This window comes from Tateyamaria omphalii, assembly GCF_014651375.1.
GTDB classification, from domain to species: domain Bacteria; phylum Pseudomonadota; class Alphaproteobacteria; order Rhodobacterales; family Rhodobacteraceae; genus Tateyamaria; species Tateyamaria omphalii.
On the sequence record NZ_BMWT01000002.1, the window covers coordinates 5,477 to 236,162 of the forward strand.

Here is a 230,686-nt window from a genome sequence, read left to right on the forward strand (position 1 = left end):
GTCACAGGATAGAAGTCAAACTGGCCCATGCGGCTCTTTTGCGGCAAGTCAGCTTTGGCACACGCGCTGACCGTGCCAGAACCGCCCGCCAAGTCGCCAACGCTCATCTGGCGATATGTCGAACCCTGCTGCTTGGCAGCTGAGTCAGGCATCTGGCCATCGCGTTGAACGCCACCTGTTTACAGGGTCTTGAGCCTTCGAATGTCGCGTTGCACAGTGCGAAACCAATTCCTGATCCGTCGAAAGGCTGCCAATGACTGCTGCGTCACAAATCCTGCTTGGCAGCGCACTATTGACCCTGTGCGCTCTGGTCCATGTCGGGGCCGTTGCGATGCTTGTTCCATTTCTGACCCGTGTGGCCGACCGATTGGAACGGACCGAATCCCGCCTTCGGACCCTGATTATCACCAGTCTCAACGTTCTTACTCTGCTGGTCGCACATACGATTCAAGTCTGGTCTTGGGCCTTGGCCTTCTTCGCCATGCGCGCATTCGATGATTTTCCAACCAGTTTTTATTTCGCGACGGCAACCTATACGACCTTGGGGTACGGAGACCTTCTGTTGGGTCCGGGTTTGCGTATCTTCGGAACGTTTGCTGCCATCACCGGTCTTTTGACATTTGGCATCAGCACCGCATTGCTCATGGGGGTCATCGTCAGGTTGCTGCCTTCGGTCGACGAATACGACGATCAATAGACTACGCGGCGATTGGTTGGGGTTGTCACCAGATATGGCGGTAATTGTGATTTAAGGTGCCAACCAAGTGCCCTGCCAACCGTCTTCCCGAACATATGCCGCGCGCTGGTGTTTTTGACCGAGATACACCAGATCAATGTGATCTATCGCGCAACGCAGCACGGCAAAGCGCTCCCTGACCGGCGGCTTTTCGTAGGCAAAGGCGCCTTGGATGGGTGTGCCGGGGTCCGGTGTTGTTCCATAGGATACACGCGACGCAACTGGAACCCTGTCCCATTCGCGCTCAACAAAGGCACCGGTCAGTATTTTTACGGTTGTGGTTAGGCGGATTTGCAGATGCGATCCGGGAATCCATATGTTGAGGGCGGCCCGCGGCCACTGGCGCAAAGCCTCCGTCTTCTGCGTCGCCGCATCTGTATGAACTTCGACCTCGCCGTCTGGTTCGTTCGCACGCCGCAACGCAACCGTGCGGGCCTCCGGGACGCCTGATGGTGATACGGTGGCAAATGTTGGATGGCGGGCCGGTGACCTGGCATCCGCAACGCCCCGGCGCATTTCCTGCCACGCCTTGCCCAGAAAGGCTACCAAGTCGTCGGGGTCATTCATATCCCGTCATCTCCAGATAACCGACGCCACTATGGCTGCCGGTGATATGCACTGGTCCTTCCCAGTAGGGAATGGTCAATGGCATCCAAGCATTTGAATTCATCGCCGTTACGGAAACATCAACGCCCTTGTCAGCCAGTTGAACACGCCAGGTTGTCGGCACCTTGCGACCCGCAACCGCGCTCAGCGATACGGGCTCAGCACGAAACGCACCATCCGGATACGCGGTAGTGCCGCCATCCGCTTCAATCCACGTCGAAGCAGTGTAGCCGCTCCCATCCTGCTGACGCAGCTGAAAGCCCATCAACTTTTCTCCGCCCTCAAACGACAGTGAAAACCAATCCCACCCTGATTGTGTTTCGGACAAAGGCTGCGACGACCATTCGCGATCCAACCATGCAGAGCCAGTGACCTCAACCGGTCCTTCCGGCAGGTTTAAGGTTCCCTCAATCCGGTAGAATGGTTGGGAATAGTAATAGCTGGCTTGGCCTTCAGCGGATTTGACAGAAAACCCATTCTGCCCATGAAACACCAAGGGACCTTCAGCAGCCAAAGTCATTTCATAACCAAACTCTGTCCCCTGGGCTTTTAGCGACAGGGTATTTAAGTCGGGACCTTCCATCGCCCATTCGTCAATCCACGCCCGAAACGGTTCGGCCTGAACACCCGCTTGTCCTGTTCCACCTCGCGCAAAACGTTCGGTCGCAAAATGCATGTCCGGGGTCGTGACGGCGGCGTGGGCAAACCAAATCTGTGGCGATGCCCACCCTTCTTTGTCGCCCGGCGCAAGAGCCGACCGGAACAGCGTCCATTGCAGCCCGTATGGTGTGCCATCTGCAGCCTGCAAGTTCGCCGTCAGGTACCACCACTCAATCCGGTAGTTCGGATGCGGGCCGTGATCGGCAGGAAAACTAAATGACGGGTCCGGTTGCGGGGTGGCAAAGCCATCTGCACCGGACCCCAGACCGGCAAACCCTTGCGCAAATGCAGCAAAGGGCCACAAGACACAGAAAATCAACGCTCTAACGTTCATGAGCAAAGACCTTGAGAAGCGCGTTGGGAGGCGTGCGCGCCAGCCGCCATGCAGGCCAGGCAGCCGCAGCAACCGCCGCGAGTATCGCGTAGATTCCCAAACGCACATAGTCAGCCGGGAACAGGAACATCGGTAGACGCCAACCAAAGGCCTCGACATTGATCACGGCCAGCAGCACCCAGGCCAGCCCAAGACCAACCGGCAATGCAAACAGGCAGGCCAGCGCGGCAAAGACAACGGCGCGCAGCAACTCAAGTTGACCTATTTTGCGCCGCGTCAGCCCAAGCGCCCACACCGGGGCCAATTGGGGCACCCGCAGATCGGCCAAGGTCAGCAGACTCATCAGCATGGCAAAACCGGCCACGGCCAACGTCAAGACATTCAACGCGGCCGTCACGGTGAATGTCCGGTCAAAGACCTGCAGGGAAAACGCCTTGATCGCTGACTGATCCCGTATTGCGCTGTTGGCAACACCCAAGTCATTCGTCAATACATCCCGGAGCTGTTGCGGTTCGGACGTGCGCAGACCAAACCTCTGTAGCGTAACATCGGGGTGCAATTGACGGAATAGCGTCTCTCCAATGACAACCTGCCCTTTGGGATTGCCATAATCGGCCACAACCGCACCAATGGGCAGTGACACTCCCGGCGCAATGCTGATTTCATCGCCAACCCAAAGGCCCGCGCGCCGCGCAAGCTGTTCATTGGCAATGACAGCGGCCCCGGCTTCCACCTGATCCCAAGCATCGGTCTCGGCATCCAGAAATGCCCAGTTGTCGCGATATGTAGGTCCCACGCGCACTCCAAACAGTTGCGCGGGTTGGGTCCTGACCTCGATATCAATGGTAAGCAGCGGCAAGACAGGGACGTCCAACTTTGCCATTGTTTCCTCAATCGACGCCGCGTGCGCGGTGTCTGTGGCCTCGACATACAATTCCGGCGCAAGCCGTTGATCCAGGAAATCCACAAATGTCAGCCGGAAACTGGACACCATGGTTGCCACACCGATATTCGCCGACAACGCAAGCAGAAGCGCCATCAAGGCAAGGCTCAGCCCCGGCAGTTGCTGCTGCGTGTCCGCCCAGAACCAACGGTATTGGGGGGTTTTTGCCGCATGTTCAGCGTACCGAAGAACCGGACGCACAACCACCGGCAACGCCAGGGCGGCCCCGATCAGGAACAATCCCAAAACGGCGAAGCCAGCCAACAAACCCGATCCGCCCCACAAAAACGCCGCGGCGCACATCAACAAACCAATGGCAGCAATGGATTGCACACGCTGTACCCGACCAGATGTCATGGCCCATGCACGGGGGCGCGCGCTGGCCAGTAACGGCATCTGCCAGATTTGCCACAATCGGCCACCCGCTGCTGCCAAAGTGCCAAGAACAGCAATCGCCAACCCCGAAGCCCACCAGGACGCGCGAAACTCGAGCGTGCCGGCGACTTCGGCGCCGTACAGTCCGCGCAGGGTTATGGCAACATCTGGCAACAAGACTGCAGCGATCAGATAACCCAGAACGATCCCCAATCCCGCCCCCAGCAATGCCAGCAACAGGATTTCGATCAGCATCAAGATGACCAAAAAACCCAAAGGCACACCAAGGGCGCGCAGTGTTCGCACCAGTCCACGCCGCTGCTCAAAGGCCAGACCAATGGCGCTGTAGACGATGAACAGCCCCACAGCGAAGCTGAGCAAGCCGAAAGCGGTCAGGTTCAAGTGAAAACTATCCGTCAGCTCGCCCACATCAGAGGTCTGGTTGGCAGGTTGCAAACGCAGTCCCGGAACAAGGTCGACAAGCGCGGGCCGGATCATTGGTTGCACCGGATGCAGCAAGAGCCGGGTTAAGTCGTTGCGCCCCAGCACATGTTGCACCACGCCAATATCACCGACTGCAATTCCCGGTGCGATGGCCGGATCGATGACGATCTGGATATCTGTCTGCAGTCGCTCGGCCGTCTCTGCATTTGAGTACAGCTGTCCCGGATCGAGAAATGCGGCGAGGTTACCGGTCTGAGCCACCTGCCCCACTCCGAAACTGGCAGGCGACGAAAGAGGGTCAAACCCGAGCAGTCGAACTCCGTCATGGCGCCCATCAATTACGGGCGAAACAAGCCATCCCGCCTTGCGCAAGGCAACAAAGTCCTGTTGCGTGATGCTGCCACCAGCTTTTGGCACGATCTGATCAAACTGACCTTCGCCCAGCGTCGCCGCCGCGGCATCATAGCTGGCGCGCGCTTCTGCGTTGATCGCCTGCACCCCGGCCCAAAGCGCGGTTGCCAGCGCGAGACCTGCCAGAAATGCAAACAGCTGCAAGGGGTTCCGTCGCCAGTGAGACAGCAGTGCAACCAGGCAGGCACGTATCATGCCAGACGTCCCTGCCGCAGGTTCAATTGTCGTTTCATCCGCGCAGCGATCGCCCGCGAATGGGTCACCAGAAGAAGTCCGGCACCTGTCTCTTCAACTAGTTGCAACAATTGATCCAGAACTTCGGCTGCGGTGACTTCGTCGAGGTTTCCGGTCGGTTCGTCAGCCAACAATAACTTCGGACGCGCCGCAATGGCCCGCGCGATGGCGACCCGTTGCTGTTGCCCGCCCGACAAGGTTTCGGGGTATTTGCCGAGGTGATCGGTCAAGCCGAGGCGCTGGGACAGACGCTTGATCAGATCTTGATCCACGCGTCCGGCCAGCCGCGCCTGAAACGCAATGTTGTCTGAAACCGTGAGCGAGGGGATCAGGTTGAACTGTTGAAAGACCACTGCAACGTCCTTGCGCCGCACCTCAGCCCGCGCGCTGTCTGAAAGCGGCCCCAGATCATGGCCCGCTACGTGCACCGTGCCCTCATCCGCGGTGTCGAGCCCCCCCGCAATATGCAAAAGCGTGCTCTTTCCACTGCCCGACTCTCCGGTCAGGGCCACTGTTTCGCCGGCATCCATAGACAAATCAACACCGCGCAGCACGGGCACGGCTGCGCTCCCATTGACGAAAGACTTCGTTACGCCCTTGAACTGCAAGACCGGGGCCAAATCCGTCACCCACCATCCGTATAGGTTGTTATCAACTCGGCAACCGGCACATGCGCACGCAATCGGTTGGCCAACAAATACATGCCCGCAATCTTGCGTTGGACATACAGCAAATCCATCGGAACAGGGTGCGGCACAAAACCGTCGGCCGCGAGCGCTTCGCCGGCCGCTTGCAATTTCTTGGAGAGGCCAGACGCGGAGACGTCCAGCACAGGACGCGCCCGAACTTCGTCGAAAACCAACATGATCATATCAAGGATCGGCTCACGATACCGCTGTTCGACAGCATCCGGCACCAATTCCATCGCAGCAACATATCGCGCGACATCGCTCCGAGATCCGCGCAGACCGGCCTTCAAAAGACCGCGCATCTGGTCTGAAAGTACGGACGGCACGCTGCGGGTCGCGCCGAAATCCAGCAGAACGAGACGCCCGGACGCGTGATCAATTCTGTAGTTGGCAAAATTAGGATCTGTTTGCATGACGCCAAAAACAAACAACTCGCGCAGCGCCAAGTCACACAAGACACGGACGATGTGATCACGTTGATCCTGCTGCATCTCGCCGACGCTCTCAATCTTGTCTGACGGCACAAAGGTCATTGCCAAAACCTTGCGCGTCGATAGCGATGCATGCAGATGTGGCACAACAACGTGAGGATCATCCGCCAAGAGTGTAGCAAAACGTTCAAGATGCTCTGCCTCAGCCTGATAGTCGGCCTCTTCCTTTAGTTGCGTGCGGGCTTCGTCCAGGTACGGGGTCAGCTCGAAACCGTCAGGCAATAGGCCGGACAAGCGGATCAACCGCCCGATATTCGCGACATCACTGTCAATGCTGCGCGCGATACCGGGATACTGTATCTTTATGGCAAGTTCGGTGCCGTCGGGCAGCTGGGCTCGATGCACTTGGCCAATTGATGCCGCGGCAATGGGTCGAACGTCAAAATGGGCGAACCGTTTACGCCAACCCGCGCCCCATTCTGCATCCAGCACATCGCGCAGTTGCTGTGGCGGCATGAAATCAGCGTCCGCGCGCAATCGCCCCATGATTTCTGCAAGCTCGGGCGGCAGCACATCGCCCGCATCCATCGACATTAACTGTCCGACTTTCATGGCGGCACCGCGCATCCGCGCCAGTTCATCCGCTATGCGACGCATATTGGTCGGGGTCAGCAACAGATCGCGTGCCACCGGGCGACGGCCCTGCCCCAATTCCAGTGCGCCGCCAAAGGCCATGCGCCCTGCCACACCGACAGCGAGCGATCCCATCCGGCCAAATCGGGACATGCGCCCTGCGGGTACCGCCAGCGGGCGCGACAAGTGTGAGTGGTCAGTCATATGCTCCGTCTGTCCTTGCCTTCAACTGAACCTAAGGGGCACCAGGGCGAAATCAATCGACCCACACGGGATCTTTTTGTGAACCGACATGACGTCTGGTGCCGAAACACAGATCACAAAAAAGCAATGGGGTGGTGGCGGACAGGAAGGGATTCGAACCCTCGAGACGGTTTCCCGCCTACGCACTTTCCAGGCGCGCGCCTTCGACCACTCGGCCACCTGTCCAACGCCGTCTCTATCCAATTCGGGTATGGGGATGCAAGCAGGTTACGAACTAATTTTCTCAACCATCAAGATGAAGGTACACGCGACGGTTCATCCGCCCTTTCTTTTCTATTTTTCCGATGCGCAACGCGCCGATTTCGCCGGTTCTGGCAACATGCGTCCCACCGCAGGGCTGAAGATCAATTGTTGCGTCGCCTTCGCCGATACGCACAAGGCGAATTTCACCGGCACCGCGTGGCGGTTGCACGGACAAAGTCTTGACCATGCTCGGGTTGGCATCCAACTCCGCCTCTGTGATCCACTCGGCGCTTACGCGCATGTCGCTGGCCACATGGGCGTTCAACATCGCTTCCAACTCGTCACGGTCTTCGGGTGCATCTGCCATGTCAAAATCCAGACGCCCTCGCCCTGCTCCAATGGATCCTCCGGTTACACCAAAGGGCAGCGCCACGGACAGTATGTGAAGGGCCGTATGCACGCGCATATGGGCATAGCGGCGTTCCCAATCGAGGCTTTGCGTGACGGTTGTTCCAACACCCGGTAGCGCCCGTGGCTCGGCCGGGACAAGAATGATGCTTTCGTCATCTCCTTTGATCGCGGTGGCAATGTTCAATGCGCCGCCCTCCCAACTGAGTGTACCGCTATCACCCGGCTGCCCGCCGCCTGTCGGGTAGAAGATGCTCTGATCCAGAACAATGCCGCCTTCCGGCGTATGCCCCGTCACAACCGCTGAGGCATCGCGTACATAGGCATCGTCGCGGAACATGTGTATAGTCATCTGCCGTCTCCATCTTCGGCGGGCGTCTCCGGATCCATGTCGCTTTCGTCCAGATGCGCTTTGGTTGGCGGCGCAGGCTGCGGTGTTTTTGACTTGGCACCTGCCTGCAACACTTCGGGATTGCGCAGCCAGACATCACGCTGGGCAAAGGGTATCTCGATCCCTTCTTCTTCGAACCTAGCAGCAATCTGGTGATTGATCTCGTTCTTGACGGCGAGCATCCAGTTCACATCGCGCAGAATGATGCGGATTTCAAAATCCAGACTGTCTGCGCCAAAACCCATGAACAACACCGCAGGGGGTGGGTTGGCCAGTGCCATGGGGTGTGCATCGGCAATCTCTTTCAACACGGCTTCAACGCGGCGCGTATCCGTACCATAGGCGACACCAACAGGTATTATGACGCGGCCCACCGTGTTGCCACGTGTGTAGTTCGTCACTGTGCCTGAAATCAGGTCGGCATTCGGAACAATTACATCAGTACGATCAAAGGTTTCGATCCGCGTGGATCGGACCGAAATCGAGCGCACGTAACCCATCTGCCCTCCCACCTCGATCCAGTCGCCTTCGGATATCGGGCGTTCAATCAACAGAATGATACCGGACACGAAATTCGAAACGATCGTTTGCAACCCGAACCCGATGCCAACCGACAAAGCGCCCGCAACGATGGCAAGGCTGGACAGATCGATGCCAGCCGCCGTGATGGCAAACAGCGCAGCCAGAAAAATCCCGACATACCCCAGCCCAGATACAATCGCGACCTGGCCACCGGGATCGATCCGGGTCTTTGGCAGTACCGATACCTTCAACGCATTCTGCACGGCACGGGTGACCAAGTACCCAATGGTGAATACGATGATCAGGGTGAAGAAATTGCCCGGCGAAATGGTCATGTCACCAATGGTCAGCCCGGATCGAACTGTCGCCCATACTTCGGTGATGTCGGTAACGCGCGCACCCCAGATCAGCGACAAGGGAATGGTTGAAACCAGTACAACAAGGAACCCAAGCAACGTGGGAACAAGGCTATCGCGGGCATCTTCGCCCGGTTTCAATGTCGCATAGATATCACGGATCACGCCCTGTAACAGAACGACAGTTCCGATCAACGCAAGCGTCAGTATCATCGGGTAGGTCAGAAACTGCGCCGCAGCGTTAAAGCCGACAGCAGCAAGGATCGGCGCAACAAACCCCACCACGATCAGCACGCGACCGATCGTTCCTACGATCCTGTCCCCATATGGCAGGTCCTGGCTCGGGTCCTCGGCCGTGTCGCGCACCCGACGGCGTAACAGCCAGCCCAACCGCATGAGGATCAAACACGCCAGGACAATCAGTGGAAAATTCAGAACGGCGTCAGAGGCCGGATCGTAACGGTCAAAATCGGAAAAATCCGTCAATACGATGAACAGACCGTACACAAGCCCAAGCAGCACCGAATAAATGCGCCCTTCCGCCCGACGTGACTGCGGTATCGCAAGCGGCGCGCGCACGGCATCAGTTTTCGGGAACAATCTGCCGGCCAGCCAGCGCGAAAAGAACAAGGACAGCCCGACAACAACAATCAACTCAAGCAACAGGTCCCCGCGCGAACCAAAAAGCTCAGTGGCGCTCAGAGCCAGCACAAAGGCAAAGAGACCAAACATGGGCAGTATGATCTGCCCAAGCGACACGACGAAACCCGCAACATCAGAGCTTGAGCGGGTGTTACTTCGTTGGATTCGAGTGGCCAATAACTCGGTCCAATAGCGTGACCGTGCCAACAGGACAGAACCCACGATAAAGAAAACAACAATCAGCGGAAGGTTGTCCCGCGCATTCGCACGACGGGAGGGATTGTGCCACGCTTGGCGGGCACCAGCGCCCAACGCCGCCAATGTGTTTTGTGCATGCCGCACCGCGCTTGGCCAATTGGCGGGATTGACTGGCCAGGGTCCCATGTTCAACAGCGCGTCGGTCTGCCGTGTTCGTAAAATATCGTCGATCTCGGTGATCACACCGTTTGCGCGACTGAATGCTTCTTCCGCGGTGCGGCGTGGGGTCACTAGGCGTTCAAGCTGGGCATTCAACTCTTCACGACGATCAGCAATTTCCGAAGCTTCGCTCTGCCCCTCTTCCGGCGCTGGACCCAGTGCCGCAATCTGATCACGCAGGGTTTGAAGGCGGCTGTCATTGGCAGTCAGCTGATTCTGGAACTGCTCCCGCCATCCCGCAACTTCCGCCCTCAGAATTTCGAACGCCTGATCCGATGCGCGGCCAGCCTCGACCGCTCGTTCGGCCCGCGTCGCGGTGCTCTGCCATTCCAGATAGTCCGGCCCGTTCGATTGCGCACCGGAAAACGTAGCAAACAAGGCAAAACAAACAGACAGAACTGCAACGCGAAACCACGTTACAAGCATCACACGTCCTCGAACACGCCAGGTATGCTGGACGGCCCCTGCTCCAGCCATTCCGGCACTGGCAGGTCTTTTTCCCGCAGGAAGTCCGGGTTGAACAGCTTCGACTGATAGCGCGTGCCGAAGTCACATAGAATGGTGACAATGGTGTGCCCCGGGCCCATATCCTTTGCCAGGCGAATGGCGCCAGCCACGTTCACACCCGAGGATGCCCCAAGGCAAAGCCCTTCATGTTCCAGCAGGTCAAAGACGATGGGCAACGCTTCGGCATCCGAAATGTTGTAGTTAAAATCCGGTGTGAACCCTTCCAGATTTTTCGTGATCCGCACCTGCCCAATCCCTTCCGCGATCGAGCTGCCCTGCATGGCGATTTCGCCAGTGGCATAATAGCTGAACAGGCCAGCACCATCGGGATCGGCCAAACCGATTTTGACGCCCTTGGGCTGCAAAACCTCGGCAACTCCAGCCAATGTACCGCCAGAACCAACGGCACAGATGAATCCATCCACCTTGCCATCGGTCTGTTCCCATATCTCGGGTGCGGTGGTTTTGACATGCGCCTTTCGGTTCGCAACATTGTCAAACTGGTTGGCCCAGATCGCGCCATTCGGCTCCGTCTTGGCCAATTCCTCTGCCAGTCGCCCAGAATAGCGCACAAAATTGTTCGGGTTGCGATAGGGTGCGGCGGGCACCTGAACCAATTCAGCCCCAGCCAGCCGCAGCATGTCTTTCTTCTCTTGGCTCTGCGTCTCGGGGATCACGATGACGGTTTTGAACCCCATCGAAGCCCCCACCAAGGCGAGGCCAATGCCTGTGTTGCCCGCGGTTCCTTCGACAATCGTGCCACCCGGACGAAGTTCACCGCTGGCCACCGCCTCCTGAATGATGGACAAGGCAGCGCGATCCTTGACCGACTGGCCCGGATTCATGAACTCTGCCTTGCCCAGAATTGTGCAACCAGTCTCTTCGCTGGCGCGGCGCAGTTTGATCAGCGGCGTGTTTCCAATGGCCGAAGCCAGATCAGGCGCATAACGCATGTGCGAATTCCTTTTGTCGTTCTCCAAAGGTGTAGCTTCGGTGTCCGGCGACCTCAAGGCGCGTCGGGTCACACAGCAGCGCGCAAACGCGCACGGTGGCGAGCCAGCCAATAGGCCAGTAGCGCCAAAGGCGCATTGGCCAATAGGCCGTCATCGGCCAATTCAAGCAAATCCGTATAGGACATCAGGTGGCTCCGGATGTTTTCACCCTCTTCCTCCTGACCGCCAATGCCTGCGCTGCCATCGGGCAAATCGCAAATCCCGACAAACAGATGAAAAAAGTCAGTTGTCGCACCTGGCGAGGCATAGCACTCTCCCGCCGGCTCGAGCAGCCGAAACTCCAACCCGGCCTCTTCGACCCCTTCCCTGCGGGCGGCCTCTTCCGCCGTTTCACCGGGATCGATCAATCCGGCCACAGGCTCCATCTGCCACTGCACAGGGTCGTTCCGTCCGATGGGGCCCAGTCGGATTTGCTCGACCAGCAAGACGCGATCCAGCGCGGGATCATAGGGTAAAACGATGGCTGCATCAGATGATACGAATACGGCCCGCTCGATCTGGTCTGACATGCCTCCGCCGAACGTCTCGTGGCGCAGCGCGATCTCATCCATCGCAAAAAAATTCGTGTGGGCCCGTTTCCGCTCCACAATCTCGGTCTGACCCTCCAGAACCCCCTGCCCGTGTCGACCGGATTGGGCAAGCACCTTGCTCCACGCTCGCGCACGAATACGGGGGAACCTGCGGGCTACCTCGTCAGTACTCAGTTTGCCAAACCCGTCCATCACCTCTTCGGCGGCCCAGAGGGTCATGGCCCCCCACTGTTTCTCCCAAGCCAAAAAGTGCCAAGTGTCATCAACGGAAGACACAGACTGCCCTGGTAGGTAGACCTCCGCAGTTTCTCCCGAGGTCAATGTGACGGTGCGCAAATCGTAGTCGAAACCACCCTCGTAGTAGTTCAGACGCGCAATGTCCTCGGTCGACAGGTCACGCACAACAATGCCCGTTGTGTCGGCGTTGGCCCTCGGCCGGAGCACAGGATAAAGCCCCTCCGGCTCGGACAGAGCAACGTAGCCCCTCAAAGACGCCGGGGACAAATCAATACTGTCGGCGCTGCGTCCCAGAACGCGTTCAAGCAGCGGCACGCACTGCAACGTGCCATAGAAAAACAGATTGTTCATTGCATTACCGCCAGGTGCGCCAAGCGTACTCGGTTAAGACACCGGTGATCACGCCACCCATCAACAATGTCGCCCAGATGGGAATGGTGCTCATCAAAAGCGCCCACTCCGATCCAATCTGAAAAATTGCCACCAACGCCTCAAAGGCACCATCATACCGGTTCTTCATGGCAATCCGCACCATCTCGTTGCAGGACTGTACGAACAAGGCCCAGAACACCATAACAATGGGACCTGTTAGGCCGACGTTGACAGCAGATGTCATTCCGCGCCCTGCACGCGAGCCGATCACCATCCAGCCAGTAACCGCTCCTACAGCGACATTCACGTAGGTAAACCAGCCGAAATTCGTGTCTTCCTCGAACAGCGGCATGATCATGCCCGACACGATAAAGGCCAATACAGCAAGGCCCAAAGCGGCCACGAGTTTGGCTGCGTCAGGCATCTGTTTGGTCTTTCATGGCTATCCAGGTCGTTTGATCGTGATCTGCGTTACGTCGCAGTTGGCACTTTCAAAGGTCGCCGCGCAAGAGGTGAGGTAAAAATTCCACATCCGGCGAAACCGGTCATCAAAGCCCATGTCGGCAATCTGATCCCACCTCTGGTTGAAAGTCTCGTGCCAACGCCGGAGCGAGATGTTGTAGCTTTGACCAAACTCAATGGACTTCTCAACGCCAAGACCTGCCTTGGTGATCTGCTGACGCAGAACCGACGGGCTGGGCAGCATCCCACCCGGGAAAATGTATTTCTGGATGAAGTCGACGCCGCGTTTATAGACCTTCCACCGGCGATCCTGGACTGTGATGATCTGCAGAGTGGCGTTCTTTCCGGGTTTCAGGCGTTGCTTGACCGTTTCAAAGTAGACGGGCCAATACTTCTCACCAACAGCCTCAAACATCTCGATCGAGGCGATACCATCATAGGTACCACGCTCGTCCCTGTAGTCTTGAAGCTTGAAATCAACGAGATCGGAAAGTCCAGCATCTTCAATTCTCTGCTGCGCATACTTAAACTGTTCTTCGCTGATGGTCAGACCTGTGACCTTCAATCCGCGTTCCTTGGCCGCATACTCAGCGAACCCGCCCCAGCCACAACCGATCTCAAGAATATGATCCCCAGGCTGCGCACCCATCTGGTCCACCATGCTGGCATACTTTGCGATCTGCGCCGCCTCATGGCTTTCCTGCCCCGTCTCAAACAGGGCGGATGAGTACGTCATCGTGTCATCCAGCCACAGGCCATAGAACTCGTTGCCCAGATCATAGTGATAGCTGATGTTCTTACGGGCCTGCTCACGGTGGTTGCGCTGCAGCCAAAAGCGGAACTTTTCGAACCGACGCACGAGGCCCATACCCGGAAACCCGTCATAGATATCGTCGTTGTCCGCATGGACCCAATCCATAAACACTTGAAGGTCTGGCGTACTCCACCACTCGTCCAGGTAGGCATCGCAAAACCCCAAGTCACCCTCGCGGATCAATCGCGCAAACAGCTCGTTGTTGTGAATATGCACCTCTGCCACCGGACCTGGGTTCGGTCCTTCGGCTCGAAAGTGGCGGCCATCCGGTAGGATGAAATCCACCCGGCCGTTGTTCATGCCCTGGGCCATGCTGAAAACACGGGCGAAATAGCGTGGCAACCCCGTTTGGCCGTCAGTGGTAGTAAGGATCATACACGCTCCCCGTTCGTGTTTTTGTCAAGTTATCTTGACACATTGAGCCGCGCAACCATGCGCACGCGGTTGTCATCAGAAATTACGGTTTTCATAAGCACTTAGCGCCCGCTGCCGCCCTTCGTCCGCTGGTACAATCGGGCTTGGATAGTCACCATTCGGCGACATATTCCAACACCGCGGGATCGCATCAAAATATGACAAGGCCTCAGAGGCAGGATTGCGCCGTCCTTCGGCAATCCATCGGCTGACGTAGTCGCGGTTCTTGTCGAACTTATCCAGCTGGGTTACCGGGTTGAACACGCGGAAATACGGCGTTGCATCCGGGCCAGACCCGGCAGACCATTGCCAGCCCATTGCGTTGCTGGCCGGATCCCAGTCGATCAGACAGTCGTCAAACCACTGTTGGCCGATCCGCCAGTGCGTCATCAGGTGTTTGCATAGATAGGAGGCCACGATCATGCGGCCCCTATTGTGCATACGCCCGGTCACGTACATCTCGCGCATCGCGGCATCGACGAATTGAATACCTGTACGCCCCTGCTTCCACGCGAGAACTTGTTCAGTTTCGTCCTCGTTCCAGGGAAAGCCGTCCCAGTCTTCCTTCCAGTTGTGGTCCACGATGTGAGGGGTGTGATGCATCAGGTGATATGCAAATTCACGCCAGACAAGCTCCTTCAGGAACACCTCGGCTCCGGCTTTGCCTTCATGCAAGGCGCGCATGCCCGCGTGCCAACACTGGTGCGGACTGATTTCACCAAGAGCCAGGTTTTCTGACAGATTCGACGTGCGATCCTCGGCCGGGATATCCCTGCCCTCAACATACCCGGCAACCTTCGTCTCAATAAAATCTTCAAGCCGCGACTGCGCCGTCCCTTCGCCAAGCCGCACATAAGGGCGAACCACACCTGCACCGCGTTTCATCGCAGCATCAAGGTTCCAGTCGGCCAACTCCTCACTCTCTGGCCAGACATCAGGCGTTGCAATACGCCCCGGCGCAGGCAGCGGCGCATCAACGTCCCGGTCCTTCACCGAACGCCAGAATGGCGTGTAGACCTTGTAAAACCCACCCGTCTTTGTCTCGGTTGTCCATGGTTCGAACATCAAATGGCCGCCGAAACTGCGCGCTTCAATGCCATCGGTCTTCAAGACGGCCTTAACCTCAGTGTCGCGCGCGACGGCCTGAGGATCATATAGGCGAGACCAATAAACCGCCCCGGCCCCGGTTTCGGTGATGAGCTTTTGCAAGACATCCAGCGCATCACCAGAGCGGAAGATCAATCTGCTGCCTGTGTCAGCCAAGGATTGGGCAAGATGTTCAACGCCCAAGCCCCATCGCCATTTTGGCGCAGCGCCCAAATCATTCACGCTGGCGTCACGGATCACGACCGGAATGACGGGCCGATGGCTGTCGCACGCAGCCTTCAAAGCCGGATGATCGCTCAACCGTAGATCACGGCGAAACCACATGATGATCGGTGTGCTGCTCAAAGCCCCGTTCCCCTTTTCTTATCGAGGCTTACGTAGCACGTGCGCCGATGGATCAAGTTGTCGCAGATTGCCTTTACGTCAAAAAACCGCGTCAAGGGCCGTCAACAGCTGATCAATCTCTGCATCATTCGTGTAGTGCGTGAAGCTGAGCCGCAAAACACCTTGATCCGGGTTGACCCCCATGGCTTGAAGCGCCCGGACCGCATAGAAATCTCCACCCCCAGCCATGATGCCATGGTCCGCCAAACGGGCGGCCACTGCGACCGGGTCACGCCCCAAATCAAGCGCCACGGTTGGCGCACGGATTGCCGGGTCCGTAGGGCCTATGACACGCAGATCGTTGCGGTCTTTCACGGCATCCATAACGCGGGTCAGCGCCTCGACCTCGCGGGCCCGCATGAGGTCATGTACAACTTGTCCCCGCGGGGACAGTCGTGTGTCGCCACTGTTTGTATGGTGGTCATAAAGCGCGTCCACATAGTCTACCATACCCGCGCATGCCGCCACTTGAGCATGATCAGGTCCGGCGGGCGTGAAGCGTTTGTAAAGGCTGCCGGCGTTGAAATAGTGCCCCTGGTTCGGCAACAACTCGGCCAAGGCACGCCGGATAACCATCAGACCCTGATGCGGACCATAAGTCTTGTAGGCCGAGAACAGGTAGATGTCGGGGCCAAGGTGCCCAACATCCGGGAACCCGTGCGGCGCGTAACTGACGCCATCGACACAGACGAAAGCCCCGGCAGCATGAGCGAGCGCGGTGATCTCGGTCACCGGATTGATCTCTCCCACGACGTTTGAACAATGAGGAAAGCAGACCAGCCGCACCTTTTCATCCAGCAGGTTTTCAAGAACAACGGGGTCCAGATGCCCTGTGCCGGGATCGACCTGCCATTCGCGCACCTCAATTCCCCGGTCGGCCAGTCGCCGCCACGGTCCGGTGTTCGCCTCATGGTCCTGATTGGTGACGATGATCGCCTCGCCCGGTTGCATCATCTGTGCAAAGGCTTGTGCCAACACATAGGTGTTTTGCGTGGTTGAAGGGCCAAAGCTCAGCTCATCAGCATCGACACCCAGCAAGGCCGACATGCGCATGCGCGCCTCGTCCATCTCTTCGCCTCCAAGGCGCGAAGCCTCGTAGTCCGAATAGGGCTGAACCTTACGCTGGGTGTAGAACCGAAACAGCCGGTCAATGACCTGCTTGCAAGTGTAACTTCCGCCCGCATTCTCAAAGAACGCCCGCCCTTGTAGCGACGGTTCGGCAAAAGCGGGAAACTGGGCGCGGACGAAATCGAGATCAAGGGTCATGGGGCAGGCCTTTCACAGTTGCGGCCAGATTAAGAAAAAGGCCCCGGCGCGCAAGCACCGGGGCCTTTTCAGAGTATGTATCAGACGGGTTTATTCGGCAGGCGACAGACCGTTGCCGGTAGCGCCCGGAATTTCCGAGTGCACCGCGGGCACGCCAGCCGCTTCACGGCGGCCGTCGTTGTAGATCGCCTTGATCAGCGCCAGGCACATCAACGCCATCACGATGGAGAATGGGAGCGCCCCGATCACCATGGCGGTCTGGATAGCTCCGGTCCCGCCCGAAATAAGCAGGCCCGCAACCACAAGGCCAAGGGCGGAGCCCCAGAACAAGATGTGCGGACGCGCCTTGGGACCTTCGTCACCAGCCGCATTGATGGTGTTCACGATCAGCACGGCAGAGTCCGCCGACGTCACGAGGAACGTCATCAGCAGAACCACGATCACAACCGCCATACCCCATGCGAGGAACTGTGCGATGGGCGCAAGCATGAACTCGGTCATGGCAAAGATCTTGTCGCCATTGGCCGCGTCCAGAATGACACCACCGGCATCACCGTTCAGTTCCAGATCGATGGCAGTGCCACCGGCCCATGAGAACCAGACAAAGCACATCAACGACGGCACGATCATGGCGCCCAGCACGAATTCGCGTATCGTCCGACCACGCGAGATGCGTGCCAGGAACAGCCCCACGAAGGGTGCGAATGCGATCCACCAGGCCCAGTAGAACACCGGCCACCAGCCCTGCCATTGCGCCAGCAGGAACGCTTCGGACCCTTCCACACCGTCAGAGGCATAGACATTGAAGCTGAGCCAAGGCAGCGCGATCAGGTAATCCCAGATGCCCACGAAGAAGGCTGCGGCACCAAAGAATGTCGCCCCGAACAGGATGAAGAAGCTGAGCAAGAAGATCGACAATACCATGTTGATGTTGGACAGCCATTTGATGCCCTTGCCGACACCGGACAGCGCCGACAGGGTCGACGCGCCCATGATGACGAGCAACGCCACGATGATACCAAGCGTGGTTGCAGAGCCTCCGTCTTCCATGAGACCACCAATCCCGATCCGGGTCAAACCGGCCACGAACTGTTCCACACCGAAGCCAAGCGTTTGCGCCACACCGAGGATCGTCGCCACAACGGCCACGATATCGATGAGGTTGCCAAGAAAGCCCGAAAGACTGGATCCAAAGAGCGGCGTCAGCGACGACCGGATCGTCAGCGGCAGACCGCGACGGTAGCTGAAGAATGCCAATGCAAGGCCCGCAATGGCATAGCAGGCCCAAGCGCCCAGCCCCCAGTGCAGGAATGACCAAACATAAGCCTCACGCACGTTATCCTCACCCAGCGCGGTCGTGGCGCCCTGAATAACAGAGGGATTGTTTTTGAAGTGCGCCACTGGCTCAGCCACGGCCCAGGTCAACATGCCGACGCCAATACCGGCGCCAAACATCATCGAGAACCATGAGAAATTGCTGAACTCCGGCTTTTCGCCTGGCTGGCCCAGGTTCAAGCGTCCAGCGGTTGGCCAGAGGGCAAGCCCCAGGCAGACAAGCACAAAAAACGTCACGACCCAAATATACCAGGCGGCGAAGTTTTCCAGAATGACGCTGTTCCAGTCGCCGAGGATCGTGCCAGCCTCGGTTGGCCAGACGATACACCAGACGACGAGCATACTGATGATGATCTTACTGATCACTGCAACGTTGACACTGAACCCTCGATAAAACCCCGAGTCGGCGGTTTTGATCGGTAGCTCCGTCAATGGAGGTTGAATTGACATGGTTACCTTCCTGTTGTCGTTTTTATGACACGAGGAAAGCACGGGTAGAGACATAAACGAAGTGTTAATTACTACCGTACAGGTCGCATTAGACATCAGAACGCCGTTTTTGTTTCTGATATGAAAAAAGGCCGGGTGATTTTCAAAATCCGCGCGGAAAAACGGGCCATAAATGGCGGGTTCACCCTCCAAAAGCGTCTCAATTTTTGAGATTCGCTGCTCTAACGGTTCCCTGAGCGGTAAGGCATGGCAATGCCTGCTGGGCGCAAAGACCGCCAAAAAACGTCAAATCACCCCCGTTCGCTGTCGTTGAATCACCAGTATTCGACCTGAACCCTGTCACCCTAAATGCACGCAACACGAGAGGCGCAGACGAGGGAGTGTCGTTTTTGAACCACGCGAAATGATGATCCATTGCTGCTGAAACCACGCAAGATGGCCGACCAACTCAGACACAGGGAGCCAAACTCATGGCGATAAAGGAACCGTTTACGGACCTTGATATCAACAAACAGGATTCAGGGTTCTACGAAGGCTACAGCCTTCCCATTGCACTCAAGTCCAAGGCGATCATGGTGGCCCTTGTCTTGTGGGCCATCATATTTCCGGTGAGCGCCAACGGCACGCTTGATGATTGGAACTGGGCCTTGTTGCAGGGTTTCAACGCATTCTACATCATCTCTGTTGGTGCTTTTGCATTCTTTCTATTTGCGCTGGCTGCACTGCCCACGGGCAAACGCAAGTTGGGAGATGCCGATACTGTCCCGGAGTTTTCCAACTTTTCGTGGTTTTCGATGATGTTTGGCGCGGGTCTCGGTGTTGGCCTGATGGTTTTTGCAACGGCGGAACCGCTTGGGCTGTGGGGGTCAAACCCGGTCATTGTTGCCGGTGGTGTCGCTGGAAATTCTCCTGAAGCCTTAACATCTGCCTATCGCTACACATTCCTTCACTACGGTTTCCATGCCTGGGCGATCTACGTGGTGACGGGGCTGAGCCTTGCCTACTATGCCTACACTCGCAACATGCCCCTAACGATCCGCTCCGCGCTGACCCCTCTTCTGGGAAAAGTTGCGAATGGTATCGTTGGCCATATCGTTGACGTGCTTGGTGTCGTCGCAACGATCCTGGGCGTGTCTGTCACCATCGGTTACGGGGTAAGCCAGTTCGTTGATGGCGTGTATGCAGTGACTGGAATGGAATGGCTGATGGGTGTGAGCGAAGGCGATGCCCCACCAAAACCGTCCACCGTTGGCCTGCTGTCAGCGCTCGCGATCATCATGTTCTTGTCGATCTTGTCGGCGGTCTCAGGTGTCGGACGCGGGATCAAGTATTTGTCCAACCTGAACCTTGTTCTGTCGATCATCCTGTTGATGACCTTTGTAATCTTCGGCAGTTTCCTGTTCGCCATGACAACCTATGGCACGGCGCTGGTGGACTATATTATCCAGTTCCTTCCGCTCAGCTTCGAGGCCTATAGCCCGCTGAGCCAAGATGCGTTTGCCAACAGCCTGCCGGAAGAAGCCGCACCGCTTGCAGCCGATCTGTACAGTGGAGCAACCAACGCGTGGGGGAGCCTTGAAGGGTTCACAGGCGGCCTTGAAGGTGCTGCGGCCTCTCTGCCGCCGGAAGTTCAGGCGGCTGCATACGATGCTGGCAGTCCGGGCAGACTGTTCGGCTGGCAATCAGGCTGGACCACATTTTACTGGGCCTGGTGGATCGCGTTCTCTCCCTTTGTGGGCCTGTTCCTGGCACGCATCTCGAAAGGTCGCACCATACGCGAGTTCATCCTGGGATGCGTGTTTGCGCCGGCACTGGTGTGCTTTGCATGGATGACCATTCTTGGCGGCACGGCCATTGATTTGGAACTGCAAGGCGTTGCCGAGGGCGCCATCGTCGGGGCATCGAACACCAACAAGCTGTTTGTCACCCTGAGCTACATGATCGAAGGCGGGTTCCTGTCGGCCATCACCATCATGTGCGTGGTGCTGATCATGACCTTCCTGGTGACATCGGCAGACTCGGGTATCCTGGTCATGAATACCATTATGTCCGGCGGCGAACAGGAAACGGGCATCAAGCACAGGATCATCTGGGGCCTGATTATGACCGGGGTGATTGGTGGCTTGATCATCGCGGGCGCATCCGGGCGCGGAGGTGATCCGCTGGCATCCCTACAGGATGCGATGATCATCGGCGCCCTGCCCTTCACTATCGTGATGGTCCTGATGATGGTGTCTCTGGTCAAAGCGCTGATCAATGACAGCCGCCGCACCAAGGCCGGTGATGTGGTTGGTCAACCGGCAGAATAGCGGTTCAGAAACGGCAAAGGGGCATCCACAGTGGTGCCCCTTATGTCATTCGTTTCGCGCAATCAAAGCGCCGCAGCGATCTTCTCGGCATGGCCTTTGATCACATCCATATCGCCCATCTTGCCCGGTGGGCGCATGGACACACCGTCGTGCCGGGGATGGATGTGGAAATGCAGATGAAACACCTCCTGACCGCCCGCGGTTTCGTTGAACTGCTGGAGGGTGATACCTTCGGCCTCAAACGCAGTTTTAGCTGCATTTGCAACCTTTTTGACTGTCGACATGACCGCAGCCAATTGAGCATCGCTGGCATCTAGAACATTGCGGCAGGGTCTCTTAGGGATCACCAGGCAATGCCCGTCCGTCCGCGGCATGATATCCATGAAGCACAAGGTTTCGTCGTCTTCATAGACTTTGAAGCACGGGATTTCACCCCGCAGGATCTTGGCAAAGATGTTCTGGTCGTCATAGGCGGGCATGCGGGTCTCCGAATGGTGGTCGAAGACCCGTTTAGACCGATCAGGTGTTCACGTCGACCACGACGCGACCCTTGACCTGGCCCTTGAGAATGTCTGCCCCCAATTTCGGCAGATCGGACAGGGTCGCGGGCTGCACCATGGCCTCCAACTTGTCCATGGGCAGATCTTGGGCGATGCGGTTCCAGGCACGGACGCGGTTTTCGTAGGGTTGCATGACACTGTCGATGCCAAGAAGGTTCACGCCGCGCAGCAGGAACGGAATGACCGTCGCAGGCAAGGCTGCACCACCCGCCAACCCTACGGCAGCAACAGAGGCGCCGTACTCCATCTGTCCCAATACGCGGGCCAGCATGGCGCCGCCCACAGCATCCACGCATCCGCCCCAGGTTTCCCCCTCAAGCGGGCGCTTGGTGGTTTCATTGATCTCTTCGCGGGCCACGATCTGGTTGGCGCCGAGCGCGGTCAGATAGTCGGCCGTTTCGGGCCGCCCCGTAACGCCCGCAACCGTATGACCAAGATTGGCCAGAATGGCAGTGGCAACAGAGCCAACTCCACCCGCAGCACCGGTGACCAACACCGGACCGCTCTTGATCCCTTGGTCTTCCAGCGCCATCACTGCCAGCATAGCGGTAAAGCCCGCAGTCCCCACGGCCATGGCCTGCCGCGTATCAAGACCGTCCGGCAGCGGTACCAGCCAATCTGCCTTGACCCGCGCCTTCTGTGAATAGCCGCCCCAGTGCGCCTCACCCACACGCCAGCCGGTTAGCAAAACCTTGTCTCCGGGCTTGTAGCGGTCATCGTCGGACGCCTCGACCGTCCCGGCAAAGTCAATGCCCGGCACATGCGGATATTTGCGGACCAGCCCGCCGCCCGGGCCGATGCAAAGACCGTCCTTATAGTTCACCGTCGAATATTCAACCGCCACGGTAACCTCGGCCTGTGGCAGATCATCAAGCGACAGCTCGGTCACCGCTGCAGAGGTCTTGCCGCTGTCTTCATCCTTGTTGACCACCAGTGCATTGAACATATCGCTCTCCATCTCGCGAAGGGATCGCCCCTTCCCTGTTTCAAAAAAATCCCTGGGTCCGGGGCAGCGCCCCGGTCCAATGGTTCAAATCCAGAACGCCTCTTGCACTGTGGCGCGGCGCATACCGTCAAGCGTGTCGACTTCCAGTTCGGTTCCCGCATCCCAATGGGTCATCCGCACCATACCAATGGCAACATTGGTCTTGAAGTCTGGGGACCACGCTGCGGATGTGATCTGTCCAACGCGCTTACCACCGGCAAAGAGCGGCCAGGGCCGATCGCATGTCGGAACTGCGTCGCCATGGATCGAAATGGGTCGGATCTGTTGCACTGGCCCTTCCTTGGCAACGCGCAACAACGCGTCGCGACCAATACATCCAATGGCTGTTTGCGTATCACAAAACCGGCCCAACCCACATTCATGGGGCGTGTTGTCGTCCGTCATGTCGTTGCCGTAGCTCAGCAATCCCCCCTCGATCCGCTCGATCCCGTTGGGGCATCCGGCGCGGACCTCCAAGTCCTGGCCCGCATCAAAAAGAGCGTTCCACAGCGGCATCCCCTGCGTGCTGTCTGGCACATAAATCTCGAAACCGCCCTGCTTGGAATAGCCCGAACGTGCGATGGCAAGGTCACAGCCTTCGAACTGGAACATGTCAAAGCGGAAAAAGCGAATGTCGCGGACGCGTTCACCGAACACACGCTCCATCAGTTGATCGGCCTTGGGCCCCTGTATCGCGAGGGGTGAGACATCAGGCTCATCCACCAGCACATCAAGCCGGTATCCGTTAGCAATACCTTTGACCCACAAGAGCAGATCCGAGTCCGCAATGGAAATCCACCAGCGATCTTCGCTTAGCTTAACCGCCACCGGGTCATTCAACATGCCGCCCGTCTCGTCCACTATTGGCACGTAATAGCATTGTCCCGGCAACATCCGACGCAGGTCTCGCGGTGTCAGCATCTGCATCAACCGACCTGCATCCGGGCCGCGCAATTCGACCTGCCGTTCAACGGACACGTCCCAGACCTGCACATGGTCCTTAAGGTGACGGTAATCTGCATCCACACTTTCGAACACAGTGGGCAGAAGCATGCGGTTGTAGATTGTGTAAGCTTTCACGCCTGCTGCCTCGACACCGTCGGAAAACGGCGTGCGGCGCAGGCGGCGCGATGGAGAGATAACGGCCATCAGTCGTCCTCGGGCATAAAGACAATATCGGTGACCGGAGCGGACAATCCTGCGGCGGTCATCATGGCGTGGACCTGACCCCGGTGGTGGGCCTGGTGCGTGAATAGATGCGTGACGCAGACTTCAAACGGCGCATGAAAGTCCCTCTTCAACATCCCAGAATACCAAGATAAATCACCCTTGAGTGCGATCGTATCCAGATCATCAGCCCAAAGCCGAATCGTGCCGTCCATGCGGAACCGTTCGGCGGTCCAAACGGCAAAAGTCGGTGTGAAGTCCTTGTGATCTTCTGCAGGAACGCGTGGTGCCGGAATCTTTGGGTCAAGCCGGCTCATCCACATCGCGTCGCCCCACAAGATGTGGTTCAACGTCGCCATGATCGAGCCGAAAAAGGCACCTCGATCCTTGCGCAGCTCAACGTCTGGAACGCCGGTCAGCATCTCGGTCAATTGCCGGTTCTGCCAGGCGTTGTAACGGGCCATGATGCGCACATAACCCGCTTCGATCATGGTTTGGGGCCTTTCCAATCAATGGGGCAGATCTCGGCCGACTTGCCGCCGAAATCCCAGATGCGACCATAGTCGCGCACTTTGGATTTCACACCGCGCGCCGCAATGATGTCAGGGCCCATCCAGTATTTCGAGTTCGAGATCATCACCGGATGATCGGGTGACTTGCCGTCCAGCATCTCGATCTCACCCTGGATTTTGCGCCCGATATAGAGGCCGCGTTTCTTGCCCTCGCGCACGATTTCGACCTTTTCGCGCTCGGCGCCCACGATGTCGCTGACCAGCATGGTGAAGAGACCCGTTGTGCCACCGGCAGCGCCCGAGAAGATTTGCAGGATGCCGTTGTACGCTTTGCCGCTGGCCCGCTCGTCCACATAGGCCGCAACGCGCCAGCCGCCCTCGCCCATGCGGCCCGGAATGTCGACCATCAGGCCCACGTTCAGGCCCGACAGGTCTTCGCCCTCATAGTGGCCCTCATCAATCGCGATGGCCATCCATGCGTGGCAATGCCCTTCTGTGGGCGGATGGGCGCCAAGTGAGACCACACAAGGACAGAACACTTCGCACGAGCAGTTCAGGAATAGCTCGCCCTTGATGGCCCACTCCGTAGGCGACATTTGGCGTCGGCCGGGGTTCGGCATCCGGCTGTCGATCCGTTGGCTGATGGGCAGCCTATCGGCGTCGGGACGTTTCTTCACGGCCATCTTAACCTCCTGAGACAAAGGGATATGCGAGCACGCCAATGCCACCCAGCACAAGCAGAACCCCCATGGGTTTTGTAACAACATGCCCGATCTGGGGCAGTTTTTCGATCACCATAAACAGCGTGGCGAGGCCCATCCAAAGCAAGCTCATCACGCCGCCGACAAAGCCAAGAGCCATAAAGCCCCAACAGCAGCCCACGCAAAATGCGCCGAGGCCGAGGCCCATACGCAGCCCGCCCCTAAAGCCGGTGCGCCAGTGTCCAAGAAAATACGTCATCGGGCTATGGCATACGCCATGGCAGATTTCCTTCGCTCGGGTGAATTGGAACAGACCAACGACCAGCAACAGCAGGCCCGCAAATGTGGTGGTCTTGGATATGCCAAGCATGTCGATGACGCCGCCAAAAAGCAAGGCCAGTTGTACTGCCGTGATGAGCGCAGCGAAAGCCACCCACACAATGGAGTATCCTGCGATCACGCCCAGCCACCCTGCCCGCGTCCCATCCGCGGAAACCATCAAGTCCTCGTAACTGCGCAAAGTCGGTACGAGCGTCGGCAACATCATCGCCGCCATCATGATGGCCCACATCGCGAACAGCGGACCAAAGTTTGCCATCGGCATATACATGGGCATACGCGGGTCCATCGCGGCCATGCGCGCACCCATCTCGCCCGGACGCCCGATCAGGTCGAGGTCCATATCCATCGACATGGAATACATGACCCACCATGACACCAGGATGGCCCCAAAGAACCCCAGCCAGAGCGTTGATCTGACGAGATGCGGCATGTGTCCTCCCCGACAGCGCGCGACTCAATACTTGCCAGATTAAATGTCAGACATTAAAATGTAAGACAAATGAAAATTGATCCTGACAGCACGGTTGATCTCTCCGCCCAGATTGCAAAGGCAATCCGGGATGCGATCATCGCAGGTGATCTGATCGTGGATCAGCGTCTGCCGTCCGAGGCGGAACTGGCCGATCACTTTGATGTGTCCCGTCCCACGGTGCGCGAGGCCTTGAAGCGGCTGGCCGCCCAATCACTCATCCGCACACAGCGTGGCGCATCGGGAGGTGCCTTCGTCAACCGCCTGCGATTCGAAGACGCCTATGCCCAGCAGGTCACAACCTCGACCCTGCTTTTGTCCATGAACGCCGTCAGTTTCGACGTGGCGTGTGAGGCACGGTACGCGCTTGAACGCGCCTGCGCCCCGCTTTCTGCACAGCGCCGCACCCCTGACCAGCTGGCGACCATGCGCGCCGAAATTCATCGTCAAGGCCAACCGGGTCTCACGGACGAGGCGTTTTGCGCCTCCGATGTCACCTTCCACCGCGCTTTGGTGGATGGCGCAGGCAACAAGGTGCTCAGCTACCAGCTTGCCGGTGCTGTTGAGGCCATGCAGCCCCTGATGAACATGATCACCTTCACCGCCCGATCGCGCGAAGCGATTGTGGCATTGCACACGGACATTGCAGATGCCGTCGAGGCGCAGGATGCGCCCAAGATCGACGCGACATTGGTTGAATTAGAAGCCTACACGCGGGAGCTGGCCCATTCGGTCGTCACCGCCCGCGCCCAAAAGGCCGCAGAAAAGGAGCACAAGACCGCCTGATCCCTCCCATACGAAGTCGCAAAGGCAACCGAGGGGCCGGGCACCGATTGACACATGCTTCAGGGAGGAAGCCATGAATTTGAGACCCGACCCAACATTCTACCCCTCGCCCAACGATGCCATGCAGGCGCCGGTCGAGAAGCTGGCATTCACGCTGATGCTCAGCCCGGATGGGACCAAGCCGGATGGTTTGGCTGTCGTGGATGTTGATCCCGAGAGCAAGACCTACAGCCAGATCGTGCACGAGCTGTACGTCCCCAACCTTGGCGACGAATTTCACCACTTCGGCTGGAACGCTTGCTCGTCAGCGCTTTCGCCACTGACCGGCCACGCCTTTCTGGAGCGGCGTTACCTGATCATTCCGGGCATCCGGTCTTCCCGCATCTACATCATTGATGTAAAAGAGCCGCTCAAAGCCAAGATTCACAAGATTATCGAACCGGAAGAGCTGTTTGAAAAAACAGGATATTCCCGCCCCCACACGATCCATTGCGGACCCGAAGGAATCTATGTCTCGACCTTGGGCGGCGGTGGCGAGGATGGCACAGATGGCCCTCCCGGTATCTTCATCATGGATTGTGAAACTTTCGACATTCTGGGCCGCTACGAGATGGACCGAGGCATTCAAGACAAGCACTATGATTTCTGGTGGAACCTGCCGCGTGACTACATGGTCAGCAGCGAATGGGGCCTGCCGCCGCAATTTGAAAACGGTGTTGTGCCCGAAGATCTGTTGTCGAACAAATACGGCCACACGATCCACTTCTGGGACCTGCGCGGGCGCAAGGTGACAAAGTCCATTGATCTGGGTGAACACCACCAGATGGCTCTGGAAATCCGCCCTGCTCACGACCCCGTCAAGGAATACGGTTTCTGTGGCGTTGTTGTTGACACCACCAACTTGCAAGGTGCGATCTTTACTTGGTGGCGGGATGATGATGGCGAATGGCAAGCCAAGAAGACGATCACCATCGACCCGGTGCCCGCAGATGCGGACGACCTGCCTGACTTGCTCAAGGGGTTCGGTGCCGTGCCGCCGCTGGTCACTGACATCGACCTGAGCCTGGATGATAAGTACCTCTATGTCGCGTGTTGGGGCCTTGGCGAAATGCACCAATACGACGTGTCCGACCCGATGAACCCGGTTCTTGCGGGCAAGGTCGAGATCGGCGGTATCGTAAAGAAAACCAAACACCCCAACGGCCAAGACTTTGGCTACGGTCCACAGATGGTTGAGATCAGCCGCGACGGCAAACGCGTGTACTGGACCAACTCGCTCTATTCCACTTGGGACGACCAATTCTACCCCGGTGAACGTGGTGCGGCGATGGTCATGGCCCATGTTGGTGAAAACGGTGGGCTGACACTGGACGAAAACTTCTGGACCAAGTTCCCGGAAGGCTACCGCAGCCACCAGATCCGGCTTGAAGGCGGCGACTGTTCGACCGACAGTTTCTGCTACCCCTCGGTCTGATGGATATGACGACGGCGGCGGGCCTCTGGCTCGCCGTCATCCTCTCCGGCCTCTACCACGGCCTGAACCCCGGCATGGGCTGGCCCCTTGTCGTTTCGTCAGCCCTATTCGAACGCAGACGCAGCGCGCTCTGGCCCGCTTTAGGTGCCCTATCGCTTGGTCATTTCGTGGCGATGCTGGGTATTCTGCTGCCATTTTCGATGATGACATTGCTGATCGATTACCAAGGCGAAATACGTATTGGCGCGGGGCTAATCGTGATCGCGATGGGCCTCTATCTTGCCATCACGCGCAAGCACCCCCGGTTCCTTGCCCGCATTCCGCCGCACAAGCTGACACTGTGGTCGTTCCTCGTGGCATTGGCTCACGGTGCTGCGCTGATGCTGGTGCCCATATACTTGGGCCTTTGTGCCATTGAGGAACTGGATGCGGGCCACCGCGCAGCGTCGGCCCTAATGGCCACGACGGCGTTGGCCCTCGGCGTGGCAGTACTGCATACCGTTGCCATGATGGGATCCGGCGGAGCAGTGGCCTATGCCGTGCATCGCTGGTTGGGCCTCAATTTCCTCAAACGGGGCTGGTTCGACTTGGAGCTTGTCTGGGCGGTCAGCTTGATTGTCGTGGGTGGTGTTGGGCTTTGGACCGCGCTGTAAAAAAGGCATTGACCTAACAGCAACAGACCGCAACTGTCGGGCAAGACACGTGCGGTACCGGAATGCCCAATATGTTGCGATTGATCGATGAGACATTGGGTAAATGGCTGCGCCACTTTTTCTTCGCCATCGTGCGCACGTATTTCTCACTGTTCTACAATGTCAGCTGTTCCGGCAAACACCTGCTGCAGGACACGCGAGGCGCGCTGATCCTCGCTACCCATGTCAGCCGTTTCGATGGACCGCTGATTGCCGCGATACTCTACACGACACAGCGTATCCGGCCCGTGGTACACTACAATGAATACTACAACTGGATGCAATGGTTTCCCATGTTCGTGGCCCGTGCGATCCCGGTCAGTTCCCCCAAGTCTTGGCCAGCGGAAAAACGGCAGGCCCAAAAAGAGGCAAGCATGCAGCGCATCCTGTCTGCGCTCGACCGCGGAGAGAGCATCCTGCTGTTCCCGTCGGGCCACACAAGGCAGCAGGAAACCGAGGTGATCGCACCACACCTGTCCGGGGCGCGGGATATCCTACAAACTAAACCTGACAGCCCGGTATTGCTGCTTAGGCTTGACGGGTTGGGCAGGTTCCAACCCGCGCGATATGACTATTTCTGGACGTTTATTGGACGCAGCAAAGGGCGACGCCATATCTCGGTCGACATCAAAACGGTCGATGACCTCGACCCGACCACTGATCTTGAGGCTTTCAACAAAGACCTTGAGGACCGATTGAACACGCCGATAAGAGACAGCTTCTAGCCTTGCCTCGGATCGCACATGGCCCTACGTGCCGCCCATGATCGACTTCTTGAACATAGTCGCCGCAGTGCTCACGATCGCTTTCGGCCTCTTCGGTTTCGTTGCACCGCGCTATACTGCCTCTGCTCTCGACCTCGCACCTACACACAGCACAATGGGGCTCAGCGAGATGCGTGCGTCCGTTGGCGGGCTGTTCGTCGTGGCAGGACTTGCTGCCATCTGGATTGACGAACCGTTGGCCTATGCAATGATCGGCTTTGCCTTTGTCGGCGCGGCCTTGGGGCGGTGTTTGTCTTTGCTGTTTGACAAACCACCTGTGAAAAAAGTGCTGATTTTTGGGGGTATTGAAGTCATGCTGGCGGCATGGTTTTTGGCCGCTAATCCTTTTTAATCAGCGTTCTACGCAAGAAAATTAATGTCGACCAGCGCTGATTTCTATGTCAGGAGAGTCCTGAGCTGAGCGTCTCACAGATTGCAAAGGGTGCGCTCTTCACATATCTAACTCCTGTCCCTCGGGACTATGGACATAAACGCGCTCGTAATAAACGGATCGGACCCGGGGGCGGTACCCGGCGGCTCCACCAACCATCCCTTCGTTTGGGGGATCATGGGGCCGAAACAGGATCGACGGACGTCTAAAGGGGTTAGCTTTGTCTCGGCTGTCTGCCACCGTTACCGGCGAAAACAGTACAATTGCAAACGACAATCGTGCTCCGGTTGCTATGGCTGCGTAAGCAGTCCTAGTCGAACCGACTTTAAGCCCTAGCGCCTAGCCGCGTTAGGCGGGGTTCGCAGGCACCTGGCAACAGAAGCCTGCACTTTCAAAAAGACTTTGGTATTTTTGCGTCGGGTTCAAGGATTGTTAAGTCCCGGGCGTTATCGCTGTTGTGCAAATTGTCTGATTGAGAACGAGGGGCGCATGCCGCACAAGGTCAAGACCCTGCAAGGCTGGTACGACGAGGTGTGGATCAAGGGAGACCTAGATGCGATTCCGAAGTTCCTTGCACCCAACGCACGTTCGCGCGGGATCATGGGCGATATGCCCTTTTCGATTGAGGACCTTACCGAGTTGGTAACGATGGTGCGCGAATTGCTGGGTCCCATAGAAATCACCCTGCCCATCACAATGGAACAAGACGATTGGCTGTCGGCTCTGGTCGAAATCAAAAGTCATTCGGCGGATACCGGCGACCCTGTGCATGTCTTCGGGCAAGTGATCGCACGGTTCGAAGGCATCCAGATGGTCGAGATTTATACCGGCACGGATTCACTTACGCTGTTCGAACAACTGAGTTTACTTCCCGAGAACGCGATGGCTGTGATGCTTGGTGGAACACGCCTTCGGTAAGGGTGGCAAACTGCATTGGCCTACATCAGGTGTCGTGCTACCAATTCCCGAATGACCGCAAGTGTGCTGAAGACGCTCTATGCACAACTGACGTTTCATGTGTTTAGGCAGCCAGTTGGATGAGCACATTAAGCACCTAAATACATCATCCAGTTACTCACACTGCGCTGGATGGGTGCAGGGCTTACCTCCGACCTGTCCAGACGTTCAACAGATCAAAGGGTTGACCTGCAGAGCATCAATGCGCAAGCTCCCAGTTGGGGCCACTGCGACTGCCCCATCAGGCTAACCACACATTGGCCCAAGCGTCGCATCCTTTTGTTGTGATCAAAGGATGCCACAATGGACCATAGACCCCACTCAATTCATGCAACAGAGTTGCTGCCTCTACTTGGAACAGGCAAAGCACCATGTCTGATCGACGTATCCATACCCGAGGATGTAGCTTCTGATCCTTGGCGCCTGCCAACAGCGCGACATGTACCGCATCTGAACGTGCAACATCAGTGTGCTTTGCAGGCACCGGACTCGCCGATTGTAACCATTTGCCAAAAGGGTCTGAAGCTGTCGCACGGTGCCGCAGCTGTGCTGCGCGGCATGGGCTTTGACGCGCGTGCATTGGAGGGAGGGAACAGCGCTTGGCGTACTGCGGGTTATCCATGTCTTGCATTGGACACTGCCCCACCCCCAGGAACGCCGTGGGTTCTGCCCGCAACACGAACCCCGAAGGTCCTTGTCACCGCGTGGGTGATCCGACGCTGGTATGATCAGGATGCAATAGTGTTGTGGGTCTCGCCCGTGCATCTACATGACGTCGCCGCACGTTTTGACGCCCACGCCTTGCCTGAAGCACCGCCAGGCCAAAGCTTTGCCGCCACGGGCCTCATGTCTCCTGATCTGATGGGTTTTATTGCGTCCATTGAAACAACAACATCTCCTGTCACATCGCTGCTTGGCGTATTGCCCAATCTTCACGAACGTGATGAAGACTTGGCCCGTGCCGCCCTGCCGTTTCTTGATGCCGCTTGGTTGCAATATCGCCAATCTGATCGGCAGGAGGTTGTTTGATGGAACAGAGCTGGTCGGAACTGACCCGGGTCTTTGGCCGTATTGGCTTGCTGTCTTTCGGCGGCCCAGCTGCACAGATCGCTCTGATGCACGAAACATTGGTCTCGCGCCAGAAATGGCTGACCGAAGATCAATACCTGCGAGCACTGTCACTTTGCATGCTCTTACCCGGCCCCGAGGCCATGCAATTGGCCACGTATGCAGGATGGCGGTTGCGCGGCATCGGTGGCGGTTTGCTTGCCGGGTCACTTTTTGTTGTACCCGGAGCCGTGGTGATCCTTGCCCTTGCGTTGGCGTACATCCACTTTGGCGACATCCCTATGGTTCAAGCTGCTTTCCTCGGCATCAAGGCGGCTGTGATCGTGATCGTTTTGCAAGCGCTGTTACGGCTCGGGCGAAACACACTGCAGAGCCCGGTGGCGTGGGGTCTGTCTTGCGCGGCCTTCCTAGCCTTATTCGTTTTCGGCATTCCCTTTCCGTTGGTTGTTGTCGCCGCAGGCATCGTAGGCGCACTACACGCCAAAGGCGGACCCACGGACGCGCTGCCTGCCCCGGCTCAACCGAGAAGCGGACGCACAATTGTCATTTTCGGAACATTGTGGATCACGCCGCTGGCGGTGTTGTGGTTCACCGCGCAAGGCTTTCTGCTCGAGATCGGCCTGTTCTTTTCTAAGCTCGCAGTCGTCACTTTTGGCGGCGCCTATGCCGTGTTGGCCTACATGACCCAGCAAGTGGTTCAAGACCATGGCTGGATCAAAACCAGCCAGATGATAGACGCGCTGGGCCTCGCAGAGACGACGCCCGGCCCCCTCATTCTGGTGACAGAGTTTGTTGCGCTGCTTGCTGGCTACGCACAGGGCGGTCTGGTGCTTGCGCTGGCGGCAGGAGCGTTGACACTTTGGGTGACTTTTGTGCCATGTTTCCTATGGATTTTTGTGACAGGCCCATATCTGGACAACATCGCTGCACGCCCCCGGCTGTCTGCAGCGTTGCATGGAATTACGGCTGCTGTCGTCGGTGTCATTCTGAATCTGTCAATCTGGTTCGCGTTGCACGTTTTTTTTGCAGATGTCGGCACCGCAACGTTTGGTTCTCTGCCCATTCCCGACCTGTCTACATTCAATCCGTGGGCCGTCGCACTCGCTGCATTTGCAGGGCTTCTGCTGCTGCGCTTAAGCGTCAATTTGCCTGCTACATTGCTGGTCCTGGCGGCGTCTGGATGTGCACTCTCAATTTTGGGGCTGCTTTAGTCTAATTGGGCTCTGCCGCCTCTTCCCTCTGCGGTAAATTGGGATATGGTTGGCACACGCAGCACGAGGATCGCCATGAGCCGGAACATCGATTACGGCAACCTGATGCATGAGGCCATGCGTGGCCTTATCCGCAAGGTATTGACGGATGTTGCCCAGAACGGGCTGCCCGGCTCACATCACTTCTTCATTACGTTTGATACCAGCCATCCAGATGCAGAACTGGCTGACTGGTTGAGCGACCGCTATCCAGGGGAAATGACAGTCGTCATGCAGCACTGGTACGACAAGCTGGATGTCGGTGCCGAAGGATTTGCCGTGACACTGAATTTCGGTGACGCTCCGGAGCCGCTGTACATACCCTATGATGCAATAAAAACGTTTGTTGATCCATCAGTCGAGTTTGGGCTTCGCTTCGAAACCCAAGGTGACGACGAAGAAGACACTGCGCCAGCAACCCCACCGGAAATCCTGCCAAGCCGCGCGCCGGCGGCTCCCAAACCAGCGCAGGAACACAGTGCCACGGCGGATGATGACGGCAAAGATGCCGACATCGTTTCATTGGACAGTTTCAGGAAATAGACGAAGCGGTTAGTCCCGGACCAAGAATGTCTCTACGGCACGCAGGATTTCTCCGTCCTGTATGTTTTGGAAGTTCAAGTTCAAGCCGCCTTCCGTAAGCGTGCGATCATATCGCTGCAGGCTGTACCCGCCATCTGTATCAACAAACAGGGAATACACAGTCAGGGTTTCCCCATCGATGCGCGCCCAAACATAGGGTTCGCCTTTCATTGGATCGAGTTGCACCTCGTGACCGAAAACGTTCTTTCTTTGAGCTGCCGCGTAAACGTCACCTCGACCACTGGGCACAAAATCAATGGAATAGGATTTTTCAGATAACTTACCAGATGCCCTGTGCGTGACTGACGACCACTTAACCGTGAACCCCTGTTTCGTCTCATTGATCTCAACACTCATGTCGCGCGGAATTTTTGTTCCATTCGCCTGCATGACTTCAGCACTGCCAGAGTATTGCCCAACAAAAGGTGTAATATCGGCGCGCACGGGTCCCACCATCGCGAACATCGCAGTCCCTAGCACAACGATAGCAACAATGAAGGGCCGCATTGAGCCACCAGGAAATGCACGTGATAGGGTCATGAGTTGGTCCTTTTTCCTCCCGTTTTCTCAGATATAGGAACGCTCGCACACGGATGCACCCTCCCGTCGTCATTGTGATATGACACAGTCGATGAACTGGCCACCGGTGCTTGTCTGTACAGCTTGTGGCCGGTAGATGCATGACACAAGAACGACACGCGCAAAAGGAGCCACGTCATGGCCGATACCCGCACCGAATCTGACAGTTTTGGCCCGCTTGAGGTCGCAGCCGACAAGTACTGGGGTGCGCAGACACAACGCTCCATCATGAATTTTCCGATCGGTTGGGAAAAGCAGCCGGTGCCTGTGGTGCGCGCGCTGGGCGTGATCAAGAAGGCCTGCGCCATGCAGAACAAGGCGCAGGGAACACTCGATGCAAAGCTGGCCGATGCAATCATTGAAGCGGCGGGTGAAGTGGTGGACGGCAAGCTGGATGACAACTTCCCGTTGGTTGTCTGGCAGACGGGCTCCGGCACGCAGTCCAACATGAACGCCAATGAGGTGATTGCAAACCGCGCGATTGAAATCCTGGGCGGCGTCATTGGCTCAAAGGAGCCGGTGCATCCAAATGATCACTGCAATATGGGCCAATCGTCGAACGATACCTTCCCGACGGCCATGCATATCTCGACGGCGATGACCGCACGCGACGTGCTGTTGCCGGGCCTAGAAAAACTGCATGCGGCGCTTGAAGCTAAGGTCGCGCAGTTCGACGGCATCATCAAGATCGGACGCACACACACTCAGGATGCAACGCCGCTTACGCTCAGCCAAGAATTCTCGGGCTATAGCCACCAGGTCGCCATGGGCATCCAGCGGGTCAAAGACGCGCTGGGCCGCATCTACGAACTTGCACAAGGCGGTACGGCTGTCGGCACCGGCCTGAACACCAAAGTTGGCTGGGCCGAGGCGGTCGCGGGTCACATGGCCGACATCACCGGCCTGCCCTTTGTCACCGCTCCGAACAAATTCGAAGCTTTGGCCGCACATGACGCCATGGTGGAAATCTCTGGCGCGCTGAAGACAGTCGCTGCATCCCTGTTCAAGATTGCCAACGACATTCGCCTGCTGGGCTCTGGCCCTCGCTGCGGATTGGGTGAACTTGTTCTGCCCGAGAACGAGCCAGGGTCATCCATTATGCCGGGCAAGGTGAACCCGACCCAATGCGAGGCCCTGACGCAGGTCTGTGCACACGTGATGGGCAATGACGCGGCAGTGGGCTTTGCCGGGTCGCAGGGCCATTTCGAACTGAACGTCTATAAACCCATGATGGCCTATAACGTGCTGCAATCCATGCAGTTGCTTGGGGATGCATGTTCAGCTTTCACCGACAACCTCGTGGACGGATTGCAAGCAGACGAAACCCGTATCGACAAGTTGATGCGCGAGTCGCTGATGCTGGTTACCGCGCTGGCGCCCGAAATCGGCTATGACAACGCCACGACGGTCGCCAAAACGGCCCACAAAAATGGTACCACGCTGATCGAGGAAGCGGTGAAACTTGGTTTCGTGACCGAGGAACGGTTCAATGAGGTCGTGCGCCCCGAAAACATGATCGGGCCAAAATGACCACGCCCATCAACCTGAACAAGGTGCGTAAGGCGCGCGCACGTGCAGATAAGAAAGCACGTGCCGACGCCAATGCGATCACGTTCGGATTGACCAAGGCAGAGAAAGATCACGCAAAGCGGGAAAACTCCCGGTCTGCGCGAGATTTGGACGGCAAAGCCGCCGAAACGTCCCCGTATGGTGCAAATGGTGGCGATAAAAAGCCATAAACACAGGTCAAATTGTCTGCGCAAAGAGTTACAGGTGTTCTATGACACAGCCCCATAACACAGCCGTGCGCGACCAAATTCGTGCCTTGCGTCGGGCGCGACGCTACATTCGTGCCAACCAAGGTTCGTTGGCGCGCTTGCTGAATACGTATGAGCGTATTGCGCAGCTCGATCCGTCCCGGCGGTTCTGGGCTGAGCAGTGAGCACCCGGCCACAAAAGCACTCCCTCACCCTCAAAGGGCACCGAACCAGCGTGTCACTGGAGCCTGAATTCTGGAAAGCCTTTCGCATGATCGCGGAAGAAGAGCACAGACCGATCAATGACTTGGCCGCCGAAATTGATGCAAGTCGTGGCACAGATGTCGGTCTTGCATCAGCCATTCGCGTCTATGTACTCAAGCGTTGGATGAACCGTTAAGCACAAATGGCCATGACAAGTCGCCGTGCTGAACGACGTAGCACGGCGATTCAGTAAACTCAGACAAGACGCCACCCGCCCTCATAAAAAAGAGCGGGTTCAGAGTGTTCGTCTTTGGTAAACTAAGCGATAGACGCTTCAAAAATCTGGTTGATGTTGCCACCAAGCGCGGCGTGGAACCCATCATCACTCATGTCGCGCTGCAAACCTTCGGTCAGGGCACGGCTGAAGCTTGCGATCATCTTGTGGTTCTGGGACAGCCGCGCGCTCGCATCTTGCGTGGAATATCCGCCAGACAAGGCCACAACACGCTGAACACGCGGATGATCGGCCAACGCATCATAGAGGCCGGGCTGCTCGGGCAACGTCAACTTGAGCATGATGTCCTGCCCGTCCTTCAGAGCTTCGGTTTGCGCCATCAATGCGTCGGCCAGCATCTCTTCGGCCTGCGCCTTGGTTTCGGAATGAATATTCACCTCCGGCTCAATGATCGGAACCATACCAGCAGCAATCACTTCTTGGGCGACATCGAACTGGTTGGCGACGATCGCCTTGATCCCAGCTGCATTGGCCGTGTGCACAACCGACCGTTCCTTGGTGCCGTAGATGCCCATTGCCTTTGCTTCGGCCAAGGTGTCTGCAAGGCCGGGAATAGCCTTCAGCAACTGAACGCCGTCAGCTTCGTCCTGCAACCCTTTGTCAATCTTCAGAAAAGGAACAACACCCCGCTTGTTCCACAGATAAGCAGGAACCGCCTGTCCCTCGATCCGCTCACGAAGCGTCTTTTCGAACAGAATCGCACCAATGACTTTGGAACTTGTGAAATCCGGGCTCAGGATAATGCGCTCGCGCATTTTCTGGATCTCGGCAAACATCTCGTCCTCGGACGCGTAGTCCGATGCATCCACACCGTAGAGCGCCAACGCCTTGGGCGTGGATCCCCCCGACTGGTCCAATGCAGCAATAAAGCCGCTTCCGTTTTCCATCTGGTCCCGCATCTTGGCAAAGTCGGTCATACCGTGCTCCAAAGTCATGACTTCAATTACGTCAGACCTAACGCATTCCTGACCCGCAAGAAATCCCGCCAAGCCACTGTTTGCGCTATCTTTTGCCGATCTGGAGCCAGATTCCACCTTTTGACCGGACCGTCAGGTGCGCGACGGGTATGGGGACACGCCCCTCTGCGCACGATACCCTCGCATCACGCAGCAGCCGAGCCAGAATCAGCGGCCCTTCGACCATGGCAAAGCCAGCGCCTGTACAAACGCGCGCGCCGGCGGAAAACGGAATGTAGGCGTCTCGCCCGCAGGTCTTGCCGTTCTCGGTTTGCCACCGCGCCGGATCGAATTCATCTGGACGCTCCCACAGCCGCTCGTGACGGTGCAAATGCCAAGGGCTTAGCACCAACTGGCTGCCCTTGGGCACGTCCCGATCCCGAAACCGTTCAGGACAGGTCGCCTCACGCACCATCATGGGGACGGGCGGGTAAAGGCGAAGCGTCTCGCGGAATACGTCCCGCGTCACCGGCAGTTTGGACATGACTGCGAAATCACAATCCTTCAAAGCCACCGCCTCAGCTGCCACTTTCTCCTGCCAGTCAGGAAACAGCGCCAGCAAGTACAGAGCCCACGCCAAGGCCGATGCGCTGGTTTCGTGTCCCGCAAGGAAAAAGATCGCAACCTGATCCACCATTTCTTCGGGGGAAAAGGTTTCGCCCGTTTCAGGATCAGGGGTCGTCATGATTTTGGTCGCCAGATCATCCGGCGCCGTGCCCTCGGCAATTTCCTTTGCGCGTTGATCAACCAACTTGGCAATCAACGCCCGAATACGCGCCGCGCTGGCCCTGGTGTCACGACGGAAAAAGCGCGGCATCCAACGTGGCAACGGTACGAAAGCCGCAATATTCAGGATGGGCTGGCTGCGTTGATACGCACGGAATTCGTGGAAAACGGCGCTCGCCAACGCGTCCTCGATCGGAATGGAGAAGAGTGTGCGAAAAATAACATCGGCCGCCGCATGGCTTGTCTGTTCCTCAATCTCAACCAAACCTTCGGGTAAACGCACCGCGGCAGCTTCAGAAGCATCCCACATGGCGGGGAATGTCTCGCGCAGGCGCCCGCCCTCAAACGCCGGATCAATGATGCGTCGCTGTCGTTTCCACGTCTCGCCATTGGTCAGAAACACGGAATTCCCAAGGAGAGGACGCAGGCCCTCGCTCACGCGGTCAGATTTCGGAAAGTCCGCGGGACGATCTTTTAGGACTGTTTTTACCAACTCCGGTTGATTCATCAGGTAACTGCGAAAAAACGGCGTCCGAAACTCGGCCATCCACGCGCGATAGAGACGAGCCGGCTGAGCCGACAAGATGTCCTGCCGAAAAAGACGTGCATATCGCCGGAGAGACACACGATCAGGGCGGCTGGGTGGTTTGGGTGGGATCATGCGGCAACTGACGTGTATTTCGACACCGCGTGATCGATGCGCGATTTGGACGGTGGTCGACCGGCATAACGGTCCGCCAAAGTCAGTGGACCTGCTGTGATCTGGAAATAGTCATAGTCCCTGGGGCGATCGAACGCACACAGATACTGAAAATGCAGCCGAAAGAAACGCCATCGCAGCTCTTTCCATCGCGCCGGGCTAAGTGTTTGAGTGAAGGCAGCCGAGAACACCAAAGGCCAACGCTTGTTGTGCGGTGCAACACCAGAGACCGAAACGGGATCACACAGCGCAAAGGCGCATCCATCGCCCGGAGCCGTTACGTCGACCCATGTCAACGCGTCCTGCGCCGACAGATATTGCAGATCGGCACGCAGGCGGTGTGCGTCCGGTAAGAAGGAGACCATGGGCACGACCTGGCCCAAGGACAGAAATGCCAGAGCAGGGCCATTGGCGGGCACCTGCCCCGTCCGGATCAAGTCTGCCAAGATCGAAACCGCCAGATGGGCACCAGACGAATGACCAACGATCAGCACTTCATCCACGTCTTCTGACAGGGCCGACGCTATGCTGCAGCGGAAGTCACGCATACGCTCTTCCAATGCAGGTGGGTTCGCCCCATTGGACGCAGCAGAATAGGCATAGTCATGCATGAGGTAGTAGGCAAAGATCTTGCCATCCTTTGCCTTGAACCAACGTAATAGAGTGATACAGGCCGCAGCGCCGAGAAGCAGGCCGCCCCATGCTCCAACGGACCCAAAGGCTGCGCCGACGCGCCACAGGCCGTACCAGAGAAGGAGGCCCAGCAACGCCTGTCCCAGCAACATGCCAACGGGATACAAGGCCGCAATCACAGGCCCCTTCCGCAATCGCATCAATCGGCGCAGAGCACCCGAGGCAATGTACGTCCATGCGGTCTGCACCAATTGCAGGTATGTGTCGGGTATCGAAGCCTCCATTGACCCACGCACAATGTCGGACCAGACCAGCACCTCGATATCTGCATGCGCATTTGCGCCATCGATTTCGGCATCAACCTGCCAACCGTAATGTTCGGATTTGGAGGCCGGATGCAGCGCAATCTGGTAGCCCGAGATTTCCGCCTGAGCCGCACCTTCCTTACGATAGAGTTCACGGTAGCGACGGGGATGAATCGGGTCATAGCCCGGAATGTAGAACACCCGGCGACGCGAGACGGATTTTGGATGCGGCCTGCTCATTCATGCACCTTTTGGTGCAACCTAACGCGCTTCTACGGCCAAAGTAAGGCTGTGACTGCTTAGCCTAACGTGGCGAGTGCAGGGAACTGTTCAAGCAGCCAGAACGAGAAGCGTGTGAACAGCCCAAACAGCATTGCGGCGCCGACCACCAACAGCAACCCGCCCATAACCTTTTCAATCAAGGCCATGTGCCGTTTGATCCTGTTCATGAAGCCCATCGCGCGGCTCATGAACATCGCGGCCAACAGGAATGGAATGCCCAGACCGGCCGCGTATATGCCAAGCAGGAATGTCCCCCGTGTGACCGAGGCTTCGGATGCAGCAAGGGTCAGAATGGCACCCAGTTGCGGGCCGATGCACGGGGTCCAGCCAAATGCGAAAGCCAATCCAAGGATATACGCACCAAAGGATGACCCACCCTGATCCCCGGCATCCATCCGGGCCTCGCGATCGAGGAACGGAATGCGGAACACGCCCAGAAAATGCAGGCCAAACACCATGATCACCGCGCCGGATATCTGTGCGAACAGTATCTGGTTCTGTAAAAAGAACGCGCCAAAGGCCGACGCGGCGAAACCGAGAATGATGAAGACGGTCGACAGGCCAAGCACAAAAAACAACGCAGTGACAGTGGCACGGTTGCGACCGGATTGCCCTTCCGACATCTCTCCCACGGTCATTCCCGACATGTACGCCAGATAGGGCGGCACAATCGGCAGCACACATGGGCTGAGAAAGCTGATGATGCCAGCAAGAAGCGCAACGCTCATGGCAGGGATCAGGCTTGCGTCGATGATATCGATTCCGAACATATCACCCACCTAACCGTCCTTGTCCCGCACGTCACCTGCGACACGGTCACATGTCTGTGGACAGGATGTAACATCGCGCCTATTTCGGATTCCATGAATGACGCACATGAACTTGATGCGGTTGGGCTGCTATGTCCCCTGCCCGTCCTAAAGGCGCGCAAGCGCATGCAGAACCTGGCCTCCGGCGATTTGCTGGTTATCACGGCTGACGATCCGGCGGCTGTGGTGGATGTACCCCACTTTTGCACAGAAGCCGGTCATACGCTTGAGTCAGCCGACACGGATGGTCCGATCCAGCGATACACCATCCGCAAAGGATAAGGGCGCGCCACCGGCACGCCCCTTTTTCTTATTTGCCAAGCGACCACCAGCCACGCTTTTTCGGCTTCGGCGGCTCCTCTGGCGCCGGCGGAGAAACTTCGGCCACGGCTTCGGGCACCTTCACCTCTTCGATTGGCGCGGGGTCCGTTGCTACAACCGCCACGTCCTCGGCACTGGCCTCGGCAGCCACTGGAGGCGTCTCTTCGGCCTTGGCCGTCTTCGACTTGGTGCTGCGTGATCGCGTTGATCGCGTGGTTTTCTTAGGCGCTGCTTCCTCAGCAGGGGCATCCTTGGCTTCGGGTGCACTCGGCGCTTCAGCTGCCGGTTCTTCCGGCGTTGCGTCAACCTCTACCGCATCGGTTTTAACCTTTGCCTTGGTCGAAGTCCGCGACCGAGATGAACGGCTACGGGTCGTTTTCTTCTTCGGTGCGTCCTCGACCTTCTCCGGCGCAGCCTCGGCCTCCTCGACCTTCTCCGGCGCAGCCTCGGCCTCCTCGACCTGCGGCACGGCATCATCGGTCACCGTTTCCGCGTCATCCACAACCTCTGCGTCGGATTGGTCTGCAGTTGCGTCTGTCACCTCGGTGGAGGACGATTTGCTACGGCTCCGGCTGCGACGCCGCCGCCGACGGCGCTTGGTCTTGGGCTCTCCGTCTTCACCAATAGGCGCGTCCGGAGCATCCGCCAGCGCGGCATCCTCTTCCTCATCCACCTGATCCATGATCGACGTGTCAACGGACACGACAGGCATATCCACGGCCTTGACCACACGGGTCGCTGTCTTGAATTTCTCAAGCGAGAAGTCAGGGCTGACCAGATGCGGATCACCTTCGATACGCACCGACAGACCGTATCGGCCCTCGATCTGCGCGATATGCTCGCGTTTCTGGTTCATCAGGAAGTTTGCAATCCCAACCGGCGCTTTGATCAACACCTCGCGCGACCGGCGGCGTGTGCCTTCTTCCTCGATCTGTCGCAAAATAGACAGGGCAAGGTTATCGTCCGAGCGGATCAGACCCGTGCCGTGACAGGCCTGACAGGGTTGCGTCGTGGCTTCGATCATGCCGGGACGCAGTCGCTGGCGGCTCATCTCCATCAGGCCAAAGCCCGAGATGCGACCCACTTGAATACGCGCACGGTCGGTCTTCAACCGATCTTTCATCCGCTTCTCAACGGCCGAGTTGTTCTTGCGCTCATCCATATCGATGAAGTCGATGACGATCAGACCAGCCAGGTCACGCAGGCGCAACTGGCGGGCGACCTCATCGGCGGCCTCGAGGTTCGTCTTCAACGCGGTCTCTTCAATCGACCCTTCCTTGGTCGCGCGACCCGAGTTCACGTCGATGGCGACAAGTGCCTCTGTCACACCAATCACGATGTAGCCACCCGACTTCAACTGAACGGTCGGGTTGAACATGCCTCCCAAATACGTTTCGACCTGATAACGTGCGAACAGCGGCAGGCTGTCCTGGTATTGCTTCACGTTCTTGGCGTGGGACGGCATGATCATCTTCATGAAGTCCTTGGCGATGCGGTAGCCGCGCTCGCCCTCGACAAACACCTCGTCAATCTCGCGATTGTACAAATCGCGGATCGACCGTTTGATCAGGTCACCCTCTTCATAGATTTTCGCTGGCGCAATGGATTTGAGAGTCAATTCACGGATTTGTTCCCACAGCCGCTGAAGATACTCATAATCGCGCTTGATCTCTGCCTTCGTGCGTTTGGCCCCTGCAGTACGTACAATAAGGCCAGCGCCCTGCGGCACTTCGATCTCGTTAGCGATTTCCTTGAGCTTCTTGCGGTCTGCGGCGTTGGTGATCTTGCGGGAGATGCCGCCACCTCGCGCTGTGTTGGGCATCAGGACGCAGTAGCGACCCGCCAACGACAGGTAAGTGGTCAGCGCAGCGCCCTTGTTGCCGCGCTCTTCTTTGACGACCTGCACCAGCAAAATCTGACGGACCTTGATGACTTCCTGAATCTTGTAACGGCGTGGGCGCGGTTTGCGCGGGGGACGAATGTCTTCGCTGTCATCCTCATCTGCAACGGATTCAATGCTGTCATCCTTGGATGTCGCATCCGATCCCTTTGCTTTGACGTCATCATCCTCACCGGCATCGGCAGTCGAAGCATCTTGCTCCGCCTCATCAGCCTCGTCCGCATCTGCAGCTTTTTCTGCTTCTTCTACCGCCGCCGCTTCGGAAGCCGAACTTTCTTCATCGGCATCCGTTTCAACCGGTTCAGCTCTCTCAGCGGTGTCGTCAGCCTCGGCAAGCTCTTCGCCCGCTTCCGGCGTATCAACCGGTGTATCCTTGACTGTTTCCATTGGAGAGGACGCCTCTCCCTCGGGCACGGCCACATCAGTTTCAGAGTCAGCGCCTGTATCGAGGTCGATGGTCTCCATCCCCTCAATCTCGGTCGATACCTTAGCATCCGTATCAGCGGCTTTCGACGCCTTGGACTTTGACCGTGACGACCGTTTTCTTGTCGGCTTGGGTTTGTCCTCATCGTCGTCGCGCGCCTTCATCGCCTCGGCATAGGCGCGCTCTTCCTCCATCAGCGCCTCACGGTCGGCGACAGGAATCTGGTAGTAATCCGGATGAATCTCGGAAAAAGCCAGAAAGCCGTGGCGGTTGCCGCCATAGTCCACAAACGCCGCCTGAAGCGACGGCTCGACCCGTGTTACTTTTGCAAGATAGATGTTGCCAGCAAGCTGGCGTTTGTTTTCGGATTCAAAGTCAAACTCCTCGACCTTGTTTCCGTCAACCACCACAACGCGAGTTTCTTCCGCGTGGGTGGCATCGATAAGCATTTTCTTTGGCATGAAAGTCCATTGCGCGCCCGCAATCGTCTGGCACCTGGCGGCGCAAGCGCATTGGGGGCGTGTCTTGTCTGGGCGAATATGGACGCGCTGCAGATCAGGCCGGAGGGGCCTTCTGCCGGGAACTGTACTGTCCTCACGCGCGTCATCGCGGTTCTTCTCCGACACGGTGCTTTGCTGCAGCGTGTCCGTTCATAAGCTGCGCCAGACCTTGGTCCGCGTCAGCAATTCGTGGCCATTGCTGGCCCAATCGGTCTGTGAACTGCGGCAGGGGGTCCTGTCCGTTCCGTCCAACAGCGAAACTCATACGAAGTGACGCGCAATGCGTCTTTGCTTCATCCCTTTAGATAAGTGTAAGGCGGGGCAAATGACAATGGGCAATCGCCCGAACCGGCAAATGACGCAGTTTCCCATTCTTTTGCCGTTCGAAGAAATCCACCGCCCATCGAAAACACCCGGCCGTCAAACGGTCGCCTGACGAACACCCGGACAACGGATCAGATGGACAGGATCAAGGGTCGGTGATCTGACACTTGGGGTCGCCCCGGCACATCAAAGGCCGCACCGAACAACAAATCCCGAGACACCAGCATGTAGTCCGCAAAGCGCTGGCTTTTTTCATAAAGGGCCGTGCGGGTGTCGGTGATGCCATGATGCGCGATCAGATCGTGCAGCCCAACATGTTCAAACTGCGCAAAGCTGGCGCTGTCTGGCAACAAGTTGAAATCCCCGGCAAGCACCGCCGGGATGTCTTGCGGCCAAAGCGAGCGAAATAGGGCAATCGCACGTTCTGTCTGCAGGGTACGTGCTGCTGTGTCCCCCTTGCCTGCCGGGTCACGCAACCCGTGAAAATGGCCGACGCACAGCCCCAGACCCGAACTGGGGTCCTGCAATCGCACCACCTGCATCGTGCGCGGCACGGGTTCCGCACCCCACCCGTCCGGCCGAAACTCGCCATGGACAAAACCCTGTGCCAGCTCTGTGACGGCCAAGTCGCGCCGGACCCATAATCCCAAACCATGTTCAGAGGGAACGGCAGCACCTTCGTGATCTGTCAAAACACCGCGCGTGGCCGCCGCGAAGAAGGATTGGTGGTCCGGAAGTAACGCAGAAATGTCGCCGAACAGGTCCGCCCGCTGCGCCAAGTCGCGATAGGGATCGACATAACGCAACCATTCCGGGCTCCGCACCGGCGCGCGTGTCACCTCTTGGAGGCACAAAACGTCCACATCCAGACTAGCGACCCAAGACGCAAGCGCATCCCAGACCTGCCCACCCCAGGCATTCAGGCTGACAATCCTCATCCTCGCATGCCCCCACCAACTACATACCTCACGCCATTGCACCGTCTCACCACCGGCGAGGACAGGCAAGCGTGCTTAGCGGATCAGTGCCGGGTGTTCTTATGTGGCTAGGGGAAAGCTCCAAATCCGCCAACCTCTTCGATGGCGGCCCACAAATCGGGGGCAACCCGCTGCCCGAGCGGAGGCAAAGGCCGGTCAGCAGGGCGCAAATCAGGCACCTGAACAGCGATGCAACCGGCACGCACAGCCGCTGTGATCCCACTGTCGCTGTCCTCAAACGCTGCGCAGCGGGTTGGATCGATGGCCAACGCCGTGGCCGCTTGAAGATAGGGCGCGGGATCCGGTTTGCGCGCCGGCACTTCATTACCGCCGACGACCACTTCGAAATGCTGCAAAAGCCCTGCCTTATCCAGATGTCCGCGGGCCGTGTCGCCATTGGTCGAGGTCACAACAGCCATCCTGGCCCCCTGCCCGGCCAACCGTTCGACGCTGTCTCGCACCGTGGGGCGTAATGGTACGGTCTCCGCTACACGGCGAGAGACCTCGGAATGCCAGACAGAATCAAATCCGGCCAGATCGAAATCCGGGCCCAAAAATGATGCAATCCGTTGACGCGCCGCATCGCCCGAAACCCCAACCAGTGTCAGAAAATGTGCCTCAACCTCTGGCGCCGCAAATCCATGCGGCACCAGCAATTCTTGCGCTACCGCGGAATAGATCCGCTCGCTGTCCAAAAGCAGCCCATCCATGTCAAACAGGAACGCATCCGGCATCATCACAGCAAACTCCCAACACCAATGCCGCACTCATGCCACGCGCGCAGACGAAACAAAACGACCGCCGAGTTCCCCGGCGGTCACTTGTTTCAACAAGCTGTCACGTAAGGTGATCAGAGATAGTCAGAACGCTGCAAACCGTACTTGGCCATCTTCTCGTTTAGCGTCCGACGCGGCAGGCAAAGCTCTTCCATGACACTGGCGATGGACCCTTTGTGCCGACGCATCGTGTTGTCGATCAGCATACGTTCGAACGCCTCTACATATTCTTTCAAAGGCTTGCCTTCGGTCGTCATCACCGGCTGCATTTCTTCGTGATCGTTCATCAACAGAGACGCAATGGAACCGGTGCCACGACGCGCCTGCAACACGGCACGCTCGGCAATATTGATCAGCTGGCGGACGTTGCCCGGCCACGGCGCCTGCAACAGTTGGGCTGCCTCTTGGGCCGACACCTTGGGTGCCTCACATCCATATTCATCAGCAAACTGGTCGCTCAACCGTGTGAACAGGGTCAGAATATCCTCACCCCGTTGGCGCAACGGCGGCACGGTGATTTTCAGTGCCGCCAGACGGTAGTAGAGGTCCGGACGCAGCGCATCCTCACAGGTCCGGCCCGCCTCCTGCATGTTACAGATGCCGACAATGCGGGATTCAGCCGGAGTGCCCTGTTCGTTGATCACGGACAACAGCCGCGCCTGCAGGGCTTCGCTCAGGGCCTCGATATCCTCAAGAACAAGGGTCCCGCCACGGGCTTCTTCGATTGCGGGCAAGGCACTGTCCTCGGGCAACATGGGACCAAAAAGGCGCTTGGCGAGCGCCTCTTCTTCCCAAGCCGAACAACTGACCAGCACGAATTTCTTGCCAGCGCGGCTACCAACGGCATGCAAGGCATGCGCCACCAATGTCTTGCCGGTGCCGGTCTCCCCATCAATCAGAACATGACCATCGGCCTGACCCAGATCCAGAATGTCCTCACGCAGGCGTTCCATTACCGGTGATTGACCAATCAGCTTCTTCATCAGCTGGCCGCCATCACTAAGCTCACGGCGCAGGGCGCGGTTGTCCATGGTCAGGCGGCGGGCGCCGGTGGCGCGCTTGGCAAGCTCGCTCATCCGGTCGGGGTTAAAGGGCTTTTCGAGAAAATCGAACGCCCCCACCCGCATCGCCTCGACCGCCATGGGCACATCCCCGTGGCCCGTAATCATGATGACGGGCAAGGCGCTGTCATTGCCCATCAACTTCTTCAAAAACTGCATCCCGTCCATGCCGGGCATCTTAATGTCTGAAATCACGATACCGGGATATTCTGGCCCCAGCACCTTCAGCGCATCCTCTGCACTGGCAAAGGTTTCGGTGTCGTAGCCTGACAAGGCCAGCCATTGGCTGATAGATTGGCGCATGTCCTGCTCGTCATCGACGATGGCAATTTTCATGGCTTGTGTCATTGTGGCTTACTCCGCCGCTCTGATCTTGTTGTCTTCACCTCCCGAACCCTCATCATCGAGGATCGGAAGCTGCATTTCAAAGACGGCACCGCCCGCTTGTCCGTTGCGGGCCACGAGCCGTCCGCCTAAATCGTTTACAATGCCGGAAGAGATAGCAAGGCCCAACCCTACGCCATCGCCTGGCTGCTTTGTGGTGTAAAAAGGTTCAAACAGACTGTCCAAATCCTCAATACCCGGTCCATTGTCACGCACGGTCAAGGTCGCCGTCTCGCCCGCAGAGAGGATGATATCAACCTGCGGCTCCCGTTCAGACTTGGTGGCATCAATGGCATTTCGCAACAGGTTCACCATGACCTGTTCAATCCGCATCCGATCCCCAAGCACTTCGATCGGTTCAGGGGGCACAACGCGGTTGATCAGAACCCGCCGCTGCCGCAGCTGCGGTTCCATCATCGACAGGCTGGACGCCAGCGCATCGCCCATGTTTACAGGGCTCAGCGCGTCCTGCCCCTTACGGGCATAGGACTTGAGCTGCCGGGTAATTGCACCCATCCGCTCAATCAGATCGTCGATGCGTCCGAAGCTGACCAAAGCCTCGTCCGGGCGGTTTCGGCGCAGCAGTAAACGCGCGCCTGCCAGGTAGGTTTTCATCGCCGCAAGTGGCTGATTCAACTCGTGACTGACCGCTGCCGACATCTCGCCCAACGCGGCCAATTTTGACGACTGCTCAAGCGTTTGTTCAGCCTGCGCGAGGTCTTCCTGCACACGTTTTCGCTCGGCGATTTCTCGCTGCAACTGCACATTCAGATGGCGAAGCTCTGCCGACTCCCGCGCAAACAAAGCCAGCCGCAAAGCTGACCTGCGGCTCATTGCATAAAAAGCGAGCGCCAGAAGAATGGCGAATCCCATGATTTCAAGCGCCAGAACACCGTTTACGCGCTCACGCACACTAGCATAGGTGGTAAACGAGGTCATCCGCCACCCACGGAATGGGATACGCGCCTCAAGGCGCATCACACCTTCACCTTGCAGATATGCGTCAGGTGGCAGCGCCGTCCAATCAGCCGTGGCCCGGATGGCACGTTCAATTGCGCTCTGAGGTGTCTGGCGCGCGAGCGCATCCTCTTCCGTCCGACCACGCCAACGCGGCTCGGTACTCAGGACAATCTGGCCAGCACTGTCCGTCACCAGTACGGCCGCAGATATGCCTGCCCATGCCCGTTCGAACTTCTGCAAATCCACCTCAACAGCGATCACCCCAAGCACGTCCCCACCTGCTGTCACACGCCGAGAGTAGGTGAAGTCAAAGCCCCCCGCCTCGCGTTCTGCCAGCGTGAAGATGGTGCCGCTTGCCCGCAATGCGTTGATGAAAAACGGCTCTGTTCGATGATTTGACCCGAGGCGATTGCGGTCCGTCGCCGCGACAGTGCGCCCGTCGCGATCCAGCAGGTACAGGTTGGCTGCACCGATTTCTTCTACAAAAGAGATCAAGCGTTGAGTCGATTGTTGATAATCCTGACTGTTCAAAGCGCCGATCAATGTCGGATCTCGCGCCAAGAGTTGCGGAACAATCTGATTTTGGCGCAGTTCACTCAGCAAGTTGCCAGAATACAAGGCGAGCCTCAGCTCGGCCCGGTTCCGCGTGGTTTCGGTGAACCTGTCTGTCAGCAACCGGTTGGTGAAAAACACCGTTGTGACCGCCGCAACGGTCAGAACTACAAGTGCAATGCGCACGCGCCAACTTGTGGCGGAGGTGCGGGGCGCATTGGATCTATTAGCAGCTGACATGGCATGGAACCTACGGCGTCGATGGTTCCGGCTCAAGTCACGCAGACGTCAATTGCCCCACTACTGCGCGGAAGAGCGCCTGTCCGTCGGTTCCACCATGGCCACTATCGGCCGCCCGCTCCGGGTGGGGCATCATGCCAAGAACCCGCCGGTTCTCTGACAAGATGCCTGCGATGTCATGCTGCGAACCATTCGGATTGTCGGTGTAACGAAATGCAACGCGATCAGTATCTTCAAGAGCGTTCAACGTGCCTTCGTCTGCAAAATAGTTGCCGTCATGATGGGCGATCGGGATGTCGATCACATCGCCCGCATTGTACCCTTCGGTAAAGGCCGACTGCGAAGTCTCAACCTTTAGGCCAACTGGCTTGCAGATGTATTTCAAACCGGCGTTGCGCAATAGCGCACCCGGCAAGATACCGGTTTCGGTGAGAACCTGAAAACCATTGCATACGCCCAGAACGTAACCGCCTTTGTCCGCGTGGTTCTTTACCGCCTTGCAGATCGGTGAATTGGCCGCAATGGCCCCACATCGCAGGTAATCACCAAACGAAAAACCGCCCGGCACACCCACCATGTCCACTCCTTTGGGAAGAGCGGTGTCCTTGTGCCAGACCATTTCGACATCCGCACCCGCATTGCGAAAGGCAACGGCGAGGTCACGATCACAGTTCGACCCGGGAAAAACGACAACGGCTGCTTTCAAGTTACACACTCCTTCGTGTCCAGGTTTTGCCAGCATCTCAACTAGACACTCGCGCCACATCCCCACGGCTTCAGGCGATGAGATACTCCAGTCTCAACTCGAAACCGCTAAGGGCCTAGCTCATTTCCACCCGGTAACTCTCGATCACCGTGTTTGCCAAAAGCTTCTCGCACATCGCGGTCACCTCGGCTTCGTCGGTGCCTTCCGCAAGGTCCAGTTCGATCACTTTGCCTTGGCGCACGCCATTCACACCTCCAAAGCCCAAGGCCCCAAGAGCGTGGCGCACAGCTTCGCCCTGCGGGTCCAGAACGCCGTTTTTCAGCATCACGTGCACGGTCGCTTTCATGTCGGTCTCTTTCAGTTGATAAGCGTCGGTTTCGAAATGGCGGCGGCGTTCTTGGGCATCACACCAAGTCTCCGTGCAACTTCGGTATAGGCATCGGTGAGGTTACCAAGATCGCGGCGGAATACATCTTTGTCGAGTTTCTGACCCGTCTCAATGTCCCACAAGCGGCAGCTATCGGGGCTAATTTCATCAGCCACAATCAAGCGCATGAAGTCACCGTCATACACACGCCCAATCTCGATCTTGAAGTCTACAAGACGGATGCCAACGGCCAACATGACCCCACTTAGAAAGTCGTTGACTCGCAGCGCGAGCGACAGAATATCGTCCATATCTTGCTGGCTGGCCCAACCGAAGGCCGCAATATGCTCTTCGGTCACCAACGGATCGCCCAGCTTGTCGTCCTTGTAGCAGTATTCGACGATCGGGCGCGGCAATTGCGTGCCTTCCTCGATCCCGAGACGCTCGCTCATCGTGCCCGCCGCGTAGTTGCGCACGATCACTTCCAGCGGCACGATTTCACAGGCACGCACCAACTGTTCGCGCATGTTCAGCCGTTTGAGGAAGTGGGTGGGCACCCCGATTTGGCCAAGGCCGGTCATGAAGAACTCACTCAGGCGGTTGTTCAACACGCCCTTTCCTTCAATAACGTCTTTTTTCTGGGCGTTGAAGGCAGTGGCATCATCCTTGAAGTACTGGACAATCGTGCCGGGCTCAGGGCCTTCGTACAAAACCTTGGCCTTGCCTTCGTAAATCTTCTTGCGTCGCGCCATGGGCGTCCTTTCGCGTGTGCAGGGGTCGTGAGTCTCCCCGCCGATGGCCACCTCATAAGCAATCGACCCAATTGCCGCAAGCAATGGGGTTGCGCGGCACGCCCTGGCCTGCATATCTGGAACAAAGACAAGCCAGAGAGGGGGTGGCCAATGAGCACCTTTGACGAGCGCGAAAGCGCGTTTGAAAACAAATTCGCCCATGACGCCGAAATGCAATTCAAGGCCGATGCCCGCCGCAACAAGCTGTTGGGCCTTTGGGCCGCAGACCTTATGGGTAAAACCGGTGACGCCGCCGAGGAATATGCGCGTGAAGTGGTAAAATCCGACTTCGAAGAAGCCGGCGACGAAGACGTGTACCGCAAGGTGGCAGGCGACCTTGGCGCCAAGTCGGACGAAGCAACCATCCGCGCCAAAATGGCGGAACTAATGACAGAAGCCAAAGCCCAATTGATGATCGAAATGGAATAAACCCAATCGTTTGCTACCTGATCTTGAACCTTTGAAGAGCGCGCACCGTCTCGAGTGCGCGCTTTTTAGTTTTCATTGTCGCCAATTGCTAGCCGACCGTTAAGAAAAGACACACCCTTGCCCACTAGCCCTTGATCGGGGACTGAGGGAAAGGGTTGGGATATGCAGCGAAATCAAGCATTGGCAGTGGTGCGCGCTGCCCTTCGTGTCGGCATGCCAATGATGATCCTGGCGGCATGCATCATGCTTTTGTCCCGACAAGTCCCGATGGACGTGGTAACAAGCCTGCCTCAACAACTGGCCAATATCACGACCTTCCAATGGGTTCTGGCGTCTATTCTGACGGCCGGCAGTTTTTTCGCAGTCGCCCAATATGACGTACAGGCCCATCGCACATTGGGCACCGAGGTGCCCGAAGGACAGGCGCGCATCACAGGCGCCGTCGGAATCGCCATTGGTCAGACAATCGGTTTCGGTCTCGTTTCAGGCGCTCTGGCGCGGTGGCGCATGCTGCCCGACATGTGCATTACACAAGCGCTGAAACTGTCGACATTCGTATCACTGACCTTCGTCGTCGCCTGGGCGTGCGTCACCGGGCTGGTCAGCGCTGTCTTGCCTGCCCCGTCATGGACGATTCCACTGTCTGCAGGCGCCTTTGTACTGCTGCCTACCGCTGCCGCCACTTTGTTCTGGTGTCCAACCTTGCGCATCGGGCAACACCTCATTGCGCTGCCAAGCCTGCGGATTGCCGGTTCAATCCTGATCTGGGCGTTGGCCGACATGGCGCTGGCAGCAGCCGCGCTTTGGGTGTTGTTGCCGCCAGCCACAATGACGTTTGCCGTTCTGCTGCCCCTGTTCATGGTCGCCCTGGGCTGCGGATTGATGTCGAACACACCCGGTGGTGTTGGCCCTTTTGAGTTGATCCTGATTGCCGCCTTGCCTGCCGGAGCCGGTGCTGAGGCGAGTGTCCTAGCAGCCATTCTGGCATTTCGCATCGTCTACTATGCGGCACCGGCCTGTCTGGCCATTCTCGCCATGTTGCGCCCCCTGCCAACTGTGATGAAAAAAGCGCGAACTGCACCGCTGTGGCAAACACTGTTGCGCAGCGAGGCACAGGCCTTGCGCCAGAACAACGGTTACGTGGAACCGATGACATCCGGTGCACGCGCGCCAATCTGGCCGACATCGCAAACGTGCACTCTGTTCACCGATCCAGACGGGCGCGCCGATGCGGCCCTATTGGGATGGTTGCGCCGAACCGCACAGGCCCAAGGGCGAAGCCCAATGCTCTACAAATCCGGTCCGCGGTTGGCGCAACAGGCGCGGCACGCTGGGTGGGCTGTGCTTCATATTGCCGATGACGCCATCGTTGATCTGGAACGCTACAACATTGAAACGCCTTTGCGCCGCAGGTTGCGCCGCAAGTTGCGCGCCGCCGAAAAGGCAGGGATCACTTTGCGTTCAGATGCGCCATTGCCACACGGCGCGGCCGCGAAAATTGACGCCGAATGGCAAAAGCAGTGCGGGAAGGCTCGCGGCGGCAGCATGGGGCGATATTGCCCATATTATGTTTCAAGTCAATGGGTTGTCAGCGCTTATTCAGGTGAAGATCTGATAGGGTTTGTAAGTTTCCATCATGGCCCTCGAGATTGGTGTCTCGACATCATGCGCCACGGCGCAGACGCGCCAGACGGTACAATGCATGCGCTGGTGCATCGTGCCCTGTTGGACGCAAGGGCCATGAAGTGCCGGCAGGTCAGCCTCGCCTCGGTCACCGCCTGCCCGGACCCGAGCAGCGCGTTTTGGCGGTGGGCTGGGCAGGTGGCCCTACGCCATGCGGGCGGCACCGGTCTGCGCCAGTTCAAATCCGCATTCGCGCCACGTTGGATCCCCAGATATGCTGCCGCGCCGACCTGGGCGGGCCTTGTGCTGGGATTGGCCGATATCGCCCGTACAGTACGCGTACCGGATCCTCTGCCCACGACCCTGATCGCCTCAAATGCAAACGCGGCTCATCAAGAAGATGAGAATTATGAACTGGCTTCACGTCGTGTGGCATGACAATTGGTCAAAATTCCTCGCGCAAAAGGTTCGATCATGTCCGACGCTCTGACAACTCTTCTGGCTGAAAAAGGCACACTACTGGCTGACGGTGCCACGGGCACCAATCTGTTTGCCATGGGACTGATGTCGGGCGACGCGCCTGAACTGTGGAACGAAGAGGAACCACAGAAAATCAATGCGCTGTACAAGGGGGCCGTTGACGCGGGAAGCGATATCTTTCTGACCAACTCGTTTGGTGCAAACGCGTCGCGCTTGAAATTGCACGATGCGGGCCACCGCGCGTTCGAATTGAGCCGCATGGCAGCGGAGATAGGCCGCGACGTAGCCGATGCTGCCGGACGCAAGGTGATTGTTGCCGGATCTGTTGGGCCAACCGGCGACATTATGGAACCTGTCGGCAACCTGACCCACGCAGACGCGGTCGATATGTTTCACGAAACCGCTGCCGGACTGAAAGCGGGAGGTGCCGATATTGGCTGGCTGGAAACCATTTCAGCCCCCGAAGAATACACGGCTGCGGCCGAAGGCTTTGCTCGCGCCGAACTGCCCTGGGTCGGCACAATGAGCTTTGACACTGCAGGCCGTACGATGATGGGTGTGACGAGCACGGATATGGCGACGCTGGTGGCGGGTCTGGACTTCCCTCCCATTGCCTTTGGTGCCAATTGCGGCACAGGCGCGTCCGATCTTTTGCGGACTGTTCTTGGATTCGCTGCCACTGGCACCACTTTACCGCTTGTTGCCAAGGGAAATGCAGGCATTCCCAAATACCATGACGGTCATATACACTATGATGGAACACCTGAGTTGATGGGAGATTACGCCGCCATGGCCCGTGATTGCGGCGCGACCATCATTGGTGGTTGCTGTGGCACGACCCCGGCCCACCTGGAGAAGATGCGCGAGGCACTGGACACGCGCCCAGTACAACCTGCCCCGTCTCTCGAAGCCATTGTTGCAGCGCTTGGTGCGTTTTCTTCTACCGGTGACGGCACCGGCGATGATGGCAATCGTCCGGCACGCAAGCGTCGTGGGCGCCGTGCCGCTTAGAACAGGCTAAGCTGGGCGGTGGGTGCACGTGGCGGCTGGAACAAGTCCGTGCGCATCGGCGGCAGCTTTTCTCTCAACCCCAAACGCTTAATGGCAAGTTTGAACCGATGTGCGACAATCTCGGCATAGGGCCCATCGCCCCGCATGCGGTGCCCCCAACGGGCATCGTAATCCTTGCCGCCGTGCATCTCGCGCAGGCGCGACATGATGCGGTGAGCGCGGTCGGGGTAGTGCGCAGCCAGCCATTCCTGCCAGAGCGGCGACACCTCTTGCGGCAACCGCAACATGATCCAGCTGGCGCTTCCAGCGCCTGCTACCGCGCCCGCTTCAAGGATCGCTTCAAGCTCTGGGTCGGTAAGCGCGGGCACCATGGGAGAGGCCATAACGCGCACCGGAATGCCCGCCTCAGTCAATCTGCGCAGGGTTGCGAGCCGTCGCCTCGGGGTCGGCGCACGCGGTTCCATTGCCCGGGACAGTTCAGCATCAAGCGTCGTGAGCGACAGGCCAACCCGCGCGAGCCCCTTGGCTGCCATACGCGACAAGATGTCGATATCCCGTTCAATCAACGTGCCCTTGGTCACGATAGCAACCGGGTGATTGCAGGCCTCAAGCACCTCAAGGCAGGCACGCATGATGCCATGTGTCCGCTCAATCGGCTGATACGGGTCCGTATTGGTGCCAATAGCAAGCGTGGCTACCTTGTAACTCTTGCGCGCCAGTTCCGCGCGCAGCACATCGGGCGCATCCGGCCGCGCCACCAGACGCGTTTCGAAATCGAGGCCCGGCGACAGGCCCAGATAGGCATGCGTGGGGCGGGCAAAACAATAGACACAGCCGTGTTCACACCCACGGTATGGATTGATCGACCGATCAAACGGCAAGTCGGGCGAGCTGTTGTAACTGATCACAGTGCGCGGGTGTTCGATGCTGACCTCTGTTCGCAAGGTCGGCAAATCCTCTTCCAGCTCCCAGCCATCAGCATCGGCATGCCTGCTGATCCTGTCATAGCGGCTTACGACATTGCTCACTGCTCCACGGCCCTTTGCAACGCGTGTCTGGAGATCCGGTTTCATATTCGGATGATAGAACACAACAAGAACATTTTCCAGCGCAGACCCGTCAAACGCAGCAGAAACGTCATAAGACCGAAGACAAAAGTGACAACCTGCGTCGCACGCGAAGCTGGCCATGTCGCAATTCGGACAGTCCGCATGCGACATTCTGAACGATAACTCGAAAAAACTAGGCACCGGGTCCGGCACCCATTCAAGAGGAATGCCCATGTCAGACGAAGACGAAATCATCCTGTCCGAGCTTGATGACGAAGAGCTTGTCCAGCAGATGTTTGACGACCTTTATGACGGTCTCAAAGAAGAGATCGAAGAAGGTGTCAACATCCTGCTCGAACGGAAATGGATGCCCTATGACATCCTGACCAAGGCGCTGGTTGGCGGCATGACGATCGTCGGCCATGACTTCCGTGACGGCATTCTGTTCGTGCCCGAGGTTTTGCTGGCCGCCAACGCGATGAAGGGTGGCATGGCGATCCTCAAGCCGCTCCTAGCAGAAACGGGCGCGCCGCGCGTCGGAAAGATGGTCATCGGCACGGTAAAGGGTGATATCCACGACATCGGCAAGAACCTTGTGTCGATGATGATGGAAGGCGCGGGTTTCGAAGTGGTCGATCTGGGCATTAACAACCCGGTCGAAAACTACCTGGAAGCAATCGAACAGGAAGGCCCGGATATCCTTGGCATGTCCGCCCTGCTGACAACAACGATGCCCTATATGAAGGTCGTCATCGACACGATGGTCGAACAGGGCATTCGCGATGACTATATTGTTCTGGTCGGTGGCGCACCGCTGAATGAAGAGTTCGGCAAGGCCATCGGCGCTGACGCCTATTGCCGTGACGCGGCCGTGGCGGTCGAAACGGCCAAGGAATTCGTCGCGCGAAAGCACAACCAGTTGGCGGCGGGATAAATCCCTGTCGCCCCGGCCCAACCGGAGGACGACATGCTGCTTGATACACCGATCTGCGACTTTGGCGCGCCCGCGCCACAGTTCAGACTCCCCGATGCGTATGGCACCTTGCACAACCTGTCCGACCACACAGGCGAAAACGGCGTGCTTGTGGCGTTCATCTGCAATCATTGCCCCTATGTCATTGCAATTGCGGACCGATTGGCGGCGGATGCAAAGGCTTTAAAAAGGCTTGGCGTCGGCGTGGTTGCGATCAACGCGAATGACTATACCGCCTACCCCGCTGATGCTCCGGACAAGATGCCCGGTTTCGCTGCAAAGCACGGGTTTGACTTTCCCTATCTCATTGACGCGGATCAGTCCGTGGCACAGGCCTATGGCGCCGTCTGCACACCCGATTTCTTCGGCTTCAATCGGGATGGGCAGCTGCAATATCGGGGACGGCTGGATGACGCGCGCATGGGTCACACCACAGGGCGCACGCCCGAATTGCTGAACGCTATGCAACAGGTGGCCGAAACCGGACATGGCCCCCAAAACCAGACGCCAAGCATGGGATGTTCAATCAAATGGCGCTGACGGATGCGCAGTTGACTGACTCTGGTTTGCCCGCCAGTGGCGCAGGACCAATCCTGCTGATTGCCTGCGGTGCGCTCGCTCGCGAGATTTTAGACCTCAAACATGCAAACGGCTGGGATCACATGGACCTGACCTGCCTGCCGGCCAAGTACCACCTGTTCCCCGACAAGATCACGGAGGCCGTGCGTGAGGCAGTCGCCAAACACCGCGACACCTATGACACCATCTTTGTTGTCTATGCAGATTGCGGCACGGGCGGCCAGCTACAGGCTGCCTGCACCGAGATGGGAGTCGAGATGATTGCGGGGCCCCATTGTTACAGTTTTTTTGAGGGAAACGAAAAATTTGCACGGCAAAGCGAAAGTGAAATCACCACGTTTTACCTGACCGATTTTCTTGTCCGCCAATTCGAAGCCTTCGTGATCAAACCCATGGGGCTCGACCGGCATCCCGAATTGCGCGACATGTATTTCGGCAATTACGAAAAACTTGTTTACCAGGCACAAACGGATGATCCAGTCCTGACTGAAAAAGCGCGCGCGGCGGCTTATACCCTTGGACTGACATTTGAACGCCGCTTCACAGGATATGGCGATCTGCAAACCGCGTTACAGCGGCTTTGATACCATCTTCTTCTGACCAAAAGTACCACGGGGGAGCCGCAGGCGGGGGCAGCGCCCCCTGATAACTGGCGTTGCCGAACGGCGGCCGCAGGATCACGCAGCCGCAGCCACCAACTGGATCCGCTCGATCATCGCCCGAAGGCCGTTTGATCTTTGCGCTGACAGGTGGTCGTTCAACCCCAGCCGCGCCATTTCGGCTCGCGCATCCACGGCACGGACCTGAGCCACTGGCAATCCATTGTACAGCCGACGCAGAACCGCGATCAGGCCCTTTACGATCATGGCATCGCTATCACCGTCAAACCGGAATACGCCGTTTTCGATCTGCGGATGCAGCCAGACCTGGCTGGCACAGCCGTCTACTTTGGTTGCAGGCACCTTGAGTGCATCTGGCAGCGGCTCCATCGCCTTGCCTTGCTCAATCACGTAACGGTAGCGGTCTTCCCAGTCTTCGAGGAACTCGAAATCCTCCACGATTTCTTCAAAGCTGTCGGTCGCCATCAGATGTCCCCGCGTCTTTCCCGTTCGTCTTGTCACCTAGGCGCAGCTGCACCAAAGGTCCAGAGCGGTAATGGACGCTTTTCAACGGCGTCAGCATCCGTTACCACATGTGCCAAAAGCAAGATATGCGAGCGGAAGATGCGCCTGATCCTACCTGCCCTACTGATTGCCACGCTGACCCTATCGGCCTGTGCCGCCGTGCGCGACAGCCGGGTGAACCCGATCAACTGGTTTGGCAACAGCCGGTCAGGACCCGTTCAACCTGATCCGCGCGCAGCAACCAACCCGTTGATCCCTGAGACTCGGCGTGCGGGCCTGTTTTCCAGTCTCCGCGAACAGACCGAACTCTACGTTGGCACCCCCATTGATCAGGTCACTGACTTGGTGATTGAAAGGGTGCCCGGTGGCGCCATTGTGCGGGCCACTGGCATCGCCAGCGAAGACCGGGTTTATGACGTGCGCCTGACAACAGAGAGCGACGAAAACGTACCCGTGGATGGTACTTTGACCTACCAACTGCGCGCTGTGCACTCTGACCGCCCAACCAGAAGGTTGAGCCAGCGGGTACGCACAGTCACAGCGGCCCGTCGCCTTACGGATCAGGAACTGGCCGAGATCCGCGTGATCCGCGTTGAAGGGCTGCGCAACGCACAGACCACAACGCGCCGCTAAGCAGAAGCATTAGTCCAGCGGGATAATCTGTACGTCGGCGCCCTTGGCAGTCAATGCGACGCGCCCATCGCACAAGCGCAGCGCATCCGTGCCAAACACCTCTGACCGCCACCCGTGAAGTGCAGGAACATCCCGAACCCCGGCTGCCAACGCATCCAGGTCCGCCGCCGATGCTATCAGCTTGGCTGCAACGCCTGCACTCTCAGTTTTGGCCTTCAGCAGAACCCGCAGCAGGTCGGCAAGGGCCGGGTTCACCTGCAGCTTTTCGCGAGAGCGGTCAGGGCGCGGCATCGTATCCGGATCCATGTCCACGCCCCGTTTCACAGCCGCCAGGATTCCGTCGGCAATGTCACCTTTCCGTGCCTCGCGCAGCAGCAGTCTCGAGCGCCCCAGGTCTTCGTAGGATTTCGGCTTGTTACTGGCCAGTTCAACCAACGCATCATCCTTGAAAACACGATTGCGCGGCACGTTCCGCGTTTGGGCATGCGTCTCGCGGAACGCAGCCAGTTCCTTTACGACCGCAAGGAACCGCGCCGAATGCGTGCGTGTCTTTACACGTCTCCAGGCATCTTCGGGGTTGATGATGTACGTCTCGGGACTCAGCAGCGTTTGCAATTCTTCCGACACCCAACGCGCGCGTCCACTCTGCGCCAGTTTTCCTGCAAGGAATTCATAGATTTGGCGCAAATGCGTGACATCGGCGATGGCATAGGTTTTCTGCGCGTCGGTCAGCGGTCGGCGTGACCAGTCGGTAAAGCGTGAGGTCTTGTCGAGCGACTGCTTAGCAATCTTGCGGACCAGCGTTTCGTATCCGACCTGTTCTCCAAAACCGCAGACCATGGCAGCCACTTGGGTGTCAAAAAGCGGCTCAGGAAAGACCTGGGCATCGACATAGAAAATCTCGAGGTCCTGTCGCGCAGCGTGGAAAACCTTAACCACGGATGTGTCGCGAAACAGTTCATATAGCGGTTCGAGTGAAAGGCCATCGGCCAATGGGTCCACCAGCACGGCGTTGCTGTCGTCGGAACCCGGCATAGCCAGCTGCACCAGGCAGAGTTTCGAATAGTAGGTCCGTTCGCGCAGGAATTCTGTATCGACGGTCACATACGGGTGTGCGCGGGCTTCGGTACAGAATTCAGCCAGCGCGTCCGTGGTTGTGATGGTTCTCATATGCGGTACTTTTTGTTGCTTTTCACCGTCTGGTTGTCCGGTCCTACACCAACGCGCGCACGCTGGCTAGAGCATGAGCGGTGTCAAGTCGTCAGAGGCAAAGCGCCGCAGCACAGAAGGGTACAAAATGTGCTCTTGCTGCAGCACTCGGGCGGCAAGATCGTCAGGTGTGTCCCCGGCCCGGATGGGCACCCGCGCCTGCCCAAGGATCGGGCCGTCATCCAGTTCCGGCGTCACCAAATGTACCGTACAGCCGTGTTCAGTATCGCCAGCTTCAAGTGCACGGGCATGGGTGTGCAGACCACGATACTTGGGCAGCAGCGATGGATGAATGTTCAACATCCGGCCGCGCCATGGCGTCACAAAACCAGCTGTAAGCACGCGCATGAACCCGGCCAGGCAGATCAGGTCCAGATCAAAGGGATCAAGCGCGTCCGATATTGCAGCCTCGAAACCGGCACGATCCTGTCCAAAAGGCCGATGATCGACAACAACAGTGGCAAGTCCGGCCTCCTTCGCCCACGCGATGCCGCCTGCATCCGCATTGTTAGAAACGATGACTACGGGCGTGGCCGGATGCGACGCATCCATGTCGTCGACCAGCGCACGCATGTTCGATCCACCGCCCGAGACAAAGATCCCAACGCGTTTTGTCAAAGAAGCGCCCCGGAGTAGCGTACGCCCTGCCCTGCTTCGACCACGCCGATGCGGGTCACAACCTGCCCTTCGACCTCGAGGGCCGCCGTTACATCTGCTTCAGAGGCTGGGTCCACAACCACAACCATGCCGATCCCGGCGTTGAACGTCTTGAGCATTTCAGCCTGATCCATGCCGCCCTGCGCCGCAAGCCATTGAAACACCGGCGGCAGTTCCCAAGTCCCCAGATCAACATGCACACCAAGACCCTCGGGCAGCACGCGCGGCAGGTTTTCCGTCAGACCACCGCCGGTGATGTGGGCAAAGCCATGCACGCCACCCGCCTTGATAGCAGCCAGCGCCGCCTTGACGTAAAGCCGCGTCGGCGTCAGCAGGGCCGCACCCAGATTGCCTTCGCCCCATGGACAGGCATCGTCCCAGCCAAGCCCCGAGGTTTCGACGATTTTGCGGACCAGCGAATAGCCGTTAGAATGCACACCGTCCGAGGCAAGACCCAAGAGCACATCACCCTCGGCCACGTCTGCTGGCAGGGCCGCGCCCCGCTCCATCGCGCCGACAGAGAAACCGGCAAGATCAAAGTCACCGGCAGGATACATGCCCGGCATCTCTGCGGTCTCACCCCCGATCAAAGCGCATCCCGAAGCCTCACACCCCCGCGCGATCCCCTCGATGATGCGTGCCGCCTGATCAAGTTCCAACTTGCCTGTGGCAAAGTAGTCCAGAAAGAACAGCGGCTCTGCGCCCTGACAGACCAGATCATTCACGCACATTGCAACCAGATCGACACCCACACCGTCGACGTTGCCGGTATCGATTGCGATCCGCAACTTGGTCCCGACACCATCAGTGGCGGCCACCAGCACAGGATCGAAAAAACCGGCCGCTTTCAGATCGAACAAGCCACCAAAACCACCCAATCCAGACGCCACCCCAGCCCGTTTCGTTGCGGCGGCAGCCGGCTTAATCCGCTCGACCAGAGCGTTGCCCGCGTCGATGTCGACACCCGCCTGTGCATAGGTCAGTCCATTCTTGTTCGTGGTCATTCTCAATCTCCCCGGGGGCTCGCCTGCCCCTTAACGTGAAGAGAGGTGGCGTTGCAAAAGGAAATGCAGTTCTGCGCCGCTGCGCCGCGTTTTCACGCGTCCCTCACAGCGCGTCACCCTCTCGTGACACGTCGTATTCGAGGCCGCGAGAACGTGACACAGTTCTTCGAGCAACCACTCAAAGGACATCGCCATGACATTTCATCGCCTTCTCATCGGAACATCCGCAACGGCGATCGCATTGTCGATGTCCACCGCACATGCCGAGATCGTCAATATCGAAGATGGCGGTTTTTCCTTCACCTTGGGTGGCCAAATCAACCGCGCGTTTCTGTTCACCGATGACGGCGTAGAGAGCAACGAATTTTTTGTCGATAACGACAACTCGTCAACACGACTGACGGCGCGCGCCGCGTATAGTTTTGGCAACTATGTTGTGGGCGCGTTGATCGAATACGAATTCGAATTCTCATCTTCCAACTCGGTCAGCCAACTCAATTCCGATATCAGTTCTTCGGTGTCAAACGAACGTAAGTTCGAGCTGTTTACAAATACCCCCTTCGGCAACTTCGCCTATGGCCAAGGGGACGCGGCCTCAAACGGAATCTCTGAAATTGACTTGTCCGGCACAGCTCTGGGCAACTATTCCGACGTTGGCCTTATCGCGGGCGGCCAGATTTTCCGCACAGCAGCTGGCGGGTTCAGCGGCAATGATGTGGGCGACTTCTTCTCAAACTTTGACGGCATCAGCCGGATCGAACGGTTTCGCTATGACACACCCACATTTGGGGGTGGCTTCGTGACCTCGGTCTCATTTGGCGAAGACAGCAACAATGACATCGCCATACGCTACACAGGCACGTTCGGCGACGTACGTGTACGCGGCGGTGTCGCCTATGCACAGATTGACGAGGTCGACCGCATTGCCGGGTCAGTATCGGCATTCCATGATCCCACTGGTCTGAACGTCACTTTTGCGTCCGGCACAGACAATCTGGACACGGCCGGTCGCGAAAATCCCGGCTTCAACTATTTGAAACTGGGCTACCAAAAGAAGGATCTTTTGCCTTGGGGTAGCACATCCTTTGCCGTTGATTTTTATGACGGAAGCGATCTGGCTGTGAACGGCAGTGACTCCGAAAGCCACAGCATTTTTGCCGTGCAAAGGATTGATCGCTTCAATACGGAAATCTACGGCGGCTTCCGTACATTCAGCGCAGAAACACCCACAGAATCGTTTCGGGATATCGACGCTGTATTTATTGGCGCTCGCTACCGTTTCTAAGGTGCCGTTCGTCTTGACACCCGGGGTGGCAATGCTATCCCCGGGATCAGGCGGGCCTGTAGCTCAATTGGTTAGAGCAGAGCGCTCATAACGCTTTGGTTGCGGGTTCAAGTCCTGCCGGGCCTACCAACCGTCTTTTACGCTTTTCGAACGTGCCAACCAACCGTCATCGTGACCACCGTATCGCCGTCGCCGTCGCGGATATCCACATTGATGTCGAACGCCGTCTTGCCCACCTCTTGCAATTCCTTGACCAGTTCTGGGCCGGGCCGCTCAGTCTGCGCATGTGCTTCGAGCCGTCCTTTGGCGATCTTGACGTAAGAGATGCTTGCCCCGGACGCGACGGGTCGCGCCTGAAAGATCATCGGCCCAAAGGCACCGGCAAGAGCGGCACCGGATGCGGCTTCTCCCAACGTGAACATGGCACCTGCGTGCTGGGTCTGGATATGGTTCGACGTTTCAGGCCGTTGATCCAGTGCGGCGACACCTGTGCCATCGCCCACCTCGACCAGCTCGACACCTACGTGGTTGGCAAAGGGCACGGCCTTGCCCAGTTGGTCGCGGATCATGTCATAAGGTGTCATTTGGTGCGCTCCTGCTATGATGTCGGGCCAGTAAAGCCGATCCATCCGGCACGGCAAGCATGCCGCTGCGGCACGTCAACGCGCGATGACGATATCCGCTCGCAAGCCCCCCAAACGCTCGCTTTCTCCGAGCCGTAAAACACCACCGTGGGCGCGGGCGATGTCCGTAGCGATGGCGAGCCCAAGCCCAACACTGCCACCCTTGTCCTGATTGCGCGACGGGTCGAGCCGAGTAAACGGACGCTGCGCGTCTGCGCGACGATCCTGCGGAATACCCGGACCATCATCCTCAACCCGGAAACGCAGGGACTTTTCAGTAAGCGTCACGCTCACCTCGGCCCGCTTGCCATAACGCACCGCATTGCTGATCAAATTGCTTAGGGCCCTGCGCATGGCCATCGGGCGCAGCATGGCCGTGCCCTGCCCCGACACCTCGTGCAACGTGACGGGTTGATCGCCCCGCTGCGCGTCTTCGACCAATGCTCGGGCAAGCGCGGCAGGGTCAACAGCCTCCGGTTCACCTTCCGCCTCACCCTTGGCGAAATCCAGAAACGCGTCGATCATGTTCTGCATGTCGTCCACGTCCGCCTCAAGCGCTTCGCGTGTTTCGTCATCCACCATCGACAAAGCCAGTCGCATACGCGTCAAAGGCGTACGCAAATCGTGGCTAACGCCCGAGAGCATGAGCGTTCGCGTCTCCATCTGCCTCTCAATCCGGTTACGCATGTCGACAAACGCTGTCCCGGCCGCCCGCAACTCAGTGGCCCCTGCGGGTGTGTAAGCGAGGTGACGGCCCCGCCCGAACGCCTCGGCAGCCCGTGCAAGCCGCCGGATCGGGCGCAGCTGATTGCGCAAATAAATGAACGAAACAATGGTCGTCAGAACCGAGAACACGACCATGTAAACAAGCAATTGATGCGGGTTCCGCGCCGACACGCGCCGCCGGTCAAAAGTGATGGATACCGGTCCAGTCCCACTTTCAACGGCAAGCCGCACTAAGCCACTCTGCGACAGGTCAAAGGACCGTATCTCCGCCACCGTCTCGCCCAAGCGCCGGATCACGACCCGTCCGGAAAAATCATCCCAATCGCGTTGACTGGGTGCATCCAGTGCGTCTTTCGAGATGCGTTCCACGTCCATTGCCAATGGACCGGTCGCATCCAGAACGGTTTGCGTCACATCGGCATCTGGCGGCAGATCAGACAAGACGTCGAGAACAAGTCTCACCTCCCGCTCAACCGTGTCCGCCATCTGAACCGTTACGCCCTCGAAATGGCGTTGAGCAAACAGAACAGAGACGACGAGTTGAACAACAACAACCGGCAGCAGCAGGATCAGCGCTGCACGGGCGTAGATGCCGCGGGGCATATAATATTTGAGCCAGGCAAAGGACATGGCGTAAACCCTATCGGGCCACGATCCCGGACGAAAGACCACCATGCCGCCACCAGATGATTTTAATCCTACCGTCGGGACCCCCGAACACTTGGAGCCAGGACTACGCCGAATCGTGGCGCCAAATCCGTCTCCCATGACCTACAGGGGTACGAATACATACATCGTGGGTTCCACCGCTCTGGCGGTGATCGATCCGGGCCCGGACAGTGCAACGCATCTTGAGGCGATCCTGGGGGCCATCGGCCAGCCACAACACGTGTCGCACATCGTCGTGACACATGCGCATTTGGACCATTCACCCTTGGCAGCGCCTCTCTCCAAGGCCACCGGCGCTCCGGTCCTCGCGTTTGGAACAGCAATGGATGGGCGCAGCAGCGTCATGCACAGTCTGGCTGCAAGCGGGCTCGTGGGCGGCGGCGAAGGTATCGACACCGGTTTCGCGCCGGATGTACGCGTGGCCGATGGTGACGTGATCAAGGGCGACGACTGGCAACTCGATGTGATTCACACACCGGGGCATCTTGGCAATCACATCTGCCTCGGGCTCGGGGATGCATGCCTTACCGCTGATCACGTGATGGGATGGGCCAGTTCTCTGGTGTCTCCTCCAGACGGAGACCTGACAGATTTCATGTCGTCCTGCGAAAAGCTGAACCAAAGGGACTGGCGTGTTTTCTATCCAGGACACGGAGCGCCCGTGACTGATACATCCGCACGGCTGGAATGGTTGATCACCCATCGTCGCGCCCGTGAAACCGCTATTCTAAAGGCACTGGCCACCGGACCTGCGACCGCGACGCAGATCACCAAAATGGTCTATGAAGACACCCCGGTGGCGCTCTTACCCGCAGCCACGCGAAACGTCTTGGCCCATCTTATCGATCTTATGGGCCGGTCTCAGATCGAAGCCTGCGATCCACTCACCGATGGCGCACGTTTTGTACGCATTGGCGGACATTGAATTTTTTGTTCTTAGGCCTGCAAAACCCTCTGGACGACCTGAATCGGCCTTGCTATACGGCGCGAACCGTTCCGGCGTAGCTCAGCGGTAGAGCAGTTGACTGTTAATCAATTGGTCGTAGGTTCGATCCCTACCGCCGGAGCCAATTTCCCCGTTTTCTTCGTCAAATATGACGTGCGAATCCTTGATCGCGTGCATCTGGCCGTATGACTTCAGTGGTCAAGCAGGCAATTGCACAACCATCTCGACCTCAATCTTCAAATCCGGTCCCGCAAGTGCAGCGGCGCCAATTCCAGTCACACTCGGTTGAACCCCATCAAGAAACGTCAAAATAGGTGCCATCGCAACACCCATCGTTTCATCATTCAAATCCGTCATGTAGATGCGCATCTGGACAATATCCTCATTGCAGGCGTCCATGGCAGTCAAAGCGGTCGCAAGGTTTTTAACAACCTGCTCCGCTTGGTCTTCCAGAGTGTCAGGAACAGTGGAGCCGGCGGCATCCATCGCCACCTGACCAGACACAAAGGCCAGCCGCCCCGGATTGGCGATTGAAATCTGGGAATACCCGATCTTGCCGGCGTCAGGCAAAGTCGTTGGGTTCAAACGTGCTGGTGTGTTGGACATGAGAGTTCTCCCGGGGCTGCTGATTGCACCCAGTAGATAGTCACGCCAACCCGAGTTCAAAGCCGCTGTTTAAAACACTCCATATATGGATCAATTGCAGGCACCGGCACCCTGTCATTGCAACGGGCAGTGCGACATCAGCCTCGCAAAACCAACGCCACCACCTGCAACATCACGAACGATGCATGAAGCTGGAAAGTGTCAGAACACGAATTAAAGGCTTTCGAATCCTGGCACAGTCATGACACCGTATCTCATGTCATCTTCGTGCATGCACTGCTTGGGCAACTCGCATCCCGAATACGACGGCATCGCGTGACTGACTGTCATCCCCCTGCGGCAATCAATTGCTTGTACGTAGCACGCAGACGCAGAAATATTGGACCAGCCTTGCCACCACCAATGACGCGACCGTCAATGTCAAACACGGGTGTCTGCGCCCCAAACGTTCCCGTTAAAAATGCCTCGTCCGCTGCATAGACGTCCACCAGAGAGTAGTTCCGCTCAAACACAGGAATACCTTCGGCCCGACACAGATCAATGACCTTCTGGCGGGTGATCCCGTTCATGCAATAGTCCCCGGTCGAGGTCCAAACCTCACCCTTTTTGACAACAAAGAAATTGCAGGCATTGGTGGTGTTCACAAACCCAAATGGATCCAGCATCAAAGCTTCGTCTGCCCCTGCCCGCACCGCATGGTTCAGCGCAATGATACAATTGAGTTTTGAATGCGAGTTCAGCTTGGCATCCTGCGTCAACGGCAGGCCTCGATGGTGCGGCACAGTGTGCAAACGAATGCCCCGCTCGACGACGCTTTCATCGGGCTTCGAGTGTTCGGCGATGATGACGATGGTCGATCCCCACAGGCTCAGATGTGGATGCTGGAACGGCTTGGCCTTGCGGCCCCGGGTCACCATCAGGCGGATATGAACATCCGTGTCCATTCCATTGGCTGCAAGCGTGTCCCACACCGCCTGCTTCAGCGCTGCCCGGTCCAACCCAATCTCGATCTCGGTATAGGCCGACGCCTCGAATAGCCGGTCCAAATGATCATCAAAAAACGGGATGTGACCATCATATAGACGCAAGCCCTCCCAAATCCCGTCACCCAGCATGAATCCACTGTCATAAACCGACACGACAGCGTCGGCCCGCGGAACAATGCGCCCGTCCACATAGATAAGAATGTGATCGTTGCGGTCGTCTGCCGCCGCATCGTGAGTCGAGATTTGGGTGTCTGTCATAAATTACCCCTTTTGCAGTATGTCTTGCCACCGCGATGCGGTCCGGGGCAAGGGCAACCGCCGGGCCAATTCTGTGCTGACGCAAACAGGCGCGCATAGGATCACGCTGACGGTCTGTGTTCAAAGAAGCTGCATCAACTCGATCCGGTTTCCAAACGGATCAGAGACGTGAAATCGCGCAAATCCATCCAGTGGATCACCATCAATGCATACACACCCCGCCGCATCACAACGCTGCCGCATGTCTGACAGGTCGGAAACCACAAAGGCCGGGTGCGCCTTTGTAGCGGGACAGAAATCTTCCATGATACCCAGATGAACCTTCACATCGCCGCACTGAAACCAACAACCGCCACGCTTGATCAGGCTCTCGGGCTTTGGAACTTCGGACAGGCCGAGAACATCGCCGTAAAAGGCGCGCGCTGCGTCTTCCTCTCCCTCGGGAATGGCAAGTTGAACGTGATGTATGGTTGTTAGCATGCGCCCTCGTTGATGGGCCGGACCCACATTGGCATTCTGAAGCAGATGCGAAACCAATTCCACGAAATTCAAGAGGATACGCGCACTGTCATCAGAATCGGGCGGCGCGTTCGGACCAGATGTCGCATTTGTCGATCTGACCGAATTGCGTGTTTGCACCCGACAAAGGCCTTTGACATGGTGCGGCCATGTGCACGACTTACTCCATCCGGTCCAACCGCCTGATTGCAACCTTTGACCCCGACGGAGCGCGGATACGCAGCCTACACCTGGATAAAGGGGCGAACCTCGTTCTTGATGTGGACGATGCGGTGTCGCAGGACCTGCGCGATGCGTATGGGGGCGTGATTGTCGGACCGCTCGCCAACAGGGTGCGCCGTGGACAGGTCCCCCTGGGTGATACTGTATATCAAATGCCATGGAACGAAAACGGGACAACCGCACTTCACAGTGGTCCCAACGGGCTGGACCGGGTCAAATGGACCGTGGTTGCACAGGACAGGACCGCGCTGCACCTGAGGCACCATCTGCCGGATGGCGATGGCGGCCTACCGGGAAATCGGGACATCGAGCTTTGGTTCGAAGTTCTGAACAACACTCTGACACTCCGGGTCACGATGACGACCGATGCACCAACGCCTGTATCAATCGCGCATCATCCGTATTGGCGCGTCACGCCCGAACACAAATTGCGCATTCAGGCCACGCACTACCTGCCCACCGATCACGCTAACTTGCCAACAGGCGCGATGGCACCGGTCGCGGACACTCCGTTTGACCACAGGACAGCCCGCCCTATCGACCCCGGCACAGACCACAATTTCTGCATTGCCGATGCGCCCCGGTCCGCGCCTGCGCCGGTCGCGACCCTGACAACGCCGACGCATATTCTTGAGATTGCAAGCACAGAACCAGGCCTGCAGGTGTATTCGGGTGCGTTCCTTCCCAAGATTCCCGAAACGAGCATCGCCCCACTGGCTGGTGTTGCGCTGGAACCGCAAGGATGGCCGGATGCTGTCAACCATCCTAATTTTCCAAACGTGATCTGCACGCCAGATCACCCCTATTCACAAGTGACACAGTACACGCTGCAACCCGCCACATAATTGCCACATTTGAACCATCCCAGCGGCACAATTCCGTGCTGGGCTGTGTCTACCGCGCGCACGAACGCGGAGTGTTCAATGTATGAGGTGTCAAAATGTCGAGCAAAGAACGTCCCAAGCCCCCCAAACAGGGGTCCAAGAAGGACAGCAAACCAGCGCCCTACTTCACAGACTACGCCAGCATCTGATCGCAGGTGACAGCACCCGGGGCTGCGGCTAATCTTGCGCCATGAGCGAACCCGTTTCTTCGATCCGCAATCTTGGCCCTGCCATGGACGCGGCCTGTGCCAAAGCTGGCATACCGGATGCAGACACCTTGCGCACCCTCGGTGCTGACGATGCTTATGCCCGCCTGCTACGGTCCGGCATGCGCCCACATTTCATCGGCTATTATGTGCTGGTCATGGGGTTGCAGGGACGCCCGTGGAACGATTGCAAGGGCGAAGAGAAGAAAGCACTGCGCAGACGCTTTGACGCGATCAAGGCACAAGCCTTTGACAAGGGTCTCAGCGATTTCGAACGCACCCTGAACGAAATCGGCGTCATCGCCAAAGCCTGACTTGCGCATCTGCTGCAACGCACGGTGCAGTGACGTGATGGTAACCCGAAAAACCAACAGTCTTTGCTGCGCAACATGTTGTGTCAGCACCTCTGATTGCCCCAAAGCCGGTGTACGGGGGGTGTACGCATGGTGCACATGGGATGTCGCCAAAGATCTGGGGTAAATTCATTCATTTACAGACAGTTGCGCCGCAAACCTCACCTTAGGATAGGCAAAAAAGATAGCCGTTGCCCGCACGCCCCATTAATCCTTGCTCAACAAAAGAAAACCGGCGCACCCATGGGGTACGCCGGTGTCTTGTCTCTGTACGGGATGTGCGGTTGGCTTAGCCCACCAGCTCCAGACCCGAGAAGAAATATGCGATCTCAACCGCAGCCGTTTCAGGCGCGTCCGACCCGTGGACCGAGTTCTCGCCAACGCTCTCGGCAAACTCGGCACGAATGGTGCCGGGGGCCGCGTCAGCAGGGTTGGTCGCACCCATCACTTCACGGTTCTTGGCAATGGCACCCTCGCCTTCCAGAACCTGCGCCACGATCGGCTCGGAGGCCATGAACTCGCACAGTTCGTCATAGAACGGACGCTCGGCGTGCACCTTGTAGAATTCACCCGCCTGCGCCTTGGTCAAGTGGATGCGCTTTTGTGCAACGATACGTAGCCCAGCCTCTTCGAACTTGGCGTTGATCTTGCCGGTCAGGTTGCGGCGGGTTGCATCGGGTTTGATGATTGAAAAGGTGCGCTCGAGGGCCATGGGTGTCTCCTGTCAGCCGCAGCCGGGACCGTCCCGGCGCGAAAATCTGCGCCCCCGTATCATGGGGTTTTCTGGTTGGAAACCCCTGTCTCACCCTGCTCCCAGGCCGCGGCGGCCAAGGCCGCAGCCAGTGCCAAACTCAACGCTGCAAGGATCAACAGAAGCAATCCTTGCGGCGTGGCTCCATCGCCCAGTACAGCGGTGGTCAGCCAGCTCAGTGCCGCCCCCAGCCCAAGCGCAATCGCCCCGCTTACCCCTGACGCACTACCGGCAAGGTCGGGCCGAACAGACAAGGCGCCCGCATTTGCGTTGGCCAGTGACAGCCCATTGCCGATCCCGGCGACAACTGTGCTCAGAAACAATGGCGCAACCGTTGCACCGCCATTCATGTAATAGATGATCGCCGCTCCCACCGCGAAAATGGGCAAGATCCGCCCCAGCAGGATCAAACGCATGGGTTCGATCCTTTGGACCAGCCTTGCCGACAGGCCGGCGCCAAGCATGAACCCCGCTGTTGTTGAACCAAGTGCGATCCCAATCTGCGCAGGCTCCAAACCAAACACGTCCGCAGCAACAAACGGTGCCCCTGTCAGAAACATGTAGAACGCCCCGACCCCCAGCGCCTGAATCCCCACATAGGCCCAGAACAGCCGCTCCCGCAGCAACGCGCCCACGCGCATCGACCGACCCGGACCGGGGGTGTGCGTCTCTCCCAGATCCCGCAGGCACCACAGCAGCAGTCCGCCTCCAAGCACGGCATAGGTCACAAAGACGGACCGCCAGCCGAATGCCGTTTCCAAGAGCCCACCCAGCATTGGCGCCAGCATCGGCGCAATGGCCATGGCCGACGCAATCAGTGATAGTTTCGCCGCCGCCTGCCGCCCATCGTACATGTCCCGCACCACGGCTGAGGCCAGAATGCCACCACCCACCGCCACGGCCTGACCGGTCCGCGCGAGCAGAAAAAGAGTGATGTTCTCAGCCATGAGGCACAGCACGGACGCCATCGCATACAGCACCAGAAGTCCAAGAATTACCGGCCGCCGCCCCAATCTGTCCGACAGGGATCCAAGCAACAATTGCAGCACAGCCGCCGCAAGCATGTAGAGCGAGATTGACCGCCCCATGACAGCCTCGGACACGTCAAACGCTTCGCGCATGGCAGGCAAGGCAGGCAAGAACATGTTCAACGTCAGCACGCTCAGCGCTGTCAGCAGAACAAGGGTTGCAAGGTGCGGTTGGGTCCGGGTCATCCGCAGGGGCTAGCACGCCCCTGCCCCCTCTGCTAGAGCGCCGCCATGCTGCGGATTTCTGACATCACCTACGCCATTGCGGGCCGCCCCCTTTTCGAGGGGGCAAGCGCCGTCATCCCGGACGGTCACAAGGTTGGCCTCGTCGGCCGCAACGGCACGGGCAAGACCACGCTCTTTCGCCTGATCCGGGGGGAACTGGCGTTGGAATCTGGCGATATCGCACTGCCGTCCGGCGCTCGTATCGGCGGCGTGGCGCAAGAGGTCCCAGCCTCTGACACATCCCTGATCGATACGGTTCTCGCGGCAGACACGGAACGCGCTGCCCTGCTGGCCGAGGACACCGATGACGCAGGCCGCATCGCCGAAATCCAGACGCGTCTGGCCGATATCGACGCTTGGTCGGCTGAGGCACGGGCAGCTACGATCCTCAAAGGCCTTGGCTTTGACGACGACGAACAGCTCAAGCCTTGCGCCGACTTCTCAGGCGGATGGCGCATGCGTGTCGCACTCGCCGCTGTGCTCTTTGCCCAGCCAGACCTGCTGCTGCTTGACGAACCCACCAACTATCTCGACCTCGAAGGGGCGCTGTGGCTGGAAACATACCTTGCCAAATACCCCCACACCGTCGTGATCATCAGCCACGACCGTGGCCTGCTGAACCGCGCCGTCGGCAGTATCCTGCACCTCGAAGACCGCAAGCTGACCTACTATCAGGGCCCTTATGATCAGTTCGCCCGACAACGAGCCGAAAAGCTGGCACTGGCTGCAGCTCAGGCCAAGAAACAGGAAGCGCGCCGCGCCCACCTGCAGTCCTATGTCGACCGGTTCCGCTACAAGGCCGACAAGGCGCGACAGGCGCAGTCACGGCTCAAGGCACTGTCCAAGATGCAGCCCATCACAACCCCGCAGGAGGCGGGGCTCAAGCGGTTCGACTTTCCAAACCCCGAAGAACTGTCGCCGCCCATCATTCACCTCGACGGCTCCAGCACAGGCTATGGCGACATAACAATCCTGTCCAAATTGAACCTGCGGATCGATCAGGACGACCGCATCGCGCTTCTGGGCAAGAACGGCCAGGGCAAATCCACCCTATCCAAGCTGCTGAGTGATCGCTTGCCCTCCATGTCCGGCAAGATGACCAAATCGTCCAAACTGCGGATCGGCTACTTCGCACAGCACCAGGTGGACGAGTTGCACGGGGACGAAACGCCGCTGGATCACCTGCGCCGCGAACGGCCTGCTGAAACGCCCGCCAAATGGCGGGCGCGGCTGTCGGGTTTTGGTTTGATGGCGGAACAGGCCGATACTTTGGTCGGTCAACTGTCCGGTGGGCAAAAAGCACGTCTGTCCCTCTTGCTCGCCACGCTGGACGCCCCTCACATGCTGATCCTGGACGAGCCTACAAACCACCTCGACATAGAAAGCCGAGAGGCGCTGGTCGAAGCGCTGACAAACTATACGGGTGCCGTGATCCTGGTGAGCCATGACATGCACCTGCTCGAACTCGTAGCGGACAGGCTGTGGCTGGTGTCGAACGGCACAGTCAAACCGTTCGAGGACGATCTCGAAGCCTACCGCAAGCTGCTGCTCAGCGACGGCAAACCCGCAAAAAAGGCTAAGACCGAAGCCCCCAAGGCCAAAAAGCCCAGTCGCGACGCAATGCTCGCCTTGCGTTCTGAAGTGCGCAAATCCGAGGCGCGTGTAGAAAAGCTGAACCAGATGCGGGACAAGCTGGCCGACAAGCTGGCTGATCCGGACCTCTACGAAGATGAAAACATCTCGGAAATGGAAATCTGGCAAAAGAAATATGCCGAAGTGATGGACGCGCTTGACCGTGCCGAAAGCATCTGGATGCAAGATCTGGAAAAACTCGAAACAGCCGAACGGGCCTGATACTTCTTCTGGCTCAAAATACCTCGGGGAGTTTGAGGGGCAGCGCCCCTCATTCAAAACAAAAGGAACGCGCCAGTGGCGCACATTCTGGCAATAACATGATCGATACCGCTTTCCTCATCACCGCTTTCGTGACCATGTTCGTGGTCATCGATCCCATCGGCCTCGCCCCTCTTTTTGTGGCCCTGACCCAAGGCGTACCCGAGCGGCAAAGGCGGGCAATCGCGCTCCGCGCGTGCGCAATCGGCATGATCATCCTGATCGTCTTCGCCCTGTTTGGCGAAGCGGTGCTGGGTTTTGTTGGCATCTCCATGCCAGCGTTCCGGGTCGCCGGAGGCGTCCTGCTCTTTCTCACCGCCCTCGACATGCTGTTCGAACGGCGCACCAAGCGCCGCGAGGATCAAGCCGAGGACGATGATCATAATGATCCATCCGTTTTTCCCCTCGCTATCCCGCTGATCGCTGGTCCCGGCGCCATCGCGTCTGTCATCCTCCTGACTGGCCAAAAACCCGGAGTTGAAGGGTTGGCACTGGTGTTGGCGATCACCGCATTGGTTTTGGGCGTCTGCCTGTTGCTCTTTCTTGCGTCAGGCATGCTTGAACGCGCGCTGGGAAAGACTGGGATCACCGTTGTCACCCGGCTCCTGGGTATGTTGCTTGCAGCGCTTTCGGTTCAATTTGTCTTGGATGGCCTGCGTAATTTCGGGCTGATGCCGGGCTAACAAACCCGGACACTTGGTATATATGTAGCACATGAGCGGCGATAGCATTGCACAACTGATCTACCTTGGAACTTTCGCGCTGGTGTTGGGGGGCGGGTTTCTTCTGACATCGAAACTCAAACTCGGCCAAACGATGCAGATGGCAGCGATCTGGGCGCTGATTTTCATCGGAGCGATCGCGGTGGTCGGTCTTTGGGGCGATATCCAGGACGATTTGCTCGCAAACCAAACGCGATTTGACGATAACGGCACCATCACCATTCCCCGCAGCTTTGACGGCCACTACTACCTGACGCTCGACATCAACGGTCAGTCGACCGACTTTATCGTCGACACAGGTGCAACGGATATCGTGCTGAACAGAGCCGACGCTGCTGCCGCAGGACTGGATCCGGCAACCCTGAACTTCCTTGGTCGTGCCGCCACTGCGAACGGGGAAGTGCGCACAGCGCCGGTTCGTCTTGATACGGTCGCCATCGGCCCGCATGAAGACACCAACGTGCCTGCCGTCGTGAATGATGGTGCGCTTGATCAATCCCTGCTGGGCATGGGATATCTGCAACGCTGGGGTCGGATTGAAATCGAAGGTGGGGAAATGACGCTCAGCCGCTAGGCGGCCAAGATCAGGTCTCGGCCTTCTTTTCCCACCGGCCACTTTCTTCGGACCAATACTGCGCGGATGCGCATGCTTCCTTTAGTGCCTTCCACTGCCCCCGGGCCACGTCCAGCGCAGCAGGATCATTCCCGTCAAAAAGCACACAGACCCGATCCAGTTGTGCCACCTCATCAGCAGTGATCTCAGCCCCATCTATGCTCATCACGCACGTCGCCCCGTTGGGCGCAGGTCCGGTCGTCAGCAAGACCGGCTGATCGGCATCATGCGGCCCACCGGCTAACCCGTGTGGCAGAAAGCCTTCGTCAGCGCCCAGCCACAGCTTTTCATCCAGCCAGCCCAAGCGACCGACATCCGGCCCACGCACAGCCACACGCCAACCCGCTTGCAGGGATTTGCCCAAAAGCATGGTCAGCGTGTCCTCAAGTGGGCGCCGCGTCAGGTGATAGAAATAGGCAGCCCCCATGTCACTCCGTCTCGTAACTGTCTGCCACAAGACGGCTCAATGCCATCACACCCCAGCCGGTCGCACCTGCGGGTGCCAATGCAGTCGCCGACTTGACCGATGCCACACCTGCAATATCCAGATGAATCCAAGGTGTTTCAGCTTTGACAAACCGTTGCAGAAACTGCGCCGCAGTGACCGAGCCCGCTGGCCGTCCACCAATGTTTTTCATATCCGCAATCCGCGACTTCAGCAGATCGTCATAGGCTTTGCCCAACGGCATGCGCCACGCACCTTCCTGCTCTTTGTCAGCCGCCTTCAGGAAGGCATTGCAGAAGTCATCATTGTTGGAAAACACGCCCGCGTTCTCGTGTCCCAAGCCAATGATTATGGCGCCGGTCAGTGTCGCCAGATCAATCATGCCAGCAGGCTCAAAGCGCTCTTGCGCGTACCACATGACATCACACAGCACCAAGCGGCCCTCGGCATCCGTGTTGATGATCTCGACCGTGTCGCCTTTCATTGAGGTCACGACGTCTCCGGGCCGGGTCGCATTGCCGGACGGCATGTTTTCGACCAACCCAACCAAGCCGACCACGTTCGCCTTGGCCTTGCGTTTGGCGAGCGCGCGCATCGTGCCTGCGACCACACCGGCACCACCCATATCCATGGTCATGTCTTCCATGCCCGCCGCGGGTTTCAAGCTGATGCCACCGGTGTCGAATACAACACCTTTGCCAACCAGCGCCAACGGTGCAGCATCCTTGGCTCCGCCCTTCCACTGCATGACGACGACTTTGGATGGGCTATCTGACCCCTGCCCCACGGACAAAAGCGTGCGCATGCCCAGTCGCTCCAGATCGGCCTCTTCCAGAACCTCGACCTCGAGTCCGAGGTCCTTCATATCGGCCAGGCGATTGGCGAATTCAGTTGTGGTAAGCACGTTGGCTGGCTCGTTGACGAGGTCGCGCGTCATGAAGGTGCCGTCCGCAATTGCCATAAGCGGCGCGGCCGCTGCTTCGGCCTCGTCCGGTTTTGAGCACATGACCGACACACCCGTATCTTTGACCTCGGCATCGGTCTTGTGAGCCAAAAAATCATAATCACGCATCACCAGCCCGAACACCATCTCGGCGACGCGACGCGCACCGTCGACGGCAAGCAGCATAGCCTTTCCACCGCGCAGTTTTCCGAGGGCTGAACCGGCTTTGCGTGCGTCTTCGACAGAATGGTTGCGTGCCAAACAGATCACGTCGAGTGATTCAGCCGCCAGACCCACCGGCCAATCGAATGTCGTCACCTGCCCCGCCTTGATCTTCTCAAACCCTTCGCTGTCCACGAACCGCTGAACTGCCCCCTTGGTGAGCCGGTTCACACGGCGCGCGCTTTGCTCCAACTTGCCTTCGGGAGTGACAATCACTGCCACTCGCCCCTCGTGCCCGGCAATGGCGTCAAGATCAGTGGCGGTGAAGGTGACATGGGTCAGGTCAGTCATCATATGCTCCGGATGTTTGTTTCAGACAGACGTAACCCGGCGCCGCCGGAGTGACCAGCACAATGGACAGTTTAGGAGTTTTCCCCGTCGATCCGTTGAGGTAGGTTCGCGGCACACGCTGCCGCGTTCCAATGCTACGAAAAAACACAACCGGGGGGCACTTGGTCAAATTCGACCGCTATATGTTGTCACAGCTTCTGTGGCTCTTTGGCTTTTTCGCCCTCGTGCTGGTGGCCGTCTTCTGGATCAACCGGGCGGTGCAATTGTTTGATCGCCTTATCGGTGACGGACAAACCGCATTGGTGTTTCTCGAATTTTCAGCCCTGGGACTGCCACGCCTGATCACCACTGTTCTTCCGATCGCAACCTTCGCTGCCGCAGTCTACGTGACAAACCGCTTGAACAACGAAAGCGAGTTGACCGTCATGCAGGCGACCGGGTCGTCTCCATGGAGGTTGGCGCGTCCGGTGGCCATCTTCGGCTTGATTTCGGCACTGATGATGTCTGTGCTAAGCCACATACTTGTCCCTGTCGCCGGTCAGCAACTGTCGGAACGCGAAGTCGAAATCTCCCGAAATGTCACCTCGCGGCTGTTAACAGAGGGCACGTTCCTGAGCCCGGCGCCCGGTGTCACCTTTTACACGCGTGCAATCGGAGAGGATGGCGTTTTGCAGGACGTTTTTCTTGCAGATCGTCGCGCTCCGAACGAGCGTATGATCTACACCGCCGCCGAAGCGTACCTGATACGCAACGGAGACGGCACATCGCTGATCATGGTGGACGGATTGGCGCAGCGCCTTGCAACCTCTGACAATCGCCTTTCAACGGCCAAGTTCCAGGACTTCTCATTCGACATTTCACCATTGATGACATCAAGCGAGCAAGTCGCGCCGTCCCTTCAGTACTTGCGTACCGATGCGCTGCTGAAGAACTGGGAAGAGCTGGCCGAAACATTGGGTACGACAACTGGTGCGATTGCTGAAGAATTGCACAGTCGGTTTGCCCGCGCCGCATTTTGCTTTGTCACCGCGATGATCGGCTTTGCGACTCTTCTAGTTGGCGGATACTCGCGTTTTGGGGTCTGGCGCGAGATCGTCGTCGCTTTCCTCTTGCTGATTGCACTGGATGGAATGCGCAGCACGTTGTCTGCACCCGTGTTGGCAGACGCACATATGTGGCCGATCCTGTATACCCCCTCGGTCATAGGTTTGGCGCTGACCGCTGGGTTGCTTCGGTACTCGTCTGGCGGGGGCCTCAGGTTGCGCAAAGTGCGGGAGCGTGTCGCATGATCCTGCACTTATATTTCGCACGACGTTTTGCATTGGCTTTGCTCATGATCGCCTCGGTGCTGACCGCGCTGGTCATTCTTGTTGACCTCATCGATCAAACCCGGGAGTTCGCAGATTTTGGAGTTGGCTTTGGGCAAAGGATTGGTTTGACACTGCTCAACGTGCCGAAAACACTGAACCAAATTCTGCCTCTGATCATGATACTTGGCACGGTCGCGCTGTTTGTGTCACTCGCCCGGTCATCCGAGCTGGTCGTAACGCGCGCGGCGGGCAGATCCGCAATGCGTGCATTGATTGGTCCGGTAGTTGTTTCAATCGCTATTGGTGTTCTGGCGACAACCACTCTGGGCCCGATCGTTGCCGCGACGTCCAAGCAATATGCCGTTCTTGCTGAAACCTACCGGTCAGGCGGCGTATCGGCTGTATCCATTTCCAAAGAAGGTCTGTGGTTGCGACAAGGCGGAGAGACCGGCCAGACGGTTATCCGCGCTGCGCGGTCCAATGCAGATGCCTCTGTACTCTACGATGTGACATTCATTGCATATGCACCTGGAGGCGGACCGGTTCGGCGAATCGAGGCTGGGAGTGCAGCGCTGAGCAATGGAGCGTGGTCACTTCGCAACGCCAAGGCATGGCCGCTCACAACCGGCATAAATCCCGAGGCTAGTGCCGTTGAGCAGCCTATTCTCGAAATCCCGTCTACCCTGACACTGGACGGCATACGTGAGCGTCTCGGCACCCCAGCCGGCGTATCGATTTGGGACATGCCTGATTTCATCGCACAATTGGAACAAGCCGGATTTTCAGCGCGTAAACATTTGGTCTGGATGCAAGCAGAACTTGCGCGCCCGATCTTTCTGATGGGCATGGTTCTGGTTGCCGCTTCATTCACGATGCGCCATACCCGTTTCGGGGGCACCGGCACAGCTGTGCTGGCTGCAGTGTTGCTGGGGTTTGGTTTGTACTTCATCCGGAGCTTTGCGCAGATATTGGGCGAAAACGGCCAGATACCCGTGCTGCTTGCAGCATGGGCGCCACCTGTTGCCTCGATTCTGCTGGCCCTAGGGCTGCTGTTGCAAGCAGAAGACGGCTGACATGCGTTTGATCATCAAAAACCTCGTCACAGTGGCACTTCTTCTGTTGGGGACAACGGGATACGCCACCGCACAGGCACAGCCCGATGCACCTGCAGTTCAAACACCGCCTGCCGTCCTTGTGGCTGATGATGTCGAAATTACCACAGATCGCCGATTGATCGCGCGCGGCAATGTTGAAGCCTTTCAGGGCACAACACGTCTCAGCGCTCAAGCCATTGAGTACAATTCCGACACTGGCACTCTGACCATTACGGGACCCATTGTGATTAATGATGGTGCCGGCATTGTCATACTTGCCAGCCAGGCAGAGCTGAGTGAAGATCTTCAAGACGGCCTTTTGAAAGGCGCGAGGCTTGTTCTGCATGAACAATTGCAACTGGCATCGGTGCAAATGAACCGGGTCGGTGGACGTTACACCCAGCTTTACAAAACAGCCGCCACATCCTGCCGCGTTTGTGAGAATGATCCTCGTCCACCACTTTGGCAAATCAGAGCAAAGCGGGTTGTGCATGATCGGGAGGAACGCCAGCTTTACTTCGACGGGGCCCAGCTCCGCGTCCGGAACATACCAATTCTGTACTTTCCGCGCCTGCGACTTCCAGACCCAACCTTAGCACGGGCAACCGGCTTCCTGTTTCCCGAAATCCGTTCGAACTCGCGCCTGGGTACAGGTTTGAGGATCCCCTACTTCATTAAGCTCGGCGACCATAGGGACTTAACCCTGACCCCTTACCTCACAGGTAAAACCAGAACGCTTGAATTTCGGTATCGGCAAGCGTTCAAGCGGGGCCGCATTATTTTGCAGGGTGCATACTCTGATGACGACCTGCAGCCAAATGACCGGCGCGGCTACTTTTTTGCGGCGGGCGAATTTGCGTTGAATCGTGGTTACATACTGGAATTCGATCTTGAGTCAGTGTCGGACGATGCCTATCTGAACGACTACGGTTTTTTCGGCAGAGACAGGCTGGACAGCTCGATTCAAGTATCGAGGACGCGCCGCGACGAGTACATCAAACTGTCTTACGTCAATTTCAAGTCGCTTAGGGACGATGAAGATGACGATTTGCTACCATCGGACGTTATTGATGTCCTCTACGAACGTCGATTCCACCCAAGTCTAATTGGTGGCGAGGTACGCTTGTCCGCTGCAGCGCATGGGCACGAGCGCCCGTCGAATGTGAACTTTGACGCAAATGGCGACGGTATTGTTGACGGGCGGGATGTCCTGCGATTCAATTTTGAGGCGGAATGGATACGCACGTATCAGTTGGGTGGTCTGCAAGTTCAAACCGACCTGGGACTTGCTGGCGACATCATCCGGGTCAGCGACGACATCACCTTTGACGAAGACAGCGGCATTGCACCCAAAGTCGGAGTGACCTTGCGCTACCCGCTTGTTCGCCGCAGCAAAAATGGGGTGCGACAGTTCTTTGAACCTCTGGTGCAGCTGTCGTGGGTAGGCGGTGATGGCCTGAATGTCCCGAATGAAGAGAGCACCCGGGTCGAATTTGACGAGGGCAACCTTCTGTCGCTCAGCCGCTTTCCCGCACCAGATAGAAGAGAGCGCGGCTGGGCGGTCGCGTATGGTGGAACTTGGGCACGCATTGATCCCAACGGCTGGACTGCAACTTTGACTGCGGCACAGGTGCTGCGGGAAGAGGCGCAGGCTGATTTCAACGATACGTCGGGACTGTCGGGCACGACGTCGGATTTCCTGCTGGCCGGGAAAATTGAGCTAGACGGTGGGTTTGCCATGTCAGGTCGCACCTTGTTCAATGAAAGCTTTGACGTGGCCAAGGCGGAGATCAGGGGCGCTTGGAGCAATAATCAGATATATGTTGGCGGCAGTTATATCTGGATATCTGAAGACACAGACATCGATTTGCCCTCGCCCATTGGTGAAGTAACGTTTGACGGCGCGTACAAGATTGACCGTTTCTGGACGGCAAACGCGAATTGGCGGTACGATCTGGAGGAAGGCCGAGCAGCCACAGCCGGTGCCGGAATTGCCTATTCAAATGAATGTGTGCGGGTGGGCTTGTCTATCAATCGCAGCTTCGCGGACTCAACGACTCTTGAGCCCTCGACCACTCTGGGGTTATCAGTGTCCTTGCGCGGGTTTTCGGTCAACACCGGCGACCGGGTAGAAACACGATCATGCGGAAAGCGGGCGAAATGAGCGGTAGAACAATTCGGCAGTCAGTGATTGCGGCATGTGCCCTTGCACTGTGTACAGTTCAGGCATCTGCACAAAACCTCTTTGCCCCTGTGGCTCAGGTGGATCAGGTTGTTATATCTGAATTTGAAGTGCAGCAACGTCAGCGCTTTCTGCGGGTTCTGGGGGCCAGCGGCAGCAGTCGAACGGAAGTCATCAATGAACTGATCCGGGATCGCCTGCGTGAAACGGAAACACGCCAGGCTGGCATCGTTCTGACACCAGAAGAGTTGGCACAGGGTTTGAGTGACTTTGCGGCACGTGCTGATCTTTCAACCGAGGAATTCGTTCAGGGCTTGGCCAGCGAAGGCATCGCGGAAGAAACGTTTCGAGATTTTGTAAACGTGTCACTGGTGTGGCGCGATTACATCCGCGCCCGTTACGGAAACCGGGTACGCATTGACGATCGCGAAATTGACCGCGCCGTCGCAAGTGCACGAGGCAATTCCGGGATCGAGGTCCTGGTCTCGGAAATCATCATTCCCGCTCCGCCGAACGAGGCAGAACAGGTACTGGAACAGGCCGAAATCATTGCCCAGACCACTTCGGAAGCCGAGTTTTCGAATTTTGCGCGCCGTTTCTCTGCGACAGCGTCGCGGGGTGCAGGCGGTCGCTTGCCCTGGACACCTATCAGTGACCTTCCGCCCGTATTGCGTCCGCTGCTTTTGGGCCTGGGACCAGGTCAAGTAACTGCCCCATTGCAGATTCCCAACGCGGTGGCGCTTTTCCAACTGCGGGACATCCGCGAAACAGAAGCGCCTCAACGGACTTTTTCCGCAATCGAATATGCAGCCTACTACATAGATGGCGGCCGTAGTCCGGAAGGTTTGGAGCGCGCTCGGGCAATCTCAGCGCGGGTTGATCGCTGCGACGACCTTTATGGTATCGCGCGGGGCCAGCCTGAAAATCTGCTGGATCGCGGCAGTCTGCCACCAGAGGAAATCCCGGATGACATCGCCATCGAGCTGTCAAAGCTCGACCCGGGCGAAGTATCGACGGCATTGACCCGAGCGGGCGGCAATACCCTTGTGTTCCTGATGCTCTGCGGCCGCACACCAGCCTTAGAGGAAGATCAGGAGATCGACCGCGGCGCTATTGCCAACCAGTTGCGCAATCAGCGTCTGAACGCGTTCTCTGATACGCTCCTTGCAGACCTGCGCGCAGAAGCCGACATACGCATTTTCGAATGACATCATCTCCTGTCGCCATCTGCTGTGGTGAACCCGCAGGTGTCGGCCCGGAAATCGCAGCCAAAGCTTGGCAGGCACTTCGGGATGAGGTGCCGATGGTGTGGATCGGCGATCCTCGCCATCTGCCCCATGGCACGGTTTGGACCGAGGTTGGGCAATGCACGGACGCTATCGGCGCGAAAACGTTCCCTGTCCTGCCCCACGCGTTTTCGGCGGACACTATTCCGGGCCAACCCAACCTGGAGAACGCGCAAGGCGTCATTGACGTAATCGCCCGGGGTGTCGATTTGGTGACTTGCGGCTCAGCGTCTGCGCTGTGTACGGCTCCAATCCACAAGAAAGTCCTGATGGATGGCGCAGGCTTTGCCTATCCCGGCCATACGGAATACTTGGCCGCTCTGACACAGGCCCCCCGCCCCGTGATGATGCTGGCCTCGGAAACGCTGCGCGTCGTTCCGACAACTATCCACATAGGTCTTCAGGACGTGCCCGAGGCTCTGACGCCTGACCTGCTGCGCCAGACGATCATGATCACCGCGCAGTCCCTGCGTGATCAGTTCCACATCCCAGAGCCGCGCATAGCTGTTACAGGCTTGAATCCGCATGCGGGCGAAGGGGGTGCCATGGGCACACAGGAAATGGACTGGATCGCGTCACTGGTTGACGAGATCGCAGCGGCCGGCATCGATGTCACTGGTCCATGGCCTGCAGATACGATGTTTCACGCCGCGGCACGTCAGCGCTATGATGCTGCGGTCTGCATGTATCACGATCAGGCGCTGATCCCCATCAAGACATTGGACTTTGATCGCGGCGTGAACGTGACACTGGGTTTGCCCATAATCCGCACCTCGCCAGATCACGGCACTGCCTTTGACATTGCAGGGCGCGACATGGCCAACCCCACCAGCATGATCGAAGCCATCAAACTGGCCCATCAAATGGCAGGCGGCACATGAGCGCCATTGACGACTTGCCCCCACTGCGCGAGGTGATCGCGACCCATGGGCTGAGCGCACGCAAGTCGCTTGGGCAGAACTTTCTGCTGGACCTGAACCTGACGGCCAAAATTGCACGTCAGGCCGGAGATTTGAGCGAATCCGATGTGCTCGAGATTGGCCCCGGCCCCGGTGGCTTGACCCGAGGCTTGCTGTCCGAAGGTGCACGCAAGGTTCTTGCTATTGAAAAGGATGCGCGCTGCCTGCCTGCCCTCGCGGAAATCGCGCATCGCTATCCAGGTCAGTTGCAGGTGATTGAAGGGGACGCGCTGGAGATTGATCCGCTCGCTCATCTGACGCCCCCGATAAGGGTTGCAGCGAACCTGCCCTATAACGTAGGAACAGAGCTTTTGGTGCGGTGGCTCACCCCACCGCGTTGGCCGCCGTTCTGGCAGTCTTTGACACTTATGTTTCAGCGCGAGGTTGCAGAACGCATCGTCGCGCAACCTGGCTCAAAGACATATGGCCGCCTGGCCGTATTGTCACAGTGGCGATCAGACGCCCGGATCGTCATGTCCCTGCCACCGGGTGCATTTACGCCGCCGCCGAAAGTGTCCAGTGCAGTCGTGCATCTGGATGCCCTGTCCGGACCAAGGTTCGAGGCGGATGCAACCGTCCTGAGCCGTGTTGTCGCCGCTGCTTTCAACCAACGGCGCAAAATGCTGCGCGCCGCGCTGAAAGGTACTGCACCCGATATCGAGGATCGACTGACCGCGGCCGGAATCAAACCTACAGATCGCGCAGAACAGGTGCCGCTCGAAGGATTTTGCGCTCTTGCACGCGAAGTGGCCAAAGGTTGAAACGAAAAAGGGCGCGCTCGTGGCACGCCCCAAATCCAAGCATCACATACCGTTCATTCGGCTGCTTCAGGCGCCTCGGGCGCGGACCCATCCGCATCAGGTTGCGGTGCCTCCGGCTGTTCGGCGGCAGGCTCTGCCTTGGGCTTGCGTGACCGGCTGCGCGTCGATTTTGGTTTGGGCTTGGGTTGGCTTTCCGGTGTTTCAACCAAACCCGACTCTGCCGCCGTTTCCACGACATCCGGCTGCGGGGCCTGCGCTGGATCGGTATTCGCTTCCTGCTCTTGTCGCGCAGCACGCTCGCGATCCCGTTCTGCTTGCCGCTCACGGTTCTGGCGCTCCTGCTCTTCCCGGCGCGCTTCTATTTCGCGCTGCGCTTCGGCCAGCATCCGCAAATAGTGTTCCGCGTGCTGTTGGAAGTTCTCGGTTGCAACACGGTCGCCGGACAATTGCGCATCTCGCGCCAATTGGTTGTACTTGTCGATGATCTGCTGAGGCGTCCCACGGACCTTTCCCTCGGGGCCGGAACTGTCGAACACGCGGTTGACGACGTTGCCGCCACCCCCACCGGAATTGCGGTTGCGGTTGTTCTTGGACCGGGACCGTGATCTCGAAGACTTCATAGGAATATAAGGCTCTCTGGCATAACTCTTTATGATCGCTCGTGCCGCATCATCTTGGTTGCGTGTCACAGTCTCTTGGCGATCTTGTGGATGGGACGCTGTTGCGAGGCCGAAGCCAATGCAACCGCGTCTGACAACTGAATAAGCACGGACATGGCCCGCCGACAAGGGTTAATGCCAAAATTTCGCTATTTTTGGTCGTTTCATGCCGGATTTCGCGCAAGAATGACACGGTCACGACCATCAAGGTCTGGCAACACGTCCACAGTGCCCCATCCGCCGCGCTCGAAAATAGCGCGGACGTCATCGCCTTGTTGCCATCCAATCTCGCATAGAACGCGACCATTGGCCGTCAGATAGCTGCCGGATTCGTCGGCAATGGCTCTGTAGGCCGACAGCCCATCGCCCTCATCTGTCAATGCCATGCGCGGTTCGTGATCGCGCAACTCTGGCGACACCTCCTCCATCTCGAAGGCCGACAGATATGGAGGATTCGCGACAATCAGGTCGAAACGCCCTTCGACCGGATCAAACCAGTCCCCCTGTTTGATCTGCGCGCGCGACGCCAGATCATGCAACGCAACATTGGCGGAAGCCTGCAGACAGGCCGCTTCAGACAGATCGACCCCCACACCATGCGCCTTAACACGCTCGGCCAGCAGGGTCACAAGCAGACAACCTGACCCGGTGCCAAGGTCCAGAACGCGTTCAAAGTCTTCGGTCAGCGCTGCTTCGACGACCGTTTCAGTTTCTGGACGCGGATCCAGTACATCGGCACTGACTTTGAAGCGGCGCCCATAGAATTCCCGCTCGCCGATCAGGTGGCTGACCGGCACTCGAACAGCACGCAAGGCGATCAAGTGATCATAGCGATCCGCAATATCGGGCGCGATGTCTTCCGGCGCAATCAACGTAACCCGTGCGGCATCCACCTGCGCAGCATGGGCCAGCAACACGCGTGCATCCCGCGCAGGATCCGGCACACCCGCCGCGCGCAGCCGGGCCGTGGCGGCCACCATGGCTTCGGCGGCGGTGGTCACGTGCCCATCTCGGCCATCAGGCGGGCCTGGGCATCGGCGGTGAGCGCATCGATCACCTCGTCCAGATCGCCTTGCATCACCTGATCCACCTTGTAGAGCGTCAAATTAATCCGGTGATCCGTCATGCGACCCTGTGGAAAGTTGTAGGTACGAATACGCTCGGACCGGTCCCCAGACCCCACTTGCGCGGCCCGATCAGCCGACCGTTCACTGTCCACGCGTGACCGTTCCAGATCATAAAGCCGTGCCCGCAACACCTGCATGGCCTTGTCCCGATTGCGGTGCTGCGACTTCTCGGAACTTGTCACAACGATACCAGTCGGTAGGTGCGTGATGCGCACCGCACTGTCGGTCGTATTCACGTGCTGCCCGCCGGCGCCCGACGATCGCATGGTGTCTATCCGAATATCCTGGGGCGCAATTTCGATGTCCACATCCTCAGCCTCGGGCAGAACCGCAACCGTCGCGGCAGAGGTATGGATGCGCCCGCCACTTTCGGTGGTTGGCACCCGCTGCACACGGTGCACCCCGCTTTCATACTTCATGCGGGCAAAGACGTTATCGCCGGTGATGTGGGCCACAACTTCCTTGATGCCGCCAAGTTCGGTGGCTTGTTCTTCAACAATGTCGATTTTCCAGCCCCGCGCTTCGGCATAGCGCTGGTACATGCGCAAGAGGTCTCCGGCGAAAAGTGCTGCCTCGTCCCCACCCGTACCCGGGCGGATTTCCAGCATGGCGGGTCGAGCGTCCGCTGCATCCTTGGGCAACAGCGCCAGTTGCAAAGCGGCCTCCGCATCTGGCAACGCGGCCTTGAGCCGCGGCAACTCTTCTTCGGCCAGTTCCGCCATGTCCGGATCGGACAGCATCAACTCGGCTTCTTCCATGTCATCAACGATCTGCTGATAGGCTTCGATCTGATCAACGACAGGTTTGAGGTCGGAATACTCCTTGGCCAACGCGGCGATGTCGCCTGACCCATCGGCCATGGCGGCCTCAAGGTACTGAAAGCGCTGTTTGATCTGTAAAAGGCGGTCATGGGGGATCATAACGCCGGTTTGATCCAAGGCAGGGTATTGGTCAAGGGGCACGCTATGCTATAATGTCGTCCATGCTACGCAACACCTTGATATTCCTACTTATGGCAAGCCCGACGCTTGCGGATGTTACCTCTCCATCTGGCAAAACGGTTGAATGCTATTGCACCGACAAATCAGGAGCACGCATCGAACTCGGTCAAACTATCTGCCTGCAGGTAGACGGTCGCATGTTTATGGCTCAATGCCAAATGTCGTTGAATTCGCCTATGTGGCGTGAAGTCCAGGAAGGGTGCCTGAGCTCATCCCTCTTGGGCGGCGACCAGCAACCGCTCCAATCGTTCCCGGTTGACGCCAAAATCTGAGCGACCGAACCGCAATCTGGCGTGCAGTTTCAGCACGCCACCACTGTACTCAATGGTGGTATAGTCCGGAAAACCGATCCATTTGGATCTGGTGACATAGGTCACCCGTCCATCATCAACAGAGCCGGCGATAACCCGAGTGCGTGGCAGCATACGCGCAGCAGCGTCAACGCGGACGAACGCGGCCTCATCGGCCTGCTCAACGCGGATGGCACCACCCATCATGTTCTGACTGTTCGTCTCGGCAACGGGCTGATGCCACCGCGTGGGCTCTGTCGGTGCCAAGCGAACAAAAACAAGCAATCCAACCAGAAGGACACAAATTAAAACAAATACATACATGACAAACTTCATTTCACTCCTTCAATATTTCCCGATCCGGACATTTCCCACCTAACGGAAGGTAACACCGGGCAGGATGCACAACAGTTCGTACAGAATATTGGCCCCGGTCAGAGCGGTGTTGCCCGAGGTATCATAGGGCGGTGAGACTTCAACCAGATCGCAGCCGACTATATTCAACCCCTTGAACGCGCGTATCAGTTGCATTGCCTGCGGGGTCGTCAAGCCACCGATCTCAGGTGTGCCTGTACCCGGGGCATAAGCCGGGTCAAGGCTGTCTATGTCATAGGTGACATAGGTTGGCAGATTACCGATATCACGTCTGATCTCAGCGCCGAGCTGGCTCAAGTCACGCCCCCACAACTCATGCGCCGGAAATTGTTGGAACCCCCATCCCTGGGCCTCCGTGAAATCCTCGGCCGTATATCCAGTCCCACGCAACCCAACTTGATAAACCTTGGACGGTTGGATCAGCTCTTCTTCATAGGCGCGCCGAAAGACGGTGCCATGAGTTTCCCGCTCGCCGAACATTTCATCGTTCACATCCGCATGGGCATCCACATGAATAAGCGCGACTGGTCCGTGCCGCTTGGCTATTGCACGAAGAATGGGGAGCGTTATCGAATGATCTCCACCGATCGCCAGCGGGACCGCGTCGTAATTCAATATCGCCCCGTAACTTTCTGCAATAATGCGCAAACTGTCACTGAGGGAAAACGTATTGATGGCCAGGTCACCAATATCCGCCACTTGGAGGCTGTCAAAAGGTGCCGCCCCGGTTTGCAGATTGTAGGGGCGGATCATGGCCGATTCTGACCTGACTTGCTTGGGGCCAAACCGTGTGCCCGACCGCCAGGACGTGCCAATATCCATCGGCACGCCCAGAACGGCCACGTCCAGCTTTTGCAGCTCGTTCGCGAAAGGCAAGCGCATGAATGTATTGGGGCCCGAGAACCGAGCCAGATCGTTGCCGCTCAGCGGTTGGTTCTTAGGCGCCACCGCGCATCCTCCATCCCAAAAGCTGGCAAATTTCGGTCGCCACATGCGCGCCCGAAATCGCTGTCGCCCCGGTCGTGTCAAAGGGCGGCGACACTTCAACCACATCGCCTCCCTGGATATTGATGCCAGCCAGCGCGCGCAGCAATGCAGCAGCCTGTGCCGAGCTCAAGCCACCCCATACCGGCGTTCCCGTACCGGGGGCATAGGCAGGATCAAGGCCATCGATGTCAAAACTCAGATAAACGGGCCTGTCGCCAACGATCTGACGCGCACGCTCGGCCGCCGCAGCAGGCCCAATGCGATGGAATTCGGGGGCGTCGATGATGTTGACGCCAAGTGTGTCCTCGTTCGTTGTACGAATGCCAATTTGAACCGACGTTGCGGGATCAACGATGCCGGACTTGACCGCCTTGTAGAACATAGTTCCGTGATCCACCCGGCTCATGTCATCATCAGCCCATGTGTCCGTGTGCGCATCAATCTGGATCAATGACATCGGCCCGTGTTTCTCAGCATAGGCCTTGAGGATCGGGAAAGAGATGTAGTGATCCCCCCCAAGCACCACGCTGGCTGCACCCGCATCCAGAATACCGCGAATATGGCTGGTAAGAGTGTCCGGAAAGGCCGGGATGTTGGCGTAGTCAAAGGCAACGTCACCATAGTCGATGATCGTGCGCTCACTGAGCACGTCAAACGGCCAACCATAGGGTGCGTCCGGTGCCTGCAGGCTCGATGCCTCACGGATCGCCCGGGGCCCCAACCGTGTGCCGGGCCGGTTCGTGACCGCCTGATCAAACGGCACGCCGGTCACCGCGATGTCCACACCCGTCAAATCCTTGGTATAGCGCCGCCGCAAAAAGGATGTCGCCCCACCGAAGGTTAGTTCGAATGATGGTCCACGTGGGTCTTCGCGCGTGAACGCATGATCCATCTGGGTTTTTGCATCTTCCAGTGCCATCAGCGCCCCACAGGCTGCGCTGTTTCGACGAGGCGCGCAAAGAAAGAGGCGCCTATGGGGGCAATCTCGTCATTGAAGTTGTACTTGGGATGGTGCACGCCTGCGCCGTCCCCCTGCCCCAGCATCAGATAGGCACCGGGGCGCGCCTCCAGCATGTACGAGAAATCTTCGGCGCCCATTACGGGTTCGACGTCTGGATCAACCCCTGGCTCGCCCGCAACATCGGCGGCGATGCGCGCCGCGAAGGTTGCCTTGTCAGCGTCATTTACCGTCGGGGGATAGCCAAACTCGAGCTCTAGCTTCGCCTCGCACCCGTACGCAGCGGCAGTGCCTTCAACAACGGCCTCCATGCGCCGCATAACCATGGCCTGCACCTCTTTGCTGAACGTGCGGACCGTACCGTTGATGTAGGCGGTCTCAGGGATCACGTTGTCAGTTGTACCGGTATGGATTTGGGTTGTGGAAATGACCAATTGCTCCAGTGGCTTGTGGTTGCGGCTCACGATGGTCTGCAAGGCGGTAACAATGGCACAGGCAGCAACAACGGGATCAATAGTGTCATGGGGTCGCGCTGCATGCCCGCCCTTGCCCGTTACATTGATATGGAACGTGTCCGCCGCTGCCATGATCGGCCCACCCCGCGTATGGAATTTGCCGAAGTCTTTGCCAGGAGCGTTGTGGATGGCGTAAACCTCGCCAATCTCAAAACGGTCCATGATGCCCTCTTGCACCATAACCTCGCCCCCGCCGCCATCTTCCTCAGCAGGTTGAAAGATCAAAGCGACACGGCCGGAGAAATTTCGCGTTTCGGTCAGATATTTTGCCGCCCCCAACAACATCGCCGTATGCCCGTCATGGCCACAGGCATGCATTTTGCCCGGATGGGTCGACGCATAGTCGACGCCGGTTTCCTCTTCGATGGGCAAAGCGTCGAAATCCGCGCGCAAGCCTATCGTTGGGCCATTTCCCTTGCCATTGATGATGGCAACGATACCTGTTTGCGCAATGCCCGCATGGACCTCGTCCACACCGATCTCGGCCAACCGCTCTTTGATGAAGGCTGACGTCTTGGGACAGTCAAAAGACAGTTCGGGGATCGAATGCAGGTGCTGCCGCCATGCGGCCATGTCAGGCGCAAGATCGCCGATGCGGTTGATGATGGCCATGGGTGGACTCCGATCCCTGAGATACGTCACATGTCAGCAAACCTGAAACCGCGAGGGGCTGCAATGGGTGACGATCTGATCCACGATCAAACGGCGGGTATCGAGAGGCTTCTCGAGATCATGCGCCGCCTGCGCGATCCCCAATCAGGCTGCCCTTGGGACATCGAGCAGACCTTCCGCACAATCGCGCCCTACACCATCGAAGAAGCCTACGAAGTGGCGGATGCGATTGAGCGCGAGGATTGGGATGAGCTTGAGGGTGAGTTGGGTGATCTGCTGCTGCAGTCGGTGTACCACACGGCGATGGGGGAAGAGGCCGGACACTTTAGCTTTCAATCCGTGGTGACAAACATCTCGAACAAGATGGTGGACCGTCATCCTCATGTCTTCGGCGACGAATCTCGTGACAAATCAGCCGAACAACAAACGCGTGACTGGGAAGCCATCAAGGCCGCCGAACGCGCTGGAAAGGCGCAGCAAGGTGCGCTGGACGGCGTGGCACCCAACCTGCCCGCCCTTCTGCGCGCCGTGAAGCTTCAAAAACGCGCCGCGCGGGTTGGCTTTGATTGGCCGGAGACGACACAAGTTCTCGACAAACTCAAGGAAGAAGCCGCGGAACTTGTCGAAGCGCGTGACACAATGGACCACGAAGACGTTGTGAACGAGATGGGCGACCTTTTGTTCGTCGTCGCAAATCTGGCCCGACACCTGGAAGTTGAACCGGAAGAAGCCTTGCGCCGAACAAACGCGAAATTCACACGTCGGTTTGCGGCAATTGAAACCGCGCTGGCACGTCAGGGACGCACCCCTCAAGACAGTACACTCGAAGAGATGGACAAGCTATGGGATGAAGCAAAGGCGACTGAACACGCTAGGCAAAGCTGACATTCGTCATCCATTCAATCTGCTTCAAATCAGACGCATATCTCGCTGAGAGTTCAGCTTTTTCTTCCTCTCCAAACGAAGCAAAACCGGTCTTTTGCTTTGCAGCAGAATGCTCGCGAATGACAGCCTGCCATTCCTTGCGCGACAAAGTCTCGCCGCGCCGATAACGAACCTGAAGCGCATCAAGAGCCGCATCTGTGGCACTCTGGTTCACCTTGCCCTGTGGCTCGATCAATGCATCTGTGGAAAGGCCGGGAACAAGCCGTCGGAGCAAATCCAAATTCGTTCCCCGAACCTCGTAGGGCACAACAGTCAGAGCGTCGGGTTGCAGAATTTCCTGCATCAGTTGCACCAATTCGGGCCAGCCCCTGTCCATATTCATGTAGTGTTCGCTGGCATCGCGAAAGTCGGACATTTCATTGTCTTCCGCGCGTTTGCGGTACGCTGATTCAAACAATTGATCGTAAGGTCGTACGACCAGCAGCACATGGGCGATAGGACCAGACCATGCCGCCCGGAGGGCGGTGCAACGCATCTCCGCAAACGGATAGAACTGCCCTTGAAGGAAGTGAAACATGCGACCGGGAATGTTCTCTTCGGACAGAACAACCGGGCGGCCATCCCGGTAGGCATCCAAACCCAATGTAGCCTTGGCGGCTGCTGCCGCCGGATCCACGCGGTACCCGGACGGAAGGCGCAGTGCCAACTCACCGGAAGGGTTGCCATCACGACCCGGATAGGCCGATGTCCATCCTTCCTGATCCAGAGCCCGCCAATTCTCGTGCAGACACATCTGAAAGGACGATGTGCCGGTGCGATGCGCGCCAGCGTGGATATAGATCGGAGCGTCAGCCATAATTCCTGCCATTACGCCAGCCACTATGTGTCACGCAAGGTTTTGCGCAACGCTCTTCGCGGCTGCTGGACAAGAGTTGCCAAAGAGGCCACGTTGCGCGGAAATCAGCTGGAGAAATCATGGCACCGCGCAAAATTATCATTGATACGGATCCGGGACAGGATGATGCGGTTGCGATTTTACTGGCGTTGGCCAGCCCCGAAGACTTGGACATCCTGGGCATAACGGCTGTTGCAGGCAATGTGCCTCTGGACCTGACGGCCAAAAATGCACGCATTGTCTGCGAACTGGCCAGCAAAACCGATGTACCTGTGTACGCCGGATGCGACCGACCACTTGGGCGGGATCTCGTGACAGCGGAACATGTCCACGGCAAAACCGGCTTGGATGGGCCAAACCTGCCAGATCCCGAAATGCCCTTGCAAGACCAGCATGCAGTCGATTTCATCATCGAAACGATACGCTCTCACGACACAGGCACCATCACCCTATGTCCGCTGGGTCCACTGACAAACGTCGCCACAGCCTTTCAACGTGCTCCGGATATCATTCCAAAGGTTCAACAGATCGTATTGATGGGCGGCGCGTATTTCGAAGTTGGCAACATTACGCCCGCAGCCGAATTCAACATCTACGTCGACCCGGAAGCCGCTGATATTGTGTTCAAAAGCGGCATCGACATAGTGGTTATGCCCTTGGACGTCACCCACAAGGCGCTGGTCACAAAACCACGCAATGATGCCTTTCGGAATCTGGGTACGCCTGTCGGCATTGCCGTGGCCGAGATGACGGATTTCTTCGAACGCTTCGACAAGGAGAAATACGGATCAGCAGGCGCACCTCTGCACGATCCGTGTGTCACCGCGTACCTGATCCGACCAGACCTGTTCACCGGACGGCATATCAATGTCGAAGTCGAGACGACTTCGGATTTGACCATGGGAATGACCGTCGCCGACTGGTGGGGTGTGACAGATCGGCCTGCCAATGCGTTGTTCATTGGTGATTTGGACGCCGATGGATTCTTTGACATGTTGACCGAACGGCTGGCCCGGCTGTGAGCGCGGCCCTTACCCTCGCAACCCCCGAGCATTTCTCTCGTCTCGATGCGCTTGTCGCCGCGTTTCACGCAGAGGAAGGAATATCGCTGTCCGATGACGCACGGGCAGCCGGTTTGCAACCTTTGCTGGACGGTATCCCGCAAGGGGCCGCATATTTGATTGGGCCACCGCGCGCACCGATTGGGTACGTCGTGGTCACCTTTGGCTGGTCAATCGAGTTCGGTGGGATGGATGGATTCATTGACGAGATATTCATTCGACCCGGCGTGCGCGGTCGCGGCATTGCCACCGAGGTGCTCTTGGCTCTGCCCCGCGCTTTGGGGGGTGCAGGGGTCAAAGCCTTGCATCTGGAAGTCGCCGCCGACAATACCACCGCACAGCGTCTCTATGCACGGGCCGGCTTCCGTTTGCGCGATGGCTACCATCTGATGACACGTATGCTCTAGTCACGCGGTGCGTGGCCGCCTATCTCATGACCATGAGCATGCACATCCCTTTCGACAACAGCTACGCGACCCTCCCAAGTGGGTTTTACAGCCGTCTCAACCCGACACCCGTCAAAGACGCGCAAATGCTGGCGTGGAACGAGAAACTTGCTGCCGACCTAGGGATAGAAGGCACCGACCCCACCGTTTTTGCAGGCTCCCGCGTCCCTGACGGCGCGGCACCGCTGGCGCAGCTTTATGCCGGACACCAGTTCGGAAACTATAACCCGCAACTTGGCGACGGGCGTGCCATCCTGTTGGGTGAAGTGGTCGACACCCATGGTCAGCGCCGCGACATACAGCTCAAGGGATCAGGTCCCACCCCTTATTCCCGCATGGGCGATGGGCGGGCGTGGCTGGGCCCGGTTTTGCGCGAATATGTGGTCAGCGAGGCCATGCATGCCCTTGGCATTCCAACAACGCGCGCACTTGCGGCTGTCGCAACGGGCGAGCCGGTGTACCGCGAACAAGGGGCCCTGCCCGGCGCTGTCCTCACACGCGTCGCATCCAGCCATCTGCGCGTCGGAACCTTCCAGATCTTTGCCCATCGCGGGCAGATCGACGAGCTACGCACATTGGCCGACTATGCCATCGCGCGCCATCACCCGGACGCGGACGGCCCCATGGGCTTGCTCAGCGCTGTATGTGCCGCCCAAGCCGAACTTGTCGCTGCATGGATGTCTGTCGGCTTCATTCATGGTGTGATGAACACGGATAACTGCACGATCTCGGGTGAAACGATCGACTACGGGCCATGCGCATTTATGGATGCGTTCCACGAGGGCCGCGTGTTCTCCTCTATCGACCAGATGGGGCGCTACGCATTTGGCAACCAGCCGCGCATCGCGGTCTGGAACATGGCGCAGTTGGCCACGGCATTGATCCAGCTGTTTGAAGACAAGGATCAAGCCGTCCAAGATGCAACGGCCATCGTTCACGCCATGCCGCAGCAGTTAGAAGATGCGTGGTTGCGCCGCTTCGGGGCCAAGTTGGGACTTGCAGATGTCACTGCCGATGATCAGCCCCTGATCGAAGACCTCCTGAACCTCATGCAGACCGATGGCGCCGATTTTACCAACACGTTTGCAACCCTGCACGCAGATAAAACCCGCGATCAGTTCACTGATCGTGACGCATTTGACTCATGGGCGAAACGCTGGGCGCAGCGCAACCCCGACACGGATTTAATGCAACGCACGAACCCCCAGATCATTCCGCGCAACCATCGGATCGAAACGATGATCGAGGCCGCGGTGTCTGGCGATATGGACCCCTTCGAAAGGCTCATGACCGCTTTGGCAACGCCGTACGACCTGCCAGACGGCTTTCACGATCTGCGCCGCCCACCAATGCAGGACGAGATTGTGCCAGCCACGTTCTGCGGCACTTAACTCCTGTTGATCAGAACCAGTCCAACAGCCACCAAGGCAAGTGCCGCCCAGATGGTGGCGGTGATGTCTTCACCAAGGATCAACCAACCAAGGACCACAGCAAAGACGGGCGACAGAAAACTGAACGACGCGACTCCCGATGCCGGATAAATCTTCATCAGGAAAAACCAGAACAGAAACCCGAAGCTCGCGATAAACACGATCTGATAGGCAAGACCGACAACGTGGATCACCTCCAGGTCGCGCAAAAGCGGACCGAAAGCCGGTGCAAGGATCAGCAAAACCGGCGCCGAGATCAGCAATTGCCAGAACAATTGTTGTTCAGCCGGAATACGGCTCAACGGCGTGACCCGCACGCACAGGGCAATACCGGCCCAGCACAGCGCTGCGCCCAACGCAAAGACATCTCCCAACAAATTGCCCTGCCCCGCATCACGATCCGCTAGCGCCAGCACGACGCCGCCCATCGCAAAGGCAAGGCCGATCAGGCGCACGCCATTCAGCCGTTCGCCCGGCAGGAGCACATGTGCAGCCAAAGCCAGCCAAACAGGCATGGAGTAAAACAGGATCGACGTCCGCGCGACACTGGTCAGGTCCAAAGCAATGAACAGGCAGATGAACTCAACCGCGAACAACAGCCCAGCGATGATGCCGCCCGTCCTGCCCTCGGCTGGCAACCGCAAGGATATCCCCCGCGCCCACATCCAAAGCCCCAGCAGCACAAGCGCCCCAAGCGAGCGCAAACCAGCCAGAAAGACAGGCTGAAATCCCGCATTCGACACTTTGATAACGACTTGATTGAACCCCAGGTTCAGCGAAAACAACGTCAGCGCCACGGCGCCGATCAGGTCAATATGCGCCTTACGAGTCATGGCCGCACAACGTCTGGTTTAAAGGTCAATGTCAATCGGCCATGAACATTCCCCCCCGTTCGGTCGGAAAACTATGCAAGACTGCGTGCCAACGATTCCCGGGGAGATGGAGAACGAACATGAGCTTGATGAAAACATTGGCCAAAGTGGCCATCGGTGTTGCGGTGGCCAAAGGTGCGAGCGCGATGATGCAAAATCGCAGTGGGTCCGGCGGCGCTTCGACTGGCGCTGGCCTTGGCGGCTTGCTGGGCGGGCTGAGCGGTGGGCGAGCCCAGGGTGGCGCGGGCTTGCAGGACATGTTGGGCGGCCTGATGGGCGGCGCGCAAGGCGCTGGCTCTACCGGCGGCATGGGCGGGCTTGGCGGCTTGCTCGAGGGGCTTGGCGGCACAGGCGGCCAAGGTCAGGGGCTACAAGGGATGCTTGGCGGTCTGGCCGGTGGCGCCGGCGCAGGTGGCCTTCTGGGGGCCTTGGGCGGTGCCATGGCCAAGCGGCCGGCCGACAATGGCGCAAGCTTCGGTCAGGTCCTGAACTCGAACTTCGACCAGACGCCAGAAGACCCGATTGAACCGACAGCAGATCAAGAAGCCGCTGCAGCCCTCATGCTGCGCGCCATGATCCAAGCAGCAAAGTCAGATGGCCAGTTAGATGACGCCGAACAGGAAAAACTGATGGGTCAACTGGGCGGAGACGTGGACGCAGAAGAAGCCGCTTTCCTGCGTACAGAAATGCAACGGGATGTCGACGCAACCGCGCTCGCTCGCGATGTTCCCAAAGGGATGGGTCCACAGGTTTACGCCATGTCGGTTCTCGCCATCGACCTCGATTCACAGGCCGAGGCGAAATACCTGCATAGCCTTGCCCAAGCGCTTGGCATGGATGCAGCCAGCGTGAACGACATCCACGCGCAGCTGGGTGTACCCTCGCTTTACGCCTGAACAGGTGGCCGCGTCAGGTGCGCGGCCCCTTGGGCTTCGGTTTGCGCCGCCGGCGGTTCGACGGTTTTGACGTGCCTGGCGCACCACCGGGACGGCCGCCACCGGGCTTACCACCCGGTCGGCCACGTCCACGACCCCGGCCGCCTGCGGGTTTTGCATTGGGGTCGGCCACCGGCTCCCATGCCCGGCCTGACAGAACAGGAATGGTCATCTTCATGACCTTCTGAATGTCCTTGAGGTTGTCCATTTCTTCCGGTGCACAGAATGCCACGGCGGAGCCATCCTTGCCCGCCCGCGCCGTGCGGCCGATCCGGTGGACATAGGCTTCGGGCACGTTCGGAAGTTCGTAGTTGTAGACGAACTTGACGTCCGGAATGTCCAATCCGCGCGCAGCAACATCAGTCGCAACCAGCACACGCACCTCGCGCGCCTTGAACGCAGCAAGGGCGCGTTCCCGCTGACCCTGCCGTTTGTCGCCATGAATGGCCGCCACGGCAAAACCTTTGCGCTCCAGCGCACGCGCCAAACGATCCGCCCCGTGCTTGGTGCGGGTAAAGACCAGCGCCCGGTTTTCACGGTGCGTGTCCAGCAGCTCAATCAATAGCGCGGATTTCTCGGCCTTGGCGATGAAGTGTACACCTTGGGTGACCTTGTCAGCGGCCTTGCCCGGAGGGTTCACTTCGATCCGCAGCGGTTCATGCAGGTAGGATTGGGCGATCTCGTTCATCTGCTTGGGCATGGTGGCAGAGAACAACATGGTCTGCCGGTCATCCCCCATCAGCGACGCGATCTTGCGCAGGGCATGGACAAACCCAAGGTCCAGCATCTGGTCGGCTTCGTCCAGAACAAGGAACCCGGTATGCTCCAACTTGATAGCCTTCCGCTCAACCAGATCCAGCAAGCGACCGGGCGTCGCCACAAGGATATCAGCCCCCTTCGCCAAGCGCTGGATTTGCGGATTGATGGACACGCCACCCACAACAATCTGAACACGCATCTGCGTCATGGCGCGCAGCACCTGGGCGATCTGCCCGGCCAGTTCCCGTGTCGGCGCCAGGATCAACCCGCGGGCCGTCTTAGGTGCGGCACGCCCACCCTCTTCCATCAATCGTGCTATCAGTGGAATGCCGAAGGCGGCTGTCTTACCTGTACCTGTCTGTGCCAGTCCCATCACGTCACGACCGTTCAAGGCATGCGGGATCGCCTGCGCCTGAATCGGTGTCGGTTGGGTCAGGCCCATCTCTGCCACGCGTTTTGCAAGCTCCGCGGGCAGGTTCATCATATCAAAATCACTCATGCCCCCCAGTGAACCCATCCCATACCAGCGTCAACCGCAATTGCCCCTGCCTGCTTCCTTCGTTAAACCCCGATTTATGACTGCAAATCGTGCCAGCATCCGTGATCGCAGCGAAGCCAAGGGGCTGCGCATGACCCAGCCCCGCCGGGTCATTGCGCAAGTTCTCGAAGAGTCTGACGATCATCCGGATGTCGAAGAGCTGTACAACCGCGCCAGCGCCGTTGATCCGGGCATTTCCATTGCAACGGTGTACCGGACAGTCAAACTGTTCGAAGAGGCAGGTATTCTCGACAAGTTGGAATTCGGAGACGGCCGCGCCCGGTACGAGGACGCGGAACGGGAACACCATGATCACCTCATCGACATGAACTCTGGCGAGGTCATCGAGTTCGTCGATGCGGAGATCGAAGCATTGCAGGAAAAGATCGCCGAAAAGCTGGGCTACGAGCTGCGCGGCCACAGGTTAGAACTCTACGGCGTACCGCGTAAGCGTAGGTAAACAAGCGCATTCTTCTTTTTTGATCGCGACCACATGCGCGACCAGATTTAACTTGGCACTTCAGCCTAAGGACTAAGGGCACCACTACATGGATAACTTGCGTGGCGCCGGGCTGATGGTTCTGGCGATGCTGTGTTTCGCCATCGAGGATATGTTCATCAAGCTTCTGGGCGGCGCCATCCCGGTTGGACAGCTGCTGGCTTTTCTTGGCGCGGGCGGTGCAGCTATCATCGCGGTCGCTTGCCTGCGGCAGGGACAGCCGTTGATCAGCCGTGCGATGCTGGGGCGCGCTATGCTGATCCGCAACGCTGGTGAAGTGATCGGGTCCCTTGGCTTCGTGACGGCACTCGTGCTGGTGCCCTTGGCCACGGCCTCTGCCATCCTGCAGACGACACCGCTGATGGTCACATTGGGCGCCGCCCTTTTTCTGGCTGAACCGGTGGGTTGGCGACGTTGGGCGGCAATCATCGTCGGACTATGCGGTGTTTTGCTGATTGTGCGGCCAGGGCTTGAGGGTTTTGACTGGAATGTTCTGTTCGCTGTTCAGGGGATGATTGGCCTCTCGATCCGCGACCTGGCGACTCGCCGGGTGCCCGCAACGCTTTCCGCACTCCAACTGAGTTTTATTGCCTTCGCCCTGCTTGTGCCCACAGGCATTGGGGTCATGTTGGCCTCGGGCACTGCTTATGTTGCCCCAACACTGAACGAATGGGGCCTGTTGGGAGTTGCTGCGGCCATCGGCGCCATATCCTACCGCTTCATCGTCATGGCTATGCGCATGGGCGATGTCAGCTTCGTCACGCCATTTCGCTACACACGCATGGTGTTTGCACTGGTCATCGGCGTTCTGATCTTTTCCGAAGCGCCCGATATGCTGACGCTGATCGGCGTAGCCATCATCATCGCGTCCGGCCTTTTCACCCTCTGGCGCGAACATCTCAGGAAAACGCCAGATGCGGCGTAAAGACCCTTGTTGTTAGCGCCAACATAACGTTAGACGCTGCGTAACTTTCCGCTACAGGAGCCTCTTCATGAGCACCATCATCGACATTCACGCCCGCGAAATCCTCGACAGCCGGGGCAACCCCACCGTCGAAGTCGACGTGACACTTGAGGACGGCACCATGGGCCGCGCCGCGGTTCCATCGGGCGCATCGACCGGTGCATATGAAGCCGTTGAAAAGCGCGACGGTGACAAGGCCCGTTACAAAGGCAAGGGCGTGTTGGAAGCCGTCACAGCCGTGAATGGCGAGATTGCCGAGGCACTGGTTGGCATCGACGCCACCGAACAGGTCGAGCTTGACCGCGCCATGATCGAACTGGATGGCACGGACAACAAGGGCCGCCTGGGCGCCAATGCCATTCTCGGCGTGTCCCTAGCCGCAGCCAAGGCTGCTGCCGATTGGACATCGCAACCGCTTTATCGCTACGTGGGCGGCACCTCGGCCCGTGTCCTGCCCGTTCCCATGATGAACATCATTAACGGTGGCGAGCACGCCGATAATCCGATCGACATCCAGGAATTCATGATCATGCCCGTGGCCGCTGCGAATATCCGCGAGGCGGTGCGCATGGGGTCCGAAGTCTTCCACACCCTGAAAAAAGAACTCAGCGACGCAGGCCTGTCGACAGGTATCGGTGACGAAGGCGGCTTTGCCCCCAACATCAGCTCAACCCGCGATGCGCTGGATTTCATCCTGAAATCGGTTGAAAAGGCTGGCTATACGCCGGGCGACGACATCCACCTCGCCCTCGACTGTGCCGCGACCGAGTACTTTAAAGATGGCGCATATGTGCTTGCTGGCGAGGGCAAAACACTGTCCTCCGACGAAAACGTCGCCTATCTCGCAGCTCTGGTGAACGACTATCCCATCATCTCCATCGAAGATGGCATGGGGGAAGACGATTGGGACGGGTGGAAGGCCCTGACGGACGCCATCGGCGACAAGGTTCAGCTTGTTGGCGATGACCTGTTTGTCACAAACCCGGCGCGTCTGGCTGACGGCATTGCACGTGGCTGCGCAAACTCCATGCTGGTAAAAGTCAATCAAATCGGTAGCTTGACGGAAACACTTCAAGCTGTCGATATGGCCCACCGCGCCCGCTACACCAATGTCATGTCACACCGCTCAGGCGAAACAGAAGACGCGACCATCGCCGACCTCGCCGTTGCAACGAATTGCGGCCAGATCAAAACCGGATCTCTCGCTCGTTCGGACCGGCTCGCGAAGTACAACCAACTCATCCGCATTGAGGAGTTGTTGGGCGAAACCGCCGAGTTCGCCGGCAAGTCTATCCTGAAGTAGTCGACTGCCTCGTTTCTCCGTGGGCAGCAGAGTTGCCCACGGACCCAAACGCGCAGGTCAAAACACGCGCGCAGAGTACTCGATGAACTCAACGGCTCTGTTTGCATATTGCAACCGAACACCTCCGCGATTTACTCGTAGGTTATGACCAACCTCAAAATTCACTCGGCCCAGCTCTCTGAGATGGAAGATGTTTCCAGCCTATGCTGGGCATACCGCGATCTTCTGATCGAGCGGGCGACTGACCTACCCGATATGGTCGAAGCCTATTATGCCAAGGACAGCTATGCGGCCCTGATCGCGGACCTGCCGCGTATCCACGCACGCCCGACAGGCGACATCCTTGTTGCGGTCCTTAACGACCAAATTGTCGGCTGTGCCATGTATTACCCATTGGCCGAACCGGGCACGACAGAAATTAAACGGGTCTACGTCGACCCCTCCGCACGAGGGACAGGGGCTGGCCGCGCATTGATCCAAGACACCATGGCACGCGCCAAGGCCGATGGCTACACGCGGCTTGTTCTGGATACGATGAGCGGACTGACGGAGGCCATCGCTTTGTATGATCGGCTCGGCTTCCAGCCTTGCGCGCCATATTACGACGCAAAGCCCGCTTTCCTCCCCTATCTGCGCTTCTTCGACCATCCATTGTGAGTTGTGACCATGACTGCTGACCAAATCATCGCGCACCTGAACCTGCAACCGCATCCCGAAGGCGGACACTACCGCCAAACCTGGGTTGCCGAAAATGACGGGCGGCCCACCGGCACATGCATCTACTTCCTGCTTGCCGCGGGTGAGCACAGCCACTGGCACAAGGTCGATGCCACCGAGATTTGGCTCTACCACGCAGGCGCCCCACTGATCCTGTCAATGAGCAGCAGTGATGATGGCCCCGCACAGGATCATATGCTGTCCCCCGATCTGAACCAAGGCGCACCGCAGATCATCGTGCCCGAGGGGCATTGGCAAGCCGCGCGCAGCACCGGGGATTACACGCTGGTCAGTTGCACCGTCTCGCCGGGTTTCCAATTCGACGGGTTCACGCTTGCAGAGCCGGGGTTCGACATCCCACGTCAGGGATAGCTGACGGTCCCGCCTCCCACAGCGGCGCGCACACCGGTTGTTCCAGGGCAAGATGTAGGCAAGCCACGTGCGACGCGCACCGCCAGATAGGCAAAGGCCTGCGCCTCCAGCATGTCCCCATTCAGGCCTACATCCTCGACCGGGTGCACCGGGCAATCCAAAGATACCGCGAGCATTTTCATCAGAACCGGGTTGTGCCGCCCGCCGCCGGTTACAAGCACTTTCGACGGCGGGCGTGGACAGTGCTGCATCGCCTCAGCCACTCCCGCTGCACACATGGCGGTCAACGTTGCCGCCGCATCCGCATCACTGAGTTCGTGGACCAGTCCCACCATCTCGGCAAAATCGTTCCGGTCGAGTGATTTCGGCGGGATGCGCGCAAAGTACGGCTCTGCCAAGAACAGCTCCAGCGCGCCCGTCTCGACGCTCCCCGACGCGGCAACACGGCCCCCTTCGTCAAAGGGCAACCCAAGCCGCACCTGCATCAGATCATTGACCGGTGCGTTGGCAGGCCCCGTATCGAAGGCCAAAAGCGCGCCCTCACGCTCTGCGGCATCCGCAGTAGGATCAACCCAAGTCAGATTGCCAACACCCCCAAGGTTCAGAAAAGCGACCGGGCTCTCTGCCCCCATCCACTTGGCACAGGCAAAGTGAAAGAACGGCGCCAGCGGTGCACCCTCGCCCCCCAGCTCAACATCCGCCGTCCGAAAATCCCAGACAACAGGCACATGCAGCACTCGAGCCAGCGCAGCACCATCGCCCAGTTGCAGTGTTCCCTGCGCGCGCGGTGCATGTGCCACGGTCTGACCATGAAACCCAACTAAATCAACGCTGTCGAAGCCACTCAACAGCGCCTGATGTGCAGACATCACAACGTCCCTGGCCGGATCCAGCGTAGCCCCAGACCAATGCCCAAGCGCTGCGCGCAAGACGGTCTGCTCTTCGACCGTATATGCACGGTAGTCATGCGTGCCGAAGCCGTCAATCTCCACGCCATCGGTTCGTAAAACAGCTGCATCCACTCCATCCAGCGACGTCCCCGACATCGCGCCCAGAGCGGTAATGACCGCTCCCTTTTCTCTGACCTTTTCCATGGTCTTTTCCTTTGCCCGTCCCCCGCTTATAGACTGCGACGGAGCCGTTCCAAGGACAAGCCAAATGACTTACACACCCCGATCCGATTTTTTGCACGTGATGCAAAGCCGCGGGTTCCTGGCCGACTGCACCGACATGCAGGCGCTGGACGACGCATTGCTGGTTCCGGGGCAAACTGCCTATATCGGCTTTGATGCGACGGCCAAGTCGCTGCACGTCGGATCGCTGATCCAGATCATGATGCTGCGCTGGTTCCAGAAAACCGGGCACAAGCCGATCACGCTTATGGGTGGTGGCACAACCAAGGTGGGCGATCCGTCCTTCCGCGCCGATGAACGCCCCCTGCTCGACACTGCAGCGATCGACGCGAATATCGCCGGTATCAAACAGGTGTTTTCCGCCTACATCGACTACGATGCAGGCGCGCAGATGCTGAACAATGCCGAGTGGCTGGACGATCTGAACTACCTCGATTTCCTGCGGGATATCGGGCGGCATTTCTCGATCAACCGGATGCTGTCATTCGAAAGTGTGAAATCCCGGCTGGACCGCGAACAGTCGCTGTCGTTCCTCGAATTCAACTACATGATCCTGCAAGCCTACGACTTCATGGAGCTGAACCGCCGCTATGGCTGCATTTTGCAGATGGGTGGGTCGGACCAGTGGGGCAACATCGTTAATGGCATCGACCTGACGCGCCGAGTGATCCAGAAAGAGGTGTTTGGCCTGACCTCACCGTTGTTGGAAACCTCGGACGGCAAGAAGATGGGCAAGTCGCAATCTGGCGCAGTCTGGCTGAATGCGGACATGCTGTCGCCTTACGAGTTCTGGCAGTTCTGGCGGAACACGACAGACGCAGATGTGGGTCGCTTTTTGAAACTCTACACAGAGCTTCCGCTGGATGAATGCGACCGCTTGGGCGCGCTTGAAGGGTCCGAGATCAATGAGGCAAAAGCCCTGCTTGCCACCGAGGTGACAACCATTCTGCATGGCGCAGATGCCGCCGCAGCAGCAGCGCAGACGGCGAAAGAGGTCTTTGAAAAGGGCGGTGTGGGCGACGATCTGCCCACCCTGACCCTCAGCGCGGCTGACGTGGGCGATGGGATTTCCATCGTGCAGCTGATCGTCAAGTCTGGCCTCGCCGGGTCCGGGAAAGAAGCCAAACGCCTGATCGCCGAAGGTGGCGCACGGATGAACGATGCACCACTGACCGAAGCGGGCACGATGATTGATCAGGCTGCTCTGGCTGCACCGATCAAGTTGTCGGCTGGCAAAAAGCGCCATGCGCTTGTCCAAATTGGTTAAGGTTTGACCGTACGGTAAATTCTGTCCCCGCGGGGACAGATCACCCCAGCCGCCCGAGGACGGCCCGTGCAGCCCGCAGACCAGGATCCTTTCCACCGCGCCCTAAACGGTCCATGGTCAGCTCCATCGCGGCGCGTTGATCCTCTGCGCCGTTCAGAAGACCTTCCATCGCCGACACAACATTGTCGACCTTGAAGTCTTTGCCGACAACCTCTGGCACCACACGGGTATCCGTCACATGATTGATCAGACTGCCCGTGTCAGTCGTCACCATCCGGCTGATGATGGCACGGCTGAGCCAGTGCAGGTCGTAGGCGCTAACCATCGGCGTTCCGGCAGCGGCCAGTTCCAAAGACACCGTGCCAGAGGTTGCAAGGGCCACGTCTGCCGCAGCGAAAGCGACGCGCTTTTCTGTCAACGCTGCATCTTGGTCCTTCCCTGTGGGGTCAAGAACCAAAGGAGCGACAGGCCACTGCGCCACCTCTTTGTGCACCAGTTCCACGACCGATCCGGCGGCGGGCAGGACCATTTTCATTTCTGGCCGCGTCTGCGCCAATCGACCAAGGGCCTGGCCAAAAACCAGGCTCATCCGAGTGATCTCTCCACGGCGAGACCCCGGAAGGACAAGCACCAGCGGGTCTGCATCCTCCAGTCCATGTTGTGCTCGGAAGGCGGCCTGTTCCTCTGCCGTCGCACGCGGGACCGTTGCGGCGGGGTGTCCGACGAAATCACACTCCATACCCTCAGCTTCCATGTACGGAGGCTCAAATGGGAACAGCGCGAGGACCTGATCGATGACCTTCGCCATCTTCTTGGCCCGCCCAGGCCGCCAAGCCCAAACGGTGGGTGCCACATAGTGCACGGTCCGAATGTCGGAGTTTTCCTTGACCAGCTTGGCAACGCGCAGCGAAAAGTCCGGACTGTCGATTGTGATCAGCACGTCGGGCTGTGTGTCGATCACGGCCTGCGCCGTTTCAGCAATGCGCCGTTTCAAGTGGCGGTACTTCGGCAGCACCTCGGCAATGCCCATAACCGTCAGTTCGGACATGTCGAACCGACTTGTCAGTCCTTGGGCCTGCATCAACGGCCCGCCGATGCCGTCATAGGTCACATCCGCTGCTTCACTGTTCAGGCCGGCCATCAATGCTGCACCAAGGGCATCACCCGAAGGCTCACCGGCAAGAATAAAAACCTTCAGCGCACCCAAAGGAACAGCCCCGCTTCATCCAAGAGGCGCACAACCTCGTCCTGTTCAAGAACCATCACGCCATCCGCGGCAATGACCATACCATCAAGCTGCGCTTCGATGACGGCGCGGGCGGTTTCAGGCCCGATCGTAGGCAAATCAATACGCCGATCCTGACCGGGCTTCGGCGCTTTGAAAAACACGCCCCCTTTTGGTTTTGCGCGGGCTTCGGCGACCGGACCTGATAGCCAGTCTGCTGCATCGTCGAGCATGTCTCCGACAAAATCCATGGCAGCGCCGAAAGGGTCGCCGTCTGTCGATGGCATGGGATGAGGCGCGCATTTGTTCAATCCGCGCAGCATGGCATCTGTGCCCCTGGAGTCTTCGCGCGCGATAACCTGTTTATCGCGAATAACGCAGGATTGACCTTCATCTTCACGGCCCTGCTCAAGCGAAACTTGCTCAGCCGCTTCCAGGTGAGCCTCGATGCCATCGGGAACAATAGATCGGGTCAAAACACCGGGTTTCGGCAGCAAATCGGGCACGAGAACATGCGCCCCTTTTGCAATCATGCCGCGCTTTTCAAACAATCCAAGGATTGCTCGGAGCGCGGCATCCTCGCCGTCCTTGACGGCCCTAGCAAGGGTCGGCACCAGTGGCATGGTTCGCGCATCCAGTTTCAGTGGGCTGAAACCCGGTCTTTGAATGGCCCCGCAAAAACATACCTCAGTCACCCCTCGCAGTGCGAGCTTGTGCAACAAGGTCCCTATGGTTTCGAGCCGAAACCAAATGTCCACGTCCAGATCTTCGGGTTTGTGGCCTTCAAGCGCACAAATGATCGGTCGCGTGGATTGATGTTTAGCAACGACCGATGGCAGCGCGCCGGTCCCAGTGATCAACGCCAGCATCAGCGCGGTGTCAGGAACGACCGATCACTGTCGCCCATGACAAATTCGACGATCTCGCGGACATAGGCGCTGTCGGTTTCTTTGCCCAAACGCTCGGCCCGATCGTGAAACGTACCTTCGCCCTGTGCCAGCATCTGGAATGCCGCGCGCAACGCGGTGATGTCACCCCGGCTGACACCGCGCCGTTTCAAACCAACAAGGTTCAACCCATCCAGTTCACCACGAGGTGCCTGAACCAGTCCGTACGGGATCACATCATTGGTCACCATCGTCACAGCTCCAATGATGGCCCCGCGACCGATGCGCACAAACTGATGAATGCCAGACAGGCCTCCGACGATCACATCGTCCTCAAGGATACAGTGACCGGCAACCGCAGCCGAGTTCACGACTATAACCCGGTCACCAACATAGGCGTCGTGCGCGATGTGGCAGCCTGCCATGAACAAGCCATCGTTACCGATCTGCGTGACCCCGCCGCCACCTTCGGTGCCACAGTTCATGGTCACATGTTCCCGGATGCGGTTGCGTTTGCCGATAACCAGGCGGCTTGCCTCACCCTTGAATTTCAAGTCTTGCGGTACTTCTCCGATGACGGCGAATGGGAATACAGTTGTACCTTGCCCGATTTCGGTATGACCACTGACAACAACGTGGCTTTTCAGGACGACATCGGCGGCGATCACGGCATTCGGACCCACGACGCAAAAAGGACCAACTACAGCCGTTGGATCAACCTGTGCGCCCGGTTCCACAACTGCCGAAGGATGAATACCTGCATTGCTCATGTGGCTGGCAAATCCATCATCGCGGTAAATTCGACCTCGCAAGCCATTTCACCATCAACCTCTGCGACGCCGGCGAACTTCCAGACTTTCCCACCAGGCTTCCCCCTAGTCGTTTTGACGTTCAGTTTCAAAACGTCGCCGGGAACAACCATCCGGCGAAATTTGCACTTGTCGATGGCCATAAAATAAACAAGCAGGTTCTTGTCAGCCAGATCAAGGGCAACGCCGACCATGACGGCTGCCGTTTGCGCCATCGCTTCGACAATCGTCACGCCGGGCATGATGGGTTGCCCGGGGAAATGTCCCTGAAAGTGAGGCTCGTTCATCGTGACATTCTTGATGCCTATCGCCGACTGATACCCGTCAATCTCCTCGACACGGTCCACCAGAAGGAAGGGATAACGGTGCGGGATCAGGCGCTGTATCATCCCGATGTCGGCGGATTTCATTTCTGTTGTCATGGGATGCCCGTGCCTTTGATCGTTGGTCTTTTGTTAGAACGTGCCTAGCAAGACAGACGCGGCCTCGCAAGCGCGCGGCTATTGCTGTTCTGTCCCATCGCCCAAGGTTGCATCCATCCGTGAAATGGCAAGATCGGTTATGTCGATGGCATTGGCGCTTACAAAAACACTGCGTTGCTCGAGGATTACACCGGCTCCTGCCTCGCGCATAATGTCTTCGAGTATCGGTGCCGCTGAGGCAAGAAACCGATCCCGGTTTTCTTCCAATAGATCTGCAATGCCACGGCTTCTGGCCTCGCGTTCGTTGCGTATACCCTCGACCCGTGCATCAAACGCGTCCGCCAATTCTCGAAATGCCTGCGGTTCCATATCCGGGCGTTGATCCGTCAACGCCTGTTCTTCCGCTTCAAGTTCCGCCTCGAGCCGCCGGTTGTCTTCAGCCAGCAGGGTTGTTTCAGCTTCAATGTCGGCTAGGACCCGCTTGCCAAACGCGCTGTCGCGATAGAAGCGTTCACTATCGATCGTCAGGATCGGGCTGCGGACATCTTGAGAGATGGTTACCGTGGCCCAAACCAGGGCCACGATCAATGTCAAACTGGCCTTGACAAGCCTGCCCATCACGTCAGAACGTGGTTGAGATGGTCAGGTCGAACGATTGTTCGCGGTCAAAATCTTCTTTCTTCAGGGCATTGGAGAAGTTCAAACGCAACGGTCCAATGGCCGTATCCCAGAAGATCGAGAAGCCAATAACATGGCGGAACGATCCGCCTTCACCGACAACGTTACCACCGGACAGATCGACCGAATCCAGATCCCAAAGGTTCCCGACATCATAGAAAAGCCCGCCGCGAATACCCAGTTCTTCGGGAAGGCCCAGTGGGAACTCAGCTTCGAACCGGGCCGCAAGGAACAGGTTGCCCCCCAGGGGATCGGGGTCATCGCCCGGCACATTCAGATCACGTGGGCCAATACCGCCTGGTTCAAAGCCGCGGATGATGCTTGGCCCAAGTACGAACCGGTCAACCGTACGGTTGGTGCCGCCGTTCCAGGCAAGATACCCGCCTTCGAGTGTTGCACGCAGGGTCACTTCCTCGTTGAATGCCAATCGCTGACCAACAATCCGGCCCCGTGTGCGGATAAACTCGGCATCTCCACCCAAGCCCGCAAAGTCTTGCGAGAATTCGACGAGGAAGCCGGCAGTGGGATTCAAACCGTCTTCACGCGTGTCATAGCTGTAGGTGTATCCAATCGACGAAGTGGTTTGTTCACCGGTATTGATTTCGCGCTGAACGATGTTGCCATTCGTTACCGTTTCACGCGCCAGCATTTCGTCAGCCAGATAATTGTAGTTAACCGACAACCGAGACCGTTCGCCAAGCGGGAATGTCAGGCTGGGTCGAAATACAAGAGCCTCTGTATCGTAATTGGCAAAACTCGAGTCTGACTCGCTGTATTGCAAGTTCAAACCAAAGGCGACATCGCGTCCCAGGAACGCCGGTTCGATAAAGTTCAAGCCGTACTGCTCAGATTCTTCGGCTGTGGAGAAGTTGAAGCCAAGGGTTTGACCACGTCCCAGAAAGTTGCGTTCAGTGAAGCTCACCAGCAAACCAAAACCGTCATCCTGCGAGAATGCACCACCGAAGTTCAGGGAGCCTGTTGGACGCTCTTCGACATCCACATCGATGACCACCTGATCGGGGCTCGACCCTTCGCGGGCATTTACATCGGCATTTTCAAAATACTGAAGCGCGCGAATACGCTCAGCCGCATCGCGAATTTCCCGTGGATTGAACGGGTCACCCTCAGCGACCTTAAATTGGCGCCGGATCACACGGTCAAGCGTCGTCGTGTTCCCTTCTATATCGATGCGCTCGACAAAAACGCGTGGCCCCCGGCTGAGAACAAACTCTACGTCCAGCGTGAGGTCCCGATCATTGCGAATGATCCGCGGTTCGACCCGGAGAAAATCAACGCCATCACGCTGCCCTTGCCTCTCGAGACGAGATATCTCTGCTTCAACCAAGGTCGGCGAGTAGACGACACCGGGACGCACTTTGAGGAGCTGTTGATAGGCGTCTCCGTCCACGTTTGGCAGCTCGCTGACCACCGTGACTTCACCAAACGAAAACTGCTGCCCTTCCTGAACATTGAATGTGAGGAAGAAGCCGTCACGTTCCTCGGTCAGTTCCGCATTGGAGCTTACCACCCTGAAATCAACATAACCACGCGAGTTGTAGAAGTCCGTCAGGACCTGTTTGTCAAACTCGATACGGTCCTCGACCAGCGTGTCGGTCTGAATCAGAAAACGCAGTAACCCAGCTTGTTTTGTTTCAAGAACCCGCCGCAATCTGCGATCCGAGTAAACACGGTTGCCGACGAAGCTGAGGCGTTCGACCTCGACCACATCGCCTTCAAAAATCTCGAAAACCAGATCAACGCGGTTGTCTGAGCGTCGAATGATGCGAGGGTTCACACGGGCCGCAATGCGACCCTGCGTACTATAGGCCTCTGCAATGGCACCTGCATCGCGTTCCGCCTGCGCAGGGGAAAACACACGCCGTTCCTGGCTTTGAACGATGGCGGACAGCGCCTCGTCATCGACGCGGCGGTTTCCCTCGAACGTCAGGCGATTGATGGTCGGGAATTCCGTAACCGTGATCAGGAGTGTGCCGCCTTGAGGTACGACTGAAACAGTCTCAAACAAGCCACTTGTTTCCAAGTTGCGACGCGCATCATTCACTTGCCCGGCAGACAGTGTCTGCCCAGGAGCGATTCCGGCACGCGCCAGAACCGCAGCGTCACCAATCCGAGTGTTTCCATCGACAACTATGCGGCTGAATTGAAAATTCTGCGCCTGTGCAGGAGCCAAAGATCCCACCCAAATTGCTGATAAAAAAACAAAAAAAGTTAGAATTCTTTGCGCCATGCGCCCGCACAACCGTGCGTGCTCTGCTGCGCCCCTCATCCCCAGTCCCATGGTTTTGCCCCACGTGTTCAGACATACAATAGACACGTGACTAACGGCATTGCGAGGTGTTGTCAAAAGCGCAAAACCCCGTGGGTCAGCACGGGGTCACTGGCACATCTTGTGGATAAATCTGAGTTCAGAGGGTGCCCAGCCATGCACCAACAGCCAAAGCCGCCACGAGCGTCAGACCATGCAGCGCCCGATCCCAGTTCAGCATCATCAAAAGGCTCAAGCCACGGTATCCGGTCTGAATCATCTGCATCGGTCAATCCTCTGTTTCGATGACTTGTTACAGACGCAATGCGGCGGGACATTGGACGAATGATGGCGGAATTAAGGCACGGTGGGTGCCCACACGTCAGGGGCAGAAAATGTCATTCCCCAACGCAAACAGCATGAGGGAGAGGACAAGTGTCAGGCCGACGGTCATCAAGATGCGCAATGCACCATCGCTCGGTGGCTTCCCCGTCACGGCTTCGTAGACATAAAAAACCAGATGCCCGCCGTCCAGGGCCGGAATTGGGAACAGGTTTAGAAGGCCAACAGCCGTTGAAAGAACAGCAATGAACCAAATGAAATCGCTGAGGCTGTGGCTGGCCGTTGTCCCCGCAACTTGCGCGATACCAATCGGACCGGAAAGGTTGCACGAGCTGATTGCACCGGTAACAAGGTGTCCAAGGCCATTAATGGACCCGGTGATGACCCCGATCATGCGATCGTACCCACCCGACAGGGCCTGCAACACCGATGGCGCCTCGCGGCCCATTTCAAACGCTTGGCCACCGCCAAGACCAATCCGCCAATTCTTTTCAAAACCGCCCTGCCCGTCAGGTTCGTCAACCAGTTTGGGCGAAAGTTCAATTTCCAATTCTGCCCCCGCCCGCCATACGGTCAACTGCACCGGCGCTCCGTCAGAATTCTCTATGACATCGGGCAACTGCCCAAAGCGAAAAACCGGGGCACCATTGATCGAGGTAATGACATCGCCCGCCTCGAACCCGGCCGCCAGACCTGCGCTCCGCGGAACAACGCGCGTCACGAGTGGGGGAAAAAGATATGGACCCGTCACCGTCATGACATCGCCGTCCCGGTCGACAAGGTATTCAAGCTGCGACTTTTCCGGAATCGCCTCAACAAAATCAACATAGTCTTCCGAGTTGATACTCGGGACAGTCAGACCCTCGATTTCCCGAACGACATCGCCTTCGCGGAGTTCATAGACACCATCAGGGAGTGGATTAATTTCGCCAACGGTAAGCGGGTCGCGTGGCACGCCGGAGAAGAAAATCACGGCGGCGAAAACAAGAATAGACAGCACGAAATTGAAAACCGGGCCTGCAGAAACCGTTGCGGCACGGGCCCAAAGAGGAGCACCGTGCATTGTGCGCCGCAGGGCGACTGGATCTGCCGCCGCCTCATCCATCGCATCAACGTCTTTGCCCGAGGCTGCATTCGCATCCCCCGCAAATTTTACATAGCCCCCAAACGGCAAGGCCGCGATCTGCCAGCGTGTGCCACGCTTGTCCATACGGCTCCATAACACTGGACCAAAACCGATCGAAAACACATCCGCATGGATGCCCGACCAGCGACCAACAATGTAGTGCCCGTATTCATGGATGGCGACGATGACACTCAGCGCCACGACGAAAAAGAAAATGGTCCAGGCAAATCCGCCAAAGGCGGGAATCAGGGCCGAAATATCCAAGGTTTTATCCTGCTCTTTGCTCGATCACGTCGCGGGCGGCTTGTCGTGCCATTTGGTCCGCTATGTGTACATTATCAAGGGTCATTGGGGCATCAATATGACCCGGATCGGTGCGAGTCAGCACCTCATCAACGACCTCCGCCATGGTTGGGAAGCCGATGTCACCGGCAATAAACCCGTCCAGTGCTGTTTCCTTGGCCGCGTTAAAGACGGCACCGGATAGTCCGCCCCGCTCCATGACTTCGCGGGCAAGGCGCAGCGCTGGCCAGCGCGCTTCATCAGGTGCACGGAACGTCAGGGCGCCGATCTGCGCCAGATCAAGGCGCTCTACCGGCAATTGCTGCCGATCTGGCCAATTCAGCGCATAGCCGATTGCGTGACGCATATCTGGAGGACCAACATGAGCCATCAAGGCGCCATCGTTGAAGCCGACCATTGCGTGAATCATTGACTCTGGATGGACCAGAACTTCAATCTGATCTGGCCTGACTCCAAAATACTCTCTTGTTTCAATGAGTTCCAATGCCTTATTGAACATGGACGCGCTATCGATGGTGATACGCTGTCCCATATCCCAGTTCGGGTGCGAAGAGGCTTCGGCTAATGTTGCATTGGCCAGCTTTTCCAGTGGCCAGTCCCGGAATGCGCCACCACTGGCCGTAATGATGATCCGCTCTACCGCTGACATGTCTTCGCCGACAAGCGCCTGAAAGACGGCCGAGTGTTCGCTGTCCACAGGCAGCAGGCGGGCATCGTGGGCATGCGCTGTTGAGAGGATCAATTGACCAGCGCAAACAAGGGACTCCTTGTTGGCCAAAGCGAGGGTTGCTCCTTGCTCTAGGGCGCACAGCCCCGGTGCGAGACCAGCGGCCCCCACAATTGCGGACATGACCCAGTCCGAGGGACGGCAGCCCGCCTCGGTCAACGCACTCGGCCCTGCGGCTGCTTCAACCTCGCTGCCGCTTAGAGCCGCGCGCAGGTCATCCAGCCCGGCCTCATCTGCTGTAACAGCCACGTCAGCACGCAGCCGGATGGCATCCTGTGCAAGCTGCTTAATGTTGGACGATCCTGTCAGTGCCACGACATCGTAAGCGTCTAGATCTCGAGCAATCAGGTCGATGGTGTTTTGACCAATTGACCCGGTTGCGCCAAAGATCGACACGCGGCGCATGTCAACCAAGCCCCCAAGGGAAAGCGGCAATCTGGGCAAACATCAGGAAAAAGACCGAGGCCCCCAACATGCCGTCGAACCGGTCCAGCACGCCGCCGTGGCCAGGAATCAGCGCCGAACTGTCCTTGACGCCCATGCGCCGCTTCATCGCGCTTTCTGCGATATCACCCATCTGGCTGGCCATCGACACGGCAATGGACACACCGATCAACTGCAATGAAGCCCCCGTGTTGATCGCGAAGATCGCACCGACAATACCAGCGCCAACCCAACCCGAGGCCGTCCCGGCCCATGTTTTCTTGGGGCTAACCCGCGGCCAGAATTTCGGTCCCCCGATCAAGCGGCCCGCGAAATAGCCAACCACGTCCGTCACAACGACCACCGCCACAAGCCAGACCATCCAGCCGATGCCCAGATCGTCGCGGACATGCATCATGCCGTATCCAGCCATTAAAACGAGCAGCGTAAAAATCATGTAGATCGACCGGTTTTGCGGCAACTGGCCCAGACCGACCATGCAAGGAGCCAGAAGCAAAGGCAGGGCAAATCCGGTTGGTAGATAAACGGCAAGCAGCGCGGCAATACCGGATATCGCACCCAACTGGATGGCGAGCGAAGGATGATCGGGCGAAACAATGCGCACCAGTTCCCACACCATCAGGCCACAAATCAGTGCGATTAAAACATGGAAAACGTCACCGCCAATCCATATTCCCAAAATGCCGATAAGGATCATGACCAGACCGGACGCCATGCGAGCCGCAAGATCTGACCACCGTTCCGTCACCGCTTGAGCCCACCGAATCTGCGTTCACGTCCACCGTAGGATGCACACAGGCGCGTGAATTCTTCCCGGCTGAAGTCCGGCCACAGCGTGTCGATGAATTCGTATTCCGCATAGGCCGACTGCCACAGCAGGAAGTTGGATATGCGCGCCTCGCCGCTGGTACGGATCACAAGATCGGGATCGGGCAAAACATATGTATCGAGGTATTTCGGCAGAGTTTCTTCATCGACATTCTCGGGCAGCAAGTTTCCGTCTGCCACATCCTCAGCCAAACGCTTGGTCGCCCGTGCAACCTCGTCCCGCCCACCGTAGTTCAACGCAATCGTCAGGTTCACGCTGGTGTTGCCAGAGGTCAGCGTCTCCAGCTCGTCCATGAGGGAGATCAGCTTGGCATCCAAACGCACCCGGTCCCCGATAAAGCGGACACGTGCGCCAAATTCGTTCAGCGCGCGGGTTTCCTTGGAAATATAACGACGAAACAGGCTCATAAGCCCGGCAACTTCGACCTGCGTGCGTTTCCAATTCTCGGTCGAGAATGCGAAGATGGTCAGGTATTCAACACCAATATCCGGGCAGGTTTCCACGACCTCACGCACGCGACGCGCACCGGCATGGTGACCAAACAGGCGCGGACGCCCCCTTTGCGTTGCCCAGCGTCCATTGCCGTCCATGATGATGGCGACGTGGCGTGGACCTGTATGTGCGGTGTCTGCGATAACACTATCCTTGGGTTGTCTGCGTGGATCCCGTCGTCAGAGGGCCCGCCCATTTATGACCCAAACGCTCGTGAAGAGCGCTTGCCCCGGCTGGAAGTCGGGGATCGGTCATTAAACCTGCATAATTTCGGCCTGTTTGGTTTCAAGTGCCCCATCTACGGTTTTGATGAACTTGTCTGTCATCTCCTGCACTTCGTCTTCCCAAAGCTTCTGGTCGTCTTCCGACATGCCATCGGCCTTGGCTTTCTTGATCTGATCCATGCCATCGCGGCGCACATTTCGGATGCTGACACGGGCATTTTCGGCGTAGCTGCCAGCTACCTTGCCCAGCTCGCGGCGGCGCTCTTCGTTCAGTTCGGGGATCGGCAACATGATGATCGTGCCGTTCAGCTGCGGATTGATGCCCAGCCCGCTTTCGCGAATGGCCTTCTCCACTTTGCCGACCAAACCTTTGTCCCAGACGTTGACCGTGACCATCCGTGGCTCGGGCACATTGACGGTACCGACCTGGTTGATCGGCGTCATCGACCCGTAGGCGTCGACCATCACCGGCTCAAGCATGGAAGCAGACGCCCGGCCTGTGCGCAGTGAGGCGAATTCGGTTTTCAGGTTGGCCATGGCACCTTCCATCCGGCGCTCAAGGTCATCAGTGTCGAGCATGAAGTCATCAGACATCGCAATCCCCGTCTTTTTCTTTTGGCCTTACGGCGCTTTGTAACGATATAGATCAAGCACTATACAGAAGGCCAGCAGCAGTTGTGCAGCTTAACCCTGAACGCGCGTAAACGTGCCTTTGCCCTCGAGGATTTCCTTGAATCCGCCCGGCGTGTCGAGCGGGAACACGATCAACGGCAAGTTATTGTCTCGCGCAAGTGCAATAGCTGAAGCATCCATGACGCCCAGTCGTTTTGCCAACACTTCATCATATGTCACCATATCATACCGCTTGGCGTCATCATGCTTGGCCGGGTCCTTGTCATAAACCCCATCCACCCCGTTTTTGCCCATGAAAATGGCCTCACAGGACATCTCGTTCGCGCGCAGGGTCGCGGCTGTGTCTGTGGTGAAGTACGGGTTGCCCGTCCCCGCCGCAAAGATGCAGACCCGCTTCTTCTCGAGGTGGCGCACTGCGCGGCGACGGATGTAAGGCTCTGCGACCTCGTTCATCGTGATGGCGCTGATGACACGGGTGAAAACACCCAAGCCTTCGAGAGCAGATTGCATGGCAAGGGCGTTCATCACAGTGGCGAGCATACCCATGTAGTCGGCGGTTGTGCGCTCCATCCCCTGCGCTGAACCCTGCAGCCCGCGAAAGACATTGCCCCCGCCGATCACCATGCAAATCTCGACGCCCATGTCGTGCACGGCCTTCACTTCCTGGGCGATGCGTTCCACGGTTGGTGGGTGCAATCCGAACCCCTGATCGCCCATCAGCGCCTCGCCCGAGATCTTGAGCATCACCCGTTTGAATGTGGTTGGTGTTTCGGTCTCGGTCATTGTGCGCCCCCGCTCTTTCAAATTGCGCGCAACCTGTCCTAAATGCGATGGGTTTTCAATGGACGACACCACATGATCCGCGATGAAATCGCATCTTTACCAAGTGACCTGCCTCTGCTGATTGCCGGTCCCACGGCGTCCGGGAAATCGGCGCTGGCCGTCGCGATTGCCGAAACCAGTGGCGGCGTCATTGTGAACGCGGATGCGAGCCAAGTGTATGATTGCTGGCGGGTTATTACCGCCCGCCCATCGCCAGAGGAAGAATCACGCGCCGCGCACAAACTTTACGGGCACCTGCCTTATGATGCGTCCTATTCTACGGGGCACTGGTTGCGCGAGGTTGAACCGCTTTTGTCCGGGCAAAGGCCGATCATCGTCGGGGGCACCGGGCTTTACTTTTCGGCGTTGACCCAGGGTTTGGCCGATATTCCGGCCACCCCCCCCGATGTCCGAACACGTGCCGACGGCATGGATATGACCGCACTTCTACGGGACATCGATTCAGATACTCTGGCACGCATTGATGTCGACAACCGTGCTCGCGTTCAGCGCGCGTGGGAGGTTCAAACAGCTACTAACCGGGGGCTCTCCTATTGGCAGGACAATACTGCGCCCCCTCTGCTCAAGAGCGGCGAATATGCCGGGATCGTCATGGACAGCCCAAAGGAATGGCTATCGCCCCGCATTGCCAGACGTTTTGATCACATGCTGCGTGGAGGCGCGTTGGAAGAGGCCCGCGCCATGCAAGCCAGGTACGATCCCGCACTGCCGTCTTGCCGTGCCATTGGAGTTGCAGAATCCATGGCGCTTTTGAAGGGCGACATTGATCATGACACGGCCGTTGAACGCGCGACCGTAGCGACGCGACAATACGCAAAACGCCAACGCACCTGGTTTCGATCTAAGATGGCGGATTGGCGCTGGATCGCATCAGCCGAACTGACTGGACTTTGACTTTTTCAGTGTTTCGCCACATAAAACGCGCTGAAAAAGCACGCAGTGTTGTCGAAAGCGGACAAAAGCCCATGTCCCTGCCTCCGATCGAGATCAAGCCGCTGGTCCAATTGACTGCTGGTCAAGAATGGCGCCTGTCGCTCGCGCACGACCGGCCGCAGCATGTTGTTATCTGGATCACGCGTGGCCAGGGGCGGCTCCTTTTGAACGGCACAAGGCGCGGTGTGGGAACTCACAACGCGCTGACAATTCCGCCCCATACGCTTTTTTCACTCGAATTGGGCCGCCAAGGCAGTGGGATGGTTGCATTGATTCCTGACGGCAGCGAAATTCGATGGCCTACTCGTGCGCGACAGTTGCGCGTAAGAGACGTCGACAGCATTGGAGAAATGACGGCCATATTCGAAGCTGCCCATCGCGAGGTCACCCAAGCACGTCCCCTGGCCCAGGATGCAATCGATGCGCATATGGCACTTATGTCCGTGTGGTTTCGGCGGCAGATTACCCTGCCCGACAACTTGCCCATCAACATGAACGCGGCTGCACGGCTGAGTACAAGGTTTTGCGAGCGTATCAGCAAGAACCATGCTGACGGGCTGACGATGGCCGACCACGCCAAAGCACTTGGTGTCACCGCAACACACCTGACACGCGCATGCAAGGCCGCCACCGGACGGACCGCAGCTGATTTGCTGACCGAACGCACACTCTATGCAGCGCGGATTGCCCTCACCGAAACCTCTGTGCCCGCGCAGGACATTGCGCGGCATCTTGGCTTTGGATCAGCAGCGTATTTCACCCGTTTCATGCAGCAACACACCGGACAAACACCGACGGCCTTGCGAAAAGCAGCGCGATAGGTGCGTCGCACCTTTACGCAAGGTAAGCACGCGGATGTCGCAAATGAAACGATCAAATGTCGCAAACGTGCACAGATTCATGAACGCGCACCGTTGACCTGTGTGCGCTTCTGTTGCCTCATAAGGGTAAGGGAACAACAGCGGTCGCGCATGTATCCACTCTCCTCGCCTGCGATGAGGGCGGCGCAAGACCCCCTGACAAAGGGGCGCGCAGACACGGGGGATGTAGGTATAGGCAAAACCATCAAATCGCAAAGCTGACCAGCAAGGACAGCATCCGAGGCGCATCACAAAACAAACCGCGCCCGGTACACAACAAGGGCGGCACGCACCCGCCTCAAGCCACCCAACAGGGGCACTTAATGGGACTCTTCATACTCAGACGGCTGGGCGTGATGTTACTGACGGCACTTTGCCTGACATTCATCGTGTTCTTTCTGACCAACCTCTATCCAAACCTTGAGAAGCTGGCCAAAACCCAAGGCAACTTCCGTATGACAGACGAAGCCGTCGCAAGCTGGTTGGATGATCGGGGATATATCGACAATACACTCATCAAATACGGCCGCTGGCTGGGTGTCGCACCTGGGTGGATAACCGAGAAAGAAGACGGCACCGTTACCGGACAATGCTTTAAGGAAAATGCGCCTGTCGAAGAGCGGCCCACGTTTTGCGGTGTTTTGCAGGGCGATTGGGGCTCTTCGCTGGTGTTCAAGGATGAGGTCAGCAGTCTGGTCGCAACACGGCTTGGCGCCACCGGCAAGCTGATGGGATTTGTTCTGCTCGTCATGGTCCCGATGTCGCTGATCGTTGGAGTCCTGGCGGGTATGCGCGAGGGTTCGGGGCTCGATCGGTCCCTCTCGACCTTCTCAATAGCGACGACAGCCACACCCGAATATGTTTCAGGCGTTATCTTCATCGCGATCTTTGCGTCATCCGCCTTTGGGCTCAAATGGTTCAAGGGGTCCGCGACCCAAGCCATCGAGAACGCAACTTTTGAGAACTTCACGCTGCCTGTGCTGACCATTGCGCTTTACGGCATGGGATACATCGCACGGATGACGCGGGCGAGCATGACCGAGGTGATGACCGCCCAGTATATCCGCACGGCCCGTCTCAAGGGCGTCAGCTTTGGCAATATCGTTCTGAAGCACGCACTCAGGAACGCACTGATCGCCCCCTTTACAGTTATCATGTTGCAGATCCCATGGCTGCTGAATGGTGTGGTGATTGTTGAAACGCTCTTTAACTACAAGGGCTTTGGGTGGTTGCTGGTACAGGCGGCGGGCAACAACGACATCGAACTGCTGTTGGCGGTATCTGTTGTATCGGTTGTGGTGGTTCTAATCACCCAGCTGATCTCGGATATCGGCTACGTTTTCCTCAATCCACGCATCCGCATTTCGTAAGGGAGGCTGACCATGGAACCTTTGACATGGACCGGCCCTCTTGGGCAGTTTTTGAACCCCGCACTGTATGTGCTATCAGCCGTTTTCCTGGTTGCGGCTGTCGTCCAGATCGTCCTCGGGATCGCCACCGGTGGGTCCCGCGTCGTGACCAACCCGGATGGTACGCTCAGCTCTGCAGGAGGCGCATATGACCTGTCCTCGACCGCGACGCGTTGGCTGGGCCTTGGCCTTTTGATCGTTGTACTGGCCTATATCGTGATCGGTATTTTTACAGGCCCGCAAGTCGCCGGCATCATTGGCGGCATGAGCCAACAGCTTACGCCGGTGTGGATCGCGTTGATCCTGACATTTGCTGTGTCCATCACATTCAAAAGAAAGCTGGGTCTTTACGGCAAACTCTTCGATTCCACTGTCGGCATGGTAGGTTTCGCCCTGGTGATGTTCTGGGTCTATGCCGGTGTCATGGCTGGGCTGTTTGACTGGATCACAACCCATGACAGCCTGAGCCAAGTGTCCGGCATGAAGAACAAAGTACCGGGAACACCAATGCGGGGCGCGGAAGATGGTGAATATGCCTGGTACTTACTGGGCGGTGACAATCTGGCGCGAGATGTTTTCAGCCGTCTGTTCAAGGGCGCGTGGGTTGTGGTGCAGATCGCGCCGCTTGCTACAGTTTTTGCTTTCATGGTTGGCATCACACTGGGTCTGCCCGCCGGGTTCTACGGTGGTCGCCTGGACACACTGCTGTCGTTCCTCGCGAACCTGATCCTCGCCTTCCCGGTCATCCTGCTATTCTATCTGCTGGTGACGCCAGAGATCGTGGCAACAGGCATTCCAAACTACATGGCGACTGTCTTGTTTGTGTTCCCGTTGGTCTTCGTCGGCGTGCTCTTGAACTCGCGCTACTACACCCAACCGAGCTTTCGCACGCCTTTGTTGATTGTCGTGCTCGGGATCATGGGGTGGATGTATCTGTCGCTGATTTCCGACGCCGGTACGAAGGTGGCAGTTTTGCCTGAGTTTCTGGACCTGTTCGACATCGACCCCGGCATTCTAGTGGTCTTCGTTTCGGTTGTCTTTGTGAACGCACCCACTGTTTTCCGGATCGTCAGAGGCCTCGCGCTCGACATCAAAACGCGGGACTACGTGGCGGCTGCGCAAACACGTGGCGAAGGTCCCTGGTACATCATGTTGTGGGAGATACTGCCCAACGCACGCGGTCCGCTGATCGTCGATTTTTGCCTGCGAATTGGATATACCACCATCCTGCTGGGCACCTTGGGTTTCTTCGGGTTGGGCTTGCAAAGCGAGAGCCCGGATTGGGGCACCACGATCAACGCCGGTCGGCGCTTGTTGTCCGCCTACCCGCACCCGGCCATCGCCCCCGCTTTGTCGCTGCTCACCATGGTTCTGGGATTGAACCTGTTGGCGGATGGGTTGCGCGAGGAAAGTCTGAAGGACTGATTTGAAACTGGCGGACCGGGGGCCAGCCCCCGGACCCCCGGAGTTTATTTGGCAAGATGAAGACAGCAATCTTCACAGCCACACGGGAGAGACGAAGATGGCGAAACAGGACTATGACGGCCCAATCCTAGAGATCGACAAGCTGAGCATTTCCTTCTTCACGCGGTTGCGGGAAATTCCGGCTGTCATGGACTTTTCAGTGACGGTGAAACCTGGAGAAGCTGTCGGGCTGGTTGGTGAATCCGGATGCGGCAAGTCGACTGTGGCTCTTGGCGTCATGCAGGACCTTGGCAAGAACGGGCGTATTGTCGGCGGGTCAATCAAGTTCAAGGGCCGTGATCTGCAGCAGATGAGCGCCGAGGAGTTGCGCGACATCCGTGGTTCCGAAATCGCCATGATCTACCAGGAGCCTATGGCCTCGCTGAACCCGGCCATGAAGATTGGCAAGCAGTTGATGGAAGTGCCCATGATCCATCAGGGTATGTCCGAAAAGGACGCCTATGACCGAGCGCTGCAGGTTGTCACGGATGTCAAGCTGCCCGACCCCAAGCGCATTCTGAACAGCTTTCCACACCAGCTTTCGGGCGGTCAGCAGCAACGCATTGTCATCGCCATGGCCCTGATGTCCGAGCCATCGCTGCTTATTCTTGATGAACCGACGACGGCGCTGGATGTGACGGTGGAAGCTGCCGTGGTCGAATTGGTCAAAGATCTGGGCAAGAAGTACGGCACATCGATGCTGTTCATCTCGCATAACCTTGGTCTGGTTCTTGAGACATGTGACCGTATTTGCGTGATGTATTCCGGCGAAGCCGTTGAACGTGGTTCGATCAAACAGGTGTTTGACGAAATGCAACACCCATATACGCAGGCATTGTTCCGGTCGATCCCGCTGCCCGGTGCGGACAAAAATGCGCGCCCGCTGGTGGCCATCCCCGGCAACTTCCCCTTGCCCCACGAACGGCCGCCGGGCTGCAATTTCGGGCCGCGCTGCGATTACTTTCAAGACGGCTGGTGCAATCAAGACAACACCATTCCGATGGCGCCTGCCAACGAGGATGCAAGCCACGAAACCCGGTGCTTGCGTTTCCAGGAAATTGACTGGAATGCGCCGATCACCAAGGGGGAAAAGAAGGAAAAGGGCGAGGTTGGCGATGTTGTCCTCAAAATGGACAATCTCAAGAAATACTATGAAGTCGCAGCATCAGCCCTGTTTGGTGGCGGTGACAAGAAAGTGGTCAAGGCCAACGAAACGCTCAGCTTTGAGGCGTGCGAGTCCGAAACACTTGCCATTGTTGGTGAATCCGGGTGCGGCAAGTCCACATTCGCCAAGGTGTTGATGGGGCTTGAGACGGCAACCGAAGGCAGCATCACACTCGGCAACAAAAACATTCAGGACGTCCCAATCGAGGATCGCGACACACAAACGGTCGCGGATGTGCAAATGGTGTTCCAGAACCCATTTGACACCCTGAACCCTTCGATGACCGTCGGACGCCAGATCATTCGCGCGTTGGAAATCTTCAAGGTTGGCAAGAACGAAGCGGATCGCAAGCAGCGTATGCTTGAGTTGTTGGACCTTGTGAAACTGCCCCGCGCCTTTGCAGATCGTATGCCAAGGCAGCTGTCAGGTGGACAAAAGCAACGTGTCGGCATCGCCCGCGCCTTTGCCGGAGACGCGAAGATTGTTGTCGCGGACGAACCGGTATCGGCTCTGGACGTGTCGGTTCAGGCCGCGGTCACAGACCTGCTGATGGAAATTCAGCGCGAGCATAAGACAACGCTTTTGTTTATCAGCCATGACCTGTCTATTGTGCGCTATCTCAGCGACCGGGTGATGGTCATGTATCTGGGTCACGTGGTTGAGTTGGGGTCGACCGAACAGGTCTTTGCCCCACCCTATCACCCCTATACCGAGGCCCTGCTTTCAGCCGTTCCCATCGCCGACACATCAGTGGAAAAACAGCACATCGTGCTTGAGGGCGACATTCCGTCCGCGATGAATCCGCCCTCGGGTTGCCCGTTCCAGACCCGGTGTAGATGGAAATCGGACGTTCCCGGAGGCCAGTGTGAAAAGGAAGTTCCGCCAGTGCGCTTTCTTGCGGAAGGCCATCAGGTCAAGTGCCACTTGGCGGAAGACATCCTTGCTAAGATGGAGCCGGTTATCAAAATCGCGGCTGAATGATTACAGATATTCGGAGGCCGCAGTGTAGTTCGCAACGAACTGCCAGAACGCCGGGATGACAACCGTTTCGACCCAATAGCGCAAGTCCGTGAAATTGGCGGCCAGAACGCCAATCAGGTAAGCTGTCCAGAATTGCCATGCGCGCGGTGCTGTCCTGGAAAAGATCAATGTCCCGAGAAAGGCGAAGGGTGCAAGGACCACTGCAGCGATGTATCCAGCGATTTTGAAATCAGCCAGGATAAGGCCATAAAGCGTCAGGTAATCGAGCGTGATGATGAACAGAAAACCGATATTGCTGGCAAAAAGAAGGCCAGCGATTCCGCCGGCGATCGCTCCTGCCACCAACATGTCAAAGTGAAACCTGCGGTCCTTGTACGCTTCGTGCACAAGCTTTGCCTTTGGCGATACGACATCGCTGGCGTTACGCGCTTCGCCACTGTTAATGCGACTCAGACGTTCCTCGAATGTGGACTGACCAGGTTTCATGCGTGCCCCTTTCGCTACTGCTCAGTTCCCGGGTTACGTGCATGAAATGGCGGTTTTAAGGCAACATCGGCGCAATCAAAGGGCGCGCGAAACGAATGGCAGATCAGCTGCCCCAGATGACCTTCACGTAATTTCGAGTCTCGCGAAATGGTGGGACGCCGTTGTACTTCTTCACGGCCCCCGGCCCCGCGTTGTAGGCCGCCAAAGCAAGGCGCCAACTGCCAAAGGTGCGGTACTGCGCCTTGAGGTAGCGCGCGCCGCCTTCAAGGTTCTCTGCGGGGTCGTTTCTGTCCACACCCAAACTACGCGCGGTTGCAGGCATCAATTGTGCCAAGCCGTACGCACCTTTGTGAGATCTGGCCTTCGCGTTCCAGCCACTCTCTTGCTGAACAAGCCGCAAGAACAGGTCCTCGGGCACGCCATGGCGTCGTGCTGCGTCCTTGGCCATGTTCAGATAGGGGCCGCGATACTTTCCACGATATTTCTTGGTCTCAGTGTCCCACTTGGTGGGGGTCACAACCTTGGGAGGCTGAAGACGAACAGAATTGGAATACTGCGTCGCCGCCCGGCTATCCAAAACCTTGGTTTGAGATTTGAACAAAGAACCGCGGTTTTTCGTGGAAAGCGTCTGCGCCGCTCCAGCATCAACCATGAAGGCGGCGATAATCGCCCCAGCCCAGAGTGCTCGCATCGTTTCCCGTCCCCAGATCGTACACTGCCACCGTTTCTCGCCGCGCAATATACGGCTTTTTTGCCAACTTTCCACCTCCGAGATTTAAGTCTGCATTAACCACGTGTAGTCTAGCCAGAACTTTAGGCCGCGGCACGGAATCAGCCCGGCATGGGACAAAGGGGAAGAACATGGCAGGGTCCGTCAACAAGGTCATTCTGATCGGCAATCTGGGGCGTGACCCCGAGGTGCGGACATTCCAGAATGGTGGCAAGGTGTGCAACCTGCGCATCGCAACATCCGAAACGTGGAAAGATCGCAATACCGGCGAACGCAAGGAACGCACGGAATGGCATTCTGTTGCGATCTTCTCCGAGCCACTGGCGCGGGTGGCAGAGCAATATCTGCGCAAGGGCTCAAAGGTATATCTTGAAGGCCAGCTCGAAACTCGAAAATGGCAGGATCAATCAGGTCAGGACCGGTATTCGACTGAGGTTGTCCTTCGACCCTACACCTCGACCCTGACCATGCTTGATGGCCGCGGCGAAGGTGGTGGCGGAGGGAACTTTGGCGGCGGCGGTGGCGGCGGCCAGATGGGCTATGATGATCGTGACGGCGGCTATGGCGGTGGCGGCAGCAGCAGCCAACCCAGCCCGGCCCCAAGCCGAGATCTGGATGACGAAATCCCTTTCTAAATCGCTTTTTCCAGACCAAAAGGCCCGCGCTCAAAACGCGGGCCTTTTGCCGTTCAAATACCGCGCCTAGTACAGCGTATCGCGATAAAGCTTTTCGACCGCATCCTGACCGGTGCGTTCGTCCGGAAGCGATGTGTGATCCTTGAGCATTTCAAGCAGTGTCGCGACCGGGCGGTTTGAAGGCCAGCTTTCAGGTTTCCAAAGGCCCGCCCGCATAGGCGCCTTACCGCAGTGGGTATAGATTTCATCTGCCGTGATACGCAGCACCGTCTTTGGGCTCCTCCCATTCACCTGAAACTGGTCGCATAGCACAGGATCATCGCTGATCTCGGCCGTTCCATTCACACGCAGGGTCTCATCCACGGTCGGAATAAGGAAAAGAAGCGCCACTTTCGGATGCGCCAGAATGTTCATCAAGCTGTCGATCCGATTGTTGCCTGGACGATCCGGCAACAGCAGCGTTGTGTCGGACTCAACCGTTACAAAACCCGCTGGATCGCCTTTCGGCGAAATATCCAAATTTTGACCATCAGATGTCGCCAGCACAAGAAAGGTTGAGTGTTCGATGAATTGTCGGCAATGCGCATCAAAGGCCGAGATAACCTTTGCGGCTGCCCTTTGATGAACTTCTCCGTACAGTTCCCGCAGTCTTTCCGGCGTCATCTTCCAATCTCCCTTCTAAAATCGTTACCTGCCCTGCAGTGCATCCTCCAAAACGGCCATCACTGCATCCTTCGGAACATCCGAAGTGACAAAGGCCTGACCTATGCTGCGCGCGAGGATAAAATTCAGTGTGCCGGCAACGACTTTCTTATCCTGGTCCATCAAGTCCAACAGACCGGCCGCATCGGGTAGATCACCGGGAATGTCGGTGATGTCGGCCTTCATCCCCATTGTCTTGATATGCGCACGCACCCGGCTGGGATCTTCCTGCGAACACAGCCCTAGTCGCGCCGACAGTTCGAACGCCAGGCCGCACCCGACCGCAACTCCTTCGCCATGCAGCAACCGGTCTGAATATCCAGTTGCCGCTTCCAACGCATGGCAGAACGTATGACCGAGGTTCAAAAGCGCCCGATCACCCTGCTCTGTCTCGTCACGCGTCACGATCTCGGCCTTCATTTCAACGGATCGTTTGACAGCCGCCACCCGCAACGCCATATCACCTGCCGCCATCGCCGGTGCATTGCCTTCGAGCCATTCAAAAAACGCAGCGTCCCCGAGCAGGCCGTATTTCATCACTTCGCCATACCCGGCAAGGAAATCACGCTCGGACAGGGACGCCAACACATCGGTATCCGCCAGCACGAGGCTAGGTTGGTGAAAGGCGCCGGCAAGATTCTTGCCCTGCACCGTATTGATCCCGGTCTTGCCCCCCACCGAACTGTCGACCTGCGCCAACAGCGAGGTGGGCACCTGCACGAAGCGCACACCACGGCGTAGTATGGCACAGGCAAAACCCACTAAGTCGCCGATGACGCCGCCGCCAAGGGCAACAACCACATCGCTGCGTTCGATCTTTTGATCCAGCAGCCACTCGGTTACTTGGCTTAGATACGTCCAGCTTTTGGTCGCTTCGCCTGGAGGCAGCTCCAAGGCGACTGCCTCTATCCCCGCATCAGCCAACCCTGACCGCAAAGCATCCACATGCAGAGCCGCGACCCGGGTTTCCGTAACGATGGCAACGCGCAGACGCGGCAGCAGTGGCGAAATGAGTGCGCCCGCTTCGGCCAACAAGCCCGGCCCGATCAACACATCATATGCTCGATCACCCAAGGGGACATGGACTGTCTCACGCATTCGTTTTCTCCAACACATCGGGTCTTTCAACCAACAAAGTGGCAATCACACGGTCGACCATTTCCTCGATACTGAGGTTTGGCAGTGACACAACAGTCACGTCCGCCAGCGCGTAAAGCGGCACGCGCGCACTGTAAATCTCGCTCAGGGTCGCGCGCGGGTCAGGGGTGCGTAACAACGGGCGCGTATCCTTGTTACGAACCCTCTGCCACAGAAGATCAAGACTTGCATCCAGCCAGACAGACACGCCGCGCGCGGATACATTGGAACGGTTCTCTTCCGCCAGGAAAGCCCCGCCGCCAGTCGAAAGAATGCCCCGTTCTTCGTCAAGAAGACGGGAAATCACCTGTGTTTCCTTGCTCCGAAAGAACGGCTCTCCGTCGCGTTCAAAGATTTCAGGCACAGTCATGTTAGCCGCGCTTTCGATCTCTGCATCGCTGTCCAGAAATGGCACCCCCAACCTTTGCGCCAGCGCACGGCCCACTGCCGTTTTGCCCGCGCCCATCATGCCAACCATCACCACGGTCTTCTTCAGTCGAAAGCTTGCCCCAGAATTATTATTTTGCTGATTTTCGCTCATATGGATGTCAATGACGTGATTTTGCAAAAAAGGCCATATATGCTGTGAGCAAAACAAAGAAGCACCACCAAGAATTCTGGGGCAGGCAAACACATGATCCGTCTATTCAAGCTGTTGATCTTTCTCGCGATCATCGGATTTATCGGGCTGGTCGGCTATGCCTATGTGGGTGAGTACTTCGGCGCCAATTTCTCGCCCCCACAGGATGAAACGCGCGTGCCTGTCACATTGGATGCAGAATAGTCTTGGACCTCTTCTTGCCGCGCTGGTCTGCGCTGGCACCAGCCTGAGTGCTCAGGAACAGGCCACGGCACCGCTGAGCGTGATCGACTGGCTTGACACGCAAGTGGCGGCGCCTGCCAACCAGCCCGTTCAACCCGAGCCTGATGTCACATCAAGCGGCGTTATTCCGCAGGTCACCGTGCAACCGTTGAGCGATGTTGCCGCACAACGCGTTGGGCTCGCGCCTTCCAACGTGACCGGCTTGCCCGATACGCTTTGGTCCGGCAGCAACGGATCTGACTTGGCCGAAGCGGTCAAGGCTTTACCCGATACTTCGCTGCCCGCGCTGCAATCGCTGACCATGACCCTATTGCTAGCGGAGGCGAACCCGCCACTCGGGAATGCCGCCTCCTTTGATCTGGCCAGAGTTGACGCGCTCATGCGGTTTGGTGCGCTGGACCCCGCGCTTGCCTTGCTGGAACAGACCGCGGTCAATCGCAGTCCTGCGCACCTAAAGCGGTACCTCGATTTGTCATTGATCGCAGGAACCGAAGGAGGTGCTTGCGCACTGACAACACAGGACCCTGGCCTCTCGCCCGCAAGACCTTATGACGTATTCTGCTCGGCACGGGCGGGCGATTGGGACAACGCCGTGCTGGTTCTTGGGACGTCTCGCGCGCTCGGCCTTATTGAACCTGCGATGGCCGACGCTCTAGAACGGTTTCTGGATCCGGAGCTGTTCGAGGGTGAGCCGCCCCTTCCCGTCCCAGCGACGCCGGACCCGCTTGCGTTCCGTCTATTCCAGGCGATTGGCACCCCCATCCCAACACGTGGCTGGCCGGTCGCATACGCAAATGCCGACCTGTCATCCAATTCAGGTTGGAAGGCGCAGCTGGAGGCAGCAGAGCGCTTGGCCCAGCGTGGTGCATTGGGCGACAATCGCCTTCTGGGTCTCTACACACAACGTCGTCCCGCAGCATCAGGGGGAGTATGGGATCGGGTCGCCGCCGTTCAACGGTTTGACACCGCACTGGCAACAGGCAGCCCGGCCGCTGTTTCCAAGACGCTTCCGGCAGCGTGGCGCGCCATGGGGGACGCAGGTTTGCAAACCGTTTTTGCCGCACTGTTTTCGGACAGGCTGTCTGAAATGGTCCTAAGCGGAACAACTGCCGATCTGGCGTTCGAGGTTCTGTTGCTGTCACCAAATTATGAAATGGCTGCTGCAGAATTCCCGGCGCGCGCCATGCGACGCCCGGTCTTGAGCGCCATCGCATCTGGTTCCATCCCGCCGGGGCTTAGCGCCGACGGAATTGAAGGGGCCGTGGTTGCCGCTTTTTCCGATGCGGAACCGGACCCTGAAATCGTGTCGCTTGCACAGTCAGATGCACTGGGAGCTGCACTGCTGCAAAGTATCCCACTGGCGCATGCTGGCAGTTCCGGTGACGTCGCGCAGCTGACAACCGGCCTTGCGACCTTGCGCGCGCTTGGCCTTGAGGATGTGGCGCGGCGCACCGCCCTTCAGGTCCTTTTGCTGAAAGGAACAGGATGAGCGACCGTTGGATCTCGACTTTTCTGGATGCGCAGGCCGCAGAATTGGGTGCAGCGCGCAACACCTTGTTAGCCTATGGCCGCGATCTCAAGGATGTCGATGGATGGCTCGCCAGCAAAGACACAGATTTTGAAACGGCGACGACAGCCCAAATTGAAGACTACCTGATCCATTGCGATGCACAGGGGCTTGCCAAGTCCACTCGTGCCCGACGCCTGTCAGCCATCAAGCAGTTGTACCGGTTCGCATTTGAAGAAGGTTGGCGCAGTGACAACCCTGCTATTCAGATCGCAAGCCCTGGTCAGGACAAGCGATTGCCCAAAACGCTGGATGAAGGCGAGGTCGACCGCCTTTTAGCGTCGGCGCGCAGCTTTGGGCGTGACGAACATGACAGGGTAAGGGACACATGTCTGATGGAGCTGCTGTATGCCACTGGCATGAGGGTCAGCGAACTTGTCAGCCTGCCTGTTTCGTCGGCCCGGGGTGATCCGCAGATGCTGCTAATACTGGGAAAGGGCGGCAAGGAACGGATGGTGCCGCTATCCACATCAGCCCGCCTCGCCCTGTTCGACTGGATCAAATTGCGCGACGACAAGCAGCAGAAGAAAGAAGACAATGGCGCGGCACCTTCGCGGTTCCTGTTCCCTTCGCGCGGGGCATCGGGCTACCTGACCCGGCACTGGTTTTATGCCCGTATCAAGTCGCTGGCCGTTCATGCCGGGGTCGATCCGAGCAAAGTCACCCCACACACGCTACGGCACGCATTTGCGACGCATCTGCTGGCTGGCGGCGCGGATTTGAGAGCCATCCAGACGATGTTGGGGCACGCTGACGTGGCGACAACCGAAATCTACACGCATGTTGTTGACGAACGGCTGACACAACTGGTGCTGGATCATCACCCCTTGGCCAAGGACGACCGCAAATCGGGTGGCAAAACATCTTCGGACGGCCAATAACCCGATCGCAACGCCTTGTGATAGCCCTGCGTCAACCCGGCAGCTTCCATATCGGCGATGGCGCCCCCAACGTCATATGTGAGGCGGTGCAAGCTGAGCTGCCCAGATGTCAACACAGCGAATGCCGTGTCCGCGTTGCCATCATGCGGTGGCATTCCGACAACGCCCGCATTGATCCATTCGCCTCGACCGACTGCGCGCCGAAACGGAATACCCGAATGACCGGCAATCACATGATCCACTGGCCCCACGATAGCCTCCAAAGCCTGGCATTCGAGTTCGAAGACGTCGGCAGGAGACGTAGACCACAGGAACCGCGCCACATCCGTCACTCCGCCATGGATGACACCGTAGCGCGCCCCGCAATGAGAGAAGGTGACAATGTCAGGTAACGCGCGCATCCAGTCACGATCATCACTTGAGATCTGATCATCCGCAAATCGAAACCATCGGACAGACAACAGATCACATGAACTTCCCTTTTCAAATCCGCACCCGCAATCAGATGCTCCGGCTGCCAACTGGATTTCGCAGTTTCCAGCAACCACCGGACATCCAGCTGCGCGTATCGCAGCAACCGTGTCAGCGGGCCGCCCACAATACGCAACGACATCACCGGTGCAGATGACATATGCACTTCGTTTCCGAGCCTGCTCCAACACCGCTTCGGTCGCCTGAAGGTTCGAATACGGCCCACCAAAAACCAGTATCGGATCATCAATCGCACCCAGATCCTGCACGCGCATCCTGTCGCATCCCTTGATTGCGTCGTCTGCCACCCCCATAACCGATCCAAGATCAAAGGATAAATCACGAATGGAAGACCCCTCATCGACGCTCGACGCGGCGTTCTGGATCACAAGCGGTGTGATCCTTGGACTGTTGGTCCTGTCCGGTTTTTTCTCGGGTTCCGAGACCGCCCTGACCGCTGCTTCGCGAGGCAAGCTGCGCGGCCTGGCGGATCGCGGCTCGTCCGGGGCAGAAAAAGCGCTTCAGATCACAGAGGATAACGAGCGGCTGATCGGGTCTGTGCTACTGGGCAATAACCTCGTCAACATCCTTGCGACGTCGTTGGCCACGGCAATCTTTACGCGGGCGTTCGGAGAGTCAGGCGTGGCCTTGGCCACATTGGTCATGACGTTGCTGGTTCTGATCTTTGCTGAGGTGCTGCCTAAAACCTATGCAATCACAAACTCCGAAACTGCGGCATCGCTTGTCTCGCGCCCAATCTCACTGGTGGTCACGGTCTTCTCTCCGATCGTTTCGGCGGTCCGTTTGCTTGTTCGTGGTGTGCTGCGGGTGTTTGGAGTCAAGATTGATCCCGACAGCCATATCATGGCGGTACGTGAAGAGATCGCCGGGGCGTTGCAATTGGGCCATTCGGAAGGCGTCGTGGAAAAGGAAGACCGCGACCGCATCCTTGGTGCGTTGGATCTGGGCGACCGCGTGGTGGAAGAAATCATGCTGCATCGTTCGGGCATCGAAATGATCAATGCCGAGGATGACCCACAGGACATTCTCGAACAGTGTCTGAAGTCGAACCACACACGTCTGCCCGTCTACCGGGGTGAGCAGGAAAACATCACAGGCGTGATCCACGCAAAGGATCTGTTGCGTGCGATGTACCAGGTGATCGGTGGGCCCGAAGGTGAAGCAGCCGCGCTGAAGTCCTTTGATATCAGCCAGGTGGCCATGGCCCCGTACTTCGTGCCGGAAACCACCACGCTGGATGACCAGATGCGACAGTTCCTGCGTATGCGGACCCATTTTGCGCTGGTCGTTGATGAATACGGATCACTTCAGGGCCTCATCACACTCGAAGACATTCTCGAGGAAATCGTGGGCGAGATCACTGACGAGTTCGACCCGGATGGTGAACACTCCGTACAAAGGGGCGACGACGGGCATTTCCACATAGATGGCGCTATGACAATTCGCGACCTCAACCGCGCTACCGATTGGAACCTGCCCGACGACGAAGCAAACACCGTCGCTGGCCTGGTAATTCACGAGGCGCAAACGATCCCTACAGTCGGTCAGGTTTTCAGCTTCCATGGCTTCCGGTTCGAGGTGACGGCGCGAGAGGGAAACCGGATCACAGCACTCAGAATTCGAACGCTGGACTAGCTTCGTTCAAACCACCCCACCCCGACCGGGATCGGTATGCATATCCATCCATGCGCGCACATCGTCCAAGCGACCCCGCGCCACCGGTACCGTTACGCCATCGGTCAACGTCAGTTTGGAGCCTGACAATGACTGTGCGGTCTGGCGGGCAACCCAATGTGACCGATGTGTCTGAATGCCCTCGTCCAGGCTGACTTGGTCAAGAAATGTGGACATTCGCTCACGTATCGTTTCGACAGCATCCAGCGTATAAATTTCCAGGTAGTGCTCTGCCGCCTTGACCCGCGAAATCTGCGCCAGAGCGAATTTACGACCCGCCAGAGTAATGTCTCGACCTGCGCTCATGGTGACCTTTCGGGCACGTTGCGTTGGCAGCAACCATAGCAAAGCGACCGTTTCAAAAACATGCGCAACAAACACATTTCTGAGGTTCATTTGCCACGTCATTGACGCAAACGCAGGTTTGTCCGGCTCAAACAACACCGTCAATGCCCCAACCGTAATGCACGTGGACACCAGCACCAATGGTGATGACAAGACGATCAGTGGAATGGGGCCTCCGAAAACGGATCGCCAGATCCTGCAACTGGCCAGTGCATAGAACATCGACAGCGTCAGATACAAAAAGAGTGCAACAAACCAAAACGCCAATCGCAGCTGAAAACTGTCAAATTGTGGCAAAGTCACCGGATGACCGGTCGCCATGATGAAAAAACCAAAAAGCACCAAGAGCCACATCTGCCAAGACGTGTAGAGCTCGTACATTTCGCGTATCGTGAAGTGTGCTTCGCTGCCATTCGAGACAAAAACACGCACTTCGTGGTCTAGCGCCTTCTTCAACATAAAAGTTGCCTAACATGTGACGCTAATTAGAGTAAATGCGTTCCAAAGGCCTAATGGGGTGTGGGCGGCAGGCAATTCGGTTTCAGTTACAGGCCTGTATCGATTGGTACGTTTTGTCGTCCGCACCCCGCACCTTATGATCTCAGGCGCATACCATCGGGATCAAATGGTGGTTTCTCAAGTATTTTTGCCTTGTGCCTGCGTCCAAGAACCATAACGTCGACAACATGTCCCGGCTCAACGCCACGTACGAAACCCAGCGCGAGGCTCATCCCGACGCCGAAACCGTACGCACCCGAAGTGACTCGTCCGACCCCAACGCCATCCCTGAAAATTGGCTCTCCGCCCGTGGCATCCGCACCGGACGTACGCACATCCGACTCATCCAACTGCAAAAGCACAAGCGATTCGCGCGGCGGATTCGACAAGACCTTCTCGACAGCATCTTTGTTCAAGAATTCCTTATCCAGCTTGACCAGCCTGTCCAAACCAACTTCCTGCGGCCAGTACTCCGGGCTGTATTCCCTGCTCCATGATCCATAGCCTTTCTCGATCCGAAGGCTCATCAATGCGCGGCTGCCAACCGGGCCAACATCCATGTCTGCCCCGGCTTCGATCAATGACGAATACAACCGCACTTGATCTTCCGTACGGCAATGCAACTCCCACCCCAAATCACCCGTGAAAGACACGCGTAGCGCCAAGACGTTCACACCAGCCAGTTCCATCCATTTTGACCGCATAAATGGAAACGCATCAGTGGCCAACGATGTGTTTGTCAGCCGCTGCAACAGCGCACGGCTGTCCGGCCCGGCTACGTTGAAGCCGCACATTGCCTCGGTTCGACTTTCAAACGTGGTGCCATGTGGCAGCGGAACCTCTTTGAAAAAGCGCTGGTGGTAACGCTCGGCCATACCGGACCCAATGATCCAAAAGACATTTTCTTCCAGCCGCGTCACGGTGAAATCACCGGCGATCCCCCCACGTTTTCCGATCAATGGTGTAAGGCAAGAACGACCAACCTCTCTCGGCATCCGGTTGGCAAAGACCGCGTTCAGCCAATCCTCTGCTCCGGGTCCCTTGCAGACGTATTTGGCGAAGTTCGAGATATCGATGATCCCGGCCCGGTCGCGCAGCATGCGACATTCCTTGCCCACAACGTCAAACCACGCTTGGCGGCTGAAGCCCGCCGTATCCTCAACATCACCAAAGTAAAGCGGATGCTCCCAGCCGTAGTTCAAACCGAACTTGGCGCCCAGCTGCTTCTGAACCTCATAGACAGGCCTGGTGCAGACGGGACGACCCGCGTCGCGTTCCTCGCCGGGGAAATGAATCTTGAAACGGTGTGCGTACTGATCGCCGACGCGAGCTTTGGTGAACGCCTTACCTGCCCACGCGCCGAACCGAGCCATGTCCCATGCGAACATATCGTATTTCGTTTCGCCCTCAACGATCCACTGTGCTGCCAATAATCCCATGCCCCCAGATTGGGAAAAGCCAGGGATGATCCCGTTACAGCAAAAGTAACCTGTCAGCTCGGGAACCGGGCCAAACAACACATTCGAATCCGGAGACCAGATCATCGGTCCGTTGATCACTCGCTTGATCCCGGCACTTCCTACAACCGGGACCCGGTCGATGGCCCGCATCATGTTGTCTTCGATCCGTTCGAGGTCGTCGGCAAACAATTCGTGGCCAAAACCCTGCGGCGTCCCTTCCTCTGCCCAGAAGCGCACATCTTTTTCGTAGGCTCCGACCAGCAGCCCCTGCCCTTCTTGTCGCAGGTAGTATTCTCCATCCCGATCCGCGACCGAAGGCAGGCGACGATCCATTGCTGCAATCTCTGAAATGGTCTCGGTCACAAAGTACTGGTGTTCGGTGGGTTGCAATGGCAGTTCGATGCCCGCCATCGCGGCCACTTCGCGCCCCCACAATCCAGCAGCATTTACAACCCAGGGCGTTGCAATATCGCCTTTTTCCGTCCGCACGATCCAACTGCCGTCGGCCTGTTGCTCTGTCCCGGTCACGGGGCAAAAGCGGATAATCTCTGCCCCGTTCTGTCGCGCGCCGGTGGCATAGGCATTTGTTACGCCCGATGGGTCCACGTTGCCGCCGTCTGGCTCCCACATGATGCAGCGGACACCGTCATAGTTGACCAATGGATGCAGGCGTTCTGCCTCGTCCCGGCTGACCTCATGAAAATTCATCCCGTACAGCTTGGCCTTCGATGCCTGCAACCGCAGCTGATGTTCTCGCGCTTGGGTCTGCGCCAGATACAAGGACCCAGGTTGAAACACGCCACAGCCCTGTCCGGTCTCTTGCTCCAACTCCTTGTACAGACCCATCGTGTAGTGCTGTATGCGGCTGATATTGGTGCTGTCGTGCAGCCCGTGGATATTGGCCGCAGCATGCCATGTTGACCCGCTGGTCAACTCATCCCGTTCCAGCAGAACCACATCGGTCCACCCCAGTTTTGTCAGATGGTACAGGATGGAACAGCCGATGACGCCACCGCCAATCACGACGGCCTGTGCATGGGTGCGCATGAGAATGCCTTTGCCAATGTTTCGCTGACGTTCAAACTGCGCCGCGGTTCGGCCAACTGATTGCCCTATCGCGACATGCCGCGTCGCTCGCAGGAAAACACACCGCGAAATGCCCGGTCACTCGCCGCGAAGACATCCAAGGACACCGCGAGCCCCTGCGCGAATGCGCCGCCCAGCATGACAATGCAATCCGGAAGGTCGTGAGCGACACAACCCGTCGCATTCAGGCTTTCCTTGATGGCTTCCTTCGGGCTCTATCGGCCTGCCAACCAAGGGAAACCCCATGCAAAAAACAACCCGTGTCGCCGTCATCGGCGGGGGCGTCGTCGGCGCCTCCGTGCTTTACCACCTGACCAAACTCGGTTGGTCAGACGTCATGCTTCTGGAGCGGTCCGAACTGACATCGGGCAGCACATGGCACGCGGCCGGTGGCTTCCATACGCTCAATGGCGACACGAATATGGCGGCTCTGCAAGGTTACACAATTAAGCTTTACAGAGAGCTGGAAGAGCTCACAGGCATGTCTTGCGGCCTGCACCATGTCGGTGGCTTGACGCTGGCCGACAATCAGGACCGCTTTGAAATGTTATTGGCCGAACGTGCCAAGCATCGCTTTATGGGACTGGAAACGGAGATCGTCGGCCCGGATGAGATCAAGAATATCGCACCGATCACCAACACCGATGGTATCATTGGCGCGCTTTATGATCCGTTGGATGGGCATCTTGACCCCTCTGGCACGACACACGCATACGCCAAGGCTGCGCGCATGGGCGGCGCCAGCATTCACACACACACTATGGTACGAGAAACCAATCAACGCCCCGACGGCACTTGGGACGTTGTTACGGACAAAGGCACCATTCATGCCGAACATGTGGTGAATGCTGGTGGTCTCTGGGCGCGCGAAGTTGGCGCGATGGCGGGCGTCTACCTGCCCCTGCACCCGATGGAACACCAATACATTGTCACCGACGATATTGCAGAAATATACGAGCGCGGCGCCGAACATCCGCATGTCATGGATCCTGCGGGTGAAAGTTATCTTCGGCAAGAAGGGCGTGGGCTTTGCATCGGCTTCTATGAGCAACCCTGCCGACCATGGGCAGTTGACGGCACGCCCTGGACGTTCGGTCATGAACTGCTGCCCGATGATTTCGACAAGATCGAAACCAGCATCGCCTTTGCTTATCAACGCTTCCCCGTGCTCGAAACGGCCGGGATCAAATCGGTGATCCACGGTCCTTTCACATTTGCGCCGGACGGCAACCCACTGGTGGGGCCTGTGCCGGGCTTGCGGAACTACTGGTCCGCATGTGGCGTTATGGCAGGCTTCTCTCAGGGCGGTGGCGTTGGCCTCATGCTGGCCCAGTGGATGATTGAGGGCGAGACGGAACGCGATGTGACGGCAATGGATGTTGCGCGCTTCGGCAGCTGGATTTCCCCCGGGTACACGCGTTTGAAGGTAATTGAAAACTACCAAAAACGGTTCAGCGTCGCCTACCCAAACGAAGAACTGCCAGCCGCCCGCCCTAATCGAACCACTCCTATGTACGACATTTTCACTGATTTGGGCGCGGTTTGGGGTCAGCAATACGGGTTGGAAGTGCCCAACTACTTTGCCAAAGACAGCGAGCCGACCTTTGAAACCCCAAGTTTCCGACGGTCTGACGCCTTCGCGGCCACCGCGCGCGAGGTAAAAGCCGTTCGAAACGGTGTCGGCATTAATGAAGTGCACAATTTCGGCAAGTATCACGTCACGGGACCAAGAGCACGTGCCTGGCTTGATCGCATTATGGCAGGCCGTGTCCCACAACCCGGGCGCATCTCGCTTACCCCCATGCTCAGCCCCAAGGGCAAGCTGATTGGTGATTTCACCATGTCCTGTCTAAGTGACACGGAGTTCCAAGTTACCGCGAGTTACGGCGCGCAAGCCGTACATATGCGCCACTTCATTTTACATGAAGAAGAAGGCGTAACCATTGAAAATATAAGTGACAAACGAAACGGATTCCAGTTGGCCGGACCGAAAGCGCGGGATGTCCTGCAAGCGTGTACGCGCACCGATTTAGGGGACACGAAGTTTCTTGATGTCCGCCCCCTTACCGTCGGCATGACGGACTGTATTGTGCAAAGGGTCAGCTACACAGGTGATCTGGGGTTTGAAATCTACTGCGATCCCATGGCGCAGCGCCAGTTGTGGCAGACCCTTTGGGATGCAGGACAAGATCATGGAATCGTGCCGTTCGGTATGCGGGCCATGATGTCATTGCGTTTGGACAAGTTCTTTGGCTCCTGGCTGTCAGAGTATTCCCCGGACTATACAGCCGCAGAAACAGGGCTAGATCGCTTCATCTCGTGGAAAAAGAACACCGATTTCATCGGACGTGCGGCGGCAGAGATGCATCGCGCAAATGGCGCTGACCGGCAACTCTGTGCCTTCATTGTCGATGCGGATGACGCTGATGTTCACGGCTATGAACCGATCTGGATGAATGGCTCAGTTGTCGGCTTTTGCACCTCTGGCGGCTACTCACATCACGCAAATGTATCTGTGGCCCTTGGGTTCCTACCCACAAAAAGCGTGAAAGAGGGGCTAAAGGTGGAAATCGAAATCTTGGGCCAAATGCGCAAGGCCAAGATGACAAACACTGCTCTATTTGATCCAGACGGCACCCGCATGCGCGGTTAAGTTTGCCGTCGCTACTTCAAGAACGCAAACAGAGGCAATGCTCATCCGACGGGTCGCCGTTTTGCGTGAATGCGCGGCAGTGTTGCGACCACGTGTCCAGCGACCTAGGATTTGTACATGATGCCAATCCTCATCCTCGCCGCAGGCGCTGCGTCACGTATGCGCGGCACCGACAAGCTGTTGGAAGATGTGGGCGGGCAATCCCTTCTGGCCAAGCAAGTAAAAGCAGCACAAGCCGTGAGCACTGATGTTCGCGTTGCACTGCCACCGGCACCCCACCCCCGATACGCGATTGTCGAACGTCTTGGTGCGCGTCCTGTTGAGGTGTCAGACGCCGCCGAAGGAATGGGTGCTAGCCTGCGCACGATCTTTGCCACGCTAGGACCCCAAGTTCGGTACGCTATGCTTTTACTGGGAGACTTGCCCGACATTACTGACCATGACTTGCGCACCGTGCAAAAGGCGGCGGAAACCCATCCTGAGGCATTGATCTGGCGCGGGGCAACCGAGAGTGGGCGTGGCGGGCATCCGATCATTTTTGATCGAATGCTGTTCCCCGCTTTCGATCAGCTTTGCGGGGACGATGGCGGACGCGACATCGTCAGACAGGCAGGTAACCGGGTGCACATGGTCCCGCTGCCTGGTTCGCGTGCGCGTCTTGACCTCGACTCACCCGAGGATTGGGCTGCGTGGCGCGCAGCACGCCATATCACCTAAGACGATTTACGAGTGTGTGCGCTTCGTGCTGCTTCAACGACAATCGTGCCGAGCTGTATGTATCGAGCCCGGCCAACGTGTCGAGTTCGGGGAACAATGTCAGGATTTCCCGCCGCTGCTCGGCACCGATCCCGCGTAGCGACTGATCGCCCGGTTGGAAGCTTTCAGACCATGCACCCTCTGCCAAGACAACTTCGTGCTGATCAAACATCAGGTGCAAATAGCTGACAGAGCCGGTCTGAACCTGATCCACTCCATCCAAGCCGGTCAGATGCTTGGCGGCAATCAACACTTCGCGTTCCTGGAACATAAGTTCGGCCAAATCCGATTTAACCAGCATACGGTGCTGTGGCGACACAAGCATATCGCGATCAGGCAGCCCTTTGCCGAGCGCACCCGCACGGATCAACACCGGTTGGAACGCGGCATTCATACGCATTTCGTCGGGCATCAGATCGCGGCGGCCGACCCAACGCAGGGTCTGTGCGCCGTTGTCACGGGTAATGACCTTGTCACCTGATTTCAGCTTCTCTACTGCAATCTCGCCCCTTGGCGTTGCGATGCGCGTACCCGGAGTGAAACAGATAATGATCTGCTCGATCTCGGAATAAGTGACGCGGCGCGCCACGTTTCCATTGTCGTCCAACAACTCAACGGTGCCGGATTCTGAACCTGGACCATCCGGCAGAACATTTGCCCGCACACCGGACAGGTCCAGAATGTCAATGTCGGTCCCATCTGCATCTTCGCCGCCAACGATGTTGTGATTGCCCAGACCATCAAAGGCAAAGCGGTCAGAGCCGGTTCCGCCCTGCGCCTGATCGTTGTCTGGACCAAGCGTGATCAGGTCCTCACCTTCGCCACCCAACAAAGTATCGTCACCGGTTCCGCCTACCAGCGTATCATTGCCGGCGCCGCCAATCAGCTCATCCTGACCCTGACCGCCATCCAGCACATCATTGCCTTCACCGCCGTCAATCTCGTCGTCACCTTGCCCCCCCAACAAGCTGTCATCACCACCTTGGCCAAAGATAACATCCTGGCCCGCGCCACCTTCAATTGTGTCATCCCCGGCATCGATTGGTGTCACCACGACATCGTCGATCAGGTCCCCAGAGAAAGAGAAACCCGAGTTCGTGTTCCGTGCTTCAAGCGTGAACTCAATGAATTCGCGATTCTCGAATGAAGCCGAGAACCAAGCATCCTGATCGCTCGGATTATTCTGTTCGGTCCCGGCGGCGGTGACCGTGCCACCGCTGGTCGTGACATTCAACGAAGTGTCGGCATCAGTTGCAAATGCAGTAAAGCTGCTTGCATCAATTGTGACGGCCTCTTGGTCGCCGGGACTGTTGCGATCCAGATCGTTGACCGTTGCGGTCGAGTTCAGAGCGACGGGTGTGCCGGTCGTCGCATTCGGGCTGTCGGGGATAAAGAATTCCATACGGAAGCTGGCGGTGTCGCCAGTTCCGTTCCCATTCATCAGGATTTCCGAACCGTTGCCACCCGATAGATCGACACGCAGGTTCGGGTCAGACTTGGATACCAACACGATCCGAGCTGAAACCTGAGTGCCATCCTCCAACTGAGCAACATTGCGATATACGGCAGACGTACCCGGCTGCGCACTGTTGTCCGCGTTGTCTCGTGTCACGAGGTTGTTGATGTCGATGACCAACGGCGTTGCATCGTTTCCGGGTGCGGTGCCTTCGCCCACATCCCCAAACAACGTGTCGTTGCCATCACCACCTAGAATGCTGTCGTCGCCACCTTCGCCCGACACCAGATCCTGACCGTTGAAGGCTTGGATCGTATCGTCTTCGTTCGTTCCCTGCAGAGTGTCGTTATTCGACGTTCCATTGATATTGGCCATGGCAGCTGCCCTTCATATCTGCACAAAATGAAAGGGGTCATGAACTGCCCCCACAGACCAACACCCAGACTCCGGTTTTAATTCAAAGCTGAACCAAATTCAGGGGGAAAAACTGAAGGATAGTAAACCTGCACACTATTCGCGCACAAAGATGCTGCAACGCAGCGCCATACGCCTCCGTAATGGAAACAATTTGGCAGTATTATCCATATTGAACACAGAAAACGGGCGCACCCCCCAATGCCCCGTCTTCTGCGCCCTCGCGAATCATCGCGAGGGGCTGCACCTGTCTCTCAGCACTGTGCCGAATGCTCAATGCGAGAGCAGATGCGCTTCGTGTTTCTTCAAACTCCGACGCGCTGCAGCGTAAACACCCGATTCTTCGGCATTTTCCAACTCGGGGAACAGCTCCAGGATTTCATTGCGCTGTGCATCATCCATAGCGTTCAACGTCATGTCACCCGGCTGGAAGCTCTCGGTCCATGCGCCATCGGACAAGATGACTTCATGCTGATCAAACATGACGTGGATGTACGTCGTGCCCGAAACATCAACGACATCAATGCCGTCCATGAAGGTCAAATGCTTGGCGGCCACCAGCACTTCGCTTTCATCGAAATAAAGTTCCGTCTTGTCACTGGCCATCAAGACCCGGTGCTGTGGTGACACAAGCATATCACGCTCTGGCAGACCGCGGCCAAGCGCCCCGTTCTGGATCAAGACGGGGCGAAGATGCTGTGCACGGGCAAGCTCTGTGCCAGACATCTCACGACGACCAACCCAACGGATTTCCTGAATGCCGTTGTCGCGGGTGATCACCCGATCACCAACATTCAGGTCCTCGATCCGGCGCTCTCCCGTCGGTGTCGCAATCAGCGTGCCCGGCGTGAAACACGGAATAACCTCTTCGATATCCGTAAAGGTCAAACTGCCTGCAGGGTCACCATTCTGGTCGAAATAGTTGACGACACCGTCGAAGCCGTTGCCGTTGTCATCCGGGTTCGTGAACACGACCTGCAGCGACCCATTGTTCGGAGCGGAGCCCCGCAAATCCAAGGTATCAAAGTCGTCACCGCCGCCGCCGCCTTCAACAACTTCACCGGAAGCGACATTGACAAAGAGATCACGATCATCGCCGCCACGCATGATGTCGGCACCACCGTTGCCACCATCGATCGTGTCATTCCCGGTCCCACCGTCAATCACATCGTCCCCGGTTGATCCGAGGATCGAGTCATTGCCCGCGTCGCCGCTCAGCGTGTCGTCACCGGTGCCACCGTCGATGACATCGTCACCGTCGCCACCAGACAGAACGTCAGCGCCGTTGCCACCTAAGATAGTGTCGTTGCCGTCGCCCCCGTCTACGGTGTCGGCCTGACGGCCACCATCAATGAAATCATTGCCTTCACCGCCAAGGATTGTGTCATTGCCCTGACCGCCCAACAGGCTGTCATCGCCGATGCCACCGTCGATCAGGTCGTCGTCGATCTCACCGTCGATGGTGTCGTTGCCCTCTTCACCAAACAGCTCGTCATCGTCATCGGCGCCAAAGATCAGGTCGTTGCCTTCGCCGCCAAACACAGTGTCCAAGCCATTGTCTGGACGCGGATCCGCCGGGAAGATCGGGTTTGATCCGTCATCCTCGATGTTCAACTGGTCCAGACCCAGATCGGGGTCGTTGCCTGCAAAAATGGTGTCGTCCCCGACACCGCCTTCGATCAGGTCATTGCCCTCACCGCCCACGATGCGGTCAAAACCTTCATCGCCGGAAATCTCGTCGTCATCGATGCCGCCATCGATGACATCGTTGCCGGTACCCCCAACGATGGTGTCCGCGTCATCTCCGGTGCTGATCGTGTCGTCACCCGCGCCGCCATCCACAAAGTCGAGGTCGTTATTCGGATCATCATCAGCGGGGAAACCAAAGGGGAAGCCCGGCACAGGCGTGCCATCGTCGTTGGGGAAACCCAGATCCGGCGCAATGTCACCATTGCCCGTCTCGATCAGATCATCGCCGTCACCACCATCAACAACATCATCCCCCTGACCCGCGATGACGGTGTCGTTGCCGCCGCCCGCTTCGATGATGTCATCATCCGCGTCTTCAGGATCGTTCGAGAAGATGTTGTCGCCATTGTCGACCATATCCCCTTCGGGATCGTCCACGTAATTCTCGTCGATCAGCTCGCCGTCGTCGCTGCCTTCTACAATCCCGTCCAACGGGTTCGGCTCGACCGTCACGGTGACTTGGGCGCTGTCAAAGCCACCGTTGTCGTCCGTGATGGTGTAGTCGATGGTCGCGTCGCCCTCGAACCCGTCATTGGGTGTGAAGGTCAGCGTTCCGTCACCATTGATGACGACGTCCCCATCGGGCGAGGTCGCGTCGGTCACCCGCAGCGCATCGCCATCCACGTCCGTGTCGTTTTCCAGCACGGGAACGGTGACAGCCGTGTTGAACGGCGTCGTTTCGGCATCGTCCACCGCCTCGGGCGCATCATTGACCGGTGTCACCTCAATGACCAGCTCAGCCGTATCGGTCCCACCGTTGCCGTCTGCAATCGTGTAGGTGATCGTCGCGGTGCCGTTGAAATTCTCAGCCGGCGTAAAGGTGATCGTACCATCAGGATTGATGTCAGCTTCACCTTGCTCTGCCGGAACCACGGCGGAGATCACGGTCAGATCATCGCCATCGGCATCACTGTCATTGCCAAGCACATCAACGGTGACGGGGGTATCTTCCTCGGTCGTTTCCCCGTCATCTGCGGCAACAGGACCATCATTGACCGCACCAACAGACACAACAGCTTCGCCGGTGTCTTCGCCACCATTGCCATCAACAACCGTGTACGTGATCGTCGCCGGACCGTTGAAGTTCAAAGCAGGGGTAAAGGTCACGGTCCCGTCGCCATTGTCGACAACCGTGCCCTCAGCCGGATCAACGCTCACGGATCCGATGCTCAGGTCATCACCGTCCACATCCGTGTCGTTGCCCAGCAGGTCCACGACTACGGCGACGTCCTCGTCCGTGGTTTCGATGTCGTCCACAGCCACCGGATCGTCATTGACCGGGTTCACGGTCACTGCAACTTCGGCAGCGGATGTCCCACCATGACCGTCAGAGATTGAATACGAGATCGTCGCATCGCCATTGAAGTTCTCGGCAGGTGTGAACAGCAGCTCATTGCCGACAATCTCGACCGTGCCCTGATCGGCGGGCACCGATGCGCCGGTGATGGTCAGATCGTCGCCATCCAGATCGGTGTCATTGCCCAGAACGTCGATGGTCACCGGCGTATCTTCGTCGGTCTCCGCCACATCATCATTGGCCGTCGGGCCATCATTGACCGCGCCCACGTTGACGATGGCCTGACCATCATCCGTCCCACCTGCGCCGTCCGACACGGTGTAGTCGATGGTTGCGGTCCCGTTGAAGTTCGGCGCCGGGGTGAAGGTTACCGTACCGTCCCCATTGTCAACGACTGCACCCTGATCAGCAGGCACAGACACCAACGCCAGCGTCAGGTCATCACCATCCACATCCGTGTCATTGCCCAACAGGTCGATGACAACGGTCTCGTCCTCCATCGTGTCCGCCAGATCATCAACAGCGACAGGATCATCATTGACCGGATTGACAGTGACCACGACCTCGGCCGTGTCAGTGCCACCATTTCCGTCCTCGATGGAATAGGAAATGGTCGCATCGCCATTGAAGTTCTCAGCCGGGGTGAACAGCAGCTCGTTGTTCACGATCTCGACCGTGCCCTGATCCGCAGGCACCGATGCACCGGTGATGGTCAGCGCATCGCCATCCACATCCGTGTCATTGGCCAATGCGTCGATGGTCACCGATGTGTCTTCATCCGTGCTGATCGTATCGTTGACCGCATCAGGTGCATCATTGACCGGGTTCACGGTTACGTTGACGGTTGCCGTATCTTCGCCGCCCTGATCATCCGTGATGGTGTATGTGATCGTTGTTGGGCCGTTGAAATTCTCATTCGGCTCAAAGGTCAGCGTGCCGTCGGGGTTGATAGCGACCATGCCATCCGGCGACGTGGCTTCGGTCACGCGCAGTGCATCACCATCCGGGTCGCTGTCGTTGCCCAGAACAGCGATATCAACGCTGCCGTCCTCATCAACTTCTGCTGCGTCATCAACAGCTTCTGGGCCACGGTTGATCTCGTCGCCAATGACCTCTTCAATCTCGGCAAAGGTCAGGGTCAGCCCATTTGGATTGCCATCAGCATCCACAAACACGACGGTGCCATTTATGCCGTTGCCGTTGCTGTCCGGCGTCACGTTGTCCAGAAAGAACGGACCCTGCCCCGTCAGATCAAGCACGTCACGGTCGGTATTGTCCGCCGGGTCGGCGCTAAAGCCACCAGCTCCGCCGTCAACTTCGTCACCCGCTCCGGCAAAAATTGTGTCAGCGTCGTCGCCACCGCTCAGCAGGTCCGCGCCGGTCCCACCTGAAATGACGTCATCGCCCTCTTCGCCAAAGATCATGTCGCGGCCAGCGCCGCCATTCAGTGTGTCATCACCGGATTGACCGTGGATCCAATCGTTGCCCGTGCCGCCATCAACCGAGTCGTCACCGGAGCCCATCCAGATTTCGTCATTGCCTGTACCACCAAAGCCGGTGTCATCGCCGGATCCGCCGATCAGGACGTCGTGCCCAGCACCACCATCCAGAACATCATTGCCCCGACCACCTTCAAGGCGGTCGTTGCCATCGCCACCGACAAGGCTGTCACTGTCATCCTCACCGCGCAGCGTGTCATTGCCACCTTCGCCGAAAATGGTGTCGTCACCATCGCCGCCTTCCAGGGTGTCATTTCCGTCCGCGCCATCATCCACGACGGGCGCATCGAAATAGACGTCGGTGATGTTGATACCCGAGTTATCGCCACCATCCTGATCATGTTCGATCACGATGCGAGCCACCGGCCCCGGAATGCTGACCAGCAGCGAATACTCTTCTGACGTGTCCGGCAGATAACCGCCATTGCTGTCCGCCGTGTCGTTGCCAGCAACACCATCGGTGTCCAACAATGTCAAATTGCTGCCACCCTCCAGATTAACGATGATCTGCTGACCGTTGGCGTCATAGGCCCGAACACGCACCACACCATCGCCGTCAATGTCGTTAATGCGGAAAGAAACATCATCTACCGGCGCCGAGAATTCAAGCTGGTAGTCCGCTGAATTTCCATTTCCATTCAGAACGTTGTCAAGCGAACTGTTGTTATCGACTGAATTGCCGTCACCGTCGATGTTCTGGACATTCTGGGTATCATTGGACTGGATCGTACGGGACGCCCCGGATTGATTGAGGACCGTAAAAGACACTTCAACATTGCCGGTGTCCTGCGTGAAACTGCCAAGGTTATTGCCATCACCGAAAGGCGATTTTTCCCACTCGAACACTTCACGTTCGGACACCCCTGCACCAGGACCGGCGTAATTACTGTCGCCAAAGATGACATCGTCACCGGCGCCGCCATCGGCACTGTCATTGCCACTGCCTGCATAAACTTCGTCATCCGCACGACCGGATTCGATGGTGTCGTCTCCACCCAGGGCATCCACGATGTCATCATCGCGGTCTTCGCCGGGCAGGATCTGATCGTTGGCATCAATGCAATCGCCCTCGGGGTCTTCGTCATAGGCGGCATCAATCAGATTGCCTTCGTTGTCACCTTCGACAACGCCATCAAGACCCGAGGTGTCGAACACAAGGTTGTCGATGGCGCCCGACCCCTTCAACTCGACTTCCATGCGCGACACACCGGACACATCGAAATCAACGATCAATTGACCGTTGTTGTCCGTCCCGTCGATAGTGACCTTCTCAATCTCGTTTCCGTGGACGTCGTAGAAGCGCACGTAGGCACCTTCTTCGACATCCAGAAAGGTCAGGCGGTTGATGGCAGACGGTTCATCAAAGACAAAGCTGATGGTTCCGCCGCTTGCGTTGTCATCCGGGTCATTGCTGTCGCCGTCTTCCGAGATGATCAGCGCATTGCCCAGATTGGTCGTCGCCAGATCACCGTCTTGGCCTGTTGGCTGGGCGGTGTTGAACACCATTGCCCGATTTGCGCCACCGGAGGCCGAAATCGTCACACCCTGGGTGGTGAACTCGTTGTCAACAACAGTCCCAGTTTCAAGGGCGTTGAAATCAATGAACTTGGTCATGCGTCAGACCTCCTAGGCGTGGTTGCGCGCAATACGCAACGCGACCGGAACAATTGCACTGTGAACGGAGGGTTTGGGCGCCATGGGTGCAGCAGCATGACAAGTGACTGCCGTCGTTGGCGTCAGCTGTCTGGGTGTTGGCCACATGGTTTGTCTCCATCAATCACTCACTCTTCACCCAAGACGAAGCGACGCACCTGTAGGTCGGGCGATCCGCATACACGCCTGAACAAATGGAGGAAAAATGATCGGCTACGACACGCAAACCGGTACCGGTCTGGCAAACGCATCTCAAAGCGGTTGCTCAGCAGCGCAGCGAACACACTCCCCGCATTTTTCAATGCGTCTTGTGCGGTCGCCCCCTTGACCTAATGACATCGCCCCCCAGTTGGGCAACTTTGTTCTTACGGTCACGTTTGATGCAAAAAAAGGGAAAAATGTCCGAAAAGTGGCGGTACATATGCCAACAGATACACACATTCCCCCATTGGGTGAATTTTTTTACCACCATCAAGTGAACCTGAAATCGTAATATACGCATATGTATGGGCGGATGTTCGCCTAAGCTACTGTAGAAAAACATTTAAAGTGCATTCACGCGTGTTGACGAATTCGCCTTTTAGTTCGACTGATCACGGCTTTTAACCATAGATAGTTTTGCCGTGTTTTCGCCAGATTTTGTGGTTTGCATGTTCACGAACCGCGATCAATGGTCAAAAAGATACCATAATGATGCGATCTGACTGACAAGGTCGCCGCGCACCACGAATCGCTTCGTATTTGTTAACCACAATGCGATGCAACGCCGCGCTCTCTCGGCTTCCAAACCGCTTCGAAAAACAAGACTTCGCCTTGGCTCGGCGTAAATGCGATGTCAGTTCTTAAAGGCAATAGCGGGACGAAACATCAACCAGACAGGTTTGAGCACACCGTATCCGGCCACCCAAAACTACAGAAATATTCAGAGGCTGGTACCCAAGGCCGGACTCGAACCGGCACGCCCGCAAAGGCGGGGGATTTTGAATCCCCTGCGTCTACCATTCCGCCACTTGGGCCTCAGGACTGTCGGATACCGAAGTGCTGCGGCAGGAGCAAGCGCAAAGCGACTTGACCTCTCTTCTCCTGCGTGGTCTGCCGCCTCGCATGATAAAGCGACTGTATGACTGGACCATGGGATGGGCCAATCACCCGTACGCGCTGTGGGTATTGGCTGTTGTTGCGTTTGTAGAAAGCTCGGTCTTTCCGATCCCGCCCGACGTTCTGATGATCCCTATGATCCTCGCCGCGCCACACCGCGCTTGGCTCATCGCCGGTGTGGCCCTCGTCGCCTCGGTTCTCGGGGGGGTGCTTGGCTATGCCATTGGTGCGCTGGCCTTCGAAACCATCGGACAACCCATCCTCGCAGCCCTTGGGAAAGCGGACGCGATGGAAGCGTTCAACGCACGCTTCAATGATTTCGGCTTCTGGGCCGTCCTGACAGCCGGTGTAACCCCCTTCCCTTACAAGGTTATCACCATCATGTCCGGCTGGACTGGTATGCCGCTGGCCACGTTCATGGCCACGTCTGTCCTTGCCCGGGGTCTGCGCTTTTTCATCGTTGCAGGACTGCTTTGGAAATTCGGTGCACCTATTCGTGATTTCATTGAGCGTCGTCTGGGGTTGATGTTCATATTGTTCATCTTGCTCCTGGTGGGGGGATTCTTGGCCGTGGGGGCTCTATGAAACGGCAAAACCTTATCATGCTTGCCACAGGCGGCTCGGTTGCATTGCTTCTGGGGGCGTTTGCCTTCCAGCACCTGGGCGGTCTGCCACCCTGCAAACTGTGTATCTGGCAGCGCTACCCGCATGTAGCGGCAATTGCTCTTGGTGCATTGGCGCTATTTATTCCCCTCCCCGTTCTCCTCAGCTTGGGTGCGATCGCAGCGCTCAGCACGGCAGGTGTCGGCGCCTACCACGTCGGTGTTGAGCAAGGTTGGTGGGAAGGACCAACCAGCTGCTCTGCCGGCGCCGTGGACAACCTCGACCCGGATGCCCTATTCGACCAGATCATGGCCGCACCCCTGATCCGTTGTGACGAGATTGCATGGCAATTCGCGGGGCTCAGCATGGCAGGATGGAACATGGTTCTGTCGGCAGTGATCGCAGGAATTTGGATCTGGGCACTCCGCGTCAGGCCGACTTCCGAGTAGACAGCAGCAAGGACGTCTCGCTCGCCACCACGCCATCGAGCTTCCTGATCCGGAAAAGCACCTCATCAAACTGCTCCAACGTGTCGGTGCCAATTTCGACGATCACGTCCCACCGACCGTTCGTCGAGTGCACCGCCCGTATCTCTACCATACCCTGCAACTGGCGAATGATGCGTTCGGTGCCCCTGCCTTCGATCGCGATCATCATGAGGCCGCGCACCGGGTCACGCGCAGCATCAGCGCGTAGGACAACAGTAAAGCCCAATATGTCGCCGCGTGCCTGCAACTTTTCAATCCGGGATCGCACCGTTGTTCGCGACAATCCCAAACGGATGGACAGGTCAGATAGAGAAGCGCGTGCATCATGACGCAGCGCAGCAATCAATCGATTGTCAGTTTCGTCCACACAAACCTCCGTTTTGGCCAATCACGTTTCGATACGGTCAAAGTGACAGCTTGTCTACGACGCGATTTGGGCAAATCTCTGTAACCACAGCGACGAGGTGCAGAATGGAAGCCAGAACAATAGAACTAATCGGCGTACCAATGGACAGCGGCAAGCGCCGCCAAGGTTGTCTGATGGGCCCAGATGCATTGCGTACGGCAGGACTGTTGCAGGCCTTGGCTGATCTTGGCCATTCTGTTTCGGATCGCGGAAACGTCTCACCGGCCGCGTTCACCGAAGACACGTCGGGACGGTTACACGCGCTGCAAGAGACAATCGCCTGGACCCGCACCTTGTCAGACGTTGCTCAGGGCGTGCCCGCAACATCCGTCCCGATTTTCATGGGTGGGGATCACGCGCTGGCTCTGGGAACCGTCCGCGGGGTGGCGAATGCCGCAGCTCAGCATGATCGTCCCCTGTTTGTCCTATGGCTCGATGCGCACACCGACTATCACACGCCGCAAACCACAGCGTCGGGTAATTTGCACGGCACCCCCATGGGATATGTTACGGGACGGCCCGGGTTTGAGGGGTTCCCCGAGATAACCCACCCGATACGGCACGATCACATTGCGATGCTTGGGCTGCGCTCTGTCGATACAGAAGAACGCGCGGCCCTCGAACCAAGTGATGTCACTTACATAGACATGCGCCACATCGACGAACACGGAATTGCGACACCGCTGGCCTCCTTTCTTGATCGCGTGGCCCAAGCAGATGGTCTTCTACATGTTTCACTCGATGTCGATTTTCTGGACCCATCTGTCGCGCCAGCGGTCGGTACGACTGTTCCCGGTGGCGCCACGATCCGCGAAGCGCATTTGGTCATGGAGATGATCTGTGACAGTCGGCTCATGACCTCGCTTGATATCGTAGAGCTAAACCCGTTTCTGGATGAGCGCGGGCGCACCGCACAGTTGATGGTCGATCTTGTTGCTTCTGCGTTTGGTCGCCGTGTCTTTGACCGCCCCACCCGCGCGTATTGAAAGGAAAAATGATGACACCTTCGGAGAAGGCGCTCGTACCATTTGTGTCGGTCGACCATATGATGCAACTGATCCACCACATCGGCGTGCGGAACATGCTGCGCGGGCTCGCATCCTACATTGAGGACGACTTCAGACGGTGGGAGCTGTTCGACAAAACGCCACGCGTCGCCAGTCACTCTGCCGAAGGGGTCATCGAACTGATGCCCACGTCGGATGGCGAAACCTACGGATTCAAATACGTCAACGGTCACCCGAAGAACACGGCTGAGGGGCTGCAAACGGTGACGGCCTTTGGGCTTTTAGCTGATGTAGACACAGGCTATCCCGTGCTTCTGACCGAGATGACGATGCTGACGGCTCTGCGCACCGCAGCGACATCCGCGCTGGTTGCGCGGACGTTGGCGCCCAGAGGGGCCAAAACGATGGCGATGATCGGGAACGGCGCGCAGTCCGAATTCCAGTCCATCGCCATGCAGGCAATTGCCGGAATTGATGAAGTACGGCTCTTCGACATCGACCCGGCCGCCACGGCGAAATGCGCCGCAAACCTCGCCGGATCTGGCCTGAAGATCACGGCGTGCAATACAGCCGAGGATGCTATCCAAGGCGCACAAATCCTCACCACTTGTACCGCGGACAAGGCCTATGCCACCATCCTGACGGACAACATGGTTGGTGCTGGCGTGCATATCAACGCCATTGGCGGTGACTGTCCCGGCAAGACGGAAGTCGCGCCGGCGATCCTGCGGCGTGGCGACATCTTCGTCGAATACCCGCCCCAGACCCGGATCGAAGGCGACATCCAGCAACTCGATGATGACCACCCAGTGACCGAGATCTGGCAGGTCCTCACCGGGCAGGCGCAAGGCCGCACATCAGACAAACAAATCACGATCTTCGACAGCGTCGGGTTCGCGATCGAGGATTTCTCAGCCCTGCGTTTTGTCCGCGACCGGATCGAAGAAACGGAATTTTATCATCCGCTGGACCTTTTGGCGGACCCGGATGATCCGCGTGACTTATTCGGAATGCTGACAAGGGCCAAAGGCTAGAAACCAATGCGACCATAGCAGCGGCATTTCGCACCATCCACCGTGGACCGACTAATTCACACTGCAGGATCAATGCGCACCCTTGGGGTCAGCCCAAAGGATGCATCTATCGTCGCGCAAGCATTGGCAAGATCACGCCCCAACGCGTCTCTTCCGGCGGCCCAACAACTTCGAAGCCCAGTTTTTGATAAGCATTTATCGCACGCTGGTTTTCCGGGTGCGGGTCGGTGGCTATGACGGGTGCTCCGTTGTTGAACAGGTCTTGCATCCGCGCGGCGATAAAGGCCGGACCATGGCCGAGGCCAATATACTCCGGGTCACCGATATACTGATCGATTCCGCGCGAGTGATCGGGGAGGTACGCAAAGTGATGAGCACGCCATCCATGCACGGTATAATCCTGCATGTACGCAAAGGGGCATCCATCAAGCGAAACGATCCACCGAGAAACCCGAGGGTCGTTTAGCTGTTCTTGAGTGTGCGGTTCTTCCGCCCCCCACCACTCTCGCACATGAGAATGAGACCGCCATTCCAATAGCAGATCAACGTCATCCATCGTCACCCGACGAAACGCGTACTTGTTAGGAGTCATCATTTGGCCGTTTTAGCACCCTGTCTGACTGCCAGTCACAATTCAATGTGGCATCCGCCCTCGCGCATGGACATAAAGTCAGCTTTGCAGCTTCAATCGCTCAGAGACACATTCGGCATTTAATGATCTGAACATCGGCAGAACCATGCCTAAATCTGTGCACTATCAAGAAACCGGATCATACGCTCCCGGCCTCGCTTGACACACCCGAGCAATCCGTCAAATCTGCAACTTGCTGGGGTACTGACCGAACCAGATCGGCGCCAGAACACCTGAGCGCATTGAATTTACTGTATTTTCAACAAACGCATCTCTTCCCGAGAACGACGTACGAGTCCGTGCGCAAACATCAAGGTCAAAAAATGTTCTTCAAGAACCCTCTTGAGAAGTACGCATCTTCTCTGTCCAAAAACTTCACACGAGCGATCAACGGCCCCTATTTTTGCAAGAGCCTTAAGGAGATATCAAAGGCCGGTTACGACGATATCGCAATCCAACCGAGCAGCGAAGTTTACTTGGTCGGGAAGCGTGACGAAACTGAAGAGCGGATGTTGAATGCGACGTTGTCAGACGATCAGATTTTCTATCGCGAGAACGGTTATCTCATAAAACGCAACTTCATTCCCGATGAACTGATTGAAGAATATATGGATCTTCGCGAACGGCTCCAGCTCGGTGACGCAGGCTTTGGTACTCCTGTCAGCTATGTCGAACATCCCGAAATCAGGCGCATCGCATTGTACCCGAAACTGGTTGAACTGTTTCGCGACCTTCACGGTATGGATATGGGCCTCTTGGTGACGCACACACGCCATCGGTCAACAGAACGTGGGTGGCACCCGGACGGCTATCTCGACGCTCAAGATGCGCTACCACGCGCCGGCGTCTGGTTCGCTCTCGACGACATTGATCCACGCTCAGGCCCGTTTGAATACATCGCTGGCAGCCATCGATGGAAAATGGTCAGCAACCAGATGCTGAATACCTTCCTCAAACCCGAGTACCGATGGCCGCAGGCACATTTCGGAGCGAAAAAGGGTGAGTTGACCTGGGGTGGTATTGTCGAGGCCATTATAGACCCGATTGTGATGAAGAAGATCGAGCAAGAGAACCTGGTCGTCGAGTCTTTCTGCCCCGCAAAGGGAGACATATTGATCTGGCACGGTCGTCTGATCCATCGCGGAGCCGTACCAGAGATACGTGGTTTGTCCCGCCCTTCAGTTATTGGTCAATACGTACCTTTACACGAAAAGGGACGCGGCATGTTCATGCGTAACTCAGGTGGTGGCTTCTTCCTTGTCAGGCCGGCCCTTTACGACGCAGTGAAATTCTAATCCTTCCCGATGATTCACGCCGGCTATCTCAGCCTCACCAGCTTTTGGGAGGCGTGTAACCGAGTTCTTCAACTTCGCGCCGGATTCGATCAACTTCGGGGCCAAACAAGTCTGGAAAGAAGTCCGGCATTGGGCGTCGGGGAGACACGTTGACCTTCCTGACCAACCGTTCGGCCGGATACTCAAATGCATCGACACCAAGAAAACCTTCCAGCGTCGCAAGTGTGTCATCAGTCCGGTCAAAGAGATCTTCATAGAACTGCACATGCAGCATATCCGTTCCGAGCCCATTGGTCATCTTCCGAAGAGCGTGCCCATATTCGCAATTGTCCCAGATAAATGGTCGCTTTGCGAACGCCCAGAATTCTTCAGGGGTCCATGTATCAAGTGCAGTCGCTTGACCAGTGACCTCAAGATGGAACTTGATGTGGCTCCATAGGCGATCAAGCGGATCGCGCATGGTGAAAAGCACTCTCAGCTTTTCAGATCTGTCGGCAATTTCGCCCCAGGCATGAGCGGGTAGCAAAGCGTGGAAGTTTGAAAAATCACAGCTATACGCTCCGGCGCGTTTCAGACGGAACAAGTTGGCATACCACGTGTCATCAATCGGGTCGCTGAAATAGTCACCCAGGAAAAGCATTTGGTGCCTGACCCGACGAATATTCGAAGCCTCGGGATCGATCCGGGACAGAACACGTGCTTGCGCATTTTTCATTCTGCGCTGGTTGCTCAGAATTCCCTTGTTACCGTACTTGTAGTGAAAGTAGTGCAGCTCTTTCTCAGGTGTAAAATGCAGCTGCGGGTGGGTCTGCAAGACCGAGTAAAGCCACGTTGTGCCACACTTTGAGGCTCCAACACTGAGAAACAGTGCTCCAAATGGTCGATCACTCACAATGCTGACTCCTTGTTTTGTTTGTGCAAAAGACGCTTCTGAACAGCGTTCATTCCGCTCTTCAGAGCACCCCCCATCAGCAAGTCCTCCCAACGCCCAAACTTGCCCACAAGGTGGACGTCAGAGTCAGCAAGTACGCTGCGTACACGTGCCACAAAATCGGAAGTTTCGGAGTTCATGTAGATTGCCGAATGTTCCACATGCGCTGTGTCCGAGAAGGTAAGTTGCGCATCGGATGAAAGCATGCCCAGTTCGATCAACTGATTTAGGGTCTGCCGCGGATTTGCAGTTGATTTCATACCCATTCCCGGCGCGTGGTTCGTCTCAACCATCAACAGCGTCTCGTCTGTCGGGCAGCATCGGTCCGAGTATGCGGACAAAACAGTCAAGCGATGAAAGGCAATTTTTTGCGATGCAATCCGTGCAAAATCGTAATCCTGAGCCCATTTCTCGCGAACTGCTAGATAGGTCAGCTCAGAACTGGAGTAAGGCAGAGCATGCTTGATCTCGTCCGGATCGAAAGGGCATTCTTCCAAAAGGTTCAACAGCTCTGGAAGCGGTAACGAGGAATAAAGCGTCGCATACCGAACGCTTGATCCATCCGAAAGATATGCTCTCTTTCTTCTTAGCGATAAACCAACCAGTTTGGTTCCAAACCTCAAGCGGTTCTGATCCAATCTTTTCAACAGGCACTTTGACAGCGCCCCGACGCCCACATCAACCGGATAGAGATAGGACGCTTCGCCAACTTTCGCCTTGCGTGCCGGTTGCACTCTTGGGTTCCACCTGGGCGGTAGCGTTTCAAGGTCAACGCACAGGCGTTTGCGGTCATATGGAACCAAAAATCGCATTGCGACATTGGGTCCGAAGGTTTCAATCAAATGCGATACGTAATTTGACTTGCCCGTTTTCGGTACGTCGTTCGCAGACATATTGGGAAGTGCGTCGATGTTGTCACTCAACGGCAGGTGCACCGGGACCGAGCGCCCCTCAACTTCGCAAAAAAACACGCTGCGCGAGCTGTGTTGCCGAAGCTCAATTTCTTCATTCAAATCCATCCACTGCAGCAAACTTTCGTCAAAATCCAGCATGATATGCGGTCCGAAATCGAGCCGATAATGCGAGACGTTGTTGCTTTGTGACCAACCCCCTGGAATGTGTTGTGCTTCGACCGCGAACCAGTTTTGCCCCGCTTCATCCAGTGACTGCACCGCGCCGATGCCACTCATCCCCAGGCCAACTACGAGGCGAATACCGTCGCTTCCCATGCTTGAGGTGGTCAAGGACGGTTCATTTGACATGAAGTACCTCATCATAGACATCGCGCAAGTCGTGGTATTGCTCCGCAACTGACCTCAGCGGCGTTGGTGATGGTGATTTTTTGTACCGAGCCGGATCACGATCGAGAATGCGCAGCAAGCCAACCAAATCGTCTATGCTTTCAGTTGCGAACGTGTACCCATTGATACCAGGGACTATAGGGTCGCCAGTGGCCCCCAAGTCAGATGCCAGCAACCAGCATCCAGCTTGAATTGCCTCTCGCGAAACCAAGCTGAAGCTCTCGGGCCAAAGGGAGGGAACTACGACAATATCCGCGTCGGCATAGAGAGTTTGCGTTTCCCCTTCCCGTACGTAGCCGATGGTCTGAACGTCGGTACTACCCCACAGGCCAGACCGACTGAAGCCCTCGCGACGTGCATGGTCTACTACCCGAATACTGACATTGGAAAGCTCTGCTTTCCTCACTGCCGCGCGCAGGAAATGATACCCCTTCCGTGCATCCACGCCTCCCAAGTACAAGAGCCTCGCTTTATCGCTGGGTGTTTTCGACTGCGACGGCACCGGGAACACGCCATTCTCGTTCACTGAGATGTCTTCGCAAAGCCCAGTCGAAAGAAGGATATTCCGAAACGTTTCAGATACCGTAAGTACTCGATCAAATTTGGAAATCGCTGTACGAAGTGCGCCCATGCGGCTGCGTGCAATGGTGGGCTCCTGTGTCGTATAGTCGTAAATAGCCAAATCCAAGTTACTGTCGATCATGAAGAGATCGTCCGCGACCCACCAACCGTCGTGGATTGTCAGTACCGATGGGATACCACGCGCTGCAACGGCCTCAACCAATTCCAGGCCCATCCTCTGGATGCAGTGGAAATGGACCAGGTCGGGCTGAACACGTTCGAGAAAGCGTGTGAACGGGTCCACCACATCGTCACGGCTGACCAGACGCTCCATATCGTCGCGCCACGGACAGGCAACGGCGAAAACGGGAACACCGCGATGGAGCCAGGTTTCATGTCGCTCAGGCTGGTTGTTCCCGACCAGAGAGCAAAACACACCGCAAGGGTCATAGCGATCATCATCAATCATGCAGTCGATGTTGCGCTGCACGACACGCGATGCGCCACCTTGGGATTGTGGTGGAAAGGTCACGTTGACGAACAACACTCGCCGCTGGGTCACTGTACCACTCCGATCTGGTCAAGGATGGTTTTCAGCGCTGCACATTGCCTGTCCGCAGAAAACAGGTGTGTAACTGCGGATCTCGCCTCATTGCCGATACGAGCCCTGTCTGTCGCAACCTGACAAAGACGACTAATCGGCGTCACATAGTCTTCATTTTTCACCAGAAGCCCTGTCGCGCCGTCGTCGACACAACGCGTATATGCGTCCGTTGCAGCCAAAACCGAGGGCACTCCAAGCAAGCTGGCTTCCAACCATTTGATTTCACTCTTACAATCAGTGAATGTGCTTTTTTCAAGGGGCACGACATTGATGTCAAAACCGGACAATGTCGAAAGATAGCTGGCATAGTCCCAGCCGAGTTCGATATGCCCGATGGCGCGACGCGCTGTGTCGTCCAAGTTGCGGTACAGATCGTCAAAGGACCCGCAGAGCGAAAACTGCACCTTGCCGGGAAACGCCTGGGCAATCTTGACCGCCTGCGGCACAAAAACTTCCGCTACATGATCCTTGTGCGATTTGGTGGCCGACCCCACAAAGACCCGAATTACATCAGGGGCATCAGCGGTACGGTCAGGAACAAGTGATTGCATGGCGCTCAGATGCCCAGCGTCGATACCGTTCGGAAGGACAAAGGATTGCCCCGACTGTACAAGCTTTGCCAGGTGCTCCGAGAGGGCGTCGGTGGAGGCGATACCGAAACGGCAACAGCGTGCAACGGCAGCATACAAGAATGGTAGAACTCTCAATTCTGCATACTGATCTTCGTCGATTGCGTTCCCGTAGCTATCGCGTGTTTCGGGGAAAAGCGTCGGATCCAGTATCAAATCGTCGATTTCGAAGACTGTCGGAATGTCCAAGGCCCGAGCTTGGCTCAACAGCTTCAAAACCCCGTAATATGCGGGTGTCCTGTAGCAAATCCAAAGATCAAAAAAGGCACATTCTGCGGCCGCCTTATCAACTTCGGAATGAACGTCAAAGACACAGGTATCAAGACCCAGGCTCGTCAGATACTCCACTTTCTGATCCACGCGGTAGCGCTTGCATTGAGGCAGCGACAGATCAGCCAGGATTCCGATCCGCCTTAGGCGTTGGCGAAGAATTGACTTGCGACCGCGTTCCGGGTTGGATTGGAACCTTGGTATAGCACTCAGAACCGCCGCAAATTCTTTGGACATGTCCTGCTCTTTCGGCATGACTTCGGTCGATCTGGCTAGAGCCTGAAGTGATCTATGCACATCCCTGTGCCAACGGCTGACGGTGTCGTGCCCTTTGTCCAAGGCGAAAGTGGAACCGCATTCGTACCCGAGGGCTCGTTGCGCATGACTGACGGCTTTGCGGTGCTGACCACTGGCCGTGCTTAACGTCGCCGAGTGGTAGTCAATCCAGAATGCGGAAAGCTGGTCGTCGGTTTTGGCAAACGCCATCGCGGAAAATTCAGGATTGTTGGCCGCATACTGACAGCTGAATCTGTCGACCACACTGCTACTGACCCCAGCCTGCTTTAATGTGAATGCTGCAAATGGGACTTGTTGGGATCCGGTTTCATCCAAACTTTCCAGCCGTGCTTCAATGATATTGAGCAGAGCGGTACTCAAATTCCGAGGAGGTCGGAGGCCTTGCTCCAAGCCAGTGGCAATAAAGTGTGCGAACGCTTGGATTTCGTTGAAACCATCGTCGAACGTTGGATTCTGGGCAATGTACCCTGCGTGGTCATACCCGTCGAACACCAGATCGCCGTCACCACAGTGATGTTTCAGGAAATGCGCCAAACTTACGAAAACGTCGCTGCTGCTGTCCGCGCAAGCCCATTCGCATTGGATTTGCAGCGCATTTAATTTGGTGCCGTAAAGAGCCTGGTAGAAGTCCACATCAGGGCGCAGTTCGTGCGAGAACGACAACAATCGCTTGGAGAATTCCTGTTCGAATTGACAGATGGCTTCGGCCAATGTGGTTTGCTTCAAATGCCACTCATCGCTGGCACGAATGTAGCACAGATCCACCTCCCTGTTGGCAAATCCGGGTCGTGCCCAGAAAGGTTTTCGGTGCTTGGACGATCGGCCAGCCAGCCGAATGACCGTACGCTTAGACAGTCTTTGCAAACGGGCTATTCGGCTCACTTGTCGCCGAACAGCGGCGTCCGAACCGAACATACTAAGCAACTCGTCCCAAATTCGCTGGTTCGAAAAAGTGGGCGACGGGGGTCTACCCTCCATCAAACCATGTGACAGGAAGTGCAAAAAAGGGTCCACTGCAGCTGCGGAAATATCCTTGTTTGCCAAAAGATAGTACTCATCGTCAAAAATCAGGTCGACCGCTCGAAAAAGAAGTTCTGTCTGGCGATCCAGCAAACACCGTTTCAGGACTAAATCCACGACGTGCAGTCGAAGTGTCTGCACACGGCACCGCGTTGGTCCACGTGCTGCAAGCGAAGTCCCGTTGATCCAGCTTCTGGCGAACCTCACCGTTCTGAGAAGTGGCATTTTGAGCATTCTAAGTCGTCCTTCAAATGCATGGACAGCGTTCACTACGGAAATCTCGGCACGACCTGCGATACGCGCCTTTCGAACCTCAGGACGAGCGGTTGGCCACGTTCATCATCACGCTGAAACGGTTAATTTGTCGGGTTCAACACGATGAAGCGGAAATAGAAGTGCGAACCAAAGATAGTCAGTTCAAATTCTTGTTGCTTCAATCAGTTTCAATTTCACGCCTGGACCTCAATGCGACAATCCGCGCGGCGGCTACAACAGCAACGGGCAGGCCCCCATGGCCAGCGGATCAAAAACCGCTTCACAAGTGCACCAACGGGCCAAAAGGCCAACCGGTCTATCTCTCTTGACGAGCAATATTGAAGGCTAGGCTTGCAGAAAGCGTGTGCTGACTTTTGATTCAGGACTTGCCGATTTCAGGACACACAAGGCTTAACGTCACAATGCCGAAGACCGCGCAAGCCAGACGCATCTGGCTATGCGAGTGCCCAAACAGTTGAAACCAGTCTTTGTCCACCTTTCATCCCGCTCTGAACAAAAAAGCCCAGAGCATTAAAGCGTCATACATGTAAAGCATTCGAACCTTGGTACGCCCGCAACACACTGGCCGTTGCTCAGGCCAACCGCGCAAAGGCGCGGTACTCAGCGGCACAGCCCTGAAGTTCGGGACGCCAAGTCATCCCGAACACCTTTTTCTGACCGATGGTATCAGCTCAATCGTCGCGATGGACTTTCTCGCGGCGTTCATGACGCTCCTGGGCCTCCAGGCTCATCGTCGCAATCGGGCGTGCGTCCAGTCGCTTGAGCGAAATCGGCTCTCCGGTCACCATGCAGTAACCGTATTCACCTTCATCAATGCGGCGCAGTGCACTGTCGATTTTGGCAACCAGCTTGCGTTGACGATCCCGCGTGCGCAATTCAAGCGCGCGGTCCGTCTCCTCAGATGCGCGATCCGCCACATCAGGGATGTTACGCGTTCCGTCCTGTAGTCCTTCGATTGTGTCTTTGCTGCCAGCCAGCAGCTCGGACTTCCAGTTCAGCAACTTGCGACGAAAATACTCAACTTGCCGTTCATTCATAAACGGCTCGTCTTCTGCCGGGCGATAGTCATCCGGCAGGAACACTTCCTGTTTCATTAGCTTCCCCTCGATACGACTGACGTTGGCCATCAACGGTTCCCCAGTTGGTCCAGTGTTTTGCCCCGATCAGCTCCCTGTCGCTGCGTCTATCCGAGGGACCAAGGATTGTCACTACCCATTCCCGCCTCAGATTGGCTAAAAGCTGCGTGACCAACACAATGCCGCAACAGGATGAACAAACATGAAATTCCAAGGCACAGACGCCTATGTCGCGACCGACGACCTCACCATTGCGGTAAATGCCGCCGTTACACTTGAACGGCCGTTGCTGGTCAAGGGCGAACCCGGCACGGGGAAAACTGAACTGGCGAAACAAGTGGCCCGTGGCCTCGGCTTGCGTCTCATTGAATGGAACATCAAATCCACGACGCGGGCACAACAGGGTCTGTATGAATACGACGCCGTAAGCCGTCTGCGTGACAGCCAATTGGGCGAAGACAAAGTCCATGACGTGTCCAACTACATTAAGAAGGGCAAACTTTGGGAGGCCTTCGACGCCGACGAAAAGGTTGTCCTCTTGATCGACGAGATCGACAAGGCGGACATCGAATTTCCGAACGATCTGCTGCAAGAGCTCGATAAAATGGAGTTCTATGTCTACGAAACGGGCGAAACGATAAAGGCCCGCCAACGCCCGGTCGTGATTATCACGTCGAACAATGAAAAAGAGCTGCCCGACGCGTTCTTGCGCCGTTGCTTTTTTCACTACATTCGCTTTCCGGACATGGACACCATGAAGCAAATCGTGGCCGTGCATCACCCAGGCATCAAGGAAAGCCTGTTGACCACTGCGCTTACCCAGTTTTTCGAAATCCGGGATCAGCAAGGACTGAAAAAGAAACCATCCACGTCGGAAGTTCTGGATTGGCTCAAACTGCTCCTCGCCGAAGACATGAACGCCGAAGACCTGAAGTCAGATGGAGCAAGTGCCTTGCCCAAACTGCACGGTGCGTTGCTCAAGAATGAACAAGATGTTCACCTTTTTGAACGCCTCGCCTTCATGGCGCGTGGTCAACGATAAGCAACAATGACATGTGGCAGTGCAAACTGCTTCCACCCGCGCCGGGCACTCTTGGATCGGCGCGGGTCAAATTCCATCGTTTTGGGGTCGCTGGAAAACGATACGGCCCGCCGCCACCGGACTGAATTGGCAGAGCGCAACCCGCACACAGCCAACAGACACGCAGACCGAGTCTTTTCCGCCACAGAAATTGACAGCGATCAGATCGCTTAAGAATTGTGGATAAAAAGTCTTTCTTTTGCCTGAATTGGTCCATACCTTGACCGTGATGAGAGGCGAAAACGCCCACATCCAAAATGCTAAAAGGCAGGCAGGCAGTAATAATGACCGGTTCCGACGCGCTTATTGTGCGCCCACTTACCTTGTCGGATCGTCCCGCGTGGGATGATCTGTGGACCGCATATCTGGCATTCTATGAAACCACGCGCCCGCAGGATATCTACGACACATATTTCGAGCGCTTGCTCGGCAATGATCCGCAAGACTACAACTGTCTTGTCGCCGAACTTGAAGGTAAACTCGTCGGCCTGACCCATTTTCTGTTTCACCGCCACGGCTGGAAAGTCGAGAACGTCTGCTACCTTCAGGACCTCTATGCAGACCCCGCCATACGCGGGCGTGGCGTAGGGCGTGCCTTGATCGAGGGCGTCTACGAAGCTGCAGATGCGGCTGGCGCACCATCCGTGTATTGGCTGACCCAAGAGTTCAACACCGAAGCGCGCAAGCTATATGACCGCATTGGGACCCTATCCCCTTTCATAAAGTATGATCGGGGATGAGTATGATGCGTCGCTTTGTTTTGCCGCTGGTGCTTGCGCTCAATGCTTGTGTGCCTGTCACACCGGGCGACACGCCAACCCGCGCCCTGCCCTATAATTCCGATTTGCCGCCGATGAAAACATTCGGCGCGCCACGCCCTGACAAGCCGATCCGGTCCAACAACGATCTTGCTCTGGATTTCATTGAACTCACCTTTCAACTTGAATCCGGGCGTGCACTGCCCGTGTTCACCCGGTTCGAAGGTCCGATTTCAGTCCGTGTCACTGGTAAACCACCCGCCTCTCTAGGTACCGACCTTCGTCGCCTTGTCCACAGGCTTCGCACTGAAGCCGACATAGATATTTACGAGGCCGCCCCCGGCAACCCGGCCAACATCACCATCGAAGCGGTCTCGCGCAAAGACATTCGCAAGGCGCTGCCACACGCAGCCTGTTTTGTGGTACCCAACATAACCACCATTTCGGAATACAAGGCGAACCGCCGCACACCACGCACAAGCTGGAGCAACCTGCGCACACGCAAGAAGCTGGCTATCTTCTTGCCCAATGATGCCAGCCCCCAAGAAGTACGCGATTGCCTGCATGAAGAACTGGCCCAGGCCATTGGTCCACTCAATGACCTTTACCGCTTGCCCGACAGCGTCTTCAACGACGACAATGTCCACACCGTTCTGACCGGTTTCGACATGCTGATGCTCAAGGCTTACTATGCCCCCGAACTCAGGTCCGGTATGACCCGTGGTCAGGTTGCCGAACGCCTGCCGCACATATTTGCGCGCCTCAATCCAGCCGGGGAAAACCTGCCCGCGAAATTCGCGACACGCACACCACGGGCATGGAGTCAGGCCGTGCAAACCGCTCTCGGCCCTGGCGCGACTGGCGAACAACGCAAGGACGCCGCCGTTCGTGCCCTAGAAATCGCACGAGCGATGGGCTGGCGCGATCATCGCCGCGCCTTCGCACATTACGCGAACGGACGCCTGCTTTTGTCGAGTGATCCAACCGCGGCGCAGTCACATTTCCGTGCAGCAGACAGGTTTTATGCTGCAACACCCGGTGCCGATTTGCACCGGGCCTACGTTGCGACCCAGTTGGCGGCATACGCAGTCAGTCGCGGTGACGGGGACACGGCGCTGATCACATTGGCCCCTCATATTGACTTGGCTGCACGCAATGAGAATGCCGCCCTGCTGTCAACACTTCTGCTGCTCCGCGCCGAAGCGCTTGATCTACAAGGTCGCAGCGCAGAGGCCCGCGCCGTAAGGCTGGACAGCCTGGGGTGGGCACGCTACGGATTTGGCTCTGACTGGGCGGTGCGGGCCAAGCTGCGGGAAATCTCTTCGCTAAGCCCGTTGAAAGGGTGAACTTTTCGCCCCAACACATTGAGGGGTAATAAGAATGATCGTTATCGCAGCCGCTGTTCTGGGCGCTTTGATTGGTGGCTTTACTGCGAAACGACGCGATGGTAACCGGCTGGACGTTTTACAATACGCAGCAGGTTATGCCCTCGCTTTTGTCATCGTCGGCATGATTGCGACGGTGTTGATCGACCGCGCAATGCGGGGCTGACATGTTCCTGCCCTTCTTCGAAAGCCTGCGAAAGAACGGCGTGCCCGTCTCTCTGCGTGAGTTCCTCGTCTTTCTTGAGGGCATGAAGGCCGGCCTTGCCACATACGACGTCGAAGCATTCTATTATCTCGCCCGCGTAGCGATGGTGAAAGATGAACGAAACATCGACAAATTTGATCGCGCCTTCGCCGCAGCATTCGAAGGGCTGGAGCAAATCAGCATCGATCAGGTCCTCGAGGCTGTCGACATCCCGCAGGACTGGTTGGAAAAACTTGCCGAAAAGCACCTGTCCGAGGATGAACGGAAGGAAATCGAAGCCCTTGGCGGTTTCGACAAGCTGATGGAAACGCTCAAGAAACGTCTTGAAGAACAAAAAGGCCGGCATCAGGGTGGCAACAAATGGGTTGGCACGGCGGGCACCTCACCTTTCGGGGCATACGGCTACAATCCCGAAGGTGTCCGTATTGGACAGAAGGAAAGCCGTCATCAGCGGGCTGTCAAAGTCTGGGACAAGCGTGAATTCAAGAACTTGGATGACACAGTTGAACTGGGGACACGCAACATCAAAGTGGCTTTGAAACGTCTGCGTCGCTGGGCGCGCGATGGTGCCGCCGACGAGCTTGATCTGAACGGAACGATACGCGCCACCGCCGAACACGGTTATCTTGATGTGAAAACCCGGCCGGAACGGCGTAACGCCGTGAAGGTGCTGTTGTTTCTTGACGTGGGCGGGTCCATGGATCCACATGTTAAGATTGTCGAAGAGCTTTTTTCAGCGGCCAAATCCGAGTTCAAGCACCTTGAACACTTTTACTTCCACAACTGTCTCTATGAAGGGGTGTGGCGTGACAATCGCCGCCGTTGGGACGCACAAACTCCCACGCATGAAGTGCTGCGCACCTATGGCCCCGACTACAAATGCATCTTTGTCGGTGACGCCAGCATGTCCCCTTACGAGATCGCCTATCCGGGCGGTGCAAACGAACATTGGAACCAGGAAGCCGGGCAGGTCTGGCTTGCGCGGGCCCGCGACCAATGGGCGTCCAACCTATGGATCAACCCGGTGCCCGAGAAGTACTGGCCTTACACCCACTCGATCAGCATGATCCAAGAGATTTTTGGGGCCGACGCAATGGTGCCCATGACGCTTGAAGGGCTCAGCCGGGGAATGCGCGCCCTGACCCGCTAGCGGGCAGTGCAGCATTCTTCAGCAGCTCAGCCAAGGCATACAGCCGCTTTTATTGGGCTTTGCGCAAGACGCCGTGGACCTTAGTGTTTCACACATGTCCAATGCACCCGTTGTCTCCATCGATCTGGCCACCTTCCACGCGGACCCGTATCCCGCGTTGGCGCAGATGCGCAAAGAAACCCCTGTTTGTTTTGTGCCAGAGTTGGGTGCCACCCTTTTCACGCGACGCGACGACGTGTTTCGAGACGAGAAGCGAGTCGACCTCTTTTCAAGCCATCAACCGGACGGGTTGCTGACCAAGGTCATGGGCTCAAACATGATGCGCAAGGACGGCGACGCGCACATGCGGGAACGCAAGGCGCTGTTTCCTGCGCTCAGTCCAAGGACCGTCCGGGACATTCTGGCACCAAGGTTTCACGACATTGTTCAAGGGCACATTGATCGCCTGAAGCCGCTGGGCGCGTGTGATTTGGTTAGTGACTTCGCAATGCCGGTCTCAGCCGATGCTTTGCGGCTCATGACCGGTCTCACCAATATGGAAGCCACCGAAATGGACGCAGCCAGCCAGGCGATGCTGGATGCCGCAGCGAACTATCAGCGAGATCCGGAGATAGACAAACGCGGATACCACTATGCCGATCGGGTACAATACTTGATCGAAGAACGCCTGCCAGCACTGCGCGCACAACCGGATCACTCCATCATTTCTGTCCTTGATCAGGCCGGGCTCACACTTAATGAAATTGCGGGCAATGTGCGCGTTATCATCGGCGGCGGCCAAAACGAACCCCGCGACGCCATCGCAGGAACGGCGTGGGCACTGCTGACATGTGCAAAGCAACGCGCGCAGATCTCTCAGGGTGCCGCGACATGGCGCGATGCCTTTGACGAATATGTACGGCTTGTTGCTCCGATTGGCATGTCGCCGCGCCGAGTTGCCCGGAACGGTTCAGCCTGCGGCATCGACTTTAAAGAAGGCGAGCTGATCTTTTTCATGTTTGGTTCAGCATGCAGGGATACTGTTCATTTCCCTGATCCAGACAGGTTCGACATTGGTCGCAACACCGGCCCCGCTATTCCTTTCGGCGCCGGCCCCCACTTTTGTGCAGGCGCCGCTGCCTCGCGCAGCTTGATCGCCGATCACGCCCTGCCCATGCTGTTTGGTCAACTTCCCGACCTGCATCTGGACGGTGACGTCATCTTTGCCGGATGGGCCTTTCGCGGTCCATTGGCCGTTCCTGTTCGTTGGGACGGCGCAACAAGCTTGCCGATGTCTGGAAACGCCCCCATATCCTCACCATGATCAAATTCCTGCCCATCCTTCTTGCCCTTGTTTACGGGCTGGCGATGTACCGTTTTTCCGTCTGGCGCACCGCGCGCGAACTTGATGCCAAGTCTACGGAACTCGCCGATCCGATGTTGCGCCAAATGTGTGACCAGATGGCAGCCGCGCTCGATCTGGATCGCATTCGGGTCCACATTTACGAGATCGAGCCGGTAAACGGCCTCGCGGCACCGGATGGGCGCATATTTATCACCCGCGGTTTCTACAACAAGTTCAGGCAAGGTGCTGTCTCTGCGTCTGAAATGGCCAGTGTAATTGCACACGAGTTGGGCCACGTTGCCCTTGGACATAGCCGGCGTCGAATGATCGACTTTTCCGGACAGAACGCACTGCGGACAGCTTTGGCCATGGTGCTGTCGCGGTTTATCCCCGGCATCGGCGTCATGATTGCAAATGCACTGACGACACTTCTGGCCGCGCGCCTGTCGCGCAATGATGAATACGAGGCAGACGCCTATGCCGCAGCGTTGCTGACAAAAGCCGGGATCGGTATTGGCCCTCAGATTTCGCTGTTCGAAAAGCTCGAAGTATTGACCAAATCGAACTCAGGGGCCGTGCCAGCGTGGTTGATGAGCCACCCAAAGACAAAAGAACGGATCAAGGCGCTGGAAGCACTGGATGCCAAGTGGAAGCAGGTCCCTGCGCGCTAACCGTTACGAAACGACCAACGGCTCATGACCCGAAAAACCTAGTAGAAGGTTGGATAATGCTCTAGGCAAACCGCTCAATTGCCTTGCCGAAGCGGGGCAAACGTGCCTTTTTCATCAGGCCACGCATCTGCCAATCTTCTCCAGACAGCCGCCTTGCCTCAGTCAACACACTTTCAGCAGCCCTGCTCACCGCCTCTGGCTGCGCCTCGAAACATCCCAGAAGAAAACCGTCAGGATCAGCGCGCGCCACCCCTTCTTCGGCCAGAATGTTGCGCGGGAAATCCTTGGCGTTTGAGGTCAGGATGATGTCCGCCGATCCTGAAATCGCAGCCGCAAGCACGTGCACATCCGCAGGGTCAGGCAACCACAGACGGTTCTCCAACTCGGGTGGGTAGGTCACGTTTGCACGTGGCCACCGCGCGCCAAGCATTACAATCTCGCCACGCGCTTGTGTCTCGCCTTCAGTCCCCAAACGCGCAGCAGCGCGCGCCCACTCTTCTAAAATGCGATCAGACCATTGCGGCTCAAACAGACCCGCCGCAGCCACACCCAAGACCACCTCGCGCATGACTGTTGGGTACAGCACGTTGGCGTCAATCAACACCTTCATAGGCGGAAGAACAATGCTTTGAGGTATCCGCTCTCTGCCAGTTGCGGCAGCTGAGGATGATCCGGCCCGGCAAACCCAGTGTGAAGCAAAGCGGCTGACCGCCCTGCCCTTCCTATACCCCGTACGGACGCGGCACGAAACTTGGACAAATCCGCAGCATGTGAACAGCTGCAAAGGCCCAAAAAGCCACCCTCATCAACGAGCGGCGCAGCCAACCGCGCAACTCTTTCATAGGCCCGCAAACCAGCATCCAACGACTTCTTGGATGGTGCGAAAGCCGGTGGATCACAGATGACAACATCGAACCGGGCGCCTTCATCCTGCAAGGCCGTCAGAACTTCAAAAGCATCACCTTGCCGCGTTTCGAACCGATCCGCTGAACCCATGGCCTTGGCACCAGCAGTGGCAAGCGCCAATGCAGCCGCAGACCCATCAACGCACAAAGCGCGGTCCGCGCCGCCTGCAAGCGCAGCCAGACCAAAGCCACCAACATGTGAAAATACGTCCAGTACGCGCGCACCCTTGGCAATGGATTGGGCAAGGGCGTGGTTCGGTCGCTGGTCATAGAACAGACCTGTCTTTTGCCCGCCAGCGACGTCTGCAAAATAGGTTGTCTCATTCATGGGCACGGCCAGAGGACCGTCGGGCATCCGACCCGCCAGCACTGTGTTTTGATCATCCAGCCCTTCGAGCGCACGCGTCCGCCCGCTGGCGTTCTTGATCAGGTTGGGAATTCGGGTGACGGTTTGCAGTGCCGCAACAAGGTCATCCAAACGATTATCGGCCCAGGCGGCGTTTGGTTGGATCACGGCCGTGTCACCAAACCTGTCGATGATCACACCCGGCAGCCCATCCGCCTCAGCATGAACAAGACGATAAAACGGCGCATCAAAAAGGGTCTTGCGCAATGCCAAGGCGCGCGCAAATCGGTCTTCGAACCACTTCTGATCCAGTACAGCGTTCGGATCGCGATCCAACATGCGTCCGACAATCTTCGATAGCGGATTGATCGCCACAAGGCCCAGCGGAGCGCGACTGTCATCTTCAAGGACACCGACCGTTCCGGGTGCCAGAGCTTTGGTTCGGCGGTCCAAAACCGCTTCGTTGCCATAGATCCAAGGAAACCCATGTCGTATGCGACGCGCATCCGTTTTGGGGCGCATGCGCAATTTGGGACGATCGGACGAAAAAGAGGGCGCTGTCATGGCGCCCTCCTGTAATCCCATCATCAGTCTTGTGAAAGATCAGATTTGGTTCATTGCCTGTATGAGGCCAAGCTGTGGGTTTTTGTAGCCTTCAGACGTCGTCAGTTCCTGCCGGATCACTTCAGCAAGATGGTTGGTGATCCGCACTTTCTGGGTCTGGCCGCGCGCTTCGGCTTGCAGGGCCTGTTGTCCACCGAACCCATCAAGGTCAGCGCGCACGACGCGCGGCTCTGTCAACAGCACTCCGGTCTTCGGATTGCGCAATGTCAGCTCGAAATTGATGTTGTGGACGCCGCCCACGGTGTAGCGCGCTTTTTCTGAAAGTGCATGGAAGCGCAGCACTTTGATGTCCAGGGCGACCGGCACAGCGCCGGAAAGCGGGTCAGTGCCGCGACGCATGGCGGTGTCGAAGATGGCTGCGACCTGAGCATGACGATCACCAATCGCATCCCCGCGCCAAACAATATCTGCCTTGGGAAGATACCGGTTAGCTTCGGAGACAGAAAGAGAACGTGGTACGCGCACCGTAACGCTATCCACGCGGACATCTGTCAGGGGAACCAGCAACGGTGTGGTTTCGATTGGCGCGCTCTGCGCAAATGGCAGTGCAGGAGCTTCAAAGGGAACGTTGCGCGAAGCCACATTTGTGTTCGCACAGGCCGAAACAAGGCCACCCATCACCAACAGCAATACCAACTTCATGCGTTTCATCTTGGTCTCCAGTCAGGGCAGATTCACTGCACCCTTTGTGTTCTGGAGTTCAACCTGCGCGGAGAATTGGGCAAAAATTGGACAAATTTCGTTCAAATGCTCGATTGTTTAGTGGCGCAGAACAGTATCACGCGTCGCGCGGGCGGCTTCGCCACCCCCCACGGCGGCGAGGCTCAGCTATCTGTTCCTGCCCGTCTCGTAACGTCTGGGTCATCGGATGATCCGGAAAATCATCCCCGTATTGGCTCAACAATCCCGCAAGAAGGTCGGCAGGAACATGCGTACCTGGCACGCTGAGCGCCCAATCCAGAAATATGGTCCTGCATTCAGCAATGGTAATTCCGTCAATGCGGTATGCCTCAAAGATAAGACCTTTGGGGTCCAGATTGTCGCCTTTTGGCATTAGCTGATGTCCTCACCTCGCGTTGCCGCATCAATAATTTCGGCCGCACGCTCAGTTATGGCAGCCAGCCGGTTTTCCGCCTCTTGCCGCGTGCCCAACTCGACTGCACGCAGCAGAACCTCTTGCCCACCCGCGCCGACAGCATCCAGATCAACGGCATCCGTACTAAGCAAACGCGACGCAATTTGCACGCGCCACAGTAGACCGTGAGTCTGTGCCAGATGTTGTGCATCCGCGTCGCTCACAATGCCAGCGGCGACACATGCATTCAAACCATCCCGAACTCCTGACTTTACTTCTCCCGTCAATACCGCACCTGCCTGGGCAAAGAGTTCAATGTCTTGCAAACGCCCAGCACCGATCTTGGCATCCCAAACGGATGCGGGCTGTTTCGCGTCTGCGATGCGTGACCGCATTTCCGATAGCTCCGTCAGGACAGCGGCCTGATCCCGATTTTGCCCGATTATTGAGCGGCGAAACTGTTCCACATCCTGCGCAACGTCTGCCGGTCCTGCGACCACTGTTGCGCGTACCAGCGCCAGATGTTCCCACAACCATGCATCTTCGCGCTGGTACCTTTGAAATGCTGACCAGCTTGTCGCAACCGGTCCCTGGTTCCCAGATGGGCGCAAGCGCATGTCCGCCTCGTATAGTCGTCCCTGCGCCGTTTGCGCTGTAACTGCCGTAATCATGGCTTGGGTCAGCCGTGCGTAGTAGATGCGAGTCTGCAACGGCCGCGGCCCAACGGACTGGTCCACATCGTCCGGGTCATAGACCACAATCAAATCGAGGTCAGATTGTGGCGTCAGGTGCCCCGCGCCCAGACTGCCCATTCCAAGAATAACACCGCCCCGCCCCGGCGGCGTCCCGTGCCGTTTGGCAAAATGCGCCTGCACTTCGGGCCAGAGCGCACCGATACTGGCCCGAGCAAGATCACTGTATTGCTTCCCTGCCTCTGTTGCCGTTGTCAGCTGGCGCAGGTGGTGCACGCCAATGCGAAAGTGCCATTCCTTGGCCCATGCGCGGATGGCATCCAATTTGCTTTCGTAGTCCGGCACCTCGTTCAAACGTGCAATCGCAATATCGGTCAGGGCGGCGCAGCCTGGCCAAGCATCAAAAAAGCTGCCGCCGATCACCGCATCCAGGACACCGGCATTGCGCGAAAGATACTGCGCCAATGCAGGCGACGTGCCGACGATGTCTACCAACAGATCAACAAGTTGAGGGTTCGCCTCAAAAAGCGAAAACAGTTGGACCCCGGCAGGTAGACCAGCAAGAAATCCGTCAAACGCGGCCAGCGCTTCATCCGGTTTGGTCGCGGACGACAAACGCTCGAGCAATACAGGTTCAATACGGTCAAAAAGGGCCGCACCTCGCGCGCTGCGAAGCGCGGGGTAACTGCGCCATCGTGCCTGCATCGCATCATCAAGAGCAATGCTGGTCTTAGGGGTGCGTACGTCGGGAGCAAAGAAACCTTCCGTTTCAGTGTGCACGGATGACAAACGGTCCTTCAATTCAGCTTCAAGCGTGGCGCGGTCGGTGCCCACCATGGCCGCAAGACGTTCAAACCCTTCGTCACTGGCTGGTAACTTATGTGTTTGAGCATCGCGCTGCATCTGGATGCGATGTTCGATCATGCGAGCAAAGCGGTAGTGATCCGTCAGCGTACTGGCCGTCGCATCAGGCACCCAGCCCTTGATTGCCAAACAGCTTAGTCCACTGACCGTATCGCGCACTTGCAGATCCGGATCGCGACCGCCAGCGATCAGCTGCCGGGTTTGAGTGAAGAACTCAATTTCTCGAATGCCTCCCCGGCCCAGCTTCATATCGTGCCCCGGCAGGGTAATCGGGCCACCCGTGCCTTTGTGTGTCCGGATGGCAAGACGCATATCATGCGCGTCTTGCACCGCCGCAAAGTCCAAATGCCGACGCCACACAAATGGACGCAGTTCGTCCAAGAAAGCCTGTCCTGCCAAAAGGTCGCCCGCGCAGGGACGTGCCTTGATGTAGGCTGCCCTTTCCCACGTCCGTCCCAGACTTTCATAGTACCGCTCGGCCGCACCCGTCGACAAAACAACAGGCGTTACTGATGGATCAGGTCGCAATCTCAGATCGGTACGAAAAACATACCCATCCTCGGTCAGATCGCTCAGGAGCTTACACATCTCCTGCACAGCGCGCACACAGCTCTTGCGGATACTCGCATAGTCGGAAGGCGCGTGGCGCGTTTCATCAAACAGGCAAATCAGGTCAATATCGGATGAGTAATTCAGTTCGAACGCACCCATCTTGCCCATGGCCAGCACAAACAGGCCAACGTCGCTGTCTGGCAGGCGCCCCCGGCGCACCTGCTCAGCGATAGCGGACGACAAGGCCACATCACATGCCATATCCGCGAGCCGTGTCAGCGCGCCTGTCACCTCTTCGAGACACCAAGCCCCCGACAAGTCCGCCAAAGCCGCCAGCAACGCGACACGGCGCTTGGCTTGTCTCAGAGCAGGTTTCAGACTGCTCACGTCCTGACTTGGAGGCATCAGCACCTGTTCGAGGGCCGCGTCAAGATCATCCAACGCGGCTGGCAGCCACGTTCCTTCTTTCTCGATCAACCCGGCCAAATAAGGGCTACACCCTGCCGTTCCCACGATTAGATCCCGCAAGGCTCCGCCGAATGCCGGGACGGCAGACGCCGCCGCCTGCCCCCGTTCAGGGTCGAACGGGCGCGGCATCCGAGTAATATGATCTTCCAAACGCATGGGTGCACCATCAAAGGCAGACCAAGCGTCGTCAATGGCCCTTGCACATAGACCCTTGCTGGACGACAAGTTCGGACCATGAGCAAGAGCCTGAAACGTGTACGCGCCGCGCTGGACGCAGCAAAGATCGAAACCCAGATCCTGGAGACTCCTCTGGCCCGTACCGCCGCCGATGCCGCGAATGCCATTGGATGTGAGATTGACCAGATCGCCAAGTCGATCATTTTCCGAGGCCATGACAGCGGCAAGGCGATCTTGTTCATTACCGCAGGCGGCAATACCGTTGACCCGACCAAGGCGACCGCGGTTGCAGGTGAGGCACTTGGCAAAGCAGACGCCGCCCTGATCCGCACCCAGACAGGCTTTGCCATCGGTGGCGTTTCTCCTGTGGGACATCTCAACCCGATCCAGACCTATCTGGATCCCCGCCTTATGGATTTCGCGGCTGTTTGGGCTGCAGCGGGCACGCCGCATCACGTATTCAAGGTGAAACCGGATGATCTGCGCCAATTGTCTGGCGCGCAAATATCTGATTTTAAATCATAATATCAATCTATGTGAAAAAGATTTACATTAACTCTTGCAACCTGACCCCGTGATGCCAATCTTAGAGATGTGAAACGGCTTCACATACAGTCACACATCTTCGGGGCGCCGACCCCGCATCACGCGAAAGGTTCGAAAATGACGTCCATGTCCACCACTGCCCCCGCCCAGCACAGCGCAGGCGGTTGGTTTTCCAAGACCGAACGCTGGCTTGACGAACGCGGCAAGGGTGCCTGGATCGCGGCGATGGTCCTCGGTTTCATCTTCTTCTGGCCCGTCGGCCTTGCCCTTCTGGCCTATATGATCTGGAGCAAACGCATGTTCTCTAAATCCTGCACGACGCGCCGCATGGGCGGTGCAATGACCACAATGCGCTCGACCGGCAACTCAGCATTTGATGCCTACAAGGCCGACACCTTGCGTCGATTGGAAGAAGAGCAGCACAACTTCGAAGCCTTCCTGGAGCGTCTCCGCGAGGCCAAGGACAAGTCCGAATTCGATCAATTCATGGACGAACGCGCAAAAGCTGCAAAGTCCGAAGACTGAGTACATAGGTCCCGGTGCACACCGGGGCCGCACCCCTTGTTCCTTCGGAGAACGTGAATGCAGCTCGCTGACCCTATCACGCAACCTCAGTTTTATCGCGACGTGGCTGGGAAACGGTTCATGGCTTGGATCGTCGATACGATCATTATCGGGCTTATCTGCACGTTGATTTTGCCTTTTACGGCCTTTCTGGCTCTATTTTTCTGGGTCGGTCTCTACGCTGTCGTTGGCTTTATGTACCGGACAATCACCCTTGCAATTGGATCAGGGACCTGGGGTATGCGCCTCATGGCCATTGAAATCCGGGACGCGTCAGGCGCCCGCTTGGACTTGGGCCAAGCGTTTCTTCACACCTTGGGCTATACAATCAGCTGGGCTTTCGCACCGCTCCAACTGATTTCAATCGTGTTGATGGCGACATCCAACCGCGGTCAGGGTTTGACAGACATCGTGATGGGAAGTGCTGCATTAAATCGGCGCGCGCGGGCCTGAGAGGACGTTACGCACTTGCCAGCAATGCGTGTACTGATATCATTTGGTCGAACTTTTGCTGGATCACAATGCGCCACACGCTTCCCCTTGCCCCGCAGTTCTACGTGACTGCACCCCAACCCTGCCCGTACCTTGACGGGCGGATGGAGCGTAAACTGTTCACGGCGCTGCAAGGTGAGAACGCTGAAAAGCTGAATGACAGCCTGAGCCAACAGGGTTTTCGCCGATCACAAAACGTGTTGTACCGTCCGTCTTGCGCCGATTGTTCAGCATGTCTGTCTGCACGCATAGATGTGTCGGCTTTTGGGCCCTCCAAAAGCCAGAAACGCACGATCAAGCGCAACGAAGGCCTTGAACGGCGCGCGACATCGCCTTGGGCGACCGAGGAACAGTACGCACTCTTCCGCGACTACCTTGACAGTCGGCACGCCGATGGCGGTATGGCCGATATGGATGTCTTCGAATTCGCTGCAATGATCGAGGAAACACCGATCCGCAGCCGGGTGATCGAATACATCGACAAGGATTCAAATGAACTGACGGGCGTCAGCTTAACCGATGTGCTGACCGATGGTCTCAGCATGGTCTACAGCTTCTACAAACCCGGCCTGCAACGTCAATCGCTGGGCACGTACATGATCTTGGATCACGTCAGGATCGCACAAGAAGCCAATCTGCCTTATGTGTATCTCGGCTATTGGGTGCCGGGCAGTCAGAAAATGGGTTACAAGTCAAAGTTCTCTGGGCTTGAGGTCTACATTGGTGGACGCTGGCAAAAAATGAATGATCCTGATGCGTTCAGCCCCGAAATTCATCCGCTGTCCACAGACCCGATTGCCGAGCAAGTGGCCAACATTTCACTACCGGATACGCGCCCCACACGCTGATCCCTGCTTCAGGGACGACGCTGACCGTCAATCCGATATGCAACGATGTTGCCGCACAGGCACTTCCGCAGACATCCAAATACTTGAGCGCCGTCCGTCTCCTGAAATGAATCGAGCCACGTGTTCTCTGCAGCGCTGAGCCTTTGGCATTGCCAACAGTGGAGCACTTTGAAGCGTCCTTCGAACAGGTCTGCATTGAAATCCACTGGCACTTCAGCAGCGTCAATTTCAATCTGAGACCAGTGGCCTTCGCCGTTTGCGATGCGTTCCTGAAAGGTATGTAGGCGCTCAATCTCTTGCGAGATTTGAGATACGCCATTGCTCAGCGAAGTGTGTTGGCGCACCTTTGCCATCCGACCGTTCAGTGCCTGCGCGACCCGCTCCTGCAAATCATCAACAAGGAGATATGCGCGGAACCGGCCTTGCAACGCAGTGTAGTTCCAGCTGTCGTTTCGAACAGACACCCACCACGTCCGCATCGTCAAATCCTTTTAACAACAACCACAGCCGAAACCTGCCATTCGCAGCGGATGGATGCCAGCGGATACATGAACGATAAAACAAAGCCTTAAGTTCAGAACCACGTGACGCTGCATACGCCGCTTAGTGGCCCGTGTTCTGATCGTCCCACCCTTGGTTTGGCGTCCGGTTCGGAAAAAATGTCACATCCCAGGGACGTATCCTGATCAAGACCAACCTCACCACAGCTAACCAAAATCCGGTCCGACGCGATCAGTGTTCTCCAAGCGCATTTACAGCAAACCGGACCGCTTCCTGCGTATGGGCCAAGTCCGCTTCAGTAATCGCCAACGACGGATAGAGCTTTCCGGGGGACTTGAAGATTCCACGGTCGCGCAATGCGGCATTGTAGGTGATATTTTGCGCGGGATCGTCATGTTTGGCGGAACGATAGTCCCGACAGGCTGCACGTGTGAAATAGATATCAAACAAGGTCTCATCTCCGCAGATCTGGTGCGGTATCCCGGCCTCCACCAAAGCCCGACATTGCATGCCTTGCAGCGTCCTCCCGATCTCGCGCAGCCGATCGTAACTCCCGTCGCGCCGCAGCACTTCCATTGTTCTGAGGCCTGCCGCCGCAGCGACGGGATTGCCGGACAGCGTGCCAAGCTGCATGAGCCAGTTGTCACCGCCGACTATGGCCTTGTCAAAATGCTTCATAAGTTCGGTACTGGCCCCAAGCGCAGCAAGGGCGAAACCACCCCCGATGATTTTTCCCAGCGTACAAATGTCGGGCGTAACTCCATAGCGTTCCTGCGCCCCGCCATAGGCAAGACGGAACCCAGTGACGATTTCGTCGAAAATCAACAAGACATCATGTCTGTCACAGAGATCACGCAACCCTTGGAGGTAACCAGGCATAGCAGGAATGATCCGTTGCAACGGTTCGACAATAATCGCGGCAACATCGTTGTGTTCGATCAACAAGGCCTCAACCGCTGCAAGATCATTGAAAGGGGCGATCAACATCTGGTCCGCGACGCCCTGTGGGATACCCGCGCTATCGGGCGCAGCTGTGGGGAAGTTGACACGCATCTGAGGGGCGAGGCTCATCTGCGCTTCGGCGCTCATCCCATGATAGCCGCCTTCGAATTTCAGGATTTTGTTGCGGCCCGTATACGCGCGCGCAAGGCGCATGGCATACATGTCAGCCTCACCCCCAGACGCAACGTACCGTACCTGTTCGCAACATGGAACGGCTTCAACAATTGCTTCGGCCAATTCAATGCCCTTGGCGTTGTTGGCAAAAAACGTTGTACCCTTCGGCACTTGTTCAAAGACGGCTTCCATAACCTCTGGGTGACCATGCCCCAGCAGCATGGGACCAGAGCCGATCAGATAGTCGATGTACTCCCTGCCATCTTCATCCCAGATATGACTGCCTTCGCCCCGAGCGATAACGATCCCTGGGTCGAAATTGCCAAAGCCGCCAGCGGGCAGGACGGTTTGGGCGCGGGCGATCCATTCGGATTGGGAAGTGAGTTTTTGCATGGCGTCAATCCAGTTCGAGAATGGGTGCTCCCAGCACATCAGGATCAGGGGTGACGCCAAGGCCCGCCCCCTCCGGCGGGGCAATGCGCCCATTCCGACGTGTTGGACAGTCAGGGGCGATCCTGGGCTCAACATATGATGAAAGATCACAGGTGTTCAGCAAAGCCCCCTGGGGTGTTGACGCGGCAAAATGCAAGGAAGCCGCCGTCACAATGTCGGAACCCCATGTGCATTCGGCACAAACTTCGGCACCAAGGTGTACGGTTAAATCACGTGCACGGCGCATCGCTGATAGGCCACCAAACTTTGACAATTTCAACGCAACCGCGTCCAAAACACCAAGCTGTGCGGCCCGCATCAACGAAGCGAGGTCACTTGCACCTTCGTCGATTTTCATGGACAGCCCCGTGGCCTGCCGAACAGCGGCACAGTCTTCAAGCGTCTTGCAAGGCTGTTCCAGCATTACGTCGAGGTGAGAAACCGCACGCCCAGTGCGCGTGGCATGAAGTTTTGTGGCACCGCAATTCCAGTCACCATAAACCAGTGGCCCCTGCCCCACAGCCTCGCGCACACGCGTCAACCGTTCTGCATCCGCCTGCCAATCTGCATCCGCTCCAAGTTTGACCTGGAACTGGCGAATGCCTGTTGCATAGGCCTCTCTCGCGATACGGGCCATCTCGTCCGGTGCGACGCAAGTGATCGAGTGGTAAAGCGGCATGTCGCGCCGCGTGCGTCCACCCAGCAGCTGGTAAAGCGGCAGGCCCGTGGCTTTGGCAAAAAGGTCCCAAAGCGCCATGTCGACTAAGGATTTGACGTGGTTGTGTCCTTGCAGAAACCCATCCAGCTTGCGCATTTGTGCGTCGATGCCGAGGGGGGTGACACCCAGTACTTCTGGGGCCATTTCCGTTATGGCGCTTGGCGCGCCATCAGCGAATGCGGGAAGATAGTGTGGTATGGGGCAAACCTCTCCCCACCCTTTCAGGCCAGTATCCGTTGTAAGGCACAAGACATGGGTCTTAACCGTGTCACAGGTTTTTCCCTCAGCCATGTAGTAAGTCTCGTGGCTGGTCAGTCCGATGGACCACAGTGTGATGCGGCTGACTTTCATGGGATAGCCGTGACATTATCGGTGCGCACTTTGCCGACGACTGTTTTTGGCTGAGCGCCAGACACGTTCTGCAATTCAGAAGGCGTGCGGGCAGACATTACTGTCAATGTCTCCAGAGATGTCATGCGTCAGCTCTTGGTTTCAGGCTTAGCGGATCATAGGCCGGTTCGCCCAACACCCGCGCACTTCGGGATGCGCCGTGAATGATGACATCAAGCACAGTTCCCGGTTCGGCCGCCGACGGCTTGATGTATGCAAAGGCGAGGATCTTGCCGACGGTCGGCCCATAAGCAATGGAGGCCGTGGACCCGACGACTTTGCCATCATGCAACACGGCTTCGCCGCCATGACCATCGGTTTTGCCATCGGGTTCAATCTCGAGGTAGACACACACCCACGGCAAGTCGGCGTTCAATGTCCGGTCGCGCCCCAGATAATCCTTGTCCCTGCGCGCGAACCGCAGCACATCGGCCTCGGCCAGTGTCACTTCGTTGGTCAGTTCACCCGCCCCTTTGAAACCTTTCTCCATTCGCATCGCGTTCATCGCGAAGGAGCCATAGTCGGTAATTTGGTGAGCCTCACCAGCGGCCCACAACGCGGTGTAAACATCCATACAGGCCGCATTTGGCATGTGGAGCTCCCAACCCAGTTCGCCGGCGTATGACATGCGGAATGCCCAAACCTCATGTCCTGCCAAGACGATCTGCCGAGCAGACAGCCACCGGAATCCAGCGTTTGACAGGTCAGAGCCGGTGCATGCTTTCAACGTTACGCGTGCCTTCGGACCATTCAGAGACAGCGCTGACCATTCGGATGACAGCGCTGTCACTGTCACATCTTCGCCGTTCTGTTGCTGCGCAAGGTGATCCAGCAGGCGTTGCTCAAAAAACGCCGCACACACCAGGTAAAACTGGTCTTCGGCCATTCGTACAACTGTTGTTTCCAATTCAATCCGGCCCGCCCGGTTGAGCATGTGCGTCAGTGTGATCGATCCCACATTTTGCGGCATACGGTTTGCTGTTAGGCGGTCCAGCAAAGCGTATGCGCCCGGGCCGGAAATCATGACCTTGGTAAATGCAGTGACGTCCATGATGCCAACGCCCGCACGAACCGCTTGAACCTCGGCGGCGACCATGGCGTCTACCGGTGTCCGGTTGAAGGAATAGTGATCCTCCTGCGCAATGCCACTTGCAAAGAAACGCGGGCGTTCAAAGCCGTAAACCTCTTCGTGAACAGCGCCCTTGGACTTTAACAGGTCATGCAGAGGAGATGGCTTGAGCGGACGACCGGCGAGGCGGTTGAAGTGCGGAAATGGGATTTCATGGCGTAGGCAGTAGTCCTCTTCCGCCTTGATCACCTGCCAGTCCTTGGTCGCATAGCTTCCGAAACGGCGTGGATCATAGTCGCGCATGGATACATCAGCGGCCCCGTGCACCATCCAACGCGCCAGTTCGCGGGTCAGGCCGGGCCCCCAACCGATTCCGATTTGTGTCCCGCAACAGCACCAATAGTTTTGCACACCCGGTGCCGGGCCAATCAAGGGGTTGCCATCCGGCGGATGAGAGATTGCCCCATGCACCTCACGCTGAATGCCAAGCTCTGCAAAGATCGGCATACGTTTCAGGCTCTCTTCCAAGTACGGCATGACCCGATCGTAATCCGCATCGAACAGCCAGTTTTCATAGTCCCAAGGACAATGATCCTGCCACACGGCGTTCGGGTTTTCTTTCTCGTAGATCCCGATCAACCCGCGTTGTTGTTCCATGCGGATGTAACCCGACACCTTCTTGTCATCGCGGATGACAGGCAATTCGGTGTCCAGCGCAGCAAACTCAGGCACCGGTTCAGTGACAAAGTAGTGGTGTGTCATTGACGTCATCGGCAATTGCAAACCTGACCATTCGCCCACTTGACGCGCATAGGTCCCGCCCGCGTTGACCACATGTTCACACGTGATGGCGCCGTTTTCCGTCTGGACCCGCCATTCGCCTGACGGCAATTGCGTGATATTCGTTGCGCGGCAACGACGAATGATCCGTACACCCTTTTGACGCGCGCCGGCTGCCATCGCCATCGTGACATTTGTAGGATCTACATGCCCGTCGTCCGGCGTGTGAAGCGCGCCCAAAACGCCGTCGAGATTGTAGAACGGATGCAGCTTGGCAACCTCTGCCGGGCCAACCAATTCAATGTTGAAGCCCAGCGACCGACCAACCGAAAGCGTGTGCCGCAACCAGTCCATTTCATCTTCGGTATAAGCCAACCGAAAGGACCCGCACCCATGCCACGTAACAGGTTGTCCGGTCTCAGCCTCCAGCCCGCCAGAATACAAGCCGATGTTATAGTCGACACATTTACCGAGGCTGAAGCTCGACGTGGAATGCGTGATTTGCCCTGCTGCATGCCACGTGCTGCCTGAAGTCAGCTCTGCCTTTTCCAGCAAGACAGTATCATCCCCCCAACCTTCATGACCAAGGTGGTAGGCAAGACCAACGCCCATAATACCGCCACCGACGATCACCACGCGCGCAGTGGCTGGAACTGTATCGGGCACCTTTGCATCCCCATCCGAGTCGCATTTTCTCTCGACACGCTAAGCGGACAAAAGTACCATCGTCAATCATGAATGGGACAAATGTATCAAACGCGATTCTTGAAAGACTGGCCGGTGAGTTATCGGCGCTGACGCCTGAAGCCCGCAAAGCTGCCACCTATGTGCTTGAGAACCCGCGCGACGTGGGCGTATCGACAGTGCGGGAGATTGCTGAGGCCGCGAATGTCAAACCCAACACGGTTGTGCGTATGGCGCGTCAGGTGGGTTTTGAAGGATACGAGGATTTCCGCGCGCCCTTCCGCGATGCCATCCGTAAGGGTGCGGCAGATTTTCCTGACCGCGCGCGCTGGCTGCAGGACATCTCGAAGTCAGGCGACCTGGGCGGGCTATATGCCGATATGGTCCGAGATGTGATGACCAACGTCGAAGAAACCTTTGCAGGCATCACCACCCAAGAACTTAAAACGACTGCAGAAGCGATCTGGCAAGCGCGCCGCGTGTTCACCTTGGGTGTTGGAGTGAACCATTCCGTCGCGCGGAACTTCACCTATCTGGCCTCAACCGGTATGACCGAGTTCCATGCGATCCCTCGCCCCGGCTCAACGCCTGTGGACGACCTTGCATGGGCCGATGATCGCGACATCCTGATCGCAGTTACCTGCAAGCCTTACAGGTCAGAGGTGGTCGAAGCTGTCTCGATAGCGCGCGAACAGGGTATGAAGATCGTTGCCTTGTCAGACAGTCCGGCCAGCCCAATTGTGCGGATGGCAGATCATGGCTTTGTTGTTTCGGTTGAGACGCCGCAGTTCTTTCCCTCATCCGTCAGCATCATCGCCCTGCTGGAAACGCTGCTGTCCTTTGTGATCGCGGTTGCAAGCGACGAAATCCCGCAGCGTGTCGAAACATTTCACAAACGCCGTCATCAGCTTGGCCTCTATCACGCGGACGAAACATGAGTGGTCCAATCAGGTCATTGGATGCCCGATACTACACGGACCCGCAGGTGTTTGAGCAGGAGAGAGAAGGTCTGCTCGCACGGACATGGCAACTTGCCTGCCATGCGTCAGACCTGCCCGGCACGGGCGATTACGCGACTTTTGAGATTGCTGGTGAAAGCCTGTTCGCCATCCGCGGGCAAGACGCCAGGATCCGCGTCTTTTACAATGTATGCCAACACCGCGCCCACCAATTGGTCACTGGCGCGGGTAGAACCCGCGTCGTCGTGTGCCCCTATCACGCCTGGACCTATGAACTGACGGGAGAATTCCGTGCAGGTCCGAATATCAAATCGGTTGAAGGCTTCGATAAATCCACAATTTGCCTGACCGAAGTCCGAGCAGAAGAATTTCTTGGCTTCGTGTTTGTGAACCTTGATCCAAACGCAGCTGCAATGGACGAGTGGTTTCCCAAAGCCCGTGCCGAGTTGGAAGACTGGGTGCCCAATTGGGCGAAACTGCGACCTTTGGAATGGGTGGAAATCCCTGAGAACTGCAACTGGAAAGTCTCCGTCGAGAACTATTCGGAATGCTACCATTGCGCACTGAACCACCCCACATTCGCCAACGGGGTGGTCAAACCGGAAACCTATGACATTCAGCCTCAAGGCAAATGCCTGCGCCACACCACGGAGTGCCAGTCACTCGACCAGATGACCTATGATGTTGCGTCCGGATTTGCCCATTCGCACGCGTATTCCAGCTGGTTTCTTTGGCCGATGTTCAGCTTTCAGGTGTACCCGGGAAATCTACTGAACACCTACCATTGGCGAGCTGTTGATGTGGATCACGTCGTGGTCTGGCGTGGCTGGTATTCGTTGGGCGGAGCCGAAGACGAAAAAGTGCGTCAACTTGCGGTGCAAGACCGAGAAACGACCGTTGCAGAAGATATCCTTCTGGTCGAAAGCGTTCAGCGCGGGCTTGGCTCGCGCGGCTATGTGCCAGGGCCACTCGTGGTTGATCCCAAAGGTGGCGTGAACTCAGAACATCCCGTCATGCACCTCCAGCGCTGGATGAAAGACGCGATTGATGGCTGACGCCATGATGCTGGAAAACACACAGCCACTATAGCTGGATGCAAAGGCACCAGGAAGCCAACGTCATTTCTTGAGCTTCCGCAGGAAATACCTGCGATCAACTGGTGTAGCAAACCCGCAGGCCCAGCCTCCTCTATATGACCCGCAGGATCGACAGTGATGTTCCACTTTTTCACAAATGAAAAAGGGCGGCCAAAAGGCCGCCCCATACTTGCGTCACTGCGCAATCAATTCGGGATCAAATCCGGGATCAACGTTACGATGCCAGGGAATGTCCAGAGCAGGGCCAACCCAGCCACCTGGATCAACACAAACGGAATGATCCCACGATAGATGTGGCCAGTGGTCACTTCCTTCGGCGCCACCCCTCTCAGATAGAACAGCGCAAATCCGAATGGTGGCGTCAGGAACGACGTCTGCAAGTTCACTGCGATCATGATCGTCACCCATTTCGGATCAAAGGTGCCGCCGTAAATGACCGGCCCAACGATCGGGATCACGATGTAGATGATCTCAAGGAAATCGAGCACGAAACCAAGAATGAACAGCACCAGCATCACGATCAGGAAGACCGTGAATTCGTTGTCGAAGGACTTGAGAAACTGCTGGATGTAGTGTTCTCCGCCAAAAGAGATCACGACGAGGTTCAAGAGCTGCGAGCCGATCAGGATGGTGAAGACCATCGATGTCACCTTGGCCGTCTCGCGCACCACCGGGCTGAGAACACCCGAGGTGTAGAGGATCCAGCAAGAGAACAGCAGACCGAACAGGGCGTACAGGTAAGCGCCATAGGCGACGAAGAAGGCAAACCAGCTTTGGGCAGACACACCACTTTGATTGATGCGCAAGTCAAAGTTCACACCGACCAGGATACAAACGACAATGGCCAACGTGGACCAGATGATCACCTTCGGGCTGCGGTCCATGTCCGTCAGCTTGCGATAGGCGGCCAGCATGATTGCACCACCCGCACCCAGAGCAGCCGCTGGCGTCGGGTTCGTGATACCGCCCAGAATGGAACCAAGCACTGCCACGATCAGAACCAGCGGTGGGAACACGACCCTCACCAGTTCGTTCTTGGCGCAGCGTTTTACCCCCTCGACCGCCCCGTACAATACAAGTGCAAACGGGATGAACATCACGGCGACATAGTACCCCGCGCTGTTGAGCGGGCCGATAAGAAGGATGTCCGCCAGCAACACCAGGACCACACCGATCCCTCCGATGATCAATGGCTGATTTTCTTTACTTGGCGCAATGCCTTTGGCCGTGGTCAGGATCAGGCCCAAGAGGATCAGCAGGATCGCGGTTCCTGTGCCGATCGGGGCGGCCGACGCAACCTTGGCCTCAACCGCGGCTGCAAGCTCCTCTTCGCTCAACCGTTGTGATTGCTGAACACCCCCCGCGGCATCGATTTCCTCTTGCTGCGCGACGGCGTCGTCCCAAGCATCCTGACCGTGCAATTCGATCATGGATGCCTTGCATTCGTCACCCACATTGGTGCGCAGGCTTGCTGCTTGCCCGATGTCGGAGAACGCCGATACGGTGGCGGACTGGCTGCCAACGATGTTCAGATTGCCAAGCAGGATGGTCCCCACAATGATCAGGACGGGTGCGCCAAGGAACCATGTGAACGCTTCGCCTCGCGTGATCGGTTCGGCGTTTGTTGCGCCCATTTCGACTGCTGGCGCCTTTTCCGGGTTCAAGAGCGCGTAGCCGAAAGCGTACAGAGCATAAAGGAGTGCAAGCATGATGCCGGGCAACAGAGCCGCCTGGAACAACGTACCCACGGAAACCACCGCAGGCTCACCAAGGTAAGTCAGCGCGTCGGTACAACCTGCCACCTGGGCCCGGTTTTCCTGCGCAGCAGAGTAAAGGTCACCCGCAAGCGTGCCCAGCAGAACAATCACGATGGACGGTGGAATAATCTGCCCCAGCGTGCCGGATGCTGCAATCACACCTGTCGCGATTTCGGGTGAGTAGTTGTTCCGCAGCATGGTTGGCAGGGCGAGCAGACCCATGGTCACAACCGTCGCACCCACGATGCCGGTCGATGCGGCAAGGAATGCACCCACAACCACGATGGACACAGCCAAACCGCCGGGCAGCGGACCAAAGACACGGGCCATCGTTGTCAGCAGGTCATTGGCGATCTTCGAGCGTTCCAATGTGATGCCCATCAGAACGAACATCAGAACCGCCAGAAGTGTTTCGATGGACTGACCGGCCAGCACGCGCTCGTTCATCCGGTTCACAACGAAGGACACGTTCCGGTCCAGCGCCACTTCCCAACCGTTCGGGAACACAGGTTCGCCAATGCGGGGCAAGTCCGGGTATCGGAACACGCTTATGGTGTCGGGTTTGACCCCCGAATTGACCAGATCGCGATAGGCTTGCGCACTTTCGTCAATCGCCTGGTGGATCAGCAGCCCCGCACTGTCGAGCGACGCGATGATCCCGAAAGAGATGACCCCTGCCCCCGCGATCGCAAACGCAACGGGAAAGCCGGAAAGGATGCCGCCAAAGAGGCAGACAAAGACGATGATCAGGCCGATTTCTACGCCATCAAGTCCAAACAACATTTCTTACTGCCCCTAAATCAGTGTGTGCCTTCGTAGGCTTCTTCGCCCTCGCCCAGCGTGTCGCGGTCGAGGTATTTGCCTTCGCTCTCTTCGCCTTCCTTCCACTCAAGATACGAGCGGTAGAAGAAGGCGATGGCATGCAGGAACACGAGCCCCGCAAAGGCGACCAGCAGGATTTTGAACAGGAAGTACCCGTTGAAGCCGTTGGGGCTGAAACCGATGGTTTCAACATTCCAACGTACCGCCCTTGCCGAGCGCTCAGCGCGCTCAAGGTCCCAGCTGGCGGCTGGTTTTGGCGTCACCAGATGGCGCCACAAGAAATACCACCCATACATCCAGATCAATGTCGCCGATGGCAGCATGAACAACAGTGAACCACACATGTCGATCACGCGCTTGGTGCGGAATTTCACGGCGGAATAAATCAGGTCAACACGTACATGCCCGCCCTGCACGAAGGTGTAAGTGACACACATACACACAACGAGCGCGTTGTAGAGCTTTAGCTCTTCGGCAAACCACGAGATGTCGAATTGCAGGGGAATCCCGAAGCCAATTGAGATATCTGGCCGGGTAAAGATACGCTGCATAAACACGATAATGATCTGCTGCAACACCATCAACAGACCTGCCCATGCAAAAAACCGGCCGGTGGTGTTGGCGATCCCCTCCATCAAACGGACGCAGCCCCACATGAACTCGCGTTTCCAAAGGCCAATGGCAGTCACAACAAGGATGATGGCAAGGACTGCAAAGAAGAACTGCGTCGACCCGCCATAGTAAACAAACTTCATCAAGGACAGTTTGTCCTCGGGGGTATTGGCCCAAGTGACCCAATCCAGCCAGGATGCTGGGTGCGTGACCGCATAGGCGATGTTGTAAAAGGCCAGGCCAAGGCTCTGAAAGAACCACAGAACGCCATCGACAAGCGTTGCAAAGGTGCCCGCGGCTTCTGCGCCGGTTTCGTTTTCCATGAATGTGCCCCCTACGATGCTGTCAGCACTTGACCGACCGATCGCCTCAGTTCCTCACGTGAACCAAGGGCCCCGATCATCGGGGCCCTTGGTGCTTTCAGACAGGTTGGCTTAGCCGCCCAGCACGCGCACGCGCTGTTGGACATAGTAGCCATCCGACTTGTTGATCCAGCTTGCCGACGTGGCCAGGCTTTCTTCGAACGAGGCACGGGTCCGCGCGAACAGCTCGTCACCCATGTTTTCGTCCATTACCTCTGCGGATGCCGCACCAAACGCATCCCAGACATCGTCCGAGAATTGCAGCGTTTTCACGCCCTGCTGTTGCAGACGGGCCAGCGCAGCACCGTTATTGGCAAGCGTTTCAGCCAACTGGTAGTGCGTGGTGGCACGCGCAGCGTTTGTCAGGATCGACTGGTGCTGCGGTGTCAGGTCGTTCCAGACATCCAGGTTGACGTTGGCCGCCAGAGCGGAGCCTGGCTCGTGGAAACCGGCGGTGTAGTAGACCTTCGCCACTTCCTGGAAGCCAGCGCGCTCATCAGCCATCGGGCCAACCCACTCCAGACCGTCCAGAGCACCGGACGACAGCGCTTGATACAGTTCACCACCGGGGATGTTCTGCACGGATGCGCCCAGCTTGCCCAGCACCTTGCCGCCCAGACCGGGCATACGGAACTTCAGGCCGTTGAAATCAGCAGCCGAGTTGATCTCGTTGCGGAACCAGCCACCGGATTGCGAACCGGAGTTACCCGCCAGCAGACCTTTGAGGTTGAAGATTTCGCCCAGCTCGTCGTGCAGCTCCTGGCCGCCGCCGTGCTCGTACCAGTTGGTGACTTCCTGCGCGGTGCCGCCGAAAGGCACAGCTGTGTAGTAGGCATATGCCGGGTGCTGACCGATGAAATAGTAGTCAGCCGAGTGGTACATGTCCGCTTGGCCCGATGACACGGCGTCGAACACTTCGAACGCGCCAACCAGTTCGCCCGGGGCTTTCTTGTCGATGGTCAGTTGACCATCCGACATCTCGCCCACGAATTGCTCAAGGTAGCTTGCCGCGTCATCCAGAACGGCAAAGCCGCGGGGCCACGAGGTGACCATTGTCAGCGTGCGCTTGCCCTGCGCATAAGCCGGTGCGGCCAAGGTGGTTGCCGCGGCGGCGGAACCACCCAGTGCAGACGTCTTTAGAAAAGAACGACGATCCATAGAGATACTCCTCCCAAATATGATGCCCTACCCCTCCCAGGGGGGCGGATCGTTTCGAGTGCCGACACACTAGCGATGGCGGCCACGATGAAAATACCTAGTACTGCGTAGAAAGTCGGCAATTCTGCGCGTTTGGTCAGATTTTTTCACCAATTTTGACCGCATTTCATTCTACAGCGATCCTGTTAGCGCACGTAATTTTCACTGTTCCTCTTTGATTCGAGCGGTAATCCGCGTATCGAATCAGGCTGTGCGACACACCCTTTCCAACCTGCGCCTGACCTACGCGCAAAAGCTGTCTCTTGTAGCTGCCGTTCCGCTTATCCTTGCGGTCGCAGCAATCGCTATTCTCGTCGCTATTCAGTCTCGCGCACTGGCCGAGCGGGAAATACAAGCGCTGGAAACCCAACTGATCGAGGCCAAGAAAAGGGAACTGCGCAACTACGTGACGCAGGCCCGAAACGGGTTCTACTTCATCTACGGATCAGCCGCACCCGACGATCAGGAAGCTAAAGATCAGGTGGCCCAGATCCTGTCAGCCATGATTTACGGGGATGAAGGCTTCTTCTTCGTCTATGACTACGATGGCACAAATCTGGTCAACCCGCGCCAGACCGAGATGATCAACAACAATCACCTTGCGCTCACGGACAGCCGGGGCACGCATGTTGTGTCCAACTTGATCGATATCGCGCGGCAAGGGGATGGGTATCTGACCCATCTTTGGCCGAAGCCCTCCAACGGTCAAGAAGCCGAGATGATCACCTATGTCACCTCCTTCCCCTCATGGCGTTGGGCTGTCGGCACCGGCGTCTATATCGATGACGTCCTGACCTCGGTTGCTGCGGCGCGCGCCGATGTGGAAACCCGGGTGCAGCGCACATTTTACTATATATCAGGCATCACATTGGCCGCCTTGCTTTTGGTTTTCGGCTCAGGAATGGCCTTGAACTTTCGCGAACGGCGCTTGGCTGATGCAAAGCTGAAGAAACTGACACAAAGGGTCTTTGACGCGCAGGAAGAAGAGCGCAGCCGCGTTGCACGCGAACTGCATGACGGTATCAGTCAGATACTTGTGGGCGTGCGTTACGCGCTGGACAGCGCCCGTCGGCGCTTGGACAAGGGAAATGGAGACGCCACGGCCCCGCTCACCCAAGGGATCGACAATCTTGGCACAGCTATTTCAGAGGTGCGCCGCATCAGTCGTGATCTGCGACCTGGCGCCTTGGACGACTTGGGGCTGGGCCCTGCCCTCAAAGCCTTGATCGAGGACTTCGCAAACCGGACTGACATCGAGACCGATTTCCAAACGGTCGTCTTTCGCAACCGACTGGATCAAGACGCGAAGATCGCTTTGTACCGCATTGCGCAAGAGGCGTTGACCAATATCGAGAGGCATGCAGCAGCAACAAGTGTTTCCGTTGATCTTCGTGGTCACAAACGTGGAGCAACGTTACGCATTTCTGATAATGGTGTGGGTCTTGATCAGTCGCTGAGCCACCGATCGACCGGAATTGGCCTGCGCAACATGCAGGAACGGGTTGAACAACTGGATGGCACATTGCGCATTTTATCAGGCGCAAGCAGTCAGGGTGGCACCATAATCGAAGCAACAGTACCATTAACACACTTGTTGCCACCAGAAAGCTCGACACCGGTTAAGGAGCGCGCGCGCGCATGACTGAATCAATTCGTGTTCTGATCGTCGATGATCACCCCATGGTCGCCCAAGGTATCCAGTCCGTTCTCGAGGACCATGACGGTATCTCCGTCGTCGGTACGCTCGGTACTGGTCGTGCCGTGATCGACCAGCTCGACACCCTTGATCCGGATGTCATTCTGATGGATCTCAACATGCCCGAGATGGGCGGCCTGACCGCCACCGAACTAGTACTGGAAAAGCGGCCCGGCACTCGTATCCTCATTCTGTCCATGCACGACAGTCCCGAATACATCTCTTCCGCGCTGAGCCACGGAGCGATGGGTTACGTATTGAAAGACGTACCCACGCAAGAAATTGCGGAAGCAATAGAGACTGTCATGAAAGGTGAACGGTACCTGTGCACTGGTGCCGAAGGGGCCATTGCCCCCAAACGTGCGGATGTCGCTGGCGCATTGACCGGGCGTGAGCAAACCATCCTGCTGCAACTCGCGCAGGGGCTGTCAAACAAGGAAGTGGCGAACGCCTTGGACATCTCGGTGCGGACGGTTGAAACCCATCGCAAGAATATCAAGCGCAAGCTGGGCATATCGTCCACCGCGGGTCTGACACGCTATGCGCTTGAGCATGGCGTTCTTCAGGGAACCGGCAACGCGCTTTAGGGTATGCTTCCTAACGATTTCTAAAGTGATCGGTGGCAATGCTCGGGCATGTCACATCTGTATTTCCAGAACATGTTTGAGCCCGAAACGGACGCAGAACGCTTTGCACAACGCAGGGCAGCCATTGACCTGATCGCAACCACGCGAGCACGCGCCATCCGTTCCGCATTGTTTGGATCATACCTGTTTCGCGTGAATCCACTGGGTCCGGAGACCGGTGAAAAGCGGGCGCAATGGCGGGCCATTCTGAACGAACAACGAGACGCCATTGCACGGTCAGCGGCGCTTGTGCAGGGCACCGACCCGCAAAACGTCGTGCCTGACTGGGTCTGTGAATGGATCGGGCAGCACGGTTCTGAAAACCCCAAGACGGTCGCAGCATTTGTGAGGATGAGCGAGCTTACAAACGATGTCGCCCTTGCGGCCGAGGGCGACGATGTCACGCGGCTGCGCGACGCCCTCGATGTTCATTTGCGGGTTGGACGCGGTGGCTTCTTCGAAAGTGTGACGGGGTTTTGCGACGGGCTTTGGGCCAAGCTGGACGCAACCCGGCACGAAGAAGTGGAACGCGCAAGCGCGGCTGGGGACGCCATTTCCAAAACTCTGACGCGGCTTGAGCAAATCGGCAAACATGTACGTCTTGTGTCTCTTAACGCTTCGGTCGAAGCGGCACGCGTTGGTGACGCAGGCCGAGGTTTGGGTGTGATTGCCATCGAATTCAAAACGCTGGCAGAAGAGATTCAGATGCTGGCCACCACAGCACGTTCCGAGATTGCGGCGATGACGGGCAACGAGGATGACCATGACATCGTTGGAAACGGCAAAAAATTACCTTTAATGTCCATAGCGCGACCTCACACGCAATAAAGTTTCACATTTTTCCAACCCCGAGACAGTTTTTTCTGGTTTTCCACTGTTGACGCTCCGTGGGGGTACGCATAGTGTTCGCTCACGCAGAAAAGGACCTTAGGGTTAATGACTGAACTAGTCGTCATCGTAGTGGACACGCGCATGGGCCGGTAACGGAACTCCAGAACGAGACCCATGCGCCCCCGAAACCCGGGGGTTTTTTTATGCGCAACAGAAACCGCAAATCGGAGCACGCGGACATGACACGTCAAATGACCGGAGCGAAAATGGTCGTCCAAGCCCTCATCGATCAGGGTGTGGACACAGTATTCGGATATCCCGGTGGCGCTGTGCTACCGATCTATGACGAGATCTTTCAGCAAAACTCAATCAAGCACATCTTGGTGCGCCATGAGCAAGGTGCCGTGCACGCAGCCGAAGGGTACGCGCGCGCCACAGGCAAGCCCGGCGTATGCCTTGTGACATCGGGCCCCGGTGCTACGAACGCCGTGACGGGTTTGACGGATGCGCTGATGGATTCGATCCCGATCATCGTTCTGACCGGTCAGGTGCCGACATTCATGATCGGATCGGATGCGTTCCAGGAAGCGGATACAGTCGGCATCACCCGCCCCTGCACAAAGCACAACTGGCTGGTGAAAGAGACTGACGGTCTGTCCGCGGTCATTCATGAGGCATTCCACGTGGCAACCGCGGGCCGCCCGGGTCCGGTGCTGATTGACATCCCGAAGGATGTGCAATTCGCCACCGGAACTTACAACGCGCCCAAACCTTCGACCTCGCACTACCAGCCACAGGTCAAGGGAGACATGGAGGCAATCACCGAGCTGGTTGCCGCAATCGAAACAGCCAAACGCCCGATTTTCTATACCGGTGGCGGCGTCATCAACTCAGGCCCCGGTGCGAGCCAGCTGCTGCGGGAGCTTGTGGATGCGACAGGCTTCCCCATCACGTCGACCTTGATGGGCCTCGGCTGCTATCCCGCCAGCGGAAAGCACTGGATGGGCATGCTTGGCATGCACGGTCTTTATGAAGCCAACATGGCGATGCATGATTGCGATCTGATGATCAACATCGGCGCGCGGTTTGACGATCGGATCACCGGCCGCATCGACGCCTTTAGCCCAAAATCCAAGAAAGCACACATCGACATCGACCCGTCCTCGATCAACAAGGTGATCAAGGCGGATATCCCGATTGTGGGCGACGTGGGCCACGTCTTGGAAGACATTTTGAAGGTCTGGAAATCGCGTGGGCGCAAGACCAATCAGGCTGCGGTTGCGCAGTGGTGGTCCAAGATTGACGAATGGAAGGCTGTTGATTGCCTGAAGTTCACGCAAGAGGGCAAAACCATCAGACCCCAGCACGCATTGGCGCGGTTGGAAGCTCTGACCAAGGACCACGATCGTTACATCTGTACCGAGGTGGGCCAGCATCAGATGTGGGCGGCACAGTACCTCGGGTTCGAAGATCCAAATCGCTGGATGACATCGGGCGGCTTGGGCACCATGGGCTACGGCTTTCCTGCGTCAATTGGTGTTCAGATGGGTCACCCCGAGGCATTGGTGATCAACGTGGCGGGCGAAGCGTCTTGGCTGATGAACATGCAAGAGCTTGGCACAGCCATGCAGTTCAACCTGCCAGTCAAGCAATTCATCCTGAACAACGAACGCTTGGGTATGGTGCGCCAGTGGCAGGAATTGCTGCACGGTGAGCGATATTCTCATTCGTGGTCTGAAAGCCTGCCCGATTTCGTAAAGCTTGCCGAGGCGTTTGGCGCCAAGGGCATCATCTGCTCTAACCCCGATGATCTGGACGATGCGATCATGGAGATGATCAACCACGATGGCCCCGTTCTGTTCGATTGTCTGGTGGAAAAGCACGAAAACTGCTTCCCCATGATCCCGTCGGGCAAGGCACACAATGAAATGCTGCTGGGCGAGGCCGAGACACAGGGCGTGATTGATGCCAAGGGGAGTGTGCTGGTCTGATGTCGTTGGGAAGACCTATTCTCTGCTCGCTGCTTGCTCTGGGCGCGTTTGCCGCAGCATGCACGCAGCCAGCACCTGAGGTTGTTCCAAACGCAGCCGGAAGAGGACCACTGGCGATCCCGCAAAACGGTGCTGCCCTACGCGGGCTCGCAGAAAACAGGACATTCCATTTTAGCTTTGGGCAGCGGGGCGTTCAGCTAGAGTACTACGCCGCCTCGGGGGACGCACATCTATGGCTTCAGGAAGAAGCCGAAACCATCGTCGGCCAATGGAAAATTGTCGAAACGTCAGAACGGGACGAGCCTAGAGTCTGCTTCAACTACCCTTCATCGTCGCTTTTCACTAGTGGACAGAGAAGTGATGATAATTGGGAGTGTCACAGACAGTCAGACCTGCAACAGCACGTCATTGCGATTGTCGAAGGCGACCCGTTTGAATTGTCGTCAGGAGTACCGCCAATTGTCATTCCAAAAGACGCGCGATGGAGCACATCGCGTGTTGTCGCAGCGACACCGCAGCGTGAAGCCGTTGACTACGTCTATCTGTACAAGAGGTGAGGAGCACCATGTCAGCACTAAAGATTAAAAAAGGCTCTACAAGCCACTCCGCCTACAACCTGCGGCCCACATTCTCGGACGTGGAAGAACGGCACACGCTGGCCGTGCTGGTCGAAAACGAACCAGGCGTGCTGGCCCGTGTCATTGGCCTGTTCTCGGGACGCGGCTACAACATCGAAAGTCTGACGGTAGCCGAAGTAGATCACACCGGTCACCTATCGCGCATCACCATCGTAACCACCGGTACGCCACAGGTGATCGAACAGATCAAAGCGCAACTGGGACGGATCGTATCCGTGCATGAAGTCCACGACCTTACGGTCGAAGGGCCATCTGTCGAACGGGAACTGGCCATGTTCAAGGTGGCAGGCCAAGGTGACAAGCGGGTGGAAGCGCTGCGTTTGGCGGATATTTTCCGCGCCAATGTGGTCGACAGCACCCTGGAAAGCTTCGTGTTTGAAATTACCGGCGCCCCGGACAAGATTGACGCTTTTGCTGACTTGATGCGCCCACTGGGGCTGGTTGAAGTGGCACGGACGGGCGTGGCCGCCCTGCCCCGCGGCGACTAGGCAAACGGCTCGCCCACCTTTAGCAACCTTTTCTCGTACGGGGTCAATCCGTCTTCCGTGCAATAGCCCGACGCACGCGCTGCGGCCTTTGCAGGGCCAATCGCGGTTCCAAGATGCTCATAGATCATCCGCACGACCCGGTCATTGCTCAGAGTTTCCTGCACCGTGCGCGCCACGTATCCAACCCACACATTGTTTTCAAAGGACGTCACGCGGCTTAGATAATTGAATGAAGCCGTGTGGGACCCCCGCCGCGAGATCAACGCGCTTACGCCGTCTTCCTGGCGCAAAACCAGACCGCGAAATTCGCGTGCTTGCCGCGTGACAGGCATGCCCTGGACACTCAGGGCTGCCTTTGTCTCGTACCCCCTGACAATCGTCGCCCCATTATCTCTGAATACCCGTACGAGGCCTGTCACAAAACGATCGCTGTCGAGGAAACTCGCCCTCACAAATCGATAAAACCCGCTTGGGAACAGGTTTTCATCAATCAGTCCAACACCAGCGCCAACAAAATCCCGCAATAGCGGACCGGTTAGCGGATCAGCACCTGACATGATGTTTTGAACAGGCTCCAAGAGGACGCGCGCATCGACCTGAAAAAAGTCACAGATGCGTGCCAAGACGTCCGGACGCGGAAAGCTTTCTCCTGACAGGTATCGATTGAATTGAGTTCGGTTGATCCCCAGTTGGCGGGATAGTTCGGAAATGGACGGGTAGCTATCGGCAAGAATCCGCAAATTCGCACCGAACATGTTGCGCAATTCCGCCGGTGATCTGCGCGTATCAGGCATAGTCATCTCTGTGTTTGTGCTCGAATCGGAATGCAAATCGTTAACCTGACGCCCATTTGAAACAACCGCTCAAAAATTGACGCCCACTCGCGTCAACGGTGACGCAGAACTGCTACTGAACGATACTGCTACCGACACAAAATGCAAGCGGACGTTACGGACTTAATCATGTCGCAAATGTCTAGAATTGAGTTTGATAAAACTTGTCTAACTCTGGGTATAGCAATGATTGGTGTCATCCTTTGGAGCGATCCATCGACTGAGAAAGCGGTCATTTGGTGCGAGGACCAAGGCGACCTGGCTTTCCTGTCTCGGGACAATTGTTCCGCATTGCCGGACGACTTCTTTGACGTCGGCGACATGGTCGAATTTGATGTCTTTGCCGAACGGAACATGCGCAAGGTCAGCCGCGCCAACCTGCTGCGACAAACCCATGACACGTCATTGCCCGACAGCTTACGCAGAATAGGACGCGAGAAGCGTGCACTTGTTGATGTCACTGACTCGGCCGAAATCATTCCATTTCGGCTGCACTCAAGACGGCGGTCGGCTCCAGCAGGTATGTCGCGCCAGGTAGGCGGTATCTAAACGTCTCTCCAAATGTCGGGCACAATAAAGTCCTGTCGAAATCGCACGCACATCGGTCAGTCTGCCCTTTATCGTGTAGTCAAACAGCACGAGGGGCCTCCGAATGGACACAACCACCCTGAGCGCAGTGCGCCGTCAAATTTCGTCCGCGCATGGCTTGCCCAACGAACACTATACCAGCCAAGCGGTGTTCAACGAAGAACGTGAAGCGTTGATGATGGCAGGTTGGTCAGGCCTAGCCGTTGCTGCCGATGTGCAGGCCCCAGGTGACGCTGTTCCGCTCACTTTTCTCGGCATTCCCCTACTGCTGATCCGCGACAGGTCAGGCATTGTCCGAGTGTTTCACAATATCTGCCGCCATCGTGGCATGATCCTTGTCGACGCACCGCGCAAGATCGAAGGTGCCATACGATGCCCCTACCACAGTTGGTGCTACTCTACCGAAGGGCGCTTGGTATCCACACCGCATGTAGGTGGGCCGGGTCAAAATACTGCCGAAGGTATCGACAAATCTCTGCTCGGGTTAATCGAGGTGCGCAGTCATATTTGGATGGATGTCGTCTGGATCAATCTGTCTGGCGATGCACACCCGTTTGAAACAGCCAACGCGGATTTGATTGCCCGGTGGGCAGAGTTCGACAAACCACTCTACCATGGCGGGTCGGACAGCCGGTTTCAGCTCACCGTGAATTGCAATTGGAAACTGGCAGTCGAGAATTACTGCGAAAGCTACCATCTGCCGTGGGTGCATCCGGATCTTAACGTCTACTCGCGGCTTGAAGACCACTATCACATTGAGGCGCCAGGCAGATACTCGGGCCAAGGCACGCGCGTGTACCGACAACTGACAGATGATAAGGGCGGCATGTTCCCTGACTTCGCAGGACTAAGCAATAAGTGGGACACTGCAGCGGAATACATCACGGCCTACCCGAATGTCTTGCTTGGCGTGCATCGCGATCATGCCTTTGCGATCATATTGGTTCCACAGGGCCCAGGGCAAACGGTCGAAAACATACACCTGTATTACGCCCAGCCTGACACCGATCCCGCCTTGAGGATGCGCAACACCACGCAGTGGAAGCAGGTCTTCGAGGAAGACATTTTTGTTGTCGAAGGCATGCAGCGCGGCCGGCGAACCCCGGCTTTTGACGGCGGTCGTTTCTCACCGGCGATGGATGGGCCCACGCACCTGTTTCACAGTTGGGTTGCAGACCGAATGATGGCGCACCGTGCAACAACAAACGCATGCGAATGAACGATCTTGAGCAGCGTCTTCTGGCGGCCCATACCGATGGCAAGCAAGCCGCTTTGGTCAGTCTGTATCAAGAGGCGGCAACTGCGGCGCCGTCAGAGCATGAACGTGCTTTTTTCCTGACGCAAGCGCATGTCTTTGCCTTGGAAACGGCGCACCCCGATGCCCCGCTTCTACGTCAAATGCTGATAGAGATGGGGCGCGAAACACCGCTTTAACGTGCACCGGCAGCCATTTGCGCATAGATGTGCCAGGACGCATGTCCAAGCCACGGCAACACAACAACCAGACCCAACAGCCCAGGCAGCATTGCCAGAAACAGCAGAACCACGATGACAGCCGCCCAACTCAGCATGGGGACAATGTGGGCCTGCACATGCCCCCAACTGGCAAGGATTGCAGTCATGTAATCCACCTCTCGCGCCAACAGCAGCGGCAGGCCAAACACGCACATCGCAAAGAAGATGAAGGCAAAGATACCGCCGACAACGGTGCCAAGCCCCATCATCATCAATCCGTCGATGCTTAGGAACACATCAAATGATGTGGTGACGTTCACCATGGGTTTGAGGCCCAGAAAAAGCGCAAAAATCATGTGCCCCAGAAAGAACCAGAACAGCAGTGCAACCACCATCAGCATTGATAGCCATGGCAGCTGTCTCCCTCGCTCCTCCTGCAACTGCGCCAGGATGACGCCAATTCCCGCAGGTTGCCCCATCCCGATCCGCCGCGACACTTCGTAGGTTCCAAGTGCACAAAGTGGAGCCACCAGCGGGAACCCGAAAACGGCGAGGATGAGCCAGAACGTGTGACCGGCCCATATTGTGAGACCTATCAACACCCACCCTGCAATGACGGACGCAATCCCGGTCAAAAGGCCAAAACCCGGCGCCGTGCGGAAATCACTCCAACCGGCGGATAAAGCATGGCGAATGAATGCAGGCCGCGGCGCGTCAAATGGCGGCACACCTGCAGGGAGGCTGGGATACGGGTTCGCTTCCATTACATGAGACCCTCCATTCCGGGACGGCGCGCAGGCCAGTCTGTCATATCGTGCCATGCTTGGGCCAATCGCAGCAAGAGCGCGTCGCTGCCCCGCCGCCCGATCAACTGAAGTCCCATGGGCAGATCGTGCGGCCCACCGAAACCAGCCGGTACACATACTGCGGGCAAGCCTAGTAAACTCGCAGGCACCACGACCTCCATCCAGCGGTGATACGTATCCATGGCCGTGCCGCCAATCTCGCTCGGCCAATCCATTGAGACGTCGAAAGGCCACATCTGAGCAGAAGGCAACACAAGCACGTCGTAGCGTTCGAACAAGACCGTGGCGGCCTTGAACCAATGCGATCTTATCACGCTGGCCCGGTGCACTTCCATGGCTGACAGGCCGAGGCCACGTTCGATCTCCCAGATTGCAGTGTCTTTCAGGTGTTCGCGCTTGGCCGGGTCCGCGTAAAGAACATCAAGGTTCCCGGCGACAGCCCAACTGCGCAACGTAATCCAGGACGACCAAATCTCATCGCGATCAAAAGGGGCATCTATGGCGTCCACCGTAACGCCGAGCACCTCCATCTCCGTCAACGCCGCCTTACACAGGTCCAGCACACCGGCCGCCATGGGCAGAGCACCACCCCAGTCGCCCAGCCAACCAACACACAACCCGTCGGCACCTCCTTCGATCTGTGGCAATGTGGGCGGTGCATCGACGCCGTGCGGCTGACGCGGATCAGACCCGGCCATTGTATCCAGAAGGGCCGCCAGATCGCTGGGTGTACGGGCCATCGGCCCATTTGTTGAAAGCTGATGCAGGAAACTGTCACCCATCGGCTCAGACGGGACGAGGCCCCAGCTGGGCCGCATCCCATACACGTTGTTCCATCCGGCCGGGTTGCGTAGCGACCCCATCATGTCCGAACCGTCAGCAACGCTCAGCATACCAGTGGCCAAGGCCACCCCTGCCCCACCGGATGACCCGCCAGCGCTGCACTCAGCATTGTATGGGTTTCGCGTGGCGCCAAAGACAGGGTTGATGCTGTGCGACCCAAGACCAAACTCAGGAGTGTTTGTTTTTCCGATGATGATCGCTCCGGCTGCACGCAAACGGGCCACCATGACGTCATCGGATGGTGCAACCTGCCCGGCAAACAAGGGCGATCCCATTGAAGTCAGCAGCCCCTTGGCATTCGCCAAATCCTTGATGGCCATCGGGATGCCATGCAACCAACCCGCCTTGGGCGCAGCATCAGCTGCACGCGCTTCGGACATCAAGGTGTCGGCATCTCGCAACGAGACAATCGCGTTGACCTTGGGATTTATCGCGGCAATGCGGTCAAGCGTACGCTCCATGAGCGTTTCTGCGGTGATATTGCCCGCATCCAGTTGCGCCCGCAGTGCAAGCGCGCCATCTTCGATCATGTGATTGGCCTCCCTTTACATTGGCAGGCCAAAGGCGGATCAATCCGCCTGTGCCTCGGCCCGGGACTTGCCCGATACATCCAAGGCTAGCGTGGCCGCCATTAACCCATCAAGATCCCCGTCCAGAACGCCCTTGGTGTCGGACGTCTCGTAATTGGTACGCAGGTCTTTCACCATCTGGTAGGGTTGCAAGACATAGGATCGGATCTGGTTGCCCCACCCCGCATCGCCCTTGTTCTCGTGCATCTCGTTTACGGCAGCGTTCCGGCGATCCAGTTCCATCTGATACAGACGGCTTTTCAACGCTTTCATGGCGATGTCGCGGTTCTGGTGCTGGGATTTTTCAGAGCTGGTGACGACGATACCGGTGGGCGCGTGGGTGATCCGAACCGCCGAGTCCGTGGTATTCACGTGCTGCCCGCCCGCCCCGGACGACCGGTAGGTGTCGATGCGGATGTCGGCGGGGTTCACCTCGATCTCGATATTGTCGTCCACCACCGGATAAACACCAACAGAGGTAAAGCTGGTGTGGCGTTTGGCGGCACTGTCAAACGGGCTGATGCGAACGAGGCGATGTACGCCGCTTTCCGACTTCAGCCAGCCATAGGCATTTTGCCCGCTGATCTTGTAGGTCGCCGACTTGATCCCAGCCTCTTCGCCGGCACTCTCCGATTGCAGCTCGACCTTATAGCCCTTCTTTTCAGCCCAACGGACATACATCCGAGCCAACATGGCCGCCCAGTCGCAGGATTCCGTGCCACCGGCACCCGAGTTGATCTCAAGAAAGGTGTCGTTCCCATCCGCTTCGCCATCAAGCAAGGCCTCGAGTTCCTTCTGAGCCGCAGTTTCAGCCAGCGCCTTGATTGCCGCCTCGGCGTCAGAGATCACCTCTTCGTCTTCTTCCATCTCACCCAGTTCAATAAGCTCGATGTTGTCTGCGAGGTCCTGCTTGATGCGGTCGTGGGTTTCCATCGCATCCACCAACATCTGGCGGTCGCGCATCAGCTTCTGCGCAGCATCGGGATCATCCCACAGATTGGGGTCCTCGACACGCGCGTTGAACTCTTCCAACCGGTGCTGCGCCGTTTCGACATCCAATCGTTGAGCCAGCAAAGCCACCGACTTTTCAATCTCTTCCACGACATTCTGAATTTCGGCGCGCATGTCCAACCCTTCCTGGCAGAGCCTCGGAATAGCCCATGCAAGTCAGCACGACAAGATCACCCGAACCGCTTGGTTCACCCAGTCAGTACAAACCACCGGAACTCAATGTGCCGAAGTTCGCCTTGGGCCCCACAACCGCGTTTTTGCCGGTTGATGTGGTGACCTGACGACCACCTCCACCGACTTCCTCGAACAACGGAAGATCAGCCCCCATTGCAAAGCCACCATCGAATGTGATGCCGAATGTGGGTTCGAACCCGTCGCGGAAGCATTCGCTGACGACGTTATCGCCTGACGCGGTGTCGCTCAGGCGTGCGCCTGAAAAGCGATCGATCTTGATGAACATGCATTCGTCAGGGATCTCGAAAGCCCCGCCACCATACTTGGCGATGGCCTCTTGCATGAAGGTATTGAACACCGGACCGCACATCCCGCCACCACCCGCACTGCGGCCAAGGCTGCGCGGTTGGTCATACCCGATGTAGCAGCCCGCGACGATGTCGCTTGAAAACCCTACAAACCAAACGTCTTTTGCGTCATTCGTGGTGCCTGTCTTGCCAGCAATCGGAACTGGCAGGTTCACTGTGCGTGCAGCGGTTCCGCGATCAACCACACCCTTCATCATCGACGTCAGTTGATAGGCCGTTACAGGGTCCATGACCCGTTCGCGATTGGACACAACCCGAGGGGCAATGCCCGGATCCAGGCTGGCCAATTGTGTACAATCCCGGCACTCGCGTTCATCATGACGATAGACGGTGCGACCGAACCGATCCTGCACCCGGTCAATCAAGGTGGGTTGCACCCTCTCACCGCCATTTGCGAACATCGCGTAGGCCGAAACCATTTGATACAGGGTTGTTTCTTCGGCCCCCAGCGAGTTGGCCAAAAACAGCCCCATGCGATCATACACACCGAACCGTTCCGCATAGTCGGCCACGATGTCCATCCCGACTTCCTCTGCCAGACGAATGGTCATCAGGTTCCGGGACCGTTCAATACCTGTGCGCAGAGGCGTTGGGCCGTAGAACTGTCTGGACGAATTGCGCGGGCGCCAAAGGCCCTGGGGCGTATTGATCTCGATCGGCGCGTCCACGACGATTGTTGCTGGCGAGTAACCACTGTCCAGCGCAGCGGCATACACAAACGGTTTAAACGAAGACCCAGGCTGACGTTTGGCCTGCGTTGCCCGGTTGAAGACCGAGTTCTGATAGCTGAACCCACCCTGCATGGCGATGACGCGGCCCGTGTTCACGTCCATCGCAACAAAACCACCTTGTACACGAGGCACTTGGCGCAGCGTCCAACGAATGAAAGAGCCGTCGTTGTCGGCGGTCATTGCGCGCACATGCACCACATCGCCGATCTCGAAGTTGTCAAAGAAATTACCCTGAATCCATTTGATGTCTTCGCGCGGAACAACAGCGGCAGGCTCACTGTCGGTCCACCCTTCGATGCCAAGGCGCAACTGTTGATCTTCGACTTCCAGAACAACAGCGGGGCGCCAAACGCCATTCAAGTCAACGTCACGCGCAACCGAAACACTCCTGAGTGCGTCTTGCCAATTCTCCAGCTGATCCGCTTCAATGCTTTTGCCAGTGCCACGCCAAACACCAAGCCCACGGTCATAGCTTTCAAGCTGACGTCGCAAAGCGTAGGCCGCAACGGGCTGCATCTCTGCATCAATGGTCGCTCGCACGGTGTAACCACCGGTAAAGAACTCACCTTCGCCGTAGTCCTGACTTAGCTGTCGACGAATTTCATCGGTAAAATAGTCGCGCGGCGGCAATTCGGATTTGAAGCTGTCAAAGTCCCCATTCTGGACCGAGCGCAGAGGCATCTCCCGTTCAGCCTGGTAGACATTTTCGTCAAGGTAGCCGTTTTCGTGCATCTCCCGCAGGGTATTGTTGCGCCAAAACAGCGCGACATCACGATCACGCACTGGGTGCCTGTTCGACGGGCTCTTTGGCAAAGCGGCCAGGTATGCCGCTTCGTGTGGTTCAAGTTCGCTAAGCGTCTTGTTGAAATAGGTCAGACTGGCAGCCGCCACGCCATAGGAATTCTGGCCCAGGAAGATCTCGTTCAGGTACAACTCAAGGATTTTCTCCTTCGTCAGCGCTTCCTCGACCCGGGCAGAAAGAATAATCTCCTTGATCTTCCGCTCCGCCTGACGATCACCGCTCAGAAGGAAATTCTTCATCACCTGTTGCGTGATGGTTGATGCACCACGGCACCCTGCTCCGCGCGACACCACACAATCCAACGCAGCAACTGCTATACCACGCAAATCGTAACCATCATGGGTATAGAAGTTCTTATCCTCGGCCGAGATGAATGCTTGTTTCACAAGGTCCGGGATCGTCTCGGCAGGGGCAAAAAGGCGGCGTTCCTGGGCAAATTCATCAATGATCTGCCCTTCACCGGAATAGATCCGGCTGATCGTGGCGGGTTGGTACTGGGCGAGCGACTCGTGGCTGGGCAAATCCCGCCCATACATCCAAAAAACGGCGCCAACCGACAGGGCAACCATGGCTATGCCCATTGTCACCGTGGTGAAAATCCCGCCAAAGAAGGAAAGAATGAACCGAAACATGACCGCTCGCACCTGTTTTCAACGGTAGCTTTTGTTCCCGTATACGCGACGGCGCGGACAGGGTCAAAAGCGAACGGTAGCGCGATGTCGCCGACGTGAACGGCTATTGCCGGATCAGCGGTTGCATCGCCAGATCATCATCACGCCATTGCAGGATGCCGGCCGCCAAGGCTTCGACCATAACCGCGCGCCATACCGGGTCGCGCAGGTTGGCAAGGTCACGTTGATCCGACAAAAATCCCACCTCGACCAGAACAGATGGGATATCAGCGCTTTTCAGAACCGAGAACGCGGCCTCGCGCCGGGGGCGCTTGTTCATCGGTCCGCCCGCCGCTGCCATGTTGTCTATGAGTGCCGTCGCCAAAGTGTCCGTGCGCGGCATGGTTTCGGTACGAGCCAGGTCCATCAGAACGGAAGCAACCTGATCATCCGTACCACTCAGGTCCACACCGGCCAAAATGTCAGCACGGTCGTGCTGTGCCGCCAATTGCGCTGAAGCAGCGTCACTCGCTTCATCGGACAAGGTGTAAACAGTTGCCCCTCTTGCCTGACCTTGGCTTAAGGCGTCGGCGTGCAAGGACACGAAAGCATCCGCACCAACCTGATGCGCCAAAGCAACCCGACCGGTCAGAGAAACGAAAGTATCCGTATCCCGGGTCAAGACAACCTCAACACCGCCAGCCCGGCGCAATGCGTCGCGCAACGCCAACCCAACCCCCAGCATCAATTCCTTTTCGCTGGTGGTGTCGCGCACGGCGCCGGGGTCAATCCCGCCATGTCCGGGGTCGATGACAACCACGAAGTCCTCTGCCTCGATGGTCGGTGGTTGGTCTGCCGCCTGCACACCCCAATCTGCGTCCACAGGTGGACCAGCCCGTTCGGCGAATTCGTCGGCAGGCACTGCGTGCAATTTGATGGACAACGTGGCCTGCCCGGAAGACGGGTCTACGGGCATGGCGATCTCGTTGGGTAGCATCTGCGCGCCCAGATCCAGTACAAGCCGCGACCAACCGGGCTTGAAAGCCCCAAACCGCACAGCTGAAATGCGCCCCGGTTCCGGCAGCAAAGCATCTGGTGAAACGCCGGTAAAATCGACTTCACGAAAATCCACGACCAAGCGTGGCGGTTCGGACAATGAAAAGACCCGGTACGGCACCCCCTGGCTGAGCGACAACGTCAATTCGGTCGTGCCAAACCACCCATCGGAAATCTTGCTTTTGTTGACATCGACGCGTGCCAGACCAGACAAGTCCTGTGCCATCACCGGGACAACACTTACCCACATCAACACCGCGACAATAATCGCCCGCATCACCACTGCCCTTTTGTATTTTGCTCGCAGCATATCGGGTCGAACCGGTCGCGGGAATCCCCCATCAACGTTGATCCATGAAATCCTTCAAGCGCGACAGGCCTTCCACGATGTCTTCTGTCTTACGTGCATACGAAAAACGGAGCGTCTGGTGCCCACGCACTGGGTCAAAGTCGAGACCCGGTGTCACCGCAACACCCGCAACGTCCAGTATCTGCGCTGCAAATGCGCGGCTGTCGTTGGTCAGCTCTGACACATCGGCGTAAACATAAAACGCTCCGTCAGGCGGCGCGATGCGCGTGAACCCGGCTTTCGGCAGCCCTTCCAGCATCAGGGCACGGTTGGTGCGGTAGACATCCAGATTTGCCTCCAACTCGCCCGTTGCGTCCATGGCCGCAAGCGCGGCCACCTGACTGGCATGAGGCGGGCATATGAACATGTTTTGCGCCAAGCGTTCAACCACACGTATGTGATCCTCGGGCACCACCATCCATCCGGCACGCCAACCAGTCATCGAGAAATATTTGGAAAACGAGTTGATGACATAAACATCATCGCTGACATTCAGTGCGCTGATGGCTTTGGCCTCATATTCGATGCCGTGGTAGATTTCGTCGCTGATAAAGCTGGCTCCCGCCTCCTTCGCAGCACCGACCAGATGCGCCATGGTGGCACGGTCCAACATTGTCCCGGTGGGATTGGCCGGAGAGGCAACGAGCAAGCCCTGCAAATCTTGGTCTGCAAAGTCATCCGGCACAGGTTGATAACGGTTCGCGGCGGCGGTCTGCAAATCCACAGGTGTCAAACCCAGGCCCGTCAGGATTTGCCGATAACTTGGATATCCCGGGGCGCCAATGCCGATGCGATCCCCGCTGTCGAACAACGCATTGAACGCAAGGATAAAACCGCCCGAAGCACCGGACGTGACGATCACACGGTCCGGGTTCAGATCAATATTGTACCAATCGCCATACAGCCGTGCGATGCGCGCCCGAAGTGCGGGCAACCCCAAGGCAACGGTATAGCCGAGTGGGCCGTCCGACATCGCCCGTTCCAATGCGCGGATCGCCGCCTGAGGCGCTCCCGTGCCAGGCTGCCCTACTTCCATGTGGATTATATGGCGGCCCGCAGATTCCGCGGCTCGCGCGGCCTCCATCACATCCATCACAATGAAGGGATCGACATCGCTGCGTCTTGAGGTTCGCATGGCGTCTCCTATGATCGAACCATGACCTTTCATACCCTGACGCGGGTGGCGTCAATCCTGATCGTGTCGCTTGCGCTCGCCTTGCCTGCGCGTGCGGTATCCTTGTTACGTGACGCAGACATGGAATATGCGCTGGCGCAAGTCGCAGCGCCCGTTCTGAAGGCGGCGGGCCTGAGCGCATCGCGCACCAAGATCCTCGTTGTCAATGACAGTTCGCTCAATGCATTCGTGATCGGCAATGACGCGATCTACATCCATTCCGGCCTGATCAGCCGTATGGATCGGGCGGCCATGCTGCAGGCCGTGATCGCACACGAAGCCGCGCATATCGCTAATGGGCACATTACCCGACGGATCACGAACCTCGGCAACGCGCGCACGGCTGCGACACTTGGTCAAGCACTGGCGCTTTTGGCCGCTGCCGCAGGCGCCGGCGAAGGTGCAGCGGCCATCAGTCTTGGGACGCAAAGCGCGGCGCAGCGCAATTTTCTCAGCCACACCCGCGCCGAAGAAACCGCCGCCGACCAATCCGGCGCACGTTATCTGCGCAGCGCCGGCATTGAGCTGAGCGGCATGCTCGATGTCTTTCGTCTGTTCCGAGGCCAAGAAATGCTCAGCGCGAGCAGACAAGACCCGTATGTGCGCTCGCACCCTCTAAGTCGCGATCGGCTGCGCACGATCGAAGGGTTTGCGGCAGCCTATGGCGGGTCGGGCAGCGCAAACTCCGCGACGTGGGACTACTGGTTTGCGCGTGCCAAAGGTAAACTCACATCGTTCACCCGCCGCCCCAGCTGGACTCTGAACCGATTGGGTGAAAGCGGCCACCGAGACATCGCCTTGATGCGCGAGGCAGCGGCCCGACACCAGAACTCGCAAACCCGTCGCGCGATCTCGGCCATCGACAAAGCCATCGCTCTGCGACCGCAGGACCCTTTCCTGTACGATCTCAAGGGGCAAATTCTGATGGAAACGCGTCAGTTCGCGGCGGCAGCAAATGCACATGGCCGCGCCGTGCAACTGCGGCCCAACGATGGCTTGCTGCAAGCCGGATACGGACGTGCGCTCTTGGCCAGTGGAAATGTGCGGGCCGCCCTTCCCGCACTTGAACGCGCGCGCCGCATTGATTTCCGGGACGGGTCCATGTTGCGCGACCTGAGTGTGGCCTATGCAAAGTCTGGCCAACGTGGCATGGCATCCCTCATCACAGCCGAACGGTATGCCCTGCGTGGGCGGCTCGAAGATGCCGGTATCCACGCAAAACGGGCCGCAGGCCTTCTGCCTGAAGGTTCCGGCCCTTGGCAAAGGGCACAGGATGTGGTCCTTGCATCTGAACGCGCAGAAAAGCGCAAGAAACGGAGATAGAGCATGTTCTTCCGCCCCCTCGCAGCCGCCTCTTTTGCCATGGCGATTGCAATGCCCGCCCAGGCGCTTGACCTGAGCCAAATGACTGACGAAGAGCGGCAGATTTTCCGCGAGGAAGTGCGCGCGTATCTGATGGACAATCCGCAGGTCATTATGGACGCGGTGCAAGTACTGGAGCAACGGCAAGCTGCCGCGCAGGCACAGGCGGATCTATCACTGGTGTCCGACAACGCCGAAGATATTTTCAACGACGGCTTCAGCTTTGTCGGCGGTAACCCTGATGGGGACATCACACTGGTCGAATTCCTCGACTACCGTTGCGGGTTTTGTAAACGCGCCCACGGTGAGGTTGCCAAACTATTGGAAACAGATGGCAACATCCGCCTGATTGTCAAAGAATTCCCGATCCTTGGGGAACAGTCGCTGCTGGCCTCGCGCTTCACGATCGCGACAAAGCAGGTCGCGGGATCAGAGGCCTACAAAAGCATCAGCGACGCCATGATGGAAATGTCAGGGGATGTATCGATGCGCACGCTGCGGCGCATGGCATCGACCTTTGGCCTCGATGCCGAAGCGATTGAAGCACATATGGACAGCGAGGCCGTGACAGACGAAATTCGTCGCACCCGCGCCTTGGCTCAAAGGTTGCAAATCACCGGAACGCCAACATTTGTTCTGCAAGACGAACTTTTGCGTGGCTTCCTGCCTTTTGATGAGATGCTGGCATTGGTCGACGAAAAGCGGGGATGACCCGCTGACGTCTTCTGGGCGCCCGCCCCCTCCAGAACAACAAGCTACTCTGCCGCTTGCGCCTCGGCTGCGCTTGCGGCGTCCAGTTCCGCGGCTTTCTTCTCGACCTCTTCGACGATGTGATCAACCATCTGGTCGTTGTCCATCCGGTGGCTTTGCTTGCCAGCCAGATACACCATTCCGTGCCCTGCCCCGCCCCCAGTAAAGCCGACATCCGTCATAAGCGCTTCGCCCGGTCCGTTCACGACGCAGCCGATGATGGACAGGCTCATGGGTGTCTTGATATGCGCCAACCGGTCTTCCAGCACTTCCACAGTCTTGATCACATCAAAACCCTGCCGCGCGCAGGATGGGCACGAGATGATGTTTACACCCCGGTGCCGCAGACCAAGTGACTTGAGAATTTCGTAGCCGACTTTGACCTCTTCCACTGGATCGGCAGACAAGGACACGCGGATCGTATCGCCGATGCCCATCCACAGCAGGTTGCCAAGGCCAATCGCAGACTTAATGGTGCCCGACGTCAAGCCGCCCGCTTCAGTGATCCCAAGGTGGATCGGCGCATCCGTGGCATCAGCCAACTTCTGATACGCTGCGGCTGCCATGAACACATCAGACGCTTTGCAGCTGATCTTGAACTCGTGAAAGTCATTGTCCTGCAATATCTTGATGTGGTCGAGGCCGGATTCCACCATCGCATCTGGCGTCGGTTCTCCATACTTTTCAAGCAAGTGCTTCTCGAGCGATCCTGCGTTTACACCAATACGGATCGAGCAATTATGGTCGCGCGCGGCCTTGATGACTTCCTTGACCCGATCTTCGGAACCGATGTTGCCGGGGTTGATCCGCAAACAGGCCGCGCCCGCTTCTGCGGCTTCGATCCCGCGTTTATAATGAAAATGGATGTCAGCGACGATGGGCACAGGGCTTTCAGCGACGATCTCCTTCAACGCGTTGGAGGATGCTTCGTCCGGCACGGACACGCGTACGATGTCTGCCCCCGCCTCTGCGGCTGCCAGGATTTGCGCGATGGTCGCCGGCGCGTCGGTCGTCAGGGTGTTTGTCATGGTCTGAACGGTTATGGGGGCATCCCCACCGACGGGAACCGATCCCACCATGATCTGACGGCTTTCCCGCCTGTAGATGTTGCGCCACGGACGGATATGGTTAAGCGACATGAAACACCTTGCTCAGCATCGGCAGTTGACACAGAAGATAGACAGGCGACAGCACCCGGGCAATGGTGCGCAATGACTATTCGCTAATCCGGTTGGAAGCCGCCTGTGCTTCGGCATATCGGATCAGACCCTCGTCCGTGCTGACGTCAACCGGCAGATAGGTTTCCTTCAAACCAGCAATTTCAAGCGGCAGATTGGAGGTGACAGCGCCTGTTTGACCGACCGGGCCGTAGAACTTGCTGTTCATTGCAAAGTAGATCGCGCCGCTTTCACCGGTGCGCAGTGTCGGCGCCTCTTCGGTCAAGGGCGCTTCCCACGTATCGCCAGCCTGCATCGTTGCTTCGAATATCACGGTTCCATCGGCAGCCCGTACACGCACCCAAGACGGGCGCACAGCAACCATTGTCAGCGCAGGCGCAGTTTCCTCGACAACCTGCGGGACAGCCGGTGCGATCGCCTCTGCCAAGGCGCGATCCACCGCCCCGATAAGAGGCGTGTCGTCGGTGAGTTCAGGGGCAACAAATGTTCCAATCTCACGCGGGTCCAGCGTTGCAATGGGTGCGTCGCGGGCAACCAAGACCGGTACGTCCAATGCTTGCGGCCGATACAGCCGGTCCAACGCATCGGCGCGTGGTGTTTCAATCGATGGTCCCTGCTCGGCCTGGACAACGTTTGAACTGCTCAGCGGATCAAGGTCAGACAGAACAACAGGCGTTTGATCGACCGGTGCCACCTGGACGCGCTGCACTTCCTGAAGAACAGAGTAGCCGCCAAACCCGATACCGCCAATCAACGCAAGCAGAACGAGAGACGATCCGACCGCACGTGGCTCAATCCTCGACCAAACGGCCTCGCCTGTTGGAACGAACGGGGTCGAAGGCGCCGCGAAGATATCCGCGCCATGGGGCTTTTGAAGCCGATCTTCACGGGACGCTTTCTTGACGACGGACGCTTCTGCGGACATGCCGTGGGCAACCGAGAATCCGCTTTCAGAACAAAATGTGTGAAAGGAGCGATCGGGATCCATATTCAGGTAGCGGGCATAGGATCTGACATACCCGGCGATAAAACCAGGTGTGTCGAACGCATCCGGATCACAGGCTTCTATGGCAGCAATGTAGCTTGCCTTTATTCGCAGTTCCCGCTGAACGTCCAAAAGGGATTTCCCCATGGTCGCCCGCTCACCGCGCATAATGTCACCGAGGCGTAGCTCGAAATCGTCAAAGCCCTTTGGTTCGACGTTTTCTTCAGTTTTTGCAATGTCGGATTTTCGCCCGATCATTCAGCTGCCCCGTTGTCCCAAGTGATGACGAGCCGATCCCACTCGATTCGCTTCACCTCTGTTGTTTAACACACGGTAACATATGGCAACGATATTTGCGAATATTAGTGAATTAACCTGCACTCTCGGCGCGATTTAGCGCACAATGCGACCACAATTTATCCATGGCTTTCACAAGCGCATCAATCTCCTGTGGGCCATGCACAGGGGAAGGCGTGAACCGCAACCGCTCCGTGCCCCGCGGAACCGTCGGGAAGTTGATCGGCTGTACATAAATCCCATGCTCTTCCAAGAGCATGTCGCTCAGCACCTTGGTATGCACAGGGTTCCCGACCATGACAGGTACGATGTGGCTGCCATGGTCGATGATGGGCAACCCAAGACCTTTCAATCTCAGCTTCAAAGCCTTGGCTTGTGCCTGATGGTCAGAACGCAGATTTTCTGCCGTTTTCAGGAACGCAACCGAAGCGGCCGCTCCGGCAGCCACGGCAGGCGGCAAGGATGTCGTAAAGATGAACCCCGGTGCATAGGATCGGATCGCATCGCACATCTTGGCAGATGCGGCAATGTACCCGCCCATCACCCCATACGCTTTCGCCAGCGTGCCATTGATGACGTCGATGCGGTGCATCAGCCCATCACGTTCCGCAACCCCTCCACCGCGCGGCCCATACATGCCCACGGCGTGCACTTCGTCGAGATAAGTGAGCGCACCGAATTCGTCCGCCAGATCGCAAATCTCTTCAATTGGCCCAAAGTCGCCGTCCATCGAATAGATGGACTCAAACGCAATCAACTTAGGTGCTTCGGGATCATCTGCTTCCAGAAGCTCCCGCAGATGTTCAACGTCATTGTGGCGAAAGACACGCTTGGCGCCGCCGTTCCGCCGCACACCTTCGATCATCGAAGCATGATTCAGAGCGTCCGAGTAAATAATAAGCCCAGGAAACAGCTTAGGAAGAGTACTTAATGTTGCGTCATTCGCAATGTAGGCGCTGGTGAACAGCAAAGACGCCTCTTTGCCATGCAAATCGGCAAGCTCGGCTTCGAGCCGTTTGTGATACACCGTGGTACCAGAGATATTGCGGGTCCCGCCCGACCCTGCGCCTGTCGCATCGATCGCCTCGTGCATGGCTTCCAGAACAATGGGGTTTTGCCCCATGCCAAGATAGTCATTGCCGCACCAAACCGTGATCGGTGTCTTGCTACCATCCGGCCGCGTCCATTCCGCATGCGGGAACTGACCCTTTTGACGTTCAATGTCGATGAACGTCCGGTAACGGCCTTCGTCATGCAGACGTTGCAGGGCGGTGTCCAATTTGGCGGTGTAGTCCACGCGATACTCCATTTTGGTCTTTGCGCCAATGCGTTCGCACCGGCCGTTGTTTAGAACGAATATAGACAGCAAGATTGAGCTTCAATGCTAATCAAATGCGCGTCATGTCGCAGGTCCGGTATTCCCCACCCGTCCTGCAATCGCTTTGACCCAGATCAACCACTGGACACTGCCCCGCCGCGCCGTAGTGTTGCGGCAGCAGTCAAATCAAAGGAAACCTGATGACCCTCGACGCCGTTCTGTCCCGCATCGACACTGATCTGCCCCAAGCAACCGAACGGTTGCTGGAGCTTTTGCGCATTCAGTCGATCTCGACCGATCCGGCCTTTGCGGATCATTGTCAGACCGCCGCTGACTGGTTGGTGAGTGATCTGCAAAGCATTGGTGTAACTGCAGAAAAACGGGAAACGCCGGGGCATCCGATGGTTGTAGGTCATGTCGATGGCGATGGACCCCACCTTCTGTTCTATGGGCACTACGATGTGCAACCCGTTGATCCGCTCGAGCTTTGGGACCGTGACCCGTTCGATCCGCAGATCGAAGAGACAGCAAAGGGCCCAGTCATCCGCGGGCGCGGATCATCTGATGACAAAGGCCAGTTGATGACCTTTGTCGAAGCATGTCGCGCCTGGAAGTCCGAGCACGGCTCTCTGCCATGCCGCATCACCTTCTTCTTCGAAGGCGAAGAAGAATCAGGCTCCCCATCCTTAGTCCCCTTCATGGAGGAGAACGCTGACGAGCTGAAATCCGACCTCGCCCTGATCTGCGACACCGGCATGTTCGAGTCCCGCGTTCCGTCCATCGTCACAATGCTACGGGGATTGCTAGGCGAAGAGATCACGATCACCGCCCCCGACAAAGACCTGCATTCGGGCATGTATGGCGGCGTGGCGATGAACCCGATCCGCGTCCTCACCCGTATCCTGGCCTCTCTGCATGACGATCAGGGCCGCGTTACGGTGCCCGGGTTCTATGACGGCGTGCCTGAATTGCCGGATGACATTCGTCAGCAATGGCAGGGCCTGGCCTTTGACCACGGCACGTTCCTTGGGGACGTGGGCCTGTCGAAACCAGCAGGCGAACAAGATCGCACCCCGATCGAAATGATCTGGTCGCGTCCAACCTGTGACGTGAATGGCATTTGGGGCGGCTATACAGGCGATGGGTTCAAAACCGTGCTGCCGTCCAAGGCACACGCCAAGGTGTCATTCCGCCTAGTTGGTAATCAGGACCCACACAAGATCCGTAACAGCTTCCGCCAGTTGGTGCGCGACGCCCTGCCCGCGGACTGCGAAGTCGAATTCTCGGGCCATGGCGCCAGCCAAGCCTCAACGACGGAAACCACCGATCCGGCCTTTGAAGCAGCCCGTGTTGCGCTCACGAATGAATGGAATGTCCCGGCCGCCTATGTCGGTTGCGGCGGTTCAATCCCAATCGCGGGGCATTTCCAGGACATTCTCGACACCACCCCCATGCTCGTCGGCTTCGGCAAGGATGACGATCAAATCCACTCGCCCAACGAAAAATACGATATGGAGAGCTTTCACAAAGGCATCCGCAGCTGGGCTCGCATCCTTGACGCCCTGACATGACGACCTTCACAACCGCCGACGGCATCACCATCGCCCATGATGTGCAGGGCGATGGCCCTCCTGTTCTGCTGCTGCACGGTTTTCCGCAAACACGGGCCATGTGGCACGCCATTGCACCGCAATTGGCCCAGCATTTCACCGTCGTCACGGCTGACCTACGCGGCTACGGCGCCAGCACCAAACCTGCTCAGATTGAAGACATGAGCTTTCGCCATATGGCGGCGGATCAAAGGCTGCTGATGCAGCATCTGGGCTTTGATCACTTCCATCTTGTCGGACATGATCGGGGCGCACGCACGGCACACCGCATGGCGCTGGACAGTCCCGAGACCATTCTGTCTCTCACTCTGATGGACATCGTGCCGACCCATCTGTTGCTGGACGCGCTGACCCAGCAGGTCGCGCGCGCCTACTATCACTGGTTCTTTCTCGCACAACCTGCGCCGTTTCCCGAAACGTTGATCGGCCATGATCCCAACGCTTATTTCGAAAGCTGCCTGGCCGGTTGGGGCGGTGGCATGGACACGTTCGACGCAGATGCACTAGCTGCGTATCGCTCGTCGTGGAGAGACCCTGAGTGCATCCGCACAATGTGCAACGACTACCGCGCCGCCATCGATGTTGATTTCGACCTCGATGCTGCTGACCTGGGACGCACTGTCGATTGCCCTGCCCTTATTCTCTATGGCGCAGACGGGATCATGGGCCAAGCCTATGACGTAGCTGCAACTTGGGCGGACCGGCTCACGAACATGCAAGCAGTGGGTCTGCCAGGCGGGCATTTCTTTCCGGACACACATCCGGAGGAAACCACAAAAGCGATCGCCGAATTCCTGAAGTCTCAAACGTAAGGCGCACCTGCCGGTGCGCCCCGCACGTCAGATAACGCCGACAAACCGTTCAGGCAGAACATATTGGGTGCCATAGTCCGGGCGGTCGAAGTGATAGTATCCGGTGTCGGCGCGTGGCTTGAAACTGCGCTGCATCTTGCGACGCAGGGGCCGCATGTCGAACTCATCGACCATTTCTAGTTTCGCAAAATCTTCAAAAACCGCCCGATCCTCTCCGCGCGCTTCGGCAAACCAATGACGGCCAATCGAGGCCTCCTTGACCGAGGCATTCACCTCATCCGTGACGGCGTTGCGGTGATCCATAACCCCGACATAAGCGCCAAAATCGCAGAACTTCAGGTGCATCAGGTACAGATCGTCCGGCGTGAACAGCTTGTCGGCCTGCGTGAAATGCCCACCCCGCGCGATCTTGACCGGGGCCGAGATGATGCACGGTTTTGAGTAGTGCGGCGCCGGGCGAACATGGCGGCGCGGGCCGATGATGTGGTCCGTGATCTCGTCCTGTTCGAGGTCGATGCGGTGGATCACCTCAAGACCAAGCGGCGTCAGGACACGGCCCTCAGGTGCCGCTTCCAGAAACTCCAGCAATGTGCCGCCCGCCTTCGGGTCACGCACAACCAACTCGTCCACATCCCCCACGATCACATGGCGATAGTAGCGTCGCAGCCCTCCGACCAGGTTGTTCAGCAACCCCCAACGCTTGATGTCGAAATTCTTGTGCGGATCCCCTGGAATGCCAATGATGTTGCACCCGGCAGCCAGTTCAGCCACTTCGGCACCACGACCGTGATTGATGACATAGCAATTCTCGCGACCAAACATCTCACCGTAGTGGCGCAGCCACGCTTTCAGGAAAAACGCGTCATCGCGCACCATGGTCACGGCGGCCACTGTCTGCATCTGTTAAGGTCCTGCTCATAGGGTTATTTTTGCGCAATCTATCGCAAGGGCCCCAACAAGAGAATCGTTAATTTGCAGCGAAGGCCCTGAATGGCACTGCCCCCAGACTTTCCACAGACCGGCTTACATGTCGCGCGCACGGGCGACACACCGATCACGCGCTATCAGGTAATCGGCGAACGGTCTTCCGGCACAAACTTCGTCAAGCGCCTGCTGGGGCGAAACACCCCCCTTAAACCAACCGAAGATCTGGGTTGGAAACATGGCTTCACCCACATGATGGCTATCCCGTCCAACTTGGCAGTCATCGTTGTTGTACGGCGGGCGGACACATGGGCGCGGTCTATGTTTTCCAAACCATGGCACACCACACCCGCGATGCAGGCTATGACGTTTTCAGAGTTCATCCGCGCACAATGGGACACAATCATTGACCGCCCCCGCTACTTCGAAGGGCTGGTTCCCGAGGGCAGTGTGGGCCAACCTTTACAACACGATAGGCATCCGGCAACGGGGGCGCATTTTGAAACGCTGTTTGCCCTTCGCACTGCAAAGCTTAACGCCATGCTGTCACTATTGGGCCGGGGGTGTACCTGCGCCATTCTGCGCATGGAGGATACGCAAGACCAACCACAGGCAACGCTCGCAGCTTTGATGTCTTGTCTTGGCGCTGCTCAACCGCATGCCGAATACCGTCCCGTCATCAAACGCCTCGGCTCCAAGTTCAAACCTGCGGTGATGGACCGCCCGGCCCTGCCCGATACGTGGAGTGACGCAGACATGGACCATCTGCGCGCCAGCATCGATACGGACCTCGAAGCACGGCTTGGCTACACCTACTGATCCCACTTCATCTTGCCTGATAAACTCCGGGGAGCGCGAGGGGCTGGCCCCTCGTTCCGACAGCGACAATCACGCGCTTCAAGACGAATTTCAAATCTACAGAAGAAAGTGGCGCGGTTGACGGGGCTCGAACCCGCGACCCCCGGCGTGACAGGCCGGTACTCTAACCAACTGAGCTACAACCGCGCATTTGCCTTTCGGCGCGCCCATTCCTCCGGGACCAGAGAGCAGCAGTGGCGCGGTTGACGGGGCTCGAACCCGCGACCCCCGGCGTGACAGGCCGGTACTCTAACCAACTGAGCTACAACCGCCCGCTGCGTTTGGCGGGTTTATGATTAGCCCCCGGTCCCGTCAAGCGTCTTTTCGGGACTGTCTGTCAAAATCTGCCACCAAAGCGTCAAAGGCGTCTCCAGACCAATCAAATGGCACCATGCGCACTGTCTCCCCAAGCAATGCTTCGTCGTGGGCGGTGCCCTCTTGTCCACCCATGCGGACATAGAAGCGGCGAGCACGCGCGTTGTCTGCAATCACAACCAGACGCAAGGTGGATGCGCCCTCTTCCGCCAGACATGAGGCCACCATCTTCAACAGCCTGGCACCAATACCATTGCTGCGCGCGTCCGGATCAACGTGCAGATTATCCAAAAGCGGCACATCCGCCCGCACCACGGCGGCGAATCCAAGCACGGAATCGCTGTCTTCAGCCAGCAGGATCAACCGGTCTGCAGGCCAAGAACTCCACCGCGCCCGCATGTTGCTATCAAGCGGAGCCCCGAGGGCGTCCGCCGGAACATACGGTGCATAGGACGCCCGCCAACTGCGCGCGTGCAAGGCCTCAAGCTTAGGTGCATCATCTGGCACCGCACGGCGCAAACGCACCGTCATCGTTCCGGCAGCGGGATGAACTCGCTTTCATCTCCGGGCGGCAATTGGAACCGGCCATGCGCCCAATCGCCTGCGCGCCACGCCTCCTTTGCCGCATCAATGCGATCCTGCGACGACGCCACAAAGTTCCACCAGATGTACCGCGACCCCTCCAGCGTCGCCCCGCCAAGCAACATCAAACGTGCACCCTGTTCTCCAGCCGTCAGCGAAATGGCGTCTCCGGGACGAAACACCATCATTTGCCCCGCCTGATACAGATCCCCGGCCACGGTCACCGATCCTTCGACAACATAGACGCCCCGATCCTCGTGGTTATCCGGCAAGGGTATGCGCGCCCCCGCCTCAAGAACAGCGTCCGCATAAAACATTTCCGAAAACGTCTGCACGGGCGCCGTCTCGCCCCACGCATCCCCGAGGATCAGACGCACCTCTTTGCCTTCCCCTTCCAGAAACGGTAGCGTGTCCTTGGGTGCGTGCTGAAAATCGGCCGGGTCATCCTCAGCGTCCTTGGGCAGCGCAACCCAGGTCTGAATCCCGAACAGGTTGTGCGGTTTCTTGCGAATCTCGCCATCCGTACGTTCAGAGTGGGTGATCCCGTGACCTGCCACCATCCAGTTCACAGCGCCCGGTTCGATCCACTGATCCGTGCCAAGACTGTCCCTGTGATGTATCTTACCTTTGTAGAGATACGTGACCGTGGCCAACCCGATATGTGGATGCGGACGAACATCGATACCCTTCCCGGTCACGAATTCGGCCGGTCCCATCTGGTCAAAAAAGATGAATGGACCCACCATCTGCCGCTTGGGCGCAGGCAAGGCACGGCGCACCTCAAACCCACCCAGATCACGGGCCCGCGGCACAATAACAGTTTCGATTGCATCAACGGCGTCCCCTTTGGGACAATCGGGATCAAGGGCCGGGTTCCAGCTCATGGCGTGTCTCCTTGCGCGTCATGTGTTCAAGATAGTTGGAGCATGCAAACCAGCAAGCATATGTTGTCCACGCCCCCTTTGCGCTGGGGCACGGTTGGCGACGACAATGACACCCCACAACCCGAGATTGATTGAACGCGCAACTTTTACGAGCAAATTTCTTTGAGTTGCGACCATGCTCCCGTATAACGGGCGCAGGTACCCATAATCACAGGTACCCAGCAAACAGAGGACGCTATGAAAACTATAGTATGTGTAACTGCGGCTTGCGTGGCCATTGCAGGGCCCGTTTGGGCCGATAGTATTGTACCCACCGATATGGCCCCAACCTGCGTTGTGGCACCGGACACGTTCAAGGGCTGGTTTGCAGACGATACCATTGCAGCGAATGCGGCGGTGAACGCACCGGACTCCGTGACTTTCACCACAACCTACGGCGACCCCGACAAATGCGATTTCTATACCTGGGGCGCACAGATGTTCCTGTGGTTGACGTCGACAGACGGTACCAAACTGGTACTGGACAGCCCCAATTTCTTTACAATTGCCCCCGCAGACAGCGACGGCAACCGTGTGTTCATCGAAAACACCGATTCAACACCGGCAGCGCTGCAAGTCCGCAGTGAAAAGGCTGACACGCCTGCAGGTGACGATATCGGCGAAATCGGACAGGCTGGATCATCGGGCGTCCTGATGTCGCAAGACAACTCCCTCGTGTATTACGGTTTGGCCGCAAATGATGCCTACGCCTACTTCCTGACGGGACAAAAGGATCCAAATTCGACCCTCGCGTCGAAAACAACCTTTCCGTACAACCAGACGGATCTGGACGACTTGAACGCCTACATGAGCACCAGCTGGAGCGGGACGACCCTTTTGACCGGCAATCAGCTCGCGATGGAGCTCAAAACATCGTGGGTCGAAGCCAGCACCTTGGCTGACAGCAGCACCTACCTGACAATCGAGGGAACAATCCCGAACTTCGTCGCAAATGACGACAACAGCTCCATGTCCGTCGACACGACCAACCCTACCAAAACAGTGGCACTCGCCCTGACGGGTATGCACGTCGTGGGAACAGTCCAAGACCATCCCGAGTTTGTCTGGGCCACGTTCGAGCACTACAACAATGCACCGGACGCGCCATACTATTATCTGGCCGATGACGGCACGATCACCCTCAATGATTTTGACAGCGATCACGACTTTCTCTTCATGGCGAGAAACGGCACACAGGCTGGTGCCAACACTGAATGCATGAAAGCAAAGAGCGATGGCACGATTGCCGTCCAGATCAACAGTACCGGAGGGTTCATGTGTAACGGCGGAATCGTCCCCTCGAACACGGTACGCGAATACCCCTGGGGCAGCCTTGCCAATGATCCGTCAAGCGCCACGGTCTCGAACAACACATTGTTGCTGTCGATCAACAATTCGGTACGCAGCCAGCTGGCTGCCGGTGACATACGCGCCAACTACATCCAGACCGGCAGTGTCTGGACGACGACTCCGTCAGATGGAAGCGTGGCTCCAATCCCGAACCAAACTGCGAACCAGGCATTGAACCTGCGCGGCTCAACCTCGATCGCTAACATGACGATGGAAACCTACACGCAAGGGACCAATTGTTTCAGCTGTCACAGCCTGTCGGAAGGCGCACCAAACAGTTTCCAAGCGTTTGGCCTGTCGCATGTCTATTCCCAGATTGAGCCGCTACAGCCAGCCAATTGAAAACATGGGGCGTCGCGCATATGCGTGGCGCCTCGTCCCATACATTGCAATGCTATGACAGCGGCTTGCCCTTCAGCTGCAACGCAGTCCGCTCCATGTCGGCCGCCAAAACGATCAGTCGCGCCACCTGCCGGGCTTCGTCAGATTGAGCCACCTCATAGGCTGCATATTCAAGAAAGCGTGCCGTCACAGCCAGCACTGCAGAAGTCCTGCCCTCTTGTGGCAGATCATCCAGCTCTTGCAGCAAGTTTTGAACATAAACGCTCAACCCCGGGCTTGGCCTCTCGGTTTCCAGCATATCCTAGACACCTTGAACACATGTTTGATGACTGGGTTCTATAAACCAGACGCGCGGCGTGTCATGTCACGCATTCACGTGACATCCGTCACGGTAAGATGAGCCCTGCCCCAATCCCTTTGACCGCTGCAGTCGTTCGATCCGTCACGCCCAGTTTCGAAAAGATACGGCGCACCAAGGTGTCCACTGTATGAGGTGACAAAAGCAAAATGTCCGCGATACTGCTGTTGGACTTGCCACGCGCAATCCAACGCAGAATCTGGCGCTCGCGCGGCGACAGGTCAACGCCGGACAAAGACGTGGGGTTCAACTCGCAATACCTGATATGCCCCGCCTGTGCGACCACCTGGAAATCCAGAACAAGCGCATCGCTCGGAAAATCAACGGCAGTATCAACTCCAAGACCGACATAGCCATTGCGCACCCCGGGCCCAAAAACCTGAAAGGCAAGGCCATCCCCCACACCCGCATCGCGCATGTCGTTCAGATATCGCGTCTGATCCACTGTCAGGCGCACAAGGTTGCGGATGTCCGACCACCGGAATGGAATGGTCGCGCTTTGCGCAAATTCGGTTATCGGATCAATGGTGTATAGCTTTTGTTCGATATAGTGACACACCCATTCGTCCGAAAATCCGTACGCGTTCACATTTACCGCACCCTGCGGACCGACCGCCCCGGTGAAATGATGATAGCTGACCTTGGTTACGCCCCGGTCGTGAAAATAGCGCAGCAACAGTCCCCACAGTGCCGTGTTATCCGTTTCAGCGCGAATCGCCTCCAACGCAGTATGTGTCATCGCAATCCCACAGCTTAAATGCAGCCCATCACGCGCGAGGCCAACTTCGCGCCATGGCGGGCCCAACCAAAAAAACGCGCCAACATCCATGGACGGTTTCAACACAGCCAAACGGCGTCCCGCCCCTAAACCAACACTCTGTTTGTGAACAACGGAATGCTGCTGAAGTAAGCATGCAATATCCAAGGTCCAAGCATGGTCACCGGATTTTTCTTGGTGGAACAGAACAGTACCTCTATGATCGAGCGGTTTTTTAAAAATGGATAAGATTATGCTTCAATATTTTCGGGAAACCGCCACCGGTCACTCCATGACCAATGCCTATCTGCTTTCTGTTCTTAGCTTTTACGCCTATCACCAACCTTCTGTTGTAAACGGCAAATGGTCTGATGTTCTGAGGGCGCAGATACGAGCGTTGAGTGATCCCGACGACAAGGCCAAACTGGAAACCGTGGAAACGGCTGGCTCGATCACCTCAATTTTTGACGTCGAAGTCGCCATCATTGCCAACAGCCGCGTGATTTTTGTTGTCTTTCGTGGCAGCGAAAGCAACCGTCAGGATTGGATCAACAATATCAATCATCGAATGATGGACGTTCCAACCCACTTGGGCGGCGTTACCAATGTGCGTGTCCACCGCGGGTTCTGGATGTCGCTTAATTCGCGCTATCCAGAAATCTTCGCAAAGGTGAAGTCACGCCGCAACAACAACCAAAAGGTCTTTTTCGCTGGACACAGTCTTGGTGGGGCACTGGCCACCCTTTGCGCCTACAGGTTTGCCCGCGCCGAACCAATTCCCGTCGATGGTGTATACACATTTGGCGCACCCCGTGTGGGAAATCACAAGTTCCGGGACGCCTACGAACACCATGTGAACGGCCCCACGTTCCGCTGGGTGAACAACAAGGAATTTGCTGCCTATCTTCCGATATCCGACAATTTCGGGGTGGATGAAGTGTACTACCATGTCGGTCAGTTGAACTTCATTGAGCCGGATGGGTCTGTCACACTGGATCGCGATGAACACATCCTTGATGCGGTCCCAAGCCTTTCAGTTGTCAAAGATCACAAATTGCAAAGAACCTGTCAGGTCCTGCGCAAGCATCTGAGTACGAAAACCCGCCAAAGTCCCACCGACCCCGCACATCTTGTTCACAAGGATCCGCTGCGGGCCTTGTCGATCATGTAAACGGCGTTCCGGTTTTTCGAGCCAGACCTTTCCGAGTTGCAGGATAGGTCTGGCAACGAAATCACAATACGATCCGCATAGTCGCGACCACTGCCCAAGTGGTTTTCCTGCAGCCGAAACGGCATGCGCGAGATATAATTTGCCATGGCAGAATTCTGCTACCAGCCCGAAGCCGACATTGGCTCATCGCATTCGTAGGTCCGCGCCGCGGACAAAGTGAACCTTCAACTAGCGATCCAACCTCAAGCGTCTAGTTTTTGGGATTTTTGGTTGTCTAACGCGTTGGCAAAGCGCTCGCAGAAATCTTCGAAACTCTCGTATTTGTTAAAATACATGCTCTTGTATGCAACGGGCTTTGTCTTCGTGGCGACAATCAAGGCAGGACCATGATCGTGATAGTCCTTGTCAATTTTTGTACCGAGCACATCGTTCAAAAACAGGTAGTCGCTGTCTTCTTCGCCCTTAGTCATTGGAAGTTGAACTTTGTTGGACCATAGAGCAACCGTTTGAGATGCATGAAAATCTTGGTGTAGCCATCGAACTAAGAGAGTTGCACCAAGCAATAACCCTGAGCCCAACAACACAGCCCAAAAGAGGTCTTCCAACGCACCTGTGACGATGGTGCCGACGATCACATAAAGTCCGCTAAGTGCAAAAAAGCTAGCGAGCAATAGGACAAACGAAAGGGTGAAGGGACCAATCCTGTAGACATAGACGTGCTGCATGCTGGTCTCGTCCAATATTGCTATCCGTAACTTCTGCACCGCATAATTTTTGTATTTCAAGCAATCCGTCTGTCATGTCAATTTGGGCTCTTCCTTACTTCGAAATCGCCTCAGCCGCGCCAAGGTCAACCCAGCATTGAATTCCAAACCCGCCGCCTAACCTCATCGCGGCTTTCATATGCTTCAATCGCTGTTTCCAAATCTTCCGGAGCAAGAGCAGCCTCGCCTTTCGCGTTCTGTGTAATTTGCATCGTGTACCATGCCGTCACGCCGCCCTCTGGAGGGTTCTGGAAACGGGGAAACAGAGGCTTGCTACGCTGACCGGATAACCAATAGGACGGCAACTCAGGGTCGACTACCAACGCGCGCGCCAATCCTACGATATCTGCCATGCCATCCGCGATGGCACTTTCGGCTTGAGCGAGCGTTTTGAAACCGCCTGTGACCATCAACGGAATCCTTGTTTTTGCGCGGGCACGACCAGCAAAATCCAAAAAGTATGGGCCGGTACCCGCGCGATCAGACGATGACGCTGCTCCTGGAAAGTAAGTACCGCCGCTGATGTCGATTAGGTCGACTCCAGTCTTGTCTACTGCCGCGACAACGTCGAGGGCTTCATCCTCGGCAAATCCACCAACAAGCTGATCCGTGGCGTTCAATTTGATACCAACCGGAAACTCGGGGCCTACTGCGTCGCGCACCGCACTGATCACTTCAAGCAACAAGCGCATACGATTTTGGAGAGATCCTCCGTAGTCATCGTCTCGTTTGTTGAACAGCGGCGAGAGAAACTGGTTGAGCAAGAACCCGTGCGCGGCGTGCAATTCAACACCACCGAAGCCGAGTTGTTTGGCAAGGCGCGCAGTCCGGGCAAATTCGGCGGGCAAGGCATGAATCTCGTCCAACGACATCCCGCCGCAAATCAAGCCAGGAAGGTCAAGCGCGCTTGGACCTTTTGGTTTGCTGATCGGGGCGTCCGCCATTGCGCCTGCGTGTCCAAGTTGGAGCCAAAGTTGCGCGTTGTCCGTTGCGCCCGCGTTGGCAAGTCGCACCAACTGCTCCCGATCCGAATGGTTGTTCAATACGAGGTTGCCGGGCTTCTCTGCAAAATGGGGCGTGCCTTGGACCTCGCCTATGATCGACAACGCCAAGCCACCTTTGGCCCACCGCTCGTATAGCGCGATTTGATCATTGGTCGGATTTCCAGCCCCGTCACCAAGAGAGTCGGACATCGCGGACTTAGCGATCCGGTTCTTCAGCGTAGTGCCACATGGCAGCGAGAGCGGTTGGCTTAACATAGGAAGAAACTCAGTGGTCATTCGGTTACCCTAGTTCCCACCGCGACAATTGAAACCGATCATTTGAACAACGCGCAGCATCAGGCAGTTTGGGCTCACTGCTGACCTATGCCGCGCTTGGCTTCAAGGTCACCCCGCAGCCCAAACCGGACATTGCCACTTCCGACGAACTGCACATACATGGGGCTTATGCGCCTAACGGCATCAACCATATTCTTTCCAGAACTCGTCGAACTCGTCGTTCTGAATGTCTGGGGGGAGATCATCCAGAACAGTTCGATCAACGATAGAGTAGCTGCCGATACTAGATTTTACGGTATCCTTGGAAATCCAGTCGTTGACCCAAAGGCTTTGCGCCTTTTCATCATCGATGAGACGGCACATAGGTTCTTTGCTCAGGAAGCCCAAGTTGTTTGGATAGGCAACCCTTTGTAGCCAGAGTTCCATGTATCCATTGTGAGGAATTCTGTTTGTCCTTCGTCCAACGAGAGTGAAAAGGTCGTCTCGGTCGGAGTCCTTAAGATAAAGCATGATCTTGCTAACTGTCGTAGCGACCGCCGGAAACACGGCAGGGGTCTTCGCTGCTATATCCAATAGAATAGCAGCTAGCACCGTCGGGTTTTCGATCTTCCAAGCATTCCTTGGCAGGCGCGCCTCAAGGCGATCCAAAAATTCGCGTATTAGAAACTTAGTGGCTCCAGACCCAGGCTTCTCGGTGCAGAACCTGTGGATCACCAGTAGCTCTTTTTGTAAGGTCGTTTGTCGTCTCGTTAGCGACAACGCGTCGATTTTATCTTGTTTGACTGCGCCTAGGACGACGTTCGAAGATCGGGACGTCTTTGATGCACCCAACTTCATGCCAAAAATGTTCAAACACTCAGAAACAGCTTTGAGGCCCATTGCGCAGTCTGCATCAGAATTGGCAAAAATTCTGAAGTCGTCTCGATACCTCAAAATCACGATATCCTTTGTGCCCTTAAGCTTCTTGTCGATGTAGGTGTCACAGTACCCAAGCACCAACTCAGCGACGACGTGTGACAGTAATGAAGCTTGCGGGATTCCGTTTGTTTGCCCCTCTCTGGAGCTTCTGATCAGTTTGTCTAGCTGGTTCCCAAGTAAGTTAAGCTTGCGATGCTTCTTGGCATGCTCTCGGCCATGCAGTGCCCATGCGATTGCATGCGTGTAAATGGACGGGTAGCAATTCGAAACGTCGGTCAGGCTGACGTGGCTGAATTCGAGTGACAGCTCTAAAGATCGTTGTTCGATCAGCTTCCACCAGTTCAGAATTTGCTTCTTCTTGGGCTTGGGGTCTTCATCGATATCAACGACTGGTAACGAGCAACATTCAACTACTCCGCCAGAGAAGGCCTTCAATCGATCTTGAACAAACTTCCAATTTTTTTCTGTCGTTAAGACATCCACACACTTTGCGTACAACAGCGGATGCATCAGTTCGAAGGGTCGCCAGCCAATGTCGCCGTCTTTGTTGTACATCAACACGTAGTTCAAACCCTCAACTTGGTCGGGCTTCCAATCAAAAAGGTCCTTTAGTTCGATATCTTCTGCTTCGGCTAGCGAATGTTCCAACAAGGGTTGAAAATTGAAGTACGGCGGCAGCTCCATATCAAAATAGGACTTCGTCCTACAAAAATAGGCTCTAGCTTGCTGCGGGTTCAACTGACTTATCTGAAGTGGTTTTTCCAAAAAAGAGCTTTCGAAGTGCTATTGCGTTATTGACGGCGCTCGAAAATGAACCTCGAACATTCCACACCTTCTCAATGTCGGTGGGATACAGTGAAATCACAAGCCCAACAGCTACCTTCATCGTATGGTGCATAAGTCATAAGTTATGTACCATCCTTCGAAACCAGAAAAACAAGCTTGTGGACATGGTGCACAAATCCGGTGCGAATTTAGGCGCGATCTGATAGGTTGAAACCATGTTGATCGGTTACGCAAGAGTATCGACCCAAGCGCAAAGCCTCGATCGCCAGATCGGGGCGCTTAATGGCGCTAACGTGGACCGCATCTTCAGCGAAAAGGCCACAGCCAAGACGATCAAGGGTCGCCCACAGCTCGAAAAAGCTATCGACGCACTCGGTACTGATGATGTCTTTGTGATCGCCGAATGGGATCGGGCTACTCGGTCCATGACGGACGGTATTGCAATTATCCAACGTGTGGCCGACCGTGGGGCCACTGTGAAAGTACTGGATAAGCCTTGGCTTGATCTTACCAGTCCAATGGGGAAGGGTATCCTAGCTTTCCTTTCCGCGCTTGCTGAGGATGAACGCGAACGGCTATCTCGACGAGCGAACGAGGGTAGAGCGGCTGCCAAAGCCCGAGGAGTGAAATTCGGGCCAAAGCCAAAGCTCACAGAACATCAACAAGATTTAGCTCTTGAGCGTTTGGTAGCAGGAGACAGTTGCCGCGCAATTGCCAAAGACTTGGGTGTGGCACATACAACGATTTCTAGGTTGGGGAGATTTCATGGTAAATGCTAGATTATTGAAAAAGACGGCGGTTACCCTTCTTGCTGCCCTGATCATATCGAAGCCCACTCTGGCAGACGATTCAATCGTCATTGATGAACTTAACGAGCACAAGTTTCTTTCAGCCATTGTTGCGGATGGTCTTGAGGTAATGATCCACCACGAAGTGTGCAATCTTTCAGAAGCATCAAGTGGCTTCCTTTGGAAAAAAGCAGGAATGGGCGTAGATGCATTGAATCAACTGCAACGAGGATTGTGCGCTAGACGCGTCCAGAACGGTATCCAAAAACTGGATCGCGGACACTCGAAGGTTGTTTTTCAAGATGGCTCCAAAGGCAGCGTTGAAACAATTTTTCAATGTAACGTTTACTATGGAAGCGATAGCTGTGACACAGACTACATAGGTAAGTCGATATCGAGAGTGACTGAATTCACCTTCTTCCTTACGAAGCCCGACGAAAATAATGTGAGAATGGAGACTATTACTGTTGGACGCCAACCCATAGGAGGTGAACAGCATGAGCTATTTATAGAATCTACGAGCGGTGTTCAGAACTTTGCGTTGACCTTAAACCCAGAAAGCCTCGACTTGGAGCAAGTCCGAGAAATTTTGGGGGAGAATGATGCACTGCAAGTGAACACATTTAGTTTTTTCCGGGAAAATGGCGATATCGTTGAAAGCCTTCTTTCGGGACAGGTGCCAAGCGAGTCTCCAATTTTGTTTTTTTCCAAACCCGATGGAGACAGCATCGAACATAGATCAGAAATAAACTGGCGTATTATCAATGAATTAAGCGATATCATTTCTATTCTCGTGATTAATGAACGGAAAGTAGTGGCGTCCTCAGAGGTACTCTGGAGGTAGCTCGATGATCCGCAATGGGATCAAAGTTTCAGCATTTACTTTTGGCTTCACTGCTGTTGCGGTCTGGCTCTCGGGAGGTCCGTTGTTGTCCGGCGCGAGCTTGGGTTTGAAGTATGGGCTTACGCTCGGAGGGACGTTGGCGGGAATGTACATGGCAAACGCTATCTACAAGTCAGTTAACGCATCCAGAAAAACGGCACACATGCTGTACTCTGTCGTCGCATTCTTGATGTTGGCAGCGAGCTGTGCGCTCATTTTATCCTCTCGAATGTACTATCGGAATAAGGAAGCATATGGCGATCCTGAGATAGTAGTTTACTTTGTTGGTTTGTTTTTTCTGGCAGTGCTCATTTCTGGAATTACATTTTATGGGGGTAAAGCGAGAAATATTTTTTAACATAATGAACCTAGTGCGCGCCACTGGCTGTTTCCACCGCCATTGAAACGGTCAGACTTTGCAATTTTGCAGTGTCCGCTTTCTGCGCATGTCGCATGCTCGTTCCGCAACTGGTGCAACCCTTCCAGACACCATTTTTGGGAACACAGATGTAAAGCTGGGATTCAAACAACAGCTTTGCAAAAAATCACTTTTCAGGCTTCTGGTGGGTCGTGAGAGGCTCGAACTCCCGACATCTTCGGTGTAAACGAAGCGCTCTACCAACTGAGCTAACGACCCGTTAGACGCCTCTTAGCGCAAGGTTGTTGGGGCCTTCAACCCCCTTCTGCAAAACAAGCCTGATTGCCGTTCGACATGTGGTAAATCACGCCCTGCCCGCCGGGCAATGTATCAAAGGCGGCAGGCTCAAGCCCCAGATAGTGACATCGCAGCATACGCGACGTAATCCCATGCGTGACAACAACGGTAGGCCTGTTCAGCTCTGCCAAGAACGCGCCGGTGCGCGCATAAATTCCTTCAAGCCCCTCGCCTCCTGGAGCGTGGTCATACCAATCCATACCGTCCGCCTGATCGAATAAGTGCGGAACCTCGGCAGCAATCTCAGTACGCAACTTTCCGGTCCAATCGCCCAGCGTTATCTCGACCAGACGCGAATCTTCCTTCGCTGTGCCAACTCTGGTGCCCAGAGCTATGCGCGCCGTTTCGCGGCACCGCCCCTGCGGACTGATACAATAGCTCCAACCGGCCAGGTCGCGCTTGGCCAGAAGGCGCCCCTGCGTTTCGGCTTGCGCACGCCCAAGACCGGTCAACGGGCTGTCTTCCGCACCCTGCATGCGCCCCATTCGGTTCCACTCGGTTTCGCCATGGCGCAAGATCAAAAGGTCGGGATACATCATTTGCCCCGGCTACCCGTGCAGACGAGTCATCACAAGAGGCAACACGTCCTCAACAACCGATCGGATGGCAGGCGCATGCCTGCTGCGTGGATGAAGCATGTACCACAAGGGACGTGAACGCGGTTTCGCTTGTGTCAAAGGCAAACCCTTGGTCATGCACATTGGCAGCCAAGCCTTGCCCAACCCCTGGCGCACAGCTGCATGCGCCGCGTCTATATCCGAAATCCGTAGCCCAACCGCGCCAGCCTCGGCTTCGGTCCACTGGGCTTGGGGCAAATGCGCGACCTCATCCACGTACCCTACCCAATCACCACGACCTGCCACCGCAAACGGCACGTCACATATCTTGCGCGCCACGGCCTCACCCTCGTCTCGCGGCTGCGCCATTCGCAAAGCGATATCTGCCTCGCCATGCATCAGGCGCAAATTGGAATGGTCCGACAGCAAGGACAGCCGGATATTGGGGCTGGTTTCTGGCCAGCCTCCAACAACAGGCAGCACAGCAGTTTGAATGATCCACGGCACCGCTGTGATGGCAACCGATCCTGTCGGCCATCCCCGACCAGACAATGCATTGGCGGCCGCCGCGGCCTCTGCCTGCATACGGTCAATATGCGACAGCAACAGGTCCCCCTCTCCCGTGACGCCTGCCTCAGATCCGCGCCACAGCACATGACCCGTCACCTGTTCCAACCTGCGCACACGGCGCGCAATTGTGGTTTCATGCTGCCCCGTTGCATGGGCCGCCCTTGCAAAACTACCCGCGCGGGCAACAGCTTGAAATGTTCGAAGGTCGCCCCAATCCCAATCCTGCATTTTTGCAGCCCACTACCCCAATCACATACATTCACACTGGAATTTTGCAGGTTGATACTGGTCCTGACAACAGTGGAGCCCAAAAATGCCCTACCTCATCCTTCTTGAAGATGCCCCCGACCACGACCACGTGCGGGCGCAACACATGGCGGATCACCTCGCCTTTTTGACAGCGCACGCACATGCCATTCAATGTGCAGGCCCCTTGTTTGAGCATGAGAGCGGAGCGGGCGGCGCATGGATTGCAACAGTCAATTCCGAAACAGAAGCGCGTGCACTGGTCGAAGCAGACCCGTTCTGGCCCACCGGCTTGCGCCAATCTGTTCGCATCCTGCGATGGCACTATGTCTTCGCCGATGGTGCCGCCATACAG

General features: G+C 57.2%; 217 protein-coding genes, 7 tRNA genes and 1 other RNA gene (1 of these 225 only partly in view). 100 read left to right on the top strand and 125 right to left on the bottom strand.

Annotated features, from left to right (window positions below):
- Positions 1–253: 253 nt before the first annotated feature.
- On the top strand, positions 254–697 hold the full coding sequence (locus IE087_RS05655; protein ID WP_189368356.1) for a potassium channel family protein: 444 nt from the start codon (positions 254–256) through the stop codon (positions 695–697).
- Between the two features lie 51 nt (positions 698–748).
- Here IE087_RS05655 and IE087_RS05660 read toward each other — a convergent pair whose 3' ends face one another.
- The 15 genes from IE087_RS05660 to IE087_RS05730 all read right to left on the bottom strand — a co-directional run bounded on the left by IE087_RS05660 (position 749) and on the right by IE087_RS05730 (position 18,570).
- On the bottom strand, positions 749–1,303 hold the full coding sequence (locus IE087_RS05660; protein ID WP_189368357.1) for a pyridoxamine 5'-phosphate oxidase family protein: 555 nt from the start codon (positions 1,301–1,303) through the stop codon (positions 749–751).
- Positions 1,296–2,336: a lipocalin-like domain-containing protein gene (locus IE087_RS05665; protein ID WP_189368358.1), complete on the bottom strand. Its 1,041-nt coding sequence runs from the start codon at positions 2,334–2,336 to the stop codon at positions 1,296–1,298. Before IE087_RS05665 ends, IE087_RS05660 begins: the two co-directional genes overlap by 8 nt.
- A complete protein-coding gene (locus IE087_RS05670; protein ID WP_189368359.1) occupies positions 2,326–4,704 on the bottom strand; it encodes an FtsX-like permease family protein in 2,379 nt (792 codons plus the stop codon). The genes IE087_RS05665 and IE087_RS05670 overlap by 11 nt, the downstream gene beginning before the upstream one ends.
- Positions 4,701–5,372, bottom strand: coding sequence for an ABC transporter ATP-binding protein (locus IE087_RS05675; protein WP_373296487.1), 672 nt, complete (start codon positions 5,370–5,372; stop codon positions 4,701–4,703). Before IE087_RS05675 ends, IE087_RS05670 begins: the two co-directional genes overlap by 4 nt.
- Positions 5,369–6,700 (bottom strand): ABC1 kinase family protein, encoded by a 1,332-nt coding sequence (locus tag IE087_RS05680; protein ID WP_189368360.1) that lies wholly within the window; start codon positions 6,698–6,700, stop codon positions 5,369–5,371. Before IE087_RS05680 ends, IE087_RS05675 begins: the two co-directional genes overlap by 4 nt.
- 135 nt (positions 6,701–6,835) lie before the next feature.
- A tRNA-Ser gene (locus IE087_RS05685) sits at positions 6,836–6,925 on the bottom strand.
- Positions 6,926–6,983: 58 nt separating this feature from the next.
- Positions 6,984–7,703, bottom strand: a complete 720-nt coding sequence (locus IE087_RS05690) for an alanyl-tRNA editing protein (RefSeq protein ID WP_189368361.1) — start codon at positions 7,701–7,703, stop codon at positions 6,984–6,986.
- Entirely contained in the window at positions 7,700–10,105 is a 2,406-nt protein-coding gene (locus IE087_RS05695; RefSeq protein WP_189368362.1) for a DUF3772 domain-containing protein, read from the bottom strand. The genes IE087_RS05690 and IE087_RS05695 overlap by 4 nt, the downstream gene beginning before the upstream one ends.
- Positions 10,105–11,139 (bottom strand): cysteine synthase A, encoded by a 1,035-nt coding sequence (locus IE087_RS05700; protein WP_189368363.1) that lies wholly within the window; start codon positions 11,137–11,139, stop codon positions 10,105–10,107. The genes IE087_RS05695 and IE087_RS05700 overlap by 1 nt, the downstream gene beginning before the upstream one ends.
- A 68-nt stretch (positions 11,140–11,207) precedes the next feature.
- The gene (locus tag IE087_RS05705) at positions 11,208–12,317 is read right to left on the bottom strand and encodes an NUDIX domain-containing protein (protein ID WP_189368364.1); all 1,110 of its coding nucleotides are present in this window, start codon (positions 12,315–12,317) and stop codon (positions 11,208–11,210) included.
- A 4-nt stretch (positions 12,318–12,321) separates the two neighbouring features.
- Positions 12,322–12,762 carry a TrgA family protein gene (locus IE087_RS05710; protein ID WP_189368365.1) on the bottom strand — a complete coding sequence of 147 codons (441 nt, stop codon included), beginning with the start codon at positions 12,760–12,762 and terminating at the stop codon, positions 12,322–12,324.
- An 18-nt stretch (positions 12,763–12,780) separates the two neighbouring features.
- The gene (locus IE087_RS05715) at positions 12,781–13,989 is read right to left on the bottom strand and encodes an SAM-dependent methyltransferase (RefSeq protein ID WP_189368366.1); all 1,209 of its coding nucleotides are present in this window, start codon (positions 13,987–13,989) and stop codon (positions 12,781–12,783) included.
- A 75-nt stretch (positions 13,990–14,064) separates the two neighbouring features.
- Positions 14,065–15,459 carry a cryptochrome/photolyase family protein gene (locus IE087_RS05720; protein WP_189369271.1) on the bottom strand — a complete coding sequence of 465 codons (1,395 nt, stop codon included), beginning with the start codon at positions 15,457–15,459 and terminating at the stop codon, positions 14,065–14,067.
- Between the two features lie 99 nt (positions 15,460–15,558).
- A complete protein-coding gene (locus IE087_RS05725) occupies positions 15,559–16,785 on the bottom strand; it encodes an aminotransferase class V-fold PLP-dependent enzyme (protein ID WP_189368367.1) in 1,227 nt (408 codons plus the stop codon).
- A gap of 90 nt (positions 16,786–16,875) precedes the next feature.
- Complete coding sequence (locus tag IE087_RS05730; RefSeq protein WP_189368368.1) at positions 16,876–18,570, bottom strand: BCCT family transporter; 1,695 nt, start codon at positions 18,568–18,570, stop codon at positions 16,876–16,878.
- A gap of 470 nt (positions 18,571–19,040) precedes the next feature.
- On the opposite strand from IE087_RS05730, the gene IE087_RS05735 reads away from it, so the two are divergent.
- Complete coding sequence (locus IE087_RS05735) at positions 19,041–20,879, top strand: BCCT family transporter (protein ID WP_189368369.1); 1,839 nt, start codon at positions 19,041–19,043, stop codon at positions 20,877–20,879.
- A 62-nt stretch (positions 20,880–20,941) separates the two neighbouring features.
- Here the strand turns inward: IE087_RS05735 and IE087_RS05740 are convergent, their stop codons facing one another.
- From IE087_RS05740 to IE087_RS05765, 6 genes are all read right to left on the bottom strand, one after another.
- A complete protein-coding gene (locus tag IE087_RS05740) occupies positions 20,942–21,358 on the bottom strand; it encodes an HIT family protein (RefSeq protein ID WP_189368370.1) in 417 nt (138 codons plus the stop codon).
- Between the two features lie 40 nt (positions 21,359–21,398).
- The gene (gene acuI / locus IE087_RS05745) at positions 21,399–22,385 is read right to left on the bottom strand and encodes an acryloyl-CoA reductase (RefSeq protein ID WP_189368371.1); all 987 of its coding nucleotides are present in this window, start codon (positions 22,383–22,385) and stop codon (positions 21,399–21,401) included.
- Positions 22,386–22,469: 84 nt separating this feature from the next.
- Positions 22,470–23,573: a dimethylsulfoniopropionate demethylase gene (locus tag IE087_RS05750; RefSeq protein WP_189368372.1), complete on the bottom strand. Its 1,104-nt coding sequence runs from the start codon at positions 23,571–23,573 to the stop codon at positions 22,470–22,472.
- On the bottom strand, positions 23,573–24,082 hold the full coding sequence (locus tag IE087_RS05755; protein WP_189368373.1) for a DinB family protein: 510 nt from the start codon (positions 24,080–24,082) through the stop codon (positions 23,573–23,575). Before IE087_RS05755 ends, IE087_RS05750 begins: the two co-directional genes overlap by 1 nt.
- Complete coding sequence (locus tag IE087_RS05760) at positions 24,079–24,786, bottom strand: DUF1326 domain-containing protein (RefSeq protein WP_189368374.1); 708 nt, start codon at positions 24,784–24,786, stop codon at positions 24,079–24,081. The genes IE087_RS05755 and IE087_RS05760 overlap by 4 nt, the downstream gene beginning before the upstream one ends.
- 1 nt (position 24,787) lies before the next feature.
- Positions 24,788–25,576 carry a DUF2182 domain-containing protein gene (locus IE087_RS05765; protein WP_189368375.1) on the bottom strand — a complete coding sequence of 263 codons (789 nt, stop codon included), beginning with the start codon at positions 25,574–25,576 and terminating at the stop codon, positions 24,788–24,790.
- A gap of 69 nt (positions 25,577–25,645) precedes the next feature.
- Between IE087_RS05765 and IE087_RS05770 the strand changes: the two genes are divergently transcribed.
- The 10 genes from IE087_RS05770 to IE087_RS05815 all read left to right on the top strand — a co-directional run bounded on the left by IE087_RS05770 (position 25,646) and on the right by IE087_RS05815 (position 33,540).
- A complete protein-coding gene (locus IE087_RS05770) occupies positions 25,646–26,401 on the top strand; it encodes a FadR/GntR family transcriptional regulator (protein ID WP_189368376.1) in 756 nt (251 codons plus the stop codon).
- A gap of 73 nt (positions 26,402–26,474) precedes the next feature.
- Positions 26,475–27,875: a selenium-binding protein SBP56-related protein gene (locus IE087_RS05775; protein WP_189368377.1), complete on the top strand. Its 1,401-nt coding sequence runs from the start codon at positions 26,475–26,477 to the stop codon at positions 27,873–27,875.
- A gap of 5 nt (positions 27,876–27,880) precedes the next feature.
- The gene (locus tag IE087_RS05780) at positions 27,881–28,528 is read left to right on the top strand and encodes a hypothetical protein (protein ID WP_229801341.1); all 648 of its coding nucleotides are present in this window, start codon (positions 27,881–27,883) and stop codon (positions 28,526–28,528) included.
- A 71-nt stretch (positions 28,529–28,599) separates the two neighbouring features.
- Complete coding sequence (locus IE087_RS05785) at positions 28,600–29,292, top strand: lysophospholipid acyltransferase family protein (protein WP_189368378.1); 693 nt, start codon at positions 28,600–28,602, stop codon at positions 29,290–29,292.
- Positions 29,293–29,329: 37 nt separating this feature from the next.
- The gene (locus IE087_RS05790; protein ID WP_189368379.1) at positions 29,330–29,683 is read left to right on the top strand and encodes a DUF4345 family protein; all 354 of its coding nucleotides are present in this window, start codon (positions 29,330–29,332) and stop codon (positions 29,681–29,683) included.
- 77 nt (positions 29,684–29,760) lie between these two features.
- Positions 29,761–30,112: a transfer-messenger RNA gene (ssrA, locus tag IE087_RS05795) on the top strand.
- A 99-nt stretch (positions 30,113–30,211) separates the two neighbouring features.
- Positions 30,212–30,640 carry a nuclear transport factor 2 family protein gene (locus tag IE087_RS05800; protein WP_189368380.1) on the top strand — a complete coding sequence of 143 codons (429 nt, stop codon included), beginning with the start codon at positions 30,212–30,214 and terminating at the stop codon, positions 30,638–30,640.
- 342 nt (positions 30,641–30,982) lie between these two features.
- Positions 30,983–31,708 carry a rhodanese-like domain-containing protein gene (locus IE087_RS05805; protein ID WP_189368381.1) on the top strand — a complete coding sequence of 242 codons (726 nt, stop codon included), beginning with the start codon at positions 30,983–30,985 and terminating at the stop codon, positions 31,706–31,708.
- Positions 31,708–32,958, top strand: coding sequence for a chromate efflux transporter (chrA, locus tag IE087_RS05810; protein ID WP_189368382.1), 1,251 nt, complete (start codon positions 31,708–31,710; stop codon positions 32,956–32,958). Before IE087_RS05805 ends, chrA begins: the two co-directional genes overlap by 1 nt.
- Positions 32,959–33,033: 75 nt before the next feature.
- Complete coding sequence (locus IE087_RS05815; RefSeq protein ID WP_189368383.1) at positions 33,034–33,540, top strand: SspB family protein; 507 nt, start codon at positions 33,034–33,036, stop codon at positions 33,538–33,540.
- Between the two features lie 9 nt (positions 33,541–33,549).
- Here the strand turns inward: IE087_RS05815 and IE087_RS05820 are convergent, their stop codons facing one another.
- Positions 33,550–34,119, bottom strand: coding sequence for a hypothetical protein (locus tag IE087_RS05820; RefSeq protein ID WP_229801289.1), 570 nt, complete (start codon positions 34,117–34,119; stop codon positions 33,550–33,552).
- Positions 34,120–34,296: 177 nt separating this feature from the next.
- Here IE087_RS05820 and fumC point away from each other — a divergent pair, with 177 nt between their 5' ends.
- Genes fumC through IE087_RS05840 form a run of 4 tightly spaced genes read left to right on the top strand, consistent with a single transcriptional unit; the run spans position 34,297 to position 36,315 of the window.
- Positions 34,297–35,688, top strand: coding sequence for a class II fumarate hydratase (gene fumC, locus IE087_RS05825; RefSeq protein WP_189368384.1), 1,392 nt, complete (start codon positions 34,297–34,299; stop codon positions 35,686–35,688).
- A complete protein-coding gene (locus IE087_RS05830) occupies positions 35,685–35,897 on the top strand; it encodes a DUF4169 family protein (RefSeq protein WP_189368385.1) in 213 nt (70 codons plus the stop codon). The genes fumC and IE087_RS05830 overlap by 4 nt, the downstream gene beginning before the upstream one ends.
- Positions 35,898–35,938: 41 nt before the next feature.
- On the top strand, positions 35,939–36,100 hold the full coding sequence (locus IE087_RS05835; protein WP_189368386.1) for a hypothetical protein: 162 nt from the start codon (positions 35,939–35,941) through the stop codon (positions 36,098–36,100).
- Entirely contained in the window at positions 36,097–36,315 is a 219-nt protein-coding gene (locus tag IE087_RS05840) for a ribbon-helix-helix domain-containing protein (RefSeq protein WP_189368387.1), read from the top strand. The genes IE087_RS05835 and IE087_RS05840 overlap by 4 nt, the downstream gene beginning before the upstream one ends.
- 122 nt (positions 36,316–36,437) lie before the next feature.
- Here IE087_RS05840 and IE087_RS05845 read toward each other — a convergent pair whose 3' ends face one another.
- The 4 genes from IE087_RS05845 to IE087_RS05860 all read right to left on the bottom strand — a co-directional run bounded on the left by IE087_RS05845 (position 36,438) and on the right by IE087_RS05860 (position 40,786).
- Complete coding sequence (locus IE087_RS05845; protein WP_189368388.1) at positions 36,438–37,331, bottom strand: fructose bisphosphate aldolase; 894 nt, start codon at positions 37,329–37,331, stop codon at positions 36,438–36,440.
- A gap of 85 nt (positions 37,332–37,416) precedes the next feature.
- Positions 37,417–38,757: a cytochrome P450 gene (locus IE087_RS05850; protein WP_189368389.1), complete on the bottom strand. Its 1,341-nt coding sequence runs from the start codon at positions 38,755–38,757 to the stop codon at positions 37,417–37,419.
- Positions 38,754–39,974 (bottom strand): hypothetical protein, encoded by a 1,221-nt coding sequence (locus IE087_RS05855; protein WP_189368390.1) that lies wholly within the window; start codon positions 39,972–39,974, stop codon positions 38,754–38,756. The genes IE087_RS05850 and IE087_RS05855 overlap by 4 nt, the downstream gene beginning before the upstream one ends.
- Positions 39,975–40,033: 59 nt before the next feature.
- The gene (locus IE087_RS05860; RefSeq protein WP_189368391.1) at positions 40,034–40,786 is read right to left on the bottom strand and encodes a cytochrome c biogenesis CcdA family protein; all 753 of its coding nucleotides are present in this window, start codon (positions 40,784–40,786) and stop codon (positions 40,034–40,036) included.
- A 93-nt stretch (positions 40,787–40,879) separates the two neighbouring features.
- Between IE087_RS05860 and IE087_RS05865 the strand changes: the two genes are divergently transcribed.
- The gene (locus tag IE087_RS05865; RefSeq protein WP_189368392.1) at positions 40,880–41,107 is read left to right on the top strand and encodes a sulfurtransferase TusA family protein; all 228 of its coding nucleotides are present in this window, start codon (positions 40,880–40,882) and stop codon (positions 41,105–41,107) included.
- Between the two features lie 28 nt (positions 41,108–41,135).
- On the opposite strand, the gene IE087_RS05870 is transcribed toward IE087_RS05865, so the two are convergent.
- The 8 genes from IE087_RS05870 to purC all read right to left on the bottom strand — a co-directional run bounded on the left by IE087_RS05870 (position 41,136) and on the right by purC (position 51,069).
- Positions 41,136–43,931 carry an Rne/Rng family ribonuclease gene (locus tag IE087_RS05870; RefSeq protein WP_189368393.1) on the bottom strand — a complete coding sequence of 932 codons (2,796 nt, stop codon included), beginning with the start codon at positions 43,929–43,931 and terminating at the stop codon, positions 41,136–41,138.
- A 494-nt stretch (positions 43,932–44,425) separates the two neighbouring features.
- Positions 44,426–45,232, bottom strand: a complete 807-nt coding sequence (locus IE087_RS05875) for an endonuclease/exonuclease/phosphatase family protein (RefSeq protein ID WP_189368394.1) — start codon at positions 45,230–45,232, stop codon at positions 44,426–44,428.
- A gap of 107 nt (positions 45,233–45,339) precedes the next feature.
- Entirely contained in the window at positions 45,340–46,008 is a 669-nt protein-coding gene (locus IE087_RS05880) for an HAD family hydrolase (RefSeq protein WP_229801290.1), read from the bottom strand.
- A 113-nt stretch (positions 46,009–46,121) separates the two neighbouring features.
- The gene (locus IE087_RS05885) at positions 46,122–47,456 is read right to left on the bottom strand and encodes a sigma-54-dependent transcriptional regulator (protein ID WP_189368395.1); all 1,335 of its coding nucleotides are present in this window, start codon (positions 47,454–47,456) and stop codon (positions 46,122–46,124) included.
- A gap of 6 nt (positions 47,457–47,462) precedes the next feature.
- Positions 47,463–49,244 carry a sensor histidine kinase gene (locus IE087_RS05890; protein WP_189368396.1) on the bottom strand — a complete coding sequence of 594 codons (1,782 nt, stop codon included), beginning with the start codon at positions 49,242–49,244 and terminating at the stop codon, positions 47,463–47,465.
- 37 nt (positions 49,245–49,281) lie between these two features.
- Positions 49,282–49,950 carry a phosphoribosylformylglycinamidine synthase subunit PurQ gene (gene purQ / locus IE087_RS05895; protein WP_189368397.1) on the bottom strand — a complete coding sequence of 223 codons (669 nt, stop codon included), beginning with the start codon at positions 49,948–49,950 and terminating at the stop codon, positions 49,282–49,284.
- 115 nt (positions 49,951–50,065) lie between these two features.
- Entirely contained in the window at positions 50,066–50,296 is a 231-nt protein-coding gene (gene purS / locus IE087_RS05900) for a phosphoribosylformylglycinamidine synthase subunit PurS (protein ID WP_189368398.1), read from the bottom strand.
- Between the two features lie 11 nt (positions 50,297–50,307).
- Positions 50,308–51,069, bottom strand: coding sequence for a phosphoribosylaminoimidazolesuccinocarboxamide synthase (gene purC / locus IE087_RS05905; RefSeq protein ID WP_189368399.1), 762 nt, complete (start codon positions 51,067–51,069; stop codon positions 50,308–50,310).
- Positions 51,070–51,219: 150 nt separating this feature from the next.
- Between purC and IE087_RS05910 the strand changes: the two genes are divergently transcribed.
- From IE087_RS05910 to bmt, 3 genes are all read left to right on the top strand, one after another.
- Positions 51,220–51,537 (top strand): DUF1476 domain-containing protein, encoded by a 318-nt coding sequence (locus tag IE087_RS05910; RefSeq protein WP_189368400.1) that lies wholly within the window; start codon positions 51,220–51,222, stop codon positions 51,535–51,537.
- Between the two features lie 162 nt (positions 51,538–51,699).
- Positions 51,700–53,598: a phosphatidylglycerol lysyltransferase domain-containing protein gene (locus IE087_RS05915; protein WP_189368401.1), complete on the top strand. Its 1,899-nt coding sequence runs from the start codon at positions 51,700–51,702 to the stop codon at positions 53,596–53,598.
- Between the two features lie 36 nt (positions 53,599–53,634).
- Positions 53,635–54,651: a betaine--homocysteine S-methyltransferase gene (gene bmt / locus IE087_RS05920; RefSeq protein ID WP_189368402.1), complete on the top strand. Its 1,017-nt coding sequence runs from the start codon at positions 53,635–53,637 to the stop codon at positions 54,649–54,651.
- Here bmt and IE087_RS05925 read toward each other — a convergent pair.
- On the bottom strand, positions 54,648–55,724 hold the full coding sequence (locus IE087_RS05925) for a PA0069 family radical SAM protein (protein ID WP_189368403.1): 1,077 nt from the start codon (positions 55,722–55,724) through the stop codon (positions 54,648–54,650). The two genes, bmt and IE087_RS05925, sit on opposite strands and share 4 nt — an antisense overlap.
- Positions 55,725–55,932: 208 nt before the next feature.
- Here IE087_RS05925 and IE087_RS05930 point away from each other — a divergent pair, with 208 nt between their 5' ends.
- From IE087_RS05930 to IE087_RS05940, 3 genes are read left to right on the top strand one after another with little or no spacing between them, the layout of a single operon-like run.
- Complete coding sequence (locus IE087_RS05930; protein WP_189368404.1) at positions 55,933–56,634, top strand: cobalamin B12-binding domain-containing protein; 702 nt, start codon at positions 55,933–55,935, stop codon at positions 56,632–56,634.
- 33 nt (positions 56,635–56,667) lie between these two features.
- On the top strand, positions 56,668–57,213 hold the full coding sequence (locus tag IE087_RS05935; protein ID WP_189368405.1) for a thioredoxin family protein: 546 nt from the start codon (positions 56,668–56,670) through the stop codon (positions 57,211–57,213).
- A complete protein-coding gene (locus IE087_RS05940; protein WP_373296488.1) occupies positions 57,192–57,836 on the top strand; it encodes a DUF1638 domain-containing protein in 645 nt (214 codons plus the stop codon). The genes IE087_RS05935 and IE087_RS05940 overlap by 22 nt, the downstream gene beginning before the upstream one ends.
- 93 nt (positions 57,837–57,929) lie before the next feature.
- Here the strand turns inward: IE087_RS05940 and IE087_RS05945 are convergent, their stop codons facing one another.
- Positions 57,930–58,337, bottom strand: a complete 408-nt coding sequence (locus IE087_RS05945) for a SufE family protein (protein WP_189368406.1) — start codon at positions 58,335–58,337, stop codon at positions 57,930–57,932.
- A 138-nt stretch (positions 58,338–58,475) separates the two neighbouring features.
- Between IE087_RS05945 and IE087_RS05950 the strand changes: the two genes are divergently transcribed.
- Positions 58,476–59,009 (top strand): hypothetical protein, encoded by a 534-nt coding sequence (locus tag IE087_RS05950; RefSeq protein WP_189368407.1) that lies wholly within the window; start codon positions 58,476–58,478, stop codon positions 59,007–59,009.
- Between the two features lie 9 nt (positions 59,010–59,018).
- On the opposite strand, the gene rnd is transcribed toward IE087_RS05950, so the two are convergent.
- From rnd to purM, 3 genes are all read right to left on the bottom strand, one after another.
- Positions 59,019–60,179, bottom strand: coding sequence for a ribonuclease D (rnd, locus tag IE087_RS05955; RefSeq protein WP_189368408.1), 1,161 nt, complete (start codon positions 60,177–60,179; stop codon positions 59,019–59,021).
- A 66-nt stretch (positions 60,180–60,245) separates the two neighbouring features.
- Positions 60,246–60,836: a phosphoribosylglycinamide formyltransferase gene (purN, locus tag IE087_RS05960; protein WP_189368409.1), complete on the bottom strand. Its 591-nt coding sequence runs from the start codon at positions 60,834–60,836 to the stop codon at positions 60,246–60,248.
- Positions 60,833–61,879, bottom strand: a complete 1,047-nt coding sequence (gene purM / locus IE087_RS05965) for a phosphoribosylformylglycinamidine cyclo-ligase (protein WP_189368410.1) — start codon at positions 61,877–61,879, stop codon at positions 60,833–60,835. The genes purN and purM overlap by 4 nt, the downstream gene beginning before the upstream one ends.
- A 193-nt stretch (positions 61,880–62,072) precedes the next feature.
- On the opposite strand from purM, the gene IE087_RS05970 reads away from it, so the two are divergent.
- Complete coding sequence (locus tag IE087_RS05970; protein ID WP_189368411.1) at positions 62,073–63,164, top strand: hypothetical protein; 1,092 nt, start codon at positions 62,073–62,075, stop codon at positions 63,162–63,164.
- A 52-nt stretch (positions 63,165–63,216) separates the two neighbouring features.
- Positions 63,217–63,293 (top strand) — tRNA-Ile (locus tag IE087_RS05975).
- A gap of 8 nt (positions 63,294–63,301) precedes the next feature.
- Here the strand turns inward: IE087_RS05975 and IE087_RS05980 are convergent.
- Both IE087_RS05980 and IE087_RS05985 read right to left on the bottom strand, forming a co-directional pair.
- Entirely contained in the window at positions 63,302–63,748 is a 447-nt protein-coding gene (locus tag IE087_RS05980; RefSeq protein WP_189368412.1) for a PaaI family thioesterase, read from the bottom strand.
- A gap of 75 nt (positions 63,749–63,823) precedes the next feature.
- A complete protein-coding gene (locus IE087_RS05985) occupies positions 63,824–65,143 on the bottom strand; it encodes an ATP-binding protein (RefSeq protein ID WP_189368413.1) in 1,320 nt (439 codons plus the stop codon).
- Between the two features lie 43 nt (positions 65,144–65,186).
- On the opposite strand from IE087_RS05985, the gene IE087_RS05990 reads away from it, so the two are divergent.
- Together IE087_RS05990 and IE087_RS05995 are read left to right on the top strand one after the other, a co-directional pair.
- Entirely contained in the window at positions 65,187–66,107 is a 921-nt protein-coding gene (locus IE087_RS05990) for an MBL fold metallo-hydrolase (RefSeq protein WP_189368414.1), read from the top strand.
- A gap of 70 nt (positions 66,108–66,177) precedes the next feature.
- Positions 66,178–66,252, top strand: a tRNA-Asn gene (locus IE087_RS05995).
- Positions 66,253–66,326: 74 nt separating this feature from the next.
- Here the strand turns inward: IE087_RS05995 and IE087_RS06000 are convergent.
- The 3 genes from IE087_RS06000 to IE087_RS06010 all read right to left on the bottom strand — a co-directional run bounded on the left by IE087_RS06000 (position 66,327) and on the right by IE087_RS06010 (position 68,458).
- A complete protein-coding gene (locus IE087_RS06000; RefSeq protein WP_189368415.1) occupies positions 66,327–66,734 on the bottom strand; it encodes a RidA family protein in 408 nt (135 codons plus the stop codon).
- 326 nt (positions 66,735–67,060) lie between these two features.
- Complete coding sequence (locus IE087_RS06005; protein WP_189368416.1) at positions 67,061–67,978, bottom strand: aminotransferase class IV; 918 nt, start codon at positions 67,976–67,978, stop codon at positions 67,061–67,063.
- A gap of 120 nt (positions 67,979–68,098) precedes the next feature.
- Entirely contained in the window at positions 68,099–68,458 is a 360-nt protein-coding gene (locus IE087_RS06010) for a VOC family protein (RefSeq protein WP_189368417.1), read from the bottom strand.
- A 188-nt stretch (positions 68,459–68,646) separates the two neighbouring features.
- Here IE087_RS06010 and IE087_RS06015 point away from each other — a divergent pair, with 188 nt between their 5' ends.
- Both IE087_RS06015 and IE087_RS06020 read left to right on the top strand, forming a co-directional pair.
- Entirely contained in the window at positions 68,647–69,564 is a 918-nt protein-coding gene (locus IE087_RS06015; protein ID WP_189368418.1) for an aldose epimerase family protein, read from the top strand.
- 229 nt (positions 69,565–69,793) lie between these two features.
- Positions 69,794–70,123: a TfoX/Sxy family protein gene (locus IE087_RS06020; RefSeq protein WP_189368419.1), complete on the top strand. Its 330-nt coding sequence runs from the start codon at positions 69,794–69,796 to the stop codon at positions 70,121–70,123.
- Between the two features lie 328 nt (positions 70,124–70,451).
- Here the strand turns inward: IE087_RS06020 and ndk are convergent, their stop codons facing one another.
- Entirely contained in the window at positions 70,452–70,874 is a 423-nt protein-coding gene (gene ndk / locus IE087_RS06025) for a nucleoside-diphosphate kinase (protein WP_189368420.1), read from the bottom strand.
- 59 nt (positions 70,875–70,933) lie between these two features.
- Positions 70,934–72,127, bottom strand: a complete 1,194-nt coding sequence (locus IE087_RS06030; RefSeq protein ID WP_189368421.1) for a multidrug effflux MFS transporter — start codon at positions 72,125–72,127, stop codon at positions 70,934–70,936.
- A 45-nt stretch (positions 72,128–72,172) separates the two neighbouring features.
- Here IE087_RS06030 and IE087_RS06035 point away from each other — a divergent pair, with 45 nt between their 5' ends.
- From IE087_RS06035 to IE087_RS06045, 3 genes are all read left to right on the top strand, one after another.
- Positions 72,173–74,020 (top strand): ABC-F family ATP-binding cassette domain-containing protein, encoded by a 1,848-nt coding sequence (locus tag IE087_RS06035; protein WP_189368422.1) that lies wholly within the window; start codon positions 72,173–72,175, stop codon positions 74,018–74,020.
- 98 nt (positions 74,021–74,118) lie between these two features.
- A complete protein-coding gene (locus IE087_RS06040) occupies positions 74,119–74,742 on the top strand; it encodes a MarC family protein (protein WP_189368423.1) in 624 nt (207 codons plus the stop codon).
- A gap of 31 nt (positions 74,743–74,773) precedes the next feature.
- Positions 74,774–75,355: a retropepsin-like aspartic protease family protein gene (locus IE087_RS06045; RefSeq protein ID WP_189368424.1), complete on the top strand. Its 582-nt coding sequence runs from the start codon at positions 74,774–74,776 to the stop codon at positions 75,353–75,355.
- Between the two features lie 10 nt (positions 75,356–75,365).
- Here the strand turns inward: IE087_RS06045 and IE087_RS06050 are convergent, their stop codons facing one another.
- Complete coding sequence (locus tag IE087_RS06050) at positions 75,366–75,821, bottom strand: DNA polymerase III subunit chi (protein WP_189368425.1); 456 nt, start codon at positions 75,819–75,821, stop codon at positions 75,366–75,368.
- A 1-nt stretch (position 75,822) separates the two neighbouring features.
- Complete coding sequence (locus tag IE087_RS06055; RefSeq protein ID WP_189368426.1) at positions 75,823–77,295, bottom strand: leucyl aminopeptidase; 1,473 nt, start codon at positions 77,293–77,295, stop codon at positions 75,823–75,825.
- Between the two features lie 161 nt (positions 77,296–77,456).
- On the opposite strand from IE087_RS06055, the gene lptF reads away from it, so the two are divergent.
- The 6 genes from lptF to rsmA are packed head-to-tail and all read left to right on the top strand — an operon-like array spanning position 77,457 to position 84,887.
- Positions 77,457–78,584 (top strand): LPS export ABC transporter permease LptF, encoded by a 1,128-nt coding sequence (gene lptF / locus IE087_RS06060; protein WP_189369276.1) that lies wholly within the window; start codon positions 77,457–77,459, stop codon positions 78,582–78,584.
- The gene (gene lptG / locus IE087_RS06065; RefSeq protein ID WP_189368427.1) at positions 78,581–79,678 is read left to right on the top strand and encodes an LPS export ABC transporter permease LptG; all 1,098 of its coding nucleotides are present in this window, start codon (positions 78,581–78,583) and stop codon (positions 79,676–79,678) included. The genes lptF and lptG overlap by 4 nt, the downstream gene beginning before the upstream one ends.
- Before the next feature lies 1 nt (position 79,679).
- Positions 79,680–81,863: an LPS-assembly protein LptD gene (locus IE087_RS06070; RefSeq protein WP_189368428.1), complete on the top strand. Its 2,184-nt coding sequence runs from the start codon at positions 79,680–79,682 to the stop codon at positions 81,861–81,863.
- A complete protein-coding gene (locus IE087_RS06075; RefSeq protein ID WP_189368429.1) occupies positions 81,860–83,089 on the top strand; it encodes a peptidylprolyl isomerase in 1,230 nt (409 codons plus the stop codon). Before IE087_RS06070 ends, IE087_RS06075 begins: the two co-directional genes overlap by 4 nt.
- Positions 83,086–84,048 carry a 4-hydroxythreonine-4-phosphate dehydrogenase PdxA gene (gene pdxA, locus IE087_RS06080; RefSeq protein WP_189368430.1) on the top strand — a complete coding sequence of 321 codons (963 nt, stop codon included), beginning with the start codon at positions 83,086–83,088 and terminating at the stop codon, positions 84,046–84,048. The genes IE087_RS06075 and pdxA overlap by 4 nt, the downstream gene beginning before the upstream one ends.
- Entirely contained in the window at positions 84,045–84,887 is an 843-nt protein-coding gene (gene rsmA / locus IE087_RS06085; protein ID WP_189368431.1) for a 16S rRNA (adenine(1518)-N(6)/adenine(1519)-N(6))-dimethyltransferase RsmA, read from the top strand. The genes pdxA and rsmA overlap by 4 nt, the downstream gene beginning before the upstream one ends.
- Before the next feature lie 53 nt (positions 84,888–84,940).
- Here rsmA and IE087_RS06090 read toward each other — a convergent pair whose 3' ends face one another.
- The 3 genes from IE087_RS06090 to prfA form a co-directional block, all read right to left on the bottom strand.
- The gene (locus IE087_RS06090) at positions 84,941–85,507 is read right to left on the bottom strand and encodes a DUF4167 domain-containing protein (RefSeq protein WP_189368432.1); all 567 of its coding nucleotides are present in this window, start codon (positions 85,505–85,507) and stop codon (positions 84,941–84,943) included.
- A gap of 203 nt (positions 85,508–85,710) precedes the next feature.
- Positions 85,711–86,526 carry a peptide chain release factor N(5)-glutamine methyltransferase gene (prmC, locus tag IE087_RS06095; protein ID WP_189369277.1) on the bottom strand — a complete coding sequence of 272 codons (816 nt, stop codon included), beginning with the start codon at positions 86,524–86,526 and terminating at the stop codon, positions 85,711–85,713.
- Between the two features lie 17 nt (positions 86,527–86,543).
- A complete protein-coding gene (prfA, locus tag IE087_RS06100) occupies positions 86,544–87,593 on the bottom strand; it encodes a peptide chain release factor 1 (RefSeq protein WP_189368433.1) in 1,050 nt (349 codons plus the stop codon).
- A gap of 62 nt (positions 87,594–87,655) precedes the next feature.
- Here prfA and IE087_RS23485 point away from each other — a divergent pair, with 62 nt between their 5' ends.
- Complete coding sequence (locus IE087_RS23485; protein WP_229801291.1) at positions 87,656–87,946, top strand: hypothetical protein; 291 nt, start codon at positions 87,656–87,658, stop codon at positions 87,944–87,946.
- Here IE087_RS23485 and IE087_RS06105 read toward each other — a convergent pair.
- From IE087_RS06105 to IE087_RS06120, 4 genes are read right to left on the bottom strand one after another with little or no spacing between them, the layout of a single operon-like run.
- On the bottom strand, positions 87,884–88,300 hold the full coding sequence (locus IE087_RS06105) for a DUF1499 domain-containing protein (RefSeq protein ID WP_189368434.1): 417 nt from the start codon (positions 88,298–88,300) through the stop codon (positions 87,884–87,886). The two genes, IE087_RS23485 and IE087_RS06105, sit on opposite strands and share 63 nt — an antisense overlap.
- A 39-nt stretch (positions 88,301–88,339) precedes the next feature.
- Positions 88,340–89,287, bottom strand: a complete 948-nt coding sequence (speB, locus tag IE087_RS06110; protein WP_189369278.1) for an agmatinase — start codon at positions 89,285–89,287, stop codon at positions 88,340–88,342.
- Positions 89,277–90,245 carry an agmatinase gene (gene speB, locus IE087_RS06115; protein ID WP_189368435.1) on the bottom strand — a complete coding sequence of 323 codons (969 nt, stop codon included), beginning with the start codon at positions 90,243–90,245 and terminating at the stop codon, positions 89,277–89,279. The genes speB (IE087_RS06110) and speB (IE087_RS06115) overlap by 11 nt, the downstream gene beginning before the upstream one ends.
- On the bottom strand, positions 90,245–91,411 hold the full coding sequence (locus IE087_RS06120; protein ID WP_189368436.1) for a M20 aminoacylase family protein: 1,167 nt from the start codon (positions 91,409–91,411) through the stop codon (positions 90,245–90,247). Before IE087_RS06120 ends, speB (IE087_RS06115) begins: the two co-directional genes overlap by 1 nt.
- A gap of 63 nt (positions 91,412–91,474) precedes the next feature.
- Between IE087_RS06120 and mazG the strand changes: the two genes are divergently transcribed.
- Positions 91,475–92,296 carry a nucleoside triphosphate pyrophosphohydrolase gene (mazG, locus tag IE087_RS06125; protein WP_189368437.1) on the top strand — a complete coding sequence of 274 codons (822 nt, stop codon included), beginning with the start codon at positions 91,475–91,477 and terminating at the stop codon, positions 92,294–92,296.
- Here mazG and IE087_RS06130 read toward each other — a convergent pair.
- Entirely contained in the window at positions 92,283–93,152 is an 870-nt protein-coding gene (locus IE087_RS06130) for a hypothetical protein (RefSeq protein WP_189368438.1), read from the bottom strand. The two genes, mazG and IE087_RS06130, sit on opposite strands and share 14 nt — an antisense overlap.
- 119 nt (positions 93,153–93,271) lie before the next feature.
- On the opposite strand from IE087_RS06130, the gene IE087_RS06135 reads away from it, so the two are divergent.
- From IE087_RS06135 to IE087_RS06145, 3 genes are read left to right on the top strand one after another with little or no spacing between them, the layout of a single operon-like run.
- Complete coding sequence (locus IE087_RS06135) at positions 93,272–94,213, top strand: nucleoside hydrolase (RefSeq protein WP_189368439.1); 942 nt, start codon at positions 93,272–93,274, stop codon at positions 94,211–94,213.
- The gene (locus tag IE087_RS06140; RefSeq protein ID WP_189368440.1) at positions 94,210–94,659 is read left to right on the top strand and encodes a GNAT family N-acetyltransferase; all 450 of its coding nucleotides are present in this window, start codon (positions 94,210–94,212) and stop codon (positions 94,657–94,659) included. The genes IE087_RS06135 and IE087_RS06140 overlap by 4 nt, the downstream gene beginning before the upstream one ends.
- A 32-nt stretch (positions 94,660–94,691) precedes the next feature.
- Positions 94,692–96,089, top strand: coding sequence for a protein adenylyltransferase SelO (locus IE087_RS06145; protein ID WP_189369279.1), 1,398 nt, complete (start codon positions 94,692–94,694; stop codon positions 96,087–96,089).
- Here IE087_RS06145 and IE087_RS06150 read toward each other — a convergent pair.
- Positions 96,086–96,961 carry a DMT family transporter gene (locus tag IE087_RS06150; protein WP_189368441.1) on the bottom strand — a complete coding sequence of 292 codons (876 nt, stop codon included), beginning with the start codon at positions 96,959–96,961 and terminating at the stop codon, positions 96,086–96,088. The two genes, IE087_RS06145 and IE087_RS06150, sit on opposite strands and share 4 nt — an antisense overlap.
- Positions 96,962–97,080: 119 nt before the next feature.
- Here IE087_RS06150 and IE087_RS06155 point away from each other — a divergent pair, with 119 nt between their 5' ends.
- Positions 97,081–97,896: a tellurite resistance TerB family protein gene (locus tag IE087_RS06155; RefSeq protein WP_189368442.1), complete on the top strand. Its 816-nt coding sequence runs from the start codon at positions 97,081–97,083 to the stop codon at positions 97,894–97,896.
- Positions 97,897–97,909: 13 nt separating this feature from the next.
- Here IE087_RS06155 and IE087_RS06160 read toward each other — a convergent pair whose 3' ends face one another.
- Positions 97,910–99,193: a DEAD/DEAH box helicase gene (locus tag IE087_RS06160; RefSeq protein ID WP_189368443.1), complete on the bottom strand. Its 1,284-nt coding sequence runs from the start codon at positions 99,191–99,193 to the stop codon at positions 97,910–97,912.
- A gap of 76 nt (positions 99,194–99,269) precedes the next feature.
- Here IE087_RS06160 and IE087_RS06165 point away from each other — a divergent pair, with 76 nt between their 5' ends.
- The 5 genes from IE087_RS06165 to IE087_RS06185 all read left to right on the top strand — a co-directional run bounded on the left by IE087_RS06165 (position 99,270) and on the right by IE087_RS06185 (position 103,087).
- Positions 99,270–99,692 carry a Fur family transcriptional regulator gene (locus IE087_RS06165; RefSeq protein ID WP_189368444.1) on the top strand — a complete coding sequence of 141 codons (423 nt, stop codon included), beginning with the start codon at positions 99,270–99,272 and terminating at the stop codon, positions 99,690–99,692.
- 88 nt (positions 99,693–99,780) lie between these two features.
- A complete protein-coding gene (locus IE087_RS06170) occupies positions 99,781–100,656 on the top strand; it encodes a DMT family transporter (protein ID WP_189368445.1) in 876 nt (291 codons plus the stop codon).
- 67 nt (positions 100,657–100,723) lie between these two features.
- Entirely contained in the window at positions 100,724–101,998 is a 1,275-nt protein-coding gene (gene eno / locus IE087_RS06175) for a phosphopyruvate hydratase (RefSeq protein ID WP_189368446.1), read from the top strand.
- A gap of 144 nt (positions 101,999–102,142) precedes the next feature.
- Positions 102,143–102,655, top strand: a complete 513-nt coding sequence (locus IE087_RS06180; RefSeq protein ID WP_189368447.1) for a GNAT family N-acetyltransferase — start codon at positions 102,143–102,145, stop codon at positions 102,653–102,655.
- A gap of 9 nt (positions 102,656–102,664) precedes the next feature.
- Positions 102,665–103,087, top strand: coding sequence for a cupin domain-containing protein (locus tag IE087_RS06185; protein WP_189368448.1), 423 nt, complete (start codon positions 102,665–102,667; stop codon positions 103,085–103,087).
- Here the strand turns inward: IE087_RS06185 and IE087_RS06190 are convergent.
- Positions 103,078–104,181, bottom strand: coding sequence for an anhydro-N-acetylmuramic acid kinase (locus tag IE087_RS06190; RefSeq protein ID WP_189368449.1), 1,104 nt, complete (start codon positions 104,179–104,181; stop codon positions 103,078–103,080). The genes IE087_RS06185 and IE087_RS06190 overlap by 10 nt on opposite strands.
- Positions 104,182–104,245: 64 nt before the next feature.
- Between IE087_RS06190 and tyrS the strand changes: the two genes are divergently transcribed.
- Complete coding sequence (gene tyrS / locus IE087_RS06195) at positions 104,246–105,487, top strand: tyrosine--tRNA ligase (protein WP_189368450.1); 1,242 nt, start codon at positions 104,246–104,248, stop codon at positions 105,485–105,487.
- Positions 105,488–105,527: 40 nt separating this feature from the next.
- Here tyrS and lpxB read toward each other — a convergent pair whose 3' ends face one another.
- The 13 genes from lpxB to pyrH form a co-directional block, all read right to left on the bottom strand.
- A complete protein-coding gene (lpxB, locus tag IE087_RS06200; RefSeq protein WP_189369280.1) occupies positions 105,528–106,685 on the bottom strand; it encodes a lipid-A-disaccharide synthase in 1,158 nt (385 codons plus the stop codon).
- On the bottom strand, positions 106,682–107,581 hold the full coding sequence (locus IE087_RS06205; protein WP_189368451.1) for an LpxI family protein: 900 nt from the start codon (positions 107,579–107,581) through the stop codon (positions 106,682–106,684). Before IE087_RS06205 ends, lpxB begins: the two co-directional genes overlap by 4 nt.
- A complete protein-coding gene (gene lpxA, locus IE087_RS06210) occupies positions 107,581–108,369 on the bottom strand; it encodes an acyl-ACP--UDP-N-acetylglucosamine O-acyltransferase (protein WP_189368452.1) in 789 nt (262 codons plus the stop codon). Before lpxA ends, IE087_RS06205 begins: the two co-directional genes overlap by 1 nt.
- Positions 108,366–108,830, bottom strand: coding sequence for a 3-hydroxyacyl-ACP dehydratase FabZ (gene fabZ / locus IE087_RS06215; protein ID WP_189368453.1), 465 nt, complete (start codon positions 108,828–108,830; stop codon positions 108,366–108,368). Before fabZ ends, lpxA begins: the two co-directional genes overlap by 4 nt.
- A 78-nt stretch (positions 108,831–108,908) precedes the next feature.
- Positions 108,909–109,448 (bottom strand): OmpH/Skp family outer membrane protein, encoded by a 540-nt coding sequence (locus IE087_RS06220; protein ID WP_189368454.1) that lies wholly within the window; start codon positions 109,446–109,448, stop codon positions 108,909–108,911.
- A 4-nt stretch (positions 109,449–109,452) separates the two neighbouring features.
- Complete coding sequence (gene bamA / locus IE087_RS06225) at positions 109,453–111,795, bottom strand: outer membrane protein assembly factor BamA (RefSeq protein ID WP_373296499.1); 2,343 nt, start codon at positions 111,793–111,795, stop codon at positions 109,453–109,455.
- Between the two features lie 139 nt (positions 111,796–111,934).
- Positions 111,935–112,060: a hypothetical protein gene (locus IE087_RS23670; protein WP_268244635.1), complete on the bottom strand. Its 126-nt coding sequence runs from the start codon at positions 112,058–112,060 to the stop codon at positions 111,935–111,937.
- A gap of 96 nt (positions 112,061–112,156) precedes the next feature.
- Entirely contained in the window at positions 112,157–113,506 is a 1,350-nt protein-coding gene (gene rseP / locus IE087_RS06230; RefSeq protein WP_189368455.1) for an RIP metalloprotease RseP, read from the bottom strand.
- Between the two features lie 4 nt (positions 113,507–113,510).
- Entirely contained in the window at positions 113,511–114,677 is a 1,167-nt protein-coding gene (dxr, locus tag IE087_RS06235) for a 1-deoxy-D-xylulose-5-phosphate reductoisomerase (RefSeq protein WP_189369282.1), read from the bottom strand.
- A 1-nt stretch (position 114,678) separates the two neighbouring features.
- The gene (locus IE087_RS06240; protein ID WP_189368456.1) at positions 114,679–115,431 is read right to left on the bottom strand and encodes a phosphatidate cytidylyltransferase; all 753 of its coding nucleotides are present in this window, start codon (positions 115,429–115,431) and stop codon (positions 114,679–114,681) included.
- Between the two features lie 29 nt (positions 115,432–115,460).
- Positions 115,461–116,180, bottom strand: coding sequence for a polyprenyl diphosphate synthase (gene uppS, locus IE087_RS06245; protein ID WP_268244640.1), 720 nt, complete (start codon positions 116,178–116,180; stop codon positions 115,461–115,463).
- Between the two features lie 111 nt (positions 116,181–116,291).
- The gene (gene frr / locus IE087_RS06250) at positions 116,292–116,855 is read right to left on the bottom strand and encodes a ribosome recycling factor (protein WP_189368458.1); all 564 of its coding nucleotides are present in this window, start codon (positions 116,853–116,855) and stop codon (positions 116,292–116,294) included.
- Positions 116,856–116,945: 90 nt separating this feature from the next.
- On the bottom strand, positions 116,946–117,677 hold the full coding sequence (gene pyrH, locus IE087_RS06255; RefSeq protein ID WP_189368459.1) for a UMP kinase: 732 nt from the start codon (positions 117,675–117,677) through the stop codon (positions 116,946–116,948).
- Positions 117,678–117,749: 72 nt separating this feature from the next.
- On the opposite strand from pyrH, the gene miaA reads away from it, so the two are divergent.
- The 5 genes from miaA to IE087_RS06280 all read left to right on the top strand — a co-directional run bounded on the left by miaA (position 117,750) and on the right by IE087_RS06280 (position 124,549).
- The gene (gene miaA / locus IE087_RS06260) at positions 117,750–118,631 is read left to right on the top strand and encodes a tRNA (adenosine(37)-N6)-dimethylallyltransferase MiaA (protein ID WP_189368460.1); all 882 of its coding nucleotides are present in this window, start codon (positions 117,750–117,752) and stop codon (positions 118,629–118,631) included.
- A 71-nt stretch (positions 118,632–118,702) separates the two neighbouring features.
- Positions 118,703–119,491: a helix-turn-helix domain-containing protein gene (locus IE087_RS06265; RefSeq protein ID WP_189368461.1), complete on the top strand. Its 789-nt coding sequence runs from the start codon at positions 118,703–118,705 to the stop codon at positions 119,489–119,491.
- 362 nt (positions 119,492–119,853) lie between these two features.
- A complete protein-coding gene (locus IE087_RS06270) occupies positions 119,854–120,900 on the top strand; it encodes an ABC transporter permease (protein ID WP_189368462.1) in 1,047 nt (348 codons plus the stop codon).
- Between the two features lie 12 nt (positions 120,901–120,912).
- Entirely contained in the window at positions 120,913–122,364 is a 1,452-nt protein-coding gene (locus IE087_RS06275; RefSeq protein ID WP_189368463.1) for an ABC transporter permease, read from the top strand.
- A gap of 97 nt (positions 122,365–122,461) precedes the next feature.
- Entirely contained in the window at positions 122,462–124,549 is a 2,088-nt protein-coding gene (locus tag IE087_RS06280; protein WP_189368464.1) for a dipeptide ABC transporter ATP-binding protein, read from the top strand.
- Here IE087_RS06280 and IE087_RS06285 read toward each other — a convergent pair whose 3' ends face one another.
- Entirely contained in the window at positions 124,550–125,035 is a 486-nt protein-coding gene (locus IE087_RS06285; RefSeq protein WP_189368465.1) for a hypothetical protein, read from the bottom strand. It abuts the gene before it with no gap.
- A gap of 103 nt (positions 125,036–125,138) precedes the next feature.
- Positions 125,139–125,726, bottom strand: a complete 588-nt coding sequence (locus IE087_RS06290) for a lytic transglycosylase domain-containing protein (RefSeq protein WP_189368466.1) — start codon at positions 125,724–125,726, stop codon at positions 125,139–125,141.
- A gap of 170 nt (positions 125,727–125,896) precedes the next feature.
- Between IE087_RS06290 and ssb the strand changes: the two genes are divergently transcribed.
- Positions 125,897–126,400 (top strand): single-stranded DNA-binding protein, encoded by a 504-nt coding sequence (gene ssb, locus IE087_RS06295; RefSeq protein WP_189368467.1) that lies wholly within the window; start codon positions 125,897–125,899, stop codon positions 126,398–126,400.
- 66 nt (positions 126,401–126,466) lie between these two features.
- On the opposite strand, the gene IE087_RS06300 is transcribed toward ssb, so the two are convergent.
- Genes IE087_RS06300 through IE087_RS06310 form a run of 3 tightly spaced genes read right to left on the bottom strand, consistent with a single transcriptional unit; the run spans position 126,467 to position 128,780 of the window.
- Entirely contained in the window at positions 126,467–127,063 is a 597-nt protein-coding gene (locus IE087_RS06300) for a pyridoxamine 5'-phosphate oxidase family protein (protein WP_189368468.1), read from the bottom strand.
- 24 nt (positions 127,064–127,087) lie between these two features.
- Positions 127,088–128,200, bottom strand: a complete 1,113-nt coding sequence (aroB, locus tag IE087_RS06305; protein WP_189368469.1) for a 3-dehydroquinate synthase — start codon at positions 128,198–128,200, stop codon at positions 127,088–127,090.
- On the bottom strand, positions 128,193–128,780 hold the full coding sequence (locus IE087_RS06310) for a shikimate kinase (protein ID WP_189368470.1): 588 nt from the start codon (positions 128,778–128,780) through the stop codon (positions 128,193–128,195). Before IE087_RS06310 ends, aroB begins: the two co-directional genes overlap by 8 nt.
- 93 nt (positions 128,781–128,873) lie before the next feature.
- On the opposite strand from IE087_RS06310, the gene IE087_RS06315 reads away from it, so the two are divergent.
- Genes IE087_RS06315 through IE087_RS06325 form a run of 3 tightly spaced genes read left to right on the top strand, consistent with a single transcriptional unit; the run spans position 128,874 to position 131,510 of the window.
- The gene (locus IE087_RS06315) at positions 128,874–129,023 is read left to right on the top strand and encodes a hypothetical protein (RefSeq protein ID WP_189368471.1); all 150 of its coding nucleotides are present in this window, start codon (positions 128,874–128,876) and stop codon (positions 129,021–129,023) included.
- Positions 129,013–130,551 carry a hypothetical protein gene (locus IE087_RS06320; protein ID WP_189368472.1) on the top strand — a complete coding sequence of 513 codons (1,539 nt, stop codon included), beginning with the start codon at positions 129,013–129,015 and terminating at the stop codon, positions 130,549–130,551. The genes IE087_RS06315 and IE087_RS06320 overlap by 11 nt, the downstream gene beginning before the upstream one ends.
- Entirely contained in the window at positions 130,548–131,510 is a 963-nt protein-coding gene (locus tag IE087_RS06325) for a site-specific tyrosine recombinase XerD (protein ID WP_189368473.1), read from the top strand. Before IE087_RS06320 ends, IE087_RS06325 begins: the two co-directional genes overlap by 4 nt.
- Here the strand turns inward: IE087_RS06325 and IE087_RS06330 are convergent.
- Positions 131,450–132,370, bottom strand: coding sequence for a metallophosphoesterase family protein (locus IE087_RS06330; protein WP_308425441.1), 921 nt, complete (start codon positions 132,368–132,370; stop codon positions 131,450–131,452). The genes IE087_RS06325 and IE087_RS06330 overlap by 61 nt on opposite strands.
- Between IE087_RS06330 and IE087_RS06335 the strand changes: the two genes are divergently transcribed.
- Positions 132,327–133,637 carry an HlyC/CorC family transporter gene (locus IE087_RS06335; protein WP_189368474.1) on the top strand — a complete coding sequence of 437 codons (1,311 nt, stop codon included), beginning with the start codon at positions 132,327–132,329 and terminating at the stop codon, positions 133,635–133,637. The genes IE087_RS06330 and IE087_RS06335 overlap by 44 nt on opposite strands.
- 6 nt (positions 133,638–133,643) lie before the next feature.
- On the opposite strand, the gene IE087_RS06340 is transcribed toward IE087_RS06335, so the two are convergent.
- On the bottom strand, positions 133,644–134,480 hold the full coding sequence (locus tag IE087_RS06340) for a LytTR family DNA-binding domain-containing protein (RefSeq protein WP_189368475.1): 837 nt from the start codon (positions 134,478–134,480) through the stop codon (positions 133,644–133,646).
- 134 nt (positions 134,481–134,614) lie between these two features.
- The gene (locus IE087_RS06345; protein ID WP_189368476.1) at positions 134,615–137,026 is read right to left on the bottom strand and encodes a GcvT family protein; all 2,412 of its coding nucleotides are present in this window, start codon (positions 137,024–137,026) and stop codon (positions 134,615–134,617) included.
- 283 nt (positions 137,027–137,309) lie between these two features.
- Between IE087_RS06345 and IE087_RS06350 the strand changes: the two genes are divergently transcribed.
- A complete protein-coding gene (locus IE087_RS06350; RefSeq protein WP_189368477.1) occupies positions 137,310–139,718 on the top strand; it encodes a GcvT family protein in 2,409 nt (802 codons plus the stop codon).
- A gap of 117 nt (positions 139,719–139,835) precedes the next feature.
- On the top strand, positions 139,836–140,435 hold the full coding sequence (locus IE087_RS06355; RefSeq protein ID WP_189368478.1) for a nucleotidyltransferase family protein: 600 nt from the start codon (positions 139,836–139,838) through the stop codon (positions 140,433–140,435).
- On the opposite strand, the gene IE087_RS06360 is transcribed toward IE087_RS06355, so the two are convergent.
- The 3 genes from IE087_RS06360 to IE087_RS06370 all read right to left on the bottom strand — a co-directional run bounded on the left by IE087_RS06360 (position 140,428) and on the right by IE087_RS06370 (position 149,558).
- A complete protein-coding gene (locus tag IE087_RS06360; protein ID WP_189368479.1) occupies positions 140,428–142,305 on the bottom strand; it encodes a Hint domain-containing protein in 1,878 nt (625 codons plus the stop codon). The genes IE087_RS06355 and IE087_RS06360 overlap by 8 nt on opposite strands.
- A 312-nt stretch (positions 142,306–142,617) precedes the next feature.
- Positions 142,618–148,503 carry a cadherin-like domain-containing protein gene (locus IE087_RS06365; protein WP_189368480.1) on the bottom strand — a complete coding sequence of 1,962 codons (5,886 nt, stop codon included), beginning with the start codon at positions 148,501–148,503 and terminating at the stop codon, positions 142,618–142,620.
- 969 nt (positions 148,504–149,472) lie between these two features.
- Positions 149,473–149,558, bottom strand: a tRNA-Leu gene (locus IE087_RS06370).
- An 88-nt stretch (positions 149,559–149,646) separates the two neighbouring features.
- On the opposite strand from IE087_RS06370, the gene IE087_RS06375 reads away from it, so the two are divergent.
- Complete coding sequence (locus IE087_RS06375; RefSeq protein ID WP_189368481.1) at positions 149,647–150,225, top strand: YqaA family protein; 579 nt, start codon at positions 149,647–149,649, stop codon at positions 150,223–150,225.
- A complete protein-coding gene (locus IE087_RS06380; protein WP_189368482.1) occupies positions 150,222–150,692 on the top strand; it encodes a disulfide bond formation protein B in 471 nt (156 codons plus the stop codon). The genes IE087_RS06375 and IE087_RS06380 overlap by 4 nt, the downstream gene beginning before the upstream one ends.
- Here IE087_RS06380 and IE087_RS06385 read toward each other — a convergent pair.
- Entirely contained in the window at positions 150,673–151,098 is a 426-nt protein-coding gene (locus IE087_RS06385) for an Lrp/AsnC family transcriptional regulator (protein ID WP_189368483.1), read from the bottom strand. The two genes, IE087_RS06380 and IE087_RS06385, sit on opposite strands and share 20 nt — an antisense overlap.
- Before the next feature lie 104 nt (positions 151,099–151,202).
- Between IE087_RS06385 and rocF the strand changes: the two genes are divergently transcribed.
- Positions 151,203–152,123: an arginase gene (rocF, locus tag IE087_RS06390; protein WP_189368484.1), complete on the top strand. Its 921-nt coding sequence runs from the start codon at positions 151,203–151,205 to the stop codon at positions 152,121–152,123.
- A gap of 8 nt (positions 152,124–152,131) precedes the next feature.
- A complete protein-coding gene (ocd, locus tag IE087_RS06395) occupies positions 152,132–153,178 on the top strand; it encodes an ornithine cyclodeaminase (protein WP_189368485.1) in 1,047 nt (348 codons plus the stop codon).
- 106 nt (positions 153,179–153,284) lie between these two features.
- On the opposite strand, the gene IE087_RS06400 is transcribed toward ocd, so the two are convergent.
- Complete coding sequence (locus tag IE087_RS06400) at positions 153,285–153,773, bottom strand: GNAT family N-acetyltransferase (RefSeq protein WP_189368486.1); 489 nt, start codon at positions 153,771–153,773, stop codon at positions 153,285–153,287.
- Positions 153,774–154,132: 359 nt separating this feature from the next.
- Here IE087_RS06400 and IE087_RS06405 point away from each other — a divergent pair, with 359 nt between their 5' ends.
- Positions 154,133–155,104 (top strand): phytanoyl-CoA dioxygenase family protein, encoded by a 972-nt coding sequence (locus IE087_RS06405; protein ID WP_189368487.1) that lies wholly within the window; start codon positions 154,133–154,135, stop codon positions 155,102–155,104.
- A gap of 34 nt (positions 155,105–155,138) precedes the next feature.
- On the opposite strand, the gene IE087_RS06410 is transcribed toward IE087_RS06405, so the two are convergent.
- The 5 genes from IE087_RS06410 to dksA all read right to left on the bottom strand — a co-directional run bounded on the left by IE087_RS06410 (position 155,139) and on the right by dksA (position 162,087).
- Positions 155,139–155,996 (bottom strand): sulfotransferase, encoded by an 858-nt coding sequence (locus IE087_RS06410; RefSeq protein ID WP_189368488.1) that lies wholly within the window; start codon positions 155,994–155,996, stop codon positions 155,139–155,141.
- The gene (locus IE087_RS06415) at positions 155,993–157,297 is read right to left on the bottom strand and encodes an NAD(P)/FAD-dependent oxidoreductase (protein ID WP_189368489.1); all 1,305 of its coding nucleotides are present in this window, start codon (positions 157,295–157,297) and stop codon (positions 155,993–155,995) included. The genes IE087_RS06410 and IE087_RS06415 overlap by 4 nt, the downstream gene beginning before the upstream one ends.
- Positions 157,287–158,459 (bottom strand): glycosyltransferase, encoded by a 1,173-nt coding sequence (locus IE087_RS06420; RefSeq protein WP_308425442.1) that lies wholly within the window; start codon positions 158,457–158,459, stop codon positions 157,287–157,289. The genes IE087_RS06415 and IE087_RS06420 overlap by 11 nt, the downstream gene beginning before the upstream one ends.
- A complete protein-coding gene (locus IE087_RS06425; protein ID WP_229801293.1) occupies positions 158,456–160,810 on the bottom strand; it encodes a glycosyltransferase family protein in 2,355 nt (784 codons plus the stop codon). The genes IE087_RS06420 and IE087_RS06425 overlap by 4 nt, the downstream gene beginning before the upstream one ends.
- Positions 160,811–161,664: 854 nt before the next feature.
- Positions 161,665–162,087 carry an RNA polymerase-binding protein DksA gene (gene dksA / locus IE087_RS06430; protein WP_189369284.1) on the bottom strand — a complete coding sequence of 141 codons (423 nt, stop codon included), beginning with the start codon at positions 162,085–162,087 and terminating at the stop codon, positions 161,665–161,667.
- Between the two features lie 184 nt (positions 162,088–162,271).
- Here dksA and IE087_RS06435 point away from each other — a divergent pair, with 184 nt between their 5' ends.
- From IE087_RS06435 to IE087_RS06465, 7 genes are all read left to right on the top strand, one after another.
- Entirely contained in the window at positions 162,272–163,111 is an 840-nt protein-coding gene (locus IE087_RS06435; RefSeq protein WP_189368492.1) for an AAA family ATPase, read from the top strand.
- A gap of 323 nt (positions 163,112–163,434) precedes the next feature.
- The gene (locus tag IE087_RS06440) at positions 163,435–163,890 is read left to right on the top strand and encodes a GNAT family N-acetyltransferase (RefSeq protein WP_189368493.1); all 456 of its coding nucleotides are present in this window, start codon (positions 163,435–163,437) and stop codon (positions 163,888–163,890) included.
- A gap of 5 nt (positions 163,891–163,895) precedes the next feature.
- Positions 163,896–165,254 carry a DUF2927 domain-containing protein gene (locus tag IE087_RS06445; protein WP_189369285.1) on the top strand — a complete coding sequence of 453 codons (1,359 nt, stop codon included), beginning with the start codon at positions 163,896–163,898 and terminating at the stop codon, positions 165,252–165,254.
- Between the two features lie 34 nt (positions 165,255–165,288).
- The gene (locus IE087_RS06450; protein WP_189368494.1) at positions 165,289–165,459 is read left to right on the top strand and encodes an apolipoprotein acyltransferase; all 171 of its coding nucleotides are present in this window, start codon (positions 165,289–165,291) and stop codon (positions 165,457–165,459) included.
- A gap of 1 nt (position 165,460) precedes the next feature.
- On the top strand, positions 165,461–166,648 hold the full coding sequence (locus tag IE087_RS06455) for a vWA domain-containing protein (RefSeq protein WP_189368495.1): 1,188 nt from the start codon (positions 165,461–165,463) through the stop codon (positions 166,646–166,648).
- A gap of 94 nt (positions 166,649–166,742) precedes the next feature.
- Positions 166,743–167,951, top strand: coding sequence for a cytochrome P450 (locus IE087_RS06460; protein ID WP_189368496.1), 1,209 nt, complete (start codon positions 166,743–166,745; stop codon positions 167,949–167,951).
- Entirely contained in the window at positions 167,948–168,643 is a 696-nt protein-coding gene (locus IE087_RS06465) for a M48 family metalloprotease (protein WP_189368497.1), read from the top strand. Before IE087_RS06460 ends, IE087_RS06465 begins: the two co-directional genes overlap by 4 nt.
- Positions 168,644–168,704: 61 nt before the next feature.
- Here IE087_RS06465 and IE087_RS06470 read toward each other — a convergent pair whose 3' ends face one another.
- The 5 genes from IE087_RS06470 to IE087_RS06490 form a co-directional block, all read right to left on the bottom strand.
- Entirely contained in the window at positions 168,705–169,253 is a 549-nt protein-coding gene (locus IE087_RS06470) for an RSP_2648 family PIN domain-containing protein (RefSeq protein ID WP_189368498.1), read from the bottom strand.
- Positions 169,250–170,458 (bottom strand): RSP_2647 family RNA methyltransferase, encoded by a 1,209-nt coding sequence (locus IE087_RS06475; protein WP_189368499.1) that lies wholly within the window; start codon positions 170,456–170,458, stop codon positions 169,250–169,252. The genes IE087_RS06470 and IE087_RS06475 overlap by 4 nt, the downstream gene beginning before the upstream one ends.
- 39 nt (positions 170,459–170,497) lie before the next feature.
- Positions 170,498–171,169: a DUF6778 family protein gene (locus tag IE087_RS06480; RefSeq protein WP_189368500.1), complete on the bottom strand. Its 672-nt coding sequence runs from the start codon at positions 171,167–171,169 to the stop codon at positions 170,498–170,500.
- Between the two features lie 127 nt (positions 171,170–171,296).
- Positions 171,297–171,572, bottom strand: coding sequence for a hypothetical protein (locus IE087_RS06485; protein ID WP_189368501.1), 276 nt, complete (start codon positions 171,570–171,572; stop codon positions 171,297–171,299).
- On the bottom strand, positions 171,572–174,325 hold the full coding sequence (locus IE087_RS06490) for a [protein-PII] uridylyltransferase family protein (protein ID WP_189368502.1): 2,754 nt from the start codon (positions 174,323–174,325) through the stop codon (positions 171,572–171,574). Before IE087_RS06490 ends, IE087_RS06485 begins: the two co-directional genes overlap by 1 nt.
- 78 nt (positions 174,326–174,403) lie before the next feature.
- Between IE087_RS06490 and IE087_RS06495 the strand changes: the two genes are divergently transcribed.
- From IE087_RS06495 to IE087_RS06510, 4 genes are all read left to right on the top strand, one after another.
- Entirely contained in the window at positions 174,404–174,871 is a 468-nt protein-coding gene (locus tag IE087_RS06495) for a YbaK/EbsC family protein (RefSeq protein ID WP_189368503.1), read from the top strand.
- Positions 174,872–175,009: 138 nt separating this feature from the next.
- Entirely contained in the window at positions 175,010–175,417 is a 408-nt protein-coding gene (locus tag IE087_RS06500) for a DUF2852 domain-containing protein (RefSeq protein ID WP_189368504.1), read from the top strand.
- A 57-nt stretch (positions 175,418–175,474) separates the two neighbouring features.
- The gene (locus tag IE087_RS06505) at positions 175,475–175,909 is read left to right on the top strand and encodes an RDD family protein (protein WP_189368505.1); all 435 of its coding nucleotides are present in this window, start codon (positions 175,475–175,477) and stop codon (positions 175,907–175,909) included.
- Between the two features lie 68 nt (positions 175,910–175,977).
- Positions 175,978–176,796, top strand: a complete 819-nt coding sequence (locus IE087_RS06510; protein ID WP_189368506.1) for an arginyltransferase — start codon at positions 175,978–175,980, stop codon at positions 176,794–176,796.
- Between the two features lie 8 nt (positions 176,797–176,804).
- Here IE087_RS06510 and IE087_RS06515 read toward each other — a convergent pair whose 3' ends face one another.
- From IE087_RS06515 to IE087_RS06530, 4 genes are all read right to left on the bottom strand, one after another.
- Positions 176,805–177,275: a hypothetical protein gene (locus tag IE087_RS06515; protein WP_189368507.1), complete on the bottom strand. Its 471-nt coding sequence runs from the start codon at positions 177,273–177,275 to the stop codon at positions 176,805–176,807.
- Positions 177,276–177,528: 253 nt separating this feature from the next.
- Complete coding sequence (locus IE087_RS06520; RefSeq protein WP_189369286.1) at positions 177,529–178,806, bottom strand: aspartate aminotransferase family protein; 1,278 nt, start codon at positions 178,804–178,806, stop codon at positions 177,529–177,531.
- A gap of 4 nt (positions 178,807–178,810) precedes the next feature.
- Positions 178,811–179,914, bottom strand: a complete 1,104-nt coding sequence (locus IE087_RS06525) for a mandelate racemase/muconate lactonizing enzyme family protein (protein WP_189368508.1) — start codon at positions 179,912–179,914, stop codon at positions 178,811–178,813.
- A 121-nt stretch (positions 179,915–180,035) separates the two neighbouring features.
- Complete coding sequence (locus IE087_RS06530; protein ID WP_268244636.1) at positions 180,036–182,468, bottom strand: FAD-dependent oxidoreductase; 2,433 nt, start codon at positions 182,466–182,468, stop codon at positions 180,036–180,038.
- Positions 182,469–182,536: 68 nt separating this feature from the next.
- Between IE087_RS06530 and IE087_RS06535 the strand changes: the two genes are divergently transcribed.
- Positions 182,537–183,424, top strand: a complete 888-nt coding sequence (locus tag IE087_RS06535) for a MurR/RpiR family transcriptional regulator (protein WP_189368509.1) — start codon at positions 182,537–182,539, stop codon at positions 183,422–183,424.
- A complete protein-coding gene (locus IE087_RS06540; protein WP_189368510.1) occupies positions 183,421–184,500 on the top strand; it encodes an aromatic ring-hydroxylating oxygenase subunit alpha in 1,080 nt (359 codons plus the stop codon). Before IE087_RS06535 ends, IE087_RS06540 begins: the two co-directional genes overlap by 4 nt.
- A gap of 227 nt (positions 184,501–184,727) precedes the next feature.
- Here IE087_RS06540 and IE087_RS06545 read toward each other — a convergent pair whose 3' ends face one another.
- The 3 genes from IE087_RS06545 to IE087_RS06555 form a co-directional block, all read right to left on the bottom strand.
- Positions 184,728–187,082 carry a TRAP transporter large permease gene (locus IE087_RS06545; protein WP_189368511.1) on the bottom strand — a complete coding sequence of 785 codons (2,355 nt, stop codon included), beginning with the start codon at positions 187,080–187,082 and terminating at the stop codon, positions 184,728–184,730.
- Positions 187,083–187,099: 17 nt separating this feature from the next.
- The gene (locus tag IE087_RS06550) at positions 187,100–188,056 is read right to left on the bottom strand and encodes a TRAP transporter small permease subunit (protein ID WP_189368512.1); all 957 of its coding nucleotides are present in this window, start codon (positions 188,054–188,056) and stop codon (positions 187,100–187,102) included.
- A gap of 111 nt (positions 188,057–188,167) precedes the next feature.
- On the bottom strand, positions 188,168–189,253 hold the full coding sequence (locus IE087_RS06555) for a TRAP transporter substrate-binding protein (protein WP_189368513.1): 1,086 nt from the start codon (positions 189,251–189,253) through the stop codon (positions 188,168–188,170).
- A gap of 250 nt (positions 189,254–189,503) precedes the next feature.
- Between IE087_RS06555 and IE087_RS06560 the strand changes: the two genes are divergently transcribed.
- The 5 genes from IE087_RS06560 (at position 189,504) to ilvN (ending at position 195,562) form a co-directional block, all read left to right on the top strand.
- Positions 189,504–190,934, top strand: a complete 1,431-nt coding sequence (locus IE087_RS06560) for a cache domain-containing protein (RefSeq protein WP_189368514.1) — start codon at positions 189,504–189,506, stop codon at positions 190,932–190,934.
- On the top strand, positions 190,931–191,575 hold the full coding sequence (locus IE087_RS06565; protein ID WP_189368515.1) for a response regulator transcription factor: 645 nt from the start codon (positions 190,931–190,933) through the stop codon (positions 191,573–191,575). Before IE087_RS06560 ends, IE087_RS06565 begins: the two co-directional genes overlap by 4 nt.
- 48 nt (positions 191,576–191,623) lie before the next feature.
- Positions 191,624–192,442, top strand: coding sequence for a methyl-accepting chemotaxis protein (locus IE087_RS23710; RefSeq protein WP_189368516.1), 819 nt, complete (start codon positions 191,624–191,626; stop codon positions 192,440–192,442).
- A 242-nt stretch (positions 192,443–192,684) separates the two neighbouring features.
- The gene (locus IE087_RS06575) at positions 192,685–194,436 is read left to right on the top strand and encodes an acetolactate synthase 3 large subunit (protein WP_189368517.1); all 1,752 of its coding nucleotides are present in this window, start codon (positions 192,685–192,687) and stop codon (positions 194,434–194,436) included.
- A gap of 565 nt (positions 194,437–195,001) precedes the next feature.
- Positions 195,002–195,562, top strand: coding sequence for an acetolactate synthase small subunit (ilvN, locus tag IE087_RS06580; RefSeq protein ID WP_189368518.1), 561 nt, complete (start codon positions 195,002–195,004; stop codon positions 195,560–195,562).
- Here the strand turns inward: ilvN and IE087_RS06585 are convergent.
- Complete coding sequence (locus IE087_RS06585; protein ID WP_229801294.1) at positions 195,559–196,356, bottom strand: helix-turn-helix domain-containing protein; 798 nt, start codon at positions 196,354–196,356, stop codon at positions 195,559–195,561. The two genes, ilvN and IE087_RS06585, sit on opposite strands and share 4 nt — an antisense overlap.
- A 225-nt stretch (positions 196,357–196,581) precedes the next feature.
- Here IE087_RS06585 and IE087_RS06590 point away from each other — a divergent pair, with 225 nt between their 5' ends.
- The 3 genes from IE087_RS06590 to IE087_RS06600 all read left to right on the top strand — a co-directional run bounded on the left by IE087_RS06590 (position 196,582) and on the right by IE087_RS06600 (position 198,417).
- Positions 196,582–196,944, top strand: coding sequence for a hypothetical protein (locus IE087_RS06590; RefSeq protein WP_189368519.1), 363 nt, complete (start codon positions 196,582–196,584; stop codon positions 196,942–196,944).
- Positions 196,945–197,047: 103 nt separating this feature from the next.
- A complete protein-coding gene (locus IE087_RS06595; RefSeq protein ID WP_189368520.1) occupies positions 197,048–198,202 on the top strand; it encodes an aromatic ring-hydroxylating oxygenase subunit alpha in 1,155 nt (384 codons plus the stop codon).
- The gene (locus tag IE087_RS06600; RefSeq protein ID WP_189368521.1) at positions 198,199–198,417 is read left to right on the top strand and encodes a hypothetical protein; all 219 of its coding nucleotides are present in this window, start codon (positions 198,199–198,201) and stop codon (positions 198,415–198,417) included. The genes IE087_RS06595 and IE087_RS06600 overlap by 4 nt, the downstream gene beginning before the upstream one ends.
- Here the strand turns inward: IE087_RS06600 and IE087_RS06605 are convergent.
- The 6 genes from IE087_RS06605 to IE087_RS06630 form a co-directional block, all read right to left on the bottom strand.
- A complete protein-coding gene (locus IE087_RS06605; RefSeq protein ID WP_189368522.1) occupies positions 198,414–199,202 on the bottom strand; it encodes a DUF2189 domain-containing protein in 789 nt (262 codons plus the stop codon). The two genes, IE087_RS06600 and IE087_RS06605, sit on opposite strands and share 4 nt — an antisense overlap.
- Positions 199,202–200,617 carry an amidase gene (locus IE087_RS06610; protein ID WP_189368523.1) on the bottom strand — a complete coding sequence of 472 codons (1,416 nt, stop codon included), beginning with the start codon at positions 200,615–200,617 and terminating at the stop codon, positions 199,202–199,204. The genes IE087_RS06605 and IE087_RS06610 overlap by 1 nt, the downstream gene beginning before the upstream one ends.
- Positions 200,618–200,656: 39 nt before the next feature.
- On the bottom strand, positions 200,657–201,781 hold the full coding sequence (gene prfB / locus IE087_RS06615; RefSeq protein WP_189368524.1) for a peptide chain release factor 2: 1,125 nt from the start codon (positions 201,779–201,781) through the stop codon (positions 200,657–200,659).
- An 82-nt stretch (positions 201,782–201,863) separates the two neighbouring features.
- Entirely contained in the window at positions 201,864–204,374 is a 2,511-nt protein-coding gene (locus IE087_RS06620; RefSeq protein ID WP_189368525.1) for a penicillin-binding protein 1A, read from the bottom strand.
- Between the two features lie 103 nt (positions 204,375–204,477).
- Entirely contained in the window at positions 204,478–205,686 is a 1,209-nt protein-coding gene (locus IE087_RS06625) for an N-acetylmuramoyl-L-alanine amidase (RefSeq protein WP_189369289.1), read from the bottom strand.
- Between the two features lie 64 nt (positions 205,687–205,750).
- Positions 205,751–206,893 carry a pyridoxal phosphate-dependent aminotransferase gene (locus IE087_RS06630; protein WP_189368526.1) on the bottom strand — a complete coding sequence of 381 codons (1,143 nt, stop codon included), beginning with the start codon at positions 206,891–206,893 and terminating at the stop codon, positions 205,751–205,753.
- A gap of 21 nt (positions 206,894–206,914) precedes the next feature.
- Between IE087_RS06630 and IE087_RS06635 the strand changes: the two genes are divergently transcribed.
- The gene (locus tag IE087_RS06635; RefSeq protein WP_189368527.1) at positions 206,915–208,255 is read left to right on the top strand and encodes a M48 family metalloprotease; all 1,341 of its coding nucleotides are present in this window, start codon (positions 206,915–206,917) and stop codon (positions 208,253–208,255) included.
- 3 nt (positions 208,256–208,258) lie between these two features.
- On the top strand, positions 208,259–209,005 hold the full coding sequence (locus IE087_RS06640) for a DsbA family protein (RefSeq protein ID WP_189368528.1): 747 nt from the start codon (positions 208,259–208,261) through the stop codon (positions 209,003–209,005).
- Positions 209,006–209,049: 44 nt separating this feature from the next.
- Here the strand turns inward: IE087_RS06640 and ispG are convergent, their stop codons facing one another.
- From ispG to hemA, 3 genes are all read right to left on the bottom strand, one after another.
- The gene (gene ispG, locus IE087_RS06645; protein ID WP_189368529.1) at positions 209,050–210,183 is read right to left on the bottom strand and encodes a flavodoxin-dependent (E)-4-hydroxy-3-methylbut-2-enyl-diphosphate synthase; all 1,134 of its coding nucleotides are present in this window, start codon (positions 210,181–210,183) and stop codon (positions 209,050–209,052) included.
- Between the two features lie 76 nt (positions 210,184–210,259).
- A complete protein-coding gene (locus IE087_RS06650) occupies positions 210,260–211,465 on the bottom strand; it encodes a helix-turn-helix domain-containing protein (RefSeq protein ID WP_189368530.1) in 1,206 nt (401 codons plus the stop codon).
- A gap of 112 nt (positions 211,466–211,577) precedes the next feature.
- Entirely contained in the window at positions 211,578–212,801 is a 1,224-nt protein-coding gene (gene hemA / locus IE087_RS06655) for a 5-aminolevulinate synthase (protein WP_189368531.1), read from the bottom strand.
- A gap of 221 nt (positions 212,802–213,022) precedes the next feature.
- Here hemA and IE087_RS06660 point away from each other — a divergent pair, with 221 nt between their 5' ends.
- Both IE087_RS06660 and IE087_RS06665 read left to right on the top strand, forming a co-directional pair.
- Positions 213,023–214,393 carry a M20/M25/M40 family metallo-hydrolase gene (locus IE087_RS06660; protein ID WP_189368532.1) on the top strand — a complete coding sequence of 457 codons (1,371 nt, stop codon included), beginning with the start codon at positions 213,023–213,025 and terminating at the stop codon, positions 214,391–214,393.
- Complete coding sequence (locus IE087_RS06665) at positions 214,390–215,244, top strand: alpha/beta fold hydrolase (protein ID WP_189368533.1); 855 nt, start codon at positions 214,390–214,392, stop codon at positions 215,242–215,244. Before IE087_RS06660 ends, IE087_RS06665 begins: the two co-directional genes overlap by 4 nt.
- A gap of 27 nt (positions 215,245–215,271) precedes the next feature.
- Here the strand turns inward: IE087_RS06665 and IE087_RS06670 are convergent, their stop codons facing one another.
- Positions 215,272–216,144: a glycosyltransferase family protein gene (locus IE087_RS06670; RefSeq protein WP_189368534.1), complete on the bottom strand. Its 873-nt coding sequence runs from the start codon at positions 216,142–216,144 to the stop codon at positions 215,272–215,274.
- 90 nt (positions 216,145–216,234) lie between these two features.
- Between IE087_RS06670 and IE087_RS06675 the strand changes: the two genes are divergently transcribed.
- Positions 216,235–216,987 carry a hypothetical protein gene (locus IE087_RS06675; protein ID WP_189368535.1) on the top strand — a complete coding sequence of 251 codons (753 nt, stop codon included), beginning with the start codon at positions 216,235–216,237 and terminating at the stop codon, positions 216,985–216,987.
- A gap of 109 nt (positions 216,988–217,096) precedes the next feature.
- Here the strand turns inward: IE087_RS06675 and IE087_RS06680 are convergent.
- The 4 genes from IE087_RS06680 to IE087_RS06695 all read right to left on the bottom strand — a co-directional run bounded on the left by IE087_RS06680 (position 217,097) and on the right by IE087_RS06695 (position 218,807).
- Positions 217,097–217,173, bottom strand: a tRNA-Asp gene (locus tag IE087_RS06680).
- Positions 217,174–217,221: 48 nt separating this feature from the next.
- A tRNA-Asp gene (locus IE087_RS06685) sits at positions 217,222–217,298 on the bottom strand.
- A gap of 40 nt (positions 217,299–217,338) precedes the next feature.
- Positions 217,339–217,872 carry a GNAT family N-acetyltransferase gene (locus tag IE087_RS06690; protein WP_189368536.1) on the bottom strand — a complete coding sequence of 178 codons (534 nt, stop codon included), beginning with the start codon at positions 217,870–217,872 and terminating at the stop codon, positions 217,339–217,341.
- A complete protein-coding gene (locus IE087_RS06695) occupies positions 217,869–218,807 on the bottom strand; it encodes a pirin family protein (RefSeq protein ID WP_189368537.1) in 939 nt (312 codons plus the stop codon). Before IE087_RS06695 ends, IE087_RS06690 begins: the two co-directional genes overlap by 4 nt.
- Before the next feature lie 237 nt (positions 218,808–219,044).
- Between IE087_RS06695 and IE087_RS06700 the strand changes: the two genes are divergently transcribed.
- Positions 219,045–220,538 (top strand): hypothetical protein, encoded by a 1,494-nt coding sequence (locus IE087_RS06700; protein WP_189368538.1) that lies wholly within the window; start codon positions 219,045–219,047, stop codon positions 220,536–220,538.
- 52 nt (positions 220,539–220,590) lie between these two features.
- Here the strand turns inward: IE087_RS06700 and IE087_RS06705 are convergent, their stop codons facing one another.
- Both IE087_RS06705 and IE087_RS06710 read right to left on the bottom strand, forming a co-directional pair.
- Positions 220,591–220,836 (bottom strand): hypothetical protein, encoded by a 246-nt coding sequence (locus IE087_RS06705; RefSeq protein ID WP_189368539.1) that lies wholly within the window; start codon positions 220,834–220,836, stop codon positions 220,591–220,593.
- An 88-nt stretch (positions 220,837–220,924) separates the two neighbouring features.
- Positions 220,925–221,635 carry a helix-turn-helix transcriptional regulator gene (locus IE087_RS06710; protein ID WP_189368540.1) on the bottom strand — a complete coding sequence of 237 codons (711 nt, stop codon included), beginning with the start codon at positions 221,633–221,635 and terminating at the stop codon, positions 220,925–220,927.
- Between the two features lie 271 nt (positions 221,636–221,906).
- Here IE087_RS06710 and IE087_RS06715 point away from each other — a divergent pair, with 271 nt between their 5' ends.
- Complete coding sequence (locus IE087_RS06715; RefSeq protein ID WP_189368541.1) at positions 221,907–222,824, top strand: lipase family protein; 918 nt, start codon at positions 221,907–221,909, stop codon at positions 222,822–222,824.
- A 242-nt stretch (positions 222,825–223,066) separates the two neighbouring features.
- Here the strand turns inward: IE087_RS06715 and IE087_RS06720 are convergent, their stop codons facing one another.
- The 3 genes from IE087_RS06720 to IE087_RS06730 all read right to left on the bottom strand — a co-directional run bounded on the left by IE087_RS06720 (position 223,067) and on the right by IE087_RS06730 (position 226,551).
- Positions 223,067–223,564, bottom strand: coding sequence for a hypothetical protein (locus IE087_RS06720; protein ID WP_229801296.1), 498 nt, complete (start codon positions 223,562–223,564; stop codon positions 223,067–223,069).
- Positions 223,565–223,674: 110 nt separating this feature from the next.
- Complete coding sequence (locus tag IE087_RS06725; RefSeq protein ID WP_189368543.1) at positions 223,675–224,868, bottom strand: NADH:flavin oxidoreductase/NADH oxidase family protein; 1,194 nt, start codon at positions 224,866–224,868, stop codon at positions 223,675–223,677.
- A gap of 183 nt (positions 224,869–225,051) precedes the next feature.
- Positions 225,052–226,551, bottom strand: coding sequence for an RNA-directed DNA polymerase (locus IE087_RS06730; RefSeq protein WP_189368544.1), 1,500 nt, complete (start codon positions 226,549–226,551; stop codon positions 225,052–225,054).
- A 236-nt stretch (positions 226,552–226,787) separates the two neighbouring features.
- Here IE087_RS06730 and IE087_RS06735 point away from each other — a divergent pair, with 236 nt between their 5' ends.
- The 3 genes from IE087_RS06735 to IE087_RS06745 are packed head-to-tail and all read left to right on the top strand — an operon-like array spanning position 226,788 to position 228,601.
- Positions 226,788–227,351 (top strand): recombinase family protein, encoded by a 564-nt coding sequence (locus IE087_RS06735; protein ID WP_189368545.1) that lies wholly within the window; start codon positions 226,788–226,790, stop codon positions 227,349–227,351.
- Entirely contained in the window at positions 227,338–228,204 is an 867-nt protein-coding gene (locus IE087_RS06740; RefSeq protein ID WP_189368546.1) for a hypothetical protein, read from the top strand. The genes IE087_RS06735 and IE087_RS06740 overlap by 14 nt, the downstream gene beginning before the upstream one ends.
- Before the next feature lie 4 nt (positions 228,205–228,208).
- Positions 228,209–228,601 carry a hypothetical protein gene (locus IE087_RS06745; protein WP_189368547.1) on the top strand — a complete coding sequence of 131 codons (393 nt, stop codon included), beginning with the start codon at positions 228,209–228,211 and terminating at the stop codon, positions 228,599–228,601.
- 203 nt (positions 228,602–228,804) lie between these two features.
- Here the strand turns inward: IE087_RS06745 and IE087_RS06750 are convergent.
- From IE087_RS06750 to IE087_RS06760, 3 genes are all read right to left on the bottom strand, one after another.
- Positions 228,805–228,880: transfer RNA gene (locus IE087_RS06750), tRNA-Val, on the bottom strand.
- A gap of 35 nt (positions 228,881–228,915) precedes the next feature.
- Positions 228,916–229,497 (bottom strand): histidine phosphatase family protein, encoded by a 582-nt coding sequence (locus tag IE087_RS06755; RefSeq protein ID WP_189368548.1) that lies wholly within the window; start codon positions 229,495–229,497, stop codon positions 228,916–228,918.
- A gap of 9 nt (positions 229,498–229,506) precedes the next feature.
- Positions 229,507–230,313 carry a LysR family transcriptional regulator gene (locus tag IE087_RS06760; protein WP_189368549.1) on the bottom strand — a complete coding sequence of 269 codons (807 nt, stop codon included), beginning with the start codon at positions 230,311–230,313 and terminating at the stop codon, positions 229,507–229,509.
- An 85-nt stretch (positions 230,314–230,398) separates the two neighbouring features.
- Between IE087_RS06760 and IE087_RS06765 the strand changes: the two genes are divergently transcribed.
- Positions 230,399–230,686, top strand: the 5' portion of a protein-coding gene (locus IE087_RS06765; RefSeq protein WP_189368550.1) for a YciI family protein. It continues 15 nt past the right edge of the window; only the first 288 of its 303 coding nucleotides appear in the window; the start codon lies at positions 230,399–230,401; its stop codon lies beyond the right edge, outside the window.

What these genes read in the sequence shown, in the direction of transcription:
- IE087_RS05655 (WP_189368356.1), top strand. Translation starts at nt 254, where the DNA reads ATGACTGCTGCGTCACAAATCCTGCTTGGCAGCGCACTATTGACCCTG.
- IE087_RS05660 (WP_189368357.1), bottom strand. Translation starts at nt 1,303, where the DNA reads ATGAATGACCCCGACGACTTGGTAGCCTTTCTGGGCAAGGCGTGGCAG.
- IE087_RS05665 (WP_189368358.1), bottom strand. Translation starts at nt 2,336, where the DNA reads ATGAACGTTAGAGCGTTGATTTTCTGTGTCTTGTGGCCCTTTGCTGCA.
- IE087_RS05670 (WP_189368359.1), bottom strand. Translation starts at nt 4,704, where the DNA reads ATGATACGTGCCTGCCTGGTTGCACTGCTGTCTCACTGGCGACGGAAC.
- IE087_RS05680 (WP_189368360.1), bottom strand. Translation starts at nt 6,700, where the DNA reads ATGACTGACCACTCACACTTGTCGCGCCCGCTGGCGGTACCCGCAGGG.
- IE087_RS05690 (WP_189368361.1), bottom strand. Translation starts at nt 7,703, where the DNA reads ATGACTATACACATGTTCCGCGACGATGCCTATGTACGCGATGCCTCA.
- IE087_RS05695 (WP_189368362.1), bottom strand. Translation starts at nt 10,105, where the DNA reads ATGCTTGTAACGTGGTTTCGCGTTGCAGTTCTGTCTGTTTGTTTTGCC.
- IE087_RS05700 (WP_189368363.1), bottom strand. Translation starts at nt 11,139, where the DNA reads ATGCGTTATGCGCCTGATCTGGCTTCGGCCATTGGAAACACGCCGCTG.
- IE087_RS05705 (WP_189368364.1), bottom strand. Translation starts at nt 12,317, where the DNA reads ATGAACAATCTGTTTTTCTATGGCACGTTGCAGTGCGTGCCGCTGCTT.
- IE087_RS05710 (WP_189368365.1), bottom strand. Translation starts at nt 12,762, where the DNA reads ATGCCTGACGCAGCCAAACTCGTGGCCGCTTTGGGCCTTGCTGTATTG.
- IE087_RS05715 (WP_189368366.1), bottom strand. Translation starts at nt 13,989, where the DNA reads ATGATCCTTACTACCACTGACGGCCAAACGGGGTTGCCACGCTATTTC.
- IE087_RS05720 (WP_189369271.1), bottom strand. Translation starts at nt 15,459, where the DNA reads ATGTGGTTTCGCCGTGATCTACGGTTGAGCGATCATCCGGCTTTGAAG.
- IE087_RS05725 (WP_189368367.1), bottom strand. Translation starts at nt 16,785, where the DNA reads ATGACCCTTGATCTCGATTTCGTCCGCGCCCAGTTTCCCGCTTTTGCC.
- IE087_RS05730 (WP_189368368.1), bottom strand. Translation starts at nt 18,570, where the DNA reads ATGTCAATTCAACCTCCATTGACGGAGCTACCGATCAAAACCGCCGAC.
- IE087_RS05735 (WP_189368369.1), top strand. Translation starts at nt 19,041, where the DNA reads ATGGCGATAAAGGAACCGTTTACGGACCTTGATATCAACAAACAGGAT.
- IE087_RS05740 (WP_189368370.1), bottom strand. Translation starts at nt 21,358, where the DNA reads ATGCCCGCCTATGACGACCAGAACATCTTTGCCAAGATCCTGCGGGGT.
- acuI (WP_189368371.1), bottom strand. Translation starts at nt 22,385, where the DNA reads ATGTTCAATGCACTGGTGGTCAACAAGGATGAAGACAGCGGCAAGACC.
- IE087_RS05750 (WP_189368372.1), bottom strand. Translation starts at nt 23,573, where the DNA reads ATGGCCGTTATCTCTCCATCGCGCCGCCTGCGCCGCACGCCGTTTTCC.
- IE087_RS05755 (WP_189368373.1), bottom strand. Translation starts at nt 24,082, where the DNA reads ATGATCGAAGCGGGTTATGTGCGCATCATGGCCCGTTACAACGCCTGG.
- IE087_RS05760 (WP_189368374.1), bottom strand. Translation starts at nt 24,786, where the DNA reads ATGGCCGTGAAGAAACGTCCCGACGCCGATAGGCTGCCCATCAGCCAA.
- IE087_RS05765 (WP_189368375.1), bottom strand. Translation starts at nt 25,576, where the DNA reads ATGCCGCATCTCGTCAGATCAACGCTCTGGCTGGGGTTCTTTGGGGCC.
- IE087_RS05770 (WP_189368376.1), top strand. Translation starts at nt 25,646, where the DNA reads ATGAAAATTGATCCTGACAGCACGGTTGATCTCTCCGCCCAGATTGCA.
- IE087_RS05775 (WP_189368377.1), top strand. Translation starts at nt 26,475, where the DNA reads ATGAATTTGAGACCCGACCCAACATTCTACCCCTCGCCCAACGATGCC.
- IE087_RS05780 (WP_229801341.1), top strand. Translation starts at nt 27,881, where the DNA reads ATGACGACGGCGGCGGGCCTCTGGCTCGCCGTCATCCTCTCCGGCCTC.
- IE087_RS05785 (WP_189368378.1), top strand. Translation starts at nt 28,600, where the DNA reads ATGTTGCGATTGATCGATGAGACATTGGGTAAATGGCTGCGCCACTTT.
- IE087_RS05790 (WP_189368379.1), top strand. Translation starts at nt 29,330, where the DNA reads ATGATCGACTTCTTGAACATAGTCGCCGCAGTGCTCACGATCGCTTTC.
- IE087_RS05800 (WP_189368380.1), top strand. Translation starts at nt 30,212, where the DNA reads ATGCCGCACAAGGTCAAGACCCTGCAAGGCTGGTACGACGAGGTGTGG.
- IE087_RS05805 (WP_189368381.1), top strand. Translation starts at nt 30,983, where the DNA reads ATGGACCATAGACCCCACTCAATTCATGCAACAGAGTTGCTGCCTCTA.
- chrA (WP_189368382.1), top strand. Translation starts at nt 31,708, where the DNA reads ATGGAACAGAGCTGGTCGGAACTGACCCGGGTCTTTGGCCGTATTGGC.
- IE087_RS05815 (WP_189368383.1), top strand. Translation starts at nt 33,034, where the DNA reads ATGAGCCGGAACATCGATTACGGCAACCTGATGCATGAGGCCATGCGT.
- IE087_RS05820 (WP_229801289.1), bottom strand. Translation starts at nt 34,119, where the DNA reads ATGACCCTATCACGTGCATTTCCTGGTGGCTCAATGCGGCCCTTCATT.
- fumC (WP_189368384.1), top strand. Translation starts at nt 34,297, where the DNA reads ATGGCCGATACCCGCACCGAATCTGACAGTTTTGGCCCGCTTGAGGTC.
- IE087_RS05830 (WP_189368385.1), top strand. Translation starts at nt 35,685, where the DNA reads ATGACCACGCCCATCAACCTGAACAAGGTGCGTAAGGCGCGCGCACGT.
- IE087_RS05835 (WP_189368386.1), top strand. Translation starts at nt 35,939, where the DNA reads ATGACACAGCCCCATAACACAGCCGTGCGCGACCAAATTCGTGCCTTG.
- IE087_RS05845 (WP_189368388.1), bottom strand. Translation starts at nt 37,331, where the DNA reads ATGACCGACTTTGCCAAGATGCGGGACCAGATGGAAAACGGAAGCGGC.
- IE087_RS05850 (WP_189368389.1), bottom strand. Translation starts at nt 38,757, where the DNA reads ATGATCCCACCCAAACCACCCAGCCGCCCTGATCGTGTGTCTCTCCGG.
- IE087_RS05855 (WP_189368390.1), bottom strand. Translation starts at nt 39,974, where the DNA reads ATGAGCAGGCCGCATCCAAAATCCGTCTCGCGTCGCCGGGTGTTCTAC.
- IE087_RS05860 (WP_189368391.1), bottom strand. Translation starts at nt 40,786, where the DNA reads ATGTTCGGAATCGATATCATCGACGCAAGCCTGATCCCTGCCATGAGC.
- IE087_RS05865 (WP_189368392.1), top strand. Translation starts at nt 40,880, where the DNA reads ATGAATGACGCACATGAACTTGATGCGGTTGGGCTGCTATGTCCCCTG.
- IE087_RS05870 (WP_189368393.1), bottom strand. Translation starts at nt 43,931, where the DNA reads ATGCCAAAGAAAATGCTTATCGATGCCACCCACGCGGAAGAAACTCGC.
- IE087_RS05875 (WP_189368394.1), bottom strand. Translation starts at nt 45,232, where the DNA reads ATGAGGATTGTCAGCCTGAATGCCTGGGGTGGGCAGGTCTGGGATGCG.
- IE087_RS05880 (WP_229801290.1), bottom strand. Translation starts at nt 46,008, where the DNA reads ATGATGCCGGATGCGTTCCTGTTTGACATGGATGGGCTGCTTTTGGAC.
- IE087_RS05885 (WP_189368395.1), bottom strand. Translation starts at nt 47,456, where the DNA reads ATGACACAAGCCATGAAAATTGCCATCGTCGATGACGAGCAGGACATG.
- IE087_RS05890 (WP_189368396.1), bottom strand. Translation starts at nt 49,244, where the DNA reads ATGTCAGCTGCTAATAGATCCAATGCGCCCCGCACCTCCGCCACAAGT.
- purS (WP_189368398.1), bottom strand. Translation starts at nt 50,296, where the DNA reads ATGAAAGCGACCGTGCACGTGATGCTGAAAAACGGCGTTCTGGACCCG.
- purC (WP_189368399.1), bottom strand. Translation starts at nt 51,069, where the DNA reads ATGGCGCGACGCAAGAAGATTTACGAAGGCAAGGCCAAGGTTTTGTAC.
- IE087_RS05910 (WP_189368400.1), top strand. Translation starts at nt 51,220, where the DNA reads ATGAGCACCTTTGACGAGCGCGAAAGCGCGTTTGAAAACAAATTCGCC.
- IE087_RS05915 (WP_189368401.1), top strand. Translation starts at nt 51,700, where the DNA reads ATGCAGCGAAATCAAGCATTGGCAGTGGTGCGCGCTGCCCTTCGTGTC.
- bmt (WP_189368402.1), top strand. Translation starts at nt 53,635, where the DNA reads ATGTCCGACGCTCTGACAACTCTTCTGGCTGAAAAAGGCACACTACTG.
- IE087_RS05925 (WP_189368403.1), bottom strand. Translation starts at nt 55,724, where the DNA reads ATGAAACCGGATCTCCAGACACGCGTTGCAAAGGGCCGTGGAGCAGTG.
- IE087_RS05930 (WP_189368404.1), top strand. Translation starts at nt 55,933, where the DNA reads ATGTCAGACGAAGACGAAATCATCCTGTCCGAGCTTGATGACGAAGAG.
- IE087_RS05935 (WP_189368405.1), top strand. Translation starts at nt 56,668, where the DNA reads ATGCTGCTTGATACACCGATCTGCGACTTTGGCGCGCCCGCGCCACAG.
- IE087_RS05940 (WP_373296488.1), top strand. Translation starts at nt 57,192, where the DNA reads ATGTTCAATCAAATGGCGCTGACGGATGCGCAGTTGACTGACTCTGGT.
- IE087_RS05945 (WP_189368406.1), bottom strand. Translation starts at nt 58,337, where the DNA reads ATGGCGACCGACAGCTTTGAAGAAATCGTGGAGGATTTCGAGTTCCTC.
- IE087_RS05950 (WP_189368407.1), top strand. Translation starts at nt 58,476, where the DNA reads ATGCGCCTGATCCTACCTGCCCTACTGATTGCCACGCTGACCCTATCG.
- rnd (WP_189368408.1), bottom strand. Translation starts at nt 60,179, where the DNA reads ATGAGAACCATCACAACCACGGACGCGCTGGCTGAATTCTGTACCGAA.
- purM (WP_189368410.1), bottom strand. Translation starts at nt 61,879, where the DNA reads ATGACCACGAACAAGAATGGACTGACCTATGCACAGGCGGGTGTCGAC.
- IE087_RS05970 (WP_189368411.1), top strand. Translation starts at nt 62,073, where the DNA reads ATGACATTTCATCGCCTTCTCATCGGAACATCCGCAACGGCGATCGCA.
- IE087_RS05980 (WP_189368412.1), bottom strand. Translation starts at nt 63,748, where the DNA reads ATGACACCTTATGACATGATCCGCGACCAACTGGGCAAGGCCGTGCCC.
- IE087_RS05985 (WP_189368413.1), bottom strand. Translation starts at nt 65,143, where the DNA reads ATGTCCTTTGCCTGGCTCAAATATTATATGCCCCGCGGCATCTACGCC.
- IE087_RS05990 (WP_189368414.1), top strand. Translation starts at nt 65,187, where the DNA reads ATGCCGCCACCAGATGATTTTAATCCTACCGTCGGGACCCCCGAACAC.
- IE087_RS06000 (WP_189368415.1), bottom strand. Translation starts at nt 66,734, where the DNA reads ATGTCCAACACACCAGCACGTTTGAACCCAACGACTTTGCCTGACGCC.
- IE087_RS06005 (WP_189368416.1), bottom strand. Translation starts at nt 67,978, where the DNA reads ATGACAGACACCCAAATCTCGACTCACGATGCGGCGGCAGACGACCGC.
- IE087_RS06010 (WP_189368417.1), bottom strand. Translation starts at nt 68,458, where the DNA reads ATGCTAACAACCATACATCACGTTCAACTTGCCATTCCCGAGGGAGAG.
- IE087_RS06015 (WP_189368418.1), top strand. Translation starts at nt 68,647, where the DNA reads ATGTGCACGACTTACTCCATCCGGTCCAACCGCCTGATTGCAACCTTT.
- IE087_RS06020 (WP_189368419.1), top strand. Translation starts at nt 69,794, where the DNA reads ATGAGCGAACCCGTTTCTTCGATCCGCAATCTTGGCCCTGCCATGGAC.
- ndk (WP_189368420.1), bottom strand. Translation starts at nt 70,874, where the DNA reads ATGGCCCTCGAGCGCACCTTTTCAATCATCAAACCCGATGCAACCCGC.
- IE087_RS06030 (WP_189368421.1), bottom strand. Translation starts at nt 72,127, where the DNA reads ATGACCCGGACCCAACCGCACCTTGCAACCCTTGTTCTGCTGACAGCG.
- IE087_RS06035 (WP_189368422.1), top strand. Translation starts at nt 72,173, where the DNA reads ATGCTGCGGATTTCTGACATCACCTACGCCATTGCGGGCCGCCCCCTT.
- IE087_RS06040 (WP_189368423.1), top strand. Translation starts at nt 74,119, where the DNA reads ATGATCGATACCGCTTTCCTCATCACCGCTTTCGTGACCATGTTCGTG.
- IE087_RS06045 (WP_189368424.1), top strand. Translation starts at nt 74,774, where the DNA reads ATGAGCGGCGATAGCATTGCACAACTGATCTACCTTGGAACTTTCGCG.
- IE087_RS06050 (WP_189368425.1), bottom strand. Translation starts at nt 75,821, where the DNA reads ATGGGGGCTGCCTATTTCTATCACCTGACGCGGCGCCCACTTGAGGAC.
- IE087_RS06055 (WP_189368426.1), bottom strand. Translation starts at nt 77,295, where the DNA reads ATGACTGACCTGACCCATGTCACCTTCACCGCCACTGATCTTGACGCC.
- lptG (WP_189368427.1), top strand. Translation starts at nt 78,581, where the DNA reads ATGATCCTGCACTTATATTTCGCACGACGTTTTGCATTGGCTTTGCTC.
- IE087_RS06070 (WP_189368428.1), top strand. Translation starts at nt 79,680, where the DNA reads ATGCGTTTGATCATCAAAAACCTCGTCACAGTGGCACTTCTTCTGTTG.
- IE087_RS06075 (WP_189368429.1), top strand. Translation starts at nt 81,860, where the DNA reads ATGAGCGGTAGAACAATTCGGCAGTCAGTGATTGCGGCATGTGCCCTT.
- pdxA (WP_189368430.1), top strand. Translation starts at nt 83,086, where the DNA reads ATGACATCATCTCCTGTCGCCATCTGCTGTGGTGAACCCGCAGGTGTC.
- rsmA (WP_189368431.1), top strand. Translation starts at nt 84,045, where the DNA reads ATGAGCGCCATTGACGACTTGCCCCCACTGCGCGAGGTGATCGCGACC.
- IE087_RS06090 (WP_189368432.1), bottom strand. Translation starts at nt 85,507, where the DNA reads ATGAAGTCTTCGAGATCACGGTCCCGGTCCAAGAACAACCGCAACCGC.
- prmC (WP_189369277.1), bottom strand. Translation starts at nt 86,526, where the DNA reads ATGGTGGCCGCCACGGCCCGGCTGCGCGCGGCGGGTGTGCCGGATCCT.
- prfA (WP_189368433.1), bottom strand. Translation starts at nt 87,593, where the DNA reads ATGATCCCCCATGACCGCCTTTTACAGATCAAACAGCGCTTTCAGTAC.
- IE087_RS23485 (WP_229801291.1), top strand. Translation starts at nt 87,656, where the DNA reads ATGCTACGCAACACCTTGATATTCCTACTTATGGCAAGCCCGACGCTT.
- IE087_RS06105 (WP_189368434.1), bottom strand. Translation starts at nt 88,300, where the DNA reads ATGAAGTTTGTCATGTATGTATTTGTTTTAATTTGTGTCCTTCTGGTT.
- speB (WP_189368435.1), bottom strand. Translation starts at nt 90,245, where the DNA reads ATGGCACTGGAAGATGCAAAAACCCAGATGGATCATGCGTTCACGCGC.
- IE087_RS06120 (WP_189368436.1), bottom strand. Translation starts at nt 91,411, where the DNA reads ATGGCCATCATCAACCGCATCGGCGATCTTGCGCCTGACATGGCCGCA.
- mazG (WP_189368437.1), top strand. Translation starts at nt 91,475, where the DNA reads ATGGGTGACGATCTGATCCACGATCAAACGGCGGGTATCGAGAGGCTT.
- IE087_RS06130 (WP_189368438.1), bottom strand. Translation starts at nt 93,152, where the DNA reads ATGGCTGACGCTCCGATCTATATCCACGCTGGCGCGCATCGCACCGGC.
- IE087_RS06135 (WP_189368439.1), top strand. Translation starts at nt 93,272, where the DNA reads ATGGCACCGCGCAAAATTATCATTGATACGGATCCGGGACAGGATGAT.
- IE087_RS06145 (WP_189369279.1), top strand. Translation starts at nt 94,692, where the DNA reads ATGAGCATGCACATCCCTTTCGACAACAGCTACGCGACCCTCCCAAGT.
- IE087_RS06150 (WP_189368441.1), bottom strand. Translation starts at nt 96,961, where the DNA reads ATGACTCGTAAGGCGCATATTGACCTGATCGGCGCCGTGGCGCTGACG.
- IE087_RS06155 (WP_189368442.1), top strand. Translation starts at nt 97,081, where the DNA reads ATGAGCTTGATGAAAACATTGGCCAAAGTGGCCATCGGTGTTGCGGTG.
- IE087_RS06160 (WP_189368443.1), bottom strand. Translation starts at nt 99,193, where the DNA reads ATGAGTGATTTTGATATGATGAACCTGCCCGCGGAGCTTGCAAAACGC.
- IE087_RS06165 (WP_189368444.1), top strand. Translation starts at nt 99,270, where the DNA reads ATGACTGCAAATCGTGCCAGCATCCGTGATCGCAGCGAAGCCAAGGGG.
- IE087_RS06170 (WP_189368445.1), top strand. Translation starts at nt 99,781, where the DNA reads ATGGATAACTTGCGTGGCGCCGGGCTGATGGTTCTGGCGATGCTGTGT.
- eno (WP_189368446.1), top strand. Translation starts at nt 100,724, where the DNA reads ATGAGCACCATCATCGACATTCACGCCCGCGAAATCCTCGACAGCCGG.
- IE087_RS06180 (WP_189368447.1), top strand. Translation starts at nt 102,143, where the DNA reads ATGACCAACCTCAAAATTCACTCGGCCCAGCTCTCTGAGATGGAAGAT.
- IE087_RS06185 (WP_189368448.1), top strand. Translation starts at nt 102,665, where the DNA reads ATGACTGCTGACCAAATCATCGCGCACCTGAACCTGCAACCGCATCCC.
- IE087_RS06190 (WP_189368449.1), bottom strand. Translation starts at nt 104,181, where the DNA reads ATGGAAAAGGTCAGAGAAAAGGGAGCGGTCATTACCGCTCTGGGCGCG.
- tyrS (WP_189368450.1), top strand. Translation starts at nt 104,246, where the DNA reads ATGACTTACACACCCCGATCCGATTTTTTGCACGTGATGCAAAGCCGC.
- IE087_RS06205 (WP_189368451.1), bottom strand. Translation starts at nt 107,581, where the DNA reads ATGCTGGCGTTGATCACTGGGACCGGCGCGCTGCCATCGGTCGTTGCT.
- lpxA (WP_189368452.1), bottom strand. Translation starts at nt 108,369, where the DNA reads ATGAGCAATGCAGGTATTCATCCTTCGGCAGTTGTGGAACCGGGCGCA.
- fabZ (WP_189368453.1), bottom strand. Translation starts at nt 108,830, where the DNA reads ATGACAACAGAAATGAAATCCGCCGACATCGGGATGATACAGCGCCTG.
- IE087_RS06220 (WP_189368454.1), bottom strand. Translation starts at nt 109,448, where the DNA reads ATGGGCAGGCTTGTCAAGGCCAGTTTGACATTGATCGTGGCCCTGGTT.
- bamA (WP_373296499.1), bottom strand. Translation starts at nt 111,795, where the DNA reads ATGAGGGGCGCAGCAGAGCACGCACGGTTGTGCGGGCGCATGGCGCAA.
- IE087_RS23670 (WP_268244635.1), bottom strand. Translation starts at nt 112,060, where the DNA reads ATGCAGATGATTCAGACCGGATACCGTGGCTTGAGCCTTTTGATGATG.
- dxr (WP_189369282.1), bottom strand. Translation starts at nt 114,677, where the DNA reads ATGCGCCGCGTGTCGATCTTTGGCGCAACCGGGTCAATTGGTCAAAAC.
- IE087_RS06240 (WP_189368456.1), bottom strand. Translation starts at nt 115,431, where the DNA reads ATGGCGTCCGGTCTGGTCATGATCCTTATCGGCATTTTGGGAATATGG.
- frr (WP_189368458.1), bottom strand. Translation starts at nt 116,855, where the DNA reads ATGTCTGATGACTTCATGCTCGACACTGATGACCTTGAGCGCCGGATG.
- pyrH (WP_189368459.1), bottom strand. Translation starts at nt 117,677, where the DNA reads ATGACCGAGACCGAAACACCAACCACATTCAAACGGGTGATGCTCAAG.
- miaA (WP_189368460.1), top strand. Translation starts at nt 117,750, where the DNA reads ATGATCCGCGATGAAATCGCATCTTTACCAAGTGACCTGCCTCTGCTG.
- IE087_RS06265 (WP_189368461.1), top strand. Translation starts at nt 118,703, where the DNA reads ATGTCCCTGCCTCCGATCGAGATCAAGCCGCTGGTCCAATTGACTGCT.
- IE087_RS06270 (WP_189368462.1), top strand. Translation starts at nt 119,854, where the DNA reads ATGGGACTCTTCATACTCAGACGGCTGGGCGTGATGTTACTGACGGCA.
- IE087_RS06275 (WP_189368463.1), top strand. Translation starts at nt 120,913, where the DNA reads ATGGAACCTTTGACATGGACCGGCCCTCTTGGGCAGTTTTTGAACCCC.
- IE087_RS06280 (WP_189368464.1), top strand. Translation starts at nt 122,462, where the DNA reads ATGGCGAAACAGGACTATGACGGCCCAATCCTAGAGATCGACAAGCTG.
- IE087_RS06285 (WP_189368465.1), bottom strand. Translation starts at nt 125,035, where the DNA reads ATGAAACCTGGTCAGTCCACATTCGAGGAACGTCTGAGTCGCATTAAC.
- IE087_RS06290 (WP_189368466.1), bottom strand. Translation starts at nt 125,726, where the DNA reads ATGCGAGCACTCTGGGCTGGGGCGATTATCGCCGCCTTCATGGTTGAT.
- ssb (WP_189368467.1), top strand. Translation starts at nt 125,897, where the DNA reads ATGGCAGGGTCCGTCAACAAGGTCATTCTGATCGGCAATCTGGGGCGT.
- IE087_RS06300 (WP_189368468.1), bottom strand. Translation starts at nt 127,063, where the DNA reads ATGACGCCGGAAAGACTGCGGGAACTGTACGGAGAAGTTCATCAAAGG.
- aroB (WP_189368469.1), bottom strand. Translation starts at nt 128,200, where the DNA reads ATGCGTGAGACAGTCCATGTCCCCTTGGGTGATCGAGCATATGATGTG.
- IE087_RS06310 (WP_189368470.1), bottom strand. Translation starts at nt 128,780, where the DNA reads ATGAGCGAAAATCAGCAAAATAATAATTCTGGGGCAAGCTTTCGACTG.
- IE087_RS06315 (WP_189368471.1), top strand. Translation starts at nt 128,874, where the DNA reads ATGATCCGTCTATTCAAGCTGTTGATCTTTCTCGCGATCATCGGATTT.
- IE087_RS06320 (WP_189368472.1), top strand. Translation starts at nt 129,013, where the DNA reads ATGCAGAATAGTCTTGGACCTCTTCTTGCCGCGCTGGTCTGCGCTGGC.
- IE087_RS06325 (WP_189368473.1), top strand. Translation starts at nt 130,548, where the DNA reads ATGAGCGACCGTTGGATCTCGACTTTTCTGGATGCGCAGGCCGCAGAA.
- IE087_RS06335 (WP_189368474.1), top strand. Translation starts at nt 132,327, where the DNA reads ATGGAAGACCCCTCATCGACGCTCGACGCGGCGTTCTGGATCACAAGC.
- IE087_RS06340 (WP_189368475.1), bottom strand. Translation starts at nt 134,480, where the DNA reads ATGTTGAAGAAGGCGCTAGACCACGAAGTGCGTGTTTTTGTCTCGAAT.
- IE087_RS06345 (WP_189368476.1), bottom strand. Translation starts at nt 137,026, where the DNA reads ATGCGCACCCATGCACAGGCCGTCGTGATTGGCGGTGGCGTCATCGGC.
- IE087_RS06350 (WP_189368477.1), top strand. Translation starts at nt 137,310, where the DNA reads ATGCAAAAAACAACCCGTGTCGCCGTCATCGGCGGGGGCGTCGTCGGC.
- IE087_RS06355 (WP_189368478.1), top strand. Translation starts at nt 139,836, where the DNA reads ATGATGCCAATCCTCATCCTCGCCGCAGGCGCTGCGTCACGTATGCGC.
- IE087_RS06360 (WP_189368479.1), bottom strand. Translation starts at nt 142,305, where the DNA reads ATGGCCAATATCAATGGAACGTCGAATAACGACACTCTGCAGGGAACG.
- IE087_RS06365 (WP_189368480.1), bottom strand. Translation starts at nt 148,503, where the DNA reads ATGACCAAGTTCATTGATTTCAACGCCCTTGAAACTGGGACTGTTGTT.
- IE087_RS06375 (WP_189368481.1), top strand. Translation starts at nt 149,647, where the DNA reads ATGATAAAGCGACTGTATGACTGGACCATGGGATGGGCCAATCACCCG.
- IE087_RS06380 (WP_189368482.1), top strand. Translation starts at nt 150,222, where the DNA reads ATGAAACGGCAAAACCTTATCATGCTTGCCACAGGCGGCTCGGTTGCA.
- rocF (WP_189368484.1), top strand. Translation starts at nt 151,203, where the DNA reads ATGGAAGCCAGAACAATAGAACTAATCGGCGTACCAATGGACAGCGGC.
- ocd (WP_189368485.1), top strand. Translation starts at nt 152,132, where the DNA reads ATGATGACACCTTCGGAGAAGGCGCTCGTACCATTTGTGTCGGTCGAC.
- IE087_RS06400 (WP_189368486.1), bottom strand. Translation starts at nt 153,773, where the DNA reads ATGATGACTCCTAACAAGTACGCGTTTCGTCGGGTGACGATGGATGAC.
- IE087_RS06405 (WP_189368487.1), top strand. Translation starts at nt 154,133, where the DNA reads ATGTTCTTCAAGAACCCTCTTGAGAAGTACGCATCTTCTCTGTCCAAA.
- IE087_RS06415 (WP_189368489.1), bottom strand. Translation starts at nt 157,297, where the DNA reads ATGTCAAATGAACCGTCCTTGACCACCTCAAGCATGGGAAGCGACGGT.
- dksA (WP_189369284.1), bottom strand. Translation starts at nt 162,087, where the DNA reads ATGAAACAGGAAGTGTTCCTGCCGGATGACTATCGCCCGGCAGAAGAC.
- IE087_RS06435 (WP_189368492.1), top strand. Translation starts at nt 162,272, where the DNA reads ATGAAATTCCAAGGCACAGACGCCTATGTCGCGACCGACGACCTCACC.
- IE087_RS06440 (WP_189368493.1), top strand. Translation starts at nt 163,435, where the DNA reads ATGACCGGTTCCGACGCGCTTATTGTGCGCCCACTTACCTTGTCGGAT.
- IE087_RS06445 (WP_189369285.1), top strand. Translation starts at nt 163,896, where the DNA reads ATGCGTCGCTTTGTTTTGCCGCTGGTGCTTGCGCTCAATGCTTGTGTG.
- IE087_RS06450 (WP_189368494.1), top strand. Translation starts at nt 165,289, where the DNA reads ATGATCGTTATCGCAGCCGCTGTTCTGGGCGCTTTGATTGGTGGCTTT.
- IE087_RS06455 (WP_189368495.1), top strand. Translation starts at nt 165,461, where the DNA reads ATGTTCCTGCCCTTCTTCGAAAGCCTGCGAAAGAACGGCGTGCCCGTC.
- IE087_RS06460 (WP_189368496.1), top strand. Translation starts at nt 166,743, where the DNA reads ATGTCCAATGCACCCGTTGTCTCCATCGATCTGGCCACCTTCCACGCG.
- IE087_RS06465 (WP_189368497.1), top strand. Translation starts at nt 167,948, where the DNA reads ATGATCAAATTCCTGCCCATCCTTCTTGCCCTTGTTTACGGGCTGGCG.
- IE087_RS06470 (WP_189368498.1), bottom strand. Translation starts at nt 169,253, where the DNA reads ATGAAGGTGTTGATTGACGCCAACGTGCTGTACCCAACAGTCATGCGC.
- IE087_RS06475 (WP_189368499.1), bottom strand. Translation starts at nt 170,458, where the DNA reads ATGACAGCGCCCTCTTTTTCGTCCGATCGTCCCAAATTGCGCATGCGC.
- IE087_RS06480 (WP_189368500.1), bottom strand. Translation starts at nt 171,169, where the DNA reads ATGAAACGCATGAAGTTGGTATTGCTGTTGGTGATGGGTGGCCTTGTT.
- IE087_RS06485 (WP_189368501.1), bottom strand. Translation starts at nt 171,572, where the DNA reads ATGCCAAAAGGCGACAATCTGGACCCCAAAGGTCTTATCTTTGAGGCA.
- IE087_RS06490 (WP_189368502.1), bottom strand. Translation starts at nt 174,325, where the DNA reads ATGCGTTTGGAAGATCATATTACTCGGATGCCGCGCCCGTTCGACCCT.
- IE087_RS06495 (WP_189368503.1), top strand. Translation starts at nt 174,404, where the DNA reads ATGAGCAAGAGCCTGAAACGTGTACGCGCCGCGCTGGACGCAGCAAAG.
- IE087_RS06500 (WP_189368504.1), top strand. Translation starts at nt 175,010, where the DNA reads ATGACGTCCATGTCCACCACTGCCCCCGCCCAGCACAGCGCAGGCGGT.
- IE087_RS06505 (WP_189368505.1), top strand. Translation starts at nt 175,475, where the DNA reads ATGCAGCTCGCTGACCCTATCACGCAACCTCAGTTTTATCGCGACGTG.
- IE087_RS06510 (WP_189368506.1), top strand. Translation starts at nt 175,978, where the DNA reads ATGCGCCACACGCTTCCCCTTGCCCCGCAGTTCTACGTGACTGCACCC.
- IE087_RS06515 (WP_189368507.1), bottom strand. Translation starts at nt 177,275, where the DNA reads ATGCGGACGTGGTGGGTGTCTGTTCGAAACGACAGCTGGAACTACACT.
- IE087_RS06520 (WP_189369286.1), bottom strand. Translation starts at nt 178,806, where the DNA reads ATGCAAAAACTCACTTCCCAATCCGAATGGATCGCCCGCGCCCAAACC.
- IE087_RS06525 (WP_189368508.1), bottom strand. Translation starts at nt 179,914, where the DNA reads ATGAAAGTCAGCCGCATCACACTGTGGTCCATCGGACTGACCAGCCAC.
- IE087_RS06535 (WP_189368509.1), top strand. Translation starts at nt 182,537, where the DNA reads ATGAATGGGACAAATGTATCAAACGCGATTCTTGAAAGACTGGCCGGT.
- IE087_RS06540 (WP_189368510.1), top strand. Translation starts at nt 183,421, where the DNA reads ATGAGTGGTCCAATCAGGTCATTGGATGCCCGATACTACACGGACCCG.
- IE087_RS06545 (WP_189368511.1), bottom strand. Translation starts at nt 187,082, where the DNA reads ATGTTGTTTGGACTTGATGGCGTAGAAATCGGCCTGATCATCGTCTTT.
- IE087_RS06550 (WP_189368512.1), bottom strand. Translation starts at nt 188,056, where the DNA reads ATGGAAAACGAAACCGGCGCAGAAGCCGCGGGCACCTTTGCAACGCTT.
- IE087_RS06555 (WP_189368513.1), bottom strand. Translation starts at nt 189,253, where the DNA reads ATGGATCGTCGTTCTTTTCTAAAGACGTCTGCACTGGGTGGTTCCGCC.
- IE087_RS06565 (WP_189368515.1), top strand. Translation starts at nt 190,931, where the DNA reads ATGACTGAATCAATTCGTGTTCTGATCGTCGATGATCACCCCATGGTC.
- IE087_RS23710 (WP_189368516.1), top strand. Translation starts at nt 191,624, where the DNA reads ATGTCACATCTGTATTTCCAGAACATGTTTGAGCCCGAAACGGACGCA.
- IE087_RS06575 (WP_189368517.1), top strand. Translation starts at nt 192,685, where the DNA reads ATGACACGTCAAATGACCGGAGCGAAAATGGTCGTCCAAGCCCTCATC.
- ilvN (WP_189368518.1), top strand. Translation starts at nt 195,002, where the DNA reads ATGTCAGCACTAAAGATTAAAAAAGGCTCTACAAGCCACTCCGCCTAC.
- IE087_RS06585 (WP_229801294.1), bottom strand. Translation starts at nt 196,356, where the DNA reads ATGCCTGATACGCGCAGATCACCGGCGGAATTGCGCAACATGTTCGGT.
- IE087_RS06590 (WP_189368519.1), top strand. Translation starts at nt 196,582, where the DNA reads ATGATTGGTGTCATCCTTTGGAGCGATCCATCGACTGAGAAAGCGGTC.
- IE087_RS06595 (WP_189368520.1), top strand. Translation starts at nt 197,048, where the DNA reads ATGGACACAACCACCCTGAGCGCAGTGCGCCGTCAAATTTCGTCCGCG.
- IE087_RS06600 (WP_189368521.1), top strand. Translation starts at nt 198,199, where the DNA reads ATGAACGATCTTGAGCAGCGTCTTCTGGCGGCCCATACCGATGGCAAG.
- IE087_RS06605 (WP_189368522.1), bottom strand. Translation starts at nt 199,202, where the DNA reads ATGGAAGCGAACCCGTATCCCAGCCTCCCTGCAGGTGTGCCGCCATTT.
- IE087_RS06610 (WP_189368523.1), bottom strand. Translation starts at nt 200,617, where the DNA reads ATGATCGAAGATGGCGCGCTTGCACTGCGGGCGCAACTGGATGCGGGC.
- prfB (WP_189368524.1), bottom strand. Translation starts at nt 201,781, where the DNA reads ATGCGCGCCGAAATTCAGAATGTCGTGGAAGAGATTGAAAAGTCGGTG.
- IE087_RS06620 (WP_189368525.1), bottom strand. Translation starts at nt 204,374, where the DNA reads ATGTTTCGGTTCATTCTTTCCTTCTTTGGCGGGATTTTCACCACGGTG.
- IE087_RS06625 (WP_189369289.1), bottom strand. Translation starts at nt 205,686, where the DNA reads ATGCGGGCGATTATTGTCGCGGTGTTGATGTGGGTAAGTGTTGTCCCG.
- IE087_RS06630 (WP_189368526.1), bottom strand. Translation starts at nt 206,893, where the DNA reads ATGCGAACCTCAAGACGCAGCGATGTCGATCCCTTCATTGTGATGGAT.
- IE087_RS06635 (WP_189368527.1), top strand. Translation starts at nt 206,915, where the DNA reads ATGACCTTTCATACCCTGACGCGGGTGGCGTCAATCCTGATCGTGTCG.
- IE087_RS06640 (WP_189368528.1), top strand. Translation starts at nt 208,259, where the DNA reads ATGTTCTTCCGCCCCCTCGCAGCCGCCTCTTTTGCCATGGCGATTGCA.
- ispG (WP_189368529.1), bottom strand. Translation starts at nt 210,183, where the DNA reads ATGTCGCTTAACCATATCCGTCCGTGGCGCAACATCTACAGGCGGGAA.
- IE087_RS06650 (WP_189368530.1), bottom strand. Translation starts at nt 211,465, where the DNA reads ATGATCGGGCGAAAATCCGACATTGCAAAAACTGAAGAAAACGTCGAA.
- IE087_RS06660 (WP_189368532.1), top strand. Translation starts at nt 213,023, where the DNA reads ATGACCCTCGACGCCGTTCTGTCCCGCATCGACACTGATCTGCCCCAA.
- IE087_RS06665 (WP_189368533.1), top strand. Translation starts at nt 214,390, where the DNA reads ATGACGACCTTCACAACCGCCGACGGCATCACCATCGCCCATGATGTG.
- IE087_RS06670 (WP_189368534.1), bottom strand. Translation starts at nt 216,144, where the DNA reads ATGCAGACAGTGGCCGCCGTGACCATGGTGCGCGATGACGCGTTTTTC.
- IE087_RS06675 (WP_189368535.1), top strand. Translation starts at nt 216,235, where the DNA reads ATGGCACTGCCCCCAGACTTTCCACAGACCGGCTTACATGTCGCGCGC.
- IE087_RS06690 (WP_189368536.1), bottom strand. Translation starts at nt 217,872, where the DNA reads ATGACGGTGCGTTTGCGCCGTGCGGTGCCAGATGATGCACCTAAGCTT.
- IE087_RS06695 (WP_189368537.1), bottom strand. Translation starts at nt 218,807, where the DNA reads ATGAGCTGGAACCCGGCCCTTGATCCCGATTGTCCCAAAGGGGACGCC.
- IE087_RS06700 (WP_189368538.1), top strand. Translation starts at nt 219,045, where the DNA reads ATGAAAACTATAGTATGTGTAACTGCGGCTTGCGTGGCCATTGCAGGG.
- IE087_RS06705 (WP_189368539.1), bottom strand. Translation starts at nt 220,836, where the DNA reads ATGCTGGAAACCGAGAGGCCAAGCCCGGGGTTGAGCGTTTATGTTCAA.
- IE087_RS06710 (WP_189368540.1), bottom strand. Translation starts at nt 221,635, where the DNA reads ATGACACATACTGCGTTGGAGGCGATTCGCGCTGAAACGGATAACACG.
- IE087_RS06715 (WP_189368541.1), top strand. Translation starts at nt 221,907, where the DNA reads ATGCTTCAATATTTTCGGGAAACCGCCACCGGTCACTCCATGACCAAT.
- IE087_RS06725 (WP_189368543.1), bottom strand. Translation starts at nt 224,868, where the DNA reads ATGACCACTGAGTTTCTTCCTATGTTAAGCCAACCGCTCTCGCTGCCA.
- IE087_RS06735 (WP_189368545.1), top strand. Translation starts at nt 226,788, where the DNA reads ATGTTGATCGGTTACGCAAGAGTATCGACCCAAGCGCAAAGCCTCGAT.
- IE087_RS06740 (WP_189368546.1), top strand. Translation starts at nt 227,338, where the DNA reads ATGGTAAATGCTAGATTATTGAAAAAGACGGCGGTTACCCTTCTTGCT.
- IE087_RS06745 (WP_189368547.1), top strand. Translation starts at nt 228,209, where the DNA reads ATGATCCGCAATGGGATCAAAGTTTCAGCATTTACTTTTGGCTTCACT.
- IE087_RS06755 (WP_189368548.1), bottom strand. Translation starts at nt 229,497, where the DNA reads ATGATGTATCCCGACCTTTTGATCTTGCGCCATGGCGAAACCGAGTGG.
- IE087_RS06760 (WP_189368549.1), bottom strand. Translation starts at nt 230,313, where the DNA reads ATGCAGGATTGGGATTGGGGCGACCTTCGAACATTTCAAGCTGTTGCC.